221 protein-coding genes, 13 tRNA genes and 1 pseudogene (1 of these 235 cut by a window edge) are annotated in these 226,619 nt (G+C 62.2%); 108 read left to right on the top strand and 127 right to left on the bottom strand.

Annotated elements, in window-relative coordinates:
• Positions 1–43: 43 nt before the first annotated feature.
• From AACH39_RS02190 to tig, 7 genes are all read right to left on the bottom strand, one after another.
• Positions 44–120, bottom strand: a tRNA-Asp gene (locus tag AACH39_RS02190).
• Between the two features lie 6 nt (positions 121–126).
• Positions 127–202 (bottom strand) — tRNA-Val (locus tag AACH39_RS02185).
• A gap of 51 nt (positions 203–253) precedes the next feature.
• Entirely contained in the window at positions 254–523 is a 270-nt protein-coding gene (locus AACH39_RS02180; protein ID WP_215776190.1) for an HU family DNA-binding protein, read from the bottom strand.
• A 176-nt stretch (positions 524–699) separates the two neighbouring features.
• Complete coding sequence (gene lon, locus AACH39_RS02175) at positions 700–3,114, bottom strand: endopeptidase La (RefSeq protein WP_215776193.1); 2,415 nt, start codon at positions 3,112–3,114, stop codon at positions 700–702.
• Positions 3,115–3,255: 141 nt separating this feature from the next.
• Positions 3,256–4,536, bottom strand: coding sequence for an ATP-dependent Clp protease ATP-binding subunit ClpX (clpX, locus tag AACH39_RS02170; RefSeq protein WP_215776195.1), 1,281 nt, complete (start codon positions 4,534–4,536; stop codon positions 3,256–3,258).
• Positions 4,537–4,554: 18 nt separating this feature from the next.
• Positions 4,555–5,181 (bottom strand): ATP-dependent Clp endopeptidase proteolytic subunit ClpP, encoded by a 627-nt coding sequence (gene clpP / locus AACH39_RS02165; protein WP_215776197.1) that lies wholly within the window; start codon positions 5,179–5,181, stop codon positions 4,555–4,557.
• Positions 5,182–5,206: 25 nt separating this feature from the next.
• Positions 5,207–6,514, bottom strand: a complete 1,308-nt coding sequence (gene tig, locus AACH39_RS02160) for a trigger factor (RefSeq protein WP_338620794.1) — start codon at positions 6,512–6,514, stop codon at positions 5,207–5,209.
• 291 nt (positions 6,515–6,805) lie between these two features.
• Between tig and umuD the strand changes: the two genes are divergently transcribed.
• Complete coding sequence (gene umuD, locus AACH39_RS02155) at positions 6,806–7,390, top strand: translesion error-prone DNA polymerase V autoproteolytic subunit (protein WP_215776203.1); 585 nt, start codon at positions 6,806–6,808, stop codon at positions 7,388–7,390.
• On the top strand, positions 7,372–8,667 hold the full coding sequence (locus AACH39_RS02150; RefSeq protein WP_215776205.1) for a Y-family DNA polymerase: 1,296 nt from the start codon (positions 7,372–7,374) through the stop codon (positions 8,665–8,667). Before umuD ends, AACH39_RS02150 begins: the two co-directional genes overlap by 19 nt.
• On the opposite strand, the gene AACH39_RS02145 is transcribed toward AACH39_RS02150, so the two are convergent.
• The 7 genes from AACH39_RS02145 to AACH39_RS02115 are packed head-to-tail and all read right to left on the bottom strand — an operon-like array spanning position 8,643 to position 15,885.
• Positions 8,643–8,843 (bottom strand): hypothetical protein, encoded by a 201-nt coding sequence (locus tag AACH39_RS02145; protein WP_215776208.1) that lies wholly within the window; start codon positions 8,841–8,843, stop codon positions 8,643–8,645. The genes AACH39_RS02150 and AACH39_RS02145 overlap by 25 nt on opposite strands.
• Before the next feature lie 14 nt (positions 8,844–8,857).
• On the bottom strand, positions 8,858–10,261 hold the full coding sequence (locus tag AACH39_RS02140) for an efflux transporter outer membrane subunit (protein WP_338620793.1): 1,404 nt from the start codon (positions 10,259–10,261) through the stop codon (positions 8,858–8,860).
• 13 nt (positions 10,262–10,274) lie between these two features.
• A complete protein-coding gene (locus AACH39_RS02135) occupies positions 10,275–11,381 on the bottom strand; it encodes an ABC transporter permease (protein ID WP_338620792.1) in 1,107 nt (368 codons plus the stop codon).
• Positions 11,382–11,389: 8 nt separating this feature from the next.
• Positions 11,390–12,514 carry an ABC transporter permease gene (locus AACH39_RS02130; RefSeq protein WP_215776215.1) on the bottom strand — a complete coding sequence of 375 codons (1,125 nt, stop codon included), beginning with the start codon at positions 12,512–12,514 and terminating at the stop codon, positions 11,390–11,392.
• Entirely contained in the window at positions 12,511–14,256 is a 1,746-nt protein-coding gene (locus AACH39_RS02125; protein ID WP_338620791.1) for an ATP-binding cassette domain-containing protein, read from the bottom strand. The genes AACH39_RS02130 and AACH39_RS02125 overlap by 4 nt, the downstream gene beginning before the upstream one ends.
• Before the next feature lies 1 nt (position 14,257).
• Positions 14,258–15,247: a secretion protein HlyD gene (hlyD, locus tag AACH39_RS02120; protein WP_215776221.1), complete on the bottom strand. Its 990-nt coding sequence runs from the start codon at positions 15,245–15,247 to the stop codon at positions 14,258–14,260.
• Positions 15,244–15,885 carry a TetR/AcrR family transcriptional regulator gene (locus AACH39_RS02115; RefSeq protein ID WP_215776223.1) on the bottom strand — a complete coding sequence of 214 codons (642 nt, stop codon included), beginning with the start codon at positions 15,883–15,885 and terminating at the stop codon, positions 15,244–15,246. Before AACH39_RS02115 ends, hlyD begins: the two co-directional genes overlap by 4 nt.
• 147 nt (positions 15,886–16,032) lie before the next feature.
• On the opposite strand from AACH39_RS02115, the gene AACH39_RS02110 reads away from it, so the two are divergent.
• Entirely contained in the window at positions 16,033–17,580 is a 1,548-nt protein-coding gene (locus AACH39_RS02110; protein WP_338620790.1) for a sensor domain-containing diguanylate cyclase, read from the top strand.
• Here AACH39_RS02110 and AACH39_RS02105 read toward each other — a convergent pair.
• Complete coding sequence (locus AACH39_RS02105; RefSeq protein ID WP_215776228.1) at positions 17,577–18,170, bottom strand: HD domain-containing protein; 594 nt, start codon at positions 18,168–18,170, stop codon at positions 17,577–17,579. The genes AACH39_RS02110 and AACH39_RS02105 overlap by 4 nt on opposite strands.
• 156 nt (positions 18,171–18,326) lie before the next feature.
• On the opposite strand from AACH39_RS02105, the gene AACH39_RS02100 reads away from it, so the two are divergent.
• From AACH39_RS02100 to AACH39_RS02080, 5 genes are all read left to right on the top strand, one after another.
• Complete coding sequence (locus AACH39_RS02100) at positions 18,327–19,415, top strand: methyl-accepting chemotaxis protein (protein ID WP_215776230.1); 1,089 nt, start codon at positions 18,327–18,329, stop codon at positions 19,413–19,415.
• Positions 19,416–19,714: 299 nt separating this feature from the next.
• Positions 19,715–22,552, top strand: coding sequence for a ribonucleoside-diphosphate reductase subunit alpha (locus tag AACH39_RS02095; protein WP_338620789.1), 2,838 nt, complete (start codon positions 19,715–19,717; stop codon positions 22,550–22,552).
• 62 nt (positions 22,553–22,614) lie between these two features.
• Positions 22,615–22,812, top strand: coding sequence for a hypothetical protein (locus AACH39_RS02090; protein ID WP_215776235.1), 198 nt, complete (start codon positions 22,615–22,617; stop codon positions 22,810–22,812).
• A 94-nt stretch (positions 22,813–22,906) separates the two neighbouring features.
• A complete protein-coding gene (locus AACH39_RS02085; RefSeq protein WP_215776238.1) occupies positions 22,907–23,965 on the top strand; it encodes a ribonucleotide-diphosphate reductase subunit beta in 1,059 nt (352 codons plus the stop codon).
• Between the two features lie 120 nt (positions 23,966–24,085).
• A complete protein-coding gene (locus tag AACH39_RS02080; protein ID WP_215776240.1) occupies positions 24,086–25,150 on the top strand; it encodes an RNA methyltransferase in 1,065 nt (354 codons plus the stop codon).
• Here AACH39_RS02080 and AACH39_RS02075 read toward each other — a convergent pair.
• Positions 25,089–25,832: a 2'-5' RNA ligase family protein gene (locus tag AACH39_RS02075; RefSeq protein ID WP_338620788.1), complete on the bottom strand. Its 744-nt coding sequence runs from the start codon at positions 25,830–25,832 to the stop codon at positions 25,089–25,091. The two genes, AACH39_RS02080 and AACH39_RS02075, sit on opposite strands and share 62 nt — an antisense overlap.
• Positions 25,833–25,932: 100 nt before the next feature.
• On the opposite strand from AACH39_RS02075, the gene AACH39_RS02070 reads away from it, so the two are divergent.
• The 3 genes from AACH39_RS02070 (at position 25,933) to AACH39_RS02060 (ending at position 29,213) form a co-directional block, all read left to right on the top strand.
• The gene (locus AACH39_RS02070; RefSeq protein WP_338620787.1) at positions 25,933–26,751 is read left to right on the top strand and encodes a transporter substrate-binding domain-containing protein; all 819 of its coding nucleotides are present in this window, start codon (positions 25,933–25,935) and stop codon (positions 26,749–26,751) included.
• A gap of 72 nt (positions 26,752–26,823) precedes the next feature.
• Positions 26,824–28,050 (top strand): phospholipase D-like domain-containing protein, encoded by a 1,227-nt coding sequence (locus AACH39_RS02065; protein WP_338620786.1) that lies wholly within the window; start codon positions 26,824–26,826, stop codon positions 28,048–28,050.
• A gap of 221 nt (positions 28,051–28,271) precedes the next feature.
• Positions 28,272–29,213, top strand: coding sequence for a DMT family transporter (locus AACH39_RS02060; RefSeq protein ID WP_338620785.1), 942 nt, complete (start codon positions 28,272–28,274; stop codon positions 29,211–29,213).
• Positions 29,214–29,689: 476 nt separating this feature from the next.
• Here AACH39_RS02060 and soxR read toward each other — a convergent pair whose 3' ends face one another.
• Entirely contained in the window at positions 29,690–30,145 is a 456-nt protein-coding gene (gene soxR / locus AACH39_RS02055; protein WP_215776251.1) for a redox-sensitive transcriptional activator SoxR, read from the bottom strand.
• 313 nt (positions 30,146–30,458) lie between these two features.
• Between soxR and AACH39_RS02050 the strand changes: the two genes are divergently transcribed.
• Entirely contained in the window at positions 30,459–30,668 is a 210-nt protein-coding gene (locus AACH39_RS02050; RefSeq protein WP_215776254.1) for a hypothetical protein, read from the top strand.
• A gap of 76 nt (positions 30,669–30,744) precedes the next feature.
• Here AACH39_RS02050 and AACH39_RS02045 read toward each other — a convergent pair whose 3' ends face one another.
• Positions 30,745–31,353 (bottom strand): TetR/AcrR family transcriptional regulator, encoded by a 609-nt coding sequence (locus tag AACH39_RS02045; protein WP_215776257.1) that lies wholly within the window; start codon positions 31,351–31,353, stop codon positions 30,745–30,747.
• 104 nt (positions 31,354–31,457) lie between these two features.
• Between AACH39_RS02045 and AACH39_RS02040 the strand changes: the two genes are divergently transcribed.
• The 6 genes from AACH39_RS02040 (at position 31,458) to AACH39_RS02015 (ending at position 36,942) form a co-directional block, all read left to right on the top strand.
• The gene (locus AACH39_RS02040; protein ID WP_252346035.1) at positions 31,458–32,738 is read left to right on the top strand and encodes an FAD-dependent oxidoreductase; all 1,281 of its coding nucleotides are present in this window, start codon (positions 31,458–31,460) and stop codon (positions 32,736–32,738) included.
• Positions 32,735–33,520, top strand: coding sequence for a DUF1365 domain-containing protein (locus tag AACH39_RS02035; RefSeq protein ID WP_252346036.1), 786 nt, complete (start codon positions 32,735–32,737; stop codon positions 33,518–33,520). The genes AACH39_RS02040 and AACH39_RS02035 overlap by 4 nt, the downstream gene beginning before the upstream one ends.
• Positions 33,517–34,743, top strand: a complete 1,227-nt coding sequence (locus AACH39_RS02030; RefSeq protein WP_215776262.1) for a cyclopropane-fatty-acyl-phospholipid synthase family protein — start codon at positions 33,517–33,519, stop codon at positions 34,741–34,743. The genes AACH39_RS02035 and AACH39_RS02030 overlap by 4 nt, the downstream gene beginning before the upstream one ends.
• Entirely contained in the window at positions 34,740–35,261 is a 522-nt protein-coding gene (locus tag AACH39_RS02025; protein ID WP_338620784.1) for a DUF3833 domain-containing protein, read from the top strand. Before AACH39_RS02030 ends, AACH39_RS02025 begins: the two co-directional genes overlap by 4 nt.
• Positions 35,262–35,280: 19 nt before the next feature.
• The gene (locus AACH39_RS02020; RefSeq protein WP_338620783.1) at positions 35,281–36,045 is read left to right on the top strand and encodes an SDR family NAD(P)-dependent oxidoreductase; all 765 of its coding nucleotides are present in this window, start codon (positions 35,281–35,283) and stop codon (positions 36,043–36,045) included.
• A 99-nt stretch (positions 36,046–36,144) separates the two neighbouring features.
• Complete coding sequence (locus AACH39_RS02015; RefSeq protein WP_215776270.1) at positions 36,145–36,942, top strand: Cof-type HAD-IIB family hydrolase; 798 nt, start codon at positions 36,145–36,147, stop codon at positions 36,940–36,942.
• Positions 36,943–37,382: 440 nt separating this feature from the next.
• Here AACH39_RS02015 and AACH39_RS02010 read toward each other — a convergent pair whose 3' ends face one another.
• The 3 genes from AACH39_RS02010 to AACH39_RS02000 form a co-directional block, all read right to left on the bottom strand.
• The gene (locus AACH39_RS02010) at positions 37,383–37,853 is read right to left on the bottom strand and encodes a hypothetical protein (protein WP_215776273.1); all 471 of its coding nucleotides are present in this window, start codon (positions 37,851–37,853) and stop codon (positions 37,383–37,385) included.
• A complete protein-coding gene (locus tag AACH39_RS02005; RefSeq protein WP_215776276.1) occupies positions 37,823–38,578 on the bottom strand; it encodes a hypothetical protein in 756 nt (251 codons plus the stop codon). Before AACH39_RS02005 ends, AACH39_RS02010 begins: the two co-directional genes overlap by 31 nt.
• 189 nt (positions 38,579–38,767) lie before the next feature.
• The gene (locus AACH39_RS02000; protein WP_215776278.1) at positions 38,768–39,853 is read right to left on the bottom strand and encodes an HD domain-containing phosphohydrolase; all 1,086 of its coding nucleotides are present in this window, start codon (positions 39,851–39,853) and stop codon (positions 38,768–38,770) included.
• A gap of 177 nt (positions 39,854–40,030) precedes the next feature.
• Between AACH39_RS02000 and AACH39_RS01995 the strand changes: the two genes are divergently transcribed.
• The 3 genes from AACH39_RS01995 (at position 40,031) to trpC (ending at position 41,883) form a co-directional block, all read left to right on the top strand.
• The gene (locus AACH39_RS01995) at positions 40,031–40,504 is read left to right on the top strand and encodes a MarR family transcriptional regulator (RefSeq protein ID WP_215776280.1); all 474 of its coding nucleotides are present in this window, start codon (positions 40,031–40,033) and stop codon (positions 40,502–40,504) included.
• Positions 40,505–40,729: 225 nt separating this feature from the next.
• On the top strand, positions 40,730–40,933 hold the full coding sequence (locus AACH39_RS01990) for a cold-shock protein (RefSeq protein WP_133680610.1): 204 nt from the start codon (positions 40,730–40,732) through the stop codon (positions 40,931–40,933).
• Positions 40,934–41,070: 137 nt separating this feature from the next.
• Positions 41,071–41,883, top strand: a complete 813-nt coding sequence (gene trpC, locus AACH39_RS01985) for an indole-3-glycerol phosphate synthase TrpC (protein WP_215776282.1) — start codon at positions 41,071–41,073, stop codon at positions 41,881–41,883.
• Here the strand turns inward: trpC and AACH39_RS01980 are convergent.
• The 13 genes from AACH39_RS01980 to AACH39_RS01920 all read right to left on the bottom strand — a co-directional run bounded on the left by AACH39_RS01980 (position 41,877) and on the right by AACH39_RS01920 (position 57,040).
• Entirely contained in the window at positions 41,877–44,102 is a 2,226-nt protein-coding gene (locus tag AACH39_RS01980; protein ID WP_338620781.1) for a patatin-like phospholipase family protein, read from the bottom strand. The genes trpC and AACH39_RS01980 overlap by 7 nt on opposite strands.
• Before the next feature lie 22 nt (positions 44,103–44,124).
• Positions 44,125–45,771, bottom strand: coding sequence for a sigma 54-interacting transcriptional regulator (locus AACH39_RS01975; RefSeq protein ID WP_215776287.1), 1,647 nt, complete (start codon positions 45,769–45,771; stop codon positions 44,125–44,127).
• 111 nt (positions 45,772–45,882) lie between these two features.
• Positions 45,883–46,356: a hydrogenase maturation peptidase HycI gene (gene hycI, locus AACH39_RS01970; RefSeq protein WP_338620780.1), complete on the bottom strand. Its 474-nt coding sequence runs from the start codon at positions 46,354–46,356 to the stop codon at positions 45,883–45,885.
• Complete coding sequence (locus tag AACH39_RS01965) at positions 46,349–46,759, bottom strand: formate hydrogenlyase maturation HycH family protein (RefSeq protein WP_215776289.1); 411 nt, start codon at positions 46,757–46,759, stop codon at positions 46,349–46,351. Before AACH39_RS01965 ends, hycI begins: the two co-directional genes overlap by 8 nt.
• Entirely contained in the window at positions 46,756–47,550 is a 795-nt protein-coding gene (locus tag AACH39_RS01960; RefSeq protein WP_338620779.1) for an NADH-quinone oxidoreductase subunit B family protein, read from the bottom strand. Before AACH39_RS01960 ends, AACH39_RS01965 begins: the two co-directional genes overlap by 4 nt.
• Positions 47,547–48,086, bottom strand: coding sequence for a formate hydrogenlyase complex iron-sulfur subunit (locus AACH39_RS01955; RefSeq protein ID WP_215776294.1), 540 nt, complete (start codon positions 48,084–48,086; stop codon positions 47,547–47,549). Before AACH39_RS01955 ends, AACH39_RS01960 begins: the two co-directional genes overlap by 4 nt.
• 10 nt (positions 48,087–48,096) lie before the next feature.
• The gene (locus AACH39_RS01950) at positions 48,097–49,812 is read right to left on the bottom strand and encodes a hydrogenase large subunit (RefSeq protein ID WP_215776296.1); all 1,716 of its coding nucleotides are present in this window, start codon (positions 49,810–49,812) and stop codon (positions 48,097–48,099) included.
• A 22-nt stretch (positions 49,813–49,834) separates the two neighbouring features.
• Positions 49,835–51,385, bottom strand: coding sequence for a hydrogenase 4 subunit F (locus tag AACH39_RS01945; protein ID WP_338620778.1), 1,551 nt, complete (start codon positions 51,383–51,385; stop codon positions 49,835–49,837).
• Between the two features lie 5 nt (positions 51,386–51,390).
• A complete protein-coding gene (hyfE, locus tag AACH39_RS01940; RefSeq protein WP_215776301.1) occupies positions 51,391–52,041 on the bottom strand; it encodes a hydrogenase 4 membrane subunit in 651 nt (216 codons plus the stop codon).
• A gap of 10 nt (positions 52,042–52,051) precedes the next feature.
• A complete protein-coding gene (locus AACH39_RS01935; protein WP_215776303.1) occupies positions 52,052–53,491 on the bottom strand; it encodes a hydrogenase 4 subunit D in 1,440 nt (479 codons plus the stop codon).
• Between the two features lie 9 nt (positions 53,492–53,500).
• A complete protein-coding gene (locus AACH39_RS01930; protein WP_215776305.1) occupies positions 53,501–54,439 on the bottom strand; it encodes an NADH-quinone oxidoreductase subunit H in 939 nt (312 codons plus the stop codon).
• A gap of 10 nt (positions 54,440–54,449) precedes the next feature.
• Positions 54,450–56,474, bottom strand: coding sequence for a hydrogenase 4 subunit B (gene hyfB / locus AACH39_RS01925; protein ID WP_338620777.1), 2,025 nt, complete (start codon positions 56,472–56,474; stop codon positions 54,450–54,452).
• Positions 56,471–57,040: a 4Fe-4S dicluster domain-containing protein gene (locus AACH39_RS01920; RefSeq protein WP_338620776.1), complete on the bottom strand. Its 570-nt coding sequence runs from the start codon at positions 57,038–57,040 to the stop codon at positions 56,471–56,473. The genes hyfB and AACH39_RS01920 overlap by 4 nt, the downstream gene beginning before the upstream one ends.
• Positions 57,041–57,460: 420 nt before the next feature.
• On the opposite strand from AACH39_RS01920, the gene AACH39_RS01915 reads away from it, so the two are divergent.
• Entirely contained in the window at positions 57,461–58,015 is a 555-nt protein-coding gene (locus AACH39_RS01915; RefSeq protein ID WP_215776312.1) for a lipocalin family protein, read from the top strand.
• Positions 58,016–58,028: 13 nt separating this feature from the next.
• Here the strand turns inward: AACH39_RS01915 and AACH39_RS01910 are convergent, their stop codons facing one another.
• Both AACH39_RS01910 and AACH39_RS01905 read right to left on the bottom strand, forming a co-directional pair.
• On the bottom strand, positions 58,029–58,448 hold the full coding sequence (locus tag AACH39_RS01910; RefSeq protein ID WP_215776315.1) for a hypothetical protein: 420 nt from the start codon (positions 58,446–58,448) through the stop codon (positions 58,029–58,031).
• A gap of 177 nt (positions 58,449–58,625) precedes the next feature.
• Complete coding sequence (locus tag AACH39_RS01905; protein WP_338620775.1) at positions 58,626–58,967, bottom strand: hypothetical protein; 342 nt, start codon at positions 58,965–58,967, stop codon at positions 58,626–58,628.
• A 192-nt stretch (positions 58,968–59,159) separates the two neighbouring features.
• Between AACH39_RS01905 and AACH39_RS01900 the strand changes: the two genes are divergently transcribed.
• A complete protein-coding gene (locus AACH39_RS01900; RefSeq protein WP_338620774.1) occupies positions 59,160–60,302 on the top strand; it encodes a helix-turn-helix transcriptional regulator in 1,143 nt (380 codons plus the stop codon).
• Positions 60,303–60,319: 17 nt separating this feature from the next.
• On the opposite strand, the gene AACH39_RS01895 is transcribed toward AACH39_RS01900, so the two are convergent.
• The 4 genes from AACH39_RS01895 to AACH39_RS01880 all read right to left on the bottom strand — a co-directional run bounded on the left by AACH39_RS01895 (position 60,320) and on the right by AACH39_RS01880 (position 63,724).
• Positions 60,320–60,778, bottom strand: coding sequence for a GNAT family N-acetyltransferase (locus tag AACH39_RS01895; protein ID WP_215776322.1), 459 nt, complete (start codon positions 60,776–60,778; stop codon positions 60,320–60,322).
• A 106-nt stretch (positions 60,779–60,884) separates the two neighbouring features.
• Positions 60,885–61,637, bottom strand: a complete 753-nt coding sequence (locus tag AACH39_RS01890) for a methyltransferase domain-containing protein (RefSeq protein WP_338620773.1) — start codon at positions 61,635–61,637, stop codon at positions 60,885–60,887.
• Positions 61,638–61,662: 25 nt separating this feature from the next.
• The gene (locus tag AACH39_RS01885; protein WP_338620772.1) at positions 61,663–62,337 is read right to left on the bottom strand and encodes a LysE family translocator; all 675 of its coding nucleotides are present in this window, start codon (positions 62,335–62,337) and stop codon (positions 61,663–61,665) included.
• 16 nt (positions 62,338–62,353) lie between these two features.
• Positions 62,354–63,724, bottom strand: coding sequence for a pyridoxal-dependent decarboxylase (locus AACH39_RS01880; RefSeq protein WP_338620771.1), 1,371 nt, complete (start codon positions 63,722–63,724; stop codon positions 62,354–62,356).
• Between the two features lie 89 nt (positions 63,725–63,813).
• Between AACH39_RS01880 and AACH39_RS01875 the strand changes: the two genes are divergently transcribed.
• Complete coding sequence (locus AACH39_RS01875) at positions 63,814–65,235, top strand: PLP-dependent aminotransferase family protein (protein WP_338620770.1); 1,422 nt, start codon at positions 63,814–63,816, stop codon at positions 65,233–65,235.
• On the opposite strand, the gene AACH39_RS01870 is transcribed toward AACH39_RS01875, so the two are convergent.
• Positions 65,178–65,663 carry a DMT family transporter gene (locus tag AACH39_RS01870; protein ID WP_215776334.1) on the bottom strand — a complete coding sequence of 162 codons (486 nt, stop codon included), beginning with the start codon at positions 65,661–65,663 and terminating at the stop codon, positions 65,178–65,180. The genes AACH39_RS01875 and AACH39_RS01870 overlap by 58 nt on opposite strands.
• An 18-nt stretch (positions 65,664–65,681) precedes the next feature.
• A complete protein-coding gene (locus AACH39_RS01865; RefSeq protein WP_215776336.1) occupies positions 65,682–66,098 on the bottom strand; it encodes a DMT family transporter in 417 nt (138 codons plus the stop codon).
• Between the two features lie 88 nt (positions 66,099–66,186).
• Between AACH39_RS01865 and AACH39_RS01860 the strand changes: the two genes are divergently transcribed.
• On the top strand, positions 66,187–66,876 hold the full coding sequence (locus tag AACH39_RS01860; protein WP_338620769.1) for a cyclic nucleotide-binding domain-containing protein: 690 nt from the start codon (positions 66,187–66,189) through the stop codon (positions 66,874–66,876).
• Here the strand turns inward: AACH39_RS01860 and AACH39_RS01855 are convergent.
• The 7 genes from AACH39_RS01855 to hypA all read right to left on the bottom strand — a co-directional run bounded on the left by AACH39_RS01855 (position 66,870) and on the right by hypA (position 73,588).
• Positions 66,870–67,538: a DUF975 family protein gene (locus tag AACH39_RS01855; protein ID WP_215776342.1), complete on the bottom strand. Its 669-nt coding sequence runs from the start codon at positions 67,536–67,538 to the stop codon at positions 66,870–66,872. The two genes, AACH39_RS01860 and AACH39_RS01855, sit on opposite strands and share 7 nt — an antisense overlap.
• A gap of 88 nt (positions 67,539–67,626) precedes the next feature.
• Positions 67,627–68,667 (bottom strand): hydrogenase expression/formation protein HypE, encoded by a 1,041-nt coding sequence (gene hypE / locus AACH39_RS01850; RefSeq protein ID WP_338620768.1) that lies wholly within the window; start codon positions 68,665–68,667, stop codon positions 67,627–67,629.
• Entirely contained in the window at positions 68,664–69,800 is a 1,137-nt protein-coding gene (hypD, locus tag AACH39_RS01845; RefSeq protein ID WP_215776346.1) for a hydrogenase formation protein HypD, read from the bottom strand. The genes hypE and hypD overlap by 4 nt, the downstream gene beginning before the upstream one ends.
• Positions 69,801–69,807: 7 nt before the next feature.
• Positions 69,808–70,056, bottom strand: coding sequence for a HypC/HybG/HupF family hydrogenase formation chaperone (locus AACH39_RS01840; protein ID WP_215776349.1), 249 nt, complete (start codon positions 70,054–70,056; stop codon positions 69,808–69,810).
• A gap of 27 nt (positions 70,057–70,083) precedes the next feature.
• Positions 70,084–72,390: a carbamoyltransferase HypF gene (gene hypF, locus AACH39_RS01835; protein WP_338620767.1), complete on the bottom strand. Its 2,307-nt coding sequence runs from the start codon at positions 72,388–72,390 to the stop codon at positions 70,084–70,086.
• Positions 72,387–73,214, bottom strand: coding sequence for a hydrogenase nickel incorporation protein HypB (gene hypB / locus AACH39_RS01830; protein ID WP_215776352.1), 828 nt, complete (start codon positions 73,212–73,214; stop codon positions 72,387–72,389). Before hypB ends, hypF begins: the two co-directional genes overlap by 4 nt.
• A gap of 32 nt (positions 73,215–73,246) precedes the next feature.
• Entirely contained in the window at positions 73,247–73,588 is a 342-nt protein-coding gene (hypA, locus tag AACH39_RS01825; RefSeq protein ID WP_215776353.1) for a hydrogenase maturation nickel metallochaperone HypA, read from the bottom strand.
• Positions 73,589–73,984: 396 nt separating this feature from the next.
• Here hypA and AACH39_RS01820 point away from each other — a divergent pair, with 396 nt between their 5' ends.
• From AACH39_RS01820 to fdhD, 4 genes are all read left to right on the top strand, one after another.
• The gene (locus AACH39_RS01820) at positions 73,985–74,521 is read left to right on the top strand and encodes a 4Fe-4S dicluster domain-containing protein (RefSeq protein ID WP_215776354.1); all 537 of its coding nucleotides are present in this window, start codon (positions 73,985–73,987) and stop codon (positions 74,519–74,521) included.
• A 33-nt stretch (positions 74,522–74,554) separates the two neighbouring features.
• Entirely contained in the window at positions 74,555–76,699 is a 2,145-nt protein-coding gene (fdhF, locus tag AACH39_RS01815) for a formate dehydrogenase subunit alpha (protein ID WP_338620766.1), read from the top strand.
• 58 nt (positions 76,700–76,757) lie between these two features.
• On the top strand, positions 76,758–77,747 hold the full coding sequence (gene moaA / locus AACH39_RS01810) for a GTP 3',8-cyclase MoaA (RefSeq protein WP_215782690.1): 990 nt from the start codon (positions 76,758–76,760) through the stop codon (positions 77,745–77,747).
• 66 nt (positions 77,748–77,813) lie between these two features.
• Entirely contained in the window at positions 77,814–78,614 is an 801-nt protein-coding gene (fdhD, locus tag AACH39_RS01805; protein ID WP_215776356.1) for a formate dehydrogenase accessory sulfurtransferase FdhD, read from the top strand.
• 19 nt (positions 78,615–78,633) lie between these two features.
• On the opposite strand, the gene AACH39_RS01800 is transcribed toward fdhD, so the two are convergent.
• Positions 78,634–78,900, bottom strand: a complete 267-nt coding sequence (locus tag AACH39_RS01800) for a metal/formaldehyde-sensitive transcriptional repressor (protein WP_252346040.1) — start codon at positions 78,898–78,900, stop codon at positions 78,634–78,636.
• Positions 78,901–79,505: 605 nt separating this feature from the next.
• Here AACH39_RS01800 and AACH39_RS01795 point away from each other — a divergent pair.
• Positions 79,506–79,901 carry a helix-turn-helix transcriptional regulator gene (locus AACH39_RS01795; RefSeq protein WP_252346041.1) on the top strand — a complete coding sequence of 132 codons (396 nt, stop codon included), beginning with the start codon at positions 79,506–79,508 and terminating at the stop codon, positions 79,899–79,901.
• Positions 79,902–80,324: 423 nt separating this feature from the next.
• On the top strand, positions 80,325–81,716 hold the full coding sequence (locus AACH39_RS01790; protein ID WP_215776359.1) for a methyl-accepting chemotaxis protein: 1,392 nt from the start codon (positions 80,325–80,327) through the stop codon (positions 81,714–81,716).
• 76 nt (positions 81,717–81,792) lie between these two features.
• Here the strand turns inward: AACH39_RS01790 and AACH39_RS01785 are convergent, their stop codons facing one another.
• From AACH39_RS01785 to AACH39_RS01770, 4 genes are all read right to left on the bottom strand, one after another.
• A complete protein-coding gene (locus AACH39_RS01785) occupies positions 81,793–82,797 on the bottom strand; it encodes an ABC transporter ATP-binding protein (RefSeq protein ID WP_215776361.1) in 1,005 nt (334 codons plus the stop codon).
• A 26-nt stretch (positions 82,798–82,823) separates the two neighbouring features.
• A complete protein-coding gene (locus tag AACH39_RS01780) occupies positions 82,824–83,618 on the bottom strand; it encodes an ABC transporter permease subunit (protein WP_215776363.1) in 795 nt (264 codons plus the stop codon).
• Positions 83,615–84,526, bottom strand: coding sequence for an ABC transporter permease subunit (locus AACH39_RS01775; RefSeq protein ID WP_215776365.1), 912 nt, complete (start codon positions 84,524–84,526; stop codon positions 83,615–83,617). The genes AACH39_RS01780 and AACH39_RS01775 overlap by 4 nt, the downstream gene beginning before the upstream one ends.
• 100 nt (positions 84,527–84,626) lie before the next feature.
• Positions 84,627–85,721 carry an ABC transporter substrate-binding protein gene (locus tag AACH39_RS01770; RefSeq protein ID WP_338620765.1) on the bottom strand — a complete coding sequence of 365 codons (1,095 nt, stop codon included), beginning with the start codon at positions 85,719–85,721 and terminating at the stop codon, positions 84,627–84,629.
• A gap of 236 nt (positions 85,722–85,957) precedes the next feature.
• Here AACH39_RS01770 and AACH39_RS01765 point away from each other — a divergent pair, with 236 nt between their 5' ends.
• The gene (locus AACH39_RS01765) at positions 85,958–86,401 is read left to right on the top strand and encodes a MarR family transcriptional regulator (RefSeq protein ID WP_215776369.1); all 444 of its coding nucleotides are present in this window, start codon (positions 85,958–85,960) and stop codon (positions 86,399–86,401) included.
• Positions 86,391–87,617: a Bcr/CflA family efflux MFS transporter gene (locus AACH39_RS01760; RefSeq protein ID WP_338620764.1), complete on the top strand. Its 1,227-nt coding sequence runs from the start codon at positions 86,391–86,393 to the stop codon at positions 87,615–87,617. The genes AACH39_RS01765 and AACH39_RS01760 overlap by 11 nt, the downstream gene beginning before the upstream one ends.
• A 46-nt stretch (positions 87,618–87,663) precedes the next feature.
• On the opposite strand, the gene AACH39_RS01755 is transcribed toward AACH39_RS01760, so the two are convergent.
• The 3 genes from AACH39_RS01755 to AACH39_RS01745 form a co-directional block, all read right to left on the bottom strand.
• Positions 87,664–87,936, bottom strand: a complete 273-nt coding sequence (locus tag AACH39_RS01755; protein ID WP_215776373.1) for a hypothetical protein — start codon at positions 87,934–87,936, stop codon at positions 87,664–87,666.
• Between the two features lie 11 nt (positions 87,937–87,947).
• The gene (locus AACH39_RS01750) at positions 87,948–88,817 is read right to left on the bottom strand and encodes a radical SAM protein (protein WP_338620763.1); all 870 of its coding nucleotides are present in this window, start codon (positions 88,815–88,817) and stop codon (positions 87,948–87,950) included.
• A gap of 218 nt (positions 88,818–89,035) precedes the next feature.
• Positions 89,036–89,120, bottom strand: a tRNA-Leu gene (locus tag AACH39_RS01745).
• A gap of 173 nt (positions 89,121–89,293) precedes the next feature.
• Here AACH39_RS01745 and AACH39_RS01740 point away from each other — a divergent pair.
• The gene (locus AACH39_RS01740; protein WP_215776376.1) at positions 89,294–89,983 is read left to right on the top strand and encodes a Bax inhibitor-1 family protein; all 690 of its coding nucleotides are present in this window, start codon (positions 89,294–89,296) and stop codon (positions 89,981–89,983) included.
• 61 nt (positions 89,984–90,044) lie between these two features.
• On the opposite strand, the gene tilS is transcribed toward AACH39_RS01740, so the two are convergent.
• A complete protein-coding gene (tilS, locus tag AACH39_RS01735; RefSeq protein ID WP_215776379.1) occupies positions 90,045–91,367 on the bottom strand; it encodes a tRNA lysidine(34) synthetase TilS in 1,323 nt (440 codons plus the stop codon).
• Positions 91,339–92,304 carry an acetyl-CoA carboxylase carboxyltransferase subunit alpha gene (locus AACH39_RS01730; protein WP_215776381.1) on the bottom strand — a complete coding sequence of 322 codons (966 nt, stop codon included), beginning with the start codon at positions 92,302–92,304 and terminating at the stop codon, positions 91,339–91,341. The genes tilS and AACH39_RS01730 overlap by 29 nt, the downstream gene beginning before the upstream one ends.
• Before the next feature lie 205 nt (positions 92,305–92,509).
• On the opposite strand from AACH39_RS01730, the gene AACH39_RS01725 reads away from it, so the two are divergent.
• The 8 genes from AACH39_RS01725 (at position 92,510) to AACH39_RS01690 (ending at position 93,253) form a co-directional block, all read left to right on the top strand.
• Positions 92,510–92,585, top strand: a tRNA-Val gene (locus AACH39_RS01725).
• Positions 92,586–92,590: 5 nt separating this feature from the next.
• Positions 92,591–92,667 (top strand) — tRNA-Asp (locus AACH39_RS01720).
• A gap of 22 nt (positions 92,668–92,689) precedes the next feature.
• Positions 92,690–92,765 (top strand) — tRNA-Val (locus AACH39_RS01715).
• A gap of 4 nt (positions 92,766–92,769) precedes the next feature.
• Positions 92,770–92,846, top strand: a tRNA-Asp gene (locus AACH39_RS01710).
• A 59-nt stretch (positions 92,847–92,905) separates the two neighbouring features.
• Positions 92,906–92,981: transfer RNA gene (locus tag AACH39_RS01705), tRNA-Val, on the top strand.
• Positions 92,982–92,987: 6 nt separating this feature from the next.
• Positions 92,988–93,064 (top strand) — tRNA-Asp (locus AACH39_RS01700).
• Positions 93,065–93,094: 30 nt separating this feature from the next.
• Positions 93,095–93,170: transfer RNA gene (locus AACH39_RS01695), tRNA-Val, on the top strand.
• 6 nt (positions 93,171–93,176) lie between these two features.
• Positions 93,177–93,253: transfer RNA gene (locus tag AACH39_RS01690), tRNA-Asp, on the top strand.
• 79 nt (positions 93,254–93,332) lie between these two features.
• Here the strand turns inward: AACH39_RS01690 and AACH39_RS01685 are convergent.
• The 4 genes from AACH39_RS01685 to AACH39_RS01670 form a co-directional block, all read right to left on the bottom strand.
• Positions 93,333–93,566 (bottom strand): hypothetical protein, encoded by a 234-nt coding sequence (locus AACH39_RS01685; RefSeq protein WP_338620762.1) that lies wholly within the window; start codon positions 93,564–93,566, stop codon positions 93,333–93,335.
• 98 nt (positions 93,567–93,664) lie between these two features.
• The gene (locus tag AACH39_RS01680) at positions 93,665–94,195 is read right to left on the bottom strand and encodes an NAD(P)H-dependent oxidoreductase (protein WP_338620761.1); all 531 of its coding nucleotides are present in this window, start codon (positions 94,193–94,195) and stop codon (positions 93,665–93,667) included.
• A gap of 51 nt (positions 94,196–94,246) precedes the next feature.
• Positions 94,247–94,543: a DUF1330 domain-containing protein gene (locus AACH39_RS01675; RefSeq protein ID WP_215776390.1), complete on the bottom strand. Its 297-nt coding sequence runs from the start codon at positions 94,541–94,543 to the stop codon at positions 94,247–94,249.
• Positions 94,544–94,576: 33 nt separating this feature from the next.
• The gene (locus tag AACH39_RS01670) at positions 94,577–95,734 is read right to left on the bottom strand and encodes an iron-containing alcohol dehydrogenase (protein WP_338620760.1); all 1,158 of its coding nucleotides are present in this window, start codon (positions 95,732–95,734) and stop codon (positions 94,577–94,579) included.
• Positions 95,735–95,905: 171 nt separating this feature from the next.
• On the opposite strand from AACH39_RS01670, the gene AACH39_RS01665 reads away from it, so the two are divergent.
• Positions 95,906–96,859: a LysR family transcriptional regulator gene (locus AACH39_RS01665; protein ID WP_215776395.1), complete on the top strand. Its 954-nt coding sequence runs from the start codon at positions 95,906–95,908 to the stop codon at positions 96,857–96,859.
• A gap of 78 nt (positions 96,860–96,937) precedes the next feature.
• On the opposite strand, the gene AACH39_RS01660 is transcribed toward AACH39_RS01665, so the two are convergent.
• From AACH39_RS01660 to pmbA, 4 genes are all read right to left on the bottom strand, one after another.
• The gene (locus tag AACH39_RS01660) at positions 96,938–97,429 is read right to left on the bottom strand and encodes a disulfide bond formation protein B (protein WP_215776398.1); all 492 of its coding nucleotides are present in this window, start codon (positions 97,427–97,429) and stop codon (positions 96,938–96,940) included.
• Positions 97,430–97,480: 51 nt separating this feature from the next.
• Complete coding sequence (locus tag AACH39_RS01655; RefSeq protein WP_215776400.1) at positions 97,481–98,608, bottom strand: patatin-like phospholipase family protein; 1,128 nt, start codon at positions 98,606–98,608, stop codon at positions 97,481–97,483.
• 81 nt (positions 98,609–98,689) lie between these two features.
• On the bottom strand, positions 98,690–99,310 hold the full coding sequence (locus AACH39_RS01650; protein WP_338620759.1) for a DNA-3-methyladenine glycosylase: 621 nt from the start codon (positions 99,308–99,310) through the stop codon (positions 98,690–98,692).
• Positions 99,307–100,650, bottom strand: coding sequence for a metalloprotease PmbA (gene pmbA, locus AACH39_RS01645; protein ID WP_338620758.1), 1,344 nt, complete (start codon positions 100,648–100,650; stop codon positions 99,307–99,309). Before pmbA ends, AACH39_RS01650 begins: the two co-directional genes overlap by 4 nt.
• A 95-nt stretch (positions 100,651–100,745) precedes the next feature.
• Between pmbA and yjgA the strand changes: the two genes are divergently transcribed.
• The 5 genes and pseudogenes from yjgA to AACH39_RS01620 form a co-directional block, all read left to right on the top strand.
• Positions 100,746–101,291, top strand: a complete 546-nt coding sequence (gene yjgA, locus AACH39_RS01640; RefSeq protein WP_215776406.1) for a ribosome biogenesis factor YjgA — start codon at positions 100,746–100,748, stop codon at positions 101,289–101,291.
• The gene (gene mog, locus AACH39_RS01635; protein ID WP_215776408.1) at positions 101,288–101,857 is read left to right on the top strand and encodes a molybdopterin adenylyltransferase; all 570 of its coding nucleotides are present in this window, start codon (positions 101,288–101,290) and stop codon (positions 101,855–101,857) included. Before yjgA ends, mog begins: the two co-directional genes overlap by 4 nt.
• Positions 101,854–102,810 carry an alpha/beta fold hydrolase gene (locus tag AACH39_RS01630; RefSeq protein ID WP_338620757.1) on the top strand — a complete coding sequence of 319 codons (957 nt, stop codon included), beginning with the start codon at positions 101,854–101,856 and terminating at the stop codon, positions 102,808–102,810. The genes mog and AACH39_RS01630 overlap by 4 nt, the downstream gene beginning before the upstream one ends.
• A gap of 77 nt (positions 102,811–102,887) precedes the next feature.
• The gene (locus AACH39_RS01625) at positions 102,888–103,109 is read left to right on the top strand and encodes a hypothetical protein (protein ID WP_215776412.1); all 222 of its coding nucleotides are present in this window, start codon (positions 102,888–102,890) and stop codon (positions 103,107–103,109) included.
• A 277-nt stretch (positions 103,110–103,386) separates the two neighbouring features.
• A pseudogene (locus AACH39_RS01620) lies at positions 103,387–103,569 on the top strand (IS481 family transposase); the annotation flags it as partial.
• On the opposite strand, the gene AACH39_RS01615 reads toward AACH39_RS01620, so the two are convergent.
• Positions 103,566–104,231, bottom strand: coding sequence for a hypothetical protein (locus tag AACH39_RS01615; RefSeq protein WP_338620756.1), 666 nt, complete (start codon positions 104,229–104,231; stop codon positions 103,566–103,568). The pseudogene AACH39_RS01620 and the gene AACH39_RS01615 overlap by 4 nt on opposite strands.
• A 241-nt stretch (positions 104,232–104,472) precedes the next feature.
• Between AACH39_RS01615 and AACH39_RS01610 the strand changes: the two genes are divergently transcribed.
• From AACH39_RS01610 to AACH39_RS01595, 4 genes are read left to right on the top strand one after another with little or no spacing between them, the layout of a single operon-like run.
• On the top strand, positions 104,473–105,840 hold the full coding sequence (locus AACH39_RS01610; protein ID WP_252346045.1) for a deoxyguanosinetriphosphate triphosphohydrolase: 1,368 nt from the start codon (positions 104,473–104,475) through the stop codon (positions 105,838–105,840).
• 21 nt (positions 105,841–105,861) lie between these two features.
• Positions 105,862–106,506, top strand: coding sequence for a histidine phosphatase family protein (locus tag AACH39_RS01605; RefSeq protein ID WP_338620755.1), 645 nt, complete (start codon positions 105,862–105,864; stop codon positions 106,504–106,506).
• A gap of 21 nt (positions 106,507–106,527) precedes the next feature.
• Positions 106,528–106,914 (top strand): peptide-methionine (R)-S-oxide reductase MsrB, encoded by a 387-nt coding sequence (gene msrB / locus AACH39_RS01600; RefSeq protein ID WP_215776422.1) that lies wholly within the window; start codon positions 106,528–106,530, stop codon positions 106,912–106,914.
• Between the two features lie 12 nt (positions 106,915–106,926).
• Positions 106,927–107,187, top strand: coding sequence for a DUF1272 domain-containing protein (locus tag AACH39_RS01595; protein WP_215776425.1), 261 nt, complete (start codon positions 106,927–106,929; stop codon positions 107,185–107,187).
• A gap of 12 nt (positions 107,188–107,199) precedes the next feature.
• Here AACH39_RS01595 and AACH39_RS01590 read toward each other — a convergent pair whose 3' ends face one another.
• Complete coding sequence (locus AACH39_RS01590) at positions 107,200–108,144, bottom strand: LysR family transcriptional regulator (RefSeq protein WP_338620754.1); 945 nt, start codon at positions 108,142–108,144, stop codon at positions 107,200–107,202.
• A gap of 139 nt (positions 108,145–108,283) precedes the next feature.
• On the opposite strand from AACH39_RS01590, the gene AACH39_RS01585 reads away from it, so the two are divergent.
• A complete protein-coding gene (locus AACH39_RS01585; protein WP_215776429.1) occupies positions 108,284–109,042 on the top strand; it encodes an SDR family oxidoreductase in 759 nt (252 codons plus the stop codon).
• Positions 109,043–109,414: 372 nt separating this feature from the next.
• Entirely contained in the window at positions 109,415–110,152 is a 738-nt protein-coding gene (locus AACH39_RS01580; protein WP_215776431.1) for a transporter substrate-binding domain-containing protein, read from the top strand.
• 25 nt (positions 110,153–110,177) lie between these two features.
• Here the strand turns inward: AACH39_RS01580 and AACH39_RS01575 are convergent, their stop codons facing one another.
• The 6 genes from AACH39_RS01575 to AACH39_RS01550 form a co-directional block, all read right to left on the bottom strand.
• Complete coding sequence (locus tag AACH39_RS01575; protein ID WP_215776434.1) at positions 110,178–110,792, bottom strand: DUF2238 domain-containing protein; 615 nt, start codon at positions 110,790–110,792, stop codon at positions 110,178–110,180.
• 59 nt (positions 110,793–110,851) lie between these two features.
• Positions 110,852–111,514, bottom strand: a complete 663-nt coding sequence (locus AACH39_RS01570) for a hypothetical protein (RefSeq protein WP_215776436.1) — start codon at positions 111,512–111,514, stop codon at positions 110,852–110,854.
• Between the two features lie 101 nt (positions 111,515–111,615).
• Positions 111,616–112,116: a DinB family protein gene (locus tag AACH39_RS01565; protein ID WP_215776439.1), complete on the bottom strand. Its 501-nt coding sequence runs from the start codon at positions 112,114–112,116 to the stop codon at positions 111,616–111,618.
• A 115-nt stretch (positions 112,117–112,231) separates the two neighbouring features.
• Complete coding sequence (locus AACH39_RS01560) at positions 112,232–112,690, bottom strand: DUF411 domain-containing protein (RefSeq protein WP_338620752.1); 459 nt, start codon at positions 112,688–112,690, stop codon at positions 112,232–112,234.
• Positions 112,691–112,791: 101 nt separating this feature from the next.
• Positions 112,792–113,166: a hypothetical protein gene (locus AACH39_RS01555; protein ID WP_338620751.1), complete on the bottom strand. Its 375-nt coding sequence runs from the start codon at positions 113,164–113,166 to the stop codon at positions 112,792–112,794.
• 34 nt (positions 113,167–113,200) lie between these two features.
• Positions 113,201–113,689 (bottom strand): MarR family transcriptional regulator, encoded by a 489-nt coding sequence (locus AACH39_RS01550; protein ID WP_215776444.1) that lies wholly within the window; start codon positions 113,687–113,689, stop codon positions 113,201–113,203.
• Between the two features lie 55 nt (positions 113,690–113,744).
• Between AACH39_RS01550 and AACH39_RS01545 the strand changes: the two genes are divergently transcribed.
• Complete coding sequence (locus tag AACH39_RS01545) at positions 113,745–114,947, top strand: MFS transporter (RefSeq protein WP_338620750.1); 1,203 nt, start codon at positions 113,745–113,747, stop codon at positions 114,945–114,947.
• Here AACH39_RS01545 and AACH39_RS01540 read toward each other — a convergent pair.
• Positions 114,912–115,670, bottom strand: coding sequence for an alpha/beta hydrolase (locus AACH39_RS01540; RefSeq protein ID WP_215776449.1), 759 nt, complete (start codon positions 115,668–115,670; stop codon positions 114,912–114,914). The two genes, AACH39_RS01545 and AACH39_RS01540, sit on opposite strands and share 36 nt — an antisense overlap.
• A gap of 107 nt (positions 115,671–115,777) precedes the next feature.
• On the opposite strand from AACH39_RS01540, the gene AACH39_RS01535 reads away from it, so the two are divergent.
• The 4 genes from AACH39_RS01535 to AACH39_RS01520 all read left to right on the top strand — a co-directional run bounded on the left by AACH39_RS01535 (position 115,778) and on the right by AACH39_RS01520 (position 121,148).
• Positions 115,778–116,695 carry a LysR family transcriptional regulator gene (locus AACH39_RS01535; protein ID WP_338620749.1) on the top strand — a complete coding sequence of 306 codons (918 nt, stop codon included), beginning with the start codon at positions 115,778–115,780 and terminating at the stop codon, positions 116,693–116,695.
• A gap of 193 nt (positions 116,696–116,888) precedes the next feature.
• Entirely contained in the window at positions 116,889–117,800 is a 912-nt protein-coding gene (locus AACH39_RS01530; protein ID WP_252346047.1) for a DMT family transporter, read from the top strand.
• Positions 117,801–118,602: 802 nt separating this feature from the next.
• Positions 118,603–119,730, top strand: a complete 1,128-nt coding sequence (locus tag AACH39_RS01525) for an FUSC family protein (RefSeq protein WP_338620748.1) — start codon at positions 118,603–118,605, stop codon at positions 119,728–119,730.
• Between the two features lie 152 nt (positions 119,731–119,882).
• Positions 119,883–121,148 carry a phosphatidylserine decarboxylase family protein gene (locus tag AACH39_RS01520; protein ID WP_338620746.1) on the top strand — a complete coding sequence of 422 codons (1,266 nt, stop codon included), beginning with the start codon at positions 119,883–119,885 and terminating at the stop codon, positions 121,146–121,148.
• A gap of 36 nt (positions 121,149–121,184) precedes the next feature.
• On the opposite strand, the gene AACH39_RS01515 is transcribed toward AACH39_RS01520, so the two are convergent.
• The gene (locus tag AACH39_RS01515; RefSeq protein ID WP_338620745.1) at positions 121,185–121,823 is read right to left on the bottom strand and encodes a YkgJ family cysteine cluster protein; all 639 of its coding nucleotides are present in this window, start codon (positions 121,821–121,823) and stop codon (positions 121,185–121,187) included.
• Between the two features lie 250 nt (positions 121,824–122,073).
• Between AACH39_RS01515 and AACH39_RS01510 the strand changes: the two genes are divergently transcribed.
• From AACH39_RS01510 to dnaE, 3 genes are all read left to right on the top strand, one after another.
• Positions 122,074–122,337 carry a PhaM family polyhydroxyalkanoate granule multifunctional regulatory protein gene (locus tag AACH39_RS01510; RefSeq protein WP_215776461.1) on the top strand — a complete coding sequence of 88 codons (264 nt, stop codon included), beginning with the start codon at positions 122,074–122,076 and terminating at the stop codon, positions 122,335–122,337.
• A 98-nt stretch (positions 122,338–122,435) separates the two neighbouring features.
• Positions 122,436–123,341 (top strand): VirK/YbjX family protein, encoded by a 906-nt coding sequence (locus AACH39_RS01505; RefSeq protein WP_215776463.1) that lies wholly within the window; start codon positions 122,436–122,438, stop codon positions 123,339–123,341.
• An 8-nt stretch (positions 123,342–123,349) separates the two neighbouring features.
• Positions 123,350–126,796, top strand: coding sequence for a DNA polymerase III subunit alpha (dnaE, locus tag AACH39_RS01500; protein WP_338620744.1), 3,447 nt, complete (start codon positions 123,350–123,352; stop codon positions 126,794–126,796).
• Between the two features lie 253 nt (positions 126,797–127,049).
• Here the strand turns inward: dnaE and AACH39_RS01495 are convergent, their stop codons facing one another.
• The 3 genes from AACH39_RS01495 to AACH39_RS01485 all read right to left on the bottom strand — a co-directional run bounded on the left by AACH39_RS01495 (position 127,050) and on the right by AACH39_RS01485 (position 130,063).
• Entirely contained in the window at positions 127,050–128,102 is a 1,053-nt protein-coding gene (locus tag AACH39_RS01495) for a sensor domain-containing diguanylate cyclase (RefSeq protein ID WP_215776468.1), read from the bottom strand.
• A 29-nt stretch (positions 128,103–128,131) separates the two neighbouring features.
• Positions 128,132–128,971 carry a CHAD domain-containing protein gene (locus tag AACH39_RS01490; protein WP_338620743.1) on the bottom strand — a complete coding sequence of 280 codons (840 nt, stop codon included), beginning with the start codon at positions 128,969–128,971 and terminating at the stop codon, positions 128,132–128,134.
• A gap of 102 nt (positions 128,972–129,073) precedes the next feature.
• Complete coding sequence (locus AACH39_RS01485) at positions 129,074–130,063, bottom strand: LacI family DNA-binding transcriptional regulator (protein ID WP_338620742.1); 990 nt, start codon at positions 130,061–130,063, stop codon at positions 129,074–129,076.
• A gap of 232 nt (positions 130,064–130,295) precedes the next feature.
• Here AACH39_RS01485 and ptsP point away from each other — a divergent pair, with 232 nt between their 5' ends.
• From ptsP to AACH39_RS01470, 3 genes are read left to right on the top strand one after another with little or no spacing between them, the layout of a single operon-like run.
• Positions 130,296–132,794, top strand: a complete 2,499-nt coding sequence (ptsP, locus tag AACH39_RS01480) for a phosphoenolpyruvate--protein phosphotransferase (RefSeq protein WP_338620741.1) — start codon at positions 130,296–130,298, stop codon at positions 132,792–132,794.
• Complete coding sequence (pfkB, locus tag AACH39_RS01475; RefSeq protein ID WP_215776477.1) at positions 132,791–133,735, top strand: 1-phosphofructokinase; 945 nt, start codon at positions 132,791–132,793, stop codon at positions 133,733–133,735. The genes ptsP and pfkB overlap by 4 nt, the downstream gene beginning before the upstream one ends.
• A 34-nt stretch (positions 133,736–133,769) precedes the next feature.
• Positions 133,770–135,455 carry a fructose-specific PTS transporter subunit EIIC gene (locus AACH39_RS01470; RefSeq protein ID WP_215776480.1) on the top strand — a complete coding sequence of 562 codons (1,686 nt, stop codon included), beginning with the start codon at positions 133,770–133,772 and terminating at the stop codon, positions 135,453–135,455.
• A 104-nt stretch (positions 135,456–135,559) separates the two neighbouring features.
• Here AACH39_RS01470 and AACH39_RS01465 read toward each other — a convergent pair whose 3' ends face one another.
• From AACH39_RS01465 to AACH39_RS01420, 10 genes are all read right to left on the bottom strand, one after another.
• Positions 135,560–136,369 carry a MetQ/NlpA family ABC transporter substrate-binding protein gene (locus tag AACH39_RS01465; RefSeq protein WP_338620740.1) on the bottom strand — a complete coding sequence of 270 codons (810 nt, stop codon included), beginning with the start codon at positions 136,367–136,369 and terminating at the stop codon, positions 135,560–135,562.
• Positions 136,370–136,405: 36 nt separating this feature from the next.
• The gene (locus AACH39_RS01460; protein WP_215776484.1) at positions 136,406–137,092 is read right to left on the bottom strand and encodes a methionine ABC transporter permease; all 687 of its coding nucleotides are present in this window, start codon (positions 137,090–137,092) and stop codon (positions 136,406–136,408) included.
• Positions 137,092–137,829, bottom strand: a complete 738-nt coding sequence (locus AACH39_RS01455; RefSeq protein ID WP_215776486.1) for an ATP-binding cassette domain-containing protein — start codon at positions 137,827–137,829, stop codon at positions 137,092–137,094. Before AACH39_RS01455 ends, AACH39_RS01460 begins: the two co-directional genes overlap by 1 nt.
• Before the next feature lie 196 nt (positions 137,830–138,025).
• The gene (locus AACH39_RS01450) at positions 138,026–138,781 is read right to left on the bottom strand and encodes an endonuclease/exonuclease/phosphatase family protein (RefSeq protein ID WP_215776488.1); all 756 of its coding nucleotides are present in this window, start codon (positions 138,779–138,781) and stop codon (positions 138,026–138,028) included.
• A gap of 7 nt (positions 138,782–138,788) precedes the next feature.
• Positions 138,789–139,238, bottom strand: a complete 450-nt coding sequence (gene nudB, locus AACH39_RS01445) for a dihydroneopterin triphosphate diphosphatase (RefSeq protein WP_215776490.1) — start codon at positions 139,236–139,238, stop codon at positions 138,789–138,791.
• Positions 139,235–140,542, bottom strand: a complete 1,308-nt coding sequence (locus tag AACH39_RS01440) for a mechanosensitive ion channel domain-containing protein (protein WP_338620739.1) — start codon at positions 140,540–140,542, stop codon at positions 139,235–139,237. The genes nudB and AACH39_RS01440 overlap by 4 nt, the downstream gene beginning before the upstream one ends.
• Before the next feature lies 1 nt (position 140,543).
• Positions 140,544–141,242, bottom strand: coding sequence for a lipoprotein-releasing ABC transporter ATP-binding protein LolD (gene lolD / locus AACH39_RS01435; RefSeq protein ID WP_338620738.1), 699 nt, complete (start codon positions 141,240–141,242; stop codon positions 140,544–140,546).
• Positions 141,235–142,482, bottom strand: coding sequence for a lipoprotein-releasing ABC transporter permease subunit (locus AACH39_RS01430; RefSeq protein ID WP_338620737.1), 1,248 nt, complete (start codon positions 142,480–142,482; stop codon positions 141,235–141,237). The genes lolD and AACH39_RS01430 overlap by 8 nt, the downstream gene beginning before the upstream one ends.
• Positions 142,483–142,497: 15 nt before the next feature.
• Positions 142,498–142,710: a hypothetical protein gene (locus AACH39_RS01425; protein WP_252346049.1), complete on the bottom strand. Its 213-nt coding sequence runs from the start codon at positions 142,708–142,710 to the stop codon at positions 142,498–142,500.
• Between the two features lie 103 nt (positions 142,711–142,813).
• Positions 142,814–143,530, bottom strand: coding sequence for a C40 family peptidase (locus AACH39_RS01420; protein ID WP_215776499.1), 717 nt, complete (start codon positions 143,528–143,530; stop codon positions 142,814–142,816).
• A gap of 62 nt (positions 143,531–143,592) precedes the next feature.
• Between AACH39_RS01420 and AACH39_RS01415 the strand changes: the two genes are divergently transcribed.
• The 3 genes from AACH39_RS01415 to AACH39_RS01405 all read left to right on the top strand — a co-directional run bounded on the left by AACH39_RS01415 (position 143,593) and on the right by AACH39_RS01405 (position 146,524).
• Positions 143,593–145,275 carry an AarF/UbiB family protein gene (locus tag AACH39_RS01415; protein WP_338620736.1) on the top strand — a complete coding sequence of 561 codons (1,683 nt, stop codon included), beginning with the start codon at positions 143,593–143,595 and terminating at the stop codon, positions 145,273–145,275.
• Between the two features lie 73 nt (positions 145,276–145,348).
• Positions 145,349–146,125 carry a hypothetical protein gene (locus tag AACH39_RS01410; RefSeq protein WP_338620735.1) on the top strand — a complete coding sequence of 259 codons (777 nt, stop codon included), beginning with the start codon at positions 145,349–145,351 and terminating at the stop codon, positions 146,123–146,125.
• Between the two features lie 78 nt (positions 146,126–146,203).
• A complete protein-coding gene (locus AACH39_RS01405; protein WP_215776505.1) occupies positions 146,204–146,524 on the top strand; it encodes a DUF2325 domain-containing protein in 321 nt (106 codons plus the stop codon).
• 59 nt (positions 146,525–146,583) lie between these two features.
• Here AACH39_RS01405 and radA read toward each other — a convergent pair whose 3' ends face one another.
• Genes radA through hpnC form a run of 6 tightly spaced genes read right to left on the bottom strand, consistent with a single transcriptional unit; the run spans position 146,584 to position 152,202 of the window.
• A complete protein-coding gene (gene radA / locus AACH39_RS01400) occupies positions 146,584–147,945 on the bottom strand; it encodes a DNA repair protein RadA (RefSeq protein WP_338620734.1) in 1,362 nt (453 codons plus the stop codon).
• A 2-nt stretch (positions 147,946–147,947) separates the two neighbouring features.
• Positions 147,948–148,466 (bottom strand): hypothetical protein, encoded by a 519-nt coding sequence (locus AACH39_RS01395; RefSeq protein WP_215776509.1) that lies wholly within the window; start codon positions 148,464–148,466, stop codon positions 147,948–147,950.
• A gap of 1 nt (position 148,467) precedes the next feature.
• Positions 148,468–149,232, bottom strand: coding sequence for an SDR family oxidoreductase (locus AACH39_RS01390; RefSeq protein WP_215776511.1), 765 nt, complete (start codon positions 149,230–149,232; stop codon positions 148,468–148,470).
• Positions 149,229–150,551, bottom strand: coding sequence for a hydroxysqualene dehydroxylase HpnE (gene hpnE, locus AACH39_RS01385; protein WP_338620733.1), 1,323 nt, complete (start codon positions 150,549–150,551; stop codon positions 149,229–149,231). Before hpnE ends, AACH39_RS01390 begins: the two co-directional genes overlap by 4 nt.
• Positions 150,518–151,363, bottom strand: coding sequence for a presqualene diphosphate synthase HpnD (gene hpnD / locus AACH39_RS01380; protein WP_338620732.1), 846 nt, complete (start codon positions 151,361–151,363; stop codon positions 150,518–150,520). The genes hpnE and hpnD overlap by 34 nt, the downstream gene beginning before the upstream one ends.
• 26 nt (positions 151,364–151,389) lie before the next feature.
• Entirely contained in the window at positions 151,390–152,202 is an 813-nt protein-coding gene (hpnC, locus tag AACH39_RS01375; RefSeq protein ID WP_215776513.1) for a squalene synthase HpnC, read from the bottom strand.
• 167 nt (positions 152,203–152,369) lie between these two features.
• On the opposite strand from hpnC, the gene AACH39_RS01370 reads away from it, so the two are divergent.
• The 5 genes from AACH39_RS01370 to AACH39_RS01350 all read left to right on the top strand — a co-directional run bounded on the left by AACH39_RS01370 (position 152,370) and on the right by AACH39_RS01350 (position 153,198).
• Entirely contained in the window at positions 152,370–152,531 is a 162-nt protein-coding gene (locus AACH39_RS01370) for a hypothetical protein (RefSeq protein ID WP_215776514.1), read from the top strand.
• Between the two features lie 17 nt (positions 152,532–152,548).
• Complete coding sequence (locus AACH39_RS01365) at positions 152,549–152,740, top strand: hypothetical protein (protein ID WP_215776515.1); 192 nt, start codon at positions 152,549–152,551, stop codon at positions 152,738–152,740.
• 17 nt (positions 152,741–152,757) lie between these two features.
• Complete coding sequence (locus AACH39_RS01360; protein WP_215776516.1) at positions 152,758–152,976, top strand: hypothetical protein; 219 nt, start codon at positions 152,758–152,760, stop codon at positions 152,974–152,976.
• A 69-nt stretch (positions 152,977–153,045) separates the two neighbouring features.
• Positions 153,046–153,121 (top strand) — tRNA-Ala (locus tag AACH39_RS01355).
• Positions 153,122–153,123: 2 nt separating this feature from the next.
• A tRNA-Glu gene (locus tag AACH39_RS01350) sits at positions 153,124–153,198 on the top strand.
• A 157-nt stretch (positions 153,199–153,355) separates the two neighbouring features.
• Here the strand turns inward: AACH39_RS01350 and AACH39_RS01345 are convergent.
• The 3 genes from AACH39_RS01345 to AACH39_RS01335 are packed head-to-tail and all read right to left on the bottom strand — an operon-like array spanning position 153,356 to position 155,893.
• Positions 153,356–154,138, bottom strand: coding sequence for a MetQ/NlpA family ABC transporter substrate-binding protein (locus tag AACH39_RS01345; RefSeq protein WP_215776518.1), 783 nt, complete (start codon positions 154,136–154,138; stop codon positions 153,356–153,358).
• Between the two features lie 55 nt (positions 154,139–154,193).
• Positions 154,194–154,853 carry a methionine ABC transporter permease gene (locus AACH39_RS01340; RefSeq protein WP_215776520.1) on the bottom strand — a complete coding sequence of 220 codons (660 nt, stop codon included), beginning with the start codon at positions 154,851–154,853 and terminating at the stop codon, positions 154,194–154,196.
• On the bottom strand, positions 154,850–155,893 hold the full coding sequence (locus AACH39_RS01335) for an ATP-binding cassette domain-containing protein (RefSeq protein WP_305798418.1): 1,044 nt from the start codon (positions 155,891–155,893) through the stop codon (positions 154,850–154,852). Before AACH39_RS01335 ends, AACH39_RS01340 begins: the two co-directional genes overlap by 4 nt.
• A 134-nt stretch (positions 155,894–156,027) precedes the next feature.
• Between AACH39_RS01335 and AACH39_RS01330 the strand changes: the two genes are divergently transcribed.
• Positions 156,028–157,398 (top strand): phosphatase PAP2 family protein, encoded by a 1,371-nt coding sequence (locus AACH39_RS01330; RefSeq protein ID WP_338620731.1) that lies wholly within the window; start codon positions 156,028–156,030, stop codon positions 157,396–157,398.
• A gap of 33 nt (positions 157,399–157,431) precedes the next feature.
• Positions 157,432–158,331, top strand: a complete 900-nt coding sequence (locus AACH39_RS01325; RefSeq protein ID WP_338620730.1) for a complex I NDUFA9 subunit family protein — start codon at positions 157,432–157,434, stop codon at positions 158,329–158,331.
• 12 nt (positions 158,332–158,343) lie between these two features.
• Here the strand turns inward: AACH39_RS01325 and mmuM are convergent, their stop codons facing one another.
• From mmuM to AACH39_RS01295, 6 genes are all read right to left on the bottom strand, one after another.
• A complete protein-coding gene (gene mmuM / locus AACH39_RS01320) occupies positions 158,344–159,291 on the bottom strand; it encodes a homocysteine S-methyltransferase (RefSeq protein ID WP_338620728.1) in 948 nt (315 codons plus the stop codon).
• Between the two features lie 13 nt (positions 159,292–159,304).
• Positions 159,305–160,669 (bottom strand): cystathionine beta-synthase, encoded by a 1,365-nt coding sequence (locus AACH39_RS01315; protein WP_338620727.1) that lies wholly within the window; start codon positions 160,667–160,669, stop codon positions 159,305–159,307.
• Between the two features lie 120 nt (positions 160,670–160,789).
• On the bottom strand, positions 160,790–161,629 hold the full coding sequence (locus tag AACH39_RS01310; protein WP_338620726.1) for a methyltransferase domain-containing protein: 840 nt from the start codon (positions 161,627–161,629) through the stop codon (positions 160,790–160,792).
• Between the two features lie 147 nt (positions 161,630–161,776).
• A complete protein-coding gene (locus tag AACH39_RS01305; protein WP_338620725.1) occupies positions 161,777–162,580 on the bottom strand; it encodes an ABC transporter permease in 804 nt (267 codons plus the stop codon).
• A complete protein-coding gene (locus tag AACH39_RS01300; RefSeq protein ID WP_215776535.1) occupies positions 162,580–163,179 on the bottom strand; it encodes an ATP-binding cassette domain-containing protein in 600 nt (199 codons plus the stop codon). Before AACH39_RS01300 ends, AACH39_RS01305 begins: the two co-directional genes overlap by 1 nt.
• Before the next feature lie 65 nt (positions 163,180–163,244).
• Positions 163,245–166,034 (bottom strand): EAL domain-containing protein, encoded by a 2,790-nt coding sequence (locus tag AACH39_RS01295; RefSeq protein ID WP_215776537.1) that lies wholly within the window; start codon positions 166,032–166,034, stop codon positions 163,245–163,247.
• A 294-nt stretch (positions 166,035–166,328) separates the two neighbouring features.
• Here AACH39_RS01295 and nifJ point away from each other — a divergent pair, with 294 nt between their 5' ends.
• Positions 166,329–169,880: a pyruvate:ferredoxin (flavodoxin) oxidoreductase gene (gene nifJ / locus AACH39_RS01290; protein ID WP_338620724.1), complete on the top strand. Its 3,552-nt coding sequence runs from the start codon at positions 166,329–166,331 to the stop codon at positions 169,878–169,880.
• 77 nt (positions 169,881–169,957) lie between these two features.
• Here the strand turns inward: nifJ and AACH39_RS01285 are convergent, their stop codons facing one another.
• From AACH39_RS01285 to AACH39_RS01270, 4 genes are all read right to left on the bottom strand, one after another.
• Complete coding sequence (locus tag AACH39_RS01285; RefSeq protein WP_338620723.1) at positions 169,958–171,493, bottom strand: ShET2/EspL2 family type III secretion system effector toxin; 1,536 nt, start codon at positions 171,491–171,493, stop codon at positions 169,958–169,960.
• Positions 171,494–171,601: 108 nt separating this feature from the next.
• Entirely contained in the window at positions 171,602–172,252 is a 651-nt protein-coding gene (gene maiA, locus AACH39_RS01280) for a maleylacetoacetate isomerase (RefSeq protein WP_338620722.1), read from the bottom strand.
• A 20-nt stretch (positions 172,253–172,272) separates the two neighbouring features.
• A complete protein-coding gene (locus AACH39_RS01275) occupies positions 172,273–173,289 on the bottom strand; it encodes a fumarylacetoacetate hydrolase family protein (protein ID WP_215776547.1) in 1,017 nt (338 codons plus the stop codon).
• Positions 173,290–173,326: 37 nt separating this feature from the next.
• Positions 173,327–173,878 (bottom strand): VOC family protein, encoded by a 552-nt coding sequence (locus AACH39_RS01270; RefSeq protein ID WP_215776551.1) that lies wholly within the window; start codon positions 173,876–173,878, stop codon positions 173,327–173,329.
• A gap of 87 nt (positions 173,879–173,965) precedes the next feature.
• Between AACH39_RS01270 and AACH39_RS01265 the strand changes: the two genes are divergently transcribed.
• The 3 genes from AACH39_RS01265 (at position 173,966) to AACH39_RS01255 (ending at position 177,064) form a co-directional block, all read left to right on the top strand.
• Positions 173,966–174,913, top strand: coding sequence for a LysR substrate-binding domain-containing protein (locus AACH39_RS01265; protein WP_338620721.1), 948 nt, complete (start codon positions 173,966–173,968; stop codon positions 174,911–174,913).
• Positions 174,906–175,376: a nuclear transport factor 2 family protein gene (locus AACH39_RS01260; protein WP_338620720.1), complete on the top strand. Its 471-nt coding sequence runs from the start codon at positions 174,906–174,908 to the stop codon at positions 175,374–175,376. Before AACH39_RS01265 ends, AACH39_RS01260 begins: the two co-directional genes overlap by 8 nt.
• Positions 175,377–175,504: 128 nt before the next feature.
• Positions 175,505–177,064, top strand: a complete 1,560-nt coding sequence (locus AACH39_RS01255; RefSeq protein ID WP_338620719.1) for an EAL domain-containing protein — start codon at positions 175,505–175,507, stop codon at positions 177,062–177,064.
• Positions 177,065–177,093: 29 nt separating this feature from the next.
• Here AACH39_RS01255 and tldD read toward each other — a convergent pair whose 3' ends face one another.
• The 3 genes from tldD to AACH39_RS01240 are packed head-to-tail and all read right to left on the bottom strand — an operon-like array spanning position 177,094 to position 183,181.
• Positions 177,094–178,536: a metalloprotease TldD gene (gene tldD / locus AACH39_RS01250; RefSeq protein WP_215782699.1), complete on the bottom strand. Its 1,443-nt coding sequence runs from the start codon at positions 178,534–178,536 to the stop codon at positions 177,094–177,096.
• A gap of 11 nt (positions 178,537–178,547) precedes the next feature.
• Positions 178,548–179,357: a carbon-nitrogen hydrolase family protein gene (locus AACH39_RS01245; protein ID WP_338620718.1), complete on the bottom strand. Its 810-nt coding sequence runs from the start codon at positions 179,355–179,357 to the stop codon at positions 178,548–178,550.
• Entirely contained in the window at positions 179,354–183,181 is a 3,828-nt protein-coding gene (locus AACH39_RS01240) for a YhdP family protein (RefSeq protein ID WP_338620717.1), read from the bottom strand. Before AACH39_RS01240 ends, AACH39_RS01245 begins: the two co-directional genes overlap by 4 nt.
• Before the next feature lie 116 nt (positions 183,182–183,297).
• Here AACH39_RS01240 and glnE point away from each other — a divergent pair, with 116 nt between their 5' ends.
• The 7 genes from glnE to AACH39_RS01205 all read left to right on the top strand — a co-directional run bounded on the left by glnE (position 183,298) and on the right by AACH39_RS01205 (position 190,318).
• Positions 183,298–185,976, top strand: a complete 2,679-nt coding sequence (gene glnE, locus AACH39_RS01235; protein ID WP_215776565.1) for a bifunctional [glutamate--ammonia ligase]-adenylyl-L-tyrosine phosphorylase/[glutamate--ammonia-ligase] adenylyltransferase — start codon at positions 183,298–183,300, stop codon at positions 185,974–185,976.
• Positions 185,977–186,040: 64 nt separating this feature from the next.
• On the top strand, positions 186,041–186,964 hold the full coding sequence (locus tag AACH39_RS01230; RefSeq protein ID WP_215776567.1) for a branched-chain amino acid transaminase: 924 nt from the start codon (positions 186,041–186,043) through the stop codon (positions 186,962–186,964).
• A 15-nt stretch (positions 186,965–186,979) separates the two neighbouring features.
• Complete coding sequence (locus AACH39_RS01225; protein WP_215776570.1) at positions 186,980–187,183, top strand: zinc-finger domain-containing protein; 204 nt, start codon at positions 186,980–186,982, stop codon at positions 187,181–187,183.
• A gap of 64 nt (positions 187,184–187,247) precedes the next feature.
• Complete coding sequence (gene waaF / locus AACH39_RS01220; protein ID WP_215776572.1) at positions 187,248–188,291, top strand: lipopolysaccharide heptosyltransferase II; 1,044 nt, start codon at positions 187,248–187,250, stop codon at positions 188,289–188,291.
• Entirely contained in the window at positions 188,284–188,874 is a 591-nt protein-coding gene (locus AACH39_RS01215; RefSeq protein ID WP_215776574.1) for a TetR/AcrR family transcriptional regulator, read from the top strand. The genes waaF and AACH39_RS01215 overlap by 8 nt, the downstream gene beginning before the upstream one ends.
• Positions 188,875–188,939: 65 nt before the next feature.
• The gene (locus AACH39_RS01210) at positions 188,940–189,437 is read left to right on the top strand and encodes a hypothetical protein (protein ID WP_215776577.1); all 498 of its coding nucleotides are present in this window, start codon (positions 188,940–188,942) and stop codon (positions 189,435–189,437) included.
• A 74-nt stretch (positions 189,438–189,511) separates the two neighbouring features.
• Positions 189,512–190,318, top strand: coding sequence for a GNAT family N-acetyltransferase (locus AACH39_RS01205; protein WP_215776580.1), 807 nt, complete (start codon positions 189,512–189,514; stop codon positions 190,316–190,318).
• A 55-nt stretch (positions 190,319–190,373) separates the two neighbouring features.
• On the opposite strand, the gene AACH39_RS01200 is transcribed toward AACH39_RS01205, so the two are convergent.
• Entirely contained in the window at positions 190,374–190,583 is a 210-nt protein-coding gene (locus AACH39_RS01200) for a putative motility protein (RefSeq protein WP_252346052.1), read from the bottom strand.
• Between the two features lie 120 nt (positions 190,584–190,703).
• Here AACH39_RS01200 and trxB point away from each other — a divergent pair, with 120 nt between their 5' ends.
• The 5 genes from trxB (at position 190,704) to AACH39_RS01175 (ending at position 195,121) form a co-directional block, all read left to right on the top strand.
• Positions 190,704–191,660 (top strand): thioredoxin-disulfide reductase, encoded by a 957-nt coding sequence (gene trxB / locus AACH39_RS01195; protein WP_215776582.1) that lies wholly within the window; start codon positions 190,704–190,706, stop codon positions 191,658–191,660.
• A gap of 6 nt (positions 191,661–191,666) precedes the next feature.
• On the top strand, positions 191,667–192,245 hold the full coding sequence (locus AACH39_RS01190) for a Smr/MutS family protein (protein ID WP_252346053.1): 579 nt from the start codon (positions 191,667–191,669) through the stop codon (positions 192,243–192,245).
• 102 nt (positions 192,246–192,347) lie between these two features.
• Positions 192,348–192,800, top strand: coding sequence for a peroxiredoxin (locus AACH39_RS01185; RefSeq protein WP_215776584.1), 453 nt, complete (start codon positions 192,348–192,350; stop codon positions 192,798–192,800).
• Between the two features lie 96 nt (positions 192,801–192,896).
• Entirely contained in the window at positions 192,897–194,300 is a 1,404-nt protein-coding gene (locus tag AACH39_RS01180) for a PhoH family protein (RefSeq protein ID WP_338620716.1), read from the top strand.
• Complete coding sequence (locus AACH39_RS01175; RefSeq protein ID WP_338620715.1) at positions 194,297–195,121, top strand: alpha/beta hydrolase; 825 nt, start codon at positions 194,297–194,299, stop codon at positions 195,119–195,121. Before AACH39_RS01180 ends, AACH39_RS01175 begins: the two co-directional genes overlap by 4 nt.
• Here AACH39_RS01175 and AACH39_RS01170 read toward each other — a convergent pair.
• The 9 genes from AACH39_RS01170 to AACH39_RS01130 all read right to left on the bottom strand — a co-directional run bounded on the left by AACH39_RS01170 (position 195,093) and on the right by AACH39_RS01130 (position 203,330).
• Complete coding sequence (locus AACH39_RS01170) at positions 195,093–195,611, bottom strand: hypothetical protein (RefSeq protein WP_215776591.1); 519 nt, start codon at positions 195,609–195,611, stop codon at positions 195,093–195,095. The two genes, AACH39_RS01175 and AACH39_RS01170, sit on opposite strands and share 29 nt — an antisense overlap.
• A 34-nt stretch (positions 195,612–195,645) precedes the next feature.
• On the bottom strand, positions 195,646–196,254 hold the full coding sequence (locus tag AACH39_RS01165; RefSeq protein ID WP_338620714.1) for a CfaE/CblD family pilus tip adhesin: 609 nt from the start codon (positions 196,252–196,254) through the stop codon (positions 195,646–195,648).
• A gap of 26 nt (positions 196,255–196,280) precedes the next feature.
• A complete protein-coding gene (locus AACH39_RS01160; RefSeq protein WP_215776596.1) occupies positions 196,281–196,706 on the bottom strand; it encodes a hypothetical protein in 426 nt (141 codons plus the stop codon).
• Positions 196,707–196,824: 118 nt separating this feature from the next.
• Complete coding sequence (locus AACH39_RS01155) at positions 196,825–197,340, bottom strand: hypothetical protein (protein ID WP_215776598.1); 516 nt, start codon at positions 197,338–197,340, stop codon at positions 196,825–196,827.
• Between the two features lie 38 nt (positions 197,341–197,378).
• Positions 197,379–198,617 (bottom strand): CfaE/CblD family pilus tip adhesin, encoded by a 1,239-nt coding sequence (locus AACH39_RS01150; RefSeq protein ID WP_215776601.1) that lies wholly within the window; start codon positions 198,615–198,617, stop codon positions 197,379–197,381.
• A gap of 13 nt (positions 198,618–198,630) precedes the next feature.
• Positions 198,631–199,419, bottom strand: a complete 789-nt coding sequence (locus tag AACH39_RS01145) for a hypothetical protein (RefSeq protein WP_215776603.1) — start codon at positions 199,417–199,419, stop codon at positions 198,631–198,633.
• A gap of 37 nt (positions 199,420–199,456) precedes the next feature.
• The gene (locus AACH39_RS01140) at positions 199,457–202,201 is read right to left on the bottom strand and encodes a TcfC E-set like domain-containing protein (protein WP_215776605.1); all 2,745 of its coding nucleotides are present in this window, start codon (positions 202,199–202,201) and stop codon (positions 199,457–199,459) included.
• Between the two features lie 69 nt (positions 202,202–202,270).
• Positions 202,271–202,780, bottom strand: a complete 510-nt coding sequence (locus AACH39_RS01135) for a CS1 type fimbrial major subunit (RefSeq protein ID WP_215776608.1) — start codon at positions 202,778–202,780, stop codon at positions 202,271–202,273.
• 37 nt (positions 202,781–202,817) lie between these two features.
• The gene (locus AACH39_RS01130) at positions 202,818–203,330 is read right to left on the bottom strand and encodes a CS1 type fimbrial major subunit (RefSeq protein ID WP_215776610.1); all 513 of its coding nucleotides are present in this window, start codon (positions 203,328–203,330) and stop codon (positions 202,818–202,820) included.
• 386 nt (positions 203,331–203,716) lie between these two features.
• On the opposite strand from AACH39_RS01130, the gene AACH39_RS01125 reads away from it, so the two are divergent.
• Together AACH39_RS01125 and AACH39_RS01120 are read left to right on the top strand one after the other, a co-directional pair.
• Positions 203,717–204,442 (top strand): hypothetical protein, encoded by a 726-nt coding sequence (locus tag AACH39_RS01125; RefSeq protein ID WP_215776612.1) that lies wholly within the window; start codon positions 203,717–203,719, stop codon positions 204,440–204,442.
• A complete protein-coding gene (locus tag AACH39_RS01120; RefSeq protein ID WP_215776616.1) occupies positions 204,367–204,876 on the top strand; it encodes a hypothetical protein in 510 nt (169 codons plus the stop codon). The genes AACH39_RS01125 and AACH39_RS01120 overlap by 76 nt, the downstream gene beginning before the upstream one ends.
• A 63-nt stretch (positions 204,877–204,939) precedes the next feature.
• Here the strand turns inward: AACH39_RS01120 and AACH39_RS01115 are convergent, their stop codons facing one another.
• On the bottom strand, positions 204,940–207,753 hold the full coding sequence (locus tag AACH39_RS01115) for a valine--tRNA ligase (protein ID WP_338620713.1): 2,814 nt from the start codon (positions 207,751–207,753) through the stop codon (positions 204,940–204,942).
• Positions 207,754–207,925: 172 nt separating this feature from the next.
• Complete coding sequence (locus AACH39_RS01110; protein WP_215776621.1) at positions 207,926–208,753, bottom strand: SDR family NAD(P)-dependent oxidoreductase; 828 nt, start codon at positions 208,751–208,753, stop codon at positions 207,926–207,928.
• 83 nt (positions 208,754–208,836) lie between these two features.
• Here AACH39_RS01110 and AACH39_RS01105 point away from each other — a divergent pair, with 83 nt between their 5' ends.
• The 6 genes from AACH39_RS01105 (at position 208,837) to AACH39_RS01080 (ending at position 215,311) form a co-directional block, all read left to right on the top strand.
• Positions 208,837–209,805, top strand: a complete 969-nt coding sequence (locus tag AACH39_RS01105) for a TerC family protein (protein ID WP_215776623.1) — start codon at positions 208,837–208,839, stop codon at positions 209,803–209,805.
• 103 nt (positions 209,806–209,908) lie between these two features.
• Positions 209,909–210,853 carry a bile acid:sodium symporter family protein gene (locus AACH39_RS01100; protein WP_338620712.1) on the top strand — a complete coding sequence of 315 codons (945 nt, stop codon included), beginning with the start codon at positions 209,909–209,911 and terminating at the stop codon, positions 210,851–210,853.
• A gap of 116 nt (positions 210,854–210,969) precedes the next feature.
• The gene (locus tag AACH39_RS01095) at positions 210,970–211,203 is read left to right on the top strand and encodes an exodeoxyribonuclease VII small subunit (protein ID WP_215776628.1); all 234 of its coding nucleotides are present in this window, start codon (positions 210,970–210,972) and stop codon (positions 211,201–211,203) included.
• Between the two features lie 16 nt (positions 211,204–211,219).
• Positions 211,220–212,089 carry a farnesyl diphosphate synthase gene (locus AACH39_RS01090; RefSeq protein ID WP_252346237.1) on the top strand — a complete coding sequence of 290 codons (870 nt, stop codon included), beginning with the start codon at positions 211,220–211,222 and terminating at the stop codon, positions 212,087–212,089.
• A gap of 20 nt (positions 212,090–212,109) precedes the next feature.
• Positions 212,110–213,963 (top strand): 1-deoxy-D-xylulose-5-phosphate synthase, encoded by a 1,854-nt coding sequence (gene dxs, locus AACH39_RS01085; protein WP_338620711.1) that lies wholly within the window; start codon positions 212,110–212,112, stop codon positions 213,961–213,963.
• A 52-nt stretch (positions 213,964–214,015) separates the two neighbouring features.
• Positions 214,016–215,311 carry a DUF4010 domain-containing protein gene (locus AACH39_RS01080; protein ID WP_215776636.1) on the top strand — a complete coding sequence of 432 codons (1,296 nt, stop codon included), beginning with the start codon at positions 214,016–214,018 and terminating at the stop codon, positions 215,309–215,311.
• Positions 215,312–215,343: 32 nt separating this feature from the next.
• Here the strand turns inward: AACH39_RS01080 and AACH39_RS01075 are convergent, their stop codons facing one another.
• Both AACH39_RS01075 and dsbD read right to left on the bottom strand, forming a co-directional pair.
• Positions 215,344–216,417, bottom strand: coding sequence for an AI-2E family transporter (locus tag AACH39_RS01075; protein WP_215776638.1), 1,074 nt, complete (start codon positions 216,415–216,417; stop codon positions 215,344–215,346).
• 29 nt (positions 216,418–216,446) lie between these two features.
• On the bottom strand, positions 216,447–218,207 hold the full coding sequence (dsbD, locus tag AACH39_RS01070; protein ID WP_338620710.1) for a protein-disulfide reductase DsbD: 1,761 nt from the start codon (positions 218,205–218,207) through the stop codon (positions 216,447–216,449).
• Between the two features lie 132 nt (positions 218,208–218,339).
• Between dsbD and AACH39_RS01065 the strand changes: the two genes are divergently transcribed.
• From AACH39_RS01065 to AACH39_RS01055, 3 genes are all read left to right on the top strand, one after another.
• Positions 218,340–219,137, top strand: coding sequence for an alpha/beta hydrolase (locus AACH39_RS01065; protein WP_215776642.1), 798 nt, complete (start codon positions 218,340–218,342; stop codon positions 219,135–219,137).
• Between the two features lie 8 nt (positions 219,138–219,145).
• Entirely contained in the window at positions 219,146–219,652 is a 507-nt protein-coding gene (locus tag AACH39_RS01060; RefSeq protein WP_215776643.1) for a GNAT family N-acetyltransferase, read from the top strand.
• Positions 219,653–219,735: 83 nt separating this feature from the next.
• Positions 219,736–220,212, top strand: coding sequence for a peptidylprolyl isomerase (locus AACH39_RS01055; RefSeq protein WP_215776644.1), 477 nt, complete (start codon positions 219,736–219,738; stop codon positions 220,210–220,212).
• 99 nt (positions 220,213–220,311) lie between these two features.
• Here the strand turns inward: AACH39_RS01055 and AACH39_RS01050 are convergent, their stop codons facing one another.
• Entirely contained in the window at positions 220,312–221,484 is a 1,173-nt protein-coding gene (locus tag AACH39_RS01050) for an acetyl-CoA C-acyltransferase (protein ID WP_338620709.1), read from the bottom strand.
• Between the two features lie 125 nt (positions 221,485–221,609).
• Between AACH39_RS01050 and AACH39_RS01045 the strand changes: the two genes are divergently transcribed.
• The 6 genes from AACH39_RS01045 to AACH39_RS01020 form a co-directional block, all read left to right on the top strand.
• A complete protein-coding gene (locus AACH39_RS01045; protein WP_338620708.1) occupies positions 221,610–222,458 on the top strand; it encodes a 3-hydroxybutyryl-CoA dehydrogenase in 849 nt (282 codons plus the stop codon).
• A gap of 12 nt (positions 222,459–222,470) precedes the next feature.
• Positions 222,471–223,631, top strand: a complete 1,161-nt coding sequence (locus tag AACH39_RS01040; protein WP_215776647.1) for an acyl-CoA dehydrogenase family protein — start codon at positions 222,471–222,473, stop codon at positions 223,629–223,631.
• A 9-nt stretch (positions 223,632–223,640) separates the two neighbouring features.
• Positions 223,641–224,417, top strand: coding sequence for an enoyl-CoA hydratase (locus AACH39_RS01035; protein ID WP_215776649.1), 777 nt, complete (start codon positions 223,641–223,643; stop codon positions 224,415–224,417).
• Positions 224,414–225,526, top strand: a complete 1,113-nt coding sequence (locus AACH39_RS01030) for an enoyl-CoA hydratase/isomerase family protein (RefSeq protein ID WP_215776651.1) — start codon at positions 224,414–224,416, stop codon at positions 225,524–225,526. Before AACH39_RS01035 ends, AACH39_RS01030 begins: the two co-directional genes overlap by 4 nt.
• A gap of 79 nt (positions 225,527–225,605) precedes the next feature.
• Positions 225,606–226,109: a M48 family metallopeptidase gene (locus tag AACH39_RS01025; RefSeq protein WP_215776653.1), complete on the top strand. Its 504-nt coding sequence runs from the start codon at positions 225,606–225,608 to the stop codon at positions 226,107–226,109.
• A gap of 2 nt (positions 226,110–226,111) precedes the next feature.
• Positions 226,112–226,619: the 5' portion of a pseudouridine synthase gene (locus AACH39_RS01020; RefSeq protein ID WP_252346056.1), read on the top strand. Its footprint extends 407 nt past the window's final position; the window shows 508 of its 915 coding nt (coding positions 1–508); the start codon lies at positions 226,112–226,114; the stop codon falls past the right edge of the window.

Raw genomic sequence — 226,619 nt, 5'->3', positions numbered from 1 at the left:
AGAAAAAGGTGAACGTTAGAGCGCGTTCACCTTTTGTGTCTTCTGGCGGAGCGGACGGGACTCGAACCCGCGACCCCCGGCGTGACAGGCCGGTATTCTAACCAACTGAACTACCGCTCCAAACCCTGGTGGGCGTTGACGGAGTCGAACCGCCGACATTCTGCTTGTAAGGCAGACGCTCTACCAACTGAGCTAAACGCCCGAACGGTCTCGCCAGTCAAGGCGAGACAACGCCCTTGTGTAAGGGGTCAGATTATAGCGCGTCTTTCAGTGCCTTGCCAGCACGGAACTTCGGGGAGCGAGCAGCAGCGATCTTGATGGTTTCGCCGGTCTTCGGGTTGCGACCGCTGCGAGCAGCGCGTTCGCCAACATAGAAAGTACCGAAACCAACCAGCGTTACGGTGTCACCCTTCTTCAGGGCGTCGGTCACGGAAGCAATCATGCCGTCGAGCGCCTTGGCAGCCGCAGCTTTCGAAATGTCAGCTTGAGCGGCGATAGCATCAATCAATTCAGACTTGTTCACGTAAGTCCCCTTTCGTCATTCTCGGTCTACGTAGGTAGTTGGATAAAAACCGTTTGCTTTATAACAAGGCGCAAATCCTTGTGTCAAGCGGCTTTCGGAGCATTCTGCCATTTAGCACAACGCGAAGGAAGCCCTTTTCTACATGCTTTCACAAGGATTTGCTAAACACCTGTTTTTTAATGCGTCATAACCGACACACTTTTACCGGAATCGCCCGTAGAAAGCACTTCTTCGGCCTTTTCCTCCTCCGTCAGCGGCTCGGGTTGCCGTTCGAGCGCCAGCGTCAGCACTTCATCAATCCATTTGACCGGATGGATTTCGAGCTTACTTTTGATGTTAGCAGGGATTTCGGCCAAGTCCTTGACGTTTCCCTGCGGGATCAGCACATGCTTGATCCCCCCCCGCAATGCAGCCAGCAGCTTCTCCTTCAGACCACCAATCGGCAACACTTCGCCACGCAGGGTGATCTCGCCGGTCATGGCCACATCCGAACGGACCGGAATACCGGTCAGCACCGAGACGATGGCGGTAGTCATGGCCCCGCCGGCACTCGGACCGTCCTTGGGGGTTGCCCCCTCGGGCACGTGAATGTGCATGTCCAGCTTTTCGTAGAAGTCACGCTTGATGCCCAGGCTGGCGGCACGGCTGCGCACCACGCTCATGGCGGCGGTAATCGACTCCTGCATCACTTCGCCCAGCTGCCCGGTGCGGATGATATTACCCTTGCCCGGCAAGGCCACCGCCTCGATGGTCAACAGTTCGCCACCCACCTCGGTCCAGGCCAGGCCGGTGACCTGACCGACGCGATTTTCCTCTTCGGCCACACCGAAGTCGAAACGCCGCACCCCCAGATACTTCTCGAGGTTCTTGGCATTGACCGTCACCTTGCCCGAGCCGCCCTTCTTCAGCAGATGCCCCGTCACCACCTTGCGGCAAATGCGGGCCACCTCGCGGTCCAGGCTGCGCACCCCCGCCTCGCGGGTGTAATAGCGCACAATATCTCGCAGCGCCGACTCCTGCAGCACCAGCTCGCCTTCCTGCACACCATTGGCCTTCACCTGCTTGGGTACCAGATAGCGCTGGGCAATATTGACCTTCTCGTCTTCGGTGTAGCCGGCCAGACGAATGATTTCCATCCGGTCCAGCAGCGCCGGCGGAATATTCAGCGAGTTGGCCGTCGCCACGAACATCACATCGGACAGGTCGTACTCAACCTCGGCGTAGTGGTCGACAAACGAGTGATTCTGTTCCGGATCCAGCACTTCGAGCAGCGCCGAGGCCGGATCACCACGGAAGTCGGCACCCAGCTTGTCCACTTCGTCCAGCAGGAACAACGGGTTTTTGACGCCGACCTTGGTCATGTTCTGCAGCACCTTACCCGGCATCGAGCCGATATAGGTACGGCGGTGACCGCGGATTTCCGACTCGTCATGCACACCGCCCAGCGCCATGCGCACGAATTTGCGGCCGGTCGCACGCGCCAGCGACTGCCCCAGCGAGGTCTTGCCCACCCCGGGCGGTCCGACCAGACACAGAATCGGCGCCTTGAGCTTGTCGACACGCTGCTGCACCGACAGATACTCCAGGATGCGCTCCTTGACCTTGTCCAGGCCGAAGTGATCCTCTTCCAGCACCGCCTCGGCATTGGCCACATCCTTGTTGATCTTGCTCTTTTTCTTCCAGGGCAGATCCAGCAGGGTGTCGATATAGTTGCGCACCACGGTCGCCTCGGCCGACATCGGCGACATCATGCTGAGCTTCTTCAGCTCGGACATCGCCTTTTCGCGCGCTTCCTTGGTCATGCCGGCGGTACGGATCTTCTTTTCCAGCTCCTCGAAGTCGCCGGCCTCGTCCATCTCGCCGAGCTCTTTCTGGATGGCCTTGACCTGCTCATTCAGATAATACTCACGCTGGCTCTTCTCCATCTGGCGCTTGACGCGGCCACGGATGCGGCGTTCGACCTGCAGAATGTCGATCTCGCTCTCCAGCTGGGCGAGCAGGTGCTCGAGCCGCGCCTTGACATCGAACATCTCCAGCACTTCCTGCTTCTGCTCCAGCTTGAGCGGCAGGTGGGCCACGATGGTATCGGCCAGACGACCGGCCTTTTCGATACCGGCCAGCGAAGACAGAATCTCCGGCGGAATCTTTTTGTTCAGTTTGACGTACTGTTCGAACTGGGCCAGCAGCGCACGGCGCATGGCCTCGGTTTCGGTGCCGTCGTCATCCTCCAGCGGCAGCGGCATCACCATGCAGACGAAGCAGCCGCCCTCTTCGCGCACATCCTTGATGCGGGCGCGCTGCCGCCCCTCGACCAGCACCTTGACGGTACCATCCGGCAGCTTGAGCATCTGCAGCACGGTGGCAATCGTGCCGACGCTGTAGAGATCTTCCGGCGAAGGCTCATCCTTGGAAGCAGAACGCTGCGCGACCAGCAGGATCTGCTTGCCTTCGTCCATGGCGGTTTCCAGGGCGCAGATCGACTTGCTGCGACCTACAAACAAGGGGATGACCATATGCGGAGAGACCACCACATCGCGCAATGGCAACAGGGGCAATACGGTGTCTTCCAGTAATTCTGTGGCTTGTGACATATCACCAGACCTTGTTCTGACTATCTTGCAGGAAAGATGGGGCAGTGCAACCAAATATCAACCACCCCATACTAAAACAGTTTTCCGACGCTTCAAATAAAAAAACCGCCCGAGGGGCGGTTTTTACGGAGGTCAGGTCGATCAGGCCGACTGCGCCTTGTCATCACCCGCTTCGCGATAGATGAACAACGGCTTCTCGCCCTTCTCGATGACTTTCTCGTCCACCACCACCTTTTCGACATCCGTCATCGAAGGCAGGTCATACATGGTATCGAGCAATGCGCGCTCCAGAATCGAGCGCAGACCACGGGCACCGGTCTTGCGCGCCAGCGCCTGCTTGGCGGTCACCCGCAACGCCGACGGACGCACCTCCAGCTCCACACCTTCCATCGAGAACAGCTTCTGGTACTGCTTGACCAGAGCGTTCTTGGGCATGGTCAGAATCGTGACCAGCGCTTCCTCATCCAGCTCTTCCAGCGTGGCCGCCACCGGCAGGCGACCAATCAGTTCGGGAATCAGACCGAACTTGATCAGGTCTTCCGGCTCGACTTCCTTGAACAGGGTCGACACATTGCGCTCGTCGTCGGTCGACTTCAGCTCGGCACCAAAACCAATCCCGCCCTTTTCCGAACGACGGCGGATGATCTTTTCCAGACCATCGAACGCGCCACCGCAAATGAACAGAATGTTGGTGGTATCGACCTGGATGAACTCCTGGTTCGGATGCTTGCGGCCACCCTGCGGCGGAATCGAGGCCACGGTGCCCTCGATCAGCTTGAGCAGGGCCTGCTGCACACCCTCACCGGACACATCACGGGTAATCGACGGGTTTTCCGACTTGCGGGAAATCTTGTCGATCTCGTCGATGTAGACAATGCCGCGCTGCGCCTTCTCCACATCATAGTCGCACTTCTGCAGCAACTTCTGGATGATGTGCTCGACATCCTCGCCCACATAACCGGCTTCGGTCAGCGTGGTCGCATCGGCAATCACGAACGGCACATCCAGCAGGCGCGCCAGCGACTGTGCCAGCAAGGTCTTGCCCGAGCCGGTCGGCCCGATCAGCAGGATATTGCTCTTGGACAGCTCGACATCCTCGCTGTTGGCCGTCTGGGTGTAGAGCCGCTTGTAGTGGTTGTACACCGCCACCGACAACGTCTTCTTGGCCAGGTCCTGCCCGATGATGTACTGATCCAGGCTTTCGCGGATTTCCTGTGGCACCGGCAGCTTGCGCTCTTCGCCGGCCACGGCACCCTCATGGGTGCCCTGGGTCAGCTCTTCGCGGATGATGTCGTTGCACAGCTCGACGCACTCATTGCAGATAAAAACCTGCGGCCCGGCGATCAGCCGCTGGACCTCATGCTGACTCTTTCCGCAGAAAGAGCAATACAGCAGTTTTTCGTTGCTATTCTTGTCAGCCATCTAAGCGTGTCCGTACGGTTAAACCTTGGCCTCACGACGCGACGACAACACCTTGTCGATCAGACCATAGGCCTGCGCCTCGTCGGCCGACATGAAGTTGTCCCGCTCGGTATCGTGTTGCACCTTGTCGACTGTCTGGCCGGAATGCTTGGCCAGCAGCTCGTTCATCCGCGCCTTCACTTTCATGAGTTCGCGCGCATGGATCTCGATATCCGTGGCCTGACCGCTCAGGCCGCCGATCAGCGGCTGGTGAATCATCACCCGGCTGTTGGGCAGGGCAAAGCGCTTGTCCTTGGCCCCTGCCGCCAGCAGGAACGCCCCCATGCTGGCCGCCTGGCCGATACACAGGGTCGAAACATCCGGCTTGATGAAATTCATCGTGTCGTAAATCGACATACCGGCGGTAATCGAGCCGCCCGGCGAGTTGATATACAGGAAGATGTCCTTGTCCGGGTTTTCCGATTCGAGGAACAGCATCTGTGCCACAACCAGATTGGCCGACTCGTCGGTAACCGGACCCACCAGGAACACAATGCGTTCCTTCAGCAGGCGCGAGTAGATATCGTAGGCACGCTCGCCACGACCACTCTGCTCAACAACCATGGGCACCAGGCCCAACCCCTTCGGTTCCATCATCGACATCATTCGGCCATCTCCGGTTATTGGTTTATCAGGCTTGGCTGCCCATCAGCTCATCGAACGCCAGCGCCTTCTCCACAACATTGGCACGACCGAGGACAAATTCAACCACATTGTCTTCAATCACCATCGAAGTGGGGCCATCCAGACGTTCCGGGCTGGCGAAATACCAGTTGATCACTTCTTCCGGATCTTCGTAGCTTTCGGCAAATTCGGCCACCAGCGCCTTGACCTGTTCCGGCTTGGCTTCCAGCTTGTTGGCTTCCACCAGTTCGGAAATGATCAGACCCAGCGAGACACGGCGCTTGGCCTGGTCTTCGAACATTTCGGCCGGGAACGGCAGATCCTTGACCTTCATGCCGCGGGCTTCCAGATCCTGGCGGGCCTTGTCCTGCAGACGGCCGACTTCCAGGGCTACCAGCGACTTCGGCAGCTCGACCGGGGTCACGTCCAGCAGAGCCTGCATGACGTTTTCCTTGGTGCGGGCGGTCAGGCGGCGCTTCACTTCGCGTTCGACGTTCTTCTTGATCTCGTCGCGCATTTTGGCCACATCACCGTCTGCCACACCCAGCAGCTTGGCGAACTCGCCATCCACTTCCGGCAGTTCGGCCGCAGCCACATTCTTCAGGGTCAGTTCGAACGAGGCGGTCTTGCCGGCCACATCCTTGCCGTGATAGTCCTCAGGGAAGACCACTTCAACGGTCTTGACTTCGCCTTCCTTCATGCCGCGCACGCCGTTTTCGAAGTCAGCCAGCATCTGGCCCTGACCCAGCACGAACGGGAAGTTTTCCGACGAGCCGCCATCGAACAGGACGCCGTCGATCGAACCCTTGAAGTCGATGATCACGCGGTCACCATCCTGGGCGGCGCGCTCGACACGCACGTAGCGGGTACGCTGCTTGCGCAGAATGTCGATGGTCTTGTCGATTTCGGCTTCGGTCACTTCGGTGACCGGCTTTTCGATTTCCTTGCCGGCCAGATCACCCAGCGTCACTTCCGGATAGATTTCGAAGGTAGCGGCAAACTTGAAGCTGCCGGCTTCGGACTGATCCAGCTGCGGCTCGAAACGCGGATAGCCGGCAACACGCAGCTTCTGCTCGGTCACGGCGCGGTAGAAGCCTTGCTGAACCTGTTCGCCCAGCACTTCTTCACGAATTTGCGGACCGTAGTTCATTTCCACGATCTTCATCGGTGCCTTGCCCGGACGGAAGCCCTGGATCTTGGCGTTGCGTGCCGCACGCTTCAGGCGCTCGGTCACTTGCGCGTCGATGGCATCCATCGGCAGCGCGATATTCATACGGCGCTCGAGGCTGCCCAACGTTTCCAACTGTACTTGCATGTCAAATCCTAACTGTGTACGAGTTTAGTCAACCGAGACACAAGCCCGCACGGGCGCGGACGGCATCGACACGTCCCCGGGCCGGGCATTGCGCTCAAATCTCGCCAGCCACAAGCGATTGCGGCAGCTACCACGAAAACGCGCAGTATACCATGGCTGACGGCAGGAAAGCAGCCTGCAACCCGAACACGCATTCTCCATAACCAGATGGCTATTTTTACCCATAAAAATTGGCCATTCTTGAATTTTGCTGCAATAATCAAAATATCAATTTTGCAAGCATTCACCCCGATGAAATCAGCCGACCCCTCACACGGCGGCGCTCGTCGCGGCGCTGGCCGGCCACGCGGCAGCGGCCGCTGCGACGCCGGCGAGGCACAGACCCAGCTGCGCATCCCGCGTGCCGACAAACAAGCCGTGCTCGACCTGCTGGCCACGCGCCGCGCCCTGCGCCACATCCAGAGCTGGCGCCCGGCGCCACAAACCGAAATCGTCCCCCTGCCGCTCTACGGCAGCCGCGTCCCTGCCGGCTTCCCTTCCCCGGCTGACGACTACCTGGAAAGCACGCTCGACCTCAACCAATACCTGATCCAGGACGCGCCGGCGACCTTCATGGTGCGCGTCAAGGGCGACTCCATGATCGGCGCCGGCATTGCCGAAGGCGACATCCTGGTGGTGGAAAAGGGGCGCCACGCGCAGCACGACCAAATCGTGCTGGCCGTCATCGATGGCGAATTCACCGTCAAACGCCTGCACCGGCGCGACGAACAAGTAGCCCTGTTGCCGGAGAACCCGGCCTACGCGCCGATCACCCTGCGTGATGGCCAGGACCTGACCATCTGGGGCGTTGTCACCGCATGCGTGAAGAAATTCTGAACCCTGCCCTGCGCCCGCGCTTTGCCCTGGTTGACGGCAACAGTTTCTACTGCAGCTGCGAACGGGTATTCCGTCCAGACCTGCGCGGACGGCCCATCGTGGTCCTGTCGAACAACGATGGCTGCATCGTCGCCCGCTCGCGCGAAGCCAAGGCGCTGGCCCTGCCGATGGCGGCCCCCTACCACCAGCTGCGTCCCTTGCTGCGCCGCCATGGCGTGGCGGTTTTCAGCTCCAACTACGCCCTGTATGGCGACATGAGCCGCCGCATGATGCAGGTCATCGGCGAATTCGGCGACGAACAGGAAATCTACAGCATCGATGAGTGCTTTCTGCGCTTTGCCGGCCAGCTCGACAGCCAGCAACACGGCCAGGCCATCCGCCAGGCCGTCTGGCGCCGCGTCGGCATTCCCTGCGCCGTCGGTATCGGTCCGAGCAAGACCCTGGCCAAGCTGGCCAACCACCTGGCCAAACAACAGCGCAGCTACCGTGGCGTCTTCGACTGGGGCTGGCTGGACGAGGGCGGCGCCGCCCGGCTGCTCAGCCAGACGGCCCTGTCGGATATCTGGGGCATCGGCCGCCGCCTGGCCGAGCAACTGATCCGCCACGGCATCCCTCACCCGCAGGCCCTGCGCGAGCGCGACCCACACTGGCTGCGACAACGCTTCGGCGTCATCGTCGAGCGCATCGCACTGGAGCTGGCCGGCATCCCCTCGCTCGAACTGGAACAGATCAGCGACAAGCAACAGATCCTCTCCAGCCGCTCCTTTGCCCAACTGACCAGCGACCTGGACACACTGCGCGCCAGTATTGCCCACCATGTCAGCCGCGCCAGCGAGAAACTGCGAGCCCAGCGCAGTGTGGCCGCCCTGATCGGCGTCAGTCTGCGCACCAACCCGCACCGCCAGGATCTGCCGCAATACCACAACTATTGCTGCCTGCCCCTGCCGCAAGCCAGCGATGACACCCTGCTGCTGGCCAGCGTCGCCCGGCAGGCACTGCAAACCATCTATCTGCCCGGCTATGCCTACCAGAAAGCCGGCGTCATGCTGCTGGAAATCCGCCCGGCCACCCGGCTGCAATACGATCTGTTTGCCGCCAGCCCCGACCCGCGCCGACAACAACTGATGCAAACCATCGACCAGATCAACCGCCGCCACGGCCACGGCACCCTGCGGCTGGCAGCGGAAGGCCTGAGCACCGACTGGCACATGCGCCAGAACCAGCGTTCGCCCTGCTACACCACACGCTGGGATCAACTGCCACTGGTCGGCCCCTGAGGCTCCCGCCCCGGCGGCACCGGCGCCGACAACGATTGCAACACACGGCCCTGCACCATCAACACCTTCGGCTTGTCAGGGCAAAACAGACACAGGCACTGTAGCCCGGCCAGCGCTCCGACATAATCCGCATCCTGACAAGCCGCCAGCGTGCGCTGACAGCAGCCCTCCAGCATGCCGGCCAGCCACCTCAGCGCACATCACCGCCAAGCGATTGATACAAGCCCACCAGTGCCTGCAGGCTGGCCGACTGCGATTGCAACCAGGCATCGCTGGCCTGCTGCCAGGCACTCTCGGCCTGCAGCGCCTCCAGCTCGGCCGCCTCGCCCACCGCCACCCGTCGCTGCGTCAGCGCCAGCGTGCCGGCCGCCGCCCGGCGCGCAGCATCGAGTTGCTGCGACCGCGCCAGTTCGCGGTCATAGCGCATCAGCGCACTCTCCGTATCCGCCAGCGCCTGCAGGACCACCTGCCGGTAATTCGCCAGCGCGGCCTCATAGGCCGCCTGCTGCGCCCTGAGCTGCTGACTCAGCGCCCCACCGGCAAACAAGGGCAGCGCAAGACTCGGTCCCACGCTCCAATAACGCGCGGCCTGATCCGTCAACTGCCCCTGATGGATGGCATCCACGCCCAGCGACCCCACCAGCGAAAAACGCGGATACTGCGCGGCCGTCGCCACCCCGACCTCGGCACTGGCCGCGGCCAGATCACGCTCGGCCCGCCGCACATCCGGCCGGCGCTGCAGCAAGTCCGACGGCAGACCAACCCCCACCACCGCCGGCTGCGCCGGCAGCGGTGCCGCGTCCGCCAGCAGCTCGTCCAGCGCACGCGGCGTCTGCCCGCACAGCACGGCCAGCGCATCCAGATCCGTACGCACACCGGCCTGTAACGGCGGCAAGGCCGCCGCCGCCTGACGCGCCGCCACCTCAGCCTGATTGACCTCCTGCAAGCCGACCAGCCCGGCCTGCTGCTGCAGCCGCACCAGACGCAGACTCTCCTCGGCCAGCCAGAGACGGCGCTGCGCCACCTGCCCCCGCTGCTGCAAAGCGCGCAAATCCAGATAACTGCGCGTGACACTGGCCGCCGTTGCCAGTGCCGTGGCACGTGCCACCTCGACAGCGCTGCCGGCCCGCGCCGTCGCGGCTTCCAGCGAACGCGCGCGATAACCGAACAAGTCCAGCTCCCACGAGGCCGACAGGCCGACACGCGTATCCGTAAACTGATTTTGCGGATTGGGGAAAGGGATATTGGCAAACTGCTCGCCGCGGGTACTGAGGTGATCACGCGTCTGCTGCGCCTGGGCATTCACCTGAGGCCACGCAGCGCCGCCAGCCACCCCGCGCAATGCCTCGGCCTGCCGCACCCGCGCCCAGGCCGCCTGCAGATCCAGGTTTTGCTGCAAGGCCTGCCCGACCAGCGCATTCAGTGTCGGATCCGCAAAGGCCAACCACCAGTCCGCCTGAGGCAGATGCTCGTTCAACACCGTGCCCGCCACGGCAAAGTGCGCCGGCACCTCGCTGCGCGGTACCTGATAATCCGGCCCGACCGCACAGCCTGCCAGCAGACAGACCACCCCACACAGCCATCCCGACCTCATGCTTGCCCCCCTGTCAGGCCACCCGGCGCCGGAACACCGCATAAGCGGCACTCAGCGTCAGCACGGCAATCAACCACAATGGCCAAAGACTCGGCCAGACCTGCGCCCACTCGAACTGCTTCAGGAACAGACCTTTGACGATCACGATGAAATGCCGCAACGGATCAATGAAACTGAGATAGCGCAGCGGCCAGGGCATGTTTTCGACCGGTGCCAGATAGCCGGACAACACCACGGCAGGCACGGTGAAGCTGAACACCCCGAGGAAAGCTTGCTGCTGTGTGGCACACACCGAAGAAATCAGCAGGCCGAACCCCACCAGGGACAGGCCGTAACAGACAATGGCAAAGAAAAACAGCCACAGCGCGCCGGTAAACGGCACCCCATAGGCCCACACGGCCGCAGCGGCAATGATACTGCCCTGCAAGGTCGAGACAATCAGTGCCGGCACCGCCTTGCCAACCATGATCAGCCCCGGGGTGAGCGGCGAAACCAGCAATTGCTCGAAGGTCCCCTCTTCGCGCTCGCGCGCCAGCGACAAGGCCGTGACAATCAGCGCGCCGATGGTGGTGATGATCGCCACCAGACTGGGCAGCACAAACCAGCGGTACTCAAGATTGGGGTTGTACAGGTTCTGCACCATCACGGTCGAAGGCGCCTCCTGCCCCTGCTCGGCCAGGCGATCGGCCACATAACCATTCACCACCGTCTGGGCATAACCGAAGGCAATCTGCGCCGCATTGGAACGCCGCCCGTCGATGATGGCCTGCAGCGAGGCGGGCTGGCCTCGTGCCAGCCGGCGCGAGAAATCTTGCGGGAAACGAATCGCCAGCAAGGCCTGCTGCTCATCAATGGCCCGCTGCAACTCTGCCTCACCATGCACCATCAGCACACGGGGGAACGCCTCGGTGCTGGCCAGACGCTGCAACAGCTCCACCGAAGCCGCCCCAGAATCCTGATTGAACACCGCCAGCGTACTGTTCCTGACCTCCAGCGTGGAAGAAAACGGAAACACCAGCACCTGCACCAGCACCGGCATAATCAGCAGCAACCGCCCCTGCCGGTCTCGCAACAAGCTTTGCAACTCTTTCAGAATCAAGGTCCACAGACGATAGCCCATTATTGCTCCTAATCCAGCCGCCGCGCGGTTTTCCACGCGGTCAGCCCGAGCCAGAACAGGGCGGACACCAGCAGGAAAGCCATCTGGCGCCACAGCACCGGCCAGACCTGACCGGCCTGAAACAGCGTCTGCAAGGCGCTGACAAAATAGCGCGCCGGAATCAGATAGGTCACCGCCCGCACCGGTGCCGGCATGCTGGCAATTTCGAAGGCAAAACCGGACAACATGGTCGCCGGCAGGAACGCGGCATTCAGGGCTGCCTGCGCTGCATTGAACTGATTGCGCGTCAGGGTCGAGATCAGCAGCCCCAACCCCAGCGCACTGCCGAGGAACAGGCTGGTCACCAGCAGCAGCACCCACAGCGAACCATTGAACGGCACTGCCAGCACCCAGACCGTCACGGCCAGACAGATCAGCATGGACAGCAGCCCGAGCAGGAAATAAGGCAGGATTTTCGACAACAGCAGTTCGGTCTTGCTGACCGGCGTGGACAACAGCGCTTCCATGGTGCCGCGCTCCCACTCGCGCGCCACCACCAGCGAGGTCAGCAAGGCACCGATGATGGTCATGATCACCGCAATCGAGCCCGGCACCAGATAGTTGCGGCTGACGGTAGACGGATTGAACCAGTAGCGTGGCACCAGCTCGATCATCGGCGCGGCATGCTGTCCGCGGGCTTCGGCCCGCTGCTGCTGCCAGACCTGCCACACCCCCTGTACGTAGCTGGCAACGAAATGCGCGGTATTCGGCTCGGCGCCGTCGGTCAGCAACTCGACCGGCGCCGTGCGCCCAGCCACCAGCCGACGCGCAAAGTCCGGCGCCAGCACCACCACACCACGTACCCGGCCGGCCCGCAGCCACTCGATCATCTCGACACGCGAATGCCCGTGCACCGCTTCAATGAACGGCGAGCCGTACAGGGCATCGGCAAAAGCCTGCGCCTCGGCACTGGGCGATTCGCTGACAATCCCGATCCGCATCCGGCTGGCATCGAGACTGACCCCGAAGCCAAAGATGAACAGCAACAAAACCGGCAGGATAAAGGCGATCAGCACGCTGCTGGGATCGCGCACGATCTGAAAGCTTTCCTTGCGGCACAGGGCGGCCAGCCGACGCCAGGAGAAAGCACTCATGGCGCCGCCTCACGCGCCGCATCGCTGTCGGCCACCAGCTGAATGAAGGCATCCTCCATGGTCGGCTCCGGCATGGCCGGCGATACCACCAGCGCCTTCAGTTCGTCCGGCGAGCCGGCGGCAATCATCCGCCCGCGATACACCAGACCGATGCGATCACAGTATTCGGCCTCATCCATGAAGTGCGTGGTCACCATCACCGTCACCCCCTTGTCCACCAGGCCATTGATATGCGTCCAGAACTCGCGCCGCGTCACCGGATCGACCCCGGAAGTGGGTTCGTCGAGAAACAGGATGGCCGGCTCATGCATCAGGGCACAGGCCAGCGCCAGACGCTGGCGAAACCCCAGAGGCAGGTCATTCGGCACACTGTCCAGATAGGGTCCCAGGGCGAATACCTGCACCATGTCGTCGATCTTGCGCCGCTGCTCCGCCCCGCGCAGACCGTAGACACCGGAGAAGAAACGCAAATTGGCCGCTACCGACAATTTGCCGTAGAGCGAAAACTTCTGCGCCATATAGCCCAGACGCTGCCGCGCCTGACTGGCACTGCGCTGCAAATCCATGCCCATGACCCGAGCCAGGCCGTCCGAGGGCGTCAGCAGGCCACACATCATCTTGAACGTGGTCGACTTGCCGGCGCCATTGGGGCCAAGCAAACCGAAAATCTCACCCCGAGCCACTTTGAAACTGACCTGGTCGGTCGCGATAAAATCACCGAAGCGTCGCGTCAGCGCACACGCCTCGATCACCGCGTCTTCGGCCACGCCGGACGGCAGACGACATGCCGGCATCACCCGCGCCAGCACCGACTCACCGCCCGGCCCGCCGCCGAGCAAATCGATAAAGGCATCCTCCAGCCGCGGCGCCACCTCGACCAGCCGCGCCGCCGGCCCGGCCTGCATGACCGCCAGATCCGGCAACACCCCGGCCGTGCGCAGAACCAGCCGCACCTGCTGCCCCTGAATCACCCCGTCAATGACCGCCGGGTCACGCAAGGCCCGCGCCAGCACCTGCCGCCGGTTGCCGGTGATATCGCGCACCTGCAGACTGCGCCCGGCCATGCGCTGCGCCAGCTCACCCGGCGTACCGTCATAAGCGACCCGACCCCGGTTCATCAGCCGCACCTCATGACACAGCTCGGCCTCATCCAGATAGGAGGTACTCCACACCACGGCCATGCCATCGTCGGCCAGCGCATTGACCATGCGCCACAGTTCCCGCCGCGAAATCGGGTCAACACCGACACTGGGCTCATCCAGCAGCAGGATCTTCGGCTGCCCCAGCAAGGCACAGGCCAGCCCCAGTTTCTGCTTCATGCCGCCGGACAACTTGCCGGCAGGCCGATCGGTAAAGCGCGCCAGATCGGTAAAGGCCAGCAGACGCTCGAAGGTCTGCGCCCGCACCACCCCGGTGACATCGCGCAAATCGGCATACAGGGTCAGGTTTTCCAGCACCGTCAGGTCTTCATACAGGCCGAATTTCTGCGGCATATAACCCACAAGGCGATGTAAATCCGCCGCCTGATGCAGCGGGTCCAGCCCCGCCACCCGCAGGGTACCTGCCGTGGCCGCCAGCAGGCCGGCAAACAGGCGCATCAGCGTCGTCTTGCCGGCACCATCCGGCCCCACCAGCCCGGTGATCACGCCCGCACGGACCCGGGTGGTCAGCGCCTGCACCGCCGGCTCTGCCTGCCCGGCAAAGCGCTTTTCCAGCCCCTCCGCGACAATCAGGGCCGTCATCTCAGGGCGCCCTGGCCAGACGGACCGTGACCGGCATGCCCTGGCGCAGGCCACTATCGGCATCACTCACCACCACCCGCAGGCGATACACCAGACCGGTGCGCAAATCCGGGGTTTCGACATTCTTCGGCGTAAACTCGGCGCTGGGCGACACCGACCCCACCACCCCCTGATAGGGCTTGTCTGGCCGGCCATCGGTATAGACATAGACCGCCGTACCGGGCGCCACCCGACCGAGATCCGGTTCTGCCACATAGGCACGCACCCAGACCGGGCTGTTCAAGGACAGGGTGAACAAAATCGCCCCGGGCGCCAGGATCGTACCCGGCTCGGCCGCCCGGGTGAGCACCACACCACCCTGAGGCGCCTTGAGCCGGGTATCGTTCAGTTGCAGACGGGCACTGGCCAGCGCCGCCTGCGCCTGCTGCAGCTGGGCCAGCGCCGCCTCACGATCCTCCTTGCGATAGCCGCGACGATACTGCTGCGCCTGTGCCTCGGCCGCCGCCAGCAAGGCCCGCGCCTGATCGCGGGCGGCCAGCGCATCGTCATAGCTGTGTGCCGCCGTGGCCCCGGTACCGCGCAGCGCGTTCTGGCGGACCAGGGCCGCCTCCGCATCCTGCAGTGCAGCCTGCCGCTGCACCACCTGCGCCTGGGCCTGCGCGACCTCTTCAGGACGATACCCGGCCTTCATCTGATCCACTCGCGCCTGCTGGGCCGCCACCGCCGCCTCGGCCTGGTTCAGGGCATGCTGATAGGGCTCCGGATCGAGATAGGCCAGCACCGCCCCCGGCGGCACCCGGTCTCCCTCATCAAAGGCCAGCGACTGCAAGCGCCCGCCCACTCTGAACCCCAGGCTGACCTGGCGGATATCGACATTGCCATACAGCACCAGCGGCGCCGGGGCACGGCTGGCCGCCCACCATGCCCACCCCAGCCCCACCAGCAGCAGCGCCCCCGCCAGCACCAGGACCCGCTTGTTGATCACGCTCATCGCTCCCCCTCCGGACGCAAGCCTTTCAGCGCCCAATCCAGACGCTGGACAATCGCCTGGCGATCCAGCGCCAACTGTTGTTCCATGCTGACCCAGTCGGCCGGCAGTGCCGCCAGCCCGCTTACCATCTGCGCCAGCATCACCGGCGCGGCCAGCGAGGCCATGATGAACAGCATCTGCTGCCAGGGATCAGCCGACACCAGCTCCCCGTCCGCCTGTGCCTCGCGCACCGCGGCCAGCAACAGCAAGGGATGACGCTGCCCCATGGAACGCACAAAGGCCACCGCGGCCGGCTCCCCGGCTGCCACGTCCTGCAGCAGATGCGTGACAAACACCCGCTGGGCGATCAGGAAATCCAGCAATTGCAAAACCATGCTGCGCAATCGCACCAGGGCGGACGCCGCCTCGGCCTGGCGCAGTTGCAAACCGGCGAACAAGGGCTGATACCAGGACTCGATCAACTCGGACAGAAAGGCTTCGCGGCTGCCGAAGTGATAGACAAAGCTACCGGGATTGACGCCGGCACGCTGCGCCAGACCACGCACGGTCAGCGAACGCAGCCCGCCTTCACACACCAGTTGCATTCCGGTCGACAGCAGCAGCTGCCGGGTCGTTTGGGTACGTGGATTGACTTTCATGCCTTCATTTTATACACACGTATAAATTTGACAAGTGCATTTATCATGACGATATTCCGCCCCAGTGATTACATAATCGAAAAGCTTATGTCATGCTTTGAAGCTAGAATATTCATCAGGCATTAGTTCAACACAGACGGACAACCCTTGCTGGCTCTCGATATCCCCACCCTCGCCGTCATCGGCGTTGTTACCCATTTCGCCTTTGCTGCCTGCGCCTTTGGCGCCTGGCGACAAATCCCGGAAGAGCCCAGCTTGCGTGACTGGGGACTGGCCGTGCTCTTTCTCGGTCTGGGTGCCATCGAGCTGGCCATGCGGACGCCAGCGACTTCGCCCTGGTCAATTCCACTGGGCAATGGGCTATTCGCCGCAGGCTATGCCTGGATATTGCTGGCCCTGCGCCGCCTCATCGGCCGGCCGCGCCGCCCCCTGGAGCCCTGGCTCCCGGCCCTGGCCGCGGCACTGATTGCCGCGCCCTGCTGGTGGTACACCAATGTCGATCCCTCTCTCACCATCCGGCTGGTTCTGGTCTCACTGTTAATGGCCATCTGGTATGTCAGCTTTGCCTGGACCATCAGCCGGCATCACGACCATCAGCTGTCGGGGTGGTTGCGCCTGACCATCGTGTTGCAACTGATCGGCGCCATCATGTTCCTGATCCGCGCCTGGAGTGCCCCCTCAGCCAACGTTTCGCCCGACTATGCCCACACCTCCAGCCTGGCGATTGCCGCACCGGGCTTTTATGCCCTGCTGTTCAATATCTGGATGTCGCTGACCATCATTCTGGTGATCACCTCCCGCATGCATGACCGGGTGGTCGAAACCCTGGGTTTCAATCGGGAAATCCTGGCCAACTCCCCGCTGGCCACGGCGGTATACCGCGCCGATGGTCAGTGCGTCCTGGTGAACGATGCCTACTGCCAGTTGCTGGAAACCCCGCGGGAAACCCTGCTGCAGCAAAACTTCCGTCACCTGCACCGCTGGCGCGAGTCCGGCCTGTTTGCTGCCTGCAACCAGGCCCTCACCCATCGGGAAAGCAGCCGCTGCGAAGTCCACAGCGTCACCGCCGCCGGCCACGACATCTGGATTGACTGCCGCATCCACCCCTCGAGCATCCGGGGTGTCCACCACCTGTTGCTACAGTTCAACGATCTGACCGAACGCAAGCGACTGGAAGACCAGCTGCGCCAGATGGCCTTCCATGACCCCCTGACCATGCTGCCCAATCGCCGGCTGCTGATGGACCGTATCCAGCAGGCGCAACGCAACAGCGAACGCAATGGCAACCATGCCGCACTGCTGTTCATTGATCTGGACAAATTCAAGCAATTAAATGACCGCCACGGCCATGGCGCAGGCGACCGCCTGCTGATTGCGCTGGCGGAAAGCCTGAGCCAGACGGTACGCAAGAGCGACACGGTCGCCCGCCTGGGCGGAGATGAATTCGTGGTGATGCTGGAAGACCTGGGGCAGGACGCCGCCGAGGCGCTGGCCGTCGCACGCGACATGGCCAGGGTGATCCACCAGACGATCCATCGCGATTACCGCCTGGGAGAAATTGAGTATCGGGCCTCGGCCAGCATCGGCATCCGGCTGTTTGACAGCCAGTCCGAGTCAGCCGAAAAGTTGCTGCAGGACGCCGACAGTGCGATGTATCAGGCCAAGCTCAACATGAGCGCCCCGCAAGTTTTCTAAAGCGCTTGGCGACTATCCGCAAACCAGCCCTGCTCGCGCGCAGCCTCGAGCTTCTGCTGCATGTACTGCCACAGGGCCGGGCAACCTTCACTGATCGGCGGCTGCAAACGCGCGATGACTTGCTGGTAGCGAATGCCGTTTTCACGCCAGCTCTGGCCATGGTTGGCCAGATTGAGCAGACAGGGCATGGCGCGGTCGGCCGCATTGGCGAAACGCGCCTCGGCGGTTTGCGCCGCCTCGAACTCCTGCCACAGCGCCAGCATTTCCGCGCCGCGCCCGGCAGGCAGCAGACCGAAAATGCGGCGCACCGCCTTCAGTTCCTCGGCCTTACGCTCCTCCCAGCCCCCTTCGGCATAAACAATGGTGTCGCCGGTATCGATCTCGCCGATATCGTGCACCAGCAACAGCTTGATCACATGATCCATGTTCACTGGCTGCGGGGCGTAATCGGCCAGCGACCAGGCCAGCAGGGCGATCTGCCAGCTGTGTTCGGCAGAGTTTTCATAGCGGGCCAGACCCAGCGGGCGAGTTTTGCGCGTCACCCCCTTGAGTTTGTCCAGCTCGAGAATGAAATCAATGATTTGTTGCATGTTCGTCTCACTGGCAAAAAAATATGTTAACACACAGGCATATTCAAATTGATTTGCTGTTAAAAATGTCCTTTCAATCGACAGGGTGTTTCAAGATAATGAAGCCCCCGCGAGACCCGCGATATCGTCGGACAACAACATAAAAAGGAATTCGGCATGTTTGGCAAGGGACGGCAAATCGAAGCATTGCAAGCGCGTATCCGCGAACTGGAAGACGAGAAACACACCCTGCAGCAACAACTGGCAGCCAGCGACAAGAGCGCCGAGATCGCCGCCCTGCAAAAAGACCTGAATTTCTTCAGCGCACGCCGAGACAGCTATGTCGGCGCCTTCGACCAGTCGCTGCATGCCACCGAGGTGCTGCGCAATTCAGTGGCCAACCTGGCCAACACCCTCGACAACGAATATCACATCGCCAGCGAGTCCCTGACGCAGCTGAGCCATGTCCGCCAGGCCATTGAGGCCATGCTCTCGGCCTTCAGCCAGGTGACCCAGCACCAGCAGACCACCGCCGGCTCCATGGATGTGCTGGCACAGAAGAGCGGCGAGATCGTCGGCTTCGTCAAACTGATTCGCGAAATTGCCGACCAGACCAATCTGCTGGCGCTGAACGCCGCCATTGAAGCCGCGCGCGCCGGTGAACAGGGCCGCGGCTTTGCCGTCGTGGCCGATGAAGTGCGCAAGCTGGCCGAACGCACCGCCCAGGCTACCGGCGAGATCGCCACCCTGGTCGAGGGCATTGAAAACGCCTCCAAGAGCACCAAGGATCAGGTGAACGCCTCGGCAGAAAACGCCGCCCACTTCCTGACAGAGGCCCAGAAGACCTCGCAGGAAATCCGCCAGCTGGCGGACAACGCCGAGGAAATGGCCAACACCATTGGCAACAGCGCCCACAGCAGCTTCATCGAAACCGTCAAATTCGACCACCTGGTGTTCAAGCTTGGCATCTACAAGGCCCTGCTCGGCCTGCACAACCTGACCGCCGATCAGGTAGGCGATCACACTCAGTGCCGTCTCGGCCAGTGGTACACCCAGGGGCGCGGCGCCAGCGAATACCGCAACCACCCGCGCTACAAGGATCTGGAACAACCACACGCCCAGGTGCATGAATATGGCCGCGCGGTGGTGGAGGCCTTTGCCCGCCAGGACTTCCCGGCCGTGCGCAGCGGCCTGGCCGCCATGGAACAGGCCTCTAGCCGCGTCGGCGACATTCTCGACAGTTTCGAGTCCCGCATCGGCAAGTAATGCCTCACGCGGCCCCGCCTCGGCGGGGCCGTATCGCTTTTCGTCTCATTCCTGCGACACCCCGCTTCACCCCCCCACCATATCTGGACACCCTGCAAACCCTTGCCACAAGGACTTGTGGGAAAAGTTTTCAAAAATACTGCCTGTCAAGACTTGAATCAGCCATTTCTGACCACTAGAATTTGCGTCACACAAGGCACATAACAATACATCTTGTGTTGCAAACAAGCCGCGCCACTGACCCGAAGCCGCTTCGGATCAGCGCAACAGCAGAAACCATCTGAATCGACGAGGACACCATGTCATCGACCCCCTATGAAGGCACCGGCGCCGAGGCGCACGCACCGACCGCCCCGCCCCAGGACTACAGTGCCTGGCAAACCATCCGCCGCAATGGCGCCGTGGTACCGTTCGAACCCGTCAAGATCTCCGTGGCCATGAGCAAGGCCTTCCTGGCTGTGCTCGGGCAACATGCCGCCGGCTCCGCCAGCCTGCGCGAACGGGTCACGGCGCACACCGACGCCGTGGTCAGCGCGCTGATGCGCCGCAAGCCGGATGGTGGCGCCATCCATATCGAGGAAATCCAGGACCAGGTCGAGCTGTCGCTGATGCGCGCCGGCGAGCATGACGTGGCCCGCGCCTATGTGCTGTACCGCGAGGAACGCGCCCGCGAGCGCGCCGCCCGCCCCGAAGAGCACCATCATGAAATTCGCGTTGTGGGCCGCCACGGCCAGCGCCAGCCGCTCAACCTGACCGCCCTGCGCGCCACCATCGGCGCCGCCTGCAAGGGACAGCCGCAGGCCGATGCCGAGGCCATCCTGAGCGAAGCCCTGAAAAACCTGTATGACGGCGTCGGCGAGGACGAGGTGGCCAAGTCGACCATCCTGGCCGCCCGCTCGCTGATCGAGCGCGACCCCTGCTACGACCTGGTGACCGCCCGTCTGCTGCTGGGCACCATCCGCGAGGAAGTCATCGGCGAGACCGTGGCCCAGAAGGACATGGCCGCCCTGTACCCCGACTACTTCGCCCGCTTCATCGTCCAGGGCATCCAGGCGGAACTGCTGGATGCACGCCTGGCCGAATACGACCTGAAGAAACTGGGTGCCGCCCTGGACGCCGAGCGCGACCTGCAATTCGGCTACCTCGGTCTGCAAACCCTGTTCGACCGCTACTTCCTGCACATCGACGGTCGCCGCATCGAAATGCCGCAGGCCTTCTTCATGCGCGTCGCCATGGGCCTGGCGCTCAACGAGCAGGACCGCGAGGCTCGTGCCATCGACTTCTACCAGGTGCTGTCCAGCTTCGACTTCATGTCCTCGACCCCGACGCTGTTCAACGCCGGCACCCGCCGCAGCCAGCTCTCCAGCTGCTATCTGACCACGGTGGCAGACGATCTGGACGGCATCTACGAAGGCATCAAGGAAAACGCCCTGCTGTCCAAGTTTGCCGGCGGCCTGGGCAATGACTGGACACCGGTGCGCGCCATGGGCTCGCACATCAAGGGCACCAACGGCAAATCGCAGGGGGTCGTACCCTTCCTCAAAGTGGTCAACGACACCGCCGTGGCCGTCAACCAGGGCGGCAAGCGCAAGGGCGCCGTCTGCGCCTATCTGGAGACCTGGCACGCCGATATCGAGGAATTCCTCGAACTGCGCAAGAACACCGGTGACGACCGACGCCGCACCCACGACATGAATACCGCCAACTGGATCCCGGACCTGTTCATGAAGCGGGTGCACGAGGGTGGCGACTGGACGCTGTTCTCGCCGTCCGAGTGCAGCGACCTGCACGATCTGGTGGGCACGGCCTTCGAGAAACGCTACCGCGAGTACGAGGCACTGGCCGATCAGGGGCTGATCAGGGTCTTCAAGCGCGTACCGGCCCTGAGCCTGTGGCGCAAGATGCTGACCATGCTGTTCGAAACCGGCCATCCGTGGATCACCTTCAAGGACCCGTGCAACATCCGCAGTCCGCAGCAGCACATGGGCGTGGTTCACAGCTCCAACCTGTGCACCGAGATCACCCTCAACACCAATGACGAGGAAATCGCCGTCTGCAACCTGGGCTCGGTCAACCTGGCACGCCACATGAAGGATGGCGAGCTGGACGCCGACAAGATCAAGCGCACCGTGTCGATCGCCATGCGCATGCTGGACAACGTGATCGACATCAACTTCTACCCGGTGCAGAAGGCAGCCAACTCCAACCTGAAGCATCGCCCGGTCGGGCTGGGCATCATGGGCTTCCAGGACTGCCTGCATATCAAGCGTGTACCCTACGCCTCCCAGGAGGCCGTCGAGTTCGCCGATCGCACCATGGAGCTGGTGGCCTATCACGCCTACTGGGCATCCACCGAACTGGCCGAAGAGCGCGGCCGCTACCCGAGCTATACCGGCAGCCTGTGGGATCGCGGCATCCTGCCGCAGGACAGCATCCGCCTGCTGGCGGAGCAGCGTGGCGGCTATCTGGAGATGGACCAGCGCGAAACCCTCGACTGGTCACCGCTGCGCAGCCGCATCCGGCAGTTCGGCATGCGCAATTCCAACTGCCTGGCCATCGCGCCGACGGCCACCATCGCCAACATCATCGGTGTTTCGGCCTCGATCGAACCGACCTACCAGAACCTGTTCGTCAAATCCAATCTGTCGGGCGAGTTCACCGTCACCAACGAGTACCTGGTACGTGACCTCAAGGCCCATGGTCTGTGGGACGAGGTCATGGTCTCCGACCTCAAGTACTTCGATGGCAGTCTGGGGCGCATCGATCGTGTGCCGGCCGCCCTGCGCGAACTGTACGCCACGGCGTTCGAGATCGACCCGAAGTGGCTGGTCGAGGCGGCGGCACGCCGGCAGAAATGGATCGACCAAGCGCAGTCGCTCAACCTGTACATGGCCGGCGCCTCCGGCAAGAAGCTGGATGAGCTCTACCGCCTGGCCTGGGTACGCGGTCTGAAGACCACCTACTACCTGCGCACCCTGGCAGCGTCGTCCGGCGAGAAATCCACCGGGCGCGGCGGCGAACTCAATGCCGTACCGGTTGCGGGCGGCATCAGCCCGGCGATCACCGCCATGGCGGAGCCGGCGACCGATGCCAAGTTCTGCTCGATCGACAACCCCGATTGCGAAGCCTGCCAGTAAGGCCGGCCAGCACCTCCCGGGCGCCGGATGGCGCCCGGGCCAACCCAAGAAAAGGAATCAGCATGAGCGCTTCCGTTTACATGGCATGCAGCAATGCGACCCGCGGCGTCACCAACAACACGGTACGCCTGACCCTGGATGCGCCGGGCCCGGATGCGCCGCGCGCCCTGCAGGGCGGCATGCTGATTCTCGGCAAGGCCAGCGTGCCGCTGTACGCCATCCGGCAACAAGAGCCGGAAGACGCCGACAGCCACGCCTGAGCTGACCCTCGGCCCGCACGAGTGACACTCCCGGGGCGCCTGACGCCTCCCGGGATGGCTGATCTACCCTCAAAAAGAAAAGCACCAAGAGACCATGCTGAATTTTACCGACAATGCCGATGCCCCCGCCGCCGCCACCAGCCGCGTGAACGTGGTCGACAAGCGCATCATCAATGGCACCACCGACGTCAACCAACTGGTACCGTTCAAGTACAAGTGGGCCTGGGAGAAATACCTGTCCCAGTGCGCCAACCACTGGATGCCGCAGGAAATCAACATGCAGCGCGACATCGAGCAGTGGAAGACCGGCCAGCTGTCCGAGGATGAAATGCGCATCGTCAAGCGCAACCTCGGCTTCTTCGTCACGGCAGACAGCCTGGCCGCCAACAATATCGTGCTGGGCACCTACCGTCAGATCACCGCGCCGGAGTGCCGCCAGTTCCTGCTGCGCCAGGCCTTCGATGAGGCCATTCATACCCATGCCTACCAGTACATTGTCGAAAGCCTGGGGCTGGATGAAGGCGAGGTCTTCAACGCTTACCACGAGATTTCGTCCATCAGCGCCAAGGACGATTTCCTGATCCCGTTCATCGACGTGCTGACCGATCCGCAATTCAAGACCGGCAACACCGCCAACGACCAGAAACTACTCAAGTCGCTGATCGTCTTCGCCTGCATCATGGAAGGTCTGTTCTTCTATGTAGGGTTCGTACAGATCCTGGCGCTGGGACGGCAGAACAAAATGCCGGGCGCCGCAGAACAGTACCAGTACATCCTGCGCGACGAGTCGATGCACTGCAATTTCGGCATTGACCTGATCAACACCATCAAACTGGAAAACCCGCAGCTGTGGACCGAGTCGTTCAAGGCCGAGCTCAACGACCTGTTCCGCCGTGCCGTTGATCTGGAATACGCCTATGCCGAAGACACCATGCCGCGCGGCGTGCTGGGCCTGAACGCCAGCATGTTCAAGGAATACCTGCGCTTCATCGCCAACCGCCGCATGCAGCAGATCGGCCTGGAGCCGCTGTTCCCCGGGGCAGACAACCCCTTCCCGTGGATGAGCGAAATGGTCGACCTGAAGAAGGAAAAGAACTTCTTCGAAACCCGGGTCACCGAGTATCAGACCGGTGGCGCACTAAGCTGGGACTGAGCCGGCGCCGAACCGCAGCCTGCCGCCCGGCAGGCTGCGGCCAGCAAATAATCGTAGCCGTCCGCCCCCTTCCTGCCTTACCCTACGCAGCGCACGTCTTGGCTACCGCTTACCCCCATCATGCATATTCAGGATTTCCAGCAATCGCTCGCCGCCATCGGCGCCCAGCCCTGCCATATCGGCAGGATCACCCGCGCCTGGCTGCAGGGCCGCCCGCTGGGTGACGGCACGCGCCGCCAGAAGAGCGAGCACTATTACCCGCTGTCCGTCCGTCAGGGCTTGCCCGCCATCATTGAGCAGATGGGAACACTGGCCCGTATCGAGTCGCAGCACCCGGCAGCGGATGGTTCGCTGCGCCTGCTGGTGGCACTGGCCGACGGTCAGATGGTCGAGAGTGTGCTGCTGCCGCGCGACGGGCTGTGCGTCTCCAGCCAGGTGGGCTGCGCCGTCGGCTGCCGCTTTTGCATGACCGGACAGTCTGGCCTGCTGCGCCAGCTCGGCAGTGCAGAGATTGCCGCCCAGGTCGCGCTGGCCAGGCAGTTGCGTCCGGTCAGAAAAGTGGTGTTCATGGGCATGGGCGAGCCCTCGCACAATCTGGACAGCGTGCTGGAGGCCATCAACCTGCTGGGCACGGACGGCCAGATCGGCCACAAGAATCTGGTTTTTTCCACGGTGGGCGACCTGCGCGTGTTCGAGCGGTTGCCGCAGCAGGCGGTCAAGCCGGCGCTGGCGCTGTCGCTGCATACCACCCGGGCCGACTTGCGCGCATCGCTGCTGCCGCGCGCACCACGCCTGACACCGCAGCAGTTGGTCGAACTAGGTGAAGACTACGCCCGCCAGGTCGGCTATCCCATCCAGTACCAGTGGACCCTGCTGGCCGGCATCAATGACAGCCAGGCGGAAATGGATGCCCTGGTGCAGCTGCTCCGGGGCAAGTACGCCATCCTGAACCTGATCCCCTACAACAGCCTGGAAACCGATGCCTTTCAGCGCCCGTCAGCCGCCCAAATCGACCGCATGAAGCGCCACCTGCACCAATATGGCGTACTGACGAAGGTGAGGGACTCGGCAGGCCAGGATATCGACGGCGGCTGCGGTCAGTTGCGCGCCAGGGCTGCCGGACTCATTGACAGCAGTCGTCTGCGGCGCCGCCAGCCAGCCGGAACGCCCCGGCCAGCTGACTGAAGGCCGGGCGCCAGATCAACTGCTGCGACCCCAGCCAGAAATCCGCCATCGTCTCCAGCTGACCACCAATCTCGTGACTGGCGTAACGCATCAGACTCAGTCGCTCGACTGGCAGCTTCAGAACCGGCCCCGGGTCAAACTCCTGCAGCAGGCGGGCCAGCGGCGCGCTGGGCCAGGCCGCGCTATACAGACCTACCGTGACATGCGGGACATACTCCTGCTCGGCATGATCCTGCGGGTGTCCTGACAGGCAGGCGCGGACGGCGGGCAACTGTTGCGCCGGGTCTCGTACCCACAAGAAAGGTGCAGAGCGAAAGCTGTCCAGCTCGGCAACCTGCAGCTCAAAAGGCCGCCGGGCCAGGTGTCGCAGGGCATGGCACTGAGCATCCAGCCGGCGCCCGTCATACTCCCCCTCGCCGGTCGTGTCGGTCGGCGGGAAACCACACAAACTCAGGGTGACATGGGGCGCGCGTACATAGTCGTCCAGCAGGTAGGGCGCCAGCCATTGTTGCGCCCGCTGCACGCGCTCGACGATAGCCGGCAAGGCTGCGTCAATGGCCCAGAACCAGAACCACGGGCGGCCGTGATGCCATGCGCTGAAATCACCTCGGGTGCTGGCCTGGGTTTCCCCCGCAGAGAGGAATACCGCCCGCAAGGATCGGGCAGTGAACGCCAAAGACACTGTTATTCTCCCTGTTCAATCGTACACGGATGGCATGGCAGACTGGACAGCGCGGCATCAGGATCTACCATGAAACAGAACCTTTTCGAGAGCGATGGCCATGCCTGTTCTGCCTGCCATGCGTCGCTGCCGCGGCGTCCTGCTGATCCTCCTGCTGTCCTGTCTCCCTGCAGCCCTGCGGGCCCAGCCAGCCTGCCAGCCATCCCTGCGCATCGCCCTGGATGAGTTCGGCCGCTACTTTTCTCTGGATGCCGCCAATCAGATGAGTGGCATCGACCTGGAGATCAGCAAGGAGCTGGCCAGGCGCCTGCATTGTCAGCCCGAGATCCGCGTCGAGTCGGTGATTCGCATCCTCAAGCTGGCCGAACTGGGGCAAATCGATCTGGCCGCGCACAAGTTCGCCACCGAGGAACGGGCACGGATCGCCTGGCTGGTCCCCTATCTGCGCCAGCACAATGTGATGGTCATCCGCAAGAATGGCCCCGCTCCGGGCATGAAAGCCTTTGTCAGCCAGCCGCAATGGCTGCTGGGTGCCGGCAAGGGCTGGCATTACGGCAGCGCGGTTTACGATCAGCTGGCCGACCAGCTGCAAAGCCAGGGAAGACTGGTTCTGGCTGCCGACACCGTACAGCTGTTTGCCATGCTGCGCGCCAATCGGGTTCAGGCCATCATCACCTCGGCGCCAGTCTATCGGGCCATGCTGTCTGCCGAAGAACTGGGCCAGTATCGTCTGGAAGACTGGGATGGCAATACTCAGTGGCCCCAGCTCAACCTGATGCTGAGCAGACAGACGGTCGATGACGCCCTGAAAACACGCATCGTGACCACCCTGCAGGAAATGCGCAGCGATGGCACGCTGCGCGATATCGTACAGAAATATGTCGGGCCGGAGGAAGCCGCCATCATGCTGAAACCCTGAGCACCGGCTGGATTGTCATCTCCCTTGCATATTGTTCCGGCAAAATCGCGGATTTGCACTCCGGAGTGTTTCATGCGCCGCCTCGCCAGTCTGCTATTGAGCCTGCTGCCCGCCATCATCCCCCTGTCGGCACAGGCTGATTTTACGATTCCCGGCTATGAGCTGGTCCATACCGCCCCGGTCGGCGCCGGACTGGACACGCCGGATTTGCGTGACCCGGCCACGGTCTGGCGCCAGATGATCGATGCGGCGCAACACGAGATCGTGCTGGCGCAGTTTTATGCCGTCAGCCAGCCAGGCAGCAAACTGGAGCAAGTGATCGCCAGTCTGGACGCGGCCGGACGCCGCGGCGTCAACATTCGTTTTCTGATGGAAGCCAAGAGCCAGTTTGCCACCGACCCGGCCACCGTGGCCCGTCTGCAGCAGATCCCCCATCTGACCTTCCGCACACTGGACTGGGCCAAAGTCAGCGGCAGCGGCATCATTCACGCCAAATACCTGATCGTGGACGGCAAAACGGCCTATGTCGGCAGCCAGAACTTCGACTGGCGGTCACTGGAGCACATTCACGAAACCGGCCTCAAGATCGACGACGCCGCGATGGTCGACCGGCTGCAACGTATTTTCGAACACGACTGGCGAGCCCAGCAGCAGGTAGCTGCCGGCGAGCCTGTTCCCCCACTGCGCACCGGGGTGCCTGCCATCGACCTGAAGCAGCCGGCCCTGCTGCTGGCCAGCCCCAACAACTGGGATCCGGACGGGGTCGCCGACACCGAGTCCACGCTGACGACCCTGATGGCAGAAGCCCGCCACGAAATCCGCATTCAGTTGCTCGACTACCTGCCACTGACCTTCGACAAGCCGCGTCGGTACTATCCGCTGTTTGATAATGCCATTCGTGACGCGCTGGCGCGCGGAGTGCGTGTCAAGCTGATGCTGTCGGACTGGAATGCCGAGTCCCCCGGCATTGACTACCTGAAGAGTCTGTCTGTCCTGCCCGGCATGGAAATCCGCCTGGTGAAGCTTCCTCAGGCGGCCTCGGGATGCATTCCCTTCGCCCGGGTCATCCACACCAAGAGCATGGAGATTGACGGCCAGATTGCCTGGCTGGGCACCAGCAACTGGAGTGGCGGTTATGTCGATCACTCTCGCAACCTGGAGATCGTACTGCGCAACCCGGCCATGGCGGAGCGCATCGCCACCCTGCACGCGCAGACCTGGAACTCCCCCTATACCTCGGTCGTCATCCCCGGGAAAACCTACCCCAGAGTCAACAAGGATTGCAGCAACCAACACTAAGCACAGCGATGCGGCCTGAGCATCTCAGGCCGCAAAAGCCAATTTCACTGCCTATTTGATTTTTTACAATCAAGTTCAACTGGCATAATGGCATTATGCCAGTGTATAAATAAATCATTTTGTTGCTTTTGTGGTTATTTACACCAAACAAAACGCCGTCGTTTCGCTGCCGCTTGCCTCAGATCAAACCCCGCCCGGCGCACCCGCTCTAGCATCACGTCATGACCATCACCGCGCCGTCTTTTTTCCAACGCAAGCGTTGTGCGGCCTGCCTGCTGCTGGCCGCCGTTCTGTTCTGGGCCGGCAACGTCGTGGTAGCCCGCGCCTTCAGCAACGATCTGCCCCCTCTCTGGCTCACCCTCGGCCGCTGGGCCTGCGCATCGCTGCTTCTCTGCCCGCTGGCCGCCAGCGCCCTGCGGCAGCAGTACAAGCTGCTGTGGCAACAACGCTGGCACCTGCTCTGGCTGGCCGCGACAGGTATCGCCGCCAATAACGCACTGATCTACATGGGAGTAGCCAGGGCCGGCGTGACCAGTGCGGCAGCACTGCAGACACTGACCCCGGTATGGATCGTCCTGCTCTCTGCACTGCGTCAGCGTCTCCCGCTTAGAACCTGGGCAGGTGTCATGCTGGCGATGTGCGGCGCGGTCTTGATCGCTGTCCATGGGGATCTGGGAGACATCCGGCAGGCGATCGCTGGCTCCGGGACGCTATGGCTGCTGGCCGCCAGCCTGTGCTGGGCAGGCTATACCCTTGGCGTCGTCCGCTTACCCGGCCAGCTGGACCCGGGCGCGCTGCTGGCCACCCAGGCCGTACTCGGCTCACTGCTCTTGTTGCCGCTGGCCCTGTGGCTGGAACCGCAGGGGCTGAACAGCACGCTCAGTCGGGCCGACTGGCTGGCACTCGCCTATCTGGCACTGTTTCCTTCCGTCCTGGCCTATGCGTTCTATCGCCGTGGCGCCGACCGGCTGGGGGCCACCTTTGCCGGCAATTGCATGAACCTGATGCCACCGATGTCGGCCCTGCTGTCCATGATCTTTCTTGGTGAACACCTGCAAACTTTTCATGTCATCGGCTTTGCCGCCATCATGGCCGGCCTGGCACTGGGCAGCAGCAGGCCGCTCACCCTGCCATGGCGCATGCAGCTGGCACAACGCGGGTAGCCCGCCCTGGTAATGTAGTATTGCTACACAAACAGGAGGCTTGCCAGAAACATGACATGGATCAAAATAGCAATAGATCTCATAGGTTTTGGCCAATCAAGGCATTGACAGCGTCATCACGCGTAGCAATACTACACGAAAGTCTCATCCGACTTTACCAGGACAGCAGTAGACAAAACGAGAAAGGCCCCGCGCAAGCGGGGCCTATTCTTTTTTACCACACCGACGGACAAAGCCCGCATCACCCGCCAAGGGCAAGTGCGCAGTGTGACACCCCCGCCGCCGCCCCCATGTCGACCAGCACAGCCCCGACCATGCAACTGGCAAGCACCAAACCAAACAGCAAATAGCGCAAAAACAGGTTTCTCATTAAATTCTCCCAATCATTGATTGAAAGAGGATGAGACAATCACCCTCCAGCAAGAATCAGAACACTCCCATTCTCGCGCCCGCACAACACACACCATACTTGCCGTTTACCTCAGAGGTGGCTCACCTCCCAGCCAATAACGAGCACCACCCCCACCCTGCGCCGCCTGGTCCTGCGGGTTGTACAACTGACAACGCTCGAGCGACAGACAGCCACAGCCGATGCAACGACTCAACTGATCGCGCAACCGGCACAGCGCATCGATCCGTGCCTGCAACATCGGCTGCCACGCAGCCGACAGCCGTGACCAGTCAGACGCATCCGGCGTTTTGCCATCAGGCAAGGACGCCAGTGCAGCAGCGATATCCTGCAGCGACAATCCCACCTGCTGGGCCGCACGAATAAAGGCAACCCGCCGCAAGGCATCACGCCGGAAGCGCCGCTGCCCGCCGGCCTGACGCACACTCGACAACAGGCCTTGCGATTCGTAGTACCGCAAGGCACTGCTGGCCACCCCCGCCCGCTGCGCCAATTGCCCGATCGTCAGCCACACTTCCGCCATACTCCCTCCGCACAGACACCCATCTGACAACCACATCAATTATGCCATCTGTATCATTTAATCAACAATGACCGACCTGCGCACCCCCCCCCTATCTCTCGCCCAAACCAGGGCGGGATTGTTAACCTTTATTTCGCATGTAAACAGCACATCCAGGCAAAACATGCGCCAAATAAGGCTTTCACTCAGCAAAGCATTGCAAATACACAATATTTAATAGTTGTCAACTGGCCACTGCAAAATGAATGGGATATAAACAAAGCACAGTAGATGCGCAGGGAGCCATCTTAAACGCTGTTCCAAGGAGTTGAATATGAAAACCCACATTTTTGCCGCCATTATTGCCATTTTCGCGGCAAGCACCCCGCTACTGGCCTCCGCCGACACCATGCCGGCCAGCACCGCCAACAACGAAGCCAGCAACAGCAAGACGACGCTGAACTGTCAGTGGGCCCCGGGGAATGAAAGCCGTGGCGGCAACTGGGGCTGCGCCGACAAGGATCTTCACGACCACGGTCAGTGATGACGCCGTCGCGGCAGCCAGAAACCACAAAGGGGAGGCAGAGCCTCCCCTTTGTCCTATTCCCGACAGCGCCGACTCAAACGGCCATGCCCTCAAAGCAGACACTCAGCATATGCTCAACAATCTGCTCGTCCGAATAATCACCATATAAACGCAAGTACTCGACCGCCGGGTCACAACTGCGTGCATAGTAAGCAAACAGAATCACATCATCCGGCAAGTCGCCGCGCAGCAGCTTCTGCTTCTTCGCCGAAGCCACCAACTTTCCCAGCAATTTGTGCAGACGCGCTGCCCGCAACACATAGCGCGGACTGCGCGTCAGCATCTCGCGCACCTGAACACTGGTTGACGGCAAGAAGGGCAAACCGCCCTGCAGGCGGGTGCGCAGCGCCCAGGCCAGCAGGGCCTGCAGCTTGGCCACCGGATTCATCGCCTGATCGAGCCCGGCAACAAAGGCCACCGCATCATCCAGCAGGCGGATCATCACCTCGGTAGCCAGCTCTTCCTTGGACTTGAAGTGCTTGTACAGACTCGGCTTGGAGATACCGACCTCCCCGGCGACATCATCCATGGTCATCAAGTCAAAACCCTTGCTGGCCAATAGCTTTGTCGTGGCGTCCATCACTGCCTGCTCACGCAGACGGAATGCCTGATCCTTGAAACTGAGTCGGGATAAAATACTCATCGGTATTGTCTTTTACTAATTAGTAGATTTTTTGACTGCAAGGTTATATCCTGCACTATAAACAAGCCAGCCATCACTGCCAAGCAAACATGCAGGAGAACCAGTTGAACCCGACAGAGACAAAGCGTATCGCCGTCATCGGCTCAGGCATCAGCGGCCTCGCCACTGCCTATCTGCTCAATCCGCGTCACGATGTCACCTTGTTCGAAGCGGCCGATTATGCCGGGGGCCATACCCACACGGTCGACATCGAGGTGGACGGGCAATCCTTCCCGGTCGATACCGGCTTTCTGGTCTGCAATCGCCGCACCTATCCCAATCTGCTCGGCCTGCTGGCGGAACTGGGCATTACCTTGCATCCGAGTGACATGGGATTTTCGGTCTCCGCCGGCGAAGGGGAGCTGGAATGGGCCGGCAGCAACCTGAATACGGTCTTCGCCCAGCGCAGTAATCTGCTGTCGCCGGGATTTTACGGCATGCTGGCCGACATCCTGCGCTTTAATCGTCATGCCGAGCGCTATCTGCAGCAGTGTCACGTGACACCTTGCACTCTGGGCGAACTGGTGCAGCGCGAAGGCTACCGTCCTCGATTCCTGCAGCACTACCTACTTCCCATGGCAGCGGCGATCTGGTCCAGCCCGATGCGGGACATTCTGGCTTTCCCGGCAGAGACCTTTCTGCGCTTCTGCCACAACCACGGACTGCTACAGGTCAATCAGCGGCCTCAGTGGTACACCATTCCGGGCGGCGCGCGACGCTACGTCGAGCGCATGCTGGCCACGCTGAAAGACGTGCGCCTGAATACCCCGGTACTGTCGGTGTCACGCGGTCCGCAGCAGGCTGTGGTCATCAGCGCCCATGGCAGCGAAAGCTTCGACGCAGTCGTGTTCGCCACCCACGCCCCGGACACCCTGAAAATACTGTCTGACCCGAGTCAGGCCGAGCAAAGCCTGCTGTCCGCGGTGCGCTATCAGCGCAACCTGGCGATCCTGCATCGCGACCCCGGCCTGCTGCCACGACGCCGACGTGCCTGGTCGGCCTGGAACTACCTGATTCAGAACCAGCCAACCGAGCCGCAGCAATGTTGCGTTACCTATCTGCTCAACAAGCTGCAACCCTTGCCGGTCAGCAGCCCGGTCATGGTCACCCTGAACCCGCCACGCCTGCCGGACAGCAACCTGATTGACGGCAGCTTTGTCTACGAACACCCACTGATGGACCAGGCTGCCATGAACGCCCAGCAGAACCTGGCCAGCCTGCAAGGTCAGCAACACTGCTGGTACGCCGGCGCCTGGACGGGCTATGGTTTTCATGAAGACGGACTCAAATCGGCACTGCGCGTGGCGCGCGACTTCGGCGTCTCGCCGTCCTGGGGGGTACTGTGAGCCAGACGGATCATGCCCGACTCTACCGGGGCTCGGTGATGCACCGCCGGCTCAGGCCAGTGCTGCATCAGTTCAGCTATCCGGTATTTTTCATCCGCCTGCGCCTGGACGCCCTGCATACCCTTGGCAACCGCTGGTTCGGCGTCGACTGCTGGCGACTGCTCTCGGTCAGACAACGCGACTACGGTCCGCGCGACGGCAGTCCCCTGCTGCCCTGGATTCGCCAGCAACTGGCACAGGCAGGCTTGCCGCATGATGGCCACGTCTGGCTGCAGACCTTCCCGCGCATCGCCGGCTTCGCCTTCAACCCGGTCAGTTTCTGGCATTGTCACAACGGTGACGGGGCGCTGTGCGCCATCCTGGCGGAGGTCAACAACACCTTCGGGGAACATCACGGCTACCTGCTGGCCAGCCCGGATGGCAGCCCCATCACCCCAGACACCCCGCTGCACTGCCGCAAGCAGTTTCATGTCTCGCCATTTTGCCGGGTCGAAGGCGGCTACCGTTTCCGCTTCAGAGAAACCGCAGAGCGCAGCTTCACCGGCATCGACCTGCATGACGAACTCGGCCCGCTGATCCAGACCTCGATCAGCGGCCAGGCCCGGCCCTTTACCCGTCACAACCTGTTGCGCGCCCTGCTGGCCCAACCACTGCTTACCCTGGGGATTGTCTGGCGCATTCACTGGCAGGCCCTGCAGTTGTGGCTGAAAAAAGTTCCTTTCCATCACAAACCACCTGCACCAGGCCACGCCATCAGCAGCAATCTGGAGAAACCATCATGAGTCAGACGGCATCCCATGCCCTCCGCCGCACGACGGCCCGCCCTCCCGCGGCGGCCCGCGCCTTTCTGTCCCTGTTACGCCGGTTGCACACCGGCCACCTGCGGCTGACCTGCCCGGATGGCAGCCAGGTCGATTTCGGCCAGCCGGGGCACGGCCTGCACGCCGAATTGCAACTGACTGACTGGCGCGCCTGCGCCATGATCCTGCGCCAGGGGGATATCGGTTTTGCCGAAGCCTGGCGAGACGGACTGCTGCAATGCCGCGACCTGACAGCCTTGCTGCGCCTGGCGCTGCAAAACAGCCAGGCACTGGAGCCAGCGGTATTTGGTACCCGACTGGCCAGCCTGTGGTATCGCCTGCGGCATTTCCTGCGCCGCAACAGCCGCAGCGGCAGTCGGCGCAACATTCAGGCGCACTACGATCTGGGCAATGACTTCTATCGTCTGTGGCTGGATGAAAGCTGGACCTATTCCAGCGCCTGGTTCAACGGCGATCTGCGCCAGCCATTGGCCAGGGCGCAGCATGCCAAGTATCAGCGCATCATCGATACGCTGGCCCTCAAGCCCGGCATGCGGGTACTGGAGATCGGCTGCGGCTGGGGTGGTTTTGCCGAAGTGGCCACCGCGCAGGGCATTGCCGTGCATGGCATCACCCTGTCTCAAGAGCAGTTGCAACACGCCAGGACCCGCCTGGCCGGCACCGAGCTTGCCACCCTCGCCCTGCAGGACTACCGCGACCTGGACGAACGCTTCGACGCCATTGTGTCGATCGAGATGTTCGAAGCCGTGGGCGAGGCCTGGTGGCCCACTTTCTTTGCCACACTGAAACGCTGCCTGCGGCCGGGGGGGCGTGCACTGGTTCAGAGCATTACCATTGATGAGCGCCATTTTCTGCGTTATCGCGCCGGCAGCGACTTTATCCAGCAGTTCATCTTCCCCGGCGGCATGCTGCCCAGCGTGCCGCGCTTCGAAGCGCTGGCCCGGCACCACGGACTGGACAGCCGGGACCGGCTGGACTTCGGCCGCGATTATGCAGAAACCCTGCGACGCTGGCGCAGCGCCTTCGAAGCAGCGCTGCCCGCTGTCGCCGCCCAGGGGTTTGACGAAGCTTTCATTCGCCTGTGGCGTCTGTATCTGAGCTACTGCGAGGCCGGCTTCGAAGAAGAGCGCATCGGGGTCTCGCAATTCCTGCTCACCCAGACCGAAGAAGGAGAACCGGCATGAAGCGACTGATCGTGTTGCTGGCGGTGTGGCTGACGGGTTGTGCCGCCCCCGACATCCACAGTTATCAGCAGGACAAACCGGCACTGGATCCCGCGCGTTTCTTCCTGGGGGACACCCAGGCCTGGGGCATGTTCCAGCAACGGGACGGCCGTGTCCTGAAACGGTTCACTGTCCAGATTCATGGCCGCATGGAGGGTGAGCAGCTGGTACTCGACGAGCACTTTCTGTATAGCGACGGCACAACGCAGCAACGGACCTGGCGCTTGCGCGCCCAGGGCAACGGACAGTGGCGGGGCAACGCGGCCGACGTGGTTGGCGACGCTCGTGGCGAGGCCGCCGGCAATGCCCTGCACTGGCGCTATCGCCTGCAGCTGCCTGAGGCCCAGTCCGGCTGGCAGGTCGATTTTGATGACTGGATGTTCCTGATCGATGATCAGACCATGGTCAATCGCGCCACCATGAGCAAATTCGGCATTCGGGTGGGCGAAGTGACGCTATTCTTCCGCAAGGGCGGCTGAGATGTGGCCCTGGAAGGCAATGAACCCGCCCCTGCAGCACTGGCGGGGACAGCGTGTCTGGCTGATCGGCGCCTCGAGCGGCATTGGCGCCGCCCTGGCCAGGCATTTGCTGGCGCAGGGGGCATACGTCATTCTCAGCGCGCGCAATGTCGAGCAACTGACCAGCGTGGCGGCCGGCCATCCCGCTGCCCGCATCCTGCCGCTGGATGTCTGCAGCCGCGAGGACTGGCAGCAGGCTGCCCGCACACTCTCGGCAGAACACTCCCCCGACATGCTGATTTACTGTGCGGCCGACTATCAGCCGGAGCACAGCTGGCAGGTCAACCCGGAGCGCGCCGCCCATACACTGGACGTGAATCTCAATGGCGTCTATCGCGCGCTTTCGCTGCTATTGAATGACTGGCGTGCACGGCGCCACGGGCGGATTGTGCTGGTGGCCAGCGTGGCCGGCTACTTCGGCCTGCCGGGTGCGCCCGTGTATGGCCCCGGCAAGGCCGCGCTGATCAATCTGGCGGAGCTGCTGTACGTCGAGCTGCATACCCAGGGACTGTCGGTCCAGCTGGTGAACCCCGGATTTGTGGCCACCCGGCTGACCGCCCGCAATCGATTCAGCATGCCCGGCCTGCAGACACCGGAGCAGGCGGCGGCCCACATTGAAGCCGGATTGCGCCGCGGCAGCTTCGAAATTCACTTTCCGCGGCATTTCACCCTGCTGCTCAAGTGCCTGCGCGCCCTGCCGTTCCGCTGGCGGGCCCGGCTACTACAAAGATTTGCAAGCAGCTGATTTTCATTGACTTTTTAGCAAACCAGCCGTCAAAAAAGACCTGGCAGGCCATTTCGGGTATCATAGCGCTATCCCCCTCTTTCCTGTCAGATTGCTAACGTGTATCAGCTTATCGCTTCCGACCTCGACGGCACCCTGCTTGACGCCAGCCACGCCGTCAATGACTTCACGGCCCAGACCTTGCGTGCACTGGATGATCAGGGCATTCATCTGGTGATCGCCACCGGACGCCACTTCCTCGATGTGAACGGCATCCGCGCCACGCTGGGTGTCCGCGCCCATCTGATCACCTCCAATGGCGCCCGGGTCCACGACCCCGACAACCGGCTGATCCATCAGAGCAACCTGCCGCCGGCGCTGGTCCGCGAGCTGGCAGACCCGGCACTGAGCGAAGGCTGTCTGCTGAATTTCTATCTGGATGATGCCTGGCTGATCAATCAGCCGTGCCAATGGTTACTGGACATGCATCGGGACTCGGGCTTCACCTATCAGGTCGAAACACTCACCGAGCATGATGGCCAGGGGGTCGCCAAGGTGCTCTACATTGCACCCCACGCGCACCTGCTGAGCGTCGAGCAGAAGCTGCATGCCCGCTTCGGCGACACGGTCACCATCACCTTCTCCGCCGATGACTGTCTGGAGGTGATGGCACGGGATGTCTCCAAGGGGTCGGCACTGGAGATGATCCTGGCGCGACTGCAGATCGACCCGGCGCACTGCGTGGCCTTCGGCGATGGCCAAAATGATATCGAACTGTTGCAGCTGGCCGGCCATCCGCGACTGATGGGCAACGCGCATCCGCGACTGGCAGAACAGCTGCCGGCCGCGCCGCGCATCGGCCATCACGACGACGCGGCTGTCGCCCGCCACCTGCGTGAGCTGTTCAAACTGCCCTGAGCCCCGGACAACAAAACAAAAAGCCGCACCCGAAGGTGCGGCTTTTTGTTTTGCGTGACAGTCCGGTATCAAGCTGTCCAGGTTGCGCGCATACCGCTATTGATCTGTCCTGTACGACTACCCCGACGCACAAGACAGGAACCAGCGTATAAGAGCGAAGGATGCATCACGGAATGCGCGCAACCTCGACATCCTGCTGAACTGCCCGGGTGACCCCGAATCGGTGCGGCGTTTTGTGGCTGCCGTCCGATAAGTTCAGCTTACGCCTCCGACAGAATTTTGCTCGTCGTTAATCTGAATTTGACTAGACAAACATGTGAAAACTTCTGAAAATTTCTGAATGGCGGCAGTTTTCCCCTGTCATGGCGCATGAACACGCCACCCTTCGCGCCAACAAAGCGGCACGCGGGTACCACACCAGAAGGTTCAATCAAGGGGGGTTACTGCTCGGTGCAATAGAACTGCAGGTCTTCATTCACCTGCACATTGAACAGCCCATCGGCCACCGGGGTGAAGGTCATGGCGCCATCGGCACCGGGCTGAATCATGGGAAAGAGATCGGTCACATCGTCGGCGGTGTCGTCGCGATAGCGCGCCAGGCTGCGCACCAGATAGCGATATCGCCCCATGCCCAGATCCTGAAAGTGCACATCCAGCTGCCGATGGAGCACATGCACGGTGCCATTGGCACGCCAGCTCAAATTGAAAATCCACTGCGATCCTGCGGGAAAAACCATCAGATGACCCGAGGCGGTCGAACTGCTGTCACGGGCAATGGCCACATTGGCCAGGCAGGGATGTCTTGGCGCATATTCGCGCCCGCCGGCAGGATTGCCCCACCACAGCGTCGCCGCCAGCACGCCCTCGAGCGCCAGGATGATCAGAGATTTTTTTGCATCAGGGATATGCATGATTCCGCCCCATCCGGCAAAGACGTCGGACATGCCAGGATGATGTAATTCTTGCCAACCGCCCGATAGTACACATAGCGGATATCTTGCCGCCCCAGAGAGAATTGCCGATAACGCCGCAGCACATCCGGCAAGGCAATGCCGGGGTCCTTGTAGACATACACCTTGACGCCCTCGGAGGCGCCCAGCAAACGAAACCCGTTATCAGAGCGAAACATCAGCCAGCCACACAAGATGGCCAACAGGGCGATCAGCAGACCGGTTCCCCAGTGCCCGAGGTCAAACAGCTCATGCGGTCGCCGTCTTGCAGGAGCAGCGGGAGGCGGGACTTCCACCGGCTGCAGCACCTCGGGCGGCGGCTCGACGGACACGGCTGCGGGCGCAGCTTCACCCTGCACCTCCGCCGTGCCGACATAGGCAATGCCGATGCGTGGCAGCGTCTTGAGCAGGTCTGCCGACAGACCAATGGCCTCGAAGGCATTACGCAGACCCTTGACCACCTTGTAGTAGTTGTTCTCCGTGACAATGACCCCACGGGACTCCCACAGCAAGGCGATGATCTCGCGTTTCGATTGCACGCCGCTCAGGAGCGCAGACAATAGTCGGGCCTCATGTTCCTTGAGCTCGACCTGCTGATCCTGCCGGGAGAGGTATCTGCGCTGGGCGTCGTACAACACCTGCCCTTCCAGCACAAACACCGGAGAGTAGTCAGTGGGCAATGCCATGTCATCTCAGGCTGCCAACGATCCTGCTGCACCAACCGGGTAGTAATATGCAAACAGGTCGTTAAGCAATTTCTTATACGCTATGGCAACGAATTATACAGATTGCAGCCATAATCTCCATGACCTAGATGAACTCGCATGATTTATTTTTGCGCAAACAACGGTTGAGCGTGCCATGCCGGCCATCAGTCACTCACTCTCCCGCTCATCCATCATGATATGCACGGCACGATTGAAGTGGCCAACCCAGACCTTGTCGAACTGATGGTCGGCCGCATTGACCTCGGCAGCAGCGCGCAACACCGAGCGAGGCTGGCCGCGTGCGCCCTGTTTGACCACCACCGACTCAAAGGCATCCACCAGCGCCAGAATGCGCGCGCCCGGCTCGATGTCTTGCAGCACCAGGCCCTGCGGATAACCCGAGCCATCCGGCTTCTCATGGTGATGCAGCACAATGCGAGCCGCCAGATCCCAGCCCGGAATCCGCTGCAGCAGCCCGGCGGCCCAGGCCACATGCTGACGCATCAGCTGCCGCTCTTCCTCGCTCATCATGCGCGTACCGATCCACATGGCCTCCGGCAACAGCATCATGCCCAGATCATGCACAAAGACCGCCGCACAGAGCTGATCCGCATCCACCGGCGAACCGGCCAGCTGATTGGTCAGCAAAGCCAGCTGCAGATTTCGTTCGGTGCGACCGGAAAACAGCGAGGAGCGACGCTCCAGTTGCAAGGCCAGCTGATGAAAGAAAGCCAGATCACCGGAACGGTCGGTCATGAAGGGTTGCAGATTCGGTCGCTCGCCCCGCGCCTCACGCACCCCGGTCAAGGCATCGATCAGGCGGGCACAGGCCGCTTCCAGCTCGCCGGCCGGCTGCGTATGCAGGCTTTCCAGCGCGGCCGTCAACTCATCCAGGTGCAGATTACCGATCGCCTCATGGGCTGCCATGGCATCCACGGCCTGCTGCAAGCGGTCCGTCGACAGCAGCAAGACATCCGCCAGCCGGGGCGTGAAAGGCACCTCTCCGGAACGCACCCGCGCCAGCAGCGTCTCGGCCGCATGGACGAACGGCACCAGAAACAGCAGACGGCACAGACTGGCGTCACCCTTGATGTTGTGAAACGTGCGGAACAAGTCAGCCACCGCATCGCGATCACGCGGCTGCTGCCTCAGCAGCGCGACCAGCGCTTCAATATGTGGAGCGTAGTCGTTCAACGCATCATGAAAGTCATGAAAGCTTTCCTCATCCTCGATCAGTGGTCGTTCATCCGTCATGACACGCTCCATGTGATTCATCACAGACAGCAGCTAGTTTAAATTACATGATAGCGACAGTTATACCTAATGCATACAGGTGCACCCGAATAATGACGGATTTCGATGGCACACTTGCCGAACAAGCCCGGCTTATACTATGTTCGGCTCAAATATTTATCGCTGCATCAATAATCAATGAAACCAATCACCGATATTGCCGCCAGTGCCAGCACGCTGCGCAAACAGATGATGCTGCTGGTCAGACGCCTGCGGCGCGAGAGCACGCCACTGGAACTCCCCCTGAGCCAATTATTGCTGCTGAGCCGCATAGACCAGCTGGGCAACGAAGCCACCCCCACCGCACTGGCCGAATATGAGGGACTGCGGCCGCAAAATCTGTCCGCCCTGCTGCGCAAACTGGAGCAAATGGGGCTGACCTTCAAGGAAGAAGACCCGAACGACAAACGCAAAAGCTGCGTGAGACTGACCCGCGAGGGCATGGCGGTCCTGGCCGCCAACCGCAGCAATCGTGACAATTGGCTGACCCAGGCCATGGCAAGCTGCCTGAATGAGCAAGAAATCGCTTTGTTGCAGCAGGCAGGCCCGCTGCTGGAACGTCTGGCCACGGCACTGGAGCCGCCGCGAAACGGGCGTCCAAAAAGCGGCTAAACCGTGCTGTCGACAAGGTTTTACGCCTTTGGCATCACCCCCAAGCGCACACCGATAAAAAATAAAGCTTGCATAGCGTTGAAACCTTATGCATTATCCGTCCCTGCAGGATTTTCAAGTCGAAGATATGGGTTGTCGTAGTTGGACGCAAGTCTGTACCACAGTTCGCCATTTCCCTTGATTTTCATGCACTTGTTTTTATTTTTTTATGAATGGGAATTACACATGGCAACGGGTACCGTTAAGTGGTTCAACGACGCTAAGGGCTTCGGTTTTATCACTCCGGACGAAGGCGGCGAAGACGTTTTCGCACACTTCTCCCAAATCAAGGTCAATGGCTTCAAGACCCTGGCTGAAAACCAGAAAGTCAGCTTCGAAGTGACCATGGGCCCGAAGGGCAAGCAAGCTTCCAACATCCAGCCGCTGTAATCATCGGCCGAATCGGAAGACAAGAACCCGGATCACGATCCGGGTTTTTTTGCGTCTGCAGCAAAGCCATCCTCCTGCCCGACCCTTGTCAAAGCACGACTCATTCTGCATGATGCCTTTTTTACCGGGGATCCTGCATGACCGATATTCTCAACACCATCCTGGCGCGCAAACGGCAAGAAGTCAGCCAGGCACTCAGCCAGCGCTCCCTGCAACAAGTCCGCCAGGACGCTGAATCCCGCACCGGAGATCAGCGCGACTTTGTCGAGGCCCTGCGCCTGCGCCATCGCCTAGGCCTATCCGCCGTCATTGCCGAAGTCAAGAAAGCCAGCCCGAGCAAAGGTGTCATCCGTGCCGATTTCGATCCGGCCGCCATCGCCGCCAGCTACGCACAGCACGGCGCAGCCTGCCTGTCTGTCCTCACTGACCGGGATTTTTTCCAGGGCGATCGCCTGTATCTCGAAGCGGCACGACAGGCCTGCACCCTGCCGGTACTGCGCAAGGACTTTCTGGTCGACGAATATCAGGTTTATGAGGCGCGAGCCATGGGGGCCGACTGCATCCTGCTGATTGCGGCCGCCCTGGACGATGCCCGCCTGCACGCCTTCCACGACCTGGCACTGTCACTCGGCATGGCCGTGCTGGTGGAGGTCCACGACGCCGAAGAACTCGCCCGGGCACTGCATCTGACGACCCCGCTGATCGGCATCAACAACCGCAACCTGCGCACCTTCGACGTAGATCTGGCCACCACCATCGGACTGCTGCCGCAGATTGGCGCCGAGCGCATCGTGGTCACCGAAAGCGGCATCCTGAGCAGCGCGGATGTCACGCGCATGCACAGCCACCAGGTCAGTACCTTCCTGGTGGGCGAAGCCTTCATGCGTGCAGCCGACCCCGGCCGGGCACTCGCCGAACTGTTCGCCGGCTCGCCCCGCCCGGTTCAGTAATCCAGCCCGAGATACATATAGCCAATCAGACGGCCGCCGCGCGCACTCCCCACCCCGACAAAGAACGGGCCAAGGATGGTGTCGGCGCCCAGGAACACCGAGCCCCCGGGCAGCCAGCCGGTATCTTCATCACTGAAATTGCGCCGCCACACCTTGCCCACCTCCAGCGAAGTGCCGGCATAAAGCCCGGAACCCAGCGCGGAAGGCAGGGTGGCCGCGCGCCAGTACACCATCACGCGCCCCAGACCGACCTTCTCGCCGTAGAGTTCGTCCTGCTGATACCCACTGAGATTCAGGAAGCCGCCAAGGAATTGCGGGGTAATGAAACGATCCGGATTGCTGACATCCAGATTCCCCTTCAATTTGCCGGTGAAGCGCCAGGTAAAATCGCCGAGGGTCAGCGCATTCTCAGCCGTCAGCGCGTAGTAACGCGTATCGATCCCCTGCCAGGCGGGCATGGAGTAACGCAGATTACCGTCAAAGAAATAACCGCTGCGCGGCCAGCGCGGGTTGTCAAACTGATCGGCCACCGCACTCATCTGCAGACCGGCCTCGGTCGCCTTCTGATCCAGCGACGACAACGAACCCGGCAAAACACCCATGGTCAGACGCGGATTGTAGCGGGTCCAGTAAGGACCACCGCGCAGCTGACCGTACTTGCCCAGCGCCACCCCGGCATCGAGCTCGCCACCGGTTTCGGCCAGCGTCAGCTCGGCATACTTCAGATGGTGGTTGTCAAAAAATGGCCAGGCCTCTTCCTTGTAGTGAGCCTGGGCAGACACGAACATCGGACTGTCCAGCCCCAGGGGCTGATAGATCTCGCTGCGCAGCAGGGTATCCGATCCGACCTGCAGATCATTGCGCCAGGTCGCCCCGGCCGCATCCAGCCAGGTATTCAGCGATGAAGCCAGGAAGGTGAAGCTGGCATCGCCTGTGGTGCTGTTTTTCAGGTTGAGACCGAAGCGCAGATAGGTCGGGCCGATAGTACGTTCCACCGGCATCACCTGCATCACATTGCGGCCGTCCTTGTTCTCGATGCGGTAGGTGAGATTGTCGTAGTCACCACCGGCAAACAGCTCGCGCAACTGCTGACGCGCCGTATCCAGCCTGGGGGCTTTCTGCTCGCTGTCCAGCTTACGCGCAAGGCGCTCCCCATTGATATAGCTGCCGGTCGGACTCACCACCTCGATGCGCTCAATGTGCGGCGACTCGGGCGGGACCAGACGCGCATGCCAGGCCTGATATTCGGCAGGTGGCACCGACCAGGCGGCCAGACGCTCACGCACCGCATCCACGGCCTTGACACCGCGGGCAATGATGGCCTGGTTATCGACGAACGATGCCGCTGAATAACCATTCAGATCAGGCCGGATAACGATATCCTGATCATCCAGCAAGGCCTTCTGCTGCTTGACGTTGCGCGTCACCAGCAGATTGCTGGTCTGCGCCACCACATCGAACAGCGTCTTGATCTGCTCGGTTTTCATCAGCGGGGTGCCGACATCGACCACGATCACGTGATCGGCACAGCGATGCTTCAGGTCCTCGATCGGCAGGTTGCGCGCCACGCCGCCGTCAATCAGCAGCCTGCCCTGATCGGTCACCGGATCAAACAGCCCCGGCACGGCCATACTGGCGCGCAAGGCCGTAGCCAGCACGCCGTGATCGAACACCACCGCATCGCCATTGGACAGATCGGTCGCTACCGCCCGGAAAGGAATCGGCAGATGATCAAAACTGTCGATCACCCGATCGTGGGTCAGCTGGCGGATGTAAAGATCGACATCCTGCGAATTGATGGCGCTGCGCGGCACGCGAAACGCCCCGTCGCGCACCCCGAAGGTAATATCGAAATAATTCTTGTAGTCATCGCTCTTGCGTGAGTACGGCACCTGGGAGCGGGCAGGCCGGCCGGACAACATCGCATTCCAGTCAGCGTCCCGGAAAGACTGCTGCATCTCGTCCAGCCCCAGACCGTTGGCATACATGCCACCAATCAGCGCGCCGGCACTGGTTCCCGAAATACAGGCGATGGGGATATGCATTTTTTCCAGCTCGCGCAGCACGCCCAGGTGCGCAAAACCACGGGCCCCGCCCCCGCCCAGCACCACCCCGATACGAGGCCGCGCCGGTGGCGAGGCGGTTGAGGCCTCATCGGCCATCACCAGCATCGGACAGCAAAGCACCAACAGACACAGACATTTCAAATGACGGATCATGCACAATCCTGCAAACGGAGGTTCACTGCTCATCCAGTGATTTGATGGAAATACCCATGCGCTGCATGCGCGACAGCAAGGTGGTGCGCTTGAGCCCCAGCCGGGCGGCCGCCCCTTTTGGCCCGGCCACGATGCCATTGGCCTCGCGCAGCACACGCAGGATGCGCTCGCGCTCCGACTCGCTGCCATCGTCTGCCGACAGCGGCGCCGGCATCACCGGCCCGCGTGCAGGCGGCGCCACCGACTGCGGCACAGGATGGGCAGGCTGCAGATCGGCCATCGGCAGATGCAGCTCCGGTCCGCGCGACAGAATCACGGCACGTTCGATGACGTTCTGCAACTCGCGTACGTTGCCCGGCCAGGGATGGCGCACCAGACGCCGCAGCGTCTCATCGGCAATGGACTCAATATTGCGCTTCAGCCGCCGGGCGAACTTCTGCACGAAAAACCGTGCCAGCAGCGGGATGTCTTCCGGTCGTTCGCGCAGAGGCGGCACCCAGATCGGAAACACGTTCAGGCGATAATAAAGATCACTGCGATAGCGGCGTTCATCGATCATTTGCTGCAGATCGCAACTGGTCGCGGCAATCACCCGCACATCCACCGGAATGATCTTCTGCCCGCCAAGACGTTCGATCTCACGCTCCTGCAGCACGCGCAACAGCTTGGGCTGCAGCTCGAGCGGAATGTCGCCCACCTCGTCCAGAAACAGCGTGCCATGATGCGCCATCTCGAAGCGCCCCAGCCGCTGGGCACTGGCCCCGGTAAAAGCGCCCTTTTCATGCCCGAACAGTTCGCTCTCCAGCAGACCGGCCGGAATGGCGGCGCTATTCATGGTCACCATGCGCTGCGCCTTGCGCGGACTCAGGTTGTGGATCGCCCGGGCAATCAGCTCCTTGCCGGTACCGGTTTCGCCACGGATCAGCACCGAAGAATCGGTGTCGGCCACCATGCGAACCTGCTCCAACAGCTCCGACATCAGCCGACTCTGGCCAATAATCTCGTCAAAGCTCTCGTAATTGCTGATTTCTTCGGCAAGCAGCCGGTTTTCGTCGGTCAGGCGATCCTTGAGGCGGGAGATCTGCTGATAGGCCAGTGCATTGTCCAGCGACAGCGCGATGCGGGCGGCAATCTGCTGCAACAACAACAGATTGTCATGAAAGAAATGCGCCTCGCGGTCATGCGCCAGCATCAGGGCCCCCACGATGCGCTCGCCGGAGAACAGCGGCAACACACACAGCGAGCAAAACCCCTGCGCCAGCAGCTCGCGCACATGGCGATGTTCCGCCGCCAGCTGCTGCATGCGCGACTGATCGCACACCAGCACCTGCTTGTTCATCACATCCTGCCGCGCCGGCAGATGATTCAGCGAGAACTCCGCCTGCTCGCGACGCAAAGAGCCGTCGGCACGAAACAGGGCCGCATGCGACTCGACCCGGGTCGAGTCGGCATCAAACAGGTTGAGATCAACGAAATGGATAGCCAGATAACGGCTCAGGGCACGGGCCACCTGCTCGACCAGATCATCGAGCTGCAATGTGGACAACACGGCATTGGTGACATCGACCAGAATCTGCAGATGATCACGCTCGCGACGCAAGGCGTCGAGCGATGCAGCCTGGCTGGCAGCGCCGACATCCGGGGCAAGACAATGCAGATGGGAGTCCATGGTTCGATCGGAATTATGGCCAATGAAAGAAGGAAAGCCTGCTACTGCCACAGTCAAGCGGCATTGTAACAGGCAGTGACCATTCGGCAAACGCGGTCAGATCAAGGGATGTCAGGGGTGCGCCGATTCCAGCCAGGGCATGCCATCCAGCCCCTTGCCGCTGGTCAGGCGGTCATGCAGCGCACGCACAGCCGCTTCGATGCGCGAGGTGAGCGGAAAATAGAACGCCACCACATCCGGCTGTACGCCGAGAAACAGTACCTCGTCGACCTCCTCGCGCAGACGCTCGATGAGAAAATTCAGCGGCAGATTATGTGTAGTCATGATGAACATGTCGGCAATGGTCCGGTCATCCACCAGACGCACCTCGCCCGGCGCCAGCCCCATATCGGCCGCATCGAACACCACGACCCGCCGCGGTCGTGCCGCCAGCACCTCATGGGCCACATTCTCCGGCGACGACCCGCCATCAATCGCCTGCCAGCCCGGCGCCGGTTGCGCCTGCAGCAAGTCAAACAGCAAGGGGCCGGCGCCATCGTCGCCCATCATGCGGTTACCCACGGTCAGCAACAGGGAATCAGTCACGGCGTTTCACCATCAGATACATGGCCGGCTCGGCCTCAATCGCCGCCAGCGCGGACATCAGCGCACGCGTCCAGGTCAGCTCATCCTCCTCGAACCCTGCCTCGGCACGGGACAAGGCCAGCGCCAGCAACTGGGTATGTGAGGCATCAATCATGATTTCGCCGAACTTGAACACCCCTTCCAGCTTGCGGCGGGCCTCGCCGGGCGGCAACTTGCCCACCCAGCGATCAAAGCCGTCCAGTGGACAGGACAGTGCCGTCTTCAGGCAGTCGATCACCCCGATATGGTGCCCGAGCGCCAGCGTCTGGTAGATCACCTGACGCGCCGGCCCCTCAGCCGGCAGATCCTGTTCGCGCTCAAGGAACTTCTTCGATAGCGAGTAAAAGATCACCTTGCCGCTCATGGCCGGCCCCCGGCACCGATGTCCCACAGGCGGGTCAGGATCTCCGCCAGACGCGGATCATCTTCACCAGACAGACGACGCTTCATGCACTCATCCAGCGTCAGATCGGTTTCCGTCACCAGGGTAAGGAATTCATCGGCAATCAGCCGGCCACTGCGATAGCCGGCCAGACGACGCGCCTCGCGCTCGATCTCCACCCGCACATCCAGCGGAATCGCCGGATGCGGCACGACCGGACGCCCCTCCTCGCCCTCGACCTGATGAGTGGCCTTGAGCTTCTGGTCCAGCAGGCCGAGCGCCATGGCAAACCCGTACAGCGTGGCCGGCGGTGTCGGCGGGCAGCCGGGAATATAAACATCGACCGGCACCACTTTGTCACTGCCACCCCAGACGCAATACAAATCATGAAAAATCCCGCCCGAGCAGCCGCAGGCACCATAAGAGACGGAAATCTTCGGGTCCGGCGCCGCCTGCCAGGCACGCAGCGCCGGCATGCGCATGGCACGGGTCACCGCGCCGGTAAACAGCAAGATGTCGGCATGGCGCGGCGAGGCGACCACCTTGATGCCAAAACGCTCGGCATCGAACACCGGGGTAATGGCGGCAAAAATCTCGATTTCGCAACCGTTGCAGCCACCGCAGTCCACCCGGTACACATAGGCCGAACGCTGGATATCCTTGAGCAGCTTGCCTTTCAGGGCGGCAATATGCTCGCTTTCAGTCAGGGGCACCGGCATGCCGCTGGCGTCGCGCGGGGCGATCAGCCGGGAAGTGTCAACAGCTCCGTTCATTGTTCCGCCTCCGGGGACAAATGCTGCGAGGTCAAATCACGCGCAATGGTGGCTTCACGCTTGCACGACGGGCAGCAGGCGAATTGCTCGCGCTGCGCCTCGCTGAGCGGCAAGCCGCTCTGTCGCAGCAGATCCATCACATAGCCGACCTCCCTGGCCGGTGCAAACGGCTGGCCGCACACGGCACAATCCTGCAGGCGGAAAGTGGCCTTCTGCAGCAGATCGTCCTTGTTGGCTACCGCCAGCTCGAATTCCGGTGTCAGGGCGATGGCATGGGTCGGGCAAACCTCCTCGCAGCGGCCGCAAAAGATGCAGCGCCCGAGATTGAGCTGCCAGGTTCGCGTGCCGCTGGCCGTGTCGTTGCCCATGGTCAGGGCATTGGCCGGACAGGCGGAAGTACAGGCTGCACAGGCAATGCACTGCTGGGCATTCAGCTCCGGCTTGCCGCGGAACCCGGGGCTGACCGGATAGGGGGCAAACGGATACTTGGCGGTTGCCTCGCCCGCACCGGTAATGATCTTGAAGAGCTTGAGCATGGATCGGCTCCTATTTCAGCGGCGAGTCTTTGCGCTCGCGGCCATAGCGTTCGATTTCCTTGTACGGCACCGTGGTGGACTTGTTCTTCTTCACGTCCACCAGCGTCACGCGGTCGGTACACGAGTAGCACGGATCGATACTGGCGACGATCAGCGGCGCGTCCGACACGGTATTGCCGCGCAGCATATAGCGCAAAGGCGGCCAGTTGGCATAGGTCGGCGCCCGGCAACGCCAGCGGAACAGCTTCTGATTGTCGCCGGTCATGGCCCAGTGAATGTCCTCGCCGCGCGGGGCTTCGGCAAAGCCCAGCGCAAACTGGTGCGGACGATAGTGGAACCCTTCCAGCAACACCGGACCGGCCGGCAGATTGTCCAGCGCATGCTCGATGATGGCCAGCGAATCGAAAAACTCGCGCGCACGGATCAGCACCCGGCCCAGTACGTCGCAGCTGTCTTCGGTATGCACGTCAAATGGCAGACTGGCATAACCGGCATAGGCGTGATCGGCGCGGATATCGCGCTTGAAGCCGCTGGCCCGGATCAGCGGACCGACCGGACTGAAATCGCGCGCGACCTTGCGGTCGAGAATCCCCACGCCCGAAGTGCGCTCGCGCAGATTCGGCGTCGCCAGCAACATCTCCACCAATTGCGTGACTTCGACCCGCAGCTCGGCAACCAGCTTGAGCGTACGACTGCGCTCTTCCTTCATGATGTCGCGCCGCACGCCACCGATCAGGTTCATGCCGTAGGTCTTGCGGGCCCCGGTGAGCAATTCGGCCATGGTCATGGCCTTCTCGCGCACCCGGAAGAACTGCATAAAGCCGGTGTCGAAACCGACGAAGTGGCTGGCCAGACCCAGGTTGAGCAAATGACTGTGCAGACGCTCGACCTCAAGGAACACGCTGCGGATCGCCTGGGCCCGCGGCGGCACGACCAGACCCAGCGCATTTTCCACCGCCGTGCTGTAGGCCACGCTATGGGTAAAACCGCAGATGCCGCAGACACGGTCCGACAGGAAAGTCACCTCGTCGTAGCCCATGCGGGTTTCCGCCAGCTTTTCCATGCCGCGATGCACATAGAACATGCGGTAATCGGCGTCGACGATATCCTCGCCGTCGACAAACAGGCGGAAATGCCCCGGCTCGTCGGAAGTAATGTGCAGCGGGCCGAGCGGCACATCGCGCGTGCTGCCGGTGGCGTCATTGACGAAGGTATAGGTTTCGGTGTCACTGGTCGGCGCCGGGCGCTGGTTATAAGCCATGGCGTCCTTGCGCAGCGGGTGCAGATCGTCCGGCCAGTCATCCGGCAGCACCAGACGGCGCTCGTCCGGCAGGCCGACCGGCGTCAGGCCGTACATATCGCGGATCTCGCGCTCGCCCCACACCGCCGCCGGCACGCGCGGCGTCACCGACGGAAACTCCGGCCGATGGGCCTCCACCAGCGCCCGCACCACCACCCAGCTCTTGACGATGCCTTCCATCGACAAGACGTAATACACGGCGAAATGGTCGTTGAGCGAACGCTCATCGTTGCCGAACAACACCGACAACCAGCCGCCCTGCTCGTAGTACAGCCACTCGACCACTTCCGGCAAACTGCCCAGCTTGACGGTCACCGTCACCTGGTCCGCGGTCTGCCATTCCTCTTCCAGCACGGCAGCGGGAAAACGGGCCCGCAGGGCCTCGACATAGCTTTTGCCCACTCTGGCGTGTTCTGCTACTGACATATCTGACATTCTCCTCGCGGGCTTATTTCACGGTGGCAAGCGGCGCCACCACGGCAGCATTCATGGCGGGGGCGGTGCCGACCACATCCTGCACCGCCGCCGTGGCGGCATGCAGCAAATCGGTCACCGGACGTGGCGCTGCCACCCCCATCAACAACATCAGGCCAAGCAACACGGCCATCGGCAGCAGCGTCAGTGCGCCGGGCTCACCCTTCTCCACCTGCTCCGGTGCCTCGCCGAACAGGCTGCCAGCGACCATGCGCACCAGACCGGCCAGCACCACCGTCAGCAGCAGCAGACAGAGCACCATCAGCCAGCCATAGCCGACCTTGATCCCGGCAGCCACCAGCAGGAACTCACTGAAAAACACATTGAAGGGGGGAATCCCGCCCAGCGCCAGCGCCCCGGCGCCAAAGAGCATGGCGGTCAGCGGCGCCGTCTTGAGCAAGCCCTTGACCGAGCCCAGATCCGGCGTGCCGTACTTGAGCAGCACATTGCCCGAACCACAGAACAGCAAGGCCTTGGCCAGACTGTGATTGATGGTATGGAACAGTGCGGCAAACACGCCCAGTGGCCCACCCAGCCCCAGCCCCAGGGCAATCAGCCCCATGTTCTCGACGCTAGAGTATGCCAAGAGTCTTTTCATATGACCTTGAGATACGATAAAGAAAGCCGACACAGCCAGTGACAGGAAGCCGAACACCATCAGCAGGGTTTGCGGGAAAGCCGGACCAATCGACTGCGACACCAGCAGGTAAAAGCGGATGATCACCAGCAGGGCACAGTTGAGCAACACGGCCGACAGCAGCGCACTGACGGGACTGGGGGCTTCACTGTGCGCATCCGGCAGCCAGGCATGCATCGGGAACAGGCCGGTCTTGGTGCCGAAGCCGATCATCACGAAGACGAAGGCCAGACGCATCAGCGTCGGATCCAGGGCCTTGCCCTGCCCCATCAGCACGGTCCAGAACACCGCCCCGCCATGGTCCCCCATCACGCTGGCGGCATTGGAATACACCAGCACCACGCCATACAGACCGAAGGCCACACCAACGGTACAGATGATGATGTACTTCCAGGCAGCCTCCAGCGAGGAACGCTGGCTGTAGAAGCCGACCAGGAAAGCCGAGCCCAGCGTCGTGGCCTCGATGGCCACCCACATCATGATGATGTTGTTGGCAGTCACCGCCAGCAACATGGTGAACAGAAACAGATTGAAGATGCCGAAGTAGTTGCACAGTTGTCCGACATCAATCTCTCCCTCGTCCAGTTCGTGGCCCATATAGCCAATCGAATAGAAACCGGTCAGGAAACCGACCAGTCCGAGCAGGCCCAGGAAGATCGCCCCCAGCGCGTCGACATGCAGCCAGTCCGCCAGACCGGCCGTCGACCCGCCATGCAGCACCGAGCCGGCCACCAGCATCGACAGCACCAGCAGCAGCGCCGTGCCCAGCAGATGTAGCGCGGTAGCCGCCGAACGGGCCATGCCACCCAGCAGGCGACTGGCAAAACACAGCAGCGCCGTGGCCAGCGGGATGGTCAACATCAGGGAAAGCCATGGGTTATGGGTCATTTTGATCAGCCCTTCAACGCAGTCAGTTGCTTCACATCCAGGGTATGGAGCGTGCGATGGATGCGCCGCGCCAGGATCGCCATGATCAGCACCGCAAAGACCGCGTCCGTCGCAATACCGACCTCCACCAGCTCCGGCGCCTTGCTGGCCATCAGCGCCAGCGTCAGATGCGCACCGTTTTCCATCAGGCAATAACCGAAAATCTGCTTGAGGATGTTGCGCTGAGTGACGATACACATCAGCCCCAGCAGGAAATGGCCCAGCGACACGGCCAGCGCCGGCTTGAGATCAGCGACCACGGCCAGCTTGACCGACGACACGGCAAACCACGACAACATCACGATCACCGCTGCCAGCAGCAGCATCCAGGCGGGACTCAGCCAGCCTTGCAGACTCTCGCGATCCGCCAGCCTGCCCAGGGTGCGCACCATGATCAGCGGCACCAGCACCACCTTGGTGACAAAGGCCGACAGCGACCACAAGTAGAGCTCACCCGAGCCCTGCGTGGCGGCCAGCGCCAGGAAAATCCCGACCAGCACCAGCGACTGCAGGGCATACCAGCGCGCCGAGGACAGCACACTGCCGGTACAGATCACCAGCAGCGACGTCACGATCAGCAGGCCGGCCAGGTTATTGACGATCAACATTCCATCCATGATTAACTCCTCAACCCAGCCAGGACGATGCGATGAAGCTGGAAGCCAGACACATCACCAGCAACAGCGAGAACACCACGCGCATGGCCATGGGCAGCGGCGTGGCCGAGGCCACCGCCTCGGACGGCTCTCCCGGCACCACCTTGCCGAACCAGGCCATCAGCCAGCCGAAGCTGCACACCGACTCGATCAATGCCAGGATCACCAGCGGCAGCAGCAGCCAGTGCGCGCCCGACAGCTGGAAACCGGCAGCCAGAATGGCAAACTTGCTGAAGAAACCGTTGAACGGCGGCACACCGGAAATCGCCAGCGCCGCCACACCGAAGCACACCCCGAGGAACGGCGACTGCTTCAGTACCCCGCGCAGATTCGGCAGCACCCGGGTGCCGCAGGTATACGACAGCGCCCCGGCCACCAGGAAGAACAGACTCTTGGCAAAAGCGTGGTTGAAGATATGAGCCACCGCACCGTTGAAGGCCAGTTGCGAACCGAAAATCGACAGCGACAGACCGAGGAAGATGTACGACAGCTGGGCGATCGTCGAATAGGCCAGCAGTCGCTTCATGTCCTTCTGCGGCAGGTACATGGCAAAGCCGTACAGCATGGTCAGCAGCGCCATCACGGCACCGATCCAGCCGATGATTTCCGGCACCTGACCGGCCGAGTAAATGGCACGGGCAAAGATATACACCCCCACCTTGACCATCGAGGCCGCGTGCAGATAGGCACTGACCGGGGTCGGCGCCTCCATGGCATCCGGCAGCCAGACATGCAGCGGCAACTGCGCCGACTTGCCCCAGGCCGCCAGCATCACGCCGAGGAACACCACGATCTTGGCCTGCGGCGTCAGACTGGCGATACCGGTCAGGGCAAAGGACCCGGTCTGGGCAAACAGCCAGCCGGCCGCGACATACAGGCCCAGCGCCGCCACATGGGTCACCAGCAGGGCCTTGAGGGCCGACTTGAGTGCCTTCGGCTTCTGGTAGTAACCGATCAGCCCCCAGGAGCAGGCACCGGTGATTTCAAAGAACACCAGCTGGCCCAGCAGGGTGGAAGACAGCACCAGCCCGGCCATGGCCCCGATGAACACCAACAGATAGGCGTAGTAGCGCGGCTTGGCGACATGCGGGTGTTCCCGGTTGCCTTCCGACATATAGGCCGTGGAATACAGCACCACCAGAAACCCCAGCACCACCACGGCAATGGCCACCAGGGTGCTGAGACGGTCAACCGTGATGCCGATCAGCGGCATGCCCGCCAGGGAAAAAACCCCGGTCGTCAATGCCAGCTTGCCGCCGGCGGCGAAGGCTTGTGCCAGTGCCAGCGTGCCGAGCGAGGCGAGCGCAGCAAACAGCGAGGCAATCCATTTGGCGGCCCGCGCCGGCGCCAGCAGAATCAGCGCCGCCCCGGCAAATGGCACCAGAATGGTCGCGAGAGCGATATTCTCCATGATTGCTCCTCAGAGACCGGTGAGATAAAAGACGAAGGACAGCGCCGCCAGACCGAAGCCGACCCAGGTGACACGCGAGGTCAGCAGGAAGCGTCCGCGCGCCATGCTGTTCTCGATCAGACCGGCCAGCAGGAATACCAGCAGCAACTTCAGAGGCAGTACGATCAGGGCGATGAGCAAGGCGCCGGCATCGGCCGACGAGGCAATGCCGAACGGCAGAAATACCCCCAGCAGAAACTGCGCCATCACCACTTTTTTCAGACCCAGTCCCAGCTTGAGCAAGGCCAGCGACGGACCGGAATACTCGGTCAGCGGCCCTTCCTGCAGCTCCTGTTCGGCCTCGGCCATGTCGAATGGCAGCTTGCCCATCTCAATAAATACGGTGAAGGCAAAGGCCAGCATGGCCAGACCGATCGCCGCCGGCGACTGCAGATAATTGCCGCCGATGCCGGCGCCAATCGCGCCCAGATTGGTCGTCCCCTCGATCAGCGCCACCACCAGCAGCGACAGGATCATGGTCGGTTCGACCAGAATGCCCAGCGTCAGCTCGCGACCGGCACCAATCCCGGCGAATGAACTCCCGGAGTCGATCCCCGACAGCGAGAAGAAGAAGCGCACCAGGGCAAACAGATAGGCAAAAGTAATCAGATCAGCCAGCGCCCCCAGAGGCGAGTGACGAATGAACGCCGGCAGCGCCATGGCCATCAGGAACATGGCACCGACAATCACATAGGGCGTGAGCCTGAAAACCATGCCGGAGGCCGCCGGAGCAATATCCTGGCGCTTGAACAGCTTGATGATGTCACGGTAGTCCTGCAGCACGCCCGGGCCGCGGCGCGAATGCATGCGGGCACGGATCATGCGTGACACACCGGTCATCAGGGGCGCCAGCAACAGCAGGATCACCCCCTGCAGCACGGCCAGCAGAATCATGTTCGGGTTCGGCATTGCAATGCTCCTATCGAACCGAGACCAGCAGCAGCGTGACCAGGGCCACGACCACATACAGGCAATAAACACGGAAATCACCACGCTGCAGCCAGGCGATGCGTCGGGCCAGCTGCTGCACACCGGCAACAATCGGGGCGATCAGGCGGGCATCCCACTGCGGCTCCAGCCGGGTGGCGCCATCCACCGCACCGGACAGGCCGCGATCGAACCAGGCCGACAGGCTCAGCGTCTGACGCAGGCGGTACAGACCGCCGAACATGAAGCCCACCGGCTGTGACATGCCTTCCGGCGACACGGTCATGCGCTTTTCCGTGACATAGCCGCAGGCCCAGGCATCGCCGGCATGGCGACGCGCCACGCGACGTCCCTGCATGGCAGCGATCAGCAGGAAAGGCAACAGCGGCAAAGCCAGCAGCAACAGTGCCAGCAGCGGCGTCGACACCACGGCCGGGGTGTTCAGTTGCCCCGAATGCAGCACCAGACCCTGGGCAACCGGCAAGACGAAGCCCCCGGTCAGCGAGGCGGCGACCCGGGCAAACAGCGGGGCCAGCCACGGCGCACCGACACCGGCGCCGATGCACAATACGGCCAGCACCCCCATCGCCAGCAACATGCTGTAGGGCGCTTCCTCCGCATGCTCGGCATGTTCACTCATGGCCTGCCCGGAGAAGGTCATGCCCCATGCCTTGACGAAGCACAGCGCCGCCAGGGCACCGGTCAGCGCCAGCATGACGATGGCGACCGGACCGGCCAGCCGCATCATGAAGTCGCCGTCATGGCTCATGGCGAACAGGGCCTGATAGCTGAACCACTCGCTGACAAAGCCATTGAGCGGCGGCAAGGCACAGATCGACATGGCGCCGATCAGGAACACCAGGGCAGTCAGCGGCATGCGGCGCGCCAGTCCGCCCAGCAGGGTCATGTCGCGGGTATGAGTGCGATACAGAATGGCCCCGGCGCCAAAGAACATCAGGCCCTTGAACAGCGCGTGGTTGAACAGATGATAGAAGGCGGCCATCAGCGCCAGACCGGCCAGCGCGATGTGACCGGTCGCCAGGCCAAGCATGCCGGCACCCACCCCCATCAGGATGATGCCGACGTTTTCCACCGTCGAATAAGCCAGCAGACGCTTGATGTCCTGCTCGGCCAGGGCATACAGCACGCCCAGCACGGCGGACACGGCGCCGACGGCCAGTACCAGCAGCCCCCACCAGCTCGACTGGGCCCCCAGCAGATCAATCCCGACCTTGATGATCCCGAACACACCGATCTTGACCATCACCCCGGACATCATGGCCGAGGCATGCGACGGTGCCGCCGGGTGCGCACGCGGCAGCCAGCTGTGCAGCGGCACCATCCCGGCCTTGGCACCAAAACCAAGGAAGGCCAGCACAAACACCAGCGAGGACAGCCCCAGCGGCAGCTTCAGTCCGCGGAAAGACTGGAAGTCCAGGCTGCCGCTGCGGCTGTAGAGCAGGAAGAAGGCCACCATGATCAGCACCGAACCGGCATGGGCGATCAGGAAATACAGCAACCCCGCCCCGACCGACTCTTCATCCTGATCGAAGATCACCAGGAAGTAGGACGCCAGCGACATGGCTTCAAAGAACACCAGGAACCAGAAGGCATTGTCGACCACCACCAGCGCCAGCATGGCGGCGATGAAGGTATTCATGAACAGCCCCATGGCCCAGGCGCCACGTCCCTGATATTCGCGTACATATGACTGCGAGTAGATTGCCGCCAGCATCGCCAGCACGGAGATGACCGCCACCATCAGGGCTGCCAGCATGTCCAGACGCAGGGTGAAATGAGCAAAGGAAAACGGACCGGCCAGATCGAGCATGAACACCCGCCCGGTCAGCAGGGTCGGCAAGGCGGACGCCAGTCCGGCAAAACCGCCGAGCAGGCCGGCCAGCGCCGACAGATTGATCGCCAGCCGCTCGCAGCGTGCCGCGGCGACCGAAGCCACGCCGCCGGCCAGGAACAGCAGCACCGACAACAGCAGATAACCCAGTGGCATCAGACTCATTTTGGCTCCCGGGAGAAATCGATCGAGACGGCAGCATTCAGCGCCTCACCGGCATCGGCACGCTTGCTATCGGCATCCTGTGCCAGCGTGCGGTGATCGATCAGTCGCAGCGCCTTGGTCGGACAAACTCGGACACATTCGGCCCCCGTGGCGCGGAAGTCGCACAGATCGCATTTGACCGCCACCTGCTTGACCCCCGGCTGCCAGTCCAGCATCGGATCCAGCGTGGCCGAGGTATCCGCCCCCGTGGCAGCGCCGCTGGTAACCGGCGGTGCCTGGTAGAGATGGCTGACCGCCACCACGCCGCTGACCGGGGTCCCGGAGGGGGTAATGGCGCCAAACGGACAGGCAATCGCACACAGCTTGCAGCCGATGCACAGCGTCTCGTTCAGCACTACCGCATCGCCTTCATGGGTAATGGCCTTGACCGGGCAGACGCGCGCACAGGGCGCGTCCTCGCAATGGCGGCATTGCACCGGCGCAGTCACCTGCCCGGTTCTGACCACCGTCAGACGTGGATGCGCCTGCAGGCCTTCAGCCTTGTGCACCATGGTGCAGGCCGCCATGCAGGTGTTACATCCAATACAACGTGTTGGCTCCGCAAAAACGAAGCGGCTCATAACCAATCCCCCGAAAAATCGACGCCAGCCTGCAATAGGGGCCTTCCATGCCTTGTCGCTGCGATGCGGCGAAACGTGCGCACGGAAGGTCTCCGCTCATGCATTGCACATGCCGTGCCAGCTCTCGTCTTTGCGGCAAAACAATTTCACCGGGGAATTATTCCCTTTGTCGCCAAGGGATTGGCCTGTATCAAGCCGGGGAGGTGCGGGCTGAGATGTCGACACCTGCGTCAGCACTTCGACACAAATGACGAAACCGGGGAAGAAAAATGACACTTCGACATCAAATCAGACGCGACAAGCCGGGGCCAAGTCGGGATAATCATTCAGGGCCTCATGCCCACGCTCGTACACTCAGGAATCAAGATGAAAAAAAACCTGCTTTTCCTGCTTTGCACACTACTACCCCTGGCGTCACAGGCAGACTCGCTCACTGCCATCCCGCGCCTCGACGTCAACCGCTATCTCGGCACCTGGTACGAAATTGCCAAGTATCCGAACTGGTTCCAGCGACATTGCGTCGCCGACACCACGGCGCAATACGATCTGAACAGCGACCATCAGCTGTCCGTACTCAATCGCTGCCGCAACAGCAAGGGGGAGATCGAACAAGCCAGCGGCATCGCGCGCCAGCTGGGAGGGCCCGATTCCGCCAGACTGGAAGTGAGTTTCGCCCCGACATGGCTGCAGATTGCGCCATTGGTATGGGGCGACTACTGGGTCATCGACCTGGATGCGAAATATCAGCTGGCCGCAGTCAGCGAGCCAACCCGCAAATATCTCTGGATCCTGTCGCGCACACCGCAAGTCAAACCTTCTGCCTATCAGAGTTTGCTGGCGCGCCTTGAAGTGATGGGATTTGATACGTCCGGGCTGACCCTGACCCCTCAGACCGGCATGACGGCCGATCAGCCGAACTGAGTCGTGCCCGGGCTCAGGCCCGGGCAATCAGGGAAGACGGGGAAGCGGCGGAGGCCGAAGCGAATGCGGCCTCAAGACCCGCCCTGCCGGATGCGACACGCGGACTGAGACGCCACTGCGCCATCAGCGCCGCCTGTCTGAACTGTTGTTGCAGCTGGGCAAAGCCGTCCGACTCCCCCTCTGTCCCGGAAGCCGGGTTATCTGCAGCCGCCTGCACCGGCGCAGGCCCCCGCATGGCGGCAGGCACGGACGGCACGCTGCTCACCACCCCCATCTGAGCCAGACTGAGCCCTGCCCCGGGCATCAGTCCGGCATGATCTGGCGGGTCGCCCTGATAGCCAGGGGTGGCGGCCACGCCGGCCAGGTCACTGGCATGACTGCTGGGCATCAGCGTGAGCGATGCCGGACTGCCGGGCACGATCGGGAAATCCATCCAGACTCCTGTTCTGATGCGACCACGCCAGACAGGCCCATGCTCAACGGCGTGTATCGCACACTAACAGCTTTGTCAGACAGTCGAACGGCAAAATTCCCGAAATCGGTTTTGAAATAATTACCAATTGTTAATGATGACCTTGTCCTAGAACAGAGCAGCCGGTTCGGACAGGGCTCAGGCACTGGTCTGCAGCAACGCGCCGGGGCGATGCAAACCATTCCCCTCCATGCCGGCAGCCACATGGCGCATCATCTGCGACACGGCCAGACGGCCCGGACCATGATGCAGTGCGACCCGCTGCAACATCGCCTCGACCAGCAAGGGATGACGATGGCGAACACGCCGCGCCGCCGCCTCAAGCGCCAGCACCTTTCCGACCTTGCCCAGCTTGACTGGCATGACATGACCATGCTGAGGCAACTGCGCCAGGGCAGCCGCCGCAGCGAGTGCATATGGGCTGGCCTCGGCCCGGTGGTGATGCAGGGCATGCACGACGGGATGAACAGACAACGACATAACAACTCCGTATGAGGGGAGCCCTGCGATCAGGGCGACATATCGGAGAGTTTGTTGAAATGGCAAACGACTGAATCTAGGCGAATTCCTAAACTGACAGCCGCAGCCGGTCATTGGCGGTCAGTGGAACACTTGATATGCACCGCGCAATATATGCTATAAACATATATTAAACCCCTAACGGCGCTGGCGATGATCGACGCACACAGCCTCTCCCATCTCATCCACCTGATTTATCGTGCAGCCGAAGACCAGCAGGCATGGCCCGCCTTCCTGGCTGCCTTTGCCCGGACATTCCATGGCGGCCCCAGCGCCTTGTTCATGCATGACAGTCAATGCGGCGATTTATCCCGCCAGGGGGATAAGATCATGCTGCTGGAGTATCACGACTACGATTCGGCGTATGTGGAAAGCTATACGCGTCACTACGCCGCCTGCAGCCCATGGACCCGCGCCCAGGCCCAATTTCCGCCCGGCCAGGCCGTCCTGTCGGAAATGCTCTGTCCGACAGACGCGCTGATCAGGACCGAGTTCTATCAAGACTGGCTGCGCCCGCAAGGCTTGATGTATTGCCTGGGCGGACTGGTCAGTCGCGACAATGGCCATACCATCATGCTGGCCACACTGCGCAGCGCCGGACAACCCGCCTTCGACCAGCAAGATCTGCGACATTACGATCTGCTGCAGCCCCACCTGAAACTGGCACTGGCCCTGCATCGCCGGCTGAGTCTGCTGAGCAGTCTGAACGGCGCACTGGATTCCCTGCCCCTGGCCTTGTGGTTGTGCAACCGTGAGGGCAAGGTGTTGCATGTCAACCAGGCAGGGCGACAGATCGCCAGCCGGCGACGCGGATTATGGATTGACGAAGGCGGAGGGCTGCACAGTGAACAAACGAGCGAAGATGCCGGCCTGCAAGCCGCCATGCTGCGCGCCTGCGGACACCAGGACGCCGGACATCGCAGCGGCAGCGCCCTGGCACTGAGCCGCCCTGACTCCACCACCACCCTGACGGTCATGCTGGCCCCCGTGAAGGAGGGGGCGACCGGACTGAGCGATGACACCCACGTCATCGTATTTGCCACCGACCCGGACGAGCGCACCTATGCGCCGGAGGAGCTGTTGATCCAGCGATTCGGCCTGACGCGCCGCCAGGCACAACTGGCGGGCTGGCTGATGCTGGGGGAGGACCTGAAGAGTTACGCCCGCCATTTCGACGTGGCTTACGACACGGCACGCAGCCACCTGAAACAGGTTTTTCTCAAGACAGGGGCACGTCGTCAGGCAGAATTGATCCGTATCCTGTTATCGGTGATGCCGACACAGAACGAGTCCTGAGGCCAGGGCGGGCAGGATCAGCCCTGATGCAGGCACTTGCCGAAACAGGCGGCCTCGCTGCGGCCACTGTACCGCCCATAGTTGGCAATCCGCACATAGCCATGCCGCTGATAAAACGCCACGGCACGGCGGTTGATTTCGCGGGTTTCCAGCCAGACTTCCTCATAGCCCATGCGCCGGGCCTCGGCTTCGAGATGCGCCAGCAATTTGCGCCCCACCCCCTGATGGCCCGGCACCGCATACATGCGCTTGATTTCGGCAATGCCGGGTTCCAGCGGGCGCAATGCCCCGCAGCCCACCGGCTCGCCGCGATCACCACGCGCCACCACAAAACAGGACTTGGCGCCCTTGAGTTCGGACGGATCAAAAGAAGCGCGACCGCTACTGCCGGTCAGATTGAACAACACCGTGGACAAAGCATTCTGCAGCATGACGGCATCGGCACAGGACGGGTCTTCATGAGTCAGCTGGTACATGGCTCACCTCCGTGATAATCGGTCGTTGTCGTTGCCCAACGGGCATTTCCCTTGATTTCAGAATAAGACTTGTCAGCGATAGTGCAAGAACGGACCTGCACCCTGATCAGCGGGCCGGCGCGTGGGCCACCACAATGATTTCGCCACTGCTCTGCGGATCGAATGCGCCCCCCTGCCAATCGCCATACCAGTCAATCTTTCCGAATCCTGCCAGCGCCAGATGCTCGGCCAGACGTGGCTGTGACAAAAAACGCAACTGGCTCTCGCTGACCCAGTGACGACCGGCCGGCAAAAGCTGGTAATGATCTTCAAAACGAATCAACTGCCCGATCTGCTCGACAAAGCGGTTCCAGTGCGCCAGGCGCTGCCCGTCAGGCAGCATGACCTCGCGCCGGGTCACCATGGGGGTCCAGTGCCGCCAGGCCCGCCTGAGGGGATTGCGCGTCTCGAACATCAGCCGACCGGCCGGACGCAAACGTTCACGCACCCCACTCAGCGTGGCGGCAATATCGCTGTCCGTCTGCAGGCACTGAAAGGCATGGCCGGTCATCGTCACCAGATCAAACATCGGCTCCGGCGGTACAAACGACAACTCGCCGACATGCCACTGCACCGTTTGCCCCGCATCCTTGGCCCGCGCGCACTGCACCATGGCCTCGGCCGGATCGATCGCCATCACCCGGTGGCCGCCGGCGGCCAGCCGCAAAGGCCAGCTGCCGGTGCCGCACCCCACATCCAGCACATCCAGTGATGTTTCGCCCAACTGAGACTGGTAAAACAACCAGTCATGCTCAGACTCATTGAAGGCATCATAAAAACGCGCCAGCGTGGCAGAGGTGTAGTGTTCGACTTCCATCATTCCTCCCGGGACCGCCAGAACCCATTTACGGGGCCTGCAAACGAGCCAGCCTGATCCCCATGCCGATAAACAACAGGCCGCCGAGGCGACGCAGCCCAGCGAACAACCTACCGTTGCGCAGCATGGACTGTATCTGACCTGCACTAAAAGCATAAATGGCATGCACCAGACACACGATGGCGGCGATGGTCAGGTACATCACGGCAAACTGGGACCACAGAGGGCGGTCATTCACCAGGAATTGCGGCAAGAAGGCCGAAAAGAAGATCATGGTTTTCGGATTGCTGCCAGAGACGAACATCGCCTCACGCCAGACCCTTCCCCGGTCAAAGGAAGGGACATCGCCACGCACAACGGCCGTGGACCGACCCGGCAACGACGGCCATAACTGCCGCACGCCAAGCCAGAGCAGATACCCTGCCCCGACAAGCTTCATGATGAGAAAAAGAGGCGGCAACGTCTTGAGCACGGCCCCGACGCCGAGCGCCACCAGCAGCACCACCAGCAACTGCGCCAACAAATTACCCGACACGGTCACAAACGTGGCTCGCGGCCCATAGCGCAGCGTATTGCGAATAACCAGCAATACATTTGGCCCCGGGGACAAGGTCGTCGCCAGATAGGCCAGTGCAAACCAACACCACAGATGCCAGCTCATCGTTGCACCGCATTTATAATCAATGACATTTTCATACTGCATTTCTATCAGAACGGCGTCAAGCCTGACTTGCCCTGGCCAGGGCCTGACACACCCGCACCACATCGGATGCCTCGGTACGCCAGTTGCTGAAAGCCGCCCGAATGCCTTTCTGTCCCTGCCACACCCCCGGTGTCATGAACACCTCGCCCGCGGCATTCAGGCGTGTCAGCACCGCCATCGCCTCAGCGTGGCGCGGCCGGAAGATCACCACATTCAAACGTGGCGGCTTGAGCAGCTCATAATCCGGCGAAGCCTGCAGCCATTCAGCGAGAGCGCTCGCCTGGCGGCAATTCTCCTCGACGATATGCCGCATGCCATCGCGCCCATAGGCCAGCAGACTGAACCACAGCGGCAGCGCACGGAAGCGGCGCGATTGCTCGATGCCACGATCCATCAGGGCCGGCAGGCTGTCATGCATTTCCAGATAGGGGGCGGCGACCGAGCAGCACTGCTGCAGCAGATCCGCGTGGGGCGTGAAGAAAATACCGCAGTCGTAAGGCACATTGAGCCATTTGTGGCCGTCGCAGGTGATGGAGTCGGCCAGCTCGATGCCCGCGGTCCAGCCATGCCGCGAAGGATCCAGGCGCGAAAACAGCCCGAAGGCACCATCGACATGCAACCAGGCCTGATGCTGGCGGCACAGGGCCGCAATGGCCGTCAAGTCATCAAAGTCAGTACCGGTGACCGTACCGGCACTGGCAATGACAATTTTGCCCGGTTCCGGGCTGGCGGCCAGCATGGCGGCCAGCGCCGCGACATCCATCGCTTCGCTGTCCGGCAGACAAGGCACGGCAGCGATCTGCTCGCGCCCCAGCCCGACCAGACCAAGCACCTTAAGACTGCTGGCATGCGGGGTGGCACTGAATACCCGGATCGCCGCCGGCCCGATGCCGTCTCGCGCAATGTCGCGCCCCTGACGCCAGCCGGCATGCTGGCGGGCGCAGACCATGGCCAGCAGATTGGCCGCCGTGGCCCCGGTGGTCAGGCTGCCGACCAGCCCTTCGGGCAAACCCAGCAACTGCCGCAGCCAGTCCAGCACCTGTAGTTCCACCCCGGTGGCGATCGAGTTGCCGGCAGAGGCGACGTTCTGATCGATCACCGCCGTCAGCCAGTCGCCCGCCAGCGCCGCCGGGGTCACGCCACCGGTGACGAAGCCGAGATAACGCGGACCGGGCGAGGCATTGAAGCCGGGTGCCAGGTCCTGACAAAATGCCTGCCAGACGCCCGCCAGCCCCAGCCCCTGCCCGGGCAGCGCCCGCTCCGGCGGCGAAGGATCATCCGGCCGAGCCACCGGGCGCTGCCCCAATTGCTGCAACCACTCCCTGCTCCATGCCAGCAGTTGCGGTTGAAGATCGAAAAAAGCCTGATCCGCCTGAACCTGTTCCATCGCATTGTCCTTTCGTGATTGATGCCAAAAGCTTATGCTGAAGACCCGGCAGGATACAGATACAGAATGACAGATAAAAAAGAGTACAGATGAACGCCAAATATCAGCAACTGGCCCTCAGCCTGCGCCACGACATTCATCAGGGCAGGCTGCCGCCCGGTCAGCGTCTGCCGTCGATCCGGCAGCTGGCCCGACAGCATGGCGTCAGCCTGACCACGGCCATTCGCAGCTACGAATGGCTGGAGGCACAGGGAGAGATCCAGGCCGCGCCCAAGTCCGGTTTCTATGTGCGTGCCCGACGGCAAGCCAGTGCAGCGCCGCGCTTTAAGGACTTCGATCCGCTCGCCCATCCGGTCGACCATGCCGGCCTGATCGCCGAAATCCGCCAGGGTGCCCAACACCCCGGCCACACCCCGCTGGGTACGGTCATGCTGGCCCCCTCGCTGCTGCCGCTCGCCAGCCTGCAGCAAAGCCTGCAGCGTTCGGCGCGGCGTGCGCCGCAGGCAGCGGCCAGCTATGGCGCCCCCGGTGGCGAAGCCATCTTGCGCCAGGCACTGTGCCAGCATTTCGCCGCGGACGGGCTGGCACTGCATCCGGAAGATCTGCTGATCACGCAGGGCTGCATGCCGGCACTTCATCTGGCGCTGCTGGCCGTCAGCCAGCCCGGGGATAGTATTGCCGTCCCCTCCCCCTGCTACAGCGGTCAACTGCAGCTACTCGCCAGTCTGGGACGTCAGGCACTGGAAATACCCTGCAGCCAGCACGGCATGGATCTGGACCGGCTGGAGGCCTGCCTGGCCGGCGGCCAGACCCGGGTCGCCCTGCTCAGTGCCAGCCACCACAACCCGCTCGGCTTCAGCCTGTCCAGCGAGGACAAGCAGCGCATCGCGGCACTGGCACAGCACTACCAGGTCACCGTGATCGAAGACGATGTGTTCGGGGAATGCAGCCATGGCGGTCCGCGCCCCCTGCCGATCAAGGCCTGGGACAGCACCGGCCAGGTAATCTGGTGCGGTTCCTTCTCCAAGACCCTGGCGCCCGGCTATCGCATCGGCTGGTGCGCCCCCGGCAGACACCATGATGCGCTGCGCAGCCTGCATCTGGCCGGCATGCTGGCTGTCAATGCCCCGCTGCAGCTGGCACTGGCCGATTTCCTGCATCGCGGTGAATACCGCCGTCACCTGCGCCGGCTGCAACCGCAACTGGCCCGGCAGGTCGACCAGCTGCGCCAGTCGGTGTTGCGCCATTTCCCGCCCGGCACCGCCGTCAGTCAGCCCGACGGCGGCTACGCGCTCTGGGTGCAACTGCCGGACGCAGGCGACGGCATGGCGCTGTATCGCGCCGCGCGCCAGCAGGCGATCAGCCTGGTACCGGGCATGGTGTTCAGCGCCCGCGGACTGTATGGCGACTGCCTGCGACTCAATGCCGGCAACCCCTGGAGCGACGGCCTGGATCAGGCGGTTTCACGGCTGGGCGCACTCGCCACGCAGGGTCTTGCCGCACGTGGATGACGATCCACCCACAAAGTGCCCAGCAGCCCCAGTCCTGCCAAGACGGCTCCCAGTACCCGCCAGCCGGACAGCCCCGCGTGCAGCCAGGCATCCAGCAGCAGACCGGCACTCATCTGCCCGGCAAACATCAACAGGGTCATGGCAAAGGCCGAGACATGCGGTGTCACCCGATTGCACAACACCACGAAACCCACCCCCACCGCACCACCCAGCCAGGCCCAGCCTGGTACAGTGACCCAGGCAAGGGATGGCCAGGGCAAGGAGACGCCACAAGACAGACAGGCCAGCACGGCGGCAGCCAGCCCTCCCAGATAATTGACCAGCGTCCCCGGCAGCACGCCGATCTGTCCGGCCAGCCGTGCGTTCAACAGACGCGACAGGGTTCGCGCCACACCGGCCAGCAAAGCCAGCATCATCGCCATCCACATGATTGCCCTCCTTTCCATTCAATGCGCCATGGCCACAATGCCGACGACAATCAGGGCCAGACAGGGCCATTTGCGGGCATCAAAACGCACCCGGCGCACCCCCAGCCAGCCAAAGTGATCAACCAGCATGGCCGAAGCCGTCTGACCGAACAGCCCCAGCGCCGCGGTCAGGGTGACGCCCAGGCGCAGGAAACCGGCATTGGCCAGCACCACGATCAGCATGCCGACCACCCCGCCGCCATACCACCAGAACGGAATGCCCGGTCGCCACAGCGACCAGCGGCGCTGCACCAGCAACAGCAGCACCCACAACAGGCCCGACAAGTGAATCAGGACACTGGCCGGCTGATTGCCCAGTGCCGCCGCCATCTGACCATTGAGATGAATCATCAGCGCCGTCAGCGCGCCACAGAGAAATGCCCACACAGTCATCATCCTGCCTCCTTGCCACCGAGCTTAGGTGGTTTGAATTGGCAGTCGTTATGACAAATGTCACAATGGTATTTTCTTCGAGGGCAGCCGCATGGATCCGCGCATCGAACATTATTACCGACAGCACCAGCTGCAGCGCATACTGGGCGAGATCCATCTGCCGGCGCTGCAGCTGCAAGCCTTCCAGGCTGGCGAGTGCCTGCTGGCGCAGGGCCAGCCGGTGCGGTATCTGCAGTTCTTTGTGGCGGGACGCGCCAAGGTGGTGCTGCCCATGGCCAATGGCCGCGAGCTGCTGCTGTGCTTCTACCAGCCTCTGCAATTATTTGGTGATATGGAAATTTTCGAGCCGGACCGACCCGCCAGTTCGCGCATCGAAGCACTGGATGATTGTCTGTGCCTGAGTCTGGGCATGGACTACGTCAGACGAGCGCTGATTGGTGACAGCGTTTTTTTGCAATCGCTCAGCCGCTCTCTGGGACGCAAGCTGGGACGGGTGATCCAGAACAGCGCCCTCAATATGCTGCACCCGCTGGAGGATCGTCTGGCCAGCTACCTCCTGGCCACCGCCCGCCAGCAGGGTGAGGACTGGTGGTTCAGCGGCAATCTGAGCCAGATTGCCGACTGCCTGGGCGTCAGTTTCCGTCATCTGCACCGCAGCCTGCAGGCATTCTGCAGCAAGGGCTGGCTGATCAAACAGGGACAACAATACCGCCTGCAGGATCGCGCCGAGCTGGCACGTCGTGCAGGCGGTATCTATGTCATACCAGGCAGCGTTTACTGATCGTCAAAACCGTAGGACAGACCGGGATCGGGGTCGGCGCTGCCGACTGCCGGCGGCACATCGCGAATATCCTGATAGAAGCGCACCAGGCTGGTGGACAGATACGGGATCACCCACAGCAGGCCGATGCCCAGCGTCAGCAGGCCCAGCAGGAACCAGCCGATGAAGCGGCAGCCCAGACAGAAGAACTTCCACTTGTTGCCGATCATCATGATCTTGCTCTTGCGCAGCGCCTCGCGTGCACTCAGTTGCGGCTCATCGACCAGCAGATAGAACGTCATCGAGTAGGACAAGGCGGCGATGACGCCCGGGATGATCAGCAACAGCGCCCACAGCAGGATGAACAACACCATCAGCAAATAGGCGGCCAGACCGGTCAGGTAGCGCTCGAAGCCGCTGAACAGCTGACTGAAGCGCAGCTCGCCGCCACGCAGCAACTGCAGGTAAAACAAGGCAAACCCCAGCTCCAGCGGCCCCTTGATCAACAGGTCGACGAAGCTGTCAGAGTATGGCGGCAAGCCAAGGTAAACCAACAGGCTCAGGCCCAGTTCGATCCCCAGCAGGATGGCTGTCGCGCCGACCGCCATTTTCCAGCGGCCGCTCAGGGCGGCCCGGGCCTCGGCCATGATGCGGGCATTGTCGGTCATGGAAATCTGGCTCATTACTGGCTTCTCCGGATGGATGGACGGAAAAGCATAGCAAATCTTTGCCCAACATTCATGACAGACAGCTAAAACCCGCGCCCCGTCCTCAGCAGATACGCGGCAGCTGCTCGCCGTTGATCCAGTCCACCATGCGCCGACCGCCAAAAGCGGTTTCCATCTGCACGAAATGATGATCATCGGCCAGCACCTCGCCGATGATCGCCGCCTCGCGCCCTTCCGGACGCGCCCGCATGACACGCAGCAGACGCTCGGCATCTTCCGGCGGACAGATCGCCACCAGCTTGCCTTCATTGGCCACATACAGCGGATCCAGCCCCAGCAGCTCGCAGGCGGCACTGACCTGCTCGCGCACCGGCAGGGCACGCTCGTGAATCAGCATGCCGACACCGGACTGGCTGGCAAACTCGTTGAGCACGGCGGCCAGGCCGCCGCGCGTCGGATCACGCAGCGCGCGCAGGCCCGGTACCGCCTCCAGCATGGCCGCAACCAGATGATGCAGGGCCGCGGTATCCGACTGAATGGTGGTATCGAAACGCAAGCCCTCGCGCAGCGACATGATGGCCACACCATGGTCGCCGATCGGCCCGGAAACCAGGATCTTGTCGCCCGGGCGACAGCGATCGCCGGACAGCTCGATCCCCGGAGGCACCACACCGACACCGGTGGTGGTGATGAATACGCCATCGCCCTTGCCTTCCTCCACCACCTTGGTATCCCCGGTCACCACCGGCACCCCGGTGGCCTGTGCCGCCGCGGCCATGGATTCGACGATGCGCACCAGGTCGGCCAGCGCAAAGCCCTCCTCCAGAATGAAACTGGCGGCGAGATACAGCGGCCGGGCGCCATTCATGGCCACATCGTTGACGGTGCCGTGTACGGACAGACAGCCGATGTCGCCGCCCGGAAAGAACAAGGGCGACACCACATGGCTGTCGGTCGCCATCACCAGACGCCCGCCGTCAGCCGGCAGTGGCAGACAGGCACCATCGTTCTGTGCCGCCAGCCACGGGTTATCGAAATGGCGCAGGAAAATCTGCTGAATCAATTGCGCCATGGCGCGACCGCCACTGCCGTGGGTCAGATCGATGCGGCCATGTTTGAGATCCAGAGGTCGGGTATAGCTCATGAGAGATCCGGCTGCGTGGCCGTGCGGAAACGGCCGTAAGTGTAATGGGCGGCACAGGCCCCCTCCGAGGACACCATGCAGGCGCCGATGGGGTGATCCGGTGTGCAGACCGTACCGAAAACCTTGCAGTCCTGCGGTCGCTTCTGACCGCGCAGAATGGCGGCACATTCACATGCCTTGTGATCCGGCACCTGACGATCGCCGATACCGAAGCGCCGTTCGGCGTCGAAGGCGGCCAGCTCGTCGCGGATACGCAAGGCACTGGCCGGCACCTCACCCAGGCCGCGCCAGTCGAAGGCATCGCGCAAGGTGAAGACCTCGGCCACCATGCCCTGCGCCTTGAGATTACCCTCGCGGCTCACCGCGCGGGTGAACTGGTTTTCAATCTGTGCCCGCCCCTCGTTGAGCTGTCGCACCAGCATCAGAATAGCCTGCATGACATCCAGCGGCTCGAACCCGGCAATCACGACCGGCTTGTGATAGCGCTCGGCAAAGGCCTGATAGGCGCCATAGCCGATCACGGTGCTGACATGCGCCGGGCCGACAAACCCGTCCAGCGCCACGGCATCCGGTTCGGTCTGTGCCTGCATGATATGCACCATGGCGGCCGGGGTCAGCACGTGGTTACAGAACACGCTGAAATTCTGCACACCGCGTGCGGCCGCCTTGCGAATCACCGCCGCGGTCGGTGGCGTGGTGGTTTCAAAGCCGATGGCGAAGAACACCACCTGACGATCCGGATGCTGCTCGGCCAGCGCCAGCGCGTCATCGCAGCTGTAGACCATGCGCACATCCGCCCCCCGGGCGCGGGCCTTGTACAGCGACATACCGCCCGAGGCAGGCACCCGCAGGGTATCGGCATAGGTACACAGGATCACCTGGTGCTGCACTGCCAGCTCGATGGCGCTGTCGATGCGCCCGATCGGCAACACACACACCGGACAGCCCGGGCCATGGATCATGCGGACCTGCGGCGGCAGCAGGTCCTGCAGACCGTAGCGCGAAATGGCATGGGTATGGCCGCCGCAGAACTCCATCAGCCGGTAACTGCGCCCCGGCCGCACTTCGGCCGCGATCGTGCGGGCCAGGCGTTGCGCCAGCTCACCATCGCGAAATTCGTCGATATATTTCATGGCAGACTCAGCGATAGGCAGCAGGGTTGGCCGGATCGGCATCCTGCCCCATGGAGGCCAGCAGCGACAGGGTCTGTGCCGCCTCGGCCGGGTCGAGTTTGCCGATGGCGTAGCCGACATGCACGATCAGATAATCGCCAACCGCCACCTGATCAATCAGGGCGACCGAGATCACCTTGTGCACACCGCCCAGTTCAATACGCGCCTGATCATCGTCCATGAGTTCGATCACGCGCGCCGGTATGGCCAGACACATGCTTGTATTCCTTGCGTTCAACGGGTGTCAGTACACCCGAATGGTTTGATCCAGTTGATGGCGGGCCACCCAGGCCTGCCCGAGCGCCAGTCCGCCGTCGCCCGGCGGCACGGCGCCGGCGCTCAGCATGCGGATGCCGCGCGCTTTCAGGGCATGCTGCAGACCACGGCTCAGCAGCGCATTGAGCATGCAGCCACCGCCACAGGCCACCAGGCGCAGCCCCTGCCGTTCGGCATGCAGTGCCACCCAATCTGCCAGCGCATCCACCAGCACGGTATGAAACAGGGCGGCGCCCTGCCCGGCATCCGGCTCATCGGCCAGTCTCGCCAGCAGCGGCAGCAGATCGAGATGGTCGTCCAGCACATACAGGGCACCGGGCGCTGTCACCGGCCCATGACGTTCGGCCAGGCCCTCCAGCAGCATCGCCGCCTGTCCCTCGAAGCGCATCACCGGCTGGACGCCCAAGAGGCCGGCTGCCGCATCGAACCAGCGCCCCATGCTGGTGGTCTGCAGCCCCGGTCGCGCCAGCCATTGCGCCAGTTGTGACGCGCCGGTCTGACCGGCAAAGCGCGTGGCAATCTCGTCGCCACGCCCGAGCATGGCCAGCGCGGCAGCGGCCATGCGCCAGGGCTCGCGCGCCGCCCGGTCGCCCCCCGGCAAGGCAATCGGCCGCAAGTGGCCCAAACGTTCAAACACGGCACCGTCGACCTTGAGCAGCTCGCCACCCCAGGCTTGGCCGTCACTGCCCAGGCCGACACCATCCAGCGCCAGCCCGAGCACCGGCCGGTCGACCCCGTGTTCAGCCAGCACAGCAGCGATGTGCGCATGGTGATGCTGCACCGCCACCGCCGGCACCTGCCACTGCTGGGCCAGTTGCTGCCCGAGCCGGCTGCCGTGCAGGTCCGGGTGCAGATCATGCGCGACCGCCTGCGGCGTAATCTGCAGCAGATGCAGCAGGTGCCCGACGGCTGCCTCCTGGGCCAGGCAGACCGCCACCCGATCCAGGTCGCCGATATGCTGCGACAGAAAGGCCTGATCCTGACGCGTCAGGCACAGCGCATTTTTGTAAAAGCCCCCCATGGCCAGCACCGCCGGACCAACCCGGGCCAGCGGGATACCCAGCGGGGTATAGCCCCGGGCGCGGCGCAGGAATTGTGACTGGCCCTGCTGTTGGCGCAGCACGCTGTCGTCACAGCGCGTGACGATGTCACGGTCGTGCAGCAACACGGCATCGGCCAGCCCGGCCAGTTGCGTCAGCGCCGCCTGATTGTCGATGACCAGCGGCTCGCCATGGGCATTGGCACTGGTCATCACCAGCGTCAGCGGCTGGGCTTGCGACAACCAGTCGGTGCCGTCGGGACGGCCGGCCGCCTCGTGAAACAACAGATAATGCAGTGGGGTATACGGCAGCATCGCCCCCAGCCAGGCCAGCCCGGGGGCGATGCCCGGCAAGGCCAGATCGGCCGCAGTGCGCTTGCGCAGCAACACGATGGGGCGGGCAGACTGTTCGAGCAGCGCCTGATCACCGGGCTGCCAGTCCACCCAGGCATCCAGAGAGGCCGTATTGGCCACCATCAGCGCCAGCGGCTTTTCTTCGCGCTGCTTGCGCAACCGCAGCCGGGCGACGGCATCGGGCTGGCGGGCATCGCAGGCCAGATGAAAACCACCCAGGCCCTTGATGGCCACGATCTTGCCCTGCTGCAGCCAGGCCAGGGTGGTAGCCAGCGGATCGCCCGCCAGAGGCTGGCCCTGCGGGTCCAGCAGCCTCAGGTTTGGCCCACAGTCAGGGCAGGCATTGGGTTCGGCGTGAAAGCGCCGGTGCAGCGGGTCTTCATATTCTTGCTGACAGCGGGCACAAAGCGGGAAAGCCGCCATGCTGGTACCGGCGCGTTCATAGGGCAAATGCCGCACCAGGGTGTAACGCGGACCGCAATCGGTACAGTTGATGAAGGGATAGCGATAGCGACGATTATCAGGATCAAACAGCTCGGCCAGGCAGGCCGGGCAGACCGTGCTGTCCGGCCCGATCTGCGCCATGCGCGCCGGACTGTCGCCATGATTGAGGCGGATGACGAAATCGCGCTCATCCTGCAGCGGCAGCGCATTCACGGCAATCTTGTCGATTCGGGCCATGGGCGGTTTGTCACGCTGCAGGCGCGCGGCCAGCTCGGCCAGGGAGGCCGGGCTGCCCTGCGCTTCGATGGTCACCCCCTCGGTGTCATTGCGCACCCAGCCGGACAGGCCGAGTTCGTGGGCTAGCCGAAACACGAAAGGGCGGAAACCCACGCCCTGCACCACGCCACGCACCACCAGGCGCTGTCGCAGCGGACTCATTGCCCGGCCTGATCCAGCCCCTGGCGCAACCAGTCGAGCCAGGCTTGCCAGCCTTCACCACTGCGAGTGGACAGACAGATCACCGGCAAACCCGGACGGACCTGACGAGCCATCTCGATGGCCGCCTCCACCTTGAAATCGACATAGGGCAGCAGGTCGATCTTGCTCAGAATCATCAGATCGGCGGCACGGAACATATCCGGGTATTTGAGCGGTTTGTCCTCACCCTCGGTGACCGACAGAATGGCGACCTTGTGCGCCTCGCCCAGATCGAAGGCGGCCGGACACACCAGATTGCCGACGTTCTCGATCAGCAACAGGCTGCGCGGTGCCAGGGCCCCCTCCCGATCCAGCTGCAGCAGGGCCTGATCCACCATGCGGGCATCCAGATGACACCCCTTGCCGGTATTGATCTGCACTGCCGGCGCACCGGTGGCGCGAATGCGCTCGGCATCGTTGGCGGTCTGCTGATCGCCTTCGATCACCGCCACCGGGCTTTGCTGCTGCCAGCGGCGGATGGTTTCCACCAGCAGGCTGGTCTTGCCCGAGCCGGGGCTGGAAACCAGGTTGAGGGCAAAGATGCCCTTGCGTTGCAATTGCGCACGGATATGCGCAGCGCGGGCGTCATTGTCGGCCAGAATGTCCTGCTCGATCTTGAGGGTTCGCGCCTGATCCATGCCCGGCGCATGCGCGGCATCCAGCGGCGCCACCTGGCGATAACCGCCGCTGCTCGTCCCCGGCTTGCCTGGCGGGTGGGCATGGCCGCGCGCGGCCTTGCCGTTGATCATGATATGGCCGTGACTGCAGCCGCAGGTGGTACACATGACAAGATCCTTCCTGATGTCGCCTTCCGTTGTCAGGCGACGGCAATCTCCAAAACCTGCATTTCTTCACCGGCCCGGATGTCCAGCTGGAAGCCGCCGCACTGTGGGCAGGGTGCCGCCAGCGCGACCGGTGACACCAGTTGCAAGCAATTCGCGCACCAGGCTTCGGCCGGAGGACGCTCCACCTCATATTCGGCGCCGGCTGCCGGCCCGTCGCGCGCAACCAGCTGACAGCAATACAGCAAGGCATCGGCATCGACATGTGCCAGCGCACCCAGCGCCAGACGCACCCGCGTCACCTTGCTGGCGCCGGCCCGACTGGCGGTTTGCTCAACGATCCGCACCACGCTTTCCGCCAGCATCAGCTCATGCATAAATCCTCCTAGATCTGCTTATATTAACATCTTCGAATATCTGCGCGCAGTGCCGCGCACACGCGGTGTACTGTCGACACTTCGACACTTTTGACGATCTGGCACACGGCACTGACGGTTTCGACACCCGGCGTCGACAAACCCTGCGCCCCGTCAGGCTGGCAACCCAAGAATTTCAACCCGCAGCCCCTGCGTACAAACCCCCGGCAAATCAATGTGCTAAGCCCGTCGCAACCCGAATCGGCCTTGCGCTGGCGCAAATCGCCGCCCCCGGTGACAGCGGCATAATCGAACCTGGCACAACATATGCAACTGACAGTCCCGGGCAATCGCAAATTGCCATCGCACTAGCCCGATTGTTTTGCATCAAGTCCGGAGCCCAAAGGAGGCGGAAACATGAACCGGTTCATCATTGCTGAACCCCAGAATTGCATTGGTTGCCGAACCTGCGAGGTGGCGTGCGCCATGGCGCACCCGGTCGGTGAGGGCACGGAAATGCTGTCCCCGGCCAATTTCAGACCCAGGTTGAAGGTCATCAAGAGCGCGCGGGTCAGTACCCCGGTGCTGTGCCGCCAGTGTGACGATGCCCCCTGTGCCAAAGCCTGTCCGAGCGGCGCCATTGTCCGGCGCGAAGACAGCATTCAGGTACTGCAGGAACGCTGCGTCGGCTGCAAGAGCTGCATGGTGGCCTGCCCCTACGGCGCGATGGATGTCACCACGGTCCCGGCACCCGGCAAGAGTGTCCTGAAGAGCCAGGCCAGCAAGGCGCTGGCGCTCAAGTGCGACCTGTGTATCGATCACCCGGGTGGCCCGGCCTGTATTCCGTCCTGTCCGACCAAGTGCCTGCATCTGGTTGACCAGGCCCGGCTGGAAGCCGCCATGAAGAAACGCCGCGAACAGGCAGCACTGGATGTGCCGCCACTGCCGTTCTGACCGCTCTCACTTTTCCGCTGAAGGAATCGCAACATGAAGAAGGTAATTACCGTTTGTCCGTACTGCGGCTCGGGCTGCAAGCTGAACCTGCTGGTCGATAACGGCAAGGTGGTCGGCGCCGAAGCCGCCAATGGCGTGACCAACGAAGGTGAACTGTGCCTGAAGGGCTATTACGGCTGGGACTTCCTCAACGACACCAAGCTGCTGACCCCGCGTCTGAAGCAACCGATGATTCGCCGCCAGCGTGGCGGCCAGTTCGAAGCCGTTTCCTGGGACGAGGCCATCCAGTTTGCCAGCTCGCGCCTGAAGTCCATCAAGGAACAATACGGCCCTGACGCCATCATGATGACCGGCTCGTCACGTGGCACCGGCAACGAATCGAACTATGTCGCGCAAAAGTTCGCCCGTGCCGTCATCGGCACCAACAACATCGACTGCTGTGCCCGCGTCTGCCACGGCCCGTCGGTCGCCGGCCTGATGGTCACGCTGGGCAATGGCGCCATGAGTAATTCGATCTGCGAAATCGAAGATACCGACTGCATCCTGGTCTTTGGCTACAACGCCGCCGATTCGCACCCGATCGTGGCGCGCCGCATCCTCAAAGCCAAGGAAAAAGGCGCCAAGATCATTGTCTGCGACCCGCGTTTCATTGAAACCGCTCGTATCGCCGACCTGTACCTGCCACTGAAAAACGGCTCCAACATGGCGCTGGTCAACGCCTTCGCCAATGTGCTGATCCAGGAAGGCCTGTACAACCAGCATTTCGTCGAGCATTACGCCGAAGGCTTCGAGGAATACAAGGCGATGGTCGCCAAGTACACCCCGGAGTACACCGCCGAGATCACCGGCCTGGAACCGGAGCTGGTGCGCAAGGCCATGCGCATGTATGCCAAGTCGGCCACCGCCACCATCCTGTGGGGCATGGGCGTGACCCAGTGGGGTCAGGCCGTCGACGTGGTCAAGGGGCTGTCCAGCCTGGCCACCATCACTGGCAACCTGGCCCGCCCGAATGTCGGCGTCGGCCCGGTCCGCGGTCAGAACAATGTCCAGGGCGCCTGTGACATGGGGGCCCTGCCCAACACCCTGCCCGGCTATTACAGCGTGACCGATGCCGAGGCCCGCGAGCGTTTCGCCAAGGCATGGGGGGTGCCGAGCCTGCCGGCCGAGAAGGGCTACAGTCTGACCGAGGTGCCGCACCTGATCGAAGAAGGCAAGCTCAAGGCCTACTACATCTTCGGCGAAGATCCGCTGCAGACCGAGCCGGATCTGGGCGTGATGCGCAAGGCCTTTGCCAAGCTGGACCTGATCATCGTTCAGGACATCTTCATGACCAAGACCGCCATGATGGCCGATGTCATTTTGCCGGCCACCTCGTGGGGCGAGCATGAGAATGTCTTCTCCAGTGCCGACCGCGGCTTCCAGCGCTGCTACAAGGCCGTGGACGCCCCGGGCGACGTCAAGGACGACTGGGAGATCCACAGCCTGATGGCCACCGCCATGGGCTATCCGATGCACTACAACAATGCCCGGGAAATCTGGGACGAGTTGCGCGGCCTGTGCCATCTGTACACCGGCGCCACCTACGAGAAGATGGCGGATCTGGGCTATGTGCAATGGCCCTGCCCGACGGAGGACCACCCCGGCACACCGTGGCTGTACGAAGGCAACAAGTTCGACACCCCGAGCGGCAAGGCGCTGCTGTTTGCCGCCGAATGGCGTGCGCCGCTGGAAAAGGTCGATGCCGATTATCCGCTCGGCCTGTGCACGGTGCGTGAAGTGGGGCACTACTCTTGCCGCTCGATGACCGGTAACTGCGCCGCGCTGCAAACCCTGGCCGACGAACCGGGCTTTGTCCAGATCCACCCGGACGATGCCAAGACCTACGGCATCCAGGATCAGTCTCTGGTCTGGGTTTCCTCGCGCCGCGGCAAGGTCATCACCCGAGCCAACCTGAACCCGCGTGTCAATGCGGGGGCGGTCTACATGACCTATCAGTGGTGGATCGGTGCCTGCAACGAACTGACCGCCGAGCATCTGGACCCGATCTCGAAGACGCCGGAGTACAAATACAGCGCCGTCAAGGTCGAAGCCATTGCCGACCAGGCATGGGCCGAGCAGCATGTGCATGAGACCTACAGCAAGATGAAGGCCGACATGCGCCAGGCGGCCCTGAACTAGCCGCAAGCCGCCCCCGGCCGCGCCGGGGGCGTTTTACAGATTCAGCAAGAAGCTCATGATGCGTGATATTGCCCCTTTGCAGGATCGTTTTGGCCGCCGGATCGATTACCTGCGCCTGTCGCTGACCGATCGCTGCGATCTGCGCTGCAGCTATTGCCGGCCGCACGCCTTTGACGGCTACAGCGAACCGGAGAACTGGCTGAGCTTTGAGGAAATCACCCGTGTCGTCGCCGCCTTTGCCCGCATGGGCGCAGGCCGCATCCGACTGACCGGCGGCGAACCGCTGCTGCGTCGCAATCTGGTGCAGCTGGTCGGGCAACTGTCTGCCCTGCCCGGCGTGCACGATCTCTCGCTGTCGACCAATGCCACCCAGCTGGCCAAACATGCCACGGCACTCAAGGCCGCCGGCCTGGCACGCATCAATGTCAGCCTGGATTCGCTGGATCGCGCCTGTGTGCGCGAGGTCTCCGGTCGCGACAGTCTGGACGCCGTGATGGCCGGCATCATGGCCGGCAAGGCCGCCGGACTGACGCCGATCAAACTGAATATGGTCGCCATGCGCGGCGTCAATGAACATGAAATCACCCGCATGGCCGCCTTCTGCCTGGAACACGGCTTCATCCTGCGCCTGATCGAAGCCATGCCGGTCGGCGACAGCGGACGCAACACCGCCTATCTGTCGCTGGACGAGGTGCGCCCGGTCCTGGTCGAACGTTTCGGGCTCACGCCCTCGTCGGCCGAGCTCGGCGGCGGGCCGGCACGTTATTGGGAAACCGCCGACGGTCGTGGCCGCATTGGTTTCATCACGCCGATTTCGCAGCACTTCTGCGCCACCTGCAATCGGGTTCGCCTGTCGGTGGACGGTACGCTCTATCTGTGCCTGGGGCAGGAAGAACGCTTCGAATTGCGCCCGCTGCTGCGCGCCGGCATCGATGATGCCGGCCTGGAAGCCGCCATCCGCCAGGCGGTGGAACTCAAGCCGCACAGCCATGATTTTGTCGCTGCACCACAGAAGATCATGCGCTTCATGTCGCAGACTGGCGGCTGAGACAGACTTGTGAGTCATCCGGCATCTCCGTACACTGCCGGACAGCCCTTCACGGAAAGATCATTCATGCCGCAAGAGACCCCGACCCGGTCCGGCCATGGCCGCGTCACCGTTCAGCGCCACCGCCATGGCGCAGTGCAGATCGTCACGGACAGCGTGGCAGAAGAATGCCCGGTCGCCCTGGTCTTCAACGGCATCTCCCACGCCGTGATGATGGCCACACCGGCCGATCTCGACTGTTTTGCCCTGGGTTTCGCCCTGTCGGAAGGCATCATTGCCGAGGCCAGCGCCATCCGTGACATGGAAGTCATCCATCACGCACAAAGCGCCGAAGTGCAAATGGAACTGGCCAGCGCAGACTTCATGGCGCTGAAGGCCCAGCGGCGCGCGCTGGCGGGACGGACCGGCTGTGGTGTCTGCGGGATTGAAAGCATCGAATTACTGGATCTGGAACCGGAAGTCATCCGGGTCGACACCCCGGCCCCCGAGGTCAGCGAAGCCATGATCGGCCAGATCCTCGCCGCGCTGCCGACGCATCAGCCGCTGATGCAGGCCACAGGCTGCGCACATGGCGCAGCCTGGTGCTCGCGCACAGGAAAAATCATCCGGGTCTTCGAGGATGTCGGTCGTCACAATGCGCTGGACAAACTGCTGGGCTGGATGGCGCGCGAGCAGATCGCCCCCGACAGCGGCCTGGTCTTTCTCACCAGCCGCGCCAGTTACGAACTGGTGCGCAAGGCGGCGCGACGCAATATCCCGCTGATTGCCACCATCTCGGCCCCCACGTCTCTGGCCATCGACATTGCCCGCAAAGCCGGCATTCGCCTGCTGAGTTTTTGCCGCAGCAATGGCTTTGTCGTTTACTGAGCCGCAGCAGCAAGCGCCGTCATTTCAGATAAGCGTGCAGCACACGGGACACCTGCGCCATGTCCTGCTCGCGCTTTTCCTCCGTACTTCCCCCATCCATCAGATGGGTGCGCATATAGCCATCCAGCACTTCTGCCATCAGGCCATTGACGGCGCCGCGGACTGCCGCCAGTTGCTGTAGCACAAGATGACAGTCGGTCTGCTGCAGCAGCGCGGCCTCCAGAGCCTGCGCCTGACCGATGATGCGCCGAACGCGAGTCAAAACGGCACGGTTGTTGTGGGGCATGTGTGTCATTTCGTTCTTTGTTGAGCATCGATACCTGCCCTGCAAACCAGGCATCACCCGCCACCCGGACATCATGCCAATAGCAGGCAATCATCCATAAGATACTGGTGAAAATTCCGAAATTCAGGGTTTTATCGTCTCACCTCAACCCATTTCAAGCAATAAATTCAAAAGACATATTTGACCTCAAACAAGCAACCATCAGGGGCGGTTTGCTGGGGCAGGTAAATATGAGAAGTCCATGATTCATTTAATAAAGTAAGACTTATCTTAAACTACTTGTCGTTGCATTCCCTTTTCTCATGCCCTATGTACAATCCCTCATGTAAGTAGCGTGAACCGGGACAGATTAATCCGTCAGAGGCGAATGAAAACACTCAGATCGCCATGACATGTTCCTTGTCGATGACACTGAACTTTTGTGCAAGCGCTGCCTCAATGTGACAGCGCCATGACAAACGCACTTGCCCATCGCCAGATTGCCACGGCACGGGCTTGACGATTCCCCGTTCTGAAAAATTGCGGGCAGACCGCCACGGGATTCGGCTCGGCTGCAATTAAACTTTTTGTTATTTCTGTTTAAATTATATATAGAGGTATTGATCATGCTTAGCAAAGAAGTCAATTTCGATCCGCGTGAAATGCGTCGCCGCCTTGACCTGAACCAGCAGGAATTCTGGTCCGCCGTCGGCGTGACGCAGTCGGGAGGTTCGCGTTACGAGCAGGACCGCCGCATTCCCAAGCCGGTCATGGAACTGCTGCGACTGCGCTATCAACTCGGCATCAAGCTGGAAGACATCACCGAGCAGAATGCCACCATGATTCGCGCCATTACTGAGGGCCATCTGGATACCGGCACGCTGAAACAGCAGCTGGATCGCATCCAGCGCGTCATCAAGGCCAGCCAGCAACTGGCCTACAGTGCCTCCGAGCTGTCCGGCGCCGCCGAAGCCGTGCTGAGTGACCGCGAAAAGCAAGCGATGAGCCCCTGCCTGGGCTGATCATGCCCCTCACGGGAGTCCGGCACCGCCCGGACTCCCGTGCACCACCTCTCCCGGGTGTGACGGGGGCAAGAAATCGACACTTTTGTCGCCAATCTGCCCCAAATGGGGGGCTGCCGGTTGATCCAGACCAAACCTTTGCCGGTTTAATACTGTCATTTCCCTTCGCCTGTGCAATATTCCACCAATATCAAGTTTTACTGTTAGAGCACATCTCAGCGCCACCCCCTTCCGGTCGACGTCGGCAAGTACCGCGCACTCAGTGGCACACCGCCAGGCATTGCCCCGGTTGACAATATGGCATCTGAGTATGCACTCTTGCGCCTACTTGATCGGTCCGGGCCCTTTTTCCCGGCCAGCACAGTACCCACAGGCACAGAAAATTATTTTCAGGCCGCGCAAGAACGGCCGGGAGCGAAGTACATGTTTGTCTCAGCGCGTAAACTGACCCAGTTTCTCAAACCGCTGTCGGAAGCCACCCGTGACGGCGTCGACCTGACGGTCACGCTCGATGATCGTGGCAGTCTTGGCTGGATTGCCCAACTGATCAAAGGTCTGATCAATCGCTTCCACGGCGCATTGATCAAAATCGCCGGCACCGCCATCCGCCTGTCGCAACAGGCACCGGAGCTGGCCAAGCTCTCCCGCCTGCTGGAAGAACGCTCGCGTGCCCAGCAAAGCAATGCGGAGAACATTTCCACCGCCAGCCGCATTCTGGCCGAGACCGTCGACTCGATCACCACCAGCGCCAGCGAGGCCTCGGCATTTTCCCGCCAGGTGGCCGAAGCGGCCGAAAGCGCCAACAGCAATGACCTGTTGAGCCGCAAGCAGATTCAGGCGATCGGCGACAGCACCAGCGCACTGGAGCAGCAGATGGCGCTGCTGAAAGACAGCTCGGCGTCGATCAGCGAAGTGGTGGAACTCATCAAGAACATCGCCGACCGCACCCGTCTCTTGTCGCTCAATGCGGCCATCGAGGCCGCCCGCGCCGGCGAACAGGGCCGCGGCTTTGCCGTGGTGGCGGACGAAGTCCGCAAGCTGGCTGACCAGACCATGTCGGCCACCCAGAATGTCGAGGAGTTGCTGGCCACCATTCAGGAACAGGTCAGCACCTCCAGCGAAACCATGGTGGCCATGTCGCAGCAGGTACACACCGGCATCACCGTCTCGCAGGCCGCCGGCGCCTCGATTGAGGCCGCCTCGCGCGACATCAACACCCTGATTGAGCATGTACGTGTCATCGCTGAAGCCAGCAGCTCGCAGAACGAGAAAGTTCACGCCATTACGGCGCAAATCGGCGAAGTCGTGGAAAGCACCCAGCAACAACTGGTCGATGCCCGCGAACTGGCCTCACGTGCCACCCAGGTCAGCGAACAGTGCGATGTTCTGCTGACGGAAGTCGGTGAATTCCGCTTTACCGGTCACAAGCGCATGCGGCAGGTGGTGGAAGAGGAAATCGCCAAGTGGCAGCTGACCCGCCTGGACCCGGATGACCTGGATCGCAAGCTGGTCGGACTCTACCAGCGCGAGACCACCTTCGAAATGCTGTGCATCACCGATGTCAGCGGGCGCCAGATCAGCTCTGACGTGGAATCGGGCCAGGTCAACCCGGATGGCCGCAAGAACAACTGGAGCGATCGTCGCTGGTTCCAGGAGCCGGTGCGGCAACGTCGCCTGTTCGTCTCCGACCTGTACCGTTCGGTCGACACCAACCAGTACTGCTTCACCATCGGCACGCCACTGTTTGACCCGCAGGGCCAACTGCTGGGCGTGATGAGCGCCGACGTCCGCTTCAATCACATTGTCGGGCAGTAAGCCACGGGCTCAGGAATAAAAAAGACCGGCGGGCGCGATGCGCCGGCCGGTCTTTTTTTCGCTGCAAATGCGGCGCTCAGCGCACCACGCGCATATCGTTCTGATCGATCTGCAGGCGGACCGAGGTGCCGATCGGCATCAGATCGGCAGCATTACGGTTCAGACGATCCACCAGCAACTGCACGCCACGACTCTCCACCTGATAGCGGATGACGCCACCGAGCAGCTGGTGGCGGCGAATCACCCCTTCAAACATACCCAACTCGTGACTGCCGGCCGCCAGAACGTGAATCGACTCCGGACGGATGGCCATATGACCTTCGATCTGCAAGCCGAGCAACTGATGCGTCTCTTCCGCCTTGAGCAGGTTGTAGTTGCCCATGAAGCGCGCAACGAATTCGGTCGCCGGCTGGGTGTAGATCTCCTCTGCCGAGCCATGCTGCTCTACCCTGCCCTGATTCATCACATAGATGCGATCCGACATGGTCAGGGCCTCTTCCTGATCATGCGTCACGAAGACCGTGGTCAGCTGCAGGCGGCGCTGAATGTCCCGGATCTGCTCGCGCAGATTCTTGCGGATGCGCGCATCCAGCGCAGACAGCGGCTCGTCCAGCAGCAGAATCTTCGGTTCCACCACCAGCGCACGCGCCAGGGCCACGCGCTGGCGCTGGCCACCCGACAGCTCGTGCGGATAACGGGCTTCCTTGCCGGTCAACTCGACCAGCTTCATGACTTCGGCCACCTTGCTGGCGATTTCGCGCCCGGGCAACTTGCGCACCTTCAGGCCGAAGCCGATGTTCTGCTCGACATTCAGGTTGGGAAACAGCGCGTAATTCTGGAAGACGATACCGATACCGCGCTTTTGCGGCGACTGATGGGTAATCTCCTGCCCGGCAACGTGAATCGACCCCTGATTCGGATTCTCGAAGCCGGCAATCATACGCAACACGGTGGTCTTGCCGCAGCCGGACGGGCCGAGGAAGGTGACGAACTCGCCGCGCTCGATGGACATATTGATGTCATGCACCACGGCATGGTCGCCAAAGCTTTTGTTGAGTTGCTTGATATCCAGAAAAGCCATATTTGTTCCAATCAATATTCAGTCACTCAGACCGCTTTGCGTCTGGCACGGCCATTGCGGGCAAAAACCTGGATCAGCCCCATCGAGGCCCAGGTCACCAGAAAGGCGATGATCGCCAGCGCCGACGGCTCATAGGCCCGATTGGCGCCGATCAACTGCAGATAAGGACCAAAAGCCGGCCGGTTGAGCAGGCTGGCCATGGTGAACTCACCAATCACCACCGCAAAAGTCAGGAAGGCACCGGAGAGGATGGCCGACTTGACGTTGGGAAAGATCACTTGCAGCAGGATTTCGCCCCAGCTGGCACCCAGACTCTGCGCCGCTTCGGTCAGGCCACGCACATCCACCGCGCGCAGACCGGTATCGATGGATCGGTACAGATAGGGCAAGGACAACGTGACGTAGCTGGCCATCAGCAGAAAATCCGTGCTGCGCTCATGAGCGGTCAGCGGCAGCCAGGAACTGCTGTTGTACATCTTGAGATAGCCGAACACGATGACGATGGCGGGAATCACCAGCGGCAACAGGGTGATGAATTCAATCAAGCCACGCAGCTTCGGCAGCTTGAGCTGAATCCAGTAAGCCGTCGGCACCACCAGCACGATGCCGGTCACGATGGTCAGCAGCGCCATCATGGTGGAGTAGCTGAAGGTCGCCTGGAACTGCGGATCGGTCAGCACCACCTTGTAGGCATCGAAACTCAGGGCATCGCGACGCATCTTCAGACTGAACAGGAAGGTTGCCAGCAGCGGCAGCAAGAAATAGGCACTGCCGATGATCATGGCCACCCAGGCGCCAAGACGGGAAGAATGGCGACTCATGCCTGCCCCCTTTCCGCGCGGCTGCGCAGCCAGATATAGCCCGCATTGGACAGCCCGGTCACCACGATCATGCCCAGCGCCAGGGCATAGCCCAGGTTCTGGTCATGCAGCACATCGCCGCGAATCTGGGCGAACAGCAGGATCGGCACGATGTTGAGCGAACTGCCGGTCAGCGCATAGGCCGTCGCCACGGCGCCGAACGCATTGGCAAACAACAGCAGCGCCGAGCCCATAATGCTCGGAAACAGGATGGGCAGCGCGACATGCCACCAGAAATACCAGCTGCTGCCGCCCAGACTCTCGCAGGCCTCGCGCCATTCGGCCTTCATGCCGTCGATGGCCGGCGCAATGATCAGCACCATCAGCGGGATCTGGAAGTAGAGATAAGTCAGCGTCAGACCGGTAAAGCTCAGAATGCTGAAGCCGGTGCCATACAGGTCAAAGCCGAGGTAGCTGCGCAGCAGGGCCGTCAGCAGGCCGATTCGCCCCAGCGTCGCCAGAAAGGCAAAGGCCAGCGGCACCCCGGCAAAATTGGAGGCCACCCCGGAAAAGGTCATCAGGGTCGGACGTACCCAGGCCGGCAACCCGCCCTGGATGGCCGCCAGTGCCAGCAACAAACCAATCAGCGCCCCGCCGAAGGCGGATACGAAGCTGACCTTGAAGCTGACCCAGTAGGCCCCCAGGATGTCGTCGGTAAACAGCCGGGCAATATTATTCAGGGTGAAGTGTCCCTGGGCATCCTGAAACGCGCCGATCATCAGCTGCATGGTCGGCAGGATCAGGAACAGCAGGGCAAAAATCAGGAAGGGCGCGACACCGAGCCAGGTCAGGGCCTGACCGGCGTGACGCCGCGGAGCCGGGCCGGCGTGCAGCACGGCGGGCTCTTTGACAGTTTCCGTAATAGCCATCGGTTTTCTTTGCATGGTGTCTTGCTAGGTCTGCATGCCGTGCCGGGTGGCACAGCCTGGCCGCCATGGCGAACCATGGCGGCTTGCGGCTGAACAGCGATTACTTGACGTTACTGCCGACCACGCCATCCCACTGCTTGGTGATGGTGGCCTTGTAGGTTTCCTGATCCTTCAGGCTCGGGAACACAGCCTTCTTGTACAGCCCCGGGTTCGGCAGCTTGGCCAGCAGATCAGCCGGCACCTTCTTCTTGGCAGCCAGATCATTGAAGCGGATCGGGTGGCAATAGCCCTTCAGCCAGCCGATCTGGCCGGCATCAGAGTACAGGTACTCCATCCACAGCTTGGCGGCGTTCGGGTGCGGGGCATACTTGCTGATGGCCTGAACATACACACCGGCCAGCACGCCACTCTTCGGCACCACAACTTGAACGTTCGGGTTGCCCTTCAGAGTGTCGCGATCGGCCAGGGCGTTGTAGTCCCAGCGAATGATGATCGGGGTGGTGCCTTGTGCCAGCGAAGCGGCCTTGCCAATCACCGGAACGAAATTGCCGCTCTTGTTCAGTTGGGCAAAGAACTTCAGACCGGCTTCGGCAGCCTTGGCCGGATCCTTGGCGCCAGAAGCCAGACCAGCGGCATACACGCCGGAAATCGCCTGATTGGCCACGCGCGGATCACCGGCCAGCGCCACGGCATTGCTGTATGCCGGCTTCTGCAGATCCTTCCAGTCAGTCGGTACTTGCTTGATCAGATCAGTGTTGACCTCGAAAGCCAGCACACCGTAGTAGTCGCCATACCAGTAGCCTTCGGCGTCCTTGGCTTCGTTCGGAATGGTGTTCCAGGTCGAGACCTTGTAGGGCTGGATTAGACCAGCTTCTTTGGCTTGCGGTCCAAAGGACAGGCCGACGTCAATGACGTCCGGTGCCTGCGGACCCATATTGCCCTTGTTGGCTTTGATGGCTTCGATTTCGTCGCCCGAGCCGGCATCCGGGTTCAGTTCGTTGATCTTGATGCCGTATTTGGCGCTGAAGTCGGCCAGCATGGCGCCATAACCGCACCAGTCATGCGGCAGGCCGATGGTGGTCAGTTGGCCTTCCTTCTTGGCGGCCTTGATCAGGGCGTCCAGATTTGCAGCCTGAACGGAAGTAGCAACACTCAGAGCACCCAGTACTGCACAAGCAAGCAGATTACGTTTCATGCGTTTCTCACCCTCTGGAATAGTCCACGACAAACAAGCGCGAGGATAAACAGGCAAAATGACAGACCGATGCCACTTTTATGACAAATGTGTTGCAGTAGTAGACATAGAAGACGCGCCCGACAAATGCAAGCCATGACGTCGGTTCGGGAGCCGATGCGTCGCACCCGACATTGAATTGACATAGTCAACTGTTGATATATACAATAATTGAACTAGTCAATTCAGGGGCCCTCATGCTCAATCGCCTCGGCCATCATCTGGCCCACATCGTCAACCTCAAGCGTCGTCTGCTGGATCAGCAATTGCAGACCACCGGCATCACCCGCTCGCAACGGCAGATCCTGCTGATGTTGAATCAGGCCGGCGACTGCACGCAAAAGCACCTGCTCGGTCAACTGGACATGGATCCGGGTCAGCTGGCGCGCACGCTGGAAGGACTGGAAAAAGAGGGGCATATCACGCGTCGCCCGTGGCAGGCCAATCGTCGCTGCCTGTTTGTGGAGATGACCGCAAAGTGTCGAGAAACCCTGATGCCGACCCTGCTGGCAGCCATCGATCGCGTGGATGGCCTGCTGTTTGCCGGATTCAGTGAAGAGGAGCAAGCCCTCCTGCAGGACATGCTGAGCCGGATGCAGCACAATCTGCAGCATCAGGCAGGAGACGTCGATGGACTTTGATCCCCACGTTCTGCCAGAGGCCAGACTCAAACGCCTGTTGCTGGTTTTGCTGCTGCTGATGCCCTTGTTCGGCATGGCGGTGGATCTGATCTCCCCCTCCCTGCCGGCCATGGCCACTGAACTGGGCGAGCCGGACAGTGCCATCAAGAACCTGATCAGCCTCTACCTGCTCGGCTATGCGCTGGGCAACTTCTTTTCCGGCTTCCTGACCGATGCCTGGGGACGGCGCAAGCTGCTGCTGGGTGGCCTGCTGGGCTTCGTGCTGATCAGCCTGCTGCCGATCTGGCTGCCCACCCTGCCCGCACTGCTGGCCACCCGTTTGATACAGGGCCTGATGGTCGGCACCATCTCGGTCGTTGCCCGCTCGGTCTTTCCGGATGTCCTGGCGCCACAGGAACTGGTGCGCATGGGGGTGATTACCGGCAGCATGTTCGGTCTGGGGCCCATCATTGGTCCGGTGCTCGGCGGCTATCTGCAAGTCTATGCCGGCTGGCAGGCCTGCTTCGTGTTCTTTGCCGCCTCGATGGCCGTGATGGCCCTGCTGGTGGCCTGGCATGTACCGGAAACCCATTTCCGGCGCCATGCACTGAATCTGCCGACGATCCGCCAGAATTTGCGCGAGGTGCTGCAACACCGTCAGTTCATGGGCATGGTCATTCTGATGGGGGCGATCTACTCGATGAGCATTGCCTTCAATACCGTCGGCCCCTTCATCATCCAGAGCCGCTGGCACTACTCACCGATCGTGTTCGGGCACATCGCCTTCGGCCTGGGCTGCGTATTCCTGCTGGCTACCTTCCTGTGCCGCTGGCTGGTGGCGCGGTATCCGGTCGCCCGCGTCCAGCAGGGTATGACCCGGCTGCTGCTGGCCGTCACCGCCACCGGACTGATCCTCGGTCAGTGCTGGCCAGACAGCCTGACCCTGCTGTGCGGCATCAGCGCCCTGATGTTTTTCAGCCAGGGCATGCTGTTCCCGATGTCGATGGGACGCGGACTGGCACTGTTCCGGCACATTGCCGGCACCGCCACCGCCCTGATGTTCCTGATTAATATCCTGATGACCAGCCTGACTTCGTTTGTGCTGAGTCTGCTGGCCGTTCATGACGCGCCGTCGCTACTGGCGGTTTATCTGATCCTGGCGCTGATCTGTTTCACGGCCAACCGCTGGCTGATTCAGCCGGCACAACCACCCCGCGCCGCGGACAGCATCGCGTGACAAGGCACGGGCAGCGACAGTCAATCGCCGCTGCCCGGTCCGCACTTCAGCGATCGCCGTAGACAAACCACATCGAGTCGAAATACTCGGCAAATTCCTCTGCCCCGCGCGTCACCACGGCACGACAGGCACCCGCCTTGCGCGCCTGCGCCATATGCGTTTCGACAAAGTAGCGCGCCTCTTCAAAGGTGGCGAATACGCCCTTTGGGCCGACGGCCTTGTCCAGCGCCAGTGACCGGCCGACAACTTTCACCGGGGTGCGAAAGCCAATCACATATTTGTCGCTCAAATCCCCCTGCGGGGTGCGCTGCTTGTTCAATTTATTCCCCATCAATCGTAGCGTTCCACCCGAATACCCTGTGCCTGAATACGAGCCGCCAGCTGCTGCATCCAGGCCGGCGTCACCGCCGAGACCGTACGTCCCTCCTCCAGCATCGGCGGGCGCGCCAGGCCATACAGCAGAACCCCGCGAATGCCTTTCAGCGAGGCCAGCAGGTTCAGATAATCCGTCACAGCCGGCTCATCGGGCGGCGCTCCGTCCAGACAACACATGCAGGTCTGCACCCAGACACTGCAGCAGGCCGCCGCACGCTCGATCTTGCTGCGCATTTGTTCGGGCGTCTGGCGTACCTGATTAACCTCCCGCACCCCGGCCTCGCTGCCGCGGTCAATCTTGACCCAGGCCTCGCCGCCGGCCGCCCCCAGCTCACGCAGGGCCGCCTGCACCGCGGGGCGGTGCAGCATGCTGCCATTGGTGATCACCACCAGCCGGATTTTGCCCGCCAGACCAAACGCCTCGACCTGACGCAACACCGCCTGGATCACCTGAGGAAACTGCTTGCTCAGGGTCGGCTCACCATTGCCTGCCAGGGCGATATCCCGCAACTGGCGCATCGCGGCCGGCACATGCTGCTGCATGAAGTTGCCGTGCAGAATCTCGGCAAGCAAGGCGGCCAGCTCGCGCTCCAGCTGAACCACATCGGTCGCTTCCGGTGCGCCGCGCTGCAGACCAGCTACCTGACAGTATCGGCACCGCCAGTTACAGGCATTGTTCAGATTGAGATTGACGCCGACCGACACCCCGCCGGCACGACGGGAAACCACCGGATAGACATATTGAAAGCCGCTCAGGACCTGATTATGGTCCGTCGGGGAGAGTAATTTGCCCGGTGCCATCACCGGCGTTTGTCGAGCACTCATAAAGGGGCGGATCGGATCATGAATCGCTACAAAAACAGAAGATCACGGGTCACTCACCCGCAGAAACGATGTTAAAACCTTTCCGCTCGCGCGACCAATCCCGAATCAGCATCAACTGATATGGCGCAAGTGGAGCCGGATTATTGTCAGCGGGGAGAAAAACGGGAGGACACGTCTGATGGCCCGCGGGGACGCGGGTTGTTACCGGATAAATCATGTGGTGCGAGCGGAGAGACTCGAACTCTCACGCCTTGCGGCGCTGGAACCTAAATCCAGTGCGTCTACCAATTCCGCCACGCTCGCCAAACCCAAGCAAAGCGACTAAGATCCATCGCTTCGGGAAGGAGCGCAATAGTACCCGAAGCCCCGCCCTGCGGCAAGACGGGAAAATGTGCTCTTGAAAGAAACCAAATTCGATGCAATATGTCTATGTACATGCTGCAAGCAATATTTATAACTCTTGGGAGAAATCCGCTATGCACCCGAACCTTCAAACGGCATACAGCTCGACCTTGGCCGACTCGCGCCAAAAGGTTCTGCGCAATACCTATGCCCTGCTTGGCCTGTCGATGATTCCTTGCGTGATCGGCGCACTGATCGGCACCAATATGAGCTTCATGTTCCTGCGTACCAGCCCGATCATGGGCATGATCCTGATGCTGGTCGCCATTTACGGCCTGATGTTCGCCATCGAGAAGAACCGCTACTCCCCGGTGGGCGCCTATCTGATGTTCGCCTTCACCTTCATGATGGGTTTGCTGCTCGGACCGTTGCTGCAGGTCGCCCTGCACCTCAAGAACGGCGGCAGCCTGGTGATGATCGCCGGCGGTGCCACGTCGCTGATTTTCCTGGTGATGGCCAGCATCGGCGCCACCACCAAGCGTGATCTGTCCGGCCTGGGCAGCTTCCTGACCGCAGGTGCCATCGTGCTGATGATCTGCATGATTGCCAATATCTTCCTGCAACTGCCGGTATTCAGCCTGGTCATTGCCGGTGGCTTCGCGCTGTTCAGCTCGCTGATGATCATGTTCCAGGTCAAGCAGGTAGTGGATGGTGGTGAAACCAGCTACATCTCGGCTGCGCTGACCATCTTCGTCATGATCTACAACCTGTTTACCAGCCTGCTGCAGATCCTGATCGCCCTGAGCGGCAACAACCGAAATTAAGCGGCCGCCGCCACCATGGAAAACGCCCCGCATGCGGGGCGTTTTTTCATGGCTGGAACGATCACTCTGGCAGCCAGACCGGCCACTGCCCCGCTTCGCCGCGACAATCAGTGGCTACCGCCACTGACGGAATCGCCGCCAGACGACCATCGGCCAGATACAGCAAGGGCCAGCGCTCGCGCAGCAGGGGCGGAATACCCGCTTCCTGCAGCAGCGTCTTGACCGGCTTGTTGCCGACGGCCTGCGGTAAACGCTCCCCGCCGCGACGCGGCCGCAAGGAAAACCCACCCAGCAACAGCTGGTGCGCCACCCCCTGCTCATGATCGATCAGCTGCAACCGCCCCCCCACAAAGGCTTCCGGCCCGACAGCAGGCAGATAGCGTGCCCGCTGCTCGTCTGGCAGCGCCATGGCAGTCGACGCGACCGCCCAGACCTGATCCCGATAGCGGAACAAGGTTTTGCCCGACAGCCGCAAGGCCGGGTGGCGATCCTCACCGGCCTGCAGCAACTGCTGGCGAAAACTCTCCACCCCATCGGGGGACGCGTCGCCGGCCTGCAGCTGAGCCATCCAGCGCACCAGCAACTGCCGCTGACGCGCCGCACTCAGGGCGGCAAAGCGCGGCAACAGCAGGCGCCCCTGCTGCAGGCAGGCGGCCAGATCCTGCGTCGCCACCTCATCCAGAATCTCTGCTGCCTGCGCCATCAACTGCACCGTACGCTGCAGGTGCTGGCGGTAATCCGGTTGTGCCGCGGCAATCAGCGGCAAGATGTCATGGCGCAGCAGATTACGCCGCCAGCGGGTATCGGCATTGCTCTCGTCGGTCACCCAGGAGAGCGCACGCGCGGCGGCATACTGTTCCAGCTCGCCGCGCGTCCAGCCCAGCAAGGGCCGCCAGAGATGCACCCGCTCATCCAGTGCGCGCCAGACCGGCATGGCTGCCAGCGCATGGGGGCCACCGCCACGCAGCAGTTGCAGCAAGACCGTCTCCGACTGATCATCCAGATGATGCGCCAGCGCCACCACGCCTGCCGACGTGCGGGCATAGACCCGGTAACGCTCACGCCGTGCGACGGCCTCCAGACTTTCCCCGCCTTCCGGCCGCACCGAGACACGCTCGATGCGCAGGGGAATCTGGCGTGCGGCACACCATCCGGCACAGTGCTGCGCCCAGGCATCCGCATGGGGGCTCAGCCCGTGGTGTACATGCACGGCGGACAAATGAAAATGGCGCTGCTCACGGCAGCGCCACAACACATCGAGCAGCACCATCGAATCCAGGCCGCCCGACAGCCCCGCCTCGACCGACTGGCCAGCCAGCTCGGCCGGCCAGGCCGCCAACAGGGGCATCAGCAGATCAGGCTGCTTCTTCCTTGAATCGTCCATAGCTCATCAGGCGATCGAAACGGGTCTTGAGCAGATCGTCGAGCGTACGGCCATTCAGATCCTTCAGCTGTTCGACCAGCGCGCGCTTCATGCTGCTCATGGTCTGGGCATGGTCACGATGGGCGCCGCCCAGCGGCTCATTGATGACGCGATCCACCAGACCGAGCGTCTTGAGACGGTGGGCGGTAATGCCCAGCGCCTCTGCCGCGTCCGATGCACGCTCGGCGGTCTTCCACAGAATCGACGCACAACCCTCCGGCGAAATCACCGAATAGGTCGAATATTGCAGCATGTTCAGGTAATCACTCACGGCAATCGCCAGCGCCCCGCCGGAGCCACCCTCGCCAATCACGGTCGAGATGATCGGCACACGCAGCTTGGACATTTCGTACAAATTGCGACCGATCGCCTCACTCTGACCGCGCTCTTCCGCGTCAATCCCCGGATAGGCACCCGGCGTATCGACGAAGGTAATCACCGGCAGGCCGAACTTCTCCGCCAGCTTCATCAGGCGCAATGCCTTGCGATAGCCTTCGGGACGCGGCATGCCGAAATTGCGATACAGCTTTTCCTTGGTATCGCGCCCCTTCTGCTGGCCGATCACCATCACCGACTGGCCATTGAAACGGGCCATGCCGCCGACAATGGCGGGATCATCGGCAAAGGAGCGGTCGCCATGCAGCTCGCTGAAATCGGTAAACAGGGCACCGATATAGTCGAGCGTGTAAGGACGCTGCGGGTGACGTGCCACCTGCGAGATCTGCCAGGGCGTCAGTTTGCTGTAGAGCGTCTTGGTCAGTTCCTGGCTTTTCTTTTGCAGGCGCGAGATTTCTTCGGAGATGTCCAGCACCGAATCGTCCTGGACAAAACGCAATTCTTCAATCTTGTTCTCGAGCTCGGCGATCGGTTGCTCAAAATCGAGAAAGGTCGGTTTCATTCGTTACATCGTCCGCATTATGGGGAATCGGCAAATGATACATGGGGAGATTGGCCTCGTCATCTTTTCTGTCCGACAAAATTCACCCCGCCAGTATGTTTAAAGGAATCGGCCAAAAGCATAAAGTTTTTTGGATTATCCTCTTGCGCAAATATTTCCCGTATGTTTTAATTCGCCTCCTGCCAAGCAACGACGGGCATTAGAAGGGCGTTTAGCTCAGTTGGTAGAGCGTCTGCCTTACAAGCAGAATGTCGGCGGTTCGACTCCGTCAACGCCCACCAAGTCCGGAGCGGTAGTTCAGTTGGTTAGAATACCGGCCTGTCACGCCGGGGGTCGCGGGTTCGAGTCCCGTCCGCTCCGCCAACGTTGCAAAGCATAAAGTTTCGGGCGTTTAGCTCAGTTGGTAGAGCGTCTGCCTTACAAGCAGAATGTCGGCGGTTCGACTCCGTCAACGCCCACCAGGTTGGAGCGGTAGTTCAGTTGGTTAGAATACCGGCCTGTCACGCCGGGGGTCGCGGGTTCGAGTCCCGTCCGCTCCGCCAACCTGCACCATACAGAATAGATCGTTGGCTGATGGCACCATCAGCAACCGGAAGTTTCCGGGCGTTTAGCTCAGTTGGTAGAGCGTCTGCCTTACAAGCAGAATGTCGGCGGTTCGACTCCGTCAACGCCCACCAGGGTTTGGAGCGGTAGTTCAGTTGGTTAGAATACCGGCCTGTCACGCCGGGGGTCGCGGGTTCGAGTCCCGTCCGCTCCGCCAACCCGATCATTCAGCCGAATTCAGAAATTCGGGCGTTTAGCTCAGTTGGTAGAGCGTCTGCCTTACAAGCAGAATGTCGGCGGTTCGACTCCGTCAACGCCCACCAGAGTTCGGAGCGGTAGTTCAGTTGGTTAGAATACCGGCCTGTCACGCCGGGGGTCGCGGGTTCGAGTCCCGTCCGCTCCGCCAGCATCAAGCAAAAGGCTTGTAAAATCGTCGCAGACGAGTTTACAAGCCTTTTTGCCATTCAGCCCCCCCCCCTGCCGGATCAGGCGTAATCGTCGAGATGCCCCTGATCCGCCGCACAAGACGTCGCATCCACTGCACTGCCTGCCGGCGCACTGGTACCGGACCGCTGCCGGGCTTTTCTGGCACTCAGCCGCCTGGAAAACGCCAACCATGTGCGCAAGGCACCATATCCAGGATGGCACGGCACCGACACCGGGGTGAGTGCGCGCACCCCCTGCACGGGCTGAACCGGACCAATGGGATCATCAATCATCTGTCGCTCCCTGCGGGTGGTGAATACAAAAACAAAGCGGCAGACCCGGCGTATCCCCGAACCTGCCGCTCATTTGACTGACCCGTCCAGGCATCAGATCACTGCGAACCGGCCAGACGAGCGGCAAACGCCTCGCCAAACCCCTGCAGCGTCTCCAGACTGGCCCCCATGGCCTCATGGAAGGCCAGCGGTTGCAGATATCGCATGCCGACATACAAGGCACTGGCCTTCATCGGCGTCAGCACCTCGTCCATCGTGCTCTGCACCAGCCCCTGGGACGAATAGGTATATTCGCTGGCCCCCGCCGAGACCACCACCAGCATTTCCTTGTGACGCAGCGCATCACCGCCGGGGCCGAAGGCCCAGCCATAGGACCACACCTTGTTCAGATAAGCCTTGAGCATCGGCGTGAGATTGAACCAGTGGATCGGGAACAGATACACCACACGATCCACCCCTTCATGCGCCTTCTGTTCGGCAGCCAGATCAAACGCCTCGGTATCATGACCATACAGCGATTCCAGATTGCGCACCGTCACCCCCGGCATACTGGCAGCGACTTGCTGCAAGGTCTTGATGACGCTGGATTGCTCGGGATAGGGGTGAGACACAATGACCAGAGTTTTCATTTCAGTCAGCTTTCAAAAAATAGGTAAGTAAAAGATGGTCACCTGCCGGGTTCAGGCCTCGCCCTGCACCAGATAGGCATGACTCTCGGACGAAGCCAGACGATGACCGATGATGGCCTGGTAGGCCGGCGAGTCGTGCCAGGCATGCGCCTGCGCCATACTGGGGAAACGCACGATCACCACCAGCCCGTTTGGCCCCTGACCTTCCAGCACATCGAGCGCCCCGCCATACACCAGACGCTCGCCCCCAAAGGGCTTGATCGTTTCGGCAACACGCGCCTGATAGGGCTTCATACCCTCCGGATCGGTGACTTTTACATCAATGACAAAATACGCAGCTTGAGACATGAGCAGATTCCTTGTTGACGGGATGAATGCGTTTCACAGACTGGCCAGATACACCTGACGGCTCAGCGCCAGCGTGACATCCCCCTGCTCGCCCAGGCCAACCATGCCGTGCGCCTGCAGGGCTGCGACCAAGGCATCGATGTCCTGCTCGCCGATGCCATAGTCGGAAAGACGCGTGCCGATACCGAGACGCTCAAAGAAAGCACGGGTCTTGAGGATGGCCTGTTCGATGCGAGCCTCCTCACTGCCATCGGTCAGGTGCCAGACACGCTCGGCGTACTGCAAAAGCTTGCCGCGCTTGGCCTCACGCCGCAGATCGAGCATCGAAGGCAGCAGGACCGCCAGCGTCTGGGCATGGTCCAGACCATGCAGGGCGGTCAGCTCATGACCAACCAGATGCGTCGCCCAGTCCTGCGGCACACCACTGGCGATCAAGCCATTGAGTGCCATCGCGGCCGCCCACATCAGATTGGCCCGACTGTCGTAATCGGCGGGCTCATGCACCACTTTGGGCCCGATCTCGATCAAGGTCTGCAACAGTCCCTCGGCAAAACGGTCCTGCACCCGGGCATCCACCGGATAGGTCAGGTACTGCTCCATCACATGGGTAAAGGCATCCACCACCCCGTTGGCCAGTTGACGGGCCGGCAGGGTATACGTCTTGGTCGGATCCAGAATCGAGAACTGCGGAAACACCCAGGGCGAATGAAAGAAGGCCTTGGTCTGCGTGGCGCGGCGAGTCACCACCGCAGCGGCATTCATCTCCGAACCGGTCGCCGACAGCGTCAGCACCACACCCAGCGGCAAAGCGCGCTGCACCGCCGAGCCCACGCTCGACAGGATTTGCCACGGGTCGCCCTCAAACTGGGCCGCGGCAGCGACAAACTTGCTACCGTCGATCACCGAGCCACCTCCCACCGCCAGCAGAAAATCGATGCGCTCGGCACGCACCAGCATCACCGCCTCCATCAGGGTTTCGAAGGTCGGATTCGGCTCAATACCGCCAAATTCAAAGCAGGTCCGCTGACCCAGCGCAGTGCGCACCTCGCCCAGCGTCCCGTTGCGCTCGGCACTCTGCCCGCCATACAACACCAGCACACGGGCATCCAGCGGCACATGCTGGTCAAGCGCCGCCATCGTGCCCTGGCCAAACACGATGCGAGTGGGATTATGAAAAGTAAAATTCAACATGACGCTTCTCCTCTGGACCTCACACAGGAGGTCGATGCCATTTCGATGACGCTATTCTAGGCGTCGGCATTCATGAAGATAATGCGTCAGATGGTTGACGATTCAATAACTCAAGGTTGACAATAAAAACACAGACCATCCCGCATTTGGACCCTTTCAAGACCGCCGCTCATGGACTCATCTCAACGTGTACGTGCCATCTTGTCCTTCGTGCAGGCCAGCGATGCCGGCAGCTTCGCCGCCGCCGCGAGGCAGCTCGGCATCTCGTCCGCCGCCGTCAGCAAAAACATTGCCGGCCTTGAAAAGGCGCTGGGCGTACGCCTGATGAACCGCACTACCCGCACCCTGAACCTGACCGAAGAGGGCGAAGCCTTCCTGCGCCAGGCGCGCATCGCCATCGAGGCGCTGGAACAAGCCACCGATGCCGTCATCGCCCACCGCGCCGCCCCCTCGGGTCGCGTGCGCCTCTCCACCAGTGCCGGCTTCGGGCGCGAGCAACTGGCCCCCACCCTGCCCGGCCTGCTGGCGGCCTATCCCGGCCTGTCGGTCGAGGTCGATTTCGATGACCATGTGATCGATCTGGTGCGCGACGGTTACGACCTGGCCCTGCGCGGCGGCCGCATCGCCGACTCCTCACTGGTGGCACGCCCGATCTGCCAGTTCAATATGGTGCTGGTCGCCTCACCGGCCTACCTCGACCAATACGGGGTTCCCGCACAACCCGAGGATCTGCGCCAGCACCGCCTGATCACCCGACGTTTTCTCGGCGGCCGCGTGTCGCCCTGGCAATTTCAGACCGGCGACGGCAGCATCACCACCCTCAACACCGAAGCCGCCGTCCTGACCCTGTCCTCCCCCGAGACCATCACCCAGCTGGCCGTCGACGGCGCCGGCATTGCCGAAATCGGCGTGCATCACGCCTGGCATCACCTGCAGACGGGCCGGCTCAAGGTCCTGTTGCTCAAGGCCCACCACCCCGGCCAGTTCGAAATGACCCTGCAGTACCCGCACCGCGCCCTGGTCGCGCCACGGGTAAAGGTGACGGTGGAATACCTGCTGGAAGCCTTCGCCCGGCGTGAAGAATTGCACGTCAAGCCGGCGGCGCTCCGGGCGTTCGAGGCCTGAAATCGGAGACGGGCAACCGACCATGAAAAAGGCCCGGGTCGAACGACCCGGGCCCCTGACCGCCGATCAACACGCTGATCAGCGCATCTTGCGTTGCTGGAACAGCGTAAAGCCAATCACCAGCACAAAGAACACCAGCACCCAGAACGGCATCGCCATGCCGAGGAAACGCCAGTCCACCACCGCACACTCGCCACTACCCATCAGCACCTTTTCCAGCGCATGGGTAAACGGCAGAGTCTGCAGCAGATAGTCCAGCCCCGGACCGCATTGCGGTACCTGATCCGCCGGCAGGCTCTGCAGCCACAACTGGCGGGCCGATACGGCGCCCCCCGCCAGCGAGGCCAGCACCACCAGCCCGGACCAGACACGGAAGCCCCACTCACGCGGATTGACCAGACCGGCCAGCAAGGCCAGCACCCCGGCACTGACCACCCCCACGCGCTGCAACATGCACAGCGGACAAGGCTCAAGCCCCATCACATATTGAGCATAAAAGGCAAAACCCATGGCACCAGCGCAAGCAGCACTGATCAGAAAAAATCCGGCACGTCGCCCCGGCAACCGCATACTCACTCCCGATTTGTTCGAACACAAACCATCTAGAATACAGAAAGCAGATTAAAGTTCCAGAAAATTCAGAATCTCCGCCTTCTGTTTCAGAACATCCTTATAACCCAGTGAGATCAATTCACGACAATAGCCCGGCTCGAACAGCAGATAAGTCGCCAGCGACAAGCCACGGCGGCGCGTGGCACCAGTACCCTGCAGAATGAAGCGCAAAGCCGGTGGAAACAGATGCACGTGCTTGTGGGCGATCTCCTCCAGCGAAGCACTGGGATTGAGCAAGAAAACCTCGACACGCTTGAGCGGGGTCTGCGAAGCCAGCTCATGATGACTGTTGAGCAGCGAGACCGTGTGATTGACACGGATCAGCCGCTCCATGTCGCTGGCCATACTATCGGCAAAAATACTGTTGAGCAGATGGCCGAACACCTGAGCGGGGGAAGGATAGCCGCCATCGCGCACCGGCGTCTTGTGACTGGCCAGCCCGACGACAAACAACTTCTCCGCCCCCAGATGCAGCGCCGGCGACAGCGGCGCCATCTGCCGCACGGCACCGTCGCAGAAAAAGCGATCGCCCACCTTGGTGGCCGGAAAGATCAAGGGCAAGGCCGACGAGGCCATCAGGTGATCCAGGTCGAGTTTCTCGCGCACTCCGATGCGCATCTGCCGCGTCCACTCGCACACCTCGGGCACCCCGTCAAAAAACGTCACCGACTGGCCACTGTTGAAACAGGAGGCCGTCAGCGCTACCGCGCGCAGCGCCCCGGCACTGACCGCCCGGTCGATGCCGTCAAAACGCACCACCCGAGCGAGATAGTCACGCAGCGGGGCATTGTCGAGAAAACTCTTGGGGTTCTTCCACAGACGGCCGCCAGAAGCAATCGACACGCCAAAATGCAGGAAGCTCTTGAGGAAATACAGCATGTCCGACTGGTAGACATCGCTGATATGAATCTGACGCCACAGCTGCGCCAGATTGCCTGCCGCCTGACGAAAATCGTCCGCGGCACAGGCCAGACCGGTGGCATTGATGGCGCCGGCAGAGGTGCCGCAGATCACCGGAAACGGATTTTTCCTGGCATCCGGCAACAGGTGGGAAATCGCCAGCATGACCCCCGCCTGATAGGCCGCGCGCGCGCCGCCACCCGCCAGCACCAGCCCGATATTTGCTTGCTTGCTCATCACTGCGCCCCGCTTATGGTTTTTGTGCGGTGTCCGACAGGACGGTTGCCTCCCCCGATACGCTCACCGGGCAATTCAAAGCTAGTACAGCACCTCGACCGCGTCCAGACTGCGCCAGAAATACCAGCACGCCACCGTCCGCCAGGGGCGCCAGCGCTCACCGAGCTGGCGCAGGGCGGCCTGCTTCGGCACGGCATCCAGCCCATAGCAACGCGCCACCGCCTTCTGCAGGCCGATGTCGTCCACCGGCCAGACATCCGGACGCAGCAGATTGAAAATCAGGAACATCTCTGCGCTCCAGCGACCGATGCCGCGCACCGCCGTCAACTCGGCAATCACCGCCTCGTCATCCAGGGTCGCCAGCCGAGCGGCATCCAGATGACCGTCGGCAAAATGACGCGCCAGATCCTGCACATACTCGACTTTGCGCTGCGACAAACCGGCCAGTCGCAGCGCCTCGGGCGTCAGCGCCAGCACCGCCTGCGGCTGCTGCAGCGGCGCCAGCTGCGCCAGCCGCCCCCAGATGGCATCGGCCGCCGCGATGGAAATCTGCTGGCCCACGATGGCGCGCAACAAGGTTTCGAACGGCTCGCCACGTGTCCGCAGGATCGAGGCATCGAACTGACGCATCAGACCGGCCAGCACCTGGTCCTCGGCGGCCAGCTCGGCGCAGGCCCGAGCCCAGTAATCAGGGACGCTCACGCCTGGCCGGCGACCGACATCGACTCGACCAGCACCGAGCCAATGCGCGTGGTGCCACGCACCAGCGTATCGTTGCCGATGGCCGCCACATGACGGAACAGATCGCGCAGATTCTCTGCCACGGTAATCTCCTCCACCGGATGGCTGATCATGCCGTTTTCCACCCAGAAGCCCGCGGCACCACGCGAATAGTCACCGGTCACGGTGTTGACGCCATGACCAAGCAACTCGGTAATCAGCAGGCCGGTGCCCATCTCGCGCAGCAGTTCTGGCAGGCTCTGACCCGTGCTGTGCACCAGCAGATTGTGCGCCCCGCCGGCATTACCGGTGGTGCTCAGCCCAAGCTTGCGCGCCGAATAACTACCCAGCAGATAGCCAGTCAGCACGCCGCGATCAATCAGACGCCGCGCACTGGTCTCCACCCCTTCGTTATCGAAAGCACTGCTGGCCAGCCCGCGCAGCAGGAATGGATCCTCGTCAATCGTCACCAGCGGCGAAAACACTTCGGTGCCCTGCGCGCCCAGCAAGAAGCTGGACTGGCGATACAGATTGCCGCCACTGATGGCGGTGATCAGGTGTCCGATCAGCGAGGAAGCCACATTGGCTTCAAAGATCACCGGATAACGCCCGGTCTTGATTGGCCGCGCCCCCAGGCGCCGTACCGTGCGCTCGCCAGCCAGACGGCCGACTTCGGCCGCACTGGCCAGATCGCCCGGATGACGAGCCGCACTGTACCAGTAGTCGCGCTGCATGGCGTCATCCTGCTCGGCCACCACCGCAGCCGACAGGCTGTAGCGGGTACTGGGGAAACCCTGGCAGAAACCCAGGCTGTTGGCGTAAATGAACTGACTGGCCTGGCGCGACAGCGTCCCGCCTTCGGAGTTGCTGATGCGGGCATCGACCGAGCGGGCGGCCTGCTCGCACTCGCGGGTCATGGCGACCGCGTCCTCCATCGACAAATCCCAGGGGTGATACAGATCCAGATCGGGGAACTCGGTCGCCAAGAGACCGGCCTCAGCCAGCCCGGAGCACGGATCTTCCGCGGTAAAGCGCGCGATATTGATCGCCGCCGACACGGTATCGGCCAGTGCCCGCTCGGAAAAATCAGAGGTACTGGCATGGCCTTTCTTCTGGCCGAGATACACCGTGACCCCGACCCCCTTGTCCTGGTTGTACTCGATGGTTTCCACTTCACCCAGCCGCACACTGACGGTCTGTCCGAGTCCCTCGGAGACATCCGCCTCGCAGGCTGTCGCCCCCTGACGGGCGGCCAGATCCAGCACATGCCGGGCGATCTGTTCGAGGGAAGCGCGACTGAAGCTGAAGTTGTTTTCTATCATGGTCTTTTTCACAATCGGATAAAGAGTGGGCACCCGCCACAGCGGGCTTTTCCGGTATCATACCAGCCTTGAATAAATAAGAGACCGAGACAACCATGGCCGACTATCTGAATGATGGACCAGATGAGGAATTTGTCAGCAAGACCCAGCGCAAAAAGCAAATGGATGCGCTGCAGGATCTCGGCCGCGAACTGCTGGAAGTCCCGAACGACAAGCTGAAAAAGCTCGACCTGCCGGAAGACCTGCTGACGGCCCTGCTCGACTACAAGCGCATCAGTGCCTTTGGCGCCAAGAAGCGCCAGGAACAGTACATCGGCAAGCTGATGCGCGACATCGACCCCGAGCCCATCCGTGCCCACCTGGCCGTACGCAAGGGCGAATCCGCCGCCCACACCGGCTGGCTGCATCAGGTGGAGCGCTGGCGCGAACGCCTGCTGGAAGACGACAAAACCCTGCCGGTCTTCATCAACGAATTCCCGCAGGCCGATATCCAGCAACTGCGCAACCTGATCCGCAACGCACGCAAGGAAAAACAGGAAGCCAAGCCGCCCAAGCACTTCCGCCAGCTGTTCCAGGCCATCAAGGAGATCATTCCCGAACCGGCCATCCCGGGCAGCCAGGATGCGGAGGACGAGGCATGAGTCTGAAGATCGGGCTGGTCTCGGTCTCGGACCGGGCCAGCAGCGGCGTCTACGAAGATCGGGGCTTGCCGGCCCTGCAAGACTGGCTGGCCAGTGCCCTGACCACGCCTTTCAGTGTCGAGACAAGGCTGATTCCCGACGAGCAGCCGCAGATTGAAGCCACCCTGATCGAACTGGTCGACCAGTTGGGCTGCCATCTGGTACTGACCACCGGCGGCACCGGCCCGGCACCGCGCGACGTCACTCCCGATGCCACCCTGGCCGTTGCTGACCGCGAGATGCCCGGCTTCGGCGAACAGATGCGCCAGATCAGCCTGCGCTTCGTGCCGACCGCCATTCTGTCACGTCAGGTAGGCGTGATCCGCAAGCAGGCACTGATCCTCAACCTGCCCGGCCAGCCCAAGGCCATCCGCGAGACCCTGGAAGGACTGCGCGATGCGGAAGGCCAGAGCGTGGTACCCGGCATCTTTGCTGCCGTCCCCTACTGCCTGGAGCTGATCGGCGGCCCGCGCGCCGAGACCGACCCGGCCGTGGTCAAAGCTTTCCGTCCGAAATCAGCCCAATGACCTATCACCCGCCACGCTGGCTGCCCGGCGGCCACGCCCAGACCATCTGGCCCGCCCTGATGCTGCGCCAGCCACGACCGCCCTACCGGCGCGAGCTGTGGGACACGCCGGACGGCGGCCAGATCGCCCTCGACTTCATCGACGGCCCGGCGGATGCCCCGCTGGTGGTGTTGTTTCACGGACTGGAGGGCAGCAGCGACAGCCACTATGCCCGCGCCCTGATGCAAGCCGTCGCCCAGCGCGGCTGGCAAGGCGTGGTGCCGCACTTCCGCGGCTGTGGTGGTGTGCACAATACCCTGGCACGCGCCTACCATGCCGGCGATGCCGCCGAGATTCGCTGGATCCTGCGCCGTCTGAGCGAACGCCAGCCCCAAATGTACGTGGCCGGCGTCTCACTGGGCGGCAGCATGCTGCTCAACTACCTGGCCGAAGACGGCGACCATGCCCTGCCTCATGCCGCGGCCGCCATCTCGACGCCGCTCGACCTGACCGCGGCCAGCACCCAGCTCGACCGTGGCCTGGGCCGGCTGATCTACACCCGCATGTTCATGAGTACGCTGAAGACCAAGGCGCTGGACCAGCTGCGCTACCATCCGCACCTGTTCAGCGCCGAACAGGTCAGGCGCGCCCGCACCTTCGCCGACTTCGACCACGCCGTGACCGCGCCACTGCATGGCTTTGCCAGCGGCCGCGAGTACTGGCGCCAGGCGAGCAGCAAGCAACGCCTGCACTGCATCGCCATTCCTACCCTGGTAATCAACGCGCAGAACGACCCCTTCCTGCCCGCCCAGGCATTACCGCAAGCCAGCCAGGTCTCGCCCGCCATTACCCTGGAGTTCCCGACGCACGGTGGTCATGTCGGCTTTGTCACCGGTCCCTTCCCCGGCCGGCTGGACTGGCTGCCGCGTCGCCTGCTGCGTTACTTCGAGGGCCAGAACGGCAGCCGGATCTGAAGGCTGCCGGGCCACAAGCTACCACCCTCTTGACTTTCATCGTATTGGCTTCATTTAACTCATTCATCCAATAAGCCGTGTTCCGCACCGTAGCTGGTCAGATCACCCCGCACCTGGTGCAGACCCAGTTTGGCTACCACATCATTCACCATCCAGGCGAACAGATCAGCTTTGACGACGTCAAGGAACGACTGCAGCAATACCTAACCCAAATGGCAGGCAACAAGCTGATGCATCAGTACCTGAGCGGTCTGGTGCAGGCCGCCAAGATCGAAGGCTATGCCATGCCGGTGCTGTAATTAAGCTGGCACGCCAGAACAACAAGGCCGCTTTCCCATCGGAAGCGGCCTTTATTTTTTGCTGGGCGCACTTTTTATGCACGCCGCCAATGATCGGTACATTGTCTACGACAGAAAGCCCCATGACGCTGACTACACATCACGCACCCCCTGCCGGCTCCCGCAGCGCGGCGATCACCAGCCGTACCGCCAGCGACAACTGCTTTCTGCTGGCGTAATAGGCGTGGTGACCGGTAAAGGAGTGAAATCAGTCCTGCAGCACCCAAACAAGCTCGCCCGCTTCAAGTCAGGCGAGGGCTTGGCGCAGACGCTGGAACGGTATGTCTGGCTCTACAACCAGCATCTTCCCCAACTTGCCTTGCAACACCTAACGCCAATCCAGGCGATGAAGAGTTGGCGAAAACGAAGACCCGATTTGTTCAAAAAGCGTATCTGTAATCGTCCGGGACTGGACACCTAATCCGGGCGAGTGTCGTGGATGGCCACTTCAGGCGTAAACACCCCACAAAGGAAGGGGACATAACACACACCGGTTTTGTCTCTGTATCGGGTATAGGCGGCATGCAGCGTTTTGCCATTCACCTGGATGGTCGTGCGATGCCAGGTTTGTCGAAGGGCGATTTGCCAGTAAGCGAAATAAGTAATGGCACGCTTGCCGAAGAATATCGCCATGACCAGAGCCGCCACCCACGCCAGCGCCGGCAGGCCGATCTGATGATTCCAGGATTGCAGGGCATGGCCCAAATCGTACAGCGACCAAAAAAACGCCGCGATATACAGGGCGAATCGAGTAGAGGAAAACCGACTGAGCTCCTTTTGCATCGTGTCCGGCGAAGTGAAGAATGCATTATGCAGCGTTGATCTGTTTTCTCTTACCGGGATGCCTTGCACATACACCAGCTGTTTTATGATCGCGGGATCCGAAATAGCCTGACCCGCATTGACAAGATCCTGCATGCGCATGCTCAGCCATACGGGGTGGAGCATTCCAATACAGAACAGGCCAAAAAATACGGCCTTCATACCAAACATCAAACTGATCACAACCACCAAACACAGTGCAACAACCCTGACGAACTGACGAAAAGAAGTGATCAGAGAATAAAACTGAAAGGGCAACATGAAGTATCTATCTTATGAAGAAGTTAAATAATTATTAATTCAAATAAAACCGCATTAATGCCATTCTAAACACATTATATTGTAAACAATAACGAAAATGGGCATCCGCCTCCCCGCCTTTTGTGTCGCGCCAGTTGAATCACCCATTGCTTCAGAGGACACAGCACACCGCGATGACAGATCACTCACGCCAGACAGCAAGCTGCTATGATCGGGACATCACTCTCAAAACTGATTGCCCATGTCTCACTCCCATCGCATGGATTGGCAACGTCTGCTCTCCACCCGGCGCTTCAAGGTCAGCCAGGGGCAGGTGCGCGACACCCGCACCCCCGCCACCGAAGAAGGCAGCCCGGGGCTACGCACCGACTTCCACATCGACCATGACCGGGTGGTATTCTCCAGCGCCTTCCGCCGCCTGGGGCGCAAAACCCAGGTTCACCCGCTGGCGCGCCACGACCATACCCACAACCGCCTGACGCACAGTGTGGAAGTGGCCAGCGTCGGCCGCAGTCTGGGCAACCGGGTCGGCATGATGCTGCAGCACGCCCAGCGCCTGCCGGCCGGCTACACCCCGCATGACATCGGCGCCGTGGTGCAGGTAGCCTGCCTGGCACACGACATCGGCAATCCGCCGTTCGGCCACACCGGCGAAGACGCCATGCGCGACTGGTTCCGCCAGCCGAAAAACGCTCACCTGCTGGCCCCGCTGAGCGAGGCCCAGCGGCGCGATATCCAGACCTACGAAGGCAACGCCCACAGCCTGCGCATGGTGGCCACGCTGGAGATGTACGCCAACGAAGGCGGCATGCGCCTGACCTCGGCCGCCATCGGTGCGCTGATCAAATATCCGTGGACCGCCGACGCGCCGCCGGCACTGGGACGTGACAAATTCAACATCTACCGCGCCGAGCTGCCCTACTTCGAACAGGTGGCCGACGAGCTGGGACTGATCCGCAAGGACACCCATGTCTGGGCACGCCATCCGCTGTCCTACCTGATGGAAGCCGCCGACGACATTTGCTATGCCATTCTTGATCTGGAAGACGCGGTCGAGATCGGCATCCTCGACGTCAAGGAGTTCGAAAGCCTGTTTGCCGGTTTTACCGAATATGAACGCGTCTGGGAGACCGACGACATCCGGCAAAAATGCGCCATGCTGCGCGGCATCGCCGTCGGCCGCTGCGTCAGCGAAGTGGCCGAGAAATTCATGCTGCACCATGACTCGCTGCTGGCCGGCGACTTTGCTGCCAAGGACCTGCTCAACGTCTGCACCCCGGCCATCCAGGAGACCCTGATTCAGGCCAAGGAACTGGCCAGCCACAAGGTCTACCGCCACCACACCAAGCTGGTGACCGAGCTGGCCTCCTACCCCTGCATTGCCGTGCTGCTCGATGCGCTGGTCCCCGCTGTCTTCACCCTGCACACCCGCGGCCGCGACCAGCTCAGTCCGCGCGAGAACCTGGCACTTGGCCTGATGGAACACGGCGGTCACATCCATCCTGATCTGTATCAGGCCTATATGCGTATCCTCGACTTTACCGGCGCCATGACCGACAACTACGCCGCCAATCTGGCACGCGACATTTCCGGTGTCGGCATCCTCTAAACGCAAGACGAAAGACCGCCCATGCCATCCGCACTGACCACCCGCTTCTGCCTGGTGCGCCACGGCGAAACCGACTGGAACATCGAGCGACGCCTGCAGGGACAGATCGACATCCAGCTCAATACCACCGGTCTGCAGCAAGCCGACCGGCTGAGCCAGGCGCTGGCCCAGGCGGGCCTGGCGTTCAGCGCGCTCTATGTCAGCGACCTGCAGCGGGCGCGCCAGACCGCGGCCGCCATTGCCCGCGACAACGCCCTGACACCGATCGCCACCGAACGGCTGCGCGAGCGGCATTTCGGCCACTTCCAGGGACTGACCTACGCCGAGGCCGAAGTGCGCATCCCGGAAGACTACCGATTGTTCAAATCCCGCGACCCGGCCTACGCCCCGGGCAGTGGCGAAAGCCTGGCCGTCTTCCAGAGCCGGGTGCAGACCTTCTTTGACGAAGCCGCCGCGCGTCACCCCGGCCAGACGGTACTGGTCGTCAGCCACGGCGGTGTGCTGGACATCGCCTACCGCATGGCCAACAAACTGCCGATCACCCATCAGCGCGACTTCCCCATCCCCAATGCCGCCCTGAACTGGATCAGCCATGTCGATGGGGAATGGCAGCTCGAGCGCTGGGCGGACCAAAGCCACCTCGAACACAGCCGCGACGAGCTGTGATGTGACTCAGGAGAACACACCATGATCAAGAAAACCGATGCCGAATGGCGCCAGCAACTCAGTGCCGAAGCCTACCGCGTCACCCGCGAAGCCGGCACCGAACGCCCGTTCAGCGGCGAACATTACCAGCGCAACGAAGCCGGTGATTACCTGTGCCTCTGCTGCGGCACCCTGCTGTTTCATGCCGACACCAAATTTGATGCCGGTTGCGGCTGGCCCAGCTTCTGGCAGGAAGCCGTTCCGGGCACCATCAACCGCCTGGTGGACCGCAGCCACGGCATGGTGCGAACTGAAGTGCGCTGCGCCAACTGCGATGCCCATCTGGGGCATGTTTTCGAGGATGGCCCATTGCCGACCGGGGAGCGTTATTGCATTAATTCCGTGGCGCTGACTTTCCGGAAGGCGTGAGAGGAGCTCGCCATGCTGGAACTCAGACCAAACTGTGAATGCTGCGACAAGGACTTGCCCCCCGAGTCTGCCGATGCGCGGATATGCTCATTCGAGTGTACCTTTTGCGTCGCATGTGCCGAAGAAAAGCTCAACGGCCGCTGCCCGAACTGCGGCGGCGAACTGCTTCCCCGACCGCGCCGCCCTGCCGGCAAACTGGCCAGCGCCCCGGCCTCCAATCAGCGTGTCTACAACCCGGCGGGCTGTCTGACAAAACCCGGACAGATCGACTGACCCCTCCCGGCATCACCCCTGTCCGTCATGGCCGACTGGCGGCGTGTCCAGCGCCGAGCGCGACTGCAGCAAACCGGTGATCCAGCTCATGAACACCTGCACGCGCTGTGGCAAATGGCGACGATTGGCATAGATCAGCGAAATCGGCATGGGCGCAGGACGATGAGACGGCAGGATTTCCACCAGTTCTCCGCTGGCCAGATAGCGGCGCATACCCGGTTCGGGCGACTGCACAATTCCCAGGCCCGCCAGACAAGCCGCTGTATAGGCCTCGGAATTGTTGACGGTGAGCACACCACCCATGGCGACATGGCGCACGGTACCTGGCAGACCGGGGTCGAGATATTCAAAGCCGGGGTCTCGCCCCCCAAAGTGGGTGAGATAGTGCACCAGGCGATGCTGGCTGAGATCAGCCAGCGAGGTCGGCACGCCATACTCGGCAAGGTAAGCAGGGCTGGCACAGTTGATCATGCGATACTCGCCAACCGGCCGGGCAATCAGGCTGGAATCCAGCAAGGCCCCCACCCGCAGCACGCAATCGAACCCCTCGCGCACCGGATCAACCCGGCGGTCGGTACTACTCAGCTCCAGCGCCAGCGCCGGGTACTGGCGCAGAAAGCCGGGCAGATGCGGGATCACCAGGTCGCGAGCAATGGCAATCGGCATATCCACCCGCAAACGCCCGCTGACCGTGGCAGGCGCCTGGCGAAACAGCCCCTGCAACTCGGCCACATCGGCCAGCAGATCCTTGCTGCGTTCGAACACCACATGGCCGTCCTGAGTCATCTGCACACTGCGTGTCGTCCGGTGCAGCAAGCGCGTGCCCAGCAGGCTCTCCAGCTGTTGCACCGCCAGTGAAACCGTTGCCTTCGGCAGCCCCAGACTGTCCGCCGCGGCCGTGAAACTGGAGAGTTCGGCAACGCGCACAAAGATCTGCATGGCATCGAGCTGGTTCATGATGGCGGCGCCTTTTGTTAGTTAATATTGGACAGTCTAGCCAAAAAAAGCACATTTATCCCGAAATGGCGTAGCAATAGACTGCGTTATACCAGGCAGGGCCTCTGCCTGACGAATCGCTACCCATCAGGAGAACACCATGATTCAACGCATCGCGCTCATCACCGGCGGCAGCCGCGGCCTCGGCAAAAATGCAGCCCTCAAGCTGGCCGCCAGGGGCGTCGACGTCATCGTCACCTACCACACCCGTCAAGCCGAAGCCGAAGCGCTGGTTGCCGAAATCGAACAGCACGGCCGCCGGGCTGCCGCGCTTCAGCTGGATGCCGGCAATGTGCCGGCCTTCGCAGACTTCACCGCACAGCTGAAAGAACGGTTGCAACACAAATGGCAAACCGGGCAGATCGACTACCTGATCAACAATGCCGGCATGGGGATCTACGGCGGCTTCGCGGAAACCACGGAAGCACAATTCGATGCCCTGATGAACGTGCATCTGAAAGGCGTCTTCTTCCTGACCCAGGCGCTGCTGCCCCTGATCGCTGATGGTGGACGCATCCTGAACATCTCCAGTGGGCTGGCGCGTTTCAGCCTCCCCGGCTACGCCGCCTACGCCACCATGAAGGGCGCGATCGAGACCCTGACGCGCTACCTCGCCAAGGAACTCGGCCCGCGCGGCATCTCGGTCAATGTCCTGGCACCCGGCGCCATCGAAACTGACTTTGGCGGTGGTCATACCCGTGACAATCCGCAGGTTAATGCCATGATCGCCGCCAATACGGCCATGGGTCGGGCAGGCTTGCCCGACGATATTGGTGACGCCATCGCCGCCTTGCTGACGGCGGAAAGCAACTGGATCACCGGCCAGCGGATCGAGGCTTCGGGCGGGATGATGTTGTAGGCAGCGGGAGGGGATCTGGGGTGTCGCCCTGTCCCACAGCCCTTGCCTGCTGTTCTGGCCGCGCCGGCTTGCCTGGCTGTCATCCTGGAGGCCGGGGAGCGAAAGCCCCCCGGTGGGATGGGATCATTCTCGGCAGTCCATGCCTTCGCCGCAGACATGGGCAAGCCGTTCCCCGGCAATTGTTTGACTACAATCAAGTGAAATACGGTGCCATGGCATTTCTGAACGTGCCATCGATTCCAGCCTGGACACATCCAATGTTATCGTATTGGGATAAACGAATGTTTTCGCCCTGCCAGCGTCATTCTGGCAGGGCGATGATCTCGCTGGCGACTGTCATTCATGATAAAAAAAATACTGTTTTCGAGTCTGATGCTGCTCTCGATGGCATCTTTCTCCGAAAAATTGGTACTCCATACAAGCGGGATCACAGATAACCCGATTCGCTTCGACCCAGGCAATCGTCAGCAGCCCGGCTTCAGCATCGAGCTGATGCAGGCTTTGCAAAAACGGGATCCCGACCTTTCTTTTGCTGGCCAAAATGATTTGCGTTCAATAAAACGAATTGAATCCGGCCTGAAATCAGGCAAATTGGACATCTTCTTCGGCCTGGTAAGCACCCCGTCCAGGCAGGATGACTTTCATGTCATCACGCAACCCGTTCTCTACGTACAACATATACGCCTGGCCGCGGCCAAAGATGATCATGCTGAGGTGCATGATTTGGCTGACTTGAGCAAAACAGTCAACGCCGGCGCTGTCGCCGTCCCTCAGGGATCCATCTATGTCGAGCAACTCAAATCACTCGGCGGGGTGGAAATTGACGATGGTTCTGAATCGCTGCTGAATTGCCTGAAGAAACTGCTTCTGGGTCGGGTCAGGTTTGTCTATTACGGCGGCGAGGAATTAAAAAGGTATCTCCACGATAAACACCTGAACGGCAGCATCAAGTTGCTGCCTGCCGTATTGGCAACCGGCGCGATTTGTGTGGTGATCTCCAGAAAGGTGCCGCAAAACACGCGCGCCCGTATCCTGGCCGGGCTGCAAAAATTGCAACGGGATGGCACTTTGGACGCCTTGCGGGATAAATACGGGCTTTCCGTCCTGTAAAGCGTTCAGCCGCTGCTGGCGAGCATCACGCCAGCCTCAGGGCACGCATCTGCCGGTCCTGCACACGGGCGAGCAGCAGCAGCGCCAGGCTGGCACCAATCAGGGCACAGAACATGTCCGACTGGGTATCCCACGGGTCGCCCTGCGTCCCCAGAAAAGCATCCGCTCCCTGCCCCATGGCCAGGGCCGAGGCCCACTCAAGCAATTCATAGCTGGCGCTGATGGCCAGTGCGATGCAAACAGTGACAAAGGACAGCATTTTCCGACCCGCCACATGCCGGCCCCGCAGCAGAATTTCACGGATCACCAGCGCCGGCACAAAACCCTGAAACAAATGCCCGATTTTGTCGTAGGGATTGCGCTGAATGCCCAGCAGATGGGCGAGATCGAAGCCGATCGGTACTCGCGCATAGGTGTACTTGCCGCCCAGCAGCAGAACGCAGCAGTGCACAAAGATCAGGCCGTAGACCAGCGGGGTGAAGGTGAAGCGGCGGTAGGTCAGACTCAGCAGCGGAATGACGATCAGCACCGGCAAGACTTCGAGCAGCCAGGTGGTCTGGTCATAAGGGTGATAGCCGGAAATGGCCAGCAAGGCGATGAGCAGCAACAGGCCGGCCCGGAAGCGAGTATCTGGGTGCATATTCTTATTGGGAGAAAACGGTAATAACAGTATGACAGGGCGCCGACCTAATGCTCAAATCAATCTGACTGGTTCCGGCAAGCGGCAATGGCCGCCTGCAAGCCACTGATCGGGCTGGTCAAAGCGGATCGGTTGTGCCGCACATAAGCCGCAGCGCCCGCCATGGAGGCCTGGGCGAAGGCCACAACCCCCGCCCCTTCGGCATACGCGCTGTCCGCCGCCTGCGCCATCGTCAAATCATAGCGCGCCATCTCACCTGCCATGAAATAGCCCCACGCATCGTCAACCAGTCGTACGTCAACGGTCGCACCGGTCTCCCGGGCCCGTTGCTCGAACAGCGCCCGGGTGGGCGCCAGGGTCGTTTCGACCGCGCACAGCGCCACTACGGAGGTGCTCATTGTCACGGCCTGCCGGGCCAGCGCCTCATCCACGCGCAAAACGGGCGTAGACGAGACGAAAGCGCTCACTACCGGACCGAGTGTCGAGCAGGTGAGCAATACGACCTCATTGACCGCACACAATGCGGCCAGCGCCTCGCTGGTTTGCAGGACGATCTCGTCATTCAGTCCGCCGGCGGCGACGGCCGCCGCCAGCAAATCGGGACGCACCTGATGGCTGAGCCGAACGTCCGCGCAGGCCAGGCTGGCCAGCGCCGCATCGAAGACAGGGATATTGCTATTCGCGGTATGCAGGCATCCGATTCGCATGGTCAGGATCGTCATGAATGAGAGAAAGTGTCGACGTCAGCCAACATCACCGCATCGCTGACCACTGCCATGCTATCACGCCGGCATCGCCCCGGACCGCCAACCGGCCAAGCGCCCTATTCCTCACGACGCCCCGGTTCGGCCGCATGGAGGAACACCGTATAGGTGTCGGCCGGGCGCGGCGCACCGGCCAAATCCAGCGCATGACCAATGGCCCCCCGGTGGTAGGTACCATGATTGATGAGGTGACAAAGCATCTCCTCCCGGCTCATCGCACCTTTTTGACCATCCACAAAGGTGAAGCGGATGCACTGCGCCAGCGCCCCGGCGTTCAGGGTAGGCACATAGTCCAGCAGCCAGTGATTCGATGCCTCCAGCGAGGCAGCCAGTGCCGCAAACGCCGGCAATTGTGCCGTGTTGGTTGAATCATGCGGCGCAGGCTCACCGATGAGTCGGGCGCGAAACAGCGCCTCGACCCGCACCATGTGATTAAGTTGTTGTCGGGCAAAATCGAAGGCAGCGCCATGCTGGCTGCGGTCGATATGCGCCACGGCCGCCAGTGTTCGGGTGTCGGCCCAGGATTTGTACTGCAACAGGGAAAGAAGCGGCATGGACATGACCAGCTCCGGGCGAATGACGACATGCCGAGTGTACACCGCCAGCATGGCCTGCGGCGCCACACGCCCCTGTCAGGGCATGTGGCACACTCGGCGGACGCCGTGGTCAGCGCAATCAGCGCTGGGCATACAGCGTGGTCTTGCCGTCCGCGCCGAAGGCCATCACCTGATAAGGCACCGGCTTGCCGGGCAAGTCCATCCCCGGCGCGGAAGGCGGCATCCCAGGGCTGGCCAGCCCGGCCAGATGAGGCTTGTCTTTCAACAGCTTGCGGATCAGGTCAGCCGGCACATGCCCTTCGATCACATAGCCGCCGATCGTGGCGGTATGGCAGGAACGCAGGGCGACAGGCACATGCTGCTGGTCCTTGAAAGGCGTGACATCGGCCATTTCTACCGTCTTGACGGCAAAGCCATGGGCCTTCATATCGGCCGCCCAGCGTTCGCAGCAGACGCAGCCCTTGTTCTTCACCAGCGTGAGGGTCTGACTGGTCGCCGCCCAGACGGTCTCATGCAGGGTCAGCGTCAACAACAGGGCCAGCGCCAGCGACAGGCGCGGCTTGTTCAATCTATTCATGTTTTTCTCCAGCGAGATTGGCGCCATCGACGGTTCGCGTGGCGCCGCAACGATGCTTACGCCATGCCCGGCATGGCGCACACGGGGGGGGCAAAGCCGAATCAGGCCTGGGGTGGCCGCAGAAGCAGTCGCTGGATGTGGGAGGTGAAACGGGCATCATGCCGGCTGTTCTGCGGCGCCTTGAGTGCCCAGGGGGCCGGCAGGACAACAGGTTGGGCAGCCAGTGGGCTCTGGCAGCAGGACGCATGCCCATGCGTGTGGCCAGTCGTCGTGGACGGCTCGTCGTGATGTGCACAATCCGCCTGGCTGAGCACGGCCCGGGCGCGGTCGGCGCCCGGCGCGGACCGCCAGGGCGTATCGCCGCCCCAGCTCTGCAAAGGCAGCAGGGCCATGGCGATCAGCAGCAGGCACAACCGGAAAATTCGCATGCGTGCCAGCATAGCGCCGAATGCCGCCGAGGGCAACAATACCCCCATCAGGTATCTATCAGACCGGCAGCAAGGGGAATGCTCAGGGCGGGGTACCCTCTGCTTCACCCTCCCGTGCCACGCCGGCCAGCCAGCGACGCAGCAGCGTCGTCTCGCTTTCGCTCAGGCCAGCGGCCAGCGCAGCCTCCAGTTGTTGTACACGCGCTCGGCAGGAAGCCAGCAGCGCCATGCCCTGCTCGGTGAGGTCGATATGCTGGATGCGGCCATGTTGTGCATGAGGTCGCCGCAGCACGGCGCCCATGCTCTCCAGATTGCCGACGATGACTGTCACGGTGGGCGGGGTCAGCATGGCCAGCCTGGCGATGTCGGCATTGGACTGACCAGGATAGGCGGCCAGCATGGTCAGCACCGAGAATTGCGGCGGCGTGACCCCCAGGTCGCTCAGGGCACGCTCCATCTTCAGCCGGTGCATGGCGGCAGCCTGGCGCAACAGATACCCCAGGTGTCCGTCTTCTCCCCGTTTGCCCTCTCCGGGGGCCGGCGGCCTGGCCGCCGATTGCTGCTTGCGCATAATGTTAGAACTCTAATATCATGTTTGAACTCTAACATTATACAGGAAGCCTGTCATGCCATCCAGCAGCCGCACGTTGCCATTCCCGCTCTTGCCTGCCGCCCTGTGGGTACCGGTCAGCTGGCTGACCATCTTTCTAGTCGGCACCGATCTGTTTATCGTCTCGGCCTTTTTGCCGCTGATCGGCCGCGAACTGCACCAATCACCGGCGGCGGTCGCCGTCCTGGTCAGCGCTTTCAGCCTGACCTATGCCCTGGCCTGCCCGCTGCTCGGCCGGCTCGCCGAGCGCTGGGGTTTGCGCAACGTCCTGTTCGCCGGCGTCGGCGCACTGGCATTGGCCAATGCATATACCGCGCTGGCACCGAATTTGTGGCAACTCACCCTGAGCCGTGTCCTGGCCGGTCTGGCCGCAGCCGGCATTTCACCCATGCTATATGCCATGGCGGCGGAGCGCGCCGCCCCGGCACAACGGGCCGCACGGTTGGCTCAGATCAATTCCGGGCTGGTGATTGCCCTGTGCCTGGGTGCCCCGTTCGGGCTCTGGCTGGGGCAACTGACACATTGGCGCATGCTGTTTGCCGCCCTCGGCGTGGCGCTGCTGGCCATGGTGCCGGTCAATGCCGTCGTCTGGTCCGGCAGCCTGCCGCACCAGGCTCCGGTTCGCCAGGACAGCAGTGAGGAGCGACTGTGGCAGGCCTGGCCGCTGCTGCTGTGCATGTGCGCCTGGGCGGTCAGTGTCTATGCCTGCTATACCCTGCTGGCCACGGCACTGGTGCAGACGTTCGCGGCACCTGCCGCTCAGGTGGCACTGACCCTGGCCTGCTTTGGCGCCGGGGCGACTGGCGGGGTGCTGGCAGGAGGCCGGCTGGCGGACCGTCTCGGCGCGGCGCGCCAGGTACGGCTGTCGCTGGCACTGATGACCGCCTGCTTCGGCCTGTGCCTGCTGGCCTATCGGCAGCATGGGCTGTGGCTGTTGGCCGCCGCCCTGTTCACCGAGGCCTTTGTCGCCTATGGGTTTTTCCCGGCCTTGCAGGCTTGTGCGGCGCAGGCCTTTCATACCCGACGCCCCACGGTACTGGGCCTGCTCAGCAGCGCGCTGTATGTCGGCATTACCCTGGGCGCCGCGCTGGGCGGCAGACTGTATTCGGCATGGGGCATGACTGCGGTGCTGCTACTGAGTGCAGCAGTGGCTGCCGCAGCCTGCCTGCTGACCCGCCATCGGCTATTCAGCGCTGATACGCACCAACCAGCGGCATAGCTGCTGATGTGCCTCGCTGGCCGGGTCGAGAAAGCGCATATGATCCATACCCTCGATCACGGTCAGTTGTGCCGCATCCCCGGCTTGCAGCGCCAGGCGGACATAATCCTGCGACCAGACCAGCGGCACCGCCTCATCCTCGCTGCCATGCAGAATGAGTTGCGGCACGCCAAGCGGCAGGCAATCCACGGGCGAGGCCTGCCGATAGCGCTCGGCCTGGCTGGTGGGCGTGCCGCCCAGCAAGGTGCGCAGCACCTCGGGCTCACGCACGAACTCATGGCAGCGACGCAAATCGGTGACCGGGGCCAGCCCGGCCACCGCCAGAGGACGAACCGGCCCGTCATGCCTGGCGGCCGCCCATAGCGCCAGATGACCACCGGCCGAATGGCCGACCAGCAGCACGCGATGCAAATCGAGCACCACCCCCTGCCCGACCAAGTCGGCCAGGGCATCCAGACCGGCGCGCACATCCTCGAAGGTGCCGGGCCAGCCACCACCGTCCTCACCAAGCCTGCGATAGCCCATATTCCAGACAGCAAAACCGCGCCGACACAGGTCCAGGGCCAGGGGGTGCAACTGCTCGCGTCCCCAGGGCAAGCGCCAGAATCCGCCATGCAGCAGTACCACCACCGGCGGACTGGTTCGCGACGGCAGCCACAGTTCGCCCGCCTGGCAGGCCATGGCGCCGTAGTGATGGGTTAGGCTTGGGTAGTCAGCTTGCATGAGGACCTCCTGTTTCTGGTGAGCGATCCTTTGCATGATATTGAATATTTTTATGCTACTGTTGTGGCATTATTTCGCCACATTGGCGACAAAATGGAGTCGTTAAAATGGCCAATCCGGATCGACTCAGTGGCATCGCCACCTTTGTCGAGGCAGCAGAAGCCGGCAATTTCAGCATGGCGGCTGAACGCATGCATCTGTCGCGCTCGGCGGTCGCCAAAAGCGTCGCCCGGCTGGAGCAGCGTCTGGGCACCCGGCTGTTTCATCGTTCAACACGTAGTCAGCACCTGACTGCGGAAGGCACGTTGTTCTATCAGCGCTGCTTGCGGGTGCTGGCGGAACTGGAGCAGGCCGAAGCGGCGCTGGCGCAGGGCCAGCTGGCGCTGAAGGGTCGACTGCGGCTGAGCATGCCGGGACTCTTGGGACGCACGCTGATCGCCCCGCTGTTGTTTGCGCTGGCCGAGCAGCACCCGGGCCTGCAGTGGGAACTGTCGTTGACCGACCGGCGGGTTGACCTGATCGAAGAAGGATTTGATCTGGCGATCCGCAGCGGGGACCTGCCGGACAACCACGACTATCAGACGCGCCCTCTGGGGCAACAGCACATGGTGCTGTGCGCCAGCCCCGCCTATCTGGCGCAACGCGGCAGACCGGATACCCCGGCCGCGCTGACACAGTTCGACTGCCTGATTTATGGCCGAGCTCAGCAGACCGCCAGCTGGCGCTTTGAGGCGGGCGCTACCCCCGCACAGCGCGTCGACGTCCCGGCGCGGCTGTGCTTGGATGATCTGGGTGCGCTGCTGGATGCGACTCTGGCCGGGCTGGGCATCGCCAGGCTGCCGCTGTGGCTGGTACGTGCAGACCTGGACAGTGGCCGCCTGCTGCCAGTGCTGGGCGACAGCCTCTCGGTCGGCTACCCCTTGCAGTTGCTGTGGCCGGCGGCACGGCAGATCACACAGCGCCTGCGCCTGGTCATCGATACACTGGCAGAGCAGTTGCCGACCAGACTGGCGGGGTTGGGCTGACCCACCGCGGCAGGGACAGGTGCCAGAACACCGCACAGGTCAGCGCGATAGAAGGACCACCGCCTTGACCCCAAAGCGCCATCACCCTACCCAATCAGCATGGTAAAGTCGCTGTCTCACCAACCCATGGCCAGGCCCGCACAGACAGATCGCCGCAAGACAGCGGCGCGGGCATGAGAAAGGATGTCGCAGCTTGCAGCAACTGACACGCGGGGTCGCCTGTGGCATGGCGGCCGGGGCATTGTGGGGGACGGTATTCATGGCGCCCCTCTGGGCGTCGGACTTCACGCCGCTGCAGCTGTCAGCCGGGCGTTATCTGGCTTATGGCGTGGTTGCGGCGGGTCTGCTGCTGCCGCGCTGGCGCAGTGTGGTGCCGGGGCTGGGCTGGCGCGAATGGCTGGTACTGGCCTGGCTCAGCCTGCTGGGCAACATTCTGTATTACCTGCTGCTGGCTTCGGCGGTACAGCGAGGCGGTGTGGCGATGACCTCGCTGATGATCGGTTTCATGCCGGTGGCCATTGCACTGATCGGCTATTACAGGCAGCGCAAGCCACCGCTGTTCCGTCTGCTGCCATCGCTGCTGCTAGGCCTGGCCGGCGTGTTGTGCATTGTCTGGCCCAGCCTGCACAGTGCCCGGCAGGCCGCGGGAAACCACCCGTTGACCGGGCTGCTGTGTGCGGTGGGCGCGCTGGTTTCCTGGACCTGGTTTGCCGTCAGCAACAGTCACAGCCTGTCACGGCTGCAGCACATCAGCGCCGGTGACTGGAGTTTGTTACTGGGGGTAGTGACCGGCATCGAGTCTCTGCTGCTGATCGTGCCCTCGCTGCAGGACAGCACGGCGCACGGCGCCTCCGACTGGCTGCGCTTTGCCGCGGTCAGCGCCGGTATCGCCCTCTTTGCCTCGGTCATTGGCAACGCCTTCTGGAACCGCATGAGTCGTCTGCTGCCGCTGACCATGACCGGGCAAATGATTTTGTTCGAAACCCTGTTTGCCCTGCTGTATTCGTTTCTCTGGGCATGGCGCGGCCCGACGCTCTGGGAAACGTTGGCGGCCTTCCTGTTGATGATCAGCGTGCTACTCAGTGTGTCTTCACACCGGCATTGAGTCAGCGGGAACCTGCGGATTACAGCTCTTCGTCCATCAGCGCGATGGCACCTTCGCCATGCAGTTGCGCCAGCAATTGCTGCAATTGATGTTGCGTGTGCAGATACGCACAGAGTTCTTCCTGATAAGTCATGATGTGGCCTCGCAATGGGTAGTCGATGCCTCAGGGCGGCTGCGACATCGTCGACCACAGCATAGTCTTGAAATCAAACTATTTATTGCGCTGCATCATATGGTGCGCCATCTGATAAGTTCAGGTCGCATCACCGTATGGCTCGTGTGGCAACACCGCCGCAACCTGCCGGTTTGCCAACGTCACCCATCATCTTGACATGCCGATCAATGATCGTGGCACACAACGACCTTCCAGCATGACGGACCAGTGCGCACCAGGGCGGGCAACTGGCCAACACGCTGACCATCGACCCCCGTCACGCGGCTGCCAGATGCGTCGTGACGGGATAGATCTGGCGCAGGGAGCCGTGCAAACGGCCTCGGGTGTGACTTACTCTTCGCGCGTCAGGTAGCAATAACAGAGAGCAGCCACGGCAATCAGCGCCAGGACCCCTACTGTCGAGAAACTCATTTTGTCTCTTTCAGGGAGCAGACTCCCGGAAATGGAATGCCGAAGAAAGGGCCCGACGCATGCGTCAGCCGGGACCACCAGCCACCGGCAATCAGCATACTCGCATGTCATTTAAAGAGAAAGGCAAGCAGCGTTTTTTTGCCCCACCCCCGCTTGTGCGCGTACACTGAATGGGTATCCCAACGCTGAACCTCTGCGCCTCCGCGCACCTTGTCCATGACTACACCGACCCGCTGGCAGCGGCTGCGCGCCCTGCTGAGCAATGAATTGCGCCACCTCACCACCATCCATGCCAGCGACCGCCCCTGGCAGCTGCCCTTCGCGGCGGCACTGGCCAGCGGCCTGCCCTTGCTGGTCGGTGCCTGGTTCGGCCATTTGGCTTATGGACTGATTGCCTCGCTCGGCGGCATGATTTTTCTGTACTTGCCGGATACGGCACTGCCGCACCGCATGCTGACGGTGATGAGCTGCGCCTTTGCCATCACGGCCAGCTATGCACTGGGCGTCATCAGCCATCACTTTGCGCCGGGCATGGTCGTGATCCTGGCGCTGATCACCACCCTGGTCACCATGGTGAGCCGCTTCTATGCGCTGGGCCAGCCCGGCAGTTTGTTTTTCATCATGGCCGCGGCGATTGGCGCCTACTCTCCCAGCACCACCGCCGACCTGCCGCTGAAAGTCGGCCTGATGTTCCTCGGCAGCCTGCAGGCTTGTGTCATTGCCTTCTGCTACAGCCTGTACAGCCTGCGGCATCGCCCGCCCAAACCCGCGCCGAACCTGGCAGAAAAGCGCTTTGAGTATGTGGTGGTGGATTCGGTGTTCATCGGCGGCTTCGTCGGTCTGGCCACCGCGCTGGCGCAACTGCTGCACATGGAAAATGCCTACTGGGTGCCGATCAGTTGCCTGGCGGTGATTCCCGGCGTGTCATTGCGGGCGGTCTGGAACAAGCAGCTGCACCGCCTGCTCGGCACCTCGCTCGGGCTGATGCTGGCATTCGCCATTCTGATGTTGCCGCTCACCCCCTGGACGGTCTGTCTGGTGATGATCAGCCTGAACTTCATCATCGAAACGCTGATCGTGCGCCATTACGGCTTTGCCACCATGTTCATCACGCCGATCACCATCCTGCTGGCCGATGCGGCCCGTCTGGGCCTGACGCCGCCGGAGGTCTTGATCCGGGCCCGCTTCGCCGACACCGTGCTGGGCTGCCTGGTCGGCCTGGCCGGGGGCTACTGCCTGCATCATCCGCGTTGGCGCGCCACGGTCAGCCGCCATCTGCGCCGCTGGGTCCGGACCCTGCCCGGGGTGCCGCACAAGGCGCTGCCGCACGATCCTGCACCCTGACTCCGGGCACCTGTCCTTTCGCACAGGCACCTGACCCCCATATTGCCGCGCAACATTTCATATGGATATTAATCTTAATAAGCCAATTCCATTCGAATGGCGCAAGCCTTCGTCCTGGCTTGCCTGATGGCTTATTCAAGAGGATTTGATCCATGAGCACGCAAGCAGAGTCCACAGCGCCTTTCCGTGTCGGCCAATGGCTACCTTCCGATCAGGCCTTGCTGACGCAATGGTTAAGCGACCTGCATGAAGAGGCACGGGAACTGAAAAAGCCCCTGCATCCGGTACTGCAGTCGTTTCAGGCGCTGATCGAAAATGATGCTGAAATCTACATGCTGTTCCATCAGATGTTCGAGCAGGTGCCGCATCGTCCTCCGTACAATCGCAACCCGGCCGGCGGCCCGCAGGTTCGCGATTACCAGCAGATGCTGCAGATGATCAATGTCATCCTGACTCGTGCGCCGGCATTCAACACCACGGGCCTGGTCGGGTTTCCGATCAATGCCATTCTGGACTGGTCGATGGGCACCACCGCCGGGTTTGCCGCGTTTCTCAACGACCGGGTCAATCAGCAGCTCAAACTGGTGTTGAACGAATGGGCGCGCTTTCTTTGCTCGAAGGACTCCTGCGCCGTTCTGGGGAACCAGAGCAACAGTGACTGGTTCGGGCCGGCGGCACGCAAGGCCATGCCGAATTTCGACCAGGAGTTTCAGTGCGAACCGACCCAGCCCTATCATGGCTTCCGCTCCTGGGATGATTTCTTCACTCGTGAATTCCGCCCCGGAGTACGCCCGGTCGCCGCACCAGACAAGGATGACGTCATCGTCAACGCCTGCGAATCGGCTCCCTACCGGCTGGCGCACAACGTCCAGGCGCATGATCGCTTCTGGATCAAGGCTCAGCCCTACTCGGTCGCCCATATGCTGGATAACGATCCACTGACCGAGCATTTCATCGGCGGCACCATTTACCAGGCCTTCCTCAGCGCGCTGAGCTACCACCGCTGGCACAGCCCGGTCAGCGGGACCGTGATCAAGGCCTACGTCAAGGATGGTACGTATTACTCGGAAGCCCTGTCGGAAGGCTATGACCCGGCCGGGCCGAACGACTCTCAGGGCTACATCACCGAGGTGGCGACCCGGGCGATGATTTTCATTCAGGCGGACAATCCGGCCATCGGACTGATTTGCGTCATGCCGGTCGGCATGGCCGAGGTCTCGACCTGCCAGATCACGGTGTATGAAGGTCAGAAGGTGAAAAAGGGCGAGCAGCTCGGCATGTTCCACTTCGGTGGTTCGACCCACTGCGTGTTCTACGGGCCGCAGGCCAAGCTGGCCTTTGATCTGCACGGCCAGCAACCGGGACTCAACGCCAGCAACATTCCGGTCAATGCCCGCATCGCGACCGTGATGCGCTGACGATGACAGGCCGGTCACCGACCGGCCTGTCCCGCCCTACTGCAAACCGCTGGCGACATACCACTCCTGCTCTGCCTGTGGCGTATCCAGCGCCACCAGCAGGGCCTCGCCCAGTTCGCGAGGCGCAACATCCAGCCCCAGCGCCTGATAGGCCGCATCCACCCCGCGCATCAGGGCCTCGGCGCCAAAGCGGATAGCCATGTCCTGCGGCAAGGTCTCGTCGCCCCGGGCACAGGCCGCCACTTCCAGTGAGTGCGCCCGCCGGCAAGTCGCGGGACGTTGCTCATACACCAGACAGCGCTGCTGCTGCAGCAAGGCACAGTCATGGCGAGCAAACGGATCCCTCGCGCGCACCACAACCTGGGTCTGCAGGCGCTCACGCAAGGCGTCTCGCTCGTTCTGCGGCCACTGGCGAATGGTGCGCAGCATCAGCCACAGTTGCGGCGGCGTGATCTCGACACGCGCCTGGCAGCAGTAACTACAGCCCTCGCGACAGGCCAGCACCGGCCCATCCCCGGCCGCCTGCTGCACCACGCGGTCCACGCCGCGCTGCACGTTGACGACAAACTGCACCGCCGCCTCGCGGCCTGGATGCTCGCTCAGATGATGCAGGGCTTTCTGACATACGCCAGCCACCGATTGTTCGAACGCAGCCTGTTGTTCTTCATCCAGCATGCAGACACTCCTGTTTTCAACACATGCGCCTTTTTGCATGGCCGCGGCGAAAAAGTCAAAAGTTGTCTTGCGCCTGCCTTTCCCCTGGCGTCAACATGGCCCGCGGGCGCGTCTGGAAACCCGCGCCATGCCAGTCACCTGTCTCACCACATCCGCTCATGAACCAGGCTTGCCCCTGCTGATGACAAGGGCTAAATTGACAGGAGACCTGTTTCATTCCACCGACATAGACCCTTGCAGGTACGCCATCATGAGCAATGCGGACTTCAACCCGGCCGACCCTTTCGCCATGTTCCGCCAGATGTGGCAGAACGCCACGCCGGCAGCGGCACAACCTTTCATGCCGCCGATGACGGAAGAAGATATTGAGCGACGCATCAATGAGCTGAAGGTGGTGGAAACCTGGCTGACCATGAACCTGGGCATGCTGTCGATGCAGATCAAGGGGCTGGAAATGCAGAAAGTGGCGCTCGCCGCCCTCAAGCCGCAGCCTGCCAAGAAAAAAGAGGGCTGAACGCTGCTCACAGCCAGCCAGGCCTGACTGAGAAAGGCCGCGACTTGAGCGCCGCGCTTGAGTAGAATAGCGCCTTTGCTTCCCACACCTGATCCGGTATGCCCCAGACTGCTGCCTCACTCCTGCGCCAATTGGTGCGCGGGGACTTTTCTCGCCGCGATGGCCTGGACGAATTCAAGCACCGCTTCAAGCTGGGCTTTCGCAGCCTGCTGACCCTGCCGGCCATGCTGCGCTGGCTGGACCTGTTTGTTGCCGACGAGGCCCTGCTGGCCCATCTGCGGCTCAACCCCCGGCTGGCGATGAAGCTGCATCGGCCCTATCTGATGCAAAAGCTGAACACCGGTGCCAAGCTGCAAGTCCTGCTGGCCAATTACCAGCTGGAGAAATCGCTTTTCCCGCCCGCCATACTGGATACCGTCTTGCGCAACCAGCACCAGTTGCTGGCCGAGCTGACGGGCAAGGATGAGCGCCAGTACACCCTGCTGCTCACTCATGCCCACGGTTTCGACAAAGAGGGCGAACTGGCGATTCTGCTGATGGATCCTGCCGGCTTTGCCCTGGTCACGCTGTCTTTCACGCTTTGCCAGCGCCACGGCGCACCGGCTCTGGTCATCGGCGGCCTGCAGGGGCCGCGCCGTTATGAGGGCAGTGCCGACACCATCCGTGCCGTGACCAAGGCCTTCCACGGCCTGTTTCCCAAGCGCGTCGCCATGGAGGCCCTGACGGTGCTGGCGCAGCGCCTGGGTATCAAGCAGGTACTGGCCGTGGGCAAGGCACAGCACATTTACAACTCCTGGCGTTACCGCAAAAATTTCGAGGCAGATTACGACAGTTTCTGGCAGTCGCTCGAGGCCAAACCCGAGGATGGCGACTATTTCCGTCTGCCACTGCCGCTGCCCCGCAAGACCATGGAAGACATTGCCAGCAAGAAGCGCGCCGAATACCAGCGCCGCTACACCCTGCTGGATGACCTGGCGAGCCAGATCGCCACGAACATCAAGTAAAAGAGCGCATGAACGCAACCCGATTCATTCATCTGCGACTCCATTCGGAGTTCTCCATCACCGACGGCATCGTGCGCCTGGACGATGCGGTGAAACGTGCTCAGCAGGACAATATGCCGGCCATCGGCATGTCGGACCTGATGAACATCTTCGGTATGGTGAAGTTTTACAAAGCTTGCCGCGGCAAGGGTCTGAAGCCGATCGTCTCCTGCGATATCTGGCTGGAAAACCCCGACGATGCCGAAAAACCCTACCGCATGATGCTGACGGCCAAGAACCGTGCCGGTTATGGCCGCCTGTGCGAGCTGCTGACCGAAGCCTTCACGCACAACCAGCATCGGGGCCGCGCCGAAATCAGTCGCGCGCAACTCGAAGGGGGCGACAACAGCGGGCTGATCTGCCTGTCCGGCGCCCACTTGGGCGATGTCGGCATGGCACTGTCGATCGGTCAGCGTGACGAGGCCCTGCGCCGTGCGCGCCACTGGGCCGAGGTCTTCCCCGGCAGTTTCTATCTGGAACTGCAGCGGCTGGACAACCCGCAGATCGAGTCGGTCCTGCAGCAGACCTTGTGGCTGGCCGGCGAAACCGGCCTGCCGGTGGTCGCCACCCACCCGATCCAGTTCATGGATCCGGACGATTTCAAGGCGCACGAGGCCCGGGTATGCATTGCCGAGGGTTACACCCTGTCGGACAAGCGCCGGCCGAAACACTTCAGTGAGTGTCAGTATTTCCTGTCGACCGAGCAGATGCTGGAGCGCTTCCACGACATCCCCGAAGCGCTGGAAAACACGGTCGAGATTGCCAAGCGCTGCAACCTGACGGTACAGCTGGGCAAGAACTACCTGCCGGATTTCCCGACGCCGGACGGCATGACACTGGATGACTACCTGCTGGCACGCACGCGCGAGGGGCTGGAGCAACGGCTGGCCGGGCTGTATCCGGATGAAATCGAACGTGAACGCCAGCGTCCGCGCTATGAGGACCGGCTGAAGTTCGAAATCGACACCATCGTACAGATGGGTTTCCCGGGCTACTTCCTGATCGTGGCGGACTTCATCAACTGGGCCAAGCACAATGGTTGCCCGGTCGGACCGGGCCGGGGCTCCGGTGCCGGTTCGCTGGTCGCCTACGCGCTGGGCATTACCGACCTCGACCCGCTGGAGTATGCGCTGCTGTTCGAGCGCTTCCTCAACCCGGAACGGGTGTCGATGCCTGACTTCGACGTCGACTTCTGCCAGGACAACCGCTACCGCGTGATCGAGTATGTGCGCCAGGCCTACGGCGCCGAAGCCGTCAGCCAGATCGCCACCTTCGGCACCATGGCCGCCAAGGCCGTGGTGCGTGACGTTGGCCGGGTACTCGACCTGCCCTACACCTTCTGTGACCAGGTCTCCAAGCTGATTCCGGCCGCGCCGGGCAAGCAGTACAGCCTGGATGACGCAGTCGAAATGGAGCCGGTGCTCAAAGAGCGGCTGGAAAACGAAGAAGAACTGCGCCAGCTGTGGGAGCTGGCCAAGAAGCTGGAAGGCCTGACGCGCAACATTGGCATGCACGCCGGTGGCGTCCTGATCGCCCCGGGCAAGCTGACCGACTTCTGCCCACTGTTCCAGGCCAGCGGCGAAGAAGCCGTGCCGGTATCCATGCTGGACAAGGACGACGTCGAGCAGATCGGCCTGGTGAAGTTCGACTTTCTGGGCCTGCGCAACCTGACCATCATTGATTTGGCGGTGCGTTACATCAAGGACCTTGACCCCTCCTTCACCACCGATCTGAATCACCTGGAGTTCACCGACCCGGACGCTTACCGCGTGCTGCAGAAGGCCAATACCACCGCGGTGTTCCAGCTGGAATCGGACGGCATGAAGCGGCTGCTGGAAAAGCTCAAACCTGACCGTTTCGAAGACATCATCGCCGTGCTGGCACTCTACCGTCCGGGCCCGCTTGGCTCGGGCATGGTGGACGACTTCATCCTGCGCAAGGCCGGCAAGCAGGAAGTCGACTATTTCCACCCCGACCTGACGGCCTGCCTGGAACCGACCTATGGCGTGATCGTGTACCAGGAACAGGTGATGCAGATCTCGCAGATCATCGGCGGCTATACGCTCGGTGGTGCCGACATGCTGCGCCGGGCGATGGGCAAGAAAAAAGCCGAGGAGATGGACAAGCACCGCGGCATCTTCACCGAGGGCGCGCAGAAAAAGGGCTACCCGGAGGAGCTGGCGCGCCATCTGTTCGACCTGATGGCCAAGTTTGCCGAGTACGGTTTCAACAAGTCGCATACGGCAGCCTACGCCGTGGTGGCCTATCAGACCGCCTGGCTCAAGGCCCATCACACGGCTGCCTTCATGGCAGCCACCATGTCGTCGGAACTGGACAACACCGATCAGCTGAAAGTGTTTTACGACGACTCGATCGCCAACCAGCTCAAGTTCCTGCCGCCGGACGTCAATGAGTCGTTCTATCGCTTCGTGCCGGTGGATCGCAAGCACATCCGCTATGCGCTGGGCGCCATCAAGGGCAGTGGCGAGTCGGCGGTCGAGCACATCATCCAGGTACGCCAGGAGAGCGGTCCGTTCAAGGATCTGTTCGACTTCTGCCGCCGCACCGACAAGAAGCTGGTCAACAAGCGGGTGATCGAGGCGCTGATTCGTGGCGGCGCCTTTGACGCCATCGACAGCAACCGCGCCCGCCTGCTGGCCAACGTCGGTTTGTGCATGGAATCGGCCGAGCAGGAAGCTGCCAATGCCAACCAGGGCGGCCTGTTCGACATGTTCGGTGATGATGTCGCTCCGCCGCTGGAAATGCGCGATGTCCGCCCCTGGGATCAGATCACCCAGCTGGCGGAAGAAAAAACCGCCATCGGCTTCTACCTCTCCGGCCATCCTTTCGCCGCCTACGAGCGTGAGGTGCGAGGCTTCATCAAGACACCGCTGGCCCGCATCAGCCCGCGCAAGGAGCCGCAGCTGCTGGCGGGCTTTGTCACCGGCATCCGCACCAAGGTCGGCAACCGCGGCAAGATGGCCTTCATCCAGCTCGATGACATGAGTACCAAGCTGGAAGTCAGCGTATTCTCGGAAACCTTTGACGCCAACCGCACCCGCCTGCGGGAAGACCAGGTGCTGGTGATCGAGGGCAAGGTCAGCAACGATGATTTTTCCGGCGGTCTGCGCATCACCGCCGACAAGATCTACGAACTGGGCGAGGCGCGCAGTCTGTATGCCCGCAGCCTGCAGGTACAGATGTCACAGACCAATGCCGACACCGCCCGCTTCGCCGGTCTGCTGACCCCCTACCGCAGCGAAGAGGCCGGTTGCCCGGTACGGGTGGTGTACGACAATGGTCAGGCCCGCGGCGAGCTGATGCTGCCCAAGCACTGGGGGGTTCGGCTGGATGACGGCCTGATCGGCAGCCTGAAGGACTGGCTGGGCGACAAGGCGGTGAAGATCATCTGGTAAGCCCGGCAGGCCATGGGGCCAATGGCACAAAAAACGGCAAGGGCACGCCCTTGCCGTTTTGTTCAAATGAAAACCTCCACGCTTCGACCTCTGCTGCCAACCCCGGCACGCCCCCCCGTTGTGACGCGTTTCCCCGCTCGGGGGCCGCCTGGCGATGCAAGGGGCGGTGGCGGGACACCGCCCCTGCCCCGGTGCAGCGGGGTCGCTGCGTCAAAACATCGTCCGCGCTAGCGGACAAGAAAAATCACCCTGATCACCCCGGCGCACTCGGATAAACCACCGCCTGCGCCCGGCCGCGTTCCTTGGCCATATACAGCGCCTGATCGGCCGCCTCCAGCCAGGTCACCTCGTCGAAGACCTCGCGGGCCGTCCCGACGCCCACCAGTCCGACGCTGGCCGACAATTGCACCTTGCTTTCCCCGACAATCACCGGCCCGCTGATCACCTGGACCAGCTTGTTGCCGACATCCTGCAGCACCGAAGGACTGGAACCCGGCAACACCACCAGAAACTCCTCACCGCCCCAGCGGCCGACGATATCGCCACCGCGCAGCGTGCGCTGGATACGGTGCGCCGCCTCTTTCAGCACCTCATCGCCAACCAGATGGCCGAACTCGTCGTTGATGGCCTTGAAATGATCCAGATCGACCAGAGCCAGAGAGAAACCGCGATGCTCGTGAATACAACGCGCATAGGCATGATTGGCCATGTCGATGATGCCGCGGCGATTGAACACCGAGGTCAGCTCATCGGTGATGGCCTCGCGCCCGACGGCACTGGCAAACACCAGCGCGCGCTCATGGGAGAAACTCAGATAACGCAGGGCAATGGTGGCTTCCAGCAGATAGCCCAGATCTTCCAGCCCCTGCAACTCGGCTTCGCTGATGCTGCGCGGCCGGGTATCGGCAATGCATAGAGCGCCGATGACATGGCCTTCGGCATTGTGAATCGGCTGCGCCGCATAAAAGCGAATACCCGGTGCCCCGGTCACCGCCGGAACATGGGCAAAACGCTCATCCTGACTCGCATCCTCACAGACGATACGCTGCTTGGCCTTGACCACGTGCTGACAAAGGGATTGCTCGCAGGGCACCGCCACCGGAGCCAGGCCCAGCGGCGACATCATGTACTGATTCTGCCCGTCCAGCACGGAGACAAAGGTGATCGGCACCTGGAACAGTTTCTGCGCCAGCCGCGTGACACGCAGATACTCATGCTCAGCCGGCGCTCCCAGCGTCAGCATGCGCCGCAACGATTCCAGTCGTGTCTGCGCCTCGGACACCGCGCGCAATTTGGTATGCAGCATGCGTCACCTCAATTGAGTAGCTTCTGATTTCAGCTTATACCATCGGGAATATCCACCAAACCATGACGACGCAGCAAGGGTTGCAGCAAGGTCATGGCACGCTGCATGTCCACCTGTTGGAATTGTGCGATCACCGGCTCCCACGCCGCCAGCGGCGCGTCAGGCACCTCGGGCAGCCAGTGCAACAGGACGTCCCAGTCATGACAGTCGCCCAATGCCACCTGCAGCGACTTGAGCTCGCGCACCTGCCGCGCGTGGACATCGGGCAACTGATCGGCCAGCGCCAGCACCCAGAAACGATAATGCTTGATTGCCAGGCGCAGGCGGTGCCAGTCGCGCGCACGTTGTCGCCTGAGAGCCTGCTGCATGCGCCGCCCGAGCTGTGCGGCCAGGTCGTCGGCGTGACGGCTGGCGCGTCGCCGCAGTTTTTTGGCCGACAGGCGTTGTTCCAGCCGCTCGACGGCCTCAAGCATCTGTCCCAGCGCGGGCTCCAGCCCCAGCACCGCCATCTCGCGGGCGAACTGGGCATATTGCTGGCGCAGCGCCTGCGCCAGCGCGGTCGATGGCCGGCGGCGATTGCGCGGCCAGCGCGCCTCCAGCAGCCGGATCAGACCAATCCCCACCTGGCGGTCACGCAGACGTGAGGTGGCGCGGTAACACAGGTCCAGCGTAACCGACAGCGTCTGGCAGGCAGGATCCTTGCGTACCAGGGGCAGCAGAATACGGAAAATACGCAGGGTCAGGCGTAGCTGATAGAGGGCATCGGCGGCCAGGGCGGGTTGCCTGAGTTGCCGGCACGCCAGCAGGGCCGCCTGATGCAGGGACTGGCAATGCACCAGCAGTACACCGGATGGGGACTTGGCTTTCATGACATCTTCATTGAGACGATGACCCTGTCAGCTTGCCCTGCCCGGCAGGCGAAGACAAGCGCTATTCGTCCCGAATGCGCGATGGCCGCCCCGGACAGACCTTCAGGCAGACTGCAGACGCGTCGAACCGCGGGCCAGCAGCTTGCCGTGCAGGACCAGCTGACGGGGTGACAGTGCCGGGTTTTGCAGCCGCGACAGCAGCATGTCCATGGCCATGGTGCCGATATCGGCCACCGGCTGTTCGATGACGGTCAGGCCATCGTCCACCAGGCCGGTCCAGAGATCGTTATCGAAGCCGGCCAGGCCGATTTGCTGGGGCATTTTCAAGCCGGTGGCGTGCACGGCCTGCATGGCGCCCAGCAAGAGCAGGCCATTGCTGGCAATCAGGGCATCGGGGCGCTCTGGCGCTTGCAACAGCTGCTGCACGGCCCGTGCGGCAGGGTCGCTGCCTGGTGCGATGAAGCGGGCGTCCGGTTTGAGTCCGTGCGCCTCCAGCGCCGCGCAGTACCCGGCAGCACGCTCCTTGCCGGTGGCACTGATATTGCCGAACAGCCCGCTGATGCGGCGGTAACCTTGTGCCAGCAGGTGCTCGGTCAGATGGCTGGCCGCCAGGCGGTTGTCGAGTACCACGGTATCGGTGGTGCCCGGGGGAGCGGCACGGTCAATCATCACCACGGGAAATTCGAAGCGCTCGGGACGAAAGCGCCGCGCCGTCACACTGGTCGGAGAAAAAATCACGCCGCATACCCGTTCCTCCTGCATCAGGCGCAGATACATGGCTTCTTTGTCGGGGTTTTCGTCAGCATTGCACAGGATGACCCGCATGCCGGCCTGATACGCCACATCTTCGACCGCCCGGCTGACCGCGGTGAAAAAAGGATTGCGGATATCCGCCACGATCAGGCCGATGGTCTGACTATGCTGCGAACGCAGGCGCCGGGCCGACAGATTGGGACGGTAGCCGAGTTGCTGCACGGCCGCCTCCACCTGCTGACGCAGCGCCGCACTCACCGGCCCGTTGCTCAGCACGCGCGAAACGGTCGCGACCGACACCCCGGCCAGTGCAGCGACATCCTTGATCTTTGCCCCCATGAACCTACCCCGCTTGTAAAAAATGATCTTGCAGGCACCATTGTGCCCTGCCTCGGCCAATTACTTAAGGACCAGACCGGCAAACGGCCGGCGTCCCGGGCTGCCGGCCAGCATGCCCCCCGTCTCCCGCCACAAAAAGTCATGAATCAACCAGAGGGTATCCACGGCAAATTGACTTTTATGATGTAATCGTTTTCAATCATAGCAGATCTTCTCAAACGGTAGCCTCGCCATGAACGAAACCATACTGCAAAGTAAAAATATTCTTTTATCTTCTGATGCTTCCAGCAAAGACGAGGCTATAGAGCAGATTGCGGCGCTGATGGCAGCCTGTGACATCGCACCGATCGAATATGGCACAAGCTTGCTTAAACGTGAAAACGTTTCCAACACTTTTCTCGGCCATGGCGTGGCGATTCCGCACGGCATGCCCGAGGACCGCTCGCTGATCAGACAAACTGGCATTGTGGTCTTGCAAAGCCCGGCGGGACTGACCTGGAACCCGGGAGAAACCGTTCATCTGGTGGTAGGGATTGCCGCGCGCTCCGACGAGCACCTCGCCATCCTGCGCCGGCTGACACGCATGATGCAGGATGAAGCCCTGATGCAGCAGTTGTTTCATACCGGTGATGCCGAGCAGATCCTGCAGGCGCTGAATGCCTCGCCGGGCGTCAGCCAGCCCGCCCCGGAGCCGGCCCATGACCTGCCCTGGCGCCAGACCTGGCAACTGGACTACCCGAACGGGCTGCATGCGCGCCCGGCCAGCGTCTGGGTCAATACCGCCAAGCAGTATGCCGCAAGACTGCAGATCCGCCACGGCCACGAAGTGGCCGACGCCCGGCATCTGGTCGGCCTGCTTCAGCTCGGTCTGCAGCAGGGAGATATCCTGACGCTGTCGGCTGACGGCAGCGATGCCGAACAGGCGCTGGATGGCTTGTTTGCCTGCATGCAGTCACTGAGTCAGAGCGAGAAAGCCTCCGCCGAGCTGGCCAAAGCCAAGGCGCGGGCGGCGGCCTCGCCACTCTTCACGCCCGAGGCGGGACTGGACAGCCTGCAAGGCATCGGCGCCAGCCCCGGGCTGGCCATCGGCATCACCCGGCGCTGGCAAACCCGCCAGCATCAGGTCGAGGACGTGCCGGGCTCGCTGGCCGAAGGGGGACAACGCCTGGAGGATGCCCTGCAGCAGGCACGCCAGGCACTGCAGACACTGGCAGACGACACACAGGCCCGACTCGGCGCCGAGGCCGCACAGATCTTCCACGCCCAAAACACCTTGCTCAGTGACGGCGAGCTGATCGGGCACTGCTGCCGCCTGATGGCTGCCGGTCATGGGGTCGCCTGGTCCTGGCAACAAGCCGTGGAGGAAAGCGCCAGCCGCCTGCAGGACAACCCCAACCCCCTGCTGGCGGCGCGGGCCGCCGACCTGCGCGATGCCGGACGGTCAGTCCTGGATCTGCTGCTGCCCGGCCAGACAAGCGGACACCGGCTGAATCCTGCGGAGAAGGTCATTTTGCTGGCCGAGGACCTGGCGCCCTCGGACACGGCGCGCCTGGACCCCGCCAATATTCTCGGTCTGTGTACCGCCCGGGGCGGCCCGACCTCGCACACCGCGATTCTGGCCCGCACGCTTGGCCTGCCGGCCCTGGTCGGCGCCGGCGATGACTTGCTGCAGATCGCCGATGGCACCCAGGTGATTCTCGATGGTCAGCAGGGAGCGCTCTACCTCAACCCGGGCAAACAGGCACTGCAGCAGGCGCAGGAGAGCATGGCGCGCCAGCGCCAGGCCTTGCAGTCGGCACAGCAGAGCGCCGGTTTACCGGCCCAGACGCTGGATGGCCATCGCCTCGGTATCCAGGCCAATATCAACCGGGACGATCAGGCCGCCGGCGCCCTGCAGTCCGGCGCCGAAGGCGTTGGCCTGATGCGCACCGAACTGCTGTTCGTCGAGCGCGACCATGCGCCGGAAGAAGAGGAGCAATACCAGGCTTACCGCGCCATGCTCAGCGCACTGGATGGCAAACCGCTGGTGGTCCGCACGCTGGACATCGGTGGCGACAAGCAGGCCCCCTGGCTGACCCTGCCGGCCGAGGACAATCCTTTCCTCGGCGTACGTGGCGCCCGGCTGCTGCTGCAGCGCCCCGACCTGCTGGATACCCAGATGCGGGCGCTGTATCGGGCCGCGATTCATGGGCCGCTGTCCGTGATGTTCCCGATGATCACCAGCGTCGCCGAGCTGCAGCAGCTGCGACAGCGCTGCGAAGCGATCCGCCAGTCGCTGCAGGCTCCAACCATCCCGCTGGGCATCATGATCGAAGTGCCGGCAGCGGCAGTACTGGCCGACAAGCTGGCACTGCATGCCGACTTCTTCTCCATCGGCACCAATGACCTGACGCAGTATGTGCTGGCCATGGACCGCCAGCATCCGCAGCTGGCCGCCCAGGCGGACGCCCTGCATCCGGCCGTGCTGCGCCTGATTCGTCAGACGGTGGAAGGCGCCCACAGCAATGGCATTGATGTCAGCGTCTGCGGCGGCCTGGCCGGTGACCCGGATGGTGCGACCATCCTGGCCGGCCTCGGGGTCGACAAACTGTCGATGAGCCCGAGCGACATCCCGGCAGTGAAGGCACGACTGCGCGCCAGTCGCAAGGATGGGCTGCAGGCACTGGCCGAGCGCGCCCTGGCCTGCGACAACGCCGCTGACGTACGCCGCCTGTGTGGAGAAAGCGCATGAGCAACCCGATCATTACCGTGACGCTGAATCCCGCTATCGACCAGACGGTACGCCTGACGCAACTCCACCCCGGGGCAGTCAACGCAGCGCTGGACAGCCAGAGTCACCCGGGCGGCAAGGGCGTCAATGTGGCCGGCTGCCTCGCCGACTGGGATATTCCGGTGATCGCCACCGGCATTCTGGGACGCGACAGTGCGGACACCTTCGCCGAGATGTTCCACCAGAAAGGCATCGGCAACCGCTTTGTCCTGCAGCCGGGTCATACCCGCGTCAACATCAAACTCAGCAGCGAGCAGAACACCACCGACATCAACCTGCCCGGGGTAGCGGTCGATCCGGCGGTGTTTGCGCGCTGGCGCGACACCCTGGACGAGCTGGCCGAACCCGGACGCTACATCGTTCTGTCCGGCAGCCTGCCGACCGGCATCCCGGATGACTGCTACGCCAGACTGTGCAGCCGCCTGGCCGATGATCAGAGCCGCATCATCCTCGACACCAGCGGCGAACCGTTGCGCCGGGCACTGGCCGGCACCACCCTGCCCGACTGCATCAAACCCAATCGCGAGGAACTGGCGCAATGGGCAGGCCACCCCCTGCCGGAAATCCGTGACATCCTGGACACGGCGCTGTCTATTCACCGTTCGGGCGTTCGCCAGGTCATCGTCTCGCTCGGCGAACAGGGCGCGCTGTTTGTCGGCGAGCCCGGCCAGTGGCTGGCCCGCTCGGCACCGCAGAAACCACTGAGCACAGTGGGCGCCGGGGATGCACTGCTGGCCGGCTGGGTTGCCGCCCAGCATGCCGGACTGGCATGGGAAGACAGCATGCGCCAGGCCATGGCCTTCGCCGCCGGCAAGCTGGCTTTTCTCGGCCCGAACCTGCCCGACCGTTCCACCATTGACAAGCTGGCCGCAGAAGTCCAGCTGACCCGACTGCCTGCCTGAGCGGCCTGCAGCCAACACCCAGAGGAGACAGACCATGTCCAACACGATTGTCGTCATCACCGACCCGGGGCGTCTGACCCAGGCCCTGCTGGCCAGTGAAGCGCTCAAGCAGGCGGCGCAAAAGCGCGGCCTGACGCTGAGTATCGAGATCAATGGCACGCCGTCCCTGACAGCGGCCGAAATAGCCGGGGCCAGCGAGATCCTGCTGGTGGGCGAACCTGCCGACAAGGCGCGCTTCGCCCAGAAACCACAGCGCCAGTTAAGTCTGGATGCCGTGCTGAACGATCCGGCCGCCGCGCTGGGCGGGGCCGGTGCCGGCAGCGCTGCAGCCGGCCTGTCGATTGTCGGCATCACCGCCTGCCCGGTCGGGGTGGCCCACACCTTCATGGCGGCCGAAGGGCTGATTCAGGGCGCCAAGGCACTCGGACACCACATCAAGGTGGAGACCCAGGGTTCGGTCGGGGCACAGAACACCCTGAGCGCAGAGGAGATTGCCGGAGCCGACCTGGTCATCATCGCCGCCGACACCCAGGTCGACCTGTCGCGCTTTGGCGGCAAGCGCATCCTGCACGCCAGCACCAAGCAGGCCATTGCCGACGGTACCGAACTGGTTCGACGCGCCATCGCCGAAGCACGCGAACAGACACCAAGCGCCTCGCTGCTGGACCAGACCATGGCAGCCAAGGCCGACCTGAGCGCCCAGCGCAGCGGGCCGTACAAACATCTGATGACCGGGGTATCGTTCATGCTGCCATTTGTGGTGGCCGGCGGCATCCTGATCGCCCTGGCCTTCGCCCTGGGGGGCATCTATGCCTTCGATGACAGCCACAAGGGCACCCTGGCCTGGGCACTGTTCCAGATCGGGGCCAAATCTGCCTTCGCCCTGATGGTGCCGATTTTGTCCGGCTACATTGCCTACTCCATCGCCGATCGTCCCGGCATCACCCCCGGCATGGTCGGCGGCATGCTGGCCGGCAGCCTGGGTTCGGGCTTTCTGGGCGGCATCGTGGCCGGCTTCATCGCCGGTTACGGCACCGACTGGCTCAACCGTCACATCAAGCTGCACCGCAATCTGGACAGCCTGAAACCGGTGCTGATTCTGCCGGTCCTGGGCTCGCTGCTGGTGGGGCTGCTGATGATCTATGTCGTCGGCACCCCGGTCGCCGGCGCACTGGCCTGGCTGACCGAGTGGCTCAAGAGCATGCAGGGCTCGAGCGCCATCCTGCTGGGCGCGCTGATCGGCGGCATGATGGCTTTCGATATGGGCGGACCGGTCAACAAGGCGGCCTACACCTTCAGTACCGCGATGATCGCCAGTCAGGTCTATGCGCCGATGGCCGCCGCGATGGCCGCCGGCATGACGCCGCCACTGGGGATTGCCCTGGCCACCTGGATCTTTGCCGATCGCTTCACGCGCGATGAACACGAGGCCGGCAAGGCAGCTGCCGTACTGGGCATTTCCTTCATCACCGAAGGGGCCATCCCCTTTGCCGCCCGCGATCCGCTGCGCGTCATCCCGGCCCTGATGGGCGGCTCGGCGCTCACCGGCGCCCTGGCAATGATGCTGGGCGTGGAGCAGCGCGTCCCGCACGGTGGCATTTTCATTCTGCCCATCCCCAATGCCGTCACCCATCTGGGCAGCTATGTCCTGTGCCTGATCGTCGGCACCGTGGTCACAGCCCTGTTGCTGCGGCTGCTGAAGAAGCCGGTCAAGGCCTGACCCCCTCGTCTCTCCCTCGCCGCGCCCCCTGGTGCGCGGCTTTTTTTCGGGCAAAAAAAAGGGGGCCGAAGCCCCCGTGAATACGCCTTGACGCAAAAAACGGTTTATTTCCAGTTGGCCGGCAGCTTGTAGCCGGCATATTTCTGCTTGGCCCAGCTCTTGAATTCCGCCGAGTTATAGGCAGCAATCACGTCCTTGGCCCAGGGCTTGGCCGCATCGGCACTGCGCACCACCCCCCAGTTGACGTAGGCATAGCTCTTTTCCTGATACAGCGCTTCGGTCAGCTTGATGCCGGAGCTGGTGGCATAGTTGCCGTTGATGACAGCGAAGTCAGCATCGCTGCGCGCACGCGGCAATTGGGCGGCTTCCAGCGGCAGCAGCTTGATGTTTTTCGGATTGGCCGCGATGTCATGTTGCGAGGCGGTCAGCGGGTTGATGCCGGCCTTGAGCTTGATCCAGCCCAGGTCGTTGAGCATCACCAGCACACGGGCAAAGTTGCTCGGGTCGTTCGGTGCCGCCACGGTAGCGCCCGGCTTGACGTCCTTGAGGGACTTCAGCTTGCCGGAATAGAGACCCAGCGGGGCGGTCGGCACCTGGAACACCGGCGTCAGCTGCAGCTTGTGTTCGGCGGCGAAGCTGTCCAGATAGGGCTTGTGCTGGAACACGTTGACGTCCAGCGAGCCTTCGGCCAGCGCCAGGTTCGGGCGAACGTAGTCGGTGAATTCCACCAGGCGCACGCTGTAGCCTTCTTTCTCCAGCAGCGGCTTGATCTGCTGCTTGACCATGTCGCCGAAGTCACCGACGGTGGTCCCGATCACGATATTTTTCTTGGCCGGGTCGGCGGCCAGCGCCGAAGCACTCAGCGACAAGCCTACCAGCGAGGCTACCAGCGATTTCACGATCCATTTCTGCATTGTCATTTCTCCTTGTTTCATGACTTGAGGTAAGCGTTAGCGTTTGTCCAGCCGATGGGCCAGACGATTGCCGACAAACTGGATGATCTGCACGATGGCCACCAGCAACAGCACCATGGCCACCATCACATCGGTCTGGAAGCGGTAGTAGCCATAGCGGATAGCCAGGTCACCGATGCCACCGCCACCCACCACCCCGGCAACCGCCGTATAGGACAGGAAGCTGATGGTCAGGATGGTCAGGCTGGAAATCAGCCCGGCGCGCGCTTCGTTGAGCAGGACCTTGGCAATGATCTGCCAGGGACTGGCCCCCATGGCTTCGGCCGCTTCGATCACACCGCGCGGAATTTCGCGCAGGGTCTGCTCGACCAGACGGGCAAAATACGGGATAGCGGCAAAGGCCAGCGGCACCGATGCCGCCACCGGGCCAATGGTGCTGCCGACAATCAGCCGGGTCAGCGGCACCAGCGACACCATCAAAATGATGAAGGGAAAGGACCGCACCAGGTTCACCAGCCAGCCCAGCACGCCATGCACGCCCCGATGAGCGAACATCTGCCCGGGTCGGGTCAGGTAGAGCACAATGCCAAGCGGCCCTCCCAGCAGAATGGCGGCGGCCAGCCCCAGGCCCAGCATCATGGCGGTCTCGATCAGCGCCTGGCCGATCTCCGGCCCCATCAGGCTCAGGTCCTGCCAAATATCATTCAGTTGAGCGATGTCCATCACGCAGCCTCCAGCAGCGAACGCGCCAGTTCGGATTGCGCCTGTACCGCCCCATCGTCAATGGTCATGACCTCGACCACCTGCCCCTGATTCAGTACCGCCGCACGGTGGCAGATCGAACGCACCACCCCCATTTCATGGGTCACCACCACGACGGTGACACCAAAGCGCTGATTGATTTCCTGCAGGCAAGACAGGATGGACTGGGTGGTTTTCGGATCGAGGGCCGAGGTCGGCTCGTCGGCCAGAATGACGTGTGGGCGCGGCGCCAGGGCACGGGCAATCCCGACACGCTGCTTCTGGCCACCCGACAGCTGCGCCGGATAATGGTCGGCGCGATCGCTCAGGTGAACCACCTCGAGGCATTCGGCCACGCGGCTGGCGATATCGGCCTTGCGCCAGCCGGCGATCTCCAGCGGGAAGGCCACATTCTGTGCCACGGTGCGATTAGCCAGCAGGTTGAATTGCTGAAACACCATGCCGATATTCTGGCGCGCACGACGCAGCTGTGCCGCGCTCAGGGCGGTGAGATCCTGACCATCGACGATCACGGCACCGCTATCCGGGCGCTCCAGCAGATTGATCAGACGCAACAGGGTCGATTTGCCGGCACCGGAAAAACCGATCAAACCGAAAATCTCGCCCTGGGCGATAGAGAGCGTGGTGTCATCAACGGCATGAAACCAGCCCCCCTCGGGGCGCTGGAAACGCTTGGACACCGACTGCAATTGAATCATGGCAACACTCCAAAACATAAAGCCCGCCGGAACTGCTGGCGGGCTGTACATGGAATGCCACTCACGCTGCGAGAGGACTGTAGCCGCAAGGCTACCCACGCTTTAGCTGTTTTACGCCCGCAAGCTGTGTTCAAATCGGCGATAAATTGTGTTTTTTATTGAACAGGAATTTTCAGTTTGTGTCAACAGGTTTTTCTTAAAGCAACATCGGCAACAAAGAAGCCGTCAGTGGCAGATGGTCAGAAAGGTGGGGCCAGGGATGGTCCTCCAGCACGGCTGCGGCCACCGGACGCAGACCACGCACATAGATGCGATCCAGCGACAACATCGGCAAACGTGCAGGAAAACTGCGGGCATGGCTACCAAAAAGACTTTGATGCACTTCACTCAGTCCAGCCTCCTGCTGCAGACATTGCGTGGCCTGGCCACGCCAGTCATTGAAGTCACCGGCCAGAATCAATGGCAGCTGCGCAGGAATATTTTCGCGGATATAGCGTGCCAGCGTGTGATATTGCTTGCGCCGGTCGTGCCCCAGCAGATTCAGATGAGCACACAGCGCCACCACCGGCGTCGGCCAGCCGGCGGGCTGCAGCTGACAATGCAGCACACCGCGACTTTCCAGCGGGTTGACCGAAATATCCAGATTGCACCAGGAATCGATGGGAAAACGTGTCAGCACGGCATTGCCATGGTGGCCGTGCTCATAGGCGGCATTCAGCCCGTAGGCGGCACGCAGATTGAGCCGGCGCGCCAGGAAGTGGTGCTGCGGCACCACCGACCAGTCGGCATGATGCAGGGCGCGACGGCGGTTCTTGCCCTGCACTTCCTGCAGGAACAGCAGATCCGGCGCCTGCGCTGCCAGCGCCCTGGCGATGTCTTCCAGCCGCACATGCCGGTTCAGCGGCGACATGCCCTTGTGCATGTTGAAGGTCACGACGCTGAGCGGCTGCATGGTCCCCCTACCCCGGCGCCAGGCGCGAGGGCAGCAGCCGCAGCGCCTCGGCATTGGAAGGCGAGAACACCCGCTCAGCCGCCTGCTGCCAGGGCAGCCAGCACCAGGCCAGATGCTCCCCCGGCGCCAGCCGGACCGGCAGGCGGTCTGGCAATTGCAGGCCGAACACCTGCTCGCGGTTGTGCGTCACACCGGGCGCGTAACGATGACGCCAGTGCGGATAAATTTCGTAGGTATTGCTGATACCCCAGTCGCTCAGGGCCGGCGCCTCGGCCAGCAGGCCGGTTTCCTCGCACACCTCGCGCCGGGCCGTCTCGAACAGCGACTCATCGCCCTCTCGGCTGCCGGTGACGGACTGCCAGAAGCCAGGCCGGTCGGCACGCTCCAGCAGCAGCACCTCTCCCGCCAGGGTATGAATCACCACCAGCACTGACTCGGGCTGTTTCCAGGTCTTCATGGCGCTTTCTCCGCAGGCAGCGACTTGACCGCCACCTCCATCTGCGGGAACGGCATGGTCACACCCTGTTCGCGGAACAAACGCCAGATGGCCATGTGGATATCGGACTTCAGACCGAGAAAGCCGTTTTCCGGATCCAGCACCCAGAAACCGACTTCCAGGGTGATTCCACTGGCGCCGAACTGGGTCACAAAACCGCGCGGCCCCGGCTCGGCCTGCACCCGCGGATGGCGTGCGGCCTGTTCCACCAGCCTGAGTGCCAGCTCCAGATCGGTGTCGTAGGCGACATCCACCTTGACACTGCTCCACATGATCTTGTCGGAGTAAGACTGGTTGATCACCGTATTGGCAATCATGGTGTCATTGGGAATCAGCGCCTCGGTGCCATCCGTACCCTTGAGCACCACAAAGCGCGAAGTGATCTTGGTCACGTAGCCGACCCGGTCGCCGACCATCAGGCGGTCGCCAATGCGAATCGAGCGGTCGAGAAGGATGATAAAGCCTGAAACATAGCTGCTGGCAATCTTTTGCAAGCCGAAGCCGAGACCAACACCGAGGGCACCGCCGAAGACTGACAGCACGGTCAGGTCGATACCGACGATCGGCAAGGCGATCAGCACCGCGGCGATCATCAGGCCGGTGCGGGCCAGCTTGGAAAACACGATGCGCAGATTGAGGTCGAGCTCGGTCAGGCGCATCAGCCGCTTTTCCACCGCACGACTGATCCACAGGGAGGCAAACATGATCACCGACACCCACAGCAGGGCGCTGAGGATCATCGACAAATCAAGCTGTACCTTGCCAATACGGAAGGAGATCGACTCCATCCAGTCCAGCACGAAATCATCCAGCTGGATCGCCCAGGTGACAAAGGCCAGCCACAGCACCGTCGAGATAAAATTCTCGGTATGTCGCTCGAAGCGGCTACGGGGCAAAGCCTCGCGCACGATCGCCGTCAACATGCGGATAATCGCCATCCATAACAACATGGCAGCAAAAGCCAGCAGGACGTGTGGCCGGTGCTGCAGCACCACAACCCAGACCACCGCACTGAACAACAGCAGCAGTTCGGAGGTCAGCGGCAACACCAGGCGCAGGCCGGCATAGGGCAGGAAGCGCTCGAACCGGTCAGGATGATGCAAAAACCAGCGCCGGAAGGCCTGGCGGCTCAGCCACCAGCCGACGAGCAGACAGACAGCACCAATCACGAACTCGGTCAGACCCGCCCAGGTCTGGATCGAGTCGATCAGCGCATCGACACTCATTTCATCCCGTCGGAACAGCATCAGCACGCCCCCCATCATGTCAGGCTCCGGTGGCGGCATCGGGCATCAGCACGCCATCGCTCAGTCGCCATTGCCGGTCGGTTCGACCCGCCAGCTCGCGATCATGGGTGACGATCAGCAGGCTGGTGCCGAAACTTTGATTCAATTCAAGCATCAGGTCAAATATGACATTGGCAGTATGGTGATCCAGATTGCCGGTCGGCTCATCGGCCAGCAGACAGGCCGGACGGGTCACCAGGGCACGGGCGATGGCAGCCCGCTGGCGTTCGCCGCCGGACAATTCACCCGGCTTGTGCGCCAGACGCTGTCCGAGGCCAACCTGCTGCAGCATGGTAGCGGCCTGCTCGGCAGCCTCGTGACGCGACAGGCGTCGAACCAGCAGCGGCATCATGACGTTTTCCAGTGCCGAGAACTCGGGCAGCAGGTGGTGGAACTGATAGACGAAGCCCAGCTTGGCGTTGCGCCAGGCACCCAGCTCGCGCTCGCTCATCCCGGCCAGCGGCCGCCCGAGCACCGATACCGTGCCGGTCGTCGGTTTGTCCAGGCCGCCCAGCAGGTGCAGCAAGGTACTCTTGCCCGAGCCCGAAGCACCGACAATCGCCATGGTCTCGCCCTGCCCCACGGTGAGATCCACGCCGGACAGCACGGTCACATCCAGCGGCCCCTCACAAAACGACTTGCCCAGTCCGCGGCATTCGATCACGGCAGGATTATTCATAGCGCAAGGCCTCCGCCGGCTGGGTACGCGAGGCGCGCCAGCTTGGGTATACCGTGGCGAACAGGGCCAGCAGCAGGGAAACAATGGTAATCATGCTGACATCCGCCCACTGCACGTCGGTCGGCAGATAATCGATCATGTACACCTCGGGCGACAGCAGCTTGCTGCCGGTGATGTGTTCGATGACGCTGACGAGCGCATCGATATTCCAGGCGCCCAGCACGCCAAACACCACGCCGGACAAGGTGCCGAGCACCCCGGCCACCGCCCCCTGGATCATGAAGATCGACATGATGCTGCCCGGCGCCGCCCCGAGGGTGCGCAGAATGGCGATATCCGCTTGCTTGTCAGTGACAACCATCACCAGCGTCGAAACCAGATTAAAGGCCGCCACGGCAACAATCAGCGTCAGGATAATCGTCATCATGCGCTTTTCGATCTGCACGGCGCGGAAATAATTCGAGTTCATGTCGGTCCAGTCGGAGACCATGGCATTCTGGTTCAGCACCCCCTGCAGCTGCGCCTTGACTGCCGGTGCGGCCATCACATCGTCCAGCCTGAGGCGCACCCCGGTCACGTCATTGCCGAGCCGGAACAGTACCTGGGCATCCTGCAGGTCGATCATGGCAAAGCTGGCATCCAGCTCGTACATATTCATCTTGAAAATGCCCACCACCGTGAACTGCTTGAGGCGCGGCATCATGCCAGCCGGGGTGATGTTGCCCTCCGGCGTGATCAGCGTGACCTTCTCGCCCAGCGTGACGCCGAGCTGCTGCGCCAACTGGTTGCCGATCACGATGCCGAAGCCGCCAGGCTTGAGCGAATCGATGCTTCCGGCAACCATGTGCCGGCCAATGTCCACCACATGGCTTTCCAGCGCCGGGCTCACCCCGCGCACCATGGCGCCGCGCACTGTACCGCCGAAGGACATCAGGCCCTGGGCCGAAACGAAGGGCGCCGCGGCCTGTACGCGCGGCTGCTTGAGCAGAAACTGCTGCAGCCCCTGCCAGTTGGCCACATGCCCCTGGTAATCACTGACTTCGATATGCGCGGCGGCACCGAGAATGCGGCCGCGAATTTCCTTCTGGAAACCGTTCATCACCGACAGCACGATGATCAGCGCCGCCACGCCGAGCGCAATGCCCAGCACCGAAATCAGCGAGATGAACGAGATGAAGCCATTGCGGCGTTTGGCACGCAGGTAGCGCAGACCAATCATCGCCTCAAAGGGCAGTTGCATGGGAATCCTTGCGGCTTAAGGGTTATAGGGGTTTTTCAATGCCTGCATGATGCTGACCAGCACCGCGCGGACCTGATTTTCATCACAGCCCATCAGCACGGCATCCTCGAAGGCGTCCTGGGCCATCTGCCCCAGCTCTTCCAGGTTTTCACGCATGACCTTGAGTTTTTCGACACAAGCCACCGGCTTGCCGTCCGGACCAAGCCAGACCGGGAGTTCGAGTTGCACTTGATTTCCATCCATTTTGAACGACGATGCCCGCTGAAGCGGGCATCGACAGACTATCCGGGATTATAGACCCGACACGCGTGCAAATGGGCAAGCAAGCATGCTACTTGCGGGATTTCTTCTTGCCCTTTTTCGGCGCGGCCGCCTTGGCACTGACCGTGCGGCACTTCTTGCCCTTGACACAAACCGAACTGACGCGCTTGCCCGGCGTGGTGTCGAGCGTATCGGCGCTGTCTGCCGGCACATCGGCGTTATCCGCCGCCTCGGCCGTGCCACTGCCCCGGGCCACACGACGGGCCCCGTTGTAATGCGACACCCAGTAGGACTGGTTCAGCTGTGCCACCTCGATGGTCTTGCCGGTTCGCGGGGCATGAATGAACTTGCCGTTGCCGAGATAAATACCGACATGCGAATAGGAAAAACCGCGCGTATTGAAGAAGACCAGATCGCCAGGCATCAGTTCCGTCTTATTGACAGAACGTCCGACCCGCGCCATGCCGGCGGCGGTGCGCGGCAGATTGACCTTGAGGGATTTTTTGAAGACGTACTGGATAAAGCCACTGCAATCCAGCCCGGTACTGGGGTTGGAACCGCCAAAGCGATAGGCCACGCCCATCAGGCTGATCGCCTGCAGCAACATGTCGCCGACGGCATCATCGGTCGGCGAAGAGGCATAATTGCCAATGGGGTCCCCCGCAGGCTCGGCTGCGGTATTATCGTCCTTCGTAACTTTATCCGGTGGTGTCTTGTCCGGTGCGGCGGTGACGCAGGCCAACCAGCCAGCCAGCGCGAGGGCGAGTATGCGGCGGTGCAATTTCATAGGCCGGACTTTAACGGACAGGGCTGGCAGTGTAAAGCCGCCCTACTCAAGGCAGTTAAAATATGTTGAAAGAAACACTGGTTGCCATGCGTGATCTGCCGCGACTGAAAGAGATCTCCGGCGTGCTGATCCGGCATGGGTTGGGCGAGTTTGCCGAACGTCTGCGCTTGCCGCGTGCGGTCGAGATGGCGGGCGAATGGCTGCACCTGAAAAAATCGGACAATCCCGAGACCACACCGACACCGGTACGCGTCCGACAGGCGCTCGAGGAGCTGGGCCCGACGTTCATCAAACTGGGCCAGATTCTCTCGACCCGTGTCGACGTCTTTGCCCCGCACTGGATCGCCGAATTCGAAAAATTGCAGAACGAAGTGCCCCCGATCGATGCCGGGCAACTGCCGCAGCTCTTGCAGACGGCGCTGGGCGCTTCGCCGGATGCACTGTTTTCCAGCTTTGATCCCTGCCCCATCGGCTCGGCCTCGATTGCCCAGGTGCATCGCGCCGTCCTCAGGGACGGACGCACCGTGGCAGTCAAGCTGCGCCGCCCTGGCATCGTGGAAAAGGTGCAGGCCGACCTGCGCATTCTGGCGCACCTGGCCAGCGTGCTGGAGTCCGAGTTCGCCGATGCGCGCCGTTTCCAGCCGCAGGAGATCGTGCGGCAGTTTGCCCGCTCCATGACCCGGGAGCTGGATCTGGCGGTAGAAGCCCGCAATATGGAGCGCTTTGCCCGCGACTTCGCCGAAGATCCTCACGTCACCGTCCCCGGCGTCCACTGGCAGTACACCAACCCGATGGTGAATGTACAGGACTTCATCGAAGGGATTCCCGGCAGCCGGCTGGACCTGCTGGATGCGGCCGGCCTGGTGCCGGCACAGATGGCACACCATGGCGCCAATGCGGTGCTGAAGATGATTCTGGTCAACGGTTTTTTCCACGCCGACCCGCACCCGGGCAATGTCATTTTCCAGCCCGGGCCGCGCATCGCCTTTGTCGACTTCGGTATGGTCGGGCGACTGTCACACGCCCGCCGCGACGAGATTGTCGATTTGCTGCTGGCCCTGGCCCAGCACGACGAGCGCGCGATGATGGACGTTCTGATCGAGTGGACAGGCAGCAAGCCGATCGACGAAGCCCAGTTTGCTGCCGACATCGGAGAACTGGTGTTCGCCTACGAGCATGTTCCGCTGAAAAACCTGCGCATCAGCCAGCTCATTGGCGAGATCATGGACCTGATCCGCAACCACTCCATTCTGTTGCCGGCAGATCTGGCCATGCTGTTCAAGGCGCTGATCACCCTTGAGGGACTGGGCAGGCAGCTGGATCCGGATTTCCTGCTGATCGACCATCTGACGCCCTTCGTGCGTCGTCTGGCGCGGGCGCGCTACCACCCCGCCAGCCTGCTCAAGCGGGGTCGGCATACACTGGGCGAGACGCTGGGCATGCTGTCTTCACTGCCACGCGGCATGGCGCGCCTGGGCAAAGACATGCGCCAGGGCAAGTTCAGCGTCAACCTGGACCTCAAGCGGCTGGACAGCTTTGCCCGGCAACTGGATCGCAGCGCCAACCGGCTGACCATGGGGATCGTGACCGGTGCCCTGATCATCGGCTCATCGATTGTCATGACAGTCAATGCCGGCCCCAGGCTGTTCGGCTTCCCTTTCCTCGGGCTGTTTGGCTTTCTGATTGCGCTGATCAACAGCCTGTGGCTGATCGTCTCGATCTGGCGCTCCGGAAAACAGTTGTAAGCAAAGGCAAAAAGTCGCTCAAGCCCGCCCCGATCAAGACGATATAGGGGCAGAGACAGCAGGAGTGACGATCATGCTCATCGAGTCAGTCAAACAGTCTTCCCGCACCGGACAATCCGCCACGCCGCCGGGCATGGCCTTCCCCGGCAGCGGCACAGGCTACGCCAGCGACCATCAGGATGAGCAGGTCGACCTGCACCAGGCCAGCGATAGCGAGCTGGCCGCTGCCTGCAGCCAGGAAACCCTGCTGGCGCTCATGCAGGCCCTGCTCGAAACACTCAGCCCGCAGCCGCTGAGCCTGACCGACCCGCAACACGGCGGGCAGTCCCTGTACGACGATGCGCTGGCACCAAGCTGGCTGACCCATGCACGCCATGCCCTGACCCATCCGGCCAGCCAGGCATTGCGGCTGACCGCCATCGGTCAGCTCACCCTGCCGGGCGCGACGGTACAGCCCTTCGTGCTGGACATGCAGCTGCCGCACACCGCACTGAGGCCCCCTTGCGGCGAGCAGATGGGCCAGCTGGTGCTGGATGCCCGCGCCGGCGCCAGCCAGGGTGCCCGGGTCGACTATACACTGACCCGCCTGACCGATTTTCACGCAGCCGATCGCTGCAACCCGCCCCTGTCGGCCGAACCTCCGCCGACGATGTGCGGGTCCTCCGGCACACCGCTTTTTGCCCAGTTTTCTCTGGGAAGTGACCCGGAAATTCGCTGCATGGCGGCCCGGCTTCTGCCGGCCGGACCTCGCCATGCCCTGCCGATGCACGCCCACTTCTGGCGTGACGGAAGCTATGTCGCCATGGAGAACCCGAGCGGCAGCCCGCACCAAGTGGATATCAGCGCCTGACCGAAAGTCCTGACCGGATGATTGACAATGAGAATGATTCTCATTATCTTTGCATCACACCACTCAGGAGAATACGACATGAACGCAATGTTGGTCGGCGCTGATACCCTTGGCAACATCCCTGCCGTGCTGGATCAGTTCGGCATCACCATTCAGCGGCACGTCAGCGGACGCAACAGCTCTCACCAGCGCAAACTTGACCGGCTGCCCGCCGGCACGGAGCTGCTGATCCTGTTCACCGACTTTCTCGGTCACAACGTCATGCGCCATTTCCGCGCCCTGGCCTCGCAACACAATGTGCGCTTCATTGCCTGCCGCCGTTCGGTCTGCGCCCTGAAACAGTCGCTAAACTCGGCCGGTTTGTGTGAAGGCAGCTGCCAGCACTGCACCCGGCACTGAATAACAGAAAATGGCCGGTACCCGGTACCGGCCATCTTCTGTTGCGCCCCGCCGCCTGCTTACTGGCCGCGGCAGTAATCCACCGCCTGTTCCAGCCGGTCGACACCAATCACTTCCAGCCCCTCAATTTCCTGCCTCGGCCGATTGGCCATTGGCACGATGGCACGGGTAAAGCCCAGCTTGGCGGCCTCGCGCAGTCGTTCCTGTCCACGCGTGACCGGCCGGACCTCGCCGGCCAGCCCCACCTCGCCAAACACCACCATCTTGGGTGGCAGGGGGCGATTGCGCAGCGAGGACACCATGGCCAGGATCAGCGCCAGGTCGGCGGCCGGCTCGGTGATCTTTACGCCGCCGACCGCATTAAGAAACACGTCCTGATCAAAACACGCCACGCCGGCATGGCGGTGCAGCACGGCCAGCAGCATGGCCAGCCGGTTCTGCTCCAGGCCAACGCTGAGACGCTTGGGCTGAAACCCGTGCGCATCGTCGACCAGCGCCTGGACTTCCACCAGCAGCGGGCGCGAGCCTTCCTGGGTGACCAGCACGCAGGCCCCGGACACATCATCTCGCCAGGAGGACAGGAAAATTGCCGAAGGATTGGACACCCCCTTGAGGCCACGCTCGGTCATGGCAAACACGCCCAGTTCATTGGCGGCGCCAAAGCGGTTCTTCACCGCGCGAATCATGCGGAAGCTGGAGTGCGAATCCCCCTCGAAATACAGCACCGTGTCGACCATGTGTTCGAGCACGCGCGGTCCGGCCAGCGAGCCTTCCTTGGTGACATGGCCGACCAGCAACAGCGTCGTGCCGCTTTGCTTGGCCATGCGCGTCAGCTGGGCAGCGCATTCGCGCACCTGTGACACCGAGCCGGGCGCCGAGGTGACCTGATCGGTATACAGGGTCTGAATGGAGTCGATCACCGCCACTTCCGGCTTGTCGCGCTTGAGCACCGCCATGATGGCTTCCAGGCGGATTTCAGACAGCAGACGCACCTTGCCGGCATCCACGGCCAGCCGCGAGGCGCGCATGGCAATCTGCTGCGGCGACTCTTCACCGGAGACATACAGCACAGGCCGCGTGGCGCCCATGGCAGCCAGCGCCTGCAGCAGCAAGGTCGACTTGCCGATGCCCGGGTCGCCGCCGATCAGGATGACCGCCCCGCGCACCAGGCCACCGCCCAGCACCCGGTCCAGCTCGTCAATGCCGGCACTGTCGCGCGGCACGTCTTCGGCCTGCACCTCACTGAGCAACTGCACCTGGGCGGTGCCGCTCCAGGCTTCATAGCGACCGCTGCCGGCAGCAGGTTGCGCCAGCGATTCAGTCAGAGTATTCCAGGCACCACAATGCGGGCACTGCCCCTGCCACTTGGGGGTTTCGCCGCCACATTCGGTACAGGCAAAAACGGTTTTACTTTTGGCCATGCCTATTTTTTCGGCTTGGGTGGGGCCGAACTGGCCGCCCCCTGTTTGAGGATGGACTGCAACTGCTTCTCTTCAGCATTGCTCGGTGTGGTGGCGCCATTACCACTGCGGTTATTGATGGTATCCAGCACGGCCTGGACCTCGGGGTCCGGTTTACCGCCATTGCCATCATTGGCACCCGCGTCGGACATGGTGGGCGGCTGGTTGCCGTCTGCCGCGGCAGGCGGCGGGTGGCCCGCGGCCACTGGCGCCGAGGCGGCGGGCGGCGGCGGATCCGGCGGGGGCATCATGGTCGGCAACTGCTGCTTGGTCATGTATTCGTGCATTTCACGCCAACCGGCAAACACCTGCGCCTTGTCGGCATCCGGATTGCGCCGGAAGCACTCCTCGAGCGAGCGCCCGGTCTGGCGGCAGGCCGCACCGGTCGCCCGGTCCTGTTCCTTGCTCAGCCCGGTGACGTGATTGAACCAGTTGCAACCGGACAGACACAGCACCAAAGGCAACACCAGATATGCACGCATGCTAGTCCCCTTCCTGATCGTGCTGGCGCAGATCCAGCTCGATGATTTGGCCGCTCCGTCCGGCACTGTCCGGTCCTGCCCAGTGCAGGAACCATGGCATGACATCACTCAATTCGGCTCGCTCGCTGCGATCTTCACCCGGGTGCGTCTTCATGCGCTGTGGCGCATTGATCGGCCCCGGCACCAGCAGGTTGACGCGCAGATTCGGGCGATCATCCCACTCGCTGGCCGCCACCTGCGTCAGATAGGCCAGTCCGGCCTTGGAGGCGCCGAAGCCACCCCAGAAAGCCGCCGGGTGCAACCCATGCGTCTCGCCGACAAACAAGACCGCCGCATCCGGCGACTGTTGCAACAGCGGCAGACAGGCACGGGTCAGTGCATGCGGCGCAACCGTGTTGATGCGGTACTGGTTCATCCATTCTTCAATGCCCTGATCCACCAGCGGCGACAGGGCATACAGATACGAGGCACAGTGCACGATCCCGTCCAGGCGACCGAACTCGCGCTGCACCTGCAGGGCCAGCTGGTTGAACTCGGCCTCGGTCGCCGTGAACAAATCCAGCGGAATCGCCGCCGGCTCGGGGCCGCCCGCCGCCACAATCTCGTCATAGACCGCTTCCAGCCGTTTCACATGCCGTGCCAGCAGCACCACAGTGGCACCGTGGGCGGCAAAGGTCAGGGCCAAGTGCCGCCCCAGACCCTTGGTGGCCCCGGTCACCAGCATCACTCGGCCAGCCAGATAATCGCGGGCAAATTCTTTTTTCATTGTGTCTGTCTATTCATGATTGTCATGTCCTGCAACAACGCCCCGGCAGCGGCAACGCCACTGCGCACAGCCCCCTCCAGCGTCGCCGGATACAGCCCCTGACACCAGTCTCCGGCGAGATAACACGATGCCGCATTCAGACGCACCCCAGGCCTGACCATGCCGGGAGTAGCAGCAAACGTCGCCCGGCGCTCGACCAGCACCTTCGACCACACCGGCGCAGGCAGATCCGGCCGGATGCGGCGCACATCAGCCAGCACGGCCTCGGCCAGTGCCAGCGCCCCCTCGGGCAATCGCCCCGCCTGTGGCGCACTGATCACCGCAGCCAGCATGCCAGCCTCGCCGCACAGGGCTTCACGGTCAAACAGCCAGTCGGCCGTGCCTTCGCGCAGGCCGATCATCGGCCGCGGCAACTGCGGCGCCTGAGCGAAGCGCAGGTATACGGTATATATCGGCCAATAATCCAGCTTCTTGACAGCCGCCGGCAGCAAATCGTCCGGCAGCAGATGAGGCAGATGATACGGGGCGCAGGCCACGATGGCCGCATCGAAAGGCTGCCCGTCCACCCTCACCCCCTGCCCGGCTGCCTGCAACTGCCCGACGCGCTGCCCCAGACACAGCGTGGCGCCCTGCGCCGCCAGCCAGGCCAGCGCCGGCTCGGGAAACAGCGCGGACAGATCGGTGCGCGGCAGCATCATGTCACTCGCGGCGCGACGCGCACCCAGACTGTCACGCAAGACGGCCGCCAGTACCGACATGGCGGCCTGCTCCGGCGGCGTATTCAGCGCCGACAGCACCAGGGGGCGCCAGAATGCCTGTTGCAGCGCGGCCCCCTGCCCCTGCTGCTGCAGCCACTCGGCGACGGTCTGATCCGCAGCAACCTGCCAGCCCGACAGGGCCAGCCGTCCGAGCGCCCGCAGCAACTGCCCCTTGCCGGACCAGGGCAAGCCCCGGGCCGAAAGCAGGCCGGCAAGCAGATGCCAGGGCGCCGGCCAGGACGGGCAACGCATCTGCAAACCATCGGCCTGCCACCAGTTCAGCGGCAGCCGGTGCAGCAGCCGATCCGGATCGGCGCCGACCTTGCGCATCAGTTGCCAGCAGGTCTCATAGGCCCCGAGCAAAATGTGCTGACCGTTATCGACATGATTGCCGTCACTGGAAACACGGCGCGCCCGACCACCCGCCTGGCGACCGGCCTCGAACAAGGTCAGGTCGGCCTGACCGGCCAGTTCAACGGCGGCAGCCAGTCCGGCCCAGCCGGCCCCGATGACGGCCACCCGTGGCTTCATGGCCGGTAGCCGAAGGTCCAGGTCTTCCATGCCAGCCACAGCTTGCGCAGCGGCGTCAGCGACAGCCGCTGGTTCAGGACTTTTTCCGGGCCGTCCAGCAGGATTTCCGCCAGCGTGGCGCGATAGATCGCCGCCATCAGCAATCCGGCCCGCTGCGCCTTGCGATCAGCCGGCGGCAACAGCGCCCAGGCCTGGCGGTAATAGTCCTGCGCCCGCTCAATCTGGAATTGCATCAGACGCGCGAAGGCATCGCTTTCACGGCCATGCTGCAGATCCGCGGCCGGCACATCGAAGGCATGCAGATCCTCGATCGGCAGATAGATGCGGCCACGCCGGGCATCTTCGCCGACATCCCGGATAATATTGGTCAGCTGCAGCGCCACGCCGAGCCGGTCGGCATACTGCAAGGTGGCGGCATCGCTGAAACCGAAAATGCGCGCCGACAGCTCACCCACCACGCCGGCAACCCGGCGGCAGTAGCGCAGCAAATCCTCGAAACGCTCATAACGGGCAAACTTCAGATCCATCTCCATGCCATCAATGATTTCCAGCATGGCTTCCTTCGGCAGCGCAAACGACGACACATGCGGCGCCAGCGCCTGGGTCACCGGATGACCGGGGCGACCGTCGTACAGACGGCCGATCTCTTCACGCCACCAGGCCAGTTTGGCATGGGCCACCTCATGCTCGAGCGTTTCGTCGACCACATCGTCGACCTCGCGGCAAAAGGCATACAGCGCCGTGATCGCCAGGCGCCGGGCCTCGGGCAGAAAACGGAAACTGTAGTAGAAGCTGGAGCCACTGGCTGCAGCCTTGTCCTGGCAATATTGCTCGGGCGTCACACGCCTCTCCTTGTCGAAAGCATCATTCAGCGCACCCGGGTGGCACGCCATATCATCCAGAGCCAATCCCGCCAGCCCAGCACCGGACGCCGGGCAAACACATTGCCACCCTGCGCATGCAGTTTCTGCAAGATACGATCGCCGCCGAGAATGATCAGCCGCAGTTCGAAACCGATGCGACCACGCAGGCGCTTGCCCAGCGGGGCACCGGCCTGCAGCAGTTTGCGCGCGCGTTCGATCTGCTTGAGCATCAGCGGCGTCCACAGCCCGCCGGCGTCGCCGGCGGCAATCTGCGCTTCGGTGACACGGAAGCGGGCCAGATCTTCCTGCGGCAGGTAGACCCGCCCTTTCTGCCAGTCAATGGCCACATCCTGCAGGAAATTGATCAGTTGCAAGGCACTGCAGACGCCGTCGGACATGGCCACGCTGCGGGCATCGGTTTCGCCATACAGCGCCAGCATCAGCCTCCCGACCGGATTGGCCGAACGACGGCAATAGTCGATCAGCTCGGCAAAGTTCTGATAGCGGGTTTTCTCGACATCCTGACTGAAGGCCGACAGCAGATCATAGAACGGCGCCAGCGGCAGGGCATGGCTTTCGACCACTCGTGCCAGATCCTGCATCAGCGGCAGCGTGGCTGGCTGGCCGGCGGCGAGCAGATCGAGTTCGCTGCGCAGCGCCTGCAATGCGTCCAGCCGGGCCTGCGGCGATGCATCCCCCTCGTCGGCCAGGTCATCGGCATGGCGGGCAAAGCGGTAGATCACATGCACTGCAGCGCGCAGGCGCCTTGGCAGCAGCAGCGACCCCACCGGGAAGTTTTCGTAATGTCCGACCGACATAGTGTGCGTTATGACGAGTGGCAAACCTCGCATTATAACCGAGCCACTGCGGAAAGACTGCTGCAAAACCTGCCCGTGGCTTGTCGGATGTTCATAACCGAAAATGCAGTGCAATTGGTTTTTATATAAAACTTTGTTCTATTTATTCGCACAATGAAAGGATTGCCATGTATGTGATCTTGCTCATTTTCGGCATTCTTCATGTCATCCCTGCCCGCGCCGAACTGCCGGGCTATCTGCACCCGCTGGCACCTTCACAGGGGCTGATGGAGTCCCTGATTTACCCCATGCGCCAGCTGCTGGCCATCCTGGCTCAAACCCCGCTGTAATGCCCAAGGAAAACACCATGAACCCTCGTCACCTCGTCATCCTGCTGATTCCGCTGCTGCTGGCCGGCGCGGTACAGGCAGAGACCCTGCGCCACCTCAATCTGACCCGCAGCCAGCTGCAGCGCATCATCACCTGCAATCTGGCCACTGGCTGGTACTGCAGCCGTCTGATCATGCATGAACAGAAACCCGCCGCCAGCAACCACTGACCCCCGGAGGAAACACCATGTCCCGGCGATATTCCGCAGCCACCCTGCTGCTTGCCCTGCTACTTGCCCTGCTGCCCTCTCTGGCCCGTGCCGGCCAAAGCACCGTCCGGCCAGCCCAGCACGACCGGCACAGTCTGCTGAGCTGCAGCATGCCCAACGCCTGGTACTGTCAGGTGCTGCTGCGCAAAAAGGGACTGCGGCCCAGCCCGCCCGTCCCGCTCAATTCACTTTTTTGAACTTTTTTCACCAAACCCCTTTACAGCAGAAAATGCTGTCCCTATAATGCGCCCCACTGTTCGCAGTACGGGGGTATAGCTCAGCTGGGAGAGCGCTTGCATGGCATGCAAGAGGTCAGCGGTTCGATCCCGCTTATCTCCACCACAGTCCCTATAGTTTAGCGGTTAGAACACTGCCCTTTCACGGCGGCGGCCGGGGTTCGATTCCCCGTGGGGACGCCAGATCCAGACAAAAGCCCGATCATCCGATCGGGCTTTTTCTTTGTCCATTCCGACACATAAAAAAAGCGCGGAGCCATCAGGCACCGCGCCAGTTTCACCAAGGAAACCGCAGGTAGGGAACATCAGGAGACCCAGCCTCGGCCAGGTCAGCCATTAATCAGAAAGCCGGTACGACCGCCCCCTTGTACTTCTGCTCGATAAACTGACGGACTTCCGGCGAATTCAGCACCGCAGCCAGCTTCTTCACGGCCGGGGCATTCTTGTTGTCCGGACGGGCCACCAGCAGGTTGGCATAAGCCGAGGTGCCATTTTCCAGGGCAATCGCATCACGGGTCGGTACCAGCTTGGCTTCCAGAGCATAGTTGGTGTTGATCACCGCCAGATCGACCTGATCCAGCACGCGCGGCAACACGGCGGCATCCAGTTCGCGAATCTTCAGCTGCTTCGGATTGCTGACGATGTCCCGCGTCGTGGCCAGCAGGTTATGCGCATCCTTCAGCGTGATCAGCCCCTTGTGTTGCAGCAGCAGCAAGGCGCGGCCGACGTTGGACGGATCATTCGGAATGGCGATGGTGGCACCGCTCTGCACCTGGGCCAGACCCTTGACGCGATGCGAGTAGATACCGAAGGGCTCGACATGTACCGGCACCACCCCGACCAGATTGGTGCCATGACTCTGGTTGTACTTGTCCAGATACGGCTGATGCTGGAAGAAGTTCACGTCAATGCGCTTCTCGCTCACCTGTACATTCGGCTGCACATAGTCATCAAACACCTTGACCTGCAGATCCACTCCCTGCTGCGCCAGCTTGGGTTTGACGAATTCGAGGATCTCGGCATGCGGGATGGCGCTGGCCGCCACCGTCAGAGTCTCGGCCCGTACCGCCAGCGAAGCGAGGCCAATCAGGGCTGCAGCCAGAAAATGACGCTTTTTCAACATGGCACTTCCTTTCATTTCATTAGAATCACAACTCAGATGCCGGAACCATTCCGCATCAACGTCGGGAAAAATGTCTCACCAGCCGGTCACCGCCCCACTGCAGCAGCTGCACCAGCACAATCATCAGTAATACCGTGACCACCATCACATCCACCTGGAAGCGCTGATAGCCATAGCGAATCGCCAGATCCCCCAGGCCGCCGCCGCCAATCGCCCCTGCCATGGCCGAATAGGACACCAGTGCCACCGCGGTCACCGTGGCCGCGGCCAGCAAGCCGGGCATGGCCTCGGGCAACAGGGCGGACAGCACCACCTGGCGGCGGCGTGCCCCCATGGCCAGACAGGCCTCCACCACACCGTGATCCACCTCGCGCAGCACGTTTTCCACCAGCCGGGCATAGAACGGCGTCGCAGCCACCGTCAGCGGCGGAATGGCACCTGCCACACCGATCGAGGTCCCGATCAGCCAGACGGTCAGCGGAATCATGATGATCAGCAAAATGATGAACGGTACGGAACGCAGCACGTTCACCAGCAAAGACAGCAACTGATTCAGCACCCCTTGCTGCAGCAGGCGCTGTTTGCCGGTCAGAAACAGCAGCACCCCCAGCGGCAGACCGAGCAACACACTGAACAGCAGCGAAAACCCACTCATCACCAGGGTGTCGCGGGCGGCCTCGGCGATTTCCGGCCAGAAAATATCGTTCAGGTTCATGCCAGTACCTCATGATGGATCTGCCACTGTTCAAACTGACGCAGCACTCTGGACAAGTCGGGCACCTCGCCGACAGCTTCGACCAGCAACTGGCCATAGGGTGTGGTCTTGATATGCCCGACCGAGCCTTGCAGGATGTTGAAATGCAGGCCGGTCTGCTGCGTGACGCGGCTGAGCACCGGCTGATGGGTCGCTTCACCGACAAAGGTCAGGCGAATCAGCGGTCCGCGCGTTTCCTGACGCAAGCGCTGCAGTGCCGACTCATCCACCAGGCCCAGTTCGCCCAGCAGGCTTTGCGTCACAGCATGGCGGGGATGCAGGAACACTTCGCTCACCGTGCCGGATTCGACAATATGGCCATGGTCCAGCACCGCCACCCGGTCACACAGCTGGCGAATCACCGACATCTCATGGGTAATCAGTACGATGGTCAGCCCCAACTGCTGATTGATATCCGCCAGCAGTGCGAGAATCGACTGGGTGGTTTGCGGATCCAGCGCAGACGTTGCCTCATCGGACAGCAGGACCGTCGGACGATTGGCCAAAGCCCGTGCAATGCCGACCCGTTGCTTCTGCCCGCCCGACAACTGATGCGGATAACGGTCGCCAAGGCCGGCCAGGCCCACCAGCGCCAGCAGCTCATCGACCCGTTCCCGGATCACGGCGGTGCGCCGTTCGCCGGCCAGTCGCAGCGGAAAGGCCACGTTCTGGGCCACGGTTTTGGAGTGCAGCAGATTAAAATGCTGGAAAATCATGCCAATGCGGCGGCGATGCTCCGGCAGTTCGCGTGGCGGCAAAGCGGTCAGGTCGATGCCATCGACCAGCACCTGCCCTGAATCCGGCCGCTCCAGCAGATTCAGGCAGCGGATCAGGGAACTCTTGCCGGCCCCCGAGCGTCCGATGACGCCGAAAATCTCCCCCTGCGCCACCTGCAGACTGACATCCGTCAGCGCCTGCACCGACTGGCCGCCGCTGCGGTAGGACTTGTTGACATGCTCTATGCTAATCACGATGAATTCCGTCTGGCTGGCAATGTGCATACTGTATCCTGCCACCCTCATTCCCGAAAATTATTTATATTTTTATTTTTATTCTTTTTAGGAATATGACATGCAAAATGAACGCCAGCAGGTCATATGAATCCAATAGGCTTTCATTCCACCCAGAGCCCCCCATGCCCCGTTTCCCTTTTCTTGTCACGCCGTTACTGCTGGCCTCCCTGCTGTTGTCCCCCGCCAGCCAGGCTGCCGGTGCCGGCTGCGCCCTGCGCGACGGAGAGCGCCTGTTGCTGGTACAGGGCGGCCCGGCCAATCAGTGGTCGCTGCCGGCCGGCTACATCGACGGCGAGGAAACCGGCCAGCAGGCCGCGGCGCGTGAAACCCTGGAGGAGACCGGACTGGCGGTCCGCGTCGGATTGCGACTTCCGGGCTTTGGTGAATCATTCCGTCTGTACGCCTGCCAGACCCTGCAACCCATGCCGATCAGCGATGACCGGCTCAACCTGCTGAACGCACCGCATCTGGGCAGCGAGGTCATCCAGGCGGGGCTCTTCACCCGCCAGCAGGCGGCGGCCCTGCCGCTGCGCTACCCGGCCCAGATTGCGCGCCTGTTCGACCAGCTCGACAGCATTCCGGACAGTCAGACCGAGGACCATGCGGACTTCCGTCAGGCTGCCCCGGCCATCCAGCAGCAGGAACTACCGCTGATCCAGGCCCTGCAACAGGCCACCCCTGGCTGGGGCGGATTTTTCCGCAGCGGCAGCTTTCTTGGCGAGGTCTGGTTCTATGTCCTGTGCCTGCCCTTCGTCGCCCTGGCGCTCGGCCGCCGCTACCTGCACCGCATGGCCTACTGGCTGGCGCTGCTATCCATGCTGACCCAGGGGCTGAAATCGCTGCTGGCCCTGCCACGGCCCTTTCATTACCTGCCGGCACTGAGCGAACGCGGCGCCGCAGGCTTCGGCATGCCCAGCGGACATGCCTTCAGTGCCCTGTTTTTTCTCGGCGCACTGGCCTTCTGGTGCCGCGCCAGGCTGCCACTGAAGTGGACCCTGCCCCTGGCCCTCCTGCTGGCGACCTGGACCGCCATGGCCCGTGTCTGGCTCGGCGTGCACTTCATCTCCGACGTCCTGGCCGGCCTGACGCTGGCCGCGCTGCTGATCGCGCTGGAACGCTGGCAATGGCGCCACGAAGCCCATGCCGCGCAGCCTGCCGAATGCCGGCGCCTGCCCTGGCTGCTACTGGCACTGGCCAGCCTGATCGTCGGCGTGATCACCCGACAGGCGACACAATTGCTGCCGCTGGGTCTGGCGCTGGGTTATGCCCTGCCGACAAGGCGCGACATGCTCGGCGTCATGCGCTGGCCGGAAACCGGATGGATGCTGGCCGGGCTGCTGCTGGTGCTGGCCACGAGCCTGGGCAGCATTCAGTTGCTGACCACCTTCTGGCAGCAGGCGCTGGCGGGATTACTGGGTTTCCTGCTGCTGGGGGCCTGGGCGGCACAGGGGGCACAGTGGAGTTGGCAGGCAATACACCGCCGCAGTCGCTAGAATGAATGGCCAGAAGAACAAACAGGACACAGCATGAACAAGATCGCACTGATCGGTGGCAGTGGCTTCATCGGCAGACATATCGCCAACCGGCTGAATCAGCGGGGATGGCAGCTGAGCATTGCCAGCCGCAAGACCGGCTTGCAGCTGCACCCCCTGCAGGTCTTGCCGCGGGTACAACTCAGTCGGGTCGACCTGCAGTCAGCAACCGCCATGGCGGACTGGCTGGCCGGGCACGATGCGGTCATCAGCATGGCCGGCATTTTGCATGGCAGCCGTCAGCAATTTCAGGCGGTTCACGCCGACCTGCCTGCCCGCATCGTCGAAGCCTGCCGGACGGCCGGGGTACCGCGTTTGCTGCATATCAGTGCCCTGGGCGCCGCCACGGATGCGCCCAGCCTCTACCAGCAAAGCAAGGCCGCTGGCGAACAGGCCGTGCGCGACAGCGGGCTGGACTGGACCATTCTGCGACCTTCGGTGGTTTTTGGGCGCGGCGACAACTTTCTCACCCTGTTTGTCCGGCTCAACCGGCTGTTTCCCCTGATCCCGCTGGCCGGCGCCCAGACCCGCTTCCAGCCGGTCTGGGTCGAAGACGTCGCCCATGCCGTTGAGGCCGCCCTGGATACCCCGGCCAGTATCCGGCAGACGCTCGATCTGGTCGGCCCTCAGCGCTACACCCTGGCAGAACTGGTGCGTTATACCGGCCGGCTGAGCGGCCACCCCAGGCCGGTCTGGCCGATGCCGATGGCGCTGGGCATGCTGCAGGCCGGGCTGCTGGCCTGTCTGCCAGGCGAACCGCTGATGAGCCGCGACAACCTGCGCTCGCTGGCGCGCGACAACATCAGCGATCAGGGCTTTCCGCAGGCACTGCTGGGCTTTGCGCCACAGGCCCTGGAAGCCATCGCGCCGGACTGGCTCAAGCCGGCACGATAAGACGCCGCACCGTCAGGGGCGCGCCCAGGCAGCCAGTGCGGCAATATCCGCCGGCGAAGTGCGGCAGCAGCCGCCAATCAGGCGGGCACCCGCCTGCTGCCAGCCACGCGCCGCGCTGGCAAAGGCCTGCGGATCACGCTCGCCATGCCAGCACTTGCCGTTCGGATCATAGTGTTCACCCGAATTGGGGTAGACCAGCAGCGGCTTGCTCGTGGCAGACCGCGCTGACTGCAGCAGCTCAGGGACAAAGCCGGGGGCCGTACAGTTGAGCCCGACGGCCAGCACCTGATCGAACCCTTCCAGTGCAGCCAGACAATCTGCCAGCAGCTCCCCCTGGCTATTGTGCCGGCCATCCCGGCAGGAAAAACTGATCCAGGCGCGCGCCTGCGGAAACTCGCCCAGCAGGCGCGCCAGCGCCCGGGCCTCGCTCAGGCAAGGCACCGTCTCGCAGGCCAGCAAGTCCGGCCCCGCCGCCAGCAACTCGGCCATGCGCGGCCGGTGAAAGGCCATCAGTCCCTCCTCATCCAGCGCATAGTCCCCGCGATACTCCGAGCCATCCGCCAGCATGGCGCCATACGGCCCCACCGAGGCGGCCACCAGCGGTTTCAGCCGGCCGGCGCGATGCGCCGGTTCGGCCCAGAAGGCGTCACGCGCCTCGCGCGCCAGTTCGACCGCACGCCGCATCAGACCGGCGGCGGCCTCATGATCCAGCCCCCGGCGGGCAAAGCCCTCGAATGTGGCCTGATAGCTGGCCGTGGTGGCCACATCGGCCCCGGCGGAAAAATAATCGGCATGCACCTGACGAATCAGCGCCGGCTGCTCAATCAGCACCCGCGCCGACCACAGGGGATCGTTCAGATCGCAGCCACGCGCCTCCAGCTCGGTGGCCAGCGCACCATCCAGCACCATCACTGCCTGTTGCTGCAAAAACGGCAGCAATCCCGCCTCATTCAAGCTCATGCCTTTTCCTCCGCTAACGCGGTTGACGGCGCCAGAAAGCCAGCAAGTCCGCCTGGGTAATCAGCCCCAGGTAATGGCTACGGTCCACCACCAACGCGACATAGCCATCATTGAACACTTGAAGCAGGTCTTGCAAGCCGGCATCCGGCTGCAGCGTCTTGACCTCCGAGCTCATTGTCTGCGACACCTTCTGCTGGAAGTTCTCCGGTTCGCCATGAACCGAGAGCAGCAGATCCCACTCGTCGATGATGCCGACCACCGTCTCATCGGCCAGCACCGGCAACTGCGACACATCGAACTGGCGCATGCGCTGATACACCTGGGCCAGGGTCTCGTCCGGACGGCACACCACCGACTGTCCGAGATCATGGCGGCGCGGGATCAGGTCCAGCAAGGTGCCCACCTGAGGCAGCTGGATCATGCCCTGATCCTGCAACCAGTCATCCGAATACATTTTCGACAGATATTTGTTACCGCTGTCGCAGACAAAGGTCACCACGCGCTTGGGCTCGGTCTGCTCGCGACAATAGCGCAAGGCCGCCGCCACCAGCGTGCCGGAGGAAGAGCCGGCCAGTACGCCCTCCTTCTGCAGCAACAGACGCGCCGTCTCGAAACTCTCGCGGTCGGAAATGCGGAAGGCGCGGCGCACACGCGACAGGTCGGCCTGCGGCGGTACAAAATCTTCACCCACGCCCTCGACCAGCCAGCTGCCGGCCTCGCCGTGGTGACCGGTCTCGACATAGTCGGCGAGGATCGACCCCTGCGGATCGGCCAGGACGAACGCCGTCTCCGGTGATTCACGACCAAAGAAGCGTGACAAGCCGGTCAGCGTGCCGCTGGAACCAACCCCGACCACGATGGCATCAACCTCATGGCCCATTTGCTGCCAGATTTCCGGTGCCGTGCCGGTTTCATGTGCCAGCGGGTTGGCCGGATTGTTGAACTGGTCAATGTAGTACGCCCCCGGCGTCTCATTGGCGATGCGCTGTGCCAGATCCTGGTAGTAGTCAGGGTGCCCCTTGCCAACGTCCGAACGCGTCAGCACCACCTCGGCGCCAAGCGCCTGCAGGTGAAGCACCTTCTCGCGGCTCATCTTGTCCGGCACCACCAGAATCAGTCTGTAGCCCTTCTGCGCGGCCACCAGCGCCAGGCCGAGACCGGTGTTGCCGGCGGTGGCCTCGACAATGGTGCCGCCGGGCTGCAGCAAGCCATCGCGCTCGGCGGCGGCAATCATCGCCAGCCCGACCCGATCCTTGATCGAGCCGCCCGGATTATGGCTCTCCAGCTTGAGAAACAGCTGGCAGGGTCCGGTGTCCAGATGATTGACCCGCAACAACGGGGTTTGGCCGATCAGATTCAGTACCGACGCATTCGACATGACCTTCTCTCCTGTCTGCCTTGTGACGCTCCCCGACCCGCTGGCCAAGGATGAAATAACGGTTGAAGTAATAAAAATGATGCATTTGATTCCTCCTGATTCTATTGGAGGCAAAAAAAATCAGGCATGCGCACTGGCCTGGCAAAAACTGTAGAACAGCACCAGATCCGGATCCTTGGCCAACTGCGCCAACTCGGCTTGCATGCCCGCCACCAGCGCCTGATCGACCCGGCCACTGGCCAGCAACTGCTCGACCGCGGACAGCAGCAATTCGCTCCAGTACAGCAGCACCTCATGACGGCGTCGCGGATCACGGGCATCCAGATGCCAGGTCTTGACCTCGGTGCGTACGTCGCGGAACCCCTGGCGCAGCAGCATCTGGCCCAGCTTGACACCGACAAACGGATCGCCGCCCAGCGCCAGCTGATGATCATTGAACGCCAGCCAGTACTGCTGCAGATGCGGCGAGTACGGCGACACGAAGAACGTGGCGTTCATCACCTCGGTGGCATAGACACGCCCGCCGGGGCGCAACACGCGCCGCACCTCGGACAAGACCTGCTCGGGTTCGGGCACATGCTCCAGCACCCAGCACAGAAAGGCCGCATCAAAACTGGCGGGGGCAAACGCCAGATGGCCGGCATCCATCTGCATCAGCTCCGTTCGCCCTTCAGCCAGCGGATTTTCCAGCAAGCGGGCACGCGCACTGGCCAGCTGTTGCTGACTGTAGTCGATGCCCGTAATGCGCAGATCCGGAAAACGACGCAGCAGGATCTCGGTCTGTGCGCCCACCCCGCAACCTACCTCAAGCAAATGACAACAACGTGCCAGGTCGATATCCCGATACAGCTCGCTCTCCAGGAAACGGGCCTGACGCGCCAGACGCGCCTGCTCCGCCGGAGAAAAACCGTGAAGATAAGGAAACTCGCCAAACAGGGTTGCCAATTGCTCAGTCTGCATGAATCACTCCATGGTAAAGATCATAAGACTATATCATTTTTATTTTTTATTTCAATAAAGAATATGTAAGTGGCAAAAAACCCCTCCATTACCAGTCGTCACAGGACACTGGCACGAGGGGCTACGTTCAGCTTGCGATCAGTGCGCTCAAGCCAAGGAACGCAAACGATCCAGCCGCAGACGATGGCGCGAGTCGGTCAGACGGTATACCCCGCCCAGCACCGCCGCCAGCGCCCCCAGCCCGGTGCCGCCGCCAATCAGGAACAGGATCAGGATCTGGTATTTGACCGCCTGGGCCGGCGGCACACCACCAAGGATCTGGCCGGTCATCATGCCCGGCAGCGCCACCACGCCGGAGGCAGACATGACATTGATGATCGGCAGCATGGCCGCCACGAGCGCCTCGCGGGTGACCGGCGCCAGTGCCGAGCGGCGATCATGCCCCAGCATCAGCCGTGCCTCGATGGCGGCCCGGCGGTTATACAGACCGTTGGCCAGTCCGTTCATCCCCAGTCCGATGCCGGTCATGGTATTGCCGAGAATCATGCCCAGCAGCGGAATGGCATAGCGCGGGTCGTACCAGGGATCGGGCCGCAGTGCCGTGGTCAAGGCAAAAATCGTCACCAGTGCAGCCGCCAGGAACATGCTGCCGGTACCGAGCCCATAGCCCCACCAGCCAGCCATCGGCCGCTGCTGGCGCGACACCGCCTCGTGCCCGGCAAACCCCACCATGGTCAGGGCTGCCAGCAGGGTCGCCAGCGGCGAAACCCAGGCAAACAGCTTGACCAGCACCCAGCCCATCAGCGACAGCTGCAACACCATGCGCAAGGCGGCCACCAGCAGTTTGCGCTCCAGCCCCAGATGCAGCCGCAGCGACAAGGCCGCATTGGTCAGCACCAGCACACTGGCCAGCAACAGGTCGCCGTACCCCAGTTGGATATACCCAGTCATCACAGTGCCTCCGCGACAAACTGACTGCCATCCCAACGCAGACAGCGCCGTGCCACCCGCGTCACCTGGGCCGGATCATGACTGACCCACACCACGGCCAGCCCCTGCGCCAGCTGATCGGCCACCAGCGACTCCACCAGCCCGACGGCCGCGGCATCCAGGGCGGCAGTCGGCTCATCCAGCAACAGCACCGCAGGCCGATTCATCAGGGCACGCACCAGCGCCAGCCGTAAACGCTCGCCACTGGAAGGCCGGGTCATCGGCCAGGCATTGGCATCGGCCGGCAAACCGAGCCGGGTGACCAGTGGCTGAGCGGCAGCCCAGTCATCAAAATGCTGGCCGACGGTATCGGCCCACCAGCCGGGTTCGGCCGGCACATAGCCGACACGCCGCCGCCACTGCGGGGCCGGCATGGCATCGCGCACGGCACCTGCCAGCCGGACCTCGCCTTCATTGGGGTCCAGATCGGCAATGGCACGCAGCAGCAGGGACTTGCCACAGCCGGAGGGACCGGCAATCGCCAGGCACTCACCGGCCGCCAGCGAAAAGGACACCGGCAGCAAGCCGGTGCGCCGCAAGGCACGGACTTCCATCAACATGAGAGGGATAAACCAGGGTCAATGATGAAGTCGATAGTATAAGGCAGTTACATCGAGCCACGCGCTCAGCCATGCCGTGCCAGCAGCAGGCGAGTCTCCAGCCAGGCCTCGAACTCGCGGGCCGGCATGGGCCTGGCGTAGAAAAAGCCCTGGAAGTCATCACAATGCAAGTGGCGCAGAAAATCTGCCTGGGCCGGGGTCTCCACGCCCTCGGCGATGGTGGACAACCCCAGTGCCCGCGCCACCGCCAGAATGGCCTCGACAATCGCGGCATCGTTGGCATCTTCCGGTACACCCCGCACAAAAGCCTGGTCGATTTTCAGCCGGTCGACCGGAAACTGTTTCAGATAGCTGAGGTTAGAATAACCGGTACCGAAGTCATCAATCGCCATCCGCACTCCCAGCGCTTTCAGACGATTGAGCTGGTTGAGCGTGGCAATCGAGTTGCGCATCAGGGCGCTTTCGGTAATTTCGAACTCCAGATGCCCGGGCGCCAGCTGATTGGCATTGAGCGCCTGCAGGATGATTTCGAACAACTGCGGATCCTGCAGCTGCAGGGGGGACAGATTCACCGACATGGTCTCCACCCCCAGCTCAAGCCAGCGCGCCATCTGCCGGCAAGCCTCGCGGATCACCCAGGCGCCGAGCGGCACGATCAGGCCAGTCTCTTCGGCAATCGGAATGAACTCCACCGGGCTGACGAGGCCGCGCACCGGGTGATTCAATCTGAGCAAAGCCTCGACGCCCGTCAGTACCCCGCTGTCGGCGGCCACCTGCGGCTGGTAAAACAGCTCGAAATGCTCATGTTCCAGCGCCTGCATCAACTCGGAAGACAGACTGAGACGATCACGCGTGCGCTCGTTCAACTCACGCACATAAAAGCGCAGATGATTCCCCCCGCACTCGGCGGCATCCATGCGGGCACTGTCGGCATGCTTGAGCAAGGTACTGAAGTCATCACCATCCAGCGGGTAGAGCGCAATGCCAATACAGATTGTCTGGCTGATCTTGATGCCATCCAGCTCATAGACCCGCGAAGCCGCCTTGAGCAACTGACTGGCAACCTCTTCAGCCTGCCGGGCATGGGAAAGTGCGGGCAGCAGCGCCACGAAAGCGCCACCAGACAAGCGCGACAGCACACTTTGTTCATCCAGCACCTCACTGAAGCGCTCGGCCATGATCTTCAGCACCTGATCCCCGGCGCCATGCCCCAGTGACTCGTTGACGTAGTGAAAGCGATCCAGATTGATACTGAGCATGGCCACCATCTGATCGTGCTCGCCTGCATAGGCAATCGCCGCCTCGGCGTGCTCCTGCAGCACATTGCGATTGGGCAGACGGGTCAGCAGGTCATAACGCTTCATCCACTGCAACTCTTCCTTGGCACGGTGTTCCGACAGATCACTGACCACTTCAAAGTAATGGCTGACCTGGCCAAGCTCATCGCGAATCACATAAATCTTGGCCCAGCAGGGAAACAGCTCGCCATCCTTGCGCCGGTCCCAGACCTCTCCCTGCCAGCACCCGTCCTTCATCAGGCAGTCCCACATTTCGCGGTAGAACGCACTGCCATGCCGCCCGGAGCGCAGCATGCGCGGATGCTGGCCGACCAGCTCCTCCTGGGCATAACCGAACAGCGTGGTAATCGCCCGGTTGGCCATCAGGATGATGTTGCCGCGATCGCAGATCAAAATGCCGTCACGGCTTTCATCAAACACCCTGGCCAGCAGTTTCATGCGCTCGAGCGTGGCGCTCTGCCGCTCGGCCTCATGCAGGTTTTTCAGCGCAAACGAGACCTCCTTGCCCACCTCGAGCATCAGCCCGACCACCTCTTCATCGAAGAAATCGCGCTCGCTGGCATAAGCGGTCAGGGTTCCCTGAAACCCGCCACCGCCAATGACCATGGACACACAGCTGTGCAGGCCATGGACCAGCGCCACACGCGCCCCGTCCACCAGCGGATTGTCCAGTGTGGCGAAGTCATTGATGATGACCGGGTTGCGACTCTGCCATGCCCGCCCTGCCGGCGTACCCGCCTCGATCAACTGGTTCCAGCTGTAATTGGACAACTCATCCAGAAAGTCGCTGGCATAGCCGGCATAGGCCAGCGGACGCACCGCCCCCCCCAGTCCTTCTTGCGGGGAACCAACCCACACCAGCCGGAACAGGCCGATCTTCAGCATGGCCTGGCACACCAGACTGAACAGTTCCTGCTTTGTCCGGGCGTGAATGATGGCCTGATTCGAGGCGCTGAGCACGGCATACATGGCCTGGCGACGACGCAGCGACTGCTCCATCTGCTTGCGCTCGCGGATATCGTGCACCATCGCCAGCACCACATCCTGCTCGCCGATCCGCGCCTGCTGCAGCGTCACCTCGACCCAGAACGTCGCGCCGTTCTGATGGCGTCCCAGCCAGTCAAAACGCTGCGGCCCTTCGGTCATGACCTTGAGCAGTTTGACCCGGGCCTCCGCCTCGGTATAAGGCAGGACATTGGACGACAACTGCCCGACGCTCATGGTACGCAAGACATCGGGAGCATAGCCGTACAGATCGCTGGCACGCTGATTGACATCCAGAATCTGCCCGGTCACCGGATGATGAATGAAGACTGCCTCGCTGACGGCATTAAAGACATGGCGAAAGCGTTGCTCGCTTTCGCGCAAGGCGCGCAGGGAACCCTGCCAGCCAAGGCGGATCACACGATAGGCCAACAAGGCCGCCACGGCGGACAACAGCCCCACCCCGGCCAGCAGGAATGCCAGCGCATGCCGCTCCTGCGGCAAACCGGGCACCGGCCACAGCATGGGCAACAAGCCCAGACCAGCCAGGACGGCCAGCAGCAAAAAAGCCATCAACAACCCGCGCAATTGATGCAAGCTCAAGACCTCGTTTCGATGCCAGACGCCCGCCGGGGACGCCAAAAAAATGTCAGTATCTTACGGTTAATTTATAAACTAATTATTCCGGGTTAAAAGTCAGAATTTTTCACGCCGCCGATTGCTGCGTAGCAATATTTTTTCGAGCTGTCACACTAATTTCTGGCCTACATTTGATTTATGTGGGAGCAGAGCAACGCGCCCCATGCTTGAATGGCGGATTGACAAATCCATCCAGAAGGTTGGGCCAGGATGTTGAAGAAGCAGCAAATGATCACCGTAGACGGCAATGAGGCCTGCGCCTCGGTCGCCTACCGCAGCAATGAAATCGCCGTGATTTATCCGATCACGCCCTCGTCGACCATGGGTGAACTGGCCGACCAGTGGGCCGCTGAAGGGCGCCGCAACCTGTGGGGCGTGGTACCGGAAATCACCGAGATGCAGTCCGAGGGCGGCGCCGCCGGCGCGGTGCACGGCGCCATTCAGGCCGGGGCAATGGGCACGACCTTTACCGCCTCGCAGGGCCTGCTGTTGATGATCCCCAATATGTACAAAATCGCCGGCGAACTGACGCCGTTCGTGATGCATGTCTCGGCACGCACGCTGGCGACCCATGCCCTGTCGATCTTCGGCGACCATTCTGACGTGATGGCCACCCGCCAGACCGGCTTTGCCATGCTGGCCTCGGCCTCGGTGCAGGAGGCTCAGGACATGGCCGCCATCGCCCAGTCCGCCACCCTGAAGACACGCGTGCCTTTCCTGCACTTCTTCGATGGCTTCCGCACCTCGCACGAAGTCGCCAAGATCCACTATCTCGATGACGAGACCCTGGGCGCCCTGCTGGACGACGAGCAGGTACACGCCATGCGTCATCGCGCACTCAGCCCGGACCATCCGGTGGTGCGCGGCACGGCACAGAACCCCGACACCTTTTTCCAGGCGCAGGAGGCACGCAACCCGTTCTACGACGTCTGTGCCGCCACCGTACAGCAGGAAATGGACCGCTTTGCCGCCCTCACCGGCCGGCAATACAAGCTGTTCGACTATGTCGGCGCGGCCGATGCCGAACAGGTGATCGTCATGATGGGCTCGGGTGCCGAAGTGGCCGACATGACCAGCCTGGCGCTCAACCGGGCCGGCAGCAAGACCGGCGTCCTGAAGGTTCGCCTCTATCGCCCCCTGTCAGCCCGCGACCTGGTGAATGCCCTGCCGCCCTCGGTACGCTCGATCGCCGTCCTGGACCGCTGCAAGGAACCAGGCAGCCTGGGCGAACCGCTGTATCTGGATGTCATCGCCGCGCTGGAAGAAGGCCGTGCCGCCGGCTGGCTGCCGCAGGACTTCCGCCCGCAGGTCATTGGCGGCCGCTACGGGCTGGCCTCGAAAGAATTCACCCCGGCCATGGTCAAGGCGGTATTCGACGAACTGACCGCCAGCCAGCCGAAGCGCCACTTCACCGTGGGCATCAATGATGATGTGACCGGGTTGTCGCTCAAGGTGGACGATCGCTTCCATCTGCGCGAAGACGGCGAACAATGCGCGGTCTTCTTCGGCCTGGGTTCCGATGGCACGGTGGGTGCCAACAAGAATTCGATCAAGATCATCGCCGACAACACCCCGCTGTATGCCCAGGGCTATTTTGTCTACGACTCGAAGAAATCAGGCGCGGTCACCATTTCGCACCTGCGCTTCTGCCCGCAGCCCATCCAGTCGAGCTACCTGGTGCAGGAAGCCCAGTTTGTCGCCTGCCACCACTTTGTCTTCCTCGACCGCTACGATGTGCTGCAATACGCGGCCCACGGCGCCACCCTGCTGCTGAATGCCCCCCATGCGCCCGATCAGTTGTGGGCACAGTTGCCGCGCAGCGTACAGCAACAGATTCTCGACAAACAGCTCAAGGTCTGGACCATCGATGCCCGCGCCGTGGCACAGGCCACCGGCATGGGCAACCGCATCAACACCATCATGCAGACCTGCTTCTTTGCCCTGTCGGCCGTGCTGCCGCGCGAAGAAGCCATCGCCCAGATCAAGAAGGCCATCGAGAAGACTTACAGCCGCAAGGGTCGTGCGGTGGTGGAAAAGAACTTCGCCGCCGTCGACCAGACACTGGCCGGCCTGCATGAAGTGCCGCTCGGCAGCCAGGCCGACGCGCGTCGCGACCTGCCGCCGATCGTACCGGCCAATGCGCCGGACTTCGTCCAACGCGTCACCGCCATGATGCTGGCCGGCAAGGGCGACCTGCTGCCGGTCAGCGCCTTCCCGGTCGATGGCACCTGGCCGGTCGGCACCGCCAAATACGAAAAGCGCAATATCGCCGACGAAATTCCGGTCTGGGAGCCGTCGCTGTGCATCCAGTGCAACAAGTGCACCATGGTGTGCCCGCATGCCGCCATCCGCGTCAAGGGGGTGGCCAACAGCGAACTGGAACAGGCGCCTGCCACGCTCAAGTCCATGCCCTACAAGGGGGCCGAAGCCAAGGGTGGCGCCTATCTGCTGCAAGTAGCACCAGAAGACTGCACCGGCTGCACCCTGTGTCTCAAGGTCTGCCCCGGCAAGGACAAGGCCAATCCGGAGCGACTGGCACTGGCCATGGCCCCCAAGGCACCGCTGGTTGCCGACGAACACGACAACTTCGAGTTCTTCCTCGGCCTGCCGGAGTTTGAGCGCGCCGACATCAAGCTGAGCCTGAAGACCACCCAGCTGATCCAGCCGCTGTTCGAGTTTTCCGGCGCCTGCCTGGGCTGCGGCGAAACGCCTTACGTCAAACTGCTGACACAGCTGTTCGGTGACCGCACACTGATCGCCAACGCCACCGGCTGCTCGTCGATTTTCGGCGGCAACCTGCCGACCACGCCGTTCACCACCGACCGTGCCGGTCGAGGACCGGCCTGGTCCAACTCGCTGTTTGAGGACAATGCCGAGTTCGGCATGGGCTTCCGCCTGGCGCTGGACCAGCACAAAACGCACGCCCATGAACTGCTGCGTCAGTTGGCACCCACCCTGCCGGCCGATCTGGCCGACAGCCTGATCCATGCCGATCAAAGCAGCGATGCCGGCATCAAGGCACAGCGCGAGCGCGTCGACGCCCTGCGCTCGGCACTGACCGGGCGCCAGGATCCGGCTGCCATCCGCCTGCTGGCTTTGTGCGACTACCTGGTGGAAAAGGTGGTGTGGATCGTTGGTGGCGACGGCTGGGCCTATGACATCGGCTACGGCGGCCTGGACCATGTCCTGGCCTCGGGGCGCAACGTCAACATCCTGGTGATGGATACCGAGGTGTACTCCAACACCGGTGGCCAGCAATCCAAGGCCACCCCGCTGGGGGCCGCCGCGAAGTTCGCCACCGCCGGCAAGGTACGACCCAAGAAGGATCTGGGTCAGATCGCCATGACCTATGGCAATGTCTACGTCGCCTCGGTGGCCTTTGGCGCCAAGGATGTGCAGACGGTACGTGCCCTGCAGGATGCCGTCAGCTATGACGGCGTCTCGCTGATCATCGCCTACGCCCACTGCATCGCACACGGCTATGACATGGGTGATGGTCTGGAACGGCAGAAAGCCGCCGTACAGGCCGGCTACTGGCCGCTGTATCGCTACGACCCGCGCAAGATCGCCACAGGGGAAAATCCGTTCAAGCTGGACAGCGCCGAGCCCACCCTGCCGCTGGCCGATTTCATGGAGAGCGAAGGCCGTTTCCGCATCACCGAACGCGCCCACCCCGAGCACTACCAGAGCATGGTGCAAGAGGCGGACAACCAGATGCGGCAACGCTATGCCCACCTGAAGCAAATGGCTGGCAGCGGCGAAGAAGGTAGCGACAGCTGACCCTGCTTCGGCATCCTTCACGCCCCCGCCAGCCTGCTGCCGGGGGCGTTTTGCTGCCCATCGGGACAGCCTGCACCTCAGATCTGGGTTTCCCGATGCCGTGGCGTGCCCGCCGTCAGGACTCGCCATGGCGCCTGCACGACAGAGACATCCGGACGGAGGGTCTTGCCGGGCGGCAAGGGCGGCAGGCCCCAGCGCGCCTGAAAGTGCGGGTAGCTCTGCGGCAGGGACTGCAGCAAGGACAGCGCAGCCTGACGCAGGCGTCTGTCCGCGCTGCGCAGCAGGGACTGCAAGGCAACACCTCGACCATCCAGACCCAGCAAGACCTGCTGCTGACCTTCGGCTGGCAAGCCTTGCAGGAGAAGGCGCAAGTCACGGATCAGTGACGGATCTTTCTTCACCAGGGCCAGCGTGACAGGCGTCAGCCCCTGTTCGTCCGTCTCACTCAGCAGCGCCTGCTGCTGCGCTGGCAACACGGTCTGCAATAAACGGGCCAATGCCGGCAACATGCCGCGCGCATGCTCCTGAATCGCAAAAAAAACGGCCTGTGATTCCTGCAACGCCTGCTGACGGTCAATCTTTGGCAACCGATCAAGCACCGGGGCAAAACCGGCAACGATTTCGGGGGTCGCAAAAGAGATGGCCAGCGTCAGCAAATGATTCCCGACCCTTGAGCGATTGTTCAGCAGTGCACGCCGCTCGCGCGCAATCAGCGGCAAGGTGGCCAATAAATGCAGGTAGGCGCTGGCCGAGGCATGCCGGGCATGGCTCATGGCGTAGTGTGCGGCATCCAGAATGCCGGGCGCCTGACAGCACAGGACAGCCAGTCGCTGATCAACAGACATGCTGAGCAGCTGCGGGGCTGTCGCCAACACGGCTTCACCCAGGTTGAGGGTCATCAGATCCATCAACACCGCAGCCGAGCAAGCCTCGGGCAAGTGGTTGGTTTTCAGTTGTGTGGTTGCAGCGTTTCGGCTCAGCGTCTCCTCACCACAATCCAGGATCATGAAATGTTGCTGCTCACCGATGAAGTAACTTTTACCTGCCGCCGGGGAAAAATCCTCCCAGCGCATCGCCCTCAAAGCCGCGACATCTCGCGGCTTGCAGCGCACCGCCTTGTTGGTCAGGTTCGGGTCGTAGAAGTGCACCACCGGCGCCGGCTTGCGCGTCAGCCACAACGCCATGACATGGGTGGTCGATGTCATCAACTTGACCCGCAAGGCCTCGCCCGACCGCGCCATCTCGTCGAACTCCTGCTGCAGGTACTCGCCAAAGCGTTCAGGGATAACAAGATGGACGGTTGAGGCACCATTCAGCAATGAGAGGTATCGCGACTCCACCTCCGCCGGAACATGGCGAACAATGGCATCGGCTGAGGCATAGTGCGACCAGTTCACTTTTGGCTGATCGCCGCCCTGCAGCAAGTCCAGTACCACCTGGGTCGCCAGGTGGCGACAAGCAATCTCTTTCTGCGTCCCCGGGAAATTCACTTTACAGTTCAGCGACGCCAACTTGTCGCCCTCAACCGACAGATACGGTCGGGATTTATCACCCACCTCACCCTGCTTGTACAGAGGAACGCCCCCCACCTTCTTCAAGATTCCACTTGGCATCGTCTTGCTCCGATTGATTGATGCGCAGAATCGTGCCATGGGGACAAGCGGCAAGCTTTGGGATTGATGCAATGACTTTGCTGCACAGCACACGACTGTCAGACAACATCAGGACTCGGCGTCGGCCTGTTGCGCCGGATGCGCCGCGATGAAAGCCGGCAGCGGCAGGCAGGCGGCTTCGATGGCCAGCAGACGCGGGTAGCCGTCCAGCGGCACGTCAAAACGGCGGGCATTGAACAGCTGAGGCACCAGGCAGCAATCGGCCATGCCAGGCTGATCGCCATGACAGAACCGGCCGCCGACCGGCTCTGCGCTCAGCAGGGCTTCCAGCGCCTGCAGACCTGCAGCGACCCAATGGCGGTACCACTGGTCACGGGCCGGCTTGTCCTGGCCCAGTACCTGCTCGAGATATTGCAGCACGCGCAGATTGTTGAGCGGATGGATGTCGCAGGCGATCTGCAGCGCCAGGGCGCGCACCCGTGCCCGACCGGCCGGATCGGCCGGCAGCAGTGGCGGGTTTGGATACACCTCATCCAGATAGTCGATGATGGCCAGTGACTGCCGGATCAACAGGCCGTCATCGGTCACCAGCGTCGGCACGGTGCCCGCCGGATTGATGGCGCGAAAGGCCGCCTGATGCTGCTGCCCGCCATCGCGCAGCAAATGCACCGGCAGCGCCTGCCAGGGCAGTTGCTTCAGATTGAGTGCGATGCGCACACGCCAGGCGGCAGAGCTGCGAAAGTAGGTATAGAGCTGCACGGTCGCCTCCTGGGGGCAGATCAATCCGGATAGGGAGCCACACGCTGTTCGATGGCACCGAACAGACTGTGTCCGGCAGTATCGAGCATCTCGATGCGCACCGTGTCACCAAAGCGCAGGAAGGGGGTGTGCGCCTGCCCGCTCTCGATGGTTTCGTACATGCGAAGCTCCGCCAGGCAACAATAGCCGACCCCGCCGTGCGCAATCGAAGAGCCGTGCAGACCGTCCTGCTTGTTGGAGACGGTACCCGAACCGATGATCGACCCGGCAGTCAGCTCGCGGGTTTTGGCCGCATGGGCGATCAGCTGCGGGAAATTGAAGGTCATGTCGACCCCGGCATCCGGCTGGCCGAACAGGGCACCGTTGACATGGACGGTCATGGGTCGGTGCAGCTTGCCATCGCGCCAGGATTCACCCAGCTCGTCCGGGGTGACGGCGACCGGACTAAAGGCTGAGGCCGGCTTGGACTGGAAGAAGCCAAAGCCCTTGGCCAGCTCGCCGGGAATCAGATGACGCAGCGACACATCGTTGACCAGCATCAGCAGGCGAATGGCGGCGGCGCTCTCGGCTTCACTGGCGCCCATGCGCACATCACCGGTAACGACCGCCACTTCGGCCTCCAGGTCGATCCCCCAGTCTTCCGAGCGGGCGTAGATCGGGTCGCGCGGGCCGACGAAAGCATCCGATCCGCCCTGGTACATCAGCGGGTCGGTCCAGAACGACGGCGGCAATTCGGCGTTGCGCGCGCGGCGTACCAGCTCGACATGGTTGACATAGGCCGAGCCATCGGCCCACTGGTAGGCGCGCGGCAGCGGGGAGTGGCAGGCAGCGGCATCGAAGGGCCGGGCCTCGGCCAGTTCGCCGCGATTGAGCGCCGCGGAGACTTCGGCCAGCTGACCGGCCACACTGTCCCAGCGGTCCAGCGCCGATTGCAGGGTGGCGGCGATCTGCGGCACGGTCACACAGTGCTGCAGATCACGACTGACCACCACCAGGGTGCCATCGCGGCCGCCTTGCTTGAGAGAAGCCAACTTCATCGGATTCCTTTCCTGTCTGGTTCAATGGCCGGCGCGCTCAAGGCTCGTCGTGCCGGCGGGCATGGCTGCCATCGTGCATCCAGCGCGCGTGTTGCGGGGCCTGTTTGGTACGATCCCATTCCTCCAGCATCGCCCACTTGACCTCATCCAGGCGCCGGTTCATGTCGCTGGTGGCGGTATTGCAGGCCAGCTCCAGCCGATGGCCATTGGGGTCGAAGAAATAGATCGACTGGAACAGGGTATGGTCGGTGGGCCCGACCACCTCGATCCCGTCTGCCTCAAGCCGGGCCTTGGTTTGCAGCAGGTCTTCCATGGTGCCGACCTCCAGCGCCAGATGCTGGGTCCAGGCAGGGGTATTGGGGTCGCGCCCCATCGGCGGCCGGGTCGGCAGCTCGAAAAACGCCAGCACATTACCATTGCCGGCATCCAGGAACACATGCATATAGGGATCGGGCTCTCCGGTGGACGGCACCTTGTCTTCGGCGATCGCCAGAATGAAGCGCATGTCGAGGTACTTGCCGTACCATTCGACGGTTTGTTTGGCGTTGTGGCAGCGGTAGGCCACATGATGAATCTTGCGGATCTGCATCGCGAAGTCCTCCGGACGGATGCTGTTATTGAAGCCCAGGCAGATTTATTGTACAAACCGTATTATTTAATATATTTATCAGATTTCATGATGAGCATCTCGCTTCGCCAATTGCGGGCCTTTGTCGCTGTCGCCCGCAGCGGCAGCTTCACGCTGGCCGCCGACAAGCTGTTTGTCACGCAATCGGCGCTGAGCGGCCTGATCAAGGAGCTGGAAAACAGTCTCGGCCTGCGACTGTTCGACCGTACCACGCGCCGCATCCAGCTGTCCGAGGTGGGGCGCAGCCTGTACCCGCGTGTCGACAAGATTCTGCTGGATCTGGATGGCGTACTGGAGGAAGCCAGCAATCTGCGCACACTCAAGACCGGCTCGGTCAGCATTGCGGCCCCGCAACTGATGGCAGCCACTTTCCTGCCCGAAGTCATGGCGGCTTTCTCGGCGCACCACCCAGGGATCCAGGTGCGCCTGGTCGACTGCGTGGTAGAGAACATCATGACCGCGGTCTTCTCCGGCGAGGCCGATCTCGGCATCGGCCCGGAACGAACGCAGAATTCGGATATTCAGGCCTCACTGCTTTTTGACCTGCCCTTCATGGCGGTCTGTCCGGCCAGCCATCCGCTGGCACGGGAAGACCGGGTACGCTGGCGTGACTTGCTGGCGCAGCCCTTCATCTCGCTGCGCGGCGAGTTTACCGAACGGCTGTCGGGGGAGTTGCATGCCGTATTCCGCGACCAGGCACTGACGCCGGGCACCGAGGTCAGCTTCATGTCGACGGCCTTGTCGATGGTCAGTGCCGGACTGGGGGTCACCAGTTGCATGGCCTACGCAGCCAGCATGGTGTCTTTGCATGGCCTGGTGATGCGCCCGCTGATCGAGCCCGAAGTCACCAGACGGTTCTTCGTTTACACCCGCAAGGAGCGCGCCGCCTCGCCGGCGGCCCGCCAGTTCAACGACTTCCTGCGCCAGTATCTCGCCCACCCCCGTTTTGCCCTGCCCGTTCACGGCACAGCGCCTGAGGAGCCACACCATGTCTGAGCCCGCCTTTTCTGACCGCCTCGATGCGCTGCTCGACTGGTTTGGTCGTTTATCACCGCAGACGCTGCCGCTGATCGATCACTTCTACGCCGAGCAAGTGCAATTTCAGGATCCGTTCAATCGTGTCAACGGGCGCAGCGATCTGCGGCGGCTGTTCCAGCACATGTTCGACAGCAGCGAGTCGGCTCGCTTCGTCATTGCCGATCGCCTGCTGGACGGCCGGCAGGCCTTTGTCACCTGGGATTTCCATTGCCGCATCCGTGGCCGCGACTATCACATTCATGGTGGCAGCCATCTGCGCTTCGATGCCGCCGGGACGGTGGTATGGCATCGCGACTATTGGGATGCTGCCGAGGAATTGCTGCAGAAGCTGCCGCTGATCGGTGTGCCGGTACGCTGGCTGCGCCGTCTGTTCAGGGTTCCGGGCCTGAGCGAGGGCCCGCCGCAGGAAAGCAGGTTTTGATTTAATACAATAACTAAAAGATATTGGCATTATTTAACCAAACATCTTATTGACCTCGTGTCCTATTGTCTGGCAGGATGGTTCATTCTGCCCGCCTTCACGAGGACGTTGATCGTTTGCTGTTGCCCATGACTGCCTCCCCCCTGTTTGGCCCAAGCCAACGACTGCGTCTGCTGAGCTTCATCACTCTCAACTTGCTGTTCGCCACCTTGATGCTGTCCCTGCTCTGGTCCCGTGCCGACCATGAGGCACGTGTACTGACCGGCGTTGGTGTCAACAAAACCCTGCAGATTGTTGAAAATGCGCTGCGGCGCGCCGAGCTCAATCTGACGCGCAGTCAGCCGCTGCTGACCCAGTCCTGCCAACAGGCCTTGCCAGCGCTGCAGCAACTGGCGGCCAAGGCCACCTCGCTCAATGCCATCTATCTTGCTGACCGCGAACATGGCCTTATCCTCTGTGCCTCTGCCTGGACAACGCCCGCCCCCGCCGCCGTGCCGCTGTCCGCCCTGATCGGCCGAGCCGATCCGGCAAGGGCACAGTTGCTCTGGCGCCGGCAACTGCCGCTGACCAGCCAGCACGGCATGGTGCTCTACCGGCCGATGGCCAATGGTCAGGCCCTCATCGGGGTCATGCATGCCAACATGCTGGAAGATCTGCTCAAGGTGATGCGTGGCGAAATGATTGATGAAATCGGCATCACCCTGTCAGGGCTGCGCCTGGAAAATCGGCAGGGAACCATACAGTGGGACAGCCAGCCTGCCAATGCGCCACTCGAGGTTCGCCAACACTCAGACCTGCAGCCCGGCCTGCAGGTCAGCGCCCGCTACAGCCCGGCTCTGGTCTGGCGACTGGCCCGCCTGTATCTGCCGCTCGCTCTGTGTGGCATCGCGCTCTTCATGCTCGGCTCGGCCTGGATATTGTGGCGCCGTTACAGTCCCGGCTATTTCTTCCGGCGGGCCATCCTGACCGCCATCCGCGGCCGGCAATTCGTGCCGTATTACCAGGCCATCCGCTGCCGCAAGGGCGAGAGCGCCTTTGAAGTGCTGGTGCGCTGGCAGCACCCTCAGAAGGGTTTGCTGATGCCGGGAGCATTTATCGCGCAGGTCGAGGCACTGGGCTGGCTGTCGCCGATGATGATCCAGGTCATGCAGCAAGTAGAGCGCGATTTGCGTCAGGCCGGCTTTCCCCGCGGCAGTCGGCTGGCCATCAACCTCAGCCCGCAGCAATTGCTCGAACAGGAGATGCTGGCGGCCATCCGCCAGTTTCAGCACCATTTGCGCCAGGCCGGACACAGCCTGGTGATTGAAGTGACGGAAGAAGGTCTGATCCAGGATCCGCAGCATGCCCGGCAGATCATGGCCAGCTGGCGGGCCGAGGGCATTGGTGTAGCGATTGACGACTTCGGTATTGGGCACAGCTCACTGGCCTACCTGCGCCAGTTTCCGTTCGACTATCTGAAAATCGACAAAAGCTTCATCGACGCGCTACCGCAGGGAGAGAAGGACCGCACCATCATCGAAGGCATCATGACGCTGGCGCGGCAGCTTGAGCTGACCGTGGTCGCCGAGGGAGTGGAACAGCAGGAGCAGGCGGATTATCTGTGGCAGATCGGTGTCGACTGCCAGCAGGGCTTTCTGTTTGCCAGACCCCAGCCGATCGCCTCGATCTGCGGTCTGCAGGCAGGATAAGGCCAGCCGGAGAAGGCAGGCCCGTCATCTCACTCGCCGGTGCCGCCAACCGTCAGACCACCATCGATGCGCAAGGTCGGCTGTCCGACCCCCACCGGCACGCTCTGACCTTCCTTGCCGCAGACGCCCACCCCCTGATCCAGCGCCAGGTCATTGCCGATCATGGAGACATACTGCAGCACGTCCGGACCATTGCCAATCAGCGTGGCCCCCTTGACCGGATAGGTCAGTTTGCCGTTTTCGATGCGCCAGGCTTCCGATGCAGAGAAGACGAACTTGCCGCTGGTGATGTCCACCTGACCGCCACCGAAGTTGACGGCATACAGGCCATCCTTGACCGAGGCAATGATTTCTTGCGGATCATGGCTGCCGCCCAGCATGTAAGTATTGGTCATGCGCGGCATCGGAATGCTGGCATAGGACTCACGCCGGCCGTTGCCGGTCGGGGCTACCTTCATCAGACGGGCATTCATGGCATCCTGCATATACCCCTTGAGGATGCCGTCCTCAATCAGGGTGGTGCACTGGGTCGGATTACCTTCGTCGTCGATGGCCAGCGAGCCGCGACGACCGCTCAGGGTACCGTCATCCACCACGGTCACGCCTTTGGCTGCCACCCGCTCGCCGATGCGGCCACTGAAGGCCGAAGTGCCCTTGCGGTTGAAGTCCCCTTCCAGGCCATGGCCGATGGCCTCATGCAGCAGCACGCCAGGCCAGCCCGGCCCGAGCACCACAGTCATCTGACCAGCCGGGGCCGGGCGGGAGTCGAGATTGGTCAGCGCCTGATTGACAGCCTGACGGACGAAGCGCTCGACCACTTCATCGGTAAAGCCGGACAGGTCGTAGCGGCCGCCGCCTCCGCTGGAACCCTGTTCGCGCCGACCGTTCTGCTCGGCAATCACATAGACCGACAGGCGCACCAGCGGACGCACATCCGCGGCACGAACACCATCGTGGCGAGCCAGATAAATGACATCGTATTCGGCCGCCAGGCCCGCCATGACCTGAATGACGCGCGGATCCATGGCGCGTGCCAGTTTTTCCACTTTTTCCAGCAACGCCACCTTGGCGGCCGCCTCCAGGCTGGCGCAGGGGTCGATGGCCGGATACAGCGCCTCGGGCTGGCGACGCTGCGGCACCGACACCGGCAAATGCCCCTCATTGCTGCCGATGGCACGCACGGCATCAATGGCACGGGCCAGGGCGGCACCGCTGATCTCGTCGGAGTAGGCAAAGGCCGTCTTGTCGCCACTGACGGCACGGATACCCACGCCCTGCTCGATATTGAAGCTGCCGGATTTGACGATACCCTCTTCCAGGCTCCAGCCTTCGTTGCGGATGTATTCGAAATACAGGTCGGCGTAGTCGATATCACGACGCGCCAGACGGGCAAAGGCAGATTCCAGGGTGGCCTCGTCCAGGCCGCTGGGGGTCAGCAGCAACTGTTCGGCAGCGGCAAAGGCTTCTTGCATGTCAGCTTCTTTCATTTCAGTACCCGGTGTGCCAGGGCTGGCAGACGCGAGCGGACAGATTGAATCATGTTGGCGTCGATCTCGGCCAGCACCACGCCTTCGCCTTGCGGCAATTCGGCCAGGATGCGCCCCCAGGGATCGATGATCATCGAATGACCATGGGTGGCACGGCCATTCTCGTGTTGACCGCCCTGGGCAGAGGCAATCACATAGCACTGGTTTTCGATGGCGCGCGCGCGCAGCAGAACCTCCCAGTGCGCCTGACCGGTTACCGCCGTGAAGGCCGCCGGCAACACCAGCACATCAAAGGGAGCCAACTGGCGGAACAACTCGGGGAAGCGCAGATCGTAACAGATCCCCAGGGCCAGTTCGCAAAACTCGGTACGACATTTGACCGGCAGGCTGCCGGGACGGATGGTATTCGACTCGCAGTAGCTCTCGCCCTGACCGGTAAAATCGAACAAATGAATCTTGTCATAGCGGGCTGCCGCCATGCCGGCAGGATCAAACACCCAGCTGGTGTTATACACCTTGCCCGCCTCGCCCGACGCCAGCGGCACCGTCCCGCCAACCAGCCAGATCTTGTGGCAGCGCGCCATATCGGCGAGCGCCTGCTGCAGCACGCCTTCACCCGGCACCTCGGCCAGCGCCACCTTGTCCTGATCGCGTGCCCCCATCAGGCAAAAGTATTCCGGCAACACCACCAGGCTGGCGCCACGTCCGGCCGCCTCGGCCACAAGCCGCTCGGCATCGCGCAGATTGCGATGCCAGTCGGTGCCGGACACCATTTGCACCGCAGCCACGAGAAATTTGGATTTCATGGTTGAAGCTTTCGCAAGGTATTGGTCAAGGTGGCGGACTTGAGCCGCGTCACCACCGGGTCGGTGAAGGTGCCACTGACACTGTAATCCACCGAGAAGATCTTGCTGACCGGATCACGCAGCACCTTTTGTGCCGCCAGGGCCGCCACACCGACCACCGGGTTGATCAGGGCGGCGCCGGTTGCCAGCGCCACCCCCTCGGACAAGTGCGGTTCGACATGCACCAGCAGCTTCTGCGTTTCGGCCCCCAGGTTGACTTCGCCATTGATACTGACGTCGGCACCCGGGCCCTTCATGATCAGATTATCCGATTTAAATATACCCTGATTGATCGCGGCGTCACCCCGCAATGAGTCGAAGGCGAAGCCTTCGCTGAAGACATCGGTGAAGTCCAGATGGATGCGGCGCGGCAGGGACTGCAGACTCAGCACCCCCAGCAGGCGGGCCACGCCCGGATCAACCTTGGCAAAACGGCCATCGGCCAGACTGATGCTGACCTGGCCACTGAGGGCCGCCGGATTGAAGTCGGACAATCCCCCCGGCCATGACAAGCTGCCGGACAGGCTGCCATGCCCCTTGTTAAAAGTATCCCCCTCGCCGAAACGGCTCAGCAGCTTGCCGACATCGGTCGCCTGCCCCTTGAAGCGGGTCTCGACCCGCCCGGCATCCAGTACGCGCGCACTGCCGCTGAGCGTCCCTTCCGGCAGGGTCAGGCTGACATCATCCAGCAGCCAGTCGCGAGCCAGGTAGCGGGCATTGAGCTGCAGGCTGCCGAGGGTGTTTCCCTTGAATACCAGTTTGCTGACGTGGATATCCATCGCCGGCAGGCTGGCCGGGCCGCTGCCACCGCTCCCGCCGCGCCAGGCCGGATTGAGCACCAGCAGCGGCAGGCGGGCACGAATGCTGCCATTGCCGTTCGGGTCGTAGTCCACTTCGCCCTTGGCTTCCGCCGCGTCCACCATGGCATGCCAGCGCGCGTCCCCCGGACTGTGCCCCAACCAGAGCGATGCCTTGTGAATCGCCAGGGCGCCCCAGTGGATTTCCGGCGAAGCCAGTTCGATATACAGCGGAGGCATGGCCTGGCTCTGCGACTGGGCCGGCACCCCGGCCAGGGCCCAGTTGGTCCAGGCCTGGGCATCAACCACCGGCAGGGCCACCTTGACATGGATGCCCGGCGCCGGCTGCTCGCCCAGCAGGCGACCGACAACCACTTCGGTGCCCAGGGCATTGCCTTCGGCATCGAAGCGCACCCGGCCTGCGATCTGGCTGCCGGCGGAAAAATCCAGCCTCATGCCATTGGCCGGCTGTCGTGCCGGCAGCATGGTCAGATTGAACGGCAAGGCATCGCCGGCAGCCTTGGCCAGTGGCGCCGGGGCCGACAGCTGGGTGCCGCGCAGATCCGAGCCGACCTGCAGTGACTCCAGACCATTGTGCAAGGTAAATCGCGCCTGATAGTGCGAGCTACCCGTGATGTGCGGTGCCAGAAAATCGACATACTGTGCCAGCACCTGATGGCTGTCGGCCTGTCCGTCGACACTGAAATGCATGCGCGCATTGGCATCGGTATTGGCGCGCAGCAGGAAGGGGCCGCCGAAGGCATTGAAATGAATGCCGGAAGTCGCCACCCCCCGCTCATTGAAGGCCAGCGTGCCGGTGGCCGCCTGCAGCGGCGGCAGGGGCAAGGCCGTCAGCGCCAGCTGATTGTTCATCAGTTGCAGCTGGCCGTTGACCTTCGGTCCGTTGTTGCCACTGAGCGGAATCGACAACTGCAGGCGCAAGGCTGCCGCGCCACTGGCATGGGTCTTGCCCAGGAAACCGGACAACCAGCCATCGACCGGGCTGTGCGCGGTATAGCGCAACATATCGGCCAACGGACCGGATGACTGGCCCTGGATCTCCAGATGAATGTCCTGGGCGGACAGATCGGGGATCGACACCTGCACCTGATTGAGGCGATTGCCCAGCGTCGTCACCTGGGCAGAGCGGATGTCCATGCGCTCATTCTTGAACAACAGGGCGGCATCAAACCCTTCCAGCACCGGCCAGGCGGGATCGAACTTCAGCGAAGCATGACGCACATTGCCCTGTACCAGGAACTCGCCGCCCTGCCCGCCCTTGAAGGGGAACTGATCCAGATTGCCGCGCAGACGCAGCTGGGCGCTTTCCAGCGTGCCGGCCTTGAGGGCGGCACGCAGCCACTTGAGGGTATCGGTACCGGCCTGGTAAGGCAGGTAATCCGCGACCCGTACCGCCGAGACCTGACCGATCTGGCCGGTCAGGTCGATCTGGCCGGCACCCGAACCGGTGTTGCGGTAGCTGCCGGTGACACTGCCCTGCAGATCATCATTGGCGAACTGCAGGCGATCGAAGCGCACATCGATGCCCTGCCCGCTGCTGCGCCAGCCCACATCGGCCGCCAGCGAGCCAAAACGCAGCGGCAGCGGAAAAATGTGCGGCATGGTCACGGTTTCGGCATGGTCGACCCGCAGTTTGCCGCCTGTCTGGTCGAAGCTGACCGAGCCTTTGACCCCGGTCACGCCAGGCACTTCGCCAAAGGGCTGCCAGGCCAGACGGGTAAAGGAGGACTCGAAGCGGTAGCGCGTCGGGGCATCGATCCGGCCCTGCCAGCTGACCGAGAGATTCTTCAGCTGGCCCGCCGGGGCAAAGCGGGCCAGCAGCGGATTGCGGTCAATCCCCAGCGCACGCAGGAAGGGCTGCAGGGCCGCCAGATTGACGTTGTCGACATGCAGCTCGCCGCCGCCCGGGGCGCCGGTATCCCAGTAACCATTGATGCTGGAGTCTTCAAACACCGGCCCGTTGGCACCGAGCAGCGACAAATGCGTGGCATTGATCTGATAGACCTCGCCATTGCGCTCCAGCTGCAGGTGCCCGCCCAGCGCGGGCAGGGTCAGTTCGGAAGCGCCGGGCAAGGTATAGGCGGCATTGCGCACCTTGACGTCGGCCTGCAGGCTGTTGATGCGGCCACCGGCAAAGGCGAGCTCGATCGAGCCATCCCCTTCGCCGCGACTGAGCAGACCAAAGTTCTGCAGATAGCGGCTCCAGGGTGATACCCGGGCCCCTTGCAGACTGGCCGATACACTGCCACGCCACTGCGACCACTCGTCCAGATGATCCCCGCGCCAGTTGCCGCTCAACTCGAAACTGTCGCCGACGGCGGCCGGAGGCCGGCCGGACAGGCGCAGCTCATGCGACAACAGCCCGCTGGTGAGCTCCAGTCGCCCCCGGGCCAGAGTCAGCCTGGGCAGGCCGAGGTATTCATCCTGCCAGGCAATGCGTGCACCGCTGATCAGGATACGGCTCTGGCGCAGCAACAAATCGCCGGGATTGGCCGCGCCGGCAGCACGCGGCTTGTTGCCCGAAAGCGGGAAGCCATTCAGATAGAACCTGCCGTCATGACCCCGGCGGATATCCAGCGAGGGTGAGGTGATCTGGATAAGCGCCATGCGCGGCTCAAATGCCAGCAGGCTTTTCCAGGAGGGCACCACCACGATGCGGTCGAGCGTGAGCGGATTGCCGTGCGGATCGTCAATGGACAGGGCCCGCAGCTCAAAGCGCGGCGCAATCCCGTCCCAGCTTCCGGACAACCGGGCGATGTGCACCTGGCGCCCCAGCACCTGAGCCGATTGCTGCTCCAGCGCATGACGATAGCGGTCGAGATTCGGCAGAACCTGGTAAGTAAAAAACAGGAAGCCCGCCGCCACGGCCAGCAGCGCCAGACCCAGCAGCCAAGCCGAAAGCCTCAGCCCCCATTTCAGGGTGCGAATGACCGGCAGGTGACGCAACAAGCCAATGAGCTTTTTCAAGGGAGACAAACCAGTACAATGGAGGGCGACCGCAAGGATTTTCCGGCACCGGCGTTCAGGCCGCAAACACCACGCACCCGGAGAAATCCATGCATCTTCTATAGCGCGGAGACATTATGCCATCAAACGCCATTCGTGCCAGTGCCATCACCCGGGCCATCGCCTATTCCGGCTATCTGGCGCGCGTCTTGCAGGCACACCCGGAGGAACGCGAGCGACTGGAGCGGGAGCTTGACCAGCCCTTCTCCCTGCAGCAGATGCAGTCGTTCACCGACTGGACGGCACTCGACAGCCCCGACGCCCTCGCGCCGGCCCTGCGCGCCCTGCGCCGTGCCGTGATGGCACGCCTGATCACCCGCGATGTCGGCGGGCTGGCCGAACTGGACGAAATTGTCTCCAGCATCAGCACCCTGGCCGAGTTTGCCGTCCGTACCGCGCTGCCGGTCGCCTGCCAGGCCCTGGCACAGTACGGCCAGCCAATCGGCGAGGATACCGGCACCCCGCAGCAATTGATCGTCATCGGCATGGGCAAGCTGGGCGGGCGCGAGCTGAATGCCTCCAGCGATATCGACCTGATTTTCATCTATCCGGAAAACGGCCAGACCGATGGCAGCCGCAGCATCAGCAATCACGAGTATTTCTGCCAGGCAGGCAAGAAGCTGATCGCACTGCTCAACGATGTCACCGCCGATGGCCAGGTGTTCCGTGTCGACATGCGTCTGCGCCCGTACGGCGACTCGGGGCCGCTGGCCATGAGCTTCAGCGCACTGGAAAACTACCTGCTGACCCAGGGGCGGGAGTGGGAGCGCTACGCCTGGATCAAGGCCCGCGCCCTGACCGGAGATGCCGAAGGCCTGTCCGAGCTGGTCCGTCCCTTCGTCTACCGCAAATACCTCGATTACAACGCCTATGGCGCCATGCGCGAACTGTCGAGCCAGATCCGGCGCGAAGTGGCACGACGCGACCTGGCCGACAACATCAAGCTCGGCCCGGGCGGCATTCGCGAAATTGAATTCATCGCCCAGGTCTTTCAGTTGATTCGCGGCGGGCGTGAAAAAAGCCTGCAGCTGTTTGGCACCCGGGAGACACTGCAACGCCTGGCGGTACTGCGTCTGCAGGAACCGCAGGCCATCGACGAGCTGATGCAGGCCTATACCTTCCTGCGCAATCTCGAACACCGGCTGCAATATGTCGACGACCAGCAGACCCAGACCCTGCCGGAACAACCTCAGGCACTGGAAAATCTGGCCAGTGCCATGAACTTTTCCAGCACCGATGCCTTTCTGTCGGCACTGACCGAGCACCGCCGCCATGTCACGCGGCACTTCGAACAAGTGTTTTTCCTGCCGACCGAGGCGGCACCCGACCATCCGCTGACCGCGCTGTGGCGTGATATCGGGGAAGGTGACATCAGCCCGCAGCTGGCAGCCCTCGGCTATCAGCAGGCGCAGGACGTCGCCCGCCTGTTGCACGGCCTGTCCACCAGTCAGCGCTATCAGCAGATGGCACTGGCCAACCGCAAGAAATTCGATGCACTGATTCCCCCGCTGGTGGAGGTTTCCGGCCATTTTCCCAATCCGGATGCCACCTTGTCGCGCGTCCTGACCCTGCTGGAGGCCATCAGCCGTCGTGCGCCCTATCTGGCTCTGTTGACGGAATATCCGCAGACGCTGCAACGACTGGCCTCGCTGTCATCGGCCAGCGCCTGGGTATCCACCTATCTGACCCGTCACCCCATCCTGCTGGACGAGTTGCTGGATGCCCGCGTGCTGTACGGCACGCCGGACTGGCCGGCCATCGCCGCCCAGCTGGAGCAGCAGTTGATTGATTGCCAGGGCGATGTCGAAGCCAAGATGGACACCCTGCGCCATGTGCAACACGCCCAGGCCTTCCGCCTGGTTGCCCAGGATCTGGCCGGCATGTGGACCGTCGAGGCCCTGTCTGACGAACTGTCCCGGCTGGCCGACCTGATCCTCGACGCGACCTTGCGTCATGCCTGGCTGGACATTGCGGCACGCCATACCGATATCCCCTGCTTCGCGGTCATCGGCTACGGCAAGCTCGGCGGCAAGGAGCTGGGCTACGCCTCCGACCTGGATGTGATCTTCCTGTTCGACGACCCGCACCCCGACGCCCCGGAGCTGTACTCGCGACTGGCCCGCAAGATGGTCACCTGGCTGACCAGCACCACGGCCGCCGGCGGGCTCTACGACATCGACCTGCGCCTGCGTCCCAACGGCTCCAGCGGTTTGCTGGTCAGCACGGTACAGGCCTTCGAGAACTATCAGGAGAAGCAGGCCTGGGTCTGGGAGCACCAGGCACTGAGTCGGGCGCGCTTCGTTGCCGGCGACGAGCAGCTGGGACAGCGCTTCGATCGGGCGCGCCAGGCGATTCTCGCCGCGCCGCGCGATCCGGCGCTGCTGGCGGACGAGGTGCGCAACATGCGCCAGCGCATGCTGGAGACCCACCCGGCCGAACCGGCCGACGTCAAGCATGCACGCGGCGGGCTGGTGGACATCGAATTCATCGTGCAGTACCTGATTCTGGCCCATGCCGGTCAGTTGCCCGAGCTGTGCGCCAATACCGGCACCATCGCCCTGCTGGCCGTGGCCGCCCGAGCCGGGCTGATTCCGGGCGAGCTGGCCGAGGCCGCCCGACAGACCTATCGCTACTGCCGAAAACTGCAGCATGCGGCACGCCTGAACGAGCTGCGGCGTTGCGAAGTCACGCCGGAACTGGAAGAACACTACCGTCAGGCCCGGGCGCTATGGCAATATCTGTTTGGTACAGACTGACTGGCGTGGCCGTGGCAACGCTATAATCTCAAAACATTAAAACGGACAAACGGAGAAACTCATCATGTCGATGGCTGAACGAGACGGCTTTATCTGGTACAACGGCGAACTGGTCGACTGGCGCAGCGCCACCACCCACGTGCTGACCCATACCCTGCACTATGGCATGGGCGTATTCGAAGGGGTGCGCGCCTACGAAACCCCGCGCGGCCCGGCCATCTTCCGCCTGCAGGACCATACCGACCGCCTGTTCCGCTCGGCGCACATCCTCGGCATGAAGATGCCCTTCACCAAGGAGCAGATCAATCAGGCCCACCATGAGGTGGTCAAGGCCAACAAGCTGTCCTCCTGCTATTTCCGTCCGATGGCCTTCTACGGCTCCGGCAAGCTGGGTGTCGCCCCGCCCACCGACGACGTTCAGGTCATCGTGGCCGCCTGGCCGTGGGGCGCCTACCTGGGCGCCGATGGCCTGGAGAAAGGCATCCGCGTCAAGACCTCGTCCTTCACCCGCCACCATGTGAACATCACCATGTGCAAGGCCAAGGCCAACGGCAACTACATGAACTCGATCCTGGCCAATACCGAAGCCACCCGCGACGGCTATGACGAGGCACTGCTGCTGGATGTCGAGGGCTATGTGGCGGAAGGTTCCGGCGAAAACGTCTTCATCGTTCGCAAGGGCAAGCTGTATACTCCCGATCTGACATCGGCACTGGAAGGCATCACCCGTGATACCGTGATGCAGATCGCCGAGGAAATGGGGCTGCAGATCATCGAAAAACGCCTGACGCGCGACGAGGTCTACAGTGCCGAAGAGGCCTTCTTCACCGGCACCGCCGCCGAGGTCACCCCGATCCGCGAACTGGACAACCGGCAGATCGGCGAAGGTCGCCGCGGCCCGATTACCACCGAGATCCAGCGACGCTTCTTCGACAGCGTCAAGGGTCTGGATGACAGCCACGCCGAATGGCTGACTTACGTGAAATAAGCAAGGAAATACCTGATGTCCGAACTCAAAGCCAATACCGCACGCCATATCGACATCACGGCCAGCGATCTGCCGCTGGCCTGTCCGATGCCCGACATGCTGAAGTGGAATGCCCATCCGCGCGTCTATCTGTCGCTGGACGAGCATGGCGCAGCACAATGCCCGTACTGCTCGACCCGCTACCAGCTGCAAGGTGGCAAACCGGGTGCGCACCACTAAGGCCGTCACGACGTCGCAAAGGGTGCTGCCTGGCCGCACCCTTTTTTAATTGAATTCAAGCCGAATGAAAAAAATCCTGGTCATCGCGCCCTCCTGGGTGGGCGACAGTGTCATGGCCCAGCCGCTGTATCGCCGTTTGCATCAGTTGTACGGTGACATCGAGCTGCATGTCTTTGCACCCCAGTGGACCTTGCCGCTCCTGGCCCGCATGCCGGAAGTCTCGCAGGCACACCTCAACCCCTTCGGCCATGGCGCGCTGAACCTGCTGGCCCGCTGGAAGGTCGCGCGGCGACTGGCACGGCTGAAGTTCGATCAGGCCATCGTCCTGCCCAATTCGCTGAAGTCGGCCCTGATCCCCCTGTTTGCCGGCATTCCCTGCCGTACCGGCTTCATCGGCGAATCACGCTACGGCGTGCTGAACGACTGGCGCGAGCTGGACGAAAACAGCCTGCCGATGATGGTCGAGCGCTTCTGCGCCCTGGCCCCCAGCAAGGGGCAGCCGCTGTCGCGTCCGATTCCGCATCCGCAGCTGATTGCCGATCCGGCCCGACAACAGGCGACACTGGCCGAACTCGGTCTGACGGCCGACCGTCCGGTGGTGGCCTTCTGTCCCGGCGCCGAGTATGGACCCGCCAAACGCTGGCCGGCCCGGCACTTTGCAAAACTGGCCGAACGCTTCGCTGCCGCCGGTTTCCATGTCTGGCTGTTTGGCTCGAACAAGGATGCCGAGATCGGCAATGACATCAGCCGCCTGTCGCATGGTCTGGCGGTCAACCTGTGCGGCAAGACCGGCCTCGATCAGGCCATCGATCTCATCGGCCTGGCCAACATTGCCGTGTGCAATGACTCCGGCCTGATGCATGTCGCTGCAGCACTCGACATTCCGCTGGTGGCCCTGTACGGCTCCTCCAGTCCCGACTTCACCCCGCCGCTGTCCGAACGCGCGGAAATCGTGTCGCTCAGCCTGGAATGCAGCCCGTGCTTCGAGCGCACCTGCCCGTTCGGCCATACCGATTGCCTGGAGAAGCTGGCTCCCGAGCAAGTCTGGCATGCGGCGACCCGCCTGCTGCCCGACCTGAGCCCCGCTGCCGACGCCAGTCATGAATAATCACGCCACCGACCACAACAACCGTCGCATGGAACTGGTGCTCGCCGCCGCCAGCCTGTTCCGCGATCAGGGCTACGAACGCACCACCGTCCGCGACCTCGGCAACGCCGTCGGCATGCAATCCGGCAGCCTGTTCTACCATTTCCGCAACAAGGAAGAGATTCTGGTCGCGGTCATGGCGCTGGGCATTACCCGTACCACCGAACAACTGCAGGCCGCTCTGGCCCAGGCCGGCAATCTGCGCGCCAGACTGGCGGCACTGTTCCATGTCCACCTCAACTCGCTGCTGGGCGAAAACCAGGCGGCGCTGGAGGTCATGCTGTACGAATGGCGCAGCGTCAGTGAAGCCGCCCGCCCGGAGCTGATCCGGCTGCGCGACCGCTATGAGGCGCTGTGGCAGGATACGCTGGACGAGGCCGCTGCTGCCGGCATGATCAGCGGCGACACCCGGCTGCTGCGACGCACCCTGCTGGGCAGCCTGCACTGGACCGTGCAATGGTTCCGCCCGGATGGCGAACTGAGCGTGGATCAGCTGGCTGAACACATGCTGGCACAGGTCTTGCACGAAAAACCGGCAAGCTGATGATTTTGATGTGATTTTCGGCCGCGCATGCGCTAAACTGACAGAAAGTCCCCTTGGAGTCAGGCATGAGCAGCACCATCGTCCGCCTGCCCTCCAGTGCCGCCACCAATGTGCCGGTACTGCAGGCACAGCAGACACAACAGGCAGAACAGACCCGCCAGGTTCGCCAGCAGAATCAGGCCGGCGCAGCCAATCAGGCCGGTCAGGCCGCCGCTGCGCCGTCACTGCAGCCGCAATACAACCAGCAAACCGCGCGGGTCCAGGCCGAACTGCAGCAGCAATTGGCCAGCGCCCAGGCCAGTCAGGCGGCACAAAGCCAGCAACAGCGCACACAGGTCACCCAGGCCGAGCAGGCACGCCAACAGGCCGCACAGCAGACCAACCGTCAGGCCGAGGCACGCCAGCAACAAGCGCAGATCCAACAGGCGCAGCAGGCCAACAGCCAGGCCCAGAACAGCCGCGCCCCCAATCCGCCGCCGCCCACGGCCATCCAGCAATACCAGACCGCCCAGACCCTGCTGTTGCCCTCCGACAGCAACACCCACGTCAATACCAAGGCCTGAATCCGCCGCAGGATTGAGTCGTCCGGCCGGCTGATCTACCATGCAAGCACTGAAATTGCCATGGGACAGCCATCATGCCCTTGCGTCCATTCGGCTGGTTTCAAAAATCCGTACAACATCACATCGAACTCAGCCATGAGCAGGACATCCTGCTGCGCCGTGCCGCCGACCTCTGCGGCAAAACCCTGAGCGCCTTTCTGCACGACAGCGCCTGCGCGGCTGCCGAACGCACCGTCCTGGACCAGTGCCAGTTCTATGTCCGCGGCCATGAACGGCAGCAACTGATCGCCTTGCGCCAGCGTCCGCAGCCACCATCGGCCAGCCTCTGCCACCTGATGGCACAAACCCCGCCCTGGCAAAGTCACTCAGCGCTGCTGCCGCCGTCCGAGCTGCAGCTACAGCACGATACCCATGCCTTCGACTGCGACAAAATTGCCATGAATGACTGGCTGGCCCATCGGGCCTGGCAGGCACAACGCAACCATTCGGCCAAGACCTTCGTGGTCTGCGTCCAGCAACGCGTTGTCGCGTATTTCAGCTTGAGCGTCGGGCAGATCGATTCGCGCGAATTCCCCGGTCACGGCCAGCAGATCGCCGATCGCGACCACTTCCCGCTGCCGGTGGCCATCCTGACCCGACTGGCAGTCGACAAACTCTACCAGCATCAGGGCCTGGGCCACGCGCTGCTGGCCCAGGCCATCCGGCATGTGCTGGCCATCAACCAGCAGGCCGGCGTGACGGCCCTGCTGACTCAGCCCCTCAACGAACAGGTCGCCCGCTTTTATCAGGGCTGCGGCTTCGTGGATTCCCCGGCGGCCTACAAACAGCTGTTTTTACCAATCGAAGCCATGCAGGCCGCCGTCGAGAGCCAGCCGGCGTAAAAAAAGAAACCGGCGCCCACGGGCGCCGGTTTTCTAGTCAAAGCGTGCAGGATGGTCAGGCGTGAACGTCGACGTTCTGCCCCAGATGAGCCGGATTGACCGTGGTCGCCTGGATCTGCTGCGACGACTGCACGGCAGAGTCGAGCAAGGGCAAAACGGTACTGGCGTCGATGTTCTTGGCCTTGTTGAGCACAGAGATCTGCGCTGCCTGGCCCACACCACTGCTATCCGAGCCGATATTTGATACTTGACTGGCGATGTTCATGCCCCAATCTCCTATAAACCCAAAACTGTCATGCCAAGTGTAGATGGCGGTTTGCCAGTTGTCATGGCAGAGCTGCTAAAATGCACTTGATCCACATAAAACTGCAACAGGAAAACCACGATGAGCCAATCCCGCCACAGCCGCCTTCTGATCCTCGGTTCCGGCCCGGCCGGCTACACCGCCGCTGTTTACGCAGCCCGCGCCAACCTGCAACCGGTGATGATCACCGGCATGGCACAGGGCGGTCAGCTGATGACCACCACCGAAGTGGACAACTGGCCGGCTGACGCCGACGGCGTTCAGGGACCGGAACTGATGGCCCGCTTCCAGCGTCATGCCGAACGTTTTGGCACCGAGATCATTTTCGACCACATTCACACCACCCATCTGAACGAAAAACCGATCCGCCTCGAGGGTGATGCCGGCAGCTACACCTGCGACGCACTGATCATCGCCACCGGTGCTTCAGCCAAATACCTCGGCCTGCCGTCGGAAGAAGCCTTTATGGGCAAGGGCGTATCCGGCTGCGCCACCTGCGATGGTTTCTTCTATCGCAATCAGGACGTCGCCGTGGTCGGCGGCGGCAATACTGCCGTTGAAGAAGCGCTGTACCTGGCCAACATCGCGCGCCATGTGACCCTGATCCACCGCCGCGACAGCTTCCGCGCCGAAAAAATCATGATCGACAAGCTCAACGAGCGTGTCGCCGAAGGCAAGATCAGCCTCAAACTGCATGCCGTCCTGGATGAGGTGCTGGGTGACCAAAGCGGCGTCACCGGTGCCCGCATCAAGTCTGTTATCGACGGAAAGACCGAAGACTTGAGTCTGAGCGGCGTCTTTATTGCCATTGGCCATCAGCCGAACACCGAGATTTTCAAGGGTCAGTTGGAAATGGATGCCACCGGCTACCTGATCACCAAGGGCGGCAACCAGGGCAATGCCACCGCCACCAGCATTGCAGGCGTTTTCGCAGCCGGCGACGTGCAGGACCATATCTACCGCCAGGCCGTCACCAGCGCCGCCTCCGGCTGCCAGGCTGCCCTGGACGCCGAGCGCTACCTCGACCAACTGAAGTAAACCCGCTTGAAGTCGCTCAAGGATAAATTGCGCGCCTTGCCGCGCCGGCCGGTACCCGAGGTACCGGCCAGGCCGGCCAAGCCGGTCGAGCCGCCCGACATCGACTTCAAAAGCCAGTTGTGCGACGTCACCCCGCTTGCCGATGATGGCCGTGTCCACTTCGCCCCGCCCCGCCCCAGCCCGCACCCACGCAAACGCGCCCGCGCTCACAGCGACAGACTGCACCCACATCCTGTCGGCTGGTTCGAACCGGCACACAGCGACAACCAGTTTGTGCGCGCCGGCATGCAGGGCAATACCCTGAAAAAACTGCGAGCACTGCACTGGCCGGTCTGTGCCGAGCTGGACCTGCATGGCTACGACCGCTATCAGGCGCAGGATCGCCTGGCCATTTTTTTGCATCAGGCAAGGCGCCTCGGCAATTGTGTGCGCATCATTCATGGCCGCGGCATCGGTTCCAGCGGCGAACCGGTCTTGAAACGCATGACCCGTACCTGGCTCTCTCACCACCCGGAAGTTCTGGCCTGGAGTGAAAGTCACGAAGGCGGCGCCCTGTTGGTATTGCTTAAACGTATGACCGATTGATTTCCTACCCCAAGTTCATGCTAATCTTAAGCAACGGCACAGGGAACACGTAACATAACGACGATAACGTTGCAGACAACCACTGATTCCACTGGAGCTTCCATGCAAGACGAGCTTTGCCCTGACTTCACCCTGCCGGCCACCTCCGGCAAGACCTTCACGCTGGCGGACGCCCCACGCCCCCTGGTGATCTACTTCTACCCCAAGGACAACACCCCAGGCTGCACCAACGAGAGCATGGCCTTCCGCGACCTTTACCCGGCCTTCCAGGCCAAGGGCGCCGAAGTCGTCGGCATCTCGCGTGACAGCCTGAAGTCGCACGAAAACTTCAAGAGCAAATACTCGCTGCCATTCGAGCTGCTGTCGGACAGCGAAGAAACCGTGTGCAAACTGTTTGATGTCATCAAAAGCAAGAACATGTATGGCAAAAAGGTGCTGGGCATCGAGCGCAGCACCTTCGTCATCGGTGCCGACGGTCGGGTGGTGCGCGAATGGCGTGGCGTCAAGGTACCCGGCCATGCGGAGGAGGTGCTGGCCATCGTCGAATCACTGTAAGGATTGGCAGTTTCACAGGCAGTGCCCGATGGCGGGCGCCGTCAGCAGGCTCGGGACGGTGCCGCCAGGACCAACAAGTCAAAGGGGATATCCATCATGGCAAGCCGCAAGAAAAACAAGATCAGCAAACTGTTCGTTCTTGATACCAACGTACTGCTGCACGATCCCACCTGCCTGTTCCGCTTCGAAGAACACGATGTTTTCATCCCGATTATCACCCTGGAAGAACTGGACGAACACAAGAAGGGCATGTCCGAAGTGGCCCGCAACGGTCGTCAGGCCAGCCGCTTCCTGGATGAAATCGTCAGCAGCAACGATGCCGACATTGCCGCCGGCATCGAACTGAAAGGCCCGAGCAAGAACGCTGCCACCGGCAAACTGTTCCTGCAGGCCCAGGCCATCCGCGGCGTCCTGCCCGACTCCCTGCCGGTAGGCAAGGCCGACAACCAGATCCTCGGCATCGTCTCGGCCTTGCGTGACCAGTTCCCGGATCGTCCGGTGATCCTGGTGTCCAAAGACATCAACATGCGCATCAAGGCGCATGCCCTCGGCCTGGCCGCCGAAGATTACTTCAATGACAAGGTGCTGGAGGATACCGACATCCTCTATACCGGCACCCGCGAAATTGACACCAGCTTCTGGGAACGCAACGGCAAGGACCTGAAGTCCTGGCAGGACAAGGGCCGCAGCTATTACCAGCTGCGCGGACCGGATACTGCCTCTCTGCATTGCAATCAGATGCTGTGGCAGGAGGGCGAATCGCCACTGCAGGCCAGGGTCCTGAGCCTGTCCGGCAAAGATGCCGTGCTGGAAACGCTCAAAGACTACTCGCACAGCAAGAACAACGTCTGGGGCATTACCGCGCGCAACCGCGAACAGAACTTCGCCCTCAATCTGCTGATGAATCCGGAGATCGACTTCATCACGCTGCTGGGGCAGGCCGGTACCGGTAAAACCCTGCTGACCCTGGCAGCCGGACTGGCCATGACGCTGGAACAGAAAATCTACAGCGAAATCATCATGACCCGCGTCACCGTGCCGGTGGGCGAAGACATCGGCTTTCTGCCGGGGACCGAAGAAGAAAAGATGGCCCCGTGGATGGGCGCACTGGAGGACAACCTCGATGTGCTCAACAAAACCGATGACGATGGCGGCGACTGGGGCCGTGCCGCCACGCGCGACCTGATCCGTTCGCGCATCAAGGTCAAGAGCCTGAATTTCATGCGCGGGCGCACCTTCCTCAATAAGTACCTGATCATCGACGAAGCGCAGAACCTGACGCCGAAGCAGATGAAGACCCTGATCACCCGGGCGGGCCCCGGTACCAAGGTGGTCTGTCTCGGCAACATCTCGCAGATCGACACCCCCTACCTGACCGAGGGCAGCTCGGGTCTGACCTATGTGGTCGACCGCTTCAAAGGATGGGAGCACTCCGGCCACATCACACTGCAACGCGGAGAACGTTCGCGCCTGGCAGATCACGCGGCCGAAGTCCTGTGACCCCCAGACTTGAACTGATCCACCAGCCGGCAACCGGGGAGGCGCGCCAAGCGCCCCCCCTGTTGTTTTTGCATGGTGCCTTTTGCGGTGCCTGGGCCTGGCAGCCGCACTTCCTGCCGTGGTTCGCCAGCCAGGGCTACGACTGCTGGGCGCTGAGCCTGGAAGGCCACGGCCAGAGCGAAGGTCGCCATTATCTGGCCGCAGTCAGCATTGAGGACTATCGCAAGAATCTGGCCAGTGCCATCCGTCAGATCCGGCAACAGCCCGTGGTGATCGCCCACTCCATGGGCGGCTTTGTCCTGCAGCAATACCTGCGTCACACCTCCCTGCCCGGCGCTGTCCTGCTGGCCTCGGTGCCACCGGCCGGCCTGGCCGGCTCCAGCCTGCGCCTGTTGAGCAATGCACCGGGGCTGTTCATCAAGCTCAACCTTTACCAGCACGGTCAGTACAACCCCGACTACGACGAACTGCGCGCCTTGCTGTTCTCGCCGTCCACCCCGGATGAAGACATCGAATGGCTGATCCGCCACAGCCAGCAGGAAAGCCAGCGTGCCCTGATCGACATGACCCTGGTCAACCCGCTGGCCATCGGCCGCCCCCTGCCCACACCTGCCCTGGTGCTGGGCGGCGCCGGAGACCAGCTGATCCATGCCGATGATGTCGTCGCCACCGCCGGCCACTTCGGCGTCAGCGCAGAAATCCTGCCAGACACCGGCCATATGCTGATGCTGGATACAAAATGGCGGCAATGCGCCGAACGCATTGCCGCCTGGCTGACCTTGCTGCCGCAGGTCAGGTCTGCTGACGGAACGACAGATTGACCGTGCCGGTATAGCTGCCGGCGGGTTTGGTACTGTCGGTACTCGCCTGCGTAATGTCCAGATTGATGGTGGCACCCGAAGTATGGGTGGTGCCATTCCAGTTCAGGCTGGTCGCCGGAATCGTGGTCCAGGTGCCATCCGGTGTGGTCTTGTAGGTCGTGGCCGCCGTGCCGATCTTGATGCCGACAGCCAGGTTCATGGTATCCGAACCCTTGGTCAGCGTGCTGCCGCTGGTCCAGGCCCACTCGACCCCCTTGGAGGTGTCACTGGTGGTAAACGTCAGCGCATTGGTCCCCGAGGTCAGCAAGCCGGTGTTGGGGTCATAGGCGCCCAGCGTCACAGCCCAACCACCAGTCGGTGTCACACTGAAAGTCACCGGCATGGTAGCCGACACGGTCACTGCGGCCGTTACCGGGGTGGCTGTCGCCCCTGCCTGCAACGACAAGGCCAGCGTTGCGGCCATCAGGCCGGACAATACAATCTTGTTCATACGATTTCTCCAAAGGTTATCAAACATACTTACCTCAGACCGGCACACTCAGGGTCAAGGTCAATTGCCCGCTATAACTGCCGGCAGACACGCCACTGGCGGCCCCTGCCGTCGAGCCGTCACTTGTTGTGCTCAGATGCAGCGTGATGGGCAAGCAATAAAAGGGATAGGGAATGCTCGTCGTGGCCGCATGACTCACCGTCTTGCCTGGATAAGTGCTGCTACTGAATGACTGGGCCACGCCGCGCTGCATCGGCCCCCAGGTCTGCCAGCCAACCGCCTCCACGGACAACAAATAGTCCATCCGGCTGCTACCGCTGGCCCCGGTCGCTCCGTTAAGCCCCAGCGAGAACAACCTGGGGTTGCTGCGGCTGCTGGTATTGTCATCCGTGAAGCTCAACTGCATGTCGCCACTGGGGGACGGCCTGCTGCCCGAGCCGCCGGATCCATCAAACAGACAGACACTGCCAAGCGTCCCGTCCGAACCATCGACTGGCAGGGTCACGCGTGTCGCGCCATCAAACACGATCTGCGGCGGATCGCGCGGCACCTGAAGCGACAGGTTGATCGTGGCACTGTCCGCCATTGCCAGCCCGGCCCCGCTCAGCAGTGCCAGTGCCCCCACCCACGCCCTTCGGTCCATCTTGTCTTCCGCTTTCACCTGCCACCTCACAATCCGGGCATAAAGGCAATCACCGCCTGCCCGCTATAATGATCTGCCTGCGGCAGGCTGCCGCTGGCATTGACACGCAGCAGAAAGGCCTGACTATTGGCAAACCCGCTACTGCTGTCCCACTGCGCCTCGGCCACACTGAAGGGCACCGGCACACCGGCCGGCAGAGGGCGCATCAGGGCGCCGGACACGCCCAGCGCCGCCTCCAGCGGGAATGACTGGTGATAGGTAGCACCAACCATGGCCGCACCAGGCAACAGCGTTGCCTGCAGGCCACGTGACGCATCCGACGTCAGAAAGCGCAGCGACATGCTGGCCGGTTGAAAACGGTCCGCCAGCAGGTCATACCCCACCACCATCGGGTCGGACAACGCACCGCTGGTCGCAGAGGCCACGACATAGGGATCCACTCGACCACTCACCGGAATGTCTGCTGAGCTGGTCGCCCAAGCCCAACCCGGGTAAGCCAGCCACAACGGCAGCGAAGCGCAACACAGAAAATGCCGGATCGCCCGCATGCTGTTCTCCTTGTCATTTTGATCACGGCGCCAGAGAGAAGGTCAATTGCACATGACTGGAATACACGTCAGCCGGAATCCGGCCGGTCGGTACCCCCAGCACGTGCAAGGTGATATCCGGACTGGTCAGCGTCGTGTTATTCCAGTTCATGTTGGCGCGGGAGATCGTGGTGGTATCGTTGCGATTTTGCAGTACCGTCGAGGTGACGCCATTAGCGGTCAAAGTGAGCTGCAGCGGCACCTGGGCGGTGTTGCCCACGATGGCACCGGACATGTGGTCATCATTGGTCAGCTGAACCTGAACCCCTTTGCTGGTATCCGTGGTGTTGAATACCAGATCGCGCGAGCCATCAAAGGTATTGCTGGTCGGGTCATAATTCAGTGGTAACTGCGTATTGAGCCCCCCGGGCGTTGACGAGTCCACGTTCAGATAAACCGGTACTGAACCGGTCACGGGAATATCCGCCGTATTGTCGGCCCAGGCAGATACCCCGGCGAGCAACAACCATGGTGTGGCAGCCAGCATCGTAAGCTTCATCTTCATGTTTCCTTTCAGGTAAAAAAACAGCACGCACCTTACGGCGCACTACTCAGGGTCAAGTTCAGCTGACCGCCATAGGTGCCCGGCGCCTTGCCTTGCGGTGCGGCTTTCAGGCGCAGGTTCCATGGCACACAGTTGAACGAAGCGGGCAGACCGGTCAGATTGCCGCCGGTCGATGGGTCATAGGTGGCTTCATAGGCCGAATAATTGCGGTAGCTATAAGTCTGTGCACGATTAATCACCACTCCCTGATTGATCGGACTGGCACCGGTCAGGGAAAAATACAGCAACTGAGATGCCGGTGTGCCGGCCTGGCCATTGGGTGCCAGGGCGAAATTGCTGCTGCTGTTATTGGTCATGTTGTTGTCGACGCGCACTTGCAAGGCCCCACCCGCCGAGCCATCACCCGTGCCGTCATAAAGACATATCTTCTGCAGATACCCGCTGGCAGAGAACAGGCCGCTGCTGCTCGAAGCCAGGTCACCGGCGGGAGGATCGGACGTCAGGATGCGCGAGGGCGCCGTAACCTTGATCGTCAGCTTGTAGGTATTGGCCGGCAGATTGCTGCCGCTGATCGAGGTATAGGACCCCGGGTCGCGAGGGTCGTTGTAGTACTGCAGGCCATACTGACCTGTCGGGGAAAAGTTGGCGGTCCATTCCGTCGTCCCGCCATTTTGCAGATCGGCCGCCGACAGAGTGGACAAACGCAGCGTCACCCCCAACTTGGGGGTATCACTGACACTCCAGTTGCCCCCGATACCCGAGTTGTAATGATTCTTGCGCGTCGAAGTCTGAGTACTGTTGTTGGCACAGACATTGGACGAGACCCCGCCCGAATCGGTTGGCGGCCCGTAATACAGGGCGCTGTACGCCCCGAACGTTGGCATGAGCTTGCTGCTGTTGCCGCTATAGTTGCCACTCGTCCCAATCCAGGGAGAGACCTGCGCCAGGTTACTGGTCGAAGCCCGCACCGGAAACTGACCGGTAATCGGTACCGTCAGCTTGATGCTGGAAGACTTGTTGGAGGTAAACACAATCGAGCCACCCAGATTGGTGGTCACTTGCACATTGTTCAGTGCACAGGGCGTATTGTAGTCCTGCAGGGTCGACGGATCCCTGGCCAGCACCACGATGCCAAACTGGGCATCCTGTCGGGCATCCGCATTGTAGTTAAAGTCGAGGTTATAGGTCGTCGCCCAAGCAGGCAGCGACAGCAGGCCGAAGACCAACCCCAGACCAGACAATCGGAAAGACTCGCGAGAAAACGCAGACATGGCAGCCCCCGTCTCAGTGCGGCAACAGCGAAGCAGCCAGAATGTGCGTCACCGGTCCACCCTCATTGTCCGAGACATCAAACGTCAGCTTGTCCACCCCGCGCGCCGAGCCAATCAGCCGCTCCATGTCCGGATAGACATTGAACTCATCGCTCTTCCCTTCTTTGCTGATGGCCGGGCAACTGGCTTTTTCATCACAGTGCTGCACGTTCTTCACATGAAAGCGGACATTGCCGGTATTTTTCAGATAGAACTTGCCGTCATGCACACTGGCACTCCAGGCGATCTTTGGCTCAGCCGGCAGCAGACGGATCAGCGCCCCCCAGGCAATCGCTACCGACACCTCGGTCTTGATGGCCTTGCTCTCGCCCCTGGCGGCAGAAGCAGTCCCCTCCAGCGCGCCGGCCAGATCGGCCAGTTGCTTGCTGTCAGTCACCGGGGTGGTATAGACCCGGAAATCGCGCTCTTTTTCGACGGTATCCATGAACACCAGCCGAACCTTTTTGTTGGCACCGGGGGCCAGCACAAATTTGGATGGCGAGGCAATCAGATCCTTGTCATCCAGCCCGGACAGCTCGACTTCCTTTTCCTGCGGCGTATTGGGTTTCAGAATCTCGGTCACTCTGGTCGAGACATAGGTTTTACTGTCGGGTGAGTTGATCACCGTCAGCGTCGGCAGGTGCGCCGTGCCGGCCGTCGCCTTGACCTCCATCGGGTAGAGGGAAATCTGCCCGGCCCTCACGGCAGGGGACAGCGCCAGTGCCAGCAGGCTGGCGCGTAAAACTACAGACTTGCAATGCATGATTGCTCCTTGAACAGCATGAAATGTAGGGAAGACATCAGGACGCCGGACTGGCCGGCAAATCAGAAGGCGGCGACTCGGCTGTCTGCTGCCATGCCTGTATCCGGGCAGCCACCTCGGCCGGCGCGGTCGCCACATCCACCGGCTCACAGGCCAGACTGCCAACGAAGACCACGTCAGCTCGGTCCCGGTGTTGCACGACCTTGCACTGATACAGACCACCGGCTTCGGCCCAGGCATACACCAGTCCGGCATCACGCCGATCCATCAACAGAGAAAAACCACCGACTTCCGAGCTGACCGAGCTACTGCTCCCCAACAGCAAGGCACCGGCAAACGGTTTGCCATCACGCAGCAGACGGCCGATATAGGTGTAGCTGGCATGGCCTTGCAGGGTTTCATCGTAGACATGGCCTGGCAGCAGGAAGCCTGAATAGTTGCGTCCCGCTCCGAGCGACAGATTGCCCACGGTGTTTTCATTCGCCTCACTGACGTTCACGGAGGCCACCGAATAGCCGTCGACCGGCACGCTGATAGCATGGCCAACAGATGCGTCATAGTTTCCGTTACTGGTTTGCAACAACAACATGGATTCGTTACCGATCGGCGGCAGATCGATCACCACCGCGGCAGGAGGCTGTCCGGCGCTGCTGGGTGCCGCACCGAAGGCCAGGCCCTTGTGACTGACACTGAAAGAGGAGTCATAACTCAGACTGAGAGAGGACGAATCGTTGCCGCCGCCACTATTGCCCAGCAGGGTCGCCGCGCCATGGCCGTATTGACCGTTGTAATCGCCACTGAGCGTCGCGTCTGTCGAGCCATCGCTGCCTGCATCGCCGCTGACGCTCCAGGCACGGTAACTGCCGTTCAACCAGCTCTCGCTGTGTGTGACGCCCAGCGTATGGCTCGCACGATCGCTGCCACCCTGATAGCGATAATCCAGCGCGGTATTGCTGGCATGGCCGGCACTGCTCAGGGTGGCATCCGGCATCAGATTGGCATTGAAACTCAGGAAGGCGCCATGGCGGCTGCGACCATCGTTATAGCTGTTCTGCGTCAGCCCCAGACTGGTATTCACCACCAGCCGCCCAAAGTTAAAGCTGCGGGTTGCAGTCAATTGATAACTTCGGCTGACATCGTTGATCCCGCGGACAATCGGACCGGGCGGCCAGGTATAAGGGTCATCCGGCTGTTGCTCGACATCGACACCGTCATAGTCGCTGTGGGTGTAGAGCGCAGCCCAGGCCCATTTGCCGGTATTGAACGACAGGGATGCTGTCAGTGACTGATTGCAGCCCTTGACTCCCAGCAACGGAGAGTATTCGGCACCACAGGCCGGTGCCCAGGAGCGGGTCTGATACAGCGAGGCCCCCATCCCGCCATCCGGCATCGACCAGCTGAAATTTTGCGCCACACCACGAACACCGTTGTTGCCGGCAAAGGCAGACAACTGGCCATTGAACGTGCCCCAATCGGTGCTGTTCGACCAACTGAGCCCGGCCTCACCATAACGCGCGATCATGTCAGACGAAAATCCGAGCGTCAGGCTGGCCGGCCAGCGCCCCAGCGGAATACGCGCCCCGGCCTGAAACACCTCATCATCGCGTTGTCGGCCATTGGCATCGGCCACGCTATCCTGAGTACGCAGTTCGCCCGCCTGGAGAAAACCATCAAAGCCATCCAGGCCCGGCGCTTGTAAGCCGCTGCGACGAGTAAATGGCAGGGTTTGCTCATTCACCAGCCGATCTCCCTCGAAGACGCGAATGGTGACGGGATAACTGCCATCCGGCAGCCGCGAGGCGTCCAGTAAATGTGCGCCAGGAGCAAGAACGTAAGATTGCAGCAGCTGCTTGCCGCGATACAGATCGACACGAGAATTATTCTGCAGCACCACCGGCAGGCTGCTGGCGGTAAAGTCATTACTCGCATTGATATAACTGCGCGAGGAGCCGATCCGCACCCCGCTGATGACCGGAATCGGCAGGAAGGAAAATGACTGCGATCCGCCGAGAGGGCCATACAGATCCTGCGCCCCCATGCGTCCGGCCTGCAGATACATACGTTCATTCAGATCACCGCGCAGATACAGGTCGGTGACATCAAAATCATTGTCGGTGCTGCCGCCACTCTGATCATGGCTTCCTTGCCAGCGCAAACCCGCAAAACCCCGGTCCCCCAGGCCCAGTGCACCGTTACCAAAGGCAGACATCACCTGGTTGCGGCTGCTGCCGGTCTGGCTTTGTACCGCCTGAAAGCGCTGCTCGTGCACCAGGCCGACTGAAGCGTCCGGATCAGGCTGATACAGTCGGGCACCGTGCGGGTTTTCATTACCATCCACTGCCAAGACATCTCCGGGCAGGAACAGCGACAAGCGGCTCTCGGCATCGTCGTAGATCACCTCGGCCTGTCGGGGTGCGGAAATCGTGCCACAACCCGCAGCCTGATACTGTGCCGCGCAGGTCAGCTCATCATGACGCGGCAACGCCACCGACAACCATTGCAGCACCAGGCCACGCGACTCGGGCCGCAGCTTGATTTTGCTCAGCAGTGCTTGTGGATGATCAAACTGCACGCTGTCCGCTGATAAATGCACGGGCTCCTGCCCCAGTGAGCGACCGAACAACATGACGTCCAGAATCTCTTCATGGGGCTTTTCCAGCGCCTCAAAACCGGGTGGTGCCGCACGGACGCCGACCGAATAGGCCAGCAACAAGGCCAGCGTCAGGCGTGTCGGACGCCAACCCGTCCTGGCGTTCAGCATGCGTGGAAAACAGGTATTCATTGCACGGATGACTCCATACCAACAGCAACGGATCCCGGCCGGGCAACCGGCCGGGCCACATCAGGGCACTCAGGCACCCATCTTGAAGTTGACGATGAAGCTGCCAACGTAGTGATCCGCCGCCGGGCTGGTGGCACTAGAAGTCACATCCAGTGACAACGGCACCTTGGTCGTGCCTTGCGTCCCATTGGCCACCCAGTCCATGGTGGTGGCATCGAATGAAACGTCATTGCCAACCGTCAACGGCTGACCACCAAACTTGATTTGCAGCGGGATCGCTCCACCGTGATTCTGGCCAGTGAGCACCGGCTGGGCACCCAGTTCAACCTTGATGCCCTTGGATTTGTCCGAGGTCCAGACATCCAGCAATTGGCTGGAAATACCGAACTTGTTAGTCGCAAGGGTGTAGGTCAGCGGTGGCATCTGGGTGTTGAGCGTGCTGGTGCCGTGGGTGTAGGCATAGACCGAGATATCGGACTGAGCCATGACATCAAAGGTGGCTTCCTGCGCCTGGGCAGAAGCAGCAAACGCACCCGCCAGCAACAAGCCAAGCACGGCCGAGATTTTCATGTAACGCATGATGGTTTCTTTCTTTGAATGAAGTCGGAGCGTGGAATTACAGGTCCACTGCAAACTGAACGGTGAAGTTGCCGTGATACTCGTCCGAGACCGTGACCGGCCCATTGGCGGCCACCGTCAGCGGAAAGCCCGCCTTGCTTTCGCCACCGGCGCCATGAACCGTCCAGGCCATCTGGTCCTTGGTCAGCGTGATCGCCGTGCCCGTCGTCATGGCGACACCATTGAAGCTGATGGTGGTCGCCGCGGTGTTGGCTGGATCGAAACGACCAACCAGACCGGTGTTATTGATCAACGTGACGGCCAGACCCTTGGTGGGATCCGTGGTCTGGAAGTCGAGCCGCATGGTGGAGGGAGAAAAGGTCTTGCTCACTGGCGAATAACCCATGTCTGGCATATGGGTATCCAGCGTGGTGCTGTTATGGGTATACGCCATCATCTGGCTGTCCACGTCTGACTCGATATTGAATGTCGCTTCCTGTGCCTGAGCCTGAAGCGCGAAGGCAGACAACATAAGCGTCGCCAGCAGAGATGAGAGTTTACGGTTAGTCATAAATTTTCCTGATCAAAGTGGCCTGCATCACCCTATACGGGCAATAGTCAGGCCCGTTGAGATAACAGCCTGTTGGCCTGGAAAAATGTACGACACCCCACTCAGAAATCGAAATTAAATCCTATTTAAAATAATGATTTTTCCGTCAGCAAAAATCAATATGGCTGATATTTAATTCACCAGGCCAAAAGGCAAGAAAATTCTGATTCAAACAATGCACATCCTTTCTCATGATCAGCTGAGATCCCGCAAGGCAGAGGTCAGAATCCTCCGTGATCTAGGCATACGGACGCCAGGACCAGGTCAGAAACCGGAGTAAAACCCTGAAATGACCAACGTCAAACATTCGGAGAAGGCGGGAATAACACCAAGCAGAGAAAATTAAAATGGCCAATATCACTCATTTCATTCATGAGCTGAAAACAAAATTCATGAAAAAGGAGACACAAAAGCCAAACAAACCTGGATATTTACTGAATGGTCATTTTGAATACTGGCCGTCATGCGGAAAAATATATGCCAGGCGTGAAAAGAAAATGTACGAGCTGAATGCCAACTGCAATATTTTATTGCAGGCATTATTAAATGGTGTTTCACGCAAGGAACAACTGATTGAAACCGTATGGCATCAGCGCGGCATGATCGTGGCTGAAAACAGCTACCACCAGCTGGTCAAACTGCTGCGCGACCGCTTCAGCGAGATTGGGCTGGACCCTGCCCAGATCAAAACGATTCCAAGGCATGGGGTTCTTTTCCAGGGAGAGGCGCTGGCACTTGAGCCCATGGCGCCCAAATCGCAACGTCGCTTTCAGCTGAGGATGCTTTGTCTACTGCTCATCGGCTGCGCTTATCTGGTGGCCTGGCGCTACCAACCGCTGCAACCGCCAGTTTTCCGTCCACTGATGCAAGTGGGGAGCCGCACCGTCTACGTGCATGTCAGCACGACAACGGTAGATCGAACCCACCTCACGCAACTGGTCCGATCCGTGGCGCCGTCACAGCCTTTCATTTACTACATCAAAAGAGGAAATGCCGAATGGATTGCCGCCTGCCCAACCCAGATCGCCCTGGATACCGAATCCTGTACTTCACACTTGTATTACTGGCCCTGATCCCTGCACTGATCGCAGCCTGGCACAAACAGCATCTCAATCCGCCCTACCCGCGCGGGCGCTGCTTTGCCGACAACAACCAGCTGTTTCGCAGTGATGCCCCTGGTGGACAACAAACCAGTGGCAGCGTGGTGTTCTGGATTGACGCCGGCAGCATCCTGATCGACTCGCGGGTCGCCATCGACGACAAGGTTGAACACCGATGGCGGGAAATCCAGTTCGACAAGGAATTTCAGGAAGGACATGACCTGCGCCTGCGCGTCAGGGCCAATCAGAGCAAACAGGAGACCGACCAGCCTTTACCGGTCTGGCTGGCACCGCTGCCCAGCCCGGGCAGTGCCCTGAACCTGACCTTTGAACCGCTCGGCACCAACAGTTATCTGGTTTATATCGGCTCACAGATGACGTTCATGTGCCATGAGGGCAATGCCTGAAACAACAAAAAGCCCCGGTGATGAATCACCGGGGCGACAGGGAACCATTTCGGGGGGGCGTGATCAGCCAAGCTTGGCCAGCTGCTCGCGCACCTTGGTCAGACGGGCTTCCAGCTCGGCCTGCTGCGCACGGTCACGTTCAACCAGATGCGCCGGCGCACGATCGACATAACCCGGCTTTTCCAGCTTGGCCATCAGCTTGGCGTACTCCGCCTCGGTCTTGGTCAGATCCTTGTTGAGACGGGCCGCTTCAGCCTCGCGGTCGATCTCCACCTTCAGCATCATGCGGGCACCGTTGCTGATGGCCACCGGGGCATCGTCCTGCGGCAATTGCGCCACGACCGCGGCATCGGACAGTTTGGCCAGCGGCTTCAGATACGGCAGGAAGTCATTGAGGGCTGCGTCGCCCTCCACAAACAACGGTGCCTTCTGTGCCGGGGACAGACCCATCTCGCCACGCAGATTGCGCACCGCATTGACCAGGTCCTTGAACTCAGCCATGCGCGCGCTGGCCGCAGCATCAATCTTCTCCGGCTGAGCGATCGGCCAGCCGGCCAGCATGATCGACTCGGTCTTCTTGGCATTGGCCAGCGGGGCCACGGTCTGCCACAGCTCTTCGGTGATGAAGGGCATGATCGGATGCGTCAGGCGCAGGGCCACTTCCAGCACCCGCACCAGCGTGCGGCGTGTGGCGCGCTGCTGCGCCTCATTGCCCTGCTGCAGCTGAACCTTGGCCAGCTCCAGATACCAGTCGCAATACTCGTTCCAGATGAACTCGTAAATCGCCTGGGCGGCCAGGTCGAAGCGATAGGTATTGAGGGCTTCGGTCACATCGATTTCCGCCTGTTGCAGACGGCCGATGATCCACTGGTCGACAAAGCTGAACTCAAGCGGCAGCGACTCGTCCTGGCCGCAGTCCTTGCCTTCCAGATTCATCATGGCGAAGCGGGTCGCATTCCACAGCTTATTGCAGAAGTTGCGATAGCCTTCACAGCGCTTGAAGTCGAAGTTGACCGAACGCCCCAGCGAGGCATAGCTGGCCATGGTGAAGCGCAGGGCGTCGGTCCCGTAGGCCGGAATACCTTCCGGGAACAGCTTCTTGGTCGCCGTGGCAATCTGCGGTGCCTTCTCCGGACGACGCAGACCGGTGGTGCGCTTCTCCACCAGACGCTCGAGATCGATACCGTCGATCAGATCCACCGGGTCAATGACATTGCCCTCGGACTTCGACATCTTCTTGCCTTCGTGATCGCGCACGATACCGTGGATGTACACGTCGCGGAACGGTACCTTGCCGAGGAAGTGGGTGGTCATCATGATCATGCGCGCCACCCAGAAGAAGATGATCTCGTAACCGGTGACCAGTACATTGGACGGCAGGAAGGCCTTGAGCGCATCGGTCTCGGCCGGCCAGCCCAGCGTGGAGAACGGCACCAGCGCCGACGAGAACCAGGTGTCGAGCACGTCATCGTCGCGGGTCAGCGGCTTGCCGCCGGACAGCTTGAGTGCCGCAGCTTCATCGCGCGCCACATAGACCTTGCCGTCGGCATCGTACCAGGCCGGAATCTGATGTCCCCACCACAGCTGACGCGAAATGCACCAGTCCTGGATGTTGTTCATCCACTGGTTGTAGGTGTTGACCCACTGCTCCGGCACAAAACGGACCTCCCCGCTTTCCACCGCATCGATGGCTTTCTGGGTAATCGACTTGCCGGTCGGATCATCCTTGCCCACGCGGGTCATGGCCACAAACCACTGATCGGTCAGCATCGGTTCGATCACCGAGCCGGTACGGTCGCCACGCGGCACCATCAGTTTGTGCGGCTTGACCTCGACCAGGAAGCCCTGAGCCTCCAGATCGGCTACCAGCGCCTTGCGTGCCGCACGGGTATCCAGACCGGCATACGCCGCCGGCAGGTCGATGGCGTCGAACTGTTCGCCTTCAAAGCCCCACACTTCAGCACGCGCACGCAGCGTGGCATCCAGATTGAGCACGCTGATCAGCTGCGTGTTGTGACGCTTGCCGACTTGATAGTCGTTGAAATCATGCGCCGGGGTAATCTTGACGCAGCCGGTACCGAAGGCCGCATCGACATACTCGTCGGCGATCAGCGGAATCTGGCGGCCGGTCAGCGGCAGCACCAGCATCTTGCCGATCAGGTGTGCATAGCGTTCATCCGTCGGGCTCACTGCCACCGCCACGTCACCGAGCATGGTTTCCGGACGGGTGGTGGCCACCACGATGGATTCGTCACTGCCCACCACCGGGTAACGGATATGCCACATATGGCCGTCTTCTTCGACCGATTCCACTTCCAGGTCGGAGACGGCGGTACCCAGCTTCGGATCCCAGTTGACCAGTCGCTTGCCACGGTAGATCAGACCCTGTTCGAACAGGCGCACGAACACCTCGGTCACCACCTCGGCACGGGTGTCGTCCATGGTGAAATACTCGCGCGACCAGTCGACCGAGCAGCCGACACGACGCATTTGCGAGGTGATGGTGCCGCCGGACACACCCTTCCAGTCCCAGACCTTGCTGATGAACGCGTCGCGGCCCAGATCATGACGCGAAACGCCCTGCTCGCCCAATTGGCGTTCCACCACGATCTGAGTGGCAATCCCGGCGTGGTCGGTTCCCGGAATCCAGGCCGTATTGTGGCCCTGCATGCGGTAATAGCGCGTCAGGCCATCCATGATGGTCTGGTTGAAGGCATGGCCCATGTGCAAGGTGCCGGTCACATTCGGCGGCGGCAGCTGGATGCAGAAAGACGGACGGGAGAGGTCCATGCTCGGCTGAAAATAGCCGGCCTGTTCCCAGTGTTGGTACCAGCGACGCTCGATGTCGCCCGGTTCAAAGCTCTTGGCAAGTTCCATGTTTACTTGTGCGCTTGGAAAATTCGGAAAAATGGGACGATTATAACCTGACCAGGCAAAATCCGGTGAGCCGATTCACCCCCCCCGGACTGCCGCAGTCGCCACCACGGGGTCAGGTCTTGTATTTTGCGTCTCGATGCAAAATACAAGACCTGACCCCGTGGTTGTTTTTTTACGTTGCCAGGGCGGCCAGACGATCCAGCCAGCGGGTTGGCAGCAGCCGCTTCAGGTACCAGAAAACCTTGGTGGGCAGGGTCACACGGTAGCGCGCTGCCGGATGACGGGCGTTGAGCGCGCGCCAGACGGCAGCAAACACCGCCTCGGGGCCTTCGGTGAAGGGGGTCGGCTTGCTGACGCGCTGCAGGCGATCGAGCTGACTGCGATACGAGTCGGCATGCACCCCGCGCGTCGGATCGACCTGCTGCAGAAAGTGCCCCAGTGCATTGTCGCGAAACGGAGTGGCAATCGGCCCCGGTTCAATCAGCACCACCGCCACCCCGGAACCGGCAAGCTCCAGCCGCATGGTGTCACACAGCCCTTCCAGCGCAAATTTGCTGGCATTGTAGGCGCCTCGATAGCGCATGGCGGCAAAACCGAGAATGGAACTGGTGAACAGAATGCGGCCATGTCCCTGCCGGCGCATGACCGGCAGCAGCAGATTGGTCAGTTCCCAGGCGCCGAACACATTGGTTTCAAACTGGGCTCGCATGGCCTGGCGACCGATGTCCTCCACCGCCCCCGGCTGACCGAAGCCTGCATTATTGAACAGGGCATCGAGCCTGCCGCCAGTCAGCGACAGGGTTTTTTCCACGCCGGCACGCAGTGAGTCCGAATCATCAACATCCATCTGCAGCGCCTCCAGCCCCTCCCCCTGCAACCGCGCCACATCCTCGGCCCGGCGACAAGTCGCCAGCACCCGCCAACCCCTGGCCTGCAAGGCTTTGGCGCAGTGATAACCAATACCGCTGGAGCAGCCGGTGATGAGAATGGTTTTATTCATGATGAAGAAAGAACCTTTGTTCAATGGTAAAGTCTGACTGCGTTTGCAGAATGTTGCCTGATTATCTCTGGAGAGTCTTGTTCATGACCAGTTCCGTTCCTTCGGTCGGATCCCCGTTGTTCTATTTGCTGTTTTTTGTGATGGTCCTTGGCATGATCGCCCTCGACATGCTGGCGCTGAAGCAAAAGGGCCCTCACCGGGTGACCACCAGGGAGGCGCTGGGATGGAGTCTGGTCTGGTTCAGCGTGGCACTGGCCTTCGGATTCGGCCTGTGGGCCTGGCTGGCACATGACCCGGCGGTCGGGCCGGTGATTGCCCGGCAAAAGGCGCTGGAGTTCTTTACCGGCTACGTCATCGAAAAAGCACTGGCCGTGGACAACATCTTTGTTTTCCTGGTGATTTTCGGCTTTTTCGGCGTCCCGGCCGAACACCAGCGCAAGGTGCTGTTGTACGGTGTCCTGGGGGCTCTGGTGCTGCGCGCACTGATGGTTGGCCTGGGCGCCGCACTGGTGGCGGAGTTCTCCTGGGTGCTGTACCTGTTCGGGGCCTTTTTGCTGCTGACCGGGATCAAGATGCTCAAGGGCAATGACAGCGACCCGGACCTGAGCCAGAGCCGGTTGCTGGCCTGGTTGCGGCGCCACATGCGCCTGAGCGACCGGCTGGAGGGCGAGGCCTTCTTTACCCGGCGCAACGGCATGCTGTACGCCACCCCGCTGCTGCTGTGCCTGGTGATGATCGAGCTGTCGGACGTGGTGTTTGCCGTCGACAGCATTCCGGCCATCTTTGCCGTGACACTCGATCCGTTCATCGTACTGACCTCCAACATCCTGGCGATTCTCGGTCTGCGCGCGCTGTTCTTCCTGCTGACCGGCATGCTCGACCGCTTTCATCTGCTGCAGATCGGTCTGGCACTGGTTCTGTGCTTCATCGGCCTGAAGATGCTGCTGGTCAACTGGCTGCACATCGCCGCCGGCTGGTCGCTGCTGGTGGTCTTCCTGCTGCTGGGCGGCTCGGTGGTACTGTCGCTGCTGAGACCGCAACCCGCCCAATAAATCATTGTCTCACTAGCTTCACAGATCGCCGACGTAGGGTGCCGCGTGTCCCGCCCCGGGATTCGTGGCATCATGTCCGACCCGATTTCATCCGGACTGTCTCATGACCCGTACCCTGACCCGACTGTTTCCGCTCTGGGCCATCCTGCTTTCGCTGGTGGCATTCATGCTGCCCGCCCGCTTCACCCCCCTGTTGCCGCATACCGGGCTGATGCTCGGCCTGATCATGTTCGGCATGGGCCTGACCCTGACGGCAGCAGATTTCCGACGTGTCCTGCAGCGTCCGGCACCGGTGCTGGCAGGCATTGGTCTGCATTATCTGATCATGCCGCTGGCCGCCTGGCTGCTGGCACGTGCCTTTCACCTGTCCCCGGAGCTGACCGCCGGCATGGTGCTGGTCGGCAGCGTGGCCAGCGGTACAGCCTCCAATGTCATCATCTATCTGGCCGGTGGTGACGTGGCCCTCTCGGTCACTGTCTCGGCGCTCTCCACCCTGGTCGGCGTCTTTGCCACCCCGCTGCTGGCTCGGCTCTACATTGATGCCTCGATCAGCGTCGACATCCTCGGCATGCTGCTGGGCATCCTGCAAGTCGTGATCCTGCCCATTGGCCTCGGCGTGCTGGCCCACCGCTTTGCCGCCCCGCTGGTACGACGCATCGAGCCGGCGCTGCCGCTGGTCTCCATGGCGGCCATCGTGCTGCTGATCGCCGCCATTGTCGCCGGCAGCCAGAAAAACATCGCCAGTGTCGGACCTGTGCTGATCCTGGCCGTGATGCTGCACAACCTGACCGGACTGTTCTGTGGCTACTGGGGGGCGCGCCTGCTGGGCTTCAGCGAATCGGTATGCCGCACGCTGGCCATCGAGGTCGGCATGCAGAATTCCGGTCTGGCCGCCCAGTTGGGCAAGACTTATTTCTCGGTACTGGCCGCTCTGCCGGGGGCGTTGTTCTCGGTCTGGCACAATCTGTCGGGCTCGCTGCTGGCGGGTTACTGGCGCAGCCGGCCCTGTGGACAAGCGAACTCGGTACGCCCCGACACCGGGCGCTGACCGCCACCCCAACAAAAATCATTGTTATCTGGCACAGCTCAGTAGATGGGCATAAAATATGCCGTTTCCGTTCGCGCTACGCGCGCGAGCCAACCACATCGCGCAAGGGACTTCTGATGGCCAAATCCGCCAAGACGCCGGAGAGCTTCGAATCTGCATTGGCCGAGCTGGAAAGCATCATTCAGGCCATGGAAGGCGGCGAAATGCCGCTGGATGCGGCGCTGACGGCTTACAAGGACGGTATCGAACTGCTCAAGTTCTGCCAGGGCAAGCTGTCCGATGCCGAAGGCCAGCTGAAAGTGCTGGAAGAAGGTCAACTTAAGCCGCTGGAGCTGAAAAATGGTGCCTGAGCCATTTCTCGGCTGGATGACCGACATTCAGCAGCAAATCGAGCGCACGCTGGCGCACACGCTGCCATCCGAAAACTGTGCACCGGTCGAACTGCACCAGGCCATGCGCTACGCCACGCTGGAAGGCGGCAAGCGCGTGCGGCCGCTGCTGGTCTGCGCCGCCGGCGCACTGACTGGCGCCGGGCAGGACAACCTGCTGCGCATCGGCGCCGCCATCGAGATGATCCACGCCTATTCGCTGGTGCATGACGACATGCCCTGCATGGACAACGACGTGCTGCGCCGAGGCAAGCCAACCTGTCACGTGGCCTATGGTGAAGCCAATGCCCTGCTGGTGGGCGATGCCCTGCAGACGCTGGCCTTCGAGCTGCTGGCCACGCCGTTGCCGGGCGTCGAGGCCGCCACCCAGCTGTCGATGGTCGCCACGCTGGCGCAGGCCTCCGGTCAGGCCGGCATGGCCGGTGGTCAGGCCATCGATCTGGCCAGTGTCGGGCAGCAACTGTCGCTGCCGGAGCTGGAATACATGCACATGCTGAAAACCGGCGCCCTGATCCGAGCCTCGGTACTGCTGGGCGCCCGTGCCGGCCGTGCGCTGAGCAATGAACAGCAACACAAGCTGGACCACTTCGCCAAATGCATCGGTCTGGCCTTTCAGGTGGTCGACGATGTCCTTGACTGCGAGGCCGACACCCAGACTCTGGGCAAGACCGCCGGCAAGGACGCCGCCAATGACAAACCCACCTATGTCAGTCTGATGGGCTTCTCCGAAGCCAAACGCTTTGCACGCGAGCTGCGTGACGATGCCTTTGCCGCCCTGGCGGACTTCGGCCCCGATGCCCAACGCCTGAAAGAGCTGGCCGATTATATCGTCGCCCGCTCGTTCTAACGCACACGAACAGAACGACCATGTACCCGTTGCTAGACACCATTGACACCCCCGCCGACCTCAAGCGGCTGACCCGCCAGCAGTTGCCGCAGCTGGCCAGCGAGTTGCGCGCTTTCCTGCTGGAATCGGTCAGCAAGACCGGCGGCCATCTGGCTTCCAATCTGGGCAGCATCGAGCTGACCATTGCCCTGCACTACGTCTTTGACACGCCGCATGACCGACTGGTGTGGGATGTGGGGCATCAGACCTACCCACACAAGATCCTGACCAACCGCAAGGCGCGCATGCACACCATGCGTCAACAAGGCGGCCTGGCCGGTTTCCCCAAGCGTGAAGAATCCGAGTACGACACTTTCGGTGTCGGCCACTCCTCGACTTCGATCGGTGCGGCGCTGGGCATGGCGGTCGCGGCACGCCAACAAGGCATCGAGCGCAAGAGCATCGCCGTGATCGGCGATGGCGCCATGACCGCAGGCATGGCCTTCGAGGCGCTCAACAATGCCGGCGACATGGATGTCGATCTGCTGGTGGTGCTCAACGACAACGACATGTCGATTTCGCCCAACGTCGGCGCGCTCAACCACTACTTCTCGCGTCTGCTGTCCGGTCGCTTCTACTCGGCCATGCGCAGCGGTTCGAGCAAGGTGCTCGGCATGGTGCCGCCGATGAAGGAAATCGCCAGCAAGGTGGAAGAGCACGTCAAGGGCATGTTCACGCCGGGCACGCTGTTCGAGGAGTTCGGTTTCAACTACCTCGGCCCGATCGACGGCCACGACCTGAATGCCCTGGTCGACATGCTGAGCAATATCAAAAACCTCAAGGGTCCGCAGTTCCTGCACATCGTCACCAAGAAGGGGCAGGGCTACAAGCTGGCGGAAAATGACCCGGTGGCCTATCACGGCGTCACCCGCTTTGATCCGGCCAACGGCCTCGCCGGCGGCAAGAAGGATGGCAAGCCGGCCTACACCCAGATCTTTGGTGACTGGCTGTGCGATATGGCGGCACTCGACAAGCGGCTGGTCGGCATTACCCCGGCCATGCGCGAGGGCTCCGGCCTGGTGCGCTTTGCCCGCGAATACCCTGAGCGCTACTTTGATGTCGGCATTGCCGAGCAACATGCGGTCACCTTTGCGGCCGGCCTGGCCTGTGACGGCATCAAGCCGGTGGTGGCCATCTATTCGACCTTCCTGCAACGCGCCTACGACCAGTTGATTCACGACGTGGCGCTGCAGAACCTGCCGGTGGTCTTTGCCATCGATCGCGCCGGACTGGTGGGCGCCGACGGACCGACCCATGCCGGATCCTTCGATATCTCCTTCCTGCGCTGCATCCCGAACATGACGGTCATGACGCCTTCGGACGAAAACGAATGCCGCCAGATGCTGTATACCGCCTTCATGCTGGATAGCCCGACCGCGGTACGTTACCCGCGCGGCACCGGCCCGGGCCGTCCCATCGAGACGGTCATGCAGGCTCTGCCGCTCGGGCGCGGCATCGTACGCCGCCAGGGTCAGGGCAAGGTCGCCATCCTGGCCTTCGGCAGCATGGTCACCCCGGCCCTGGCTGCCGCCGAAGCGCTGGATGCCACCGTGGCCGACATGCGCTTCGTCAAGCCGATTGACCGCGAGCTGATCGCCGAACTGGCCGCCCGCCATGCACTGATCGTCACGGTGGAAGAAAACGCCATCATGGGCGGCGCCGGCTCTGCCTGCGTCGAAGTGATGGAGGCGCTCGGCCTGCAGACCCCGGTCTTGCAACTGGGTTTGCCGGACGACTATATCGAGCATGGCGACCCCGGCCTGCTGCTGGCCGGCTGCGGCCTCGACGCCAATGGCATCGGCGCCGCCATCCGGCTCAGGCTGGAGACACTTTGATGCAAACCAAAGCCGGCGCATGCCGGCTTTTTGCTTGCCGGAAGGGGCTCACATGAACGGCTTTCACCCTGCAGACTGGCTGCAGCTGACCGGCACCCCGCTGGAAGCGCTGCCCGCCTTGCTGACCAGCCTGGGCATCGGCCTGCTGGTCGGCATCGAACGCGAGCGCAAACGCCATGTCCTGGCCGGGATTCGCACGTTTCCGCTGGGCGCCATGTTCGGCACCCTGTGCGCCATGATCGGCCAGCACAGCGGCGAACCACTGTTCCCGCTGGCGGGCCTGCTGGTACTGACGGCCTTCGGTTTTCTGCCCGGCGTACATGGCGTCGACGAAAACAGCGACCCGCACACCACGACCATTGCAGCCTTTGTGGTGGTCTACTGCCTGGGCGTACTGGTTTATTACGGCTACGCGCCGCTGGCCGTGGCCGGGGCCATCCTGGTCACGGCCCTGCTCTACCTCAAGCCGGAGCTGGTCGGGCTGACCCGCAAGCTCGACCGGCGCGACATTTACTCCCTGCTGCAGTTCGGTGCACTGAGCTTCATTATCCTGCCGCTGCTGCCCAACCGGGCCATTGGGCCCTTCGAGGCCTTCAACCCGCATCAGGTCTGGCTGATGGTGGTATTGATCGTCGGTCTGGGTCAGGTCGGCTATCTGTCGGTACGCCTGTTTGGCAACCGGGTGGGCGCACCACTGCTGGGACTGCTCGGCGGCCTGGTGTCCTCCACCGTCACCAGTCTGATCTATGCCCGCCAGGTCAAGCGCGAGCCCGCCAGCCTGGTGCGCGCCAGTACCATCATCCAGCTGGCCAATCTGGTACTGAACTTGCGCATGATGCTGTTTGCCGCCGCACTGGCACCGGCCGCCCTGCCCTTTGTCGCCACGGTCATGGCCCCCGGCATGTTGCTCGGGCTGGCCATAGCGTTATTGCGCCACCACCGGCAACAACGACAGGAAGACCAGCAACAGCTGGCGCTGAGCAACCCGGCCGACCTCAAGATGGCACTGGGCTTTGCCGCCGCTTTCGCACTGATCCTGCTGGTCTCGGCCTGGCTGAATGCCGAATTCGGACGCTCGGGGGTCTATACCGTCGCGGTGATCTCCGGCGCCAACGAAGTCGACGCCATCGTACTGACCGTGCTGAACCTGTTTGCCCAGCAACGCTTTGAAGCCGTGTCCTGCGCGACGGCCATTGCCCTGGCGGTCGGTGCCAACGCACTGTTCAAGATGGGGTTGATCTTCAGCATGGGCGGACGTGAGCTGGCCCTGCGCTGCCTGCCCACTTTCCTCGCCATCCTCGGCGGGTTGATGCTGGGCACCCTGGCGCTGCAACTGGGCTGGCTGTAAAGCCAGACAGCGCCCGGGCGCCTTCTGGTGGCTCAGGCGCCCGGCGGCAGCGACCCGTCGCCGCGCAACCAGTGGACAAACAGGGTGTAGCAGACGGCGAGCAAGGTCGGGCCGATGAACAGGCCGATCATGCCCCAGGCCAGCAGGCCGCCGATGACGCCGATGAAAATCAGCGACAGCGGCAATTTGGCCCCCTGACTGATCAGCACCGGCTTGATGAAGTTATCGATGGTATTGACCAGCAGGAACCCCCACAGCGTCAGGAAAATCGCCAGGCCATTGTGCCCGGTGTAGAACACCCACAGCGCCGCCGGCAGCCATACCAGCAGCGTCGGCAACTGCGCCACCGCCAGCATGAAACACAGGAAACCCAGCACCACCGGCGCCGGCACGCCGGCAATCACCAGACCGATCACACACAGCAGGGTCTGCACCAGTGCGGTACCGATCACCCCGGTGGTCACGCCGCGAATCGTACGCGAGACCACCTCGGGCAATTCGATGGCCGGCGCACCACCCAGTTTGATGATGGTGGCCTCGGCAACACGCCAGGCATGCTCGCCATTGATCAGCAGCAAACCGGCCACCACCAGCGCCAGCACGATCTCCAGCAGGCTCAGCACCAGCTGCGCGCCATAGGACAGGGACCACAGTGCGCCGCGATTGATGGCCGGCATCAGCTTGCCCAGCATCGCCGGCAGATCGTTCTGTGCCCCGCGCCAGATCTGGCCGAGCGGGTCACCGACAAACGGCAGGTTGAGCAGCCAGGCCGGCGCATCGGGCAGGTGGTAGTTGCCCAGCCCGCGCGCAATCTGGCTCAGGAACGGCCACAGATCCCCCAGAGACAGAATCATCAGGGCAATCGGTGCGGCAATCGCCAGGGCGATCGCCCCGATCATCACCAGCGCCGCCAGCCGGCGACGATTATGCAGTTTGTAGACCAGCCAGTTGTAGGCCGGCCAGACTGACACGGCAATGATCACCGCCCAGATCAGCGCACCGAGAAACGGCTGGATGATGCGATAACAGGCCACCACCAGCAACAGCACCACGGCGATGCGCATGACACCCATCACGCTGACATTCGACAGACTCTTGGCAAACATTCCTTCTCCCGGCGCCACTGGCGCCCGACTCACTGTGCGGACTGCAACGCCGCCAGCCTTTTGGCCAGCGCCGCTGCATCGATATAACCAATGATACGATCACGTTCCTGTCCGCGGGCATCCAGCAGAATAATGCCCGGCGGGCCGTACAGGCCGAAACGGCGCAGCAGCGCGGCATGCGCTTCACTGTTCTGCGTCACGTCGGCACGCAGCAGGGTCATGCCCGAGAGCGGCCCGACCAGCGATGCTGCGCGCCAGGTGGTGTCGTCCATCTCCTTGCAGCTGACACACCAGTCGGCATAGAAATCGAGCACCACCGGCCGCCCGGCCGCTGCCTGCAAGGCAGCATCAAAGCCGGTGACATCGGCCACCGGCGCAAAATGCGGCAGGCTGCCCGGCGCGGCCGCCGCCGCACGCCCCCCCAGCCAGGCCAGCGGCGCCCGCGGATTTGACTCGCCCGCCAGCGCACCAACCAGTTCGGCTGCCCCGATCAGAAACAGGACCAGTCCCAGCGCCTTGCCCAGGCGGGTCAGGGAGTGAGCATTGACCGGCAGCGCATCAAATGCCCGCAGAAACACCGCCGAGCCGATGCACAACACCCCCCAGGCCGTCAGCACCAGCCAGCCGGGCAGAAAGGGCGTCGCCAGTTGCAGGGCCACCGCCAGCATCACCACGCCGAACACCGCCCGTACCCCGTTCATCCAGCGGCCGGCACGCGGCAGCAGGTGTGCGCCGAAGGTCCCGACCAGCATCAGGGGCACCCCCATGCCCAGCGCCATCAGATACAAAGCCAGCCCGCCCAGCCAGGCATCACCGGTGCTGCCGATATAGCCCAGCGCCAGCGCCAGCGGCGGGGCCACGCAGGGCCCGACAATCAGCGCCGACAAAGCCCCCATCAGCAACACCGTCAGCAGACGCCCGCCCGGCAGGCGATTGGCACACGCGGCCAGCTGCGACTGCAAGGCATTGGGCAACTGGATGTTGAACAGCCCGAACATCGACAGGGCCAGCAACACCATCAGGGCGCAGGCCGACAGGATCACCGCCGGCTGCTGCAGCCAGACGGTCAACAGCGAGCCGGTCAGCCCGGCCACCACGCCGACGGCGGTATAGGTCAGCGCCAGTCCCTGCACATAAGCCAGCGACAGGGCAAATCCGCGCCGGCGCGTCAGCGTGCCCCCCTGCCCGGCAATCAGTGAGGCCAGGATGGGCAGCAGCGGGTACATGCAGGCGGTGAAGGCCATGCCGACCCCGGCGGCAAAGAAAGCCAGCAGCGTCAGCGGCAGCCCCCGGGGGGCCGGCTGACTGCCGGCCGGGGACGGGGTCTGCCAGCCGGTCAGCCAGGCACCGGCCGAAGCATCGGTCCCGCCGACCTGCAGCTTGCGGGTATATGGCGGATAGCAAACCCCCACCTTGGCGCAGCCTTGCAGGCGTACCGACAGGGTGAACTGCGCCGGCGCACCGGGTCGCAATGGCACCACGATGCGATTCTGGCGCTCGAAGATCACCTGACGGCCGAAATAGGGATCGTTTTTCACCTCACCGGCAGGGAAACGCACCGCCTGCAGCAGGTCCGGCGGGGTGGTGGTCAATTGCATACGATCACGGTAGACGTAATAACCCTCTGCCACGTCCAGCGTCAGCATCAGTTCATCGCCGGTTCTCTGCACCGAAGTGACAAAGGCCTTTTCCGGGCGCAGCAAATCGCCCTGCTCCAGCGCCTGGGCGGGACGAATCAACATGGCAAGCGATGCCAGCAAGATAAAAAAGAGGAAAAAACGCTGTTTCATGCAGGGCCTTATTATCGGGTCGACCAGAATGGACTGATACACAACCGGCCAGTTCCCCGAGCCTTCCGATGCTTACCAATCAGTAAAAAATTCCGCTACTATGACAAACGTTTGTTCCAATTTGCATAGACCATGACAGAACACCTGTATTTTGCCCATGCAAACAGCTTCCCCGCCAGTGTTTATCAAAAAATGCTGACGGCGCTGGGCCAGCACTACACCGTGTCCTACACCGACTGCATCGGTCACAACCCGGCCTATGCCATCCGTGACTGCTGGCCACAGCTGGTAGATGAAACCATCGCCGCCATCGAACAAGGCGGCCAGGGCCCCGTATGGGCAGTCGGGCACTCCCTCGGCGGCATCCTGGTGCTGTACGCCGCCATCGAGCGCCCCGACCTGTTCAAAGGACTGGTCATTCTGGACTCCCCCCTGTTCGCGCCACGCCGCGCCTGGAGCATCTGGCTGGCCAAGAAGCTGGGCTTCATCGACCGCGTCACCCCGGGCGGCAACACCCTGAAGCGACGCGACAGCTGGGCTTCGGTCGAGATGGTGCACGATTATTTCGGCCGCAAGCCGATGTTCAGCCGTTTTGATCCGGACTGTCTGTGGGACTATGCCCGTCATGGCACGATCGACGACGGGCATGGTGGCCGCCAGCTCAAGTTCCGGCCGGCCATCGAGCATCAGATCTACTGCACCCTGCCACACAATATGCACCGCTACCGTGATCGCAACCGGGTACCGGGGCTCTACCTGGCCGCCGGCGACAAACCGGTGCTCAACGCGCACGACCTGCACTATGTGCGCCAGCGTCTGGGGCTGCAAACCGATCATCAGCCCGGCAGCCACCTGTTCCCGCTGGAACAGCCACTGGCCACTGCCGAGCGCATCATCCAGGCCTTTGCCGCCATGCGGCAGGCCGACTGAGGCCCCCCATGGACATCACACTCCGCCTGTTGCAAGCCAACGATGCCGAAGCCTTTCGTGCGCTGCGGCTGCACAGCCTGCACACCGACCCACTATCCTTCGTCCCCTACCCGGATGAAGAAGCATCCCTCTCCGTAGCGCAATTTGCCCAGCGGCTGACCGAGCCGCCCTGCGTCGGCATGATCGGCGCCTTCTGCGACGGACAGCTGGTCGGCATGGTCGGTCTGCTGCAGCACGCACGGCGCAAACAACAGCACAAACTGACCATCGTCAGCATGTATGTCGCCGAAAGCGCGCGCGGCAGCGGTACGGGAAGAAAGCTGATGCAGGCCGCCATTGCCCATGCCAGGCAACAGCCCGGCGTCAGCCGTCTTTTGCTGAGCGTCCACGGCACCAATGTTCCGGCCATCCGTCTGTACCGTTCGCTGGGATTTGTGCCCTATGGCGTCGAACCGGAGGCCATGGTTGTCCATGGCCAGCCTCAGGATGAGATCCTGATGGGGCTGGCACTGTAGCCATGGCGCCCGCCGGGGAGGTTGTTGACACCCCCAGGCGGAACTGCCAACCTTCCCGCTTTGTTCATCAGCCCTCAGCAATCATGAAAATTACCTCGAACAGCGCCGTCACCTTGCGGATGAAAGTCACCGACAGCCAGGGACATGTTTACGACGATGGCAAGTCGCCGGTGTCCTACCTGCATGGGGGTTACGACAACCTCTTCCCCAAACTGGAGGCCGCGCTGGAAGGTCAGGAAGCGGGCTTTCAGACCACACTGGAACTCGTCAGCGAAGACACCTTTGGCGAACGTGACGAGGCGCTGGTCACCAGCATGCCCAAAGCCGACTTCCCGCCCGGCATCAAGGTTGGCGGCCAGATCCGCCGCCTCGGCCCGGATGGCGAGCCCCGCTACTACTTCGTCACCAAGATCAAGGGCCCGGTGGTCCTGCTGGATGGCAACCACCCGCTGTGCGGCAAGACTCTGCGCTTCCAGATCAAAGTACTGGACGTGCGCGAGGCCAGCCAGGAAGAAATTGCCCATCAGCATGTCCATGGCGAGCACGGCCATCAGCACTAAGCATTGTCTGCACGCGATTGGCAGCTGCGGACAACAGAAGGCCCTCCCCGACGGGGAGGGCCTTCTGCCAAACCAAACAGGTGCCGCGGACGTACCTGCTTACATCAGCTCAATCGCCATGGCGGTCGCTTCGCCACCGCCGATACACAGACTGGCCACCCCGCGACGACCACCGGTCTGACGCAGGGCCGAAATCAGCGTCACCAGAATGCGTGCACCGGACGCACCGATCGGATGCCCGAGTGCGCAGGCCCCGCCGCGAACATTCAGACGGGCATGTGGCAGATCCAGTTCGCGCATCGCCGCCATCGCCACCACGGCAAACGCCTCGTTGACCTCGAACAGATCCACCTCGCTCACCGACCAGCCGGTCTGCGCCAGCAGCTTCTTCATCGCCCCCACCGGGGCGGTGGTGAACCAGGCCGGGGCCTGCGCATGGGTGGCATGGCCAACAATGCGTGCCAGCGGCGTCAGGCCACGACGCGCCGCCTCGGCGGCTGTCATCAGCACCAGCGCCGCCGCGCCGTCGGAAATCGAACTGGCATTGGCCGCTGTCACCGTGCCATCCTTCCTGAACGCCGGCTTGAGCTGCGGAATCTTGTCCGGACGGGCCTTGAGCGGCTGCTCGTCCTGGCTGACCGCACGCTCGCCTTCCAGCGCCACGATCTCGTCCGAGAAGGCCCCGCTCTCGATCGCCTGCTGCGCGCGCGCCAGCGACTCCAGCGCATAGGCATCCTGCGCGGCCCGGGTGAAACCGTAATGCTCAGCGCACTGCTCGGCAAACACCCCCATCAGCTGGCCCTTGTCATAGGCATCCTCCAGCCCGTCGAGGAACATATGATCCTTCAGCTCGCCATGGCCCAGCCGCAAACCGGTACGTGCCTTGGGGATGATATACGGGGCGCGGCTCATGCTTTCCATTCCGCCCGCCACCATCACCGCCGCCGACCCGGCCTTCAGTTGGTCATGCGCCAGCATCACCGCCTTCATACCCGAACCACACATCTTGTTGATCGTCAGACAGGCCGTCGATTCGGGCAGTCCGCCCTTGAGTGCGGCCTGACGTGCCGGTGCCTGGCCCTGCCCCGCCCCCAGCACATTGCCCATGATGACTTCTTCGACCTGATCGGCCGCCACACCGGCGCGCACCACCGCAGCGCGAATCGCCGCCGCTCCCAGTTCACCGGCGCTCAGGTGCGCCAGATCGCCCTGCAGCCCCCCCATCGGGGTACGCGCCATACCAACAATCACGATGTCTTGCTGTTGCATCATTGCTCTCCACAGGAAGGAAAATCAGGGTCAGTCCATGATAGATCACAATTGACGTTAACGTAAACGTTACGCTATGGTAAAAACACCATTTGTCATAAGAACAAGCCACAAAAAGGGATCTGCCAATGAAGATCGAACGCGCCGCCGTCATCGGTGCCGGCACCATGGGCCATGGCATTGCCCAGGTTCTGGCCGCCAGCGGCTGTCATGTCACCCTGGTCGATGTCTCGGCCAGTGCCGTCGATGCAGCGCTGGGAAAAATAGCCGCCAGCCTGGACCGCTTCTGCCAGAAAGGTCAGATCAGCGCCGAAGACAAAGCCGCCACCCTGGCGCGTCTGCACCCGGCCAACAGCCTGAGCGAACTGCACGAGCGCCAGATCATCATTGAAGCCGCCAGCGAAAACCAGGCCATCAAGCAACAGATCTTTGAAGAGCTGGACCGGCTCAGTCCGCCGGAAACGCTACTGGCATCGAACACCTCGTCTATCCCGCTGACCCGCATCGCCGCCTGGACCCGCCGCCCGGCGCAGGTGATCGGCATGCACTTCATGAACCCGGTGCCGCTGATGCCGCTGGTCGAAGTGATCCGTGGCCTGCGTACCAGTGACACCACCTGGCAGACCGTCATGGACCTGGCTCGCCAGTGCCAGAAAACCCCGGTCACCGTGCAGGATGCTCCGGGCTTCATTTCCAACCGCATCCTGATGCCAATGATCAACGAAGCAGCCTTTGCTCTGTACGAAGGCATCGCCAGCGCCGAGGACATCGACACGGTGATGAGACTGGGCATGAATCACCCCCTCGGCCCGCTGGCGCTGGCGGATCTGATTGGTCTGGACACCTGTCTGTCGATCATGGATGTGCTTTATCAGGAATTCCGTGACAGCAAATACCGCGCCTGCCCCCTGCTGGCACAAAAAGTCGCCGCCGGCCAGCTGGGCAAAAAGAGCGGTCAGGGCTTTTACACCTATTGAGCGGAGACAGACATGGACTTTGCCCTCACCGATGACCAGCGCGCCTTTCAGGACGCCGCCCGCCGCTTTGCCCAGGACGCGCTGGCGCCGCATGCCGCCGAATGGGACGAACAGGAGCACTTCCCGCTGGACGCCATCCGCCAGGCGGCCGACCTCGGTTTCTGCGGTCTGTACATCCCGGAAACGTTCGGTGGCCTCGGTCTGGGACGGCAGGATGCCGCCCTGATCTTTGAAGAACTGGCCGCCGGCTGCACCGCTACCGCCGCCTACCTGACCATCCACAATATGGTCGGCTGGATGATCGCCCGCTTCGCCCGACCGGAGGTTGCCGGACACTGGGTGCCGCAAATGGTGGCCGGCGACAAACTGGGCAGCTACTGTCTGACCGAGCCGAATGCCGGCTCGGATGCCGCCTCACTGCAAACGCGCGCCGAGCGCACGGCCGGCGGCTACCGCCTGAGCGGCTCGAAAATGTTCATTTCCGGCGCCGGCAGCACCGATGTGCTGGTGGTCATGGCCCGTACTGGCGGCCCTGGCGCAGGCGGGATCTCCGCCTTTGTTGTCCCCGCTGATGCACCCGGCATTGGATATGGCAAAAAAGAACGTAAAATGGGTTGGTGCAACCAGCCGACCCGCGCCGTGACCTTCGACCAGGTGGAGATTCCGGCCGACAACCTGCTGGGCGAAGAAGGTCAGGGTTTCAAACTGGCCATGCGCGGTCTGGATGGCGGGCGCATCAACATTGCCGCCTGCGCCCTTGGCTGCGCCCAGGCAGCCCTGAATGCCGCCGGGACCTATGTGCAGCAGCGACGGCAGTTCGGGCAGCATCTGGCCGAGATGCAGAGCGTGCAATTCCGCCTGGCCGACATGCTGACCGAGCTGGTGGCCGCCCGACAGATGGTGCGTCTGGCCGCCTGGCAGCTTGACAGTGGCAGCCCGGAGGCCGGCACCTATTGCGCCATGGCCAAACGGTTTGCCACCGACGCCGGTTTCAAGGTGGCCAATGAAGCGCTGCAATTGTTCGGCGGATACGGCTATCTGAAAGACTTCCCGCTCGAACGCCATGTGCGCGACGCCCGGGTCCACCAGATTCTGGAAGGCACCAACGAAATCATGCGACTGATCATCGCCCGTAAACTGCTGAGCGCCGGCGCGCTCGACACCCTGCGCTAGGAGAGATGCGTGACTGACACCATTCAACTGGAACGCCTGGGCCATACTGCCCTGCTGACACTGGCCAACCCGCCGGCCAACACCTTCACCCGCGACAATCTGGCTGCGCTGAAACAATGCGTGCTGCAGCTCAATGCCGAACGCGACATTTACGCCCTGGTGATCACTGGCCAGGGCGAAAAATTCTTCTCGGCCGGAGCCGACCTCAAGCAATTTGCCGACAGCGACAAGGCCGTGGCACAGACGCTGACCATCCTGTTCGCCGAAGCCTTCGAGACACTGAGCGCCTTCCGCGGCCTGAGCATTGCCGCCATCAACGGCTATGCCATGGGCGGCGGGCTGGAGTGTGCGCTGGCCTGCGACCTGCGCATTGCCGAAGAACAGGTGCAACTGGCACTGCCGGAAGCCTCGGTCGGCCTGCTGCCCTGTGCCGGCGGCACGCAGAACCTGCCCTGGCTGGTTGGCGAAGGCTGGGCCAAACGCATGATTTTGTGCGGTGAGCGCGTTGATGCGCCGACCGCCCTGCGCATCGGCCTGATCGAACAGATGGTGCCGCGTGGCGAAGCGCTGAACAGCGCCCTGAAGCTGGCCGAACAGGCTGCGCGCCAGTCCCCCGGCTCGCTGGCTGCCTGCAAGACCCTGATCCAGGCTGGCCGCCATCAGCCGATGGCCAGCAACCTGATCCGCGAACGCGAAGCCTTTGTGCGCCTGTTCGACAGCCAGGACCAGCACGAAGGGGTCAACGCCTTTCTGGAAAAGCGCAGCCCGCAATGGAAAAACGCATGAACCCGGTTGAATTCAGCACCCTGCCTTGCGGCGCGGGCCAACAGCTCGGCATCGCCACCCTCAACAGCGAAAAGAGCCTCAATGCCCTGACGCTGCCCATGATCCGCGCACTTGATCGCCAACTGATCGCCTGGCAGCACGATGCCGCCGTGGTCGGCGTCGTGCTGCGCGGCGCCGGCGACAAAGCCTTCTGCGCCGGCGGCGATGTGCGCGCCCTGCGCCAGGCGTTGATCGACCGCCCGGGCAACGCCCCGCACCCGGACGCAGAAAGCTTCTTCAGCGAGGAGTACACCCTCGACTACCGCATCCATTGCTACCCGAAACCCCTGATCGTCTGGGGCAGCGGTATCGTCATGGGCGGCGGCCTGGGCCTGCTGGCCGGTGCCAGCCACCGCGTGTTGACCGCCACCAGCCGCATCGCCATGCCGGAAATCACCATCGGCCTGTACCCGGATGTCGGTGGCAGCTGGTTTCTGTCACGCATGCCGGCCAGGGTCGGCCTGTTCCTGGCACTGACCGGCGCCCCGGTCAATGCGGCCGATGCGTTGTGGCTCAACCTGGGTGACCACATCCTGGCAGCCGGCGCCTTCGACAGCATGCTCGACCGCCTGGTCAGCGCACCCTGGCCGGCCGATCCGCGCGACCACAAGGCCTATGTCAGCCAACTGCTGGGCGCCATGGAGGACCATCCGGCACTCGACAGCCCGGTGCAACGCCACTTCGACACCATCCGCCGCCTGATGAACCAGGGCACCCTGCAGGATGTGCGGCAAAGCCTGGAATGCGCCAGCTTCGACGATCCCTGGCTGGCCAAAGCGCGCGAAGGCTTCCTGCATGGCTGCCCGACCAGTGCGGCATTGTCGTGGGAGATTGAACGGCGTACCGCCCACCAGTCGCTGGCCGATGTGTTACGCATGGAACTGACGCTGTCGGTCAATGTCTGCGCGCGCAGCGAATTCGTCGAAGGCGTTCGCGCCCTGCTGGTGGACAAGGACCGGCAGCCCAGATGGTCACACAGCTGGAGCCAGCTCAGCCACGACTGGATTGACAGCCACTTCGACAGCCCCTGGCCGGACAACGCCCACCCGCTGCGCCAGTTGGGGCACTGAGCCGCAGACAACAAGCCCCGGCTCGCCGGGGCTTGTTGCAACGCAAGGCAAATCTGGCAAAAACCGCTACCATGGCGCCATGACCTCGCTTCACTACCTCCATGGCTATCCCGCCACCTTGCAGGAACAGGTACTGACCCTGCTGCAAACCAACAAACTCGGTGACTGGCTCGCACGGCGCTACCCGGTCCGCCACACCATCCAGACCGACAAGGCGCTGTACCAGTACGTCAGCGATCTGAAACAGCGCTACCTGAAGAACGCGCCTGCCCTGGCCAAGGTGCAGTTCGACGGCCAGCAGCATCCGGTCAAGGGCACGCTGGGGACGAATACCTTCGTGGCGCGGGTACAGGGCAACAAGCTCAAGAGCAAGAACGAAATCCGCATTGCCTCGCTGATGCGCGAGGCACCGGAAGACTTTCTGCGCATGCTGGTGGTGCACGAGCTGGCACACCTGAAGGAAAAAGACCACAACAAGGCGTTCTATCAACTGTGCTGCCATATGGAGCCGGACTACCACCAGCTCGAGTTCGATATGCGAGTCTGGCTGACCTGGCGCGATGCCCAGCCGGAATCAGCCTGACCATGTCCAAGCCGTCCGCCCCCCTCCCTGCACGCCAGGGCCTGACACCCAGCAGACTGCACTTGCCCCCTGGCAGCTGGCCGACCCTGCTGGCCTTTCTCTGCGAGCGCTTTGCCCATGTGGATCAGGCTAGCTGGCAACAACGCCTGACAGAGGGACGGATCTTCGATGCCCAGGGACGGCCCTTCCAGCCCGACAGCCCCTATCCGGCACGCCAGCTGATCTGGTACTACCGCGAAGTGGCTGCCGAAACCCCGATCCCGTTCAATGCCCCCGTTCTCTACCGTGACGAGCATCTGATCGTCGCCGACAAACCGCATTTTCTCGCCAGCATTCCCGGAGGCCGCCATGTGCACGAGACCCTGCTCGGCCGCCTGCGACGTGAACTGGCCCTGCCGGCGCTGACGCCGATCCACCGGCTGGACCGGGAAACGGCCGGCGTCATGCTGTTCTGCTGTCGCCCACAAGAGCGCGGCGCCTACCAGACCCTGTTCCAGCAACACCAGGTGC

The organism is Paludibacterium flexuosum (assembly GCF_037076605.1).
GTDB lineage: Bacteria > Pseudomonadota > Gammaproteobacteria > Burkholderiales > Chromobacteriaceae > Paludibacterium.
This window is presented reverse-complemented; position numbering and strand designations above follow the sequence as displayed.

Excerpts from the sequence above, each read along its gene's own strand:
- AACH39_RS01135 (WP_215776608.1), bottom strand. The coding sequence starts at position 202,780 with ATGCGTTACATGAAAATCTCGGCCGTGCTTGGCTTGTTGCTGGCGGGT.
- AACH39_RS01585 (WP_215776429.1), top strand. The coding sequence starts at position 108,284 with ATGATTCAACGCATCGCGCTCATCACCGGCGGCAGCCGCGGCCTCGGC.
- AACH39_RS01335 (WP_305798418.1), bottom strand. The coding sequence starts at position 155,893 with ATGCACATTGCCAGCCAGACGGAATTCATCGTGATTAGCATAGAGCAT.
- AACH39_RS02020 (WP_338620783.1), top strand. The coding sequence starts at position 35,281 with ATGAACCCGCCCCTGCAGCACTGGCGGGGACAGCGTGTCTGGCTGATC.
- AACH39_RS01875 (WP_338620770.1), top strand. The coding sequence starts at position 63,814 with ATGAACGCCAAATATCAGCAACTGGCCCTCAGCCTGCGCCACGACATT.
- AACH39_RS01455 (WP_215776486.1), bottom strand. The coding sequence starts at position 137,829 with ATGATTCAATTGCAGTCGGTGTCCAAGCGTTTCCAGCGCCCCGAGGGG.
- AACH39_RS01965 (WP_215776289.1), bottom strand. The coding sequence starts at position 46,759 with ATGAGCGGCAAGGTGATCTTTTACTCGCTATCGAAGAAGTTCCTTGAG.
- tldD (WP_215782699.1), bottom strand. The coding sequence starts at position 178,536 with ATGCAAGAAGCCTTTGCCGCTGCCGAACAGTTGCTGCTGACCCCCAGC.
- soxR (WP_215776251.1), bottom strand. The coding sequence starts at position 30,145 with ATGGCGGAAGTGTGGCTGACGATCGGGCAATTGGCGCAGCGGGCGGGG.
- AACH39_RS01365 (WP_215776515.1), top strand. The coding sequence starts at position 152,549 with ATGAACCCTCGTCACCTCGTCATCCTGCTGATTCCGCTGCTGCTGGCC.
- AACH39_RS02025 (WP_338620784.1), top strand. The coding sequence starts at position 34,740 with ATGAAGCGACTGATCGTGTTGCTGGCGGTGTGGCTGACGGGTTGTGCC.
- AACH39_RS01265 (WP_338620721.1), top strand. The coding sequence starts at position 173,966 with ATGATGAGCATCTCGCTTCGCCAATTGCGGGCCTTTGTCGCTGTCGCC.
- pmbA (WP_338620758.1), bottom strand. The coding sequence starts at position 100,650 with ATGATAGAAAACAACTTCAGCTTCAGTCGCGCTTCCCTCGAACAGATC.
- AACH39_RS01535 (WP_338620749.1), top strand. The coding sequence starts at position 115,778 with ATGGCCAATCCGGATCGACTCAGTGGCATCGCCACCTTTGTCGAGGCA.
- AACH39_RS01935 (WP_215776303.1), bottom strand. The coding sequence starts at position 53,491 with ATGGAGAATATCGCTCTCGCGACCATTCTGGTGCCATTTGCCGGGGCG.
- radA (WP_338620734.1), bottom strand. The coding sequence starts at position 147,945 with ATGGCCAAAAGTAAAACCGTTTTTGCCTGTACCGAATGTGGCGGCGAA.
- AACH39_RS01115 (WP_338620713.1), bottom strand. The coding sequence starts at position 207,753 with ATGGAACTTGCCAAGAGCTTTGAACCGGGCGACATCGAGCGTCGCTGG.
- trxB (WP_215776582.1), top strand. The coding sequence starts at position 190,704 with ATGAGCCAATCCCGCCACAGCCGCCTTCTGATCCTCGGTTCCGGCCCG.
- AACH39_RS01405 (WP_215776505.1), top strand. The coding sequence starts at position 146,204 with ATGAACGCAATGTTGGTCGGCGCTGATACCCTTGGCAACATCCCTGCC.
- AACH39_RS01200 (WP_252346052.1), bottom strand. The coding sequence starts at position 190,583 with ATGAACATCGCCAGTCAAGTATCAAATATCGGCTCGGATAGCAGTGGT.
- AACH39_RS01655 (WP_215776400.1), bottom strand. The coding sequence starts at position 98,608 with ATGAGCAAGCAAGCAAATATCGGGCTGGTGCTGGCGGGTGGCGGCGCG.
- AACH39_RS01570 (WP_215776436.1), bottom strand. The coding sequence starts at position 111,514 with ATGACGATCCTGACCATGCGAATCGGATGCCTGCATACCGCGAATAGC.
- AACH39_RS01510 (WP_215776461.1), top strand. The coding sequence starts at position 122,074 with ATGAGCAATGCGGACTTCAACCCGGCCGACCCTTTCGCCATGTTCCGC.
- AACH39_RS02085 (WP_215776238.1), top strand. The coding sequence starts at position 22,907 with ATGCTGAATTTTACCGACAATGCCGATGCCCCCGCCGCCGCCACCAGC.
- AACH39_RS01345 (WP_215776518.1), bottom strand. The coding sequence starts at position 154,138 with ATGTTGAAAAAGCGTCATTTTCTGGCTGCAGCCCTGATTGGCCTCGCT.
- AACH39_RS01890 (WP_338620773.1), bottom strand. The coding sequence starts at position 61,637 with ATGATGGAAGTCGAACACTACACCTCTGCCACGCTGGCGCGTTTTTAT.
- AACH39_RS01945 (WP_338620778.1), bottom strand. The coding sequence starts at position 51,385 with ATGACCCATAACCCATGGCTTTCCCTGATGTTGACCATCCCGCTGGCC.
- AACH39_RS01120 (WP_215776616.1), top strand. The coding sequence starts at position 204,367 with ATGGATTGCCGCCTGCCCAACCCAGATCGCCCTGGATACCGAATCCTG.
- nudB (WP_215776490.1), bottom strand. The coding sequence starts at position 139,238 with ATGAAGACCTGGAAACAGCCCGAGTCAGTGCTGGTGGTGATTCATACC.
- AACH39_RS01100 (WP_338620712.1), top strand. The coding sequence starts at position 209,909 with ATGACCCGTACCCTGACCCGACTGTTTCCGCTCTGGGCCATCCTGCTT.
- AACH39_RS01990 (WP_133680610.1), top strand. The coding sequence starts at position 40,730 with ATGGCAACGGGTACCGTTAAGTGGTTCAACGACGCTAAGGGCTTCGGT.
- AACH39_RS01065 (WP_215776642.1), top strand. The coding sequence starts at position 218,340 with ATGACAGAACACCTGTATTTTGCCCATGCAAACAGCTTCCCCGCCAGT.
- AACH39_RS01575 (WP_215776434.1), bottom strand. The coding sequence starts at position 110,792 with ATGCACCCAGATACTCGCTTCCGGGCCGGCCTGTTGCTGCTCATCGCC.
- AACH39_RS01215 (WP_215776574.1), top strand. The coding sequence starts at position 188,284 with ATGAATAATCACGCCACCGACCACAACAACCGTCGCATGGAACTGGTG.
- AACH39_RS01855 (WP_215776342.1), bottom strand. The coding sequence starts at position 67,538 with ATGAGCCAGATTTCCATGACCGACAATGCCCGCATCATGGCCGAGGCC.
- AACH39_RS01920 (WP_338620776.1), bottom strand. The coding sequence starts at position 57,040 with ATGGCGGCCTGCACCATGGTGCACAAGGCTGAAGGCCTGCAGGCGCAT.
- AACH39_RS01885 (WP_338620772.1), bottom strand. The coding sequence starts at position 62,337 with ATGCAGTATGAAAATGTCATTGATTATAAATGCGGTGCAACGATGAGC.
- AACH39_RS01075 (WP_215776638.1), bottom strand. The coding sequence starts at position 216,417 with ATGTTTGCCAAGAGTCTGTCGAATGTCAGCGTGATGGGTGTCATGCGC.
- AACH39_RS01800 (WP_252346040.1), bottom strand. The coding sequence starts at position 78,900 with ATGCCCCACAACAACCGTGCCGTTTTGACTCGCGTTCGGCGCATCATC.
- AACH39_RS02130 (WP_215776215.1), bottom strand. The coding sequence starts at position 12,514 with ATGAGTGCTTTCTCCTGGCGTCGGCTGGCCGCCCTGTGCCGCAAGGAA.
- dxs (WP_338620711.1), top strand. The coding sequence starts at position 212,110 with ATGTACCCGTTGCTAGACACCATTGACACCCCCGCCGACCTCAAGCGG.
- AACH39_RS01330 (WP_338620731.1), top strand. The coding sequence starts at position 156,028 with ATGCCCCGTTTCCCTTTTCTTGTCACGCCGTTACTGCTGGCCTCCCTG.
- waaF (WP_215776572.1), top strand. The coding sequence starts at position 187,248 with ATGAAAAAAATCCTGGTCATCGCGCCCTCCTGGGTGGGCGACAGTGTC.
- AACH39_RS01040 (WP_215776647.1), top strand. The coding sequence starts at position 222,471 with ATGGACTTTGCCCTCACCGATGACCAGCGCGCCTTTCAGGACGCCGCC.
- hypB (WP_215776352.1), bottom strand. The coding sequence starts at position 73,214 with ATGTGTACCACCTGCGGCTGCAGTCACGGCCATATCATGATCAACGGC.
- AACH39_RS01665 (WP_215776395.1), top strand. The coding sequence starts at position 95,906 with ATGGACTCATCTCAACGTGTACGTGCCATCTTGTCCTTCGTGCAGGCC.
- AACH39_RS01025 (WP_215776653.1), top strand. The coding sequence starts at position 225,606 with ATGACCTCGCTTCACTACCTCCATGGCTATCCCGCCACCTTGCAGGAA.
- umuD (WP_215776203.1), top strand. The coding sequence starts at position 6,806 with ATGAAATCAGCCGACCCCTCACACGGCGGCGCTCGTCGCGGCGCTGGC.
- AACH39_RS01145 (WP_215776603.1), bottom strand. The coding sequence starts at position 199,419 with ATGCATTGCAAGTCTGTAGTTTTACGCGCCAGCCTGCTGGCACTGGCG.
- AACH39_RS01140 (WP_215776605.1), bottom strand. The coding sequence starts at position 202,201 with ATGAATACCTGTTTTCCACGCATGCTGAACGCCAGGACGGGTTGGCGT.
- msrB (WP_215776422.1), top strand. The coding sequence starts at position 106,528 with ATGATCAAGAAAACCGATGCCGAATGGCGCCAGCAACTCAGTGCCGAA.
- AACH39_RS02140 (WP_338620793.1), bottom strand. The coding sequence starts at position 10,261 with ATGAGGTCGGGATGGCTGTGTGGGGTGGTCTGTCTGCTGGCAGGCTGT.
- AACH39_RS01685 (WP_338620762.1), bottom strand. The coding sequence starts at position 93,566 with ATGATTGATGATCCCATTGGTCCGGTTCAGCCCGTGCAGGGGGTGCGC.
- lolD (WP_338620738.1), bottom strand. The coding sequence starts at position 141,242 with ATGAATAATCCTGCCGTGATCGAATGCCGCGGACTGGGCAAGTCGTTT.
- AACH39_RS01340 (WP_215776520.1), bottom strand. The coding sequence starts at position 154,853 with ATGAACCTGAACGATATTTTCTGGCCGGAAATCGCCGAGGCCGCCCGC.
- AACH39_RS02095 (WP_338620789.1), top strand. The coding sequence starts at position 19,715 with ATGTCATCGACCCCCTATGAAGGCACCGGCGCCGAGGCGCACGCACCG.
- mmuM (WP_338620728.1), bottom strand. The coding sequence starts at position 159,291 with ATGAGCTTGAATGAGGCGGGATTGCTGCCGTTTTTGCAGCAACAGGCA.
- hypE (WP_338620768.1), bottom strand. The coding sequence starts at position 68,667 with ATGAGCTATACCCGACCTCTGGATCTCAAACATGGCCGCATCGATCTG.
- AACH39_RS02115 (WP_215776223.1), bottom strand. The coding sequence starts at position 15,885 with ATGAAAGTCAATCCACGTACCCAAACGACCCGGCAGCTGCTGCTGTCG.
- hypD (WP_215776346.1), bottom strand. The coding sequence starts at position 69,800 with ATGAAATATATCGACGAATTTCGCGATGGTGAGCTGGCGCAACGCCTG.
- AACH39_RS01565 (WP_215776439.1), bottom strand. The coding sequence starts at position 112,116 with ATGTCCATGCCGCTTCTTTCCCTGTTGCAGTACAAATCCTGGGCCGAC.
- AACH39_RS01790 (WP_215776359.1), top strand. The coding sequence starts at position 80,325 with ATGTTTGTCTCAGCGCGTAAACTGACCCAGTTTCTCAAACCGCTGTCG.
- AACH39_RS01955 (WP_215776294.1), bottom strand. The coding sequence starts at position 48,086 with ATGCTCAAGCTCTTCAAGATCATTACCGGTGCGGGCGAGGCAACCGCC.
- AACH39_RS01555 (WP_338620751.1), bottom strand. The coding sequence starts at position 113,166 with ATGGGGGTATTGTTGCCCTCGGCGGCATTCGGCGCTATGCTGGCACGC.
- AACH39_RS01230 (WP_215776567.1), top strand. The coding sequence starts at position 186,041 with ATGTCGATGGCTGAACGAGACGGCTTTATCTGGTACAACGGCGAACTG.
- AACH39_RS01900 (WP_338620774.1), top strand. The coding sequence starts at position 59,160 with ATGATCGACGCACACAGCCTCTCCCATCTCATCCACCTGATTTATCGT.
- tig (WP_338620794.1), bottom strand. The coding sequence starts at position 6,514 with ATGCAAGTACAGTTGGAAACGTTGGGCAGCCTCGAGCGCCGTATGAAT.
- AACH39_RS02090 (WP_215776235.1), top strand. The coding sequence starts at position 22,615 with ATGAGCGCTTCCGTTTACATGGCATGCAGCAATGCGACCCGCGGCGTC.
- AACH39_RS01130 (WP_215776610.1), bottom strand. The coding sequence starts at position 203,330 with ATGACTAACCGTAAACTCTCATCTCTGCTGGCGACGCTTATGTTGTCT.
- AACH39_RS01245 (WP_338620718.1), bottom strand. The coding sequence starts at position 179,357 with ATGAAATCCAAATTTCTCGTGGCTGCGGTGCAAATGGTGTCCGGCACC.
- AACH39_RS01390 (WP_215776511.1), bottom strand. The coding sequence starts at position 149,232 with ATGAAAAAAGAATTTGCCCGCGATTATCTGGCTGGCCGAGTGATGCTG.
- AACH39_RS01880 (WP_338620771.1), bottom strand. The coding sequence starts at position 63,724 with ATGGAACAGGTTCAGGCGGATCAGGCTTTTTTCGATCTTCAACCGCAA.
- AACH39_RS01580 (WP_215776431.1), top strand. The coding sequence starts at position 109,415 with ATGCTGCTCTCGATGGCATCTTTCTCCGAAAAATTGGTACTCCATACA.
- AACH39_RS01590 (WP_338620754.1), bottom strand. The coding sequence starts at position 108,144 with ATGAACCAGCTCGATGCCATGCAGATCTTTGTGCGCGTTGCCGAACTC.
- hpnE (WP_338620733.1), bottom strand. The coding sequence starts at position 150,551 with ATGGAAGACCTGGACCTTCGGCTACCGGCCATGAAGCCACGGGTGGCC.
- AACH39_RS01980 (WP_338620781.1), bottom strand. The coding sequence starts at position 44,102 with ATGATCCGTCATTTGAAATGTCTGTGTCTGTTGGTGCTTTGCTGTCCG.
- AACH39_RS01430 (WP_338620737.1), bottom strand. The coding sequence starts at position 142,482 with ATGCAACTGCCCTTTGAGGCGATGATTGGTCTGCGCTACCTGCGTGCC.
- AACH39_RS01750 (WP_338620763.1), bottom strand. The coding sequence starts at position 88,817 with ATGAGTGCTCGACAAACGCCGGTGATGGCACCGGGCAAATTACTCTCC.
- AACH39_RS02045 (WP_215776257.1), bottom strand. The coding sequence starts at position 31,353 with ATGAGTATTTTATCCCGACTCAGTTTCAAGGATCAGGCATTCCGTCTG.
- hypA (WP_215776353.1), bottom strand. The coding sequence starts at position 73,588 with ATGCATGAGCTGATGCTGGCGGAAAGCGTGGTGCGGATCGTTGAGCAA.
- fdhD (WP_215776356.1), top strand. The coding sequence starts at position 77,814 with ATGCCGCAAGAGACCCCGACCCGGTCCGGCCATGGCCGCGTCACCGTT.
- AACH39_RS01315 (WP_338620727.1), bottom strand. The coding sequence starts at position 160,669 with ATGTCGAATGCGTCGGTACTGAATCTGATCGGCCAAACCCCGTTGTTG.
- AACH39_RS01420 (WP_215776499.1), bottom strand. The coding sequence starts at position 143,530 with ATGAAATTGCACCGCCGCATACTCGCCCTCGCGCTGGCTGGCTGGTTG.
- AACH39_RS01285 (WP_338620723.1), bottom strand. The coding sequence starts at position 171,493 with ATGCCAAGTGGAATCTTGAAGAAGGTGGGGGGCGTTCCTCTGTACAAG.
- AACH39_RS01760 (WP_338620764.1), top strand. The coding sequence starts at position 86,391 with ATGGACTTTGATCCCCACGTTCTGCCAGAGGCCAGACTCAAACGCCTG.
- AACH39_RS01395 (WP_215776509.1), bottom strand. The coding sequence starts at position 148,466 with ATGCGTGCATATCTGGTGTTGCCTTTGGTGCTGTGTCTGTCCGGTTGC.
- hlyD (WP_215776221.1), bottom strand. The coding sequence starts at position 15,247 with ATGAGCGTGATCAACAAGCGGGTCCTGGTGCTGGCGGGGGCGCTGCTG.
- AACH39_RS01820 (WP_215776354.1), top strand. The coding sequence starts at position 73,985 with ATGAACCGGTTCATCATTGCTGAACCCCAGAATTGCATTGGTTGCCGA.
- AACH39_RS01545 (WP_338620750.1), top strand. The coding sequence starts at position 113,745 with ATGCCATCCAGCAGCCGCACGTTGCCATTCCCGCTCTTGCCTGCCGCC.
- AACH39_RS02005 (WP_215776276.1), bottom strand. The coding sequence starts at position 38,578 with ATGGCATTGCCCACTGACTACTCTCCGGTGTTTGTGCTGGAAGGGCAG.
- AACH39_RS01960 (WP_338620779.1), bottom strand. The coding sequence starts at position 47,550 with ATGAACGGAGCTGTTGACACTTCCCGGCTGATCGCCCCGCGCGACGCC.
- AACH39_RS01895 (WP_215776322.1), bottom strand. The coding sequence starts at position 60,778 with ATGTACCAGCTGACTCATGAAGACCCGTCCTGTGCCGATGCCGTCATG.
- AACH39_RS02100 (WP_215776230.1), top strand. The coding sequence starts at position 18,327 with ATGTTTGGCAAGGGACGGCAAATCGAAGCATTGCAAGCGCGTATCCGC.
- AACH39_RS01045 (WP_338620708.1), top strand. The coding sequence starts at position 221,610 with ATGAAGATCGAACGCGCCGCCGTCATCGGTGCCGGCACCATGGGCCAT.
- AACH39_RS01525 (WP_338620748.1), top strand. The coding sequence starts at position 118,603 with ATGACTACACCGACCCGCTGGCAGCGGCTGCGCGCCCTGCTGAGCAAT.
- AACH39_RS01680 (WP_338620761.1), bottom strand. The coding sequence starts at position 94,195 with ATGAAAACTCTGGTCATTGTGTCTCACCCCTATCCCGAGCAATCCAGC.
- AACH39_RS01915 (WP_215776312.1), top strand. The coding sequence starts at position 57,461 with ATGAAAAAAAACCTGCTTTTCCTGCTTTGCACACTACTACCCCTGGCG.
- AACH39_RS01450 (WP_215776488.1), bottom strand. The coding sequence starts at position 138,781 with ATGCAGCCGCTCAGCGTCGTGACCTTCAACATGCACAAGGGCATGTCG.
- AACH39_RS01995 (WP_215776280.1), top strand. The coding sequence starts at position 40,031 with ATGAAACCAATCACCGATATTGCCGCCAGTGCCAGCACGCTGCGCAAA.
- AACH39_RS01605 (WP_338620755.1), top strand. The coding sequence starts at position 105,862 with ATGCCATCCGCACTGACCACCCGCTTCTGCCTGGTGCGCCACGGCGAA.
- AACH39_RS01950 (WP_215776296.1), bottom strand. The coding sequence starts at position 49,812 with ATGTCAGTAGCAGAACACGCCAGAGTGGGCAAAAGCTATGTCGAGGCC.
- AACH39_RS01610 (WP_252346045.1), top strand. The coding sequence starts at position 104,473 with ATGTCTCACTCCCATCGCATGGATTGGCAACGTCTGCTCTCCACCCGG.
- hpnC (WP_215776513.1), bottom strand. The coding sequence starts at position 152,202 with ATGTCGGTCGGACATTACGAAAACTTCCCGGTGGGGTCGCTGCTGCTG.
- AACH39_RS01050 (WP_338620709.1), bottom strand. The coding sequence starts at position 221,484 with ATGATGCAACAGCAAGACATCGTGATTGTTGGTATGGCGCGTACCCCG.
- clpX (WP_215776195.1), bottom strand. The coding sequence starts at position 4,536 with ATGGCTGACAAGAATAGCAACGAAAAACTGCTGTATTGCTCTTTCTGC.
- AACH39_RS01910 (WP_215776315.1), bottom strand. The coding sequence starts at position 58,448 with ATGGATTTCCCGATCGTGCCCGGCAGTCCGGCATCGCTCACGCTGATG.
- hyfB (WP_338620777.1), bottom strand. The coding sequence starts at position 56,474 with ATGAGTCTGATGCCACTGGGTTATCTGCTGTTGTCGGTGCTGCTGTTC.
- lon (WP_215776193.1), bottom strand. The coding sequence starts at position 3,114 with ATGTCACAAGCCACAGAATTACTGGAAGACACCGTATTGCCCCTGTTG.
- AACH39_RS01300 (WP_215776535.1), bottom strand. The coding sequence starts at position 163,179 with ATGTTGATGGAAGTCCGTGCCTTGCGGCGCACCGGCTTGCTGCCGGTG.
- AACH39_RS01360 (WP_215776516.1), top strand. The coding sequence starts at position 152,758 with ATGTCCCGGCGATATTCCGCAGCCACCCTGCTGCTTGCCCTGCTACTT.
- AACH39_RS01185 (WP_215776584.1), top strand. The coding sequence starts at position 192,348 with ATGCAAGACGAGCTTTGCCCTGACTTCACCCTGCCGGCCACCTCCGGC.
- AACH39_RS01595 (WP_215776425.1), top strand. The coding sequence starts at position 106,927 with ATGCTGGAACTCAGACCAAACTGTGAATGCTGCGACAAGGACTTGCCC.
- moaA (WP_215782690.1), top strand. The coding sequence starts at position 76,758 with ATGCGTGATATTGCCCCTTTGCAGGATCGTTTTGGCCGCCGGATCGAT.
- AACH39_RS02080 (WP_215776240.1), top strand. The coding sequence starts at position 24,086 with ATGCATATTCAGGATTTCCAGCAATCGCTCGCCGCCATCGGCGCCCAG.
- fdhF (WP_338620766.1), top strand. The coding sequence starts at position 74,555 with ATGAAGAAGGTAATTACCGTTTGTCCGTACTGCGGCTCGGGCTGCAAG.
- hyfE (WP_215776301.1), bottom strand. The coding sequence starts at position 52,041 with ATGGATGGAATGTTGATCGTCAATAACCTGGCCGGCCTGCTGATCGTG.
- nifJ (WP_338620724.1), top strand. The coding sequence starts at position 166,329 with ATGATCACCGTAGACGGCAATGAGGCCTGCGCCTCGGTCGCCTACCGC.
- AACH39_RS01785 (WP_215776361.1), bottom strand. The coding sequence starts at position 82,797 with ATGGCTTTTCTGGATATCAAGCAACTCAACAAAAGCTTTGGCGACCAT.
- AACH39_RS01180 (WP_338620716.1), top strand. The coding sequence starts at position 192,897 with ATGGCAAGCCGCAAGAAAAACAAGATCAGCAAACTGTTCGTTCTTGAT.
- AACH39_RS01520 (WP_338620746.1), top strand. The coding sequence starts at position 119,883 with ATGAGCACGCAAGCAGAGTCCACAGCGCCTTTCCGTGTCGGCCAATGG.
- AACH39_RS02065 (WP_338620786.1), top strand. The coding sequence starts at position 26,824 with ATGCGCCGCCTCGCCAGTCTGCTATTGAGCCTGCTGCCCGCCATCATC.
- AACH39_RS01415 (WP_338620736.1), top strand. The coding sequence starts at position 143,593 with ATGTTGAAAGAAACACTGGTTGCCATGCGTGATCTGCCGCGACTGAAA.
- AACH39_RS01440 (WP_338620739.1), bottom strand. The coding sequence starts at position 140,542 with ATGATGGGGGGCGTGCTGATGCTGTTCCGACGGGATGAAATGAGTGTC.
- AACH39_RS01260 (WP_338620720.1), top strand. The coding sequence starts at position 174,906 with ATGTCTGAGCCCGCCTTTTCTGACCGCCTCGATGCGCTGCTCGACTGG.
- AACH39_RS01775 (WP_215776365.1), bottom strand. The coding sequence starts at position 84,526 with ATGGCTATTACGGAAACTGTCAAAGAGCCCGCCGTGCTGCACGCCGGC.
- AACH39_RS02135 (WP_338620792.1), bottom strand. The coding sequence starts at position 11,381 with ATGGGCTATCGTCTGTGGACCTTGATTCTGAAAGAGTTGCAAAGCTTG.
- clpP (WP_215776197.1), bottom strand. The coding sequence starts at position 5,181 with ATGATGTCGATGATGGAACCGAAGGGGTTGGGCCTGGTGCCCATGGTT.
- pfkB (WP_215776477.1), top strand. The coding sequence starts at position 132,791 with ATGAGCAACCCGATCATTACCGTGACGCTGAATCCCGCTATCGACCAG.
- AACH39_RS02050 (WP_215776254.1), top strand. The coding sequence starts at position 30,459 with ATGAAAACCCACATTTTTGCCGCCATTATTGCCATTTTCGCGGCAAGC.
- AACH39_RS01515 (WP_338620745.1), bottom strand. The coding sequence starts at position 121,823 with ATGCTGGATGAAGAACAACAGGCTGCGTTCGAACAATCGGTGGCTGGC.
- yjgA (WP_215776406.1), top strand. The coding sequence starts at position 100,746 with ATGGCCGACTATCTGAATGATGGACCAGATGAGGAATTTGTCAGCAAG.
- tilS (WP_215776379.1), bottom strand. The coding sequence starts at position 91,367 with ATGGACGATTCAAGGAAGAAGCAGCCTGATCTGCTGATGCCCCTGTTG.
- AACH39_RS01975 (WP_215776287.1), bottom strand. The coding sequence starts at position 45,771 with ATGGACTCCCATCTGCATTGTCTTGCCCCGGATGTCGGCGCTGCCAGC.
- AACH39_RS01495 (WP_215776468.1), bottom strand. The coding sequence starts at position 128,102 with ATGCTGCATACCAAATTGCGCGCGGTGTCCGAGGCGCAGACACGACTG.
- AACH39_RS01310 (WP_338620726.1), bottom strand. The coding sequence starts at position 161,629 with ATGCAGACTGAGCAATTGGCAACCCTGTTTGGCGAGTTTCCTTATCTT.
- AACH39_RS01470 (WP_215776480.1), top strand. The coding sequence starts at position 133,770 with ATGTCCAACACGATTGTCGTCATCACCGACCCGGGGCGTCTGACCCAG.
- AACH39_RS02105 (WP_215776228.1), bottom strand. The coding sequence starts at position 18,170 with ATGCAACAAATCATTGATTTCATTCTCGAGCTGGACAAACTCAAGGGG.
- AACH39_RS01860 (WP_338620769.1), top strand. The coding sequence starts at position 66,187 with ATGGATCCGCGCATCGAACATTATTACCGACAGCACCAGCTGCAGCGC.
- AACH39_RS01165 (WP_338620714.1), bottom strand. The coding sequence starts at position 196,254 with ATGGACCGAAGGGCGTGGGTGGGGGCACTGGCACTGCTGAGCGGGGCC.
- AACH39_RS01615 (WP_338620756.1), bottom strand. The coding sequence starts at position 104,231 with ATGTTGCCCTTTCAGTTTTATTCTCTGATCACTTCTTTTCGTCAGTTC.
- AACH39_RS01905 (WP_338620775.1), bottom strand. The coding sequence starts at position 58,967 with ATGTCGTTGTCTGTTCATCCCGTCGTGCATGCCCTGCATCACCACCGG.
- AACH39_RS01660 (WP_215776398.1), bottom strand. The coding sequence starts at position 97,429 with ATGCGGTTGCCGGGGCGACGTGCCGGATTTTTTCTGATCAGTGCTGCT.
- dnaE (WP_338620744.1), top strand. The coding sequence starts at position 123,350 with ATGAACGCAACCCGATTCATTCATCTGCGACTCCATTCGGAGTTCTCC.
- AACH39_RS01670 (WP_338620760.1), bottom strand. The coding sequence starts at position 95,734 with ATGTTGAATTTTACTTTTCATAATCCCACTCGCATCGTGTTTGGCCAG.
- AACH39_RS01055 (WP_215776644.1), top strand. The coding sequence starts at position 219,736 with ATGAAAATTACCTCGAACAGCGCCGTCACCTTGCGGATGAAAGTCACC.
- AACH39_RS01030 (WP_215776651.1), top strand. The coding sequence starts at position 224,414 with ATGAACCCGGTTGAATTCAGCACCCTGCCTTGCGGCGCGGGCCAACAG.
- AACH39_RS01840 (WP_215776349.1), bottom strand. The coding sequence starts at position 70,056 with ATGTGTCTGGCCATACCGGCGCGCGTGATCGAACTCATGGACGATGAT.
- AACH39_RS01410 (WP_338620735.1), top strand. The coding sequence starts at position 145,349 with ATGCTCATCGAGTCAGTCAAACAGTCTTCCCGCACCGGACAATCCGCC.
- AACH39_RS01550 (WP_215776444.1), bottom strand. The coding sequence starts at position 113,689 with ATGCGCAAGCAGCAATCGGCGGCCAGGCCGCCGGCCCCCGGAGAGGGC.
- dsbD (WP_338620710.1), bottom strand. The coding sequence starts at position 218,207 with ATGAAACAGCGTTTTTTCCTCTTTTTTATCTTGCTGGCATCGCTTGCC.
- AACH39_RS01225 (WP_215776570.1), top strand. The coding sequence starts at position 186,980 with ATGTCCGAACTCAAAGCCAATACCGCACGCCATATCGACATCACGGCC.
- AACH39_RS01630 (WP_338620757.1), top strand. The coding sequence starts at position 101,854 with ATGACCTATCACCCGCCACGCTGGCTGCCCGGCGGCCACGCCCAGACC.
- AACH39_RS02150 (WP_215776205.1), top strand. The coding sequence starts at position 7,372 with ATGCGTGAAGAAATTCTGAACCCTGCCCTGCGCCCGCGCTTTGCCCTG.
- AACH39_RS01150 (WP_215776601.1), bottom strand. The coding sequence starts at position 198,617 with ATGTCTGCGTTTTCTCGCGAGTCTTTCCGATTGTCTGGTCTGGGGTTG.
- AACH39_RS01740 (WP_215776376.1), top strand. The coding sequence starts at position 89,294 with ATGCACCCGAACCTTCAAACGGCATACAGCTCGACCTTGGCCGACTCG.
- mog (WP_215776408.1), top strand. The coding sequence starts at position 101,288 with ATGAGTCTGAAGATCGGGCTGGTCTCGGTCTCGGACCGGGCCAGCAGC.
- glnE (WP_215776565.1), top strand. The coding sequence starts at position 183,298 with ATGCCATCAAACGCCATTCGTGCCAGTGCCATCACCCGGGCCATCGCC.
- AACH39_RS01870 (WP_215776334.1), bottom strand. The coding sequence starts at position 65,663 with ATGTGGATGGCGATGATGCTGGCTTTGCTGGCCGGTGTGGCGCGAACC.
- AACH39_RS01675 (WP_215776390.1), bottom strand. The coding sequence starts at position 94,543 with ATGTCTCAAGCTGCGTATTTTGTCATTGATGTAAAAGTCACCGATCCG.
- AACH39_RS01095 (WP_215776628.1), top strand. The coding sequence starts at position 210,970 with ATGGCCAAATCCGCCAAGACGCCGGAGAGCTTCGAATCTGCATTGGCC.
- AACH39_RS01210 (WP_215776577.1), top strand. The coding sequence starts at position 188,940 with ATGAGCAGCACCATCGTCCGCCTGCCCTCCAGTGCCGCCACCAATGTG.
- AACH39_RS01730 (WP_215776381.1), bottom strand. The coding sequence starts at position 92,304 with ATGAAACCGACCTTTCTCGATTTTGAGCAACCGATCGCCGAGCTCGAG.
- AACH39_RS01275 (WP_215776547.1), bottom strand. The coding sequence starts at position 173,289 with ATGAAGTTGGCTTCTCTCAAGCAAGGCGGCCGCGATGGCACCCTGGTG.
- AACH39_RS01205 (WP_215776580.1), top strand. The coding sequence starts at position 189,512 with ATGCCCTTGCGTCCATTCGGCTGGTTTCAAAAATCCGTACAACATCAC.
- AACH39_RS01770 (WP_338620765.1), bottom strand. The coding sequence starts at position 85,721 with ATGAAACGTAATCTGCTTGCTTGTGCAGTACTGGGTGCTCTGAGTGTT.
- AACH39_RS02145 (WP_215776208.1), bottom strand. The coding sequence starts at position 8,843 with ATGCTGGAGGGCTGCTGTCAGCGCACGCTGGCGGCTTGTCAGGATGCG.
- AACH39_RS01295 (WP_215776537.1), bottom strand. The coding sequence starts at position 166,034 with ATGGCTTTTTTGCTGCTGGCCGTCCTGGCTGGTCTGGGCTTGTTGCCC.
- AACH39_RS02030 (WP_215776262.1), top strand. The coding sequence starts at position 33,517 with ATGAGTCAGACGGCATCCCATGCCCTCCGCCGCACGACGGCCCGCCCT.
- ptsP (WP_338620741.1), top strand. The coding sequence starts at position 130,296 with ATGAACGAAACCATACTGCAAAGTAAAAATATTCTTTTATCTTCTGAT.
- AACH39_RS01080 (WP_215776636.1), top strand. The coding sequence starts at position 214,016 with ATGAACGGCTTTCACCCTGCAGACTGGCTGCAGCTGACCGGCACCCCG.
- AACH39_RS01930 (WP_215776305.1), bottom strand. The coding sequence starts at position 54,439 with ATGCCGAACCCGAACATGATTCTGCTGGCCGTGCTGCAGGGGGTGATC.
- AACH39_RS02000 (WP_215776278.1), bottom strand. The coding sequence starts at position 39,853 with ATGACGGATGAACGACCACTGATCGAGGATGAGGAAAGCTTTCATGAC.
- AACH39_RS02010 (WP_215776273.1), bottom strand. The coding sequence starts at position 37,853 with ATGCATATCCCTGATGCAAAAAAATCTCTGATCATCCTGGCGCTCGAG.
- hypF (WP_338620767.1), bottom strand. The coding sequence starts at position 72,390 with ATGAGTCCGCTGCGACAGCGCCTGGTGGTGCGTGGCGTGGTGCAGGGC.
- AACH39_RS02070 (WP_338620787.1), top strand. The coding sequence starts at position 25,933 with ATGCCTGTTCTGCCTGCCATGCGTCGCTGCCGCGGCGTCCTGCTGATC.
- AACH39_RS01765 (WP_215776369.1), top strand. The coding sequence starts at position 85,958 with ATGCTCAATCGCCTCGGCCATCATCTGGCCCACATCGTCAACCTCAAG.
- AACH39_RS01505 (WP_215776463.1), top strand. The coding sequence starts at position 122,436 with ATGCCCCAGACTGCTGCCTCACTCCTGCGCCAATTGGTGCGCGGGGAC.
- AACH39_RS01460 (WP_215776484.1), bottom strand. The coding sequence starts at position 137,092 with ATGGACATCGCTCAACTGAATGATATTTGGCAGGACCTGAGCCTGATG.
- AACH39_RS01270 (WP_215776551.1), bottom strand. The coding sequence starts at position 173,878 with ATGCAGATCCGCAAGATTCATCATGTGGCCTACCGCTGCCACAACGCC.
- AACH39_RS01370 (WP_215776514.1), top strand. The coding sequence starts at position 152,370 with ATGTATGTGATCTTGCTCATTTTCGGCATTCTTCATGTCATCCCTGCC.
- AACH39_RS01865 (WP_215776336.1), bottom strand. The coding sequence starts at position 66,098 with ATGATGACTGTGTGGGCATTTCTCTGTGGCGCGCTGACGGCGCTGATG.
- trpC (WP_215776282.1), top strand. The coding sequence starts at position 41,071 with ATGACCGATATTCTCAACACCATCCTGGCGCGCAAACGGCAAGAAGTC.
- AACH39_RS01125 (WP_215776612.1), top strand. The coding sequence starts at position 203,717 with ATGGCCAATATCACTCATTTCATTCATGAGCTGAAAACAAAATTCATG.
- AACH39_RS02125 (WP_338620791.1), bottom strand. The coding sequence starts at position 14,256 with ATGACGGCCCTGATTGTCGCGGAGGGGCTGGAAAAGCGCTTTGCCGGG.
- AACH39_RS01170 (WP_215776591.1), bottom strand. The coding sequence starts at position 195,611 with ATGAACAAGATTGTATTGTCCGGCCTGATGGCCGCAACGCTGGCCTTG.
- AACH39_RS01560 (WP_338620752.1), bottom strand. The coding sequence starts at position 112,690 with ATGAATAGATTGAACAAGCCGCGCCTGTCGCTGGCGCTGGCCCTGTTG.
- AACH39_RS01060 (WP_215776643.1), top strand. The coding sequence starts at position 219,146 with ATGGACATCACACTCCGCCTGTTGCAAGCCAACGATGCCGAAGCCTTT.
- AACH39_RS01325 (WP_338620730.1), top strand. The coding sequence starts at position 157,432 with ATGAACAAGATCGCACTGATCGGTGGCAGTGGCTTCATCGGCAGACAT.
- AACH39_RS01090 (WP_252346237.1), top strand. The coding sequence starts at position 211,220 with ATGACCGACATTCAGCAGCAAATCGAGCGCACGCTGGCGCACACGCTG.
- AACH39_RS01110 (WP_215776621.1), bottom strand. The coding sequence starts at position 208,753 with ATGAATAAAACCATTCTCATCACCGGCTGCTCCAGCGGTATTGGTTAT.
- AACH39_RS01490 (WP_338620743.1), bottom strand. The coding sequence starts at position 128,971 with ATGAAAGCCAAGTCCCCATCCGGTGTACTGCTGGTGCATTGCCAGTCC.
- AACH39_RS01255 (WP_338620719.1), top strand. The coding sequence starts at position 175,505 with ATGACTGCCTCCCCCCTGTTTGGCCCAAGCCAACGACTGCGTCTGCTG.
- AACH39_RS01155 (WP_215776598.1), bottom strand. The coding sequence starts at position 197,340 with ATGAAGCTTACGATGCTGGCTGCCACACCATGGTTGTTGCTCGCCGGG.
- AACH39_RS01795 (WP_252346041.1), top strand. The coding sequence starts at position 79,506 with ATGCTTAGCAAAGAAGTCAATTTCGATCCGCGTGAAATGCGTCGCCGC.
- AACH39_RS01485 (WP_338620742.1), bottom strand. The coding sequence starts at position 130,063 with ATGGGGGCAAAGATCAAGGATGTCGCTGCACTGGCCGGGGTGTCGGTC.
- AACH39_RS01465 (WP_338620740.1), bottom strand. The coding sequence starts at position 136,369 with ATGCAGAAATGGATCGTGAAATCGCTGGTAGCCTCGCTGGTAGGCTTG.
- AACH39_RS01105 (WP_215776623.1), top strand. The coding sequence starts at position 208,837 with ATGACCAGTTCCGTTCCTTCGGTCGGATCCCCGTTGTTCTATTTGCTG.
- AACH39_RS02060 (WP_338620785.1), top strand. The coding sequence starts at position 28,272 with ATGACCATCACCGCGCCGTCTTTTTTCCAACGCAAGCGTTGTGCGGCC.
- AACH39_RS01540 (WP_215776449.1), bottom strand. The coding sequence starts at position 115,670 with ATGCAAGCTGACTACCCAAGCCTAACCCATCACTACGGCGCCATGGCC.
- AACH39_RS01305 (WP_338620725.1), bottom strand. The coding sequence starts at position 162,580 with ATGACTGGGTATATCCAACTGGGGTACGGCGACCTGTTGCTGGCCAGT.
- AACH39_RS01780 (WP_215776363.1), bottom strand. The coding sequence starts at position 83,618 with ATGAGTCGCCATTCTTCCCGTCTTGGCGCCTGGGTGGCCATGATCATC.